Origin of the sequence: Pantoea sp. Ep11b, from assembly GCF_040783975.1 — a bacterium.
In the GTDB taxonomy this organism is placed as follows: Bacteria; Pseudomonadota; Gammaproteobacteria; order Enterobacterales; family Enterobacteriaceae; genus Pantoea.
Window position 1 is genome coordinate 3,032,182 of sequence record NZ_CP160631.1, and the last position, 230,211, is coordinate 3,262,392.

General features: G+C 57.1%; 206 protein-coding genes, 7 tRNA genes and 3 pseudogenes (2 of these 216 cut by a window edge). 72 read left to right on the forward strand and 144 right to left on the reverse strand.

The genetic code is table 11. The features are described 5' to 3' along the window. Positions 1-910, reverse strand: partial view of a two-component system sensor histidine kinase RcsC gene (gene rcsC, locus AB1748_RS14195; RefSeq protein ID WP_367395656.1) — the 5' end (the start) only. It extends 1,943 nt beyond the left edge of the window; 910 of the gene's 2,853 nt are visible here — the first part of the coding sequence; the start codon lies at positions 908-910; the stop codon falls past the left edge of the window. A 443-nt stretch (positions 911-1,353) separates the two neighbouring features. Beyond that, positions 1,354-4,026 carry a DNA topoisomerase (ATP-hydrolyzing) subunit A gene (gene gyrA / locus AB1748_RS14200; protein ID WP_111140096.1) on the reverse strand — a complete coding sequence of 891 codons (2,673 nt, stop codon included), beginning with the start codon at positions 4,024-4,026 and terminating at the stop codon, positions 1,354-1,356. A 177-nt stretch (positions 4,027-4,203) separates the two neighbouring features. On the opposite strand from gyrA, the gene ubiG reads away from it, so the two are divergent. The 4 genes from ubiG (at position 4,204) to yfaE (ending at position 9,176) form a co-directional block, all read left to right on the forward strand. Further along, complete coding sequence (gene ubiG / locus AB1748_RS14205) at positions 4,204-4,929, forward strand: bifunctional 2-polyprenyl-6-hydroxyphenol methylase/3-demethylubiquinol 3-O-methyltransferase UbiG (RefSeq protein WP_111140097.1); 726 nt, start codon at positions 4,204-4,206, stop codon at positions 4,927-4,929. Between the two features lie 492 nt (positions 4,930-5,421). Beyond that, the gene (gene nrdA / locus AB1748_RS14210) at positions 5,422-7,707 is read left to right on the forward strand and encodes a class 1a ribonucleoside-diphosphate reductase subunit alpha (protein ID WP_111140098.1); all 2,286 of its coding nucleotides are present in this window, start codon (positions 5,422-5,424) and stop codon (positions 7,705-7,707) included. A 75-nt stretch (positions 7,708-7,782) separates the two neighbouring features. Next, positions 7,783-8,913 (forward strand): class Ia ribonucleoside-diphosphate reductase subunit beta, encoded by a 1,131-nt coding sequence (nrdB, locus tag AB1748_RS14215; RefSeq protein ID WP_111140099.1) that lies wholly within the window; start codon positions 7,783-7,785, stop codon positions 8,911-8,913. A gap of 2 nt (positions 8,914-8,915) precedes the next feature. Further along, positions 8,916-9,176: a class I ribonucleotide reductase maintenance protein YfaE gene (gene yfaE, locus AB1748_RS14220; protein WP_111140100.1), complete on the forward strand. Its 261-nt coding sequence runs from the start codon at positions 8,916-8,918 to the stop codon at positions 9,174-9,176. Between the two features lie 99 nt (positions 9,177-9,275). Here the strand turns inward: yfaE and AB1748_RS14225 are convergent, their stop codons facing one another. Both AB1748_RS14225 and elaB read right to left on the reverse strand, forming a co-directional pair. Further along, positions 9,276-10,472: a nicotinamide mononucleotide deamidase-related protein YfaY gene (locus AB1748_RS14225; protein ID WP_293771980.1), complete on the reverse strand. Its 1,197-nt coding sequence runs from the start codon at positions 10,470-10,472 to the stop codon at positions 9,276-9,278. A 201-nt stretch (positions 10,473-10,673) separates the two neighbouring features. After that, a complete protein-coding gene (elaB, locus tag AB1748_RS14230) occupies positions 10,674-10,985 on the reverse strand; it encodes a stress response protein ElaB (RefSeq protein ID WP_111140114.1) in 312 nt (103 codons plus the stop codon). A 335-nt stretch (positions 10,986-11,320) separates the two neighbouring features. On the opposite strand from elaB, the gene AB1748_RS14235 reads away from it, so the two are divergent. After that, complete coding sequence (locus AB1748_RS14235) at positions 11,321-12,979, forward strand: glucan biosynthesis protein D (RefSeq protein WP_111140102.1); 1,659 nt, start codon at positions 11,321-11,323, stop codon at positions 12,977-12,979. A 40-nt stretch (positions 12,980-13,019) separates the two neighbouring features. On the opposite strand, the gene AB1748_RS14240 is transcribed toward AB1748_RS14235, so the two are convergent. From AB1748_RS14240 to lrhA, 15 genes are all read right to left on the reverse strand, one after another. Then, on the reverse strand, positions 13,020-13,478 hold the full coding sequence (locus tag AB1748_RS14240) for a GNAT family N-acetyltransferase (RefSeq protein WP_367395657.1): 459 nt from the start codon (positions 13,476-13,478) through the stop codon (positions 13,020-13,022). A 128-nt stretch (positions 13,479-13,606) separates the two neighbouring features. Next, entirely contained in the window at positions 13,607-15,064 is a 1,458-nt protein-coding gene (gene nuoN / locus AB1748_RS14245) for an NADH-quinone oxidoreductase subunit NuoN (RefSeq protein WP_111140104.1), read from the reverse strand. 6 nt (positions 15,065-15,070) lie between these two features. Next, positions 15,071-16,591, reverse strand: coding sequence for an NADH-quinone oxidoreductase subunit M (nuoM, locus tag AB1748_RS14250; RefSeq protein ID WP_128084683.1), 1,521 nt, complete (start codon positions 16,589-16,591; stop codon positions 15,071-15,073). A 205-nt stretch (positions 16,592-16,796) separates the two neighbouring features. Then, on the reverse strand, positions 16,797-18,632 hold the full coding sequence (gene nuoL, locus AB1748_RS14255; protein ID WP_111140106.1) for an NADH-quinone oxidoreductase subunit L: 1,836 nt from the start codon (positions 18,630-18,632) through the stop codon (positions 16,797-16,799). Beyond that, a complete protein-coding gene (nuoK, locus tag AB1748_RS14260; RefSeq protein WP_003854236.1) occupies positions 18,629-18,931 on the reverse strand; it encodes an NADH-quinone oxidoreductase subunit NuoK in 303 nt (100 codons plus the stop codon). Before nuoK ends, nuoL begins: the two co-directional genes overlap by 4 nt. Further along, positions 18,928-19,479 carry an NADH-quinone oxidoreductase subunit J gene (gene nuoJ, locus AB1748_RS14265; RefSeq protein ID WP_111140107.1) on the reverse strand — a complete coding sequence of 184 codons (552 nt, stop codon included), beginning with the start codon at positions 19,477-19,479 and terminating at the stop codon, positions 18,928-18,930. Before nuoJ ends, nuoK begins: the two co-directional genes overlap by 4 nt. A 10-nt stretch (positions 19,480-19,489) precedes the next feature. Beyond that, entirely contained in the window at positions 19,490-20,032 is a 543-nt protein-coding gene (gene nuoI / locus AB1748_RS14270) for an NADH-quinone oxidoreductase subunit NuoI (protein WP_111140108.1), read from the reverse strand. Positions 20,033-20,043: 11 nt separating this feature from the next. Next, the gene (gene nuoH / locus AB1748_RS14275; protein ID WP_009089020.1) at positions 20,044-21,021 is read right to left on the reverse strand and encodes an NADH-quinone oxidoreductase subunit NuoH; all 978 of its coding nucleotides are present in this window, start codon (positions 21,019-21,021) and stop codon (positions 20,044-20,046) included. Then, a complete protein-coding gene (gene nuoG / locus AB1748_RS14280) occupies positions 21,018-23,741 on the reverse strand; it encodes an NADH-quinone oxidoreductase subunit NuoG (protein ID WP_367395658.1) in 2,724 nt (907 codons plus the stop codon). The genes nuoH and nuoG overlap by 4 nt, the downstream gene beginning before the upstream one ends. Before the next feature lie 112 nt (positions 23,742-23,853). Then, entirely contained in the window at positions 23,854-25,194 is a 1,341-nt protein-coding gene (nuoF, locus tag AB1748_RS14285; protein WP_208721853.1) for an NADH-quinone oxidoreductase subunit NuoF, read from the reverse strand. 2 nt (positions 25,195-25,196) lie between these two features. Continuing rightward, the gene (gene nuoE / locus AB1748_RS14290) at positions 25,197-25,712 is read right to left on the reverse strand and encodes an NADH-quinone oxidoreductase subunit NuoE (protein WP_111140112.1); all 516 of its coding nucleotides are present in this window, start codon (positions 25,710-25,712) and stop codon (positions 25,197-25,199) included. A 2-nt stretch (positions 25,713-25,714) separates the two neighbouring features. Next, a complete protein-coding gene (nuoC, locus tag AB1748_RS14295) occupies positions 25,715-27,514 on the reverse strand; it encodes an NADH-quinone oxidoreductase subunit C/D (RefSeq protein WP_293771992.1) in 1,800 nt (599 codons plus the stop codon). 113 nt (positions 27,515-27,627) lie between these two features. Beyond that, a complete protein-coding gene (locus AB1748_RS14300; RefSeq protein ID WP_009089012.1) occupies positions 27,628-28,305 on the reverse strand; it encodes an NADH-quinone oxidoreductase subunit B family protein in 678 nt (225 codons plus the stop codon). A gap of 15 nt (positions 28,306-28,320) precedes the next feature. Then, positions 28,321-28,764, reverse strand: a complete 444-nt coding sequence (locus tag AB1748_RS14305) for an NADH-quinone oxidoreductase subunit A (protein ID WP_003854246.1) — start codon at positions 28,762-28,764, stop codon at positions 28,321-28,323. A 638-nt stretch (positions 28,765-29,402) separates the two neighbouring features. Next, a complete protein-coding gene (lrhA, locus tag AB1748_RS14310; RefSeq protein ID WP_003854247.1) occupies positions 29,403-30,326 on the reverse strand; it encodes a transcriptional regulator LrhA in 924 nt (307 codons plus the stop codon). 961 nt (positions 30,327-31,287) lie between these two features. On the opposite strand from lrhA, the gene AB1748_RS14315 reads away from it, so the two are divergent. Together AB1748_RS14315 and yfbR are read left to right on the forward strand one after the other, a co-directional pair. Continuing rightward, entirely contained in the window at positions 31,288-32,505 is a 1,218-nt protein-coding gene (locus AB1748_RS14315; protein ID WP_293771996.1) for a pyridoxal phosphate-dependent aminotransferase, read from the forward strand. A gap of 69 nt (positions 32,506-32,574) precedes the next feature. Then, positions 32,575-33,174 (forward strand): 5'-deoxynucleotidase, encoded by a 600-nt coding sequence (gene yfbR / locus AB1748_RS14320; RefSeq protein WP_111140469.1) that lies wholly within the window; start codon positions 32,575-32,577, stop codon positions 33,172-33,174. Between the two features lie 27 nt (positions 33,175-33,201). On the opposite strand, the gene AB1748_RS14325 is transcribed toward yfbR, so the two are convergent. The 3 genes from AB1748_RS14325 to yfbV form a co-directional block, all read right to left on the reverse strand. After that, complete coding sequence (locus AB1748_RS14325; protein WP_293771999.1) at positions 33,202-33,861, reverse strand: sugar phosphatase; 660 nt, start codon at positions 33,859-33,861, stop codon at positions 33,202-33,204. 13 nt (positions 33,862-33,874) lie between these two features. After that, a complete protein-coding gene (locus AB1748_RS14330) occupies positions 33,875-34,369 on the reverse strand; it encodes a YfbU family protein (protein WP_367396347.1) in 495 nt (164 codons plus the stop codon). A gap of 145 nt (positions 34,370-34,514) precedes the next feature. Then, the gene (yfbV, locus tag AB1748_RS14335; protein ID WP_111140467.1) at positions 34,515-34,967 is read right to left on the reverse strand and encodes a terminus macrodomain insulation protein YfbV; all 453 of its coding nucleotides are present in this window, start codon (positions 34,965-34,967) and stop codon (positions 34,515-34,517) included. A 337-nt stretch (positions 34,968-35,304) separates the two neighbouring features. On the opposite strand from yfbV, the gene ackA reads away from it, so the two are divergent. Then, positions 35,305-36,507 carry an acetate kinase gene (gene ackA / locus AB1748_RS14340; RefSeq protein ID WP_111140466.1) on the forward strand — a complete coding sequence of 401 codons (1,203 nt, stop codon included), beginning with the start codon at positions 35,305-35,307 and terminating at the stop codon, positions 36,505-36,507. A 70-nt stretch (positions 36,508-36,577) separates the two neighbouring features. After that, a complete protein-coding gene (gene pta, locus AB1748_RS14345; protein ID WP_199560016.1) occupies positions 36,578-38,722 on the forward strand; it encodes a phosphate acetyltransferase in 2,145 nt (714 codons plus the stop codon). A gap of 95 nt (positions 38,723-38,817) precedes the next feature. On the opposite strand, the gene yfcD is transcribed toward pta, so the two are convergent. Both yfcD and yfcF read right to left on the reverse strand, forming a co-directional pair. Beyond that, on the reverse strand, positions 38,818-39,342 hold the full coding sequence (gene yfcD / locus AB1748_RS14350; RefSeq protein ID WP_293772003.1) for an NUDIX hydrolase YfcD: 525 nt from the start codon (positions 39,340-39,342) through the stop codon (positions 38,818-38,820). Positions 39,343-39,450: 108 nt separating this feature from the next. After that, positions 39,451-40,092 carry a glutathione transferase gene (yfcF, locus tag AB1748_RS14355; RefSeq protein ID WP_367395659.1) on the reverse strand — a complete coding sequence of 214 codons (642 nt, stop codon included), beginning with the start codon at positions 40,090-40,092 and terminating at the stop codon, positions 39,451-39,453. Positions 40,093-40,274: 182 nt separating this feature from the next. Between yfcF and AB1748_RS14360 the strand changes: the two genes are divergently transcribed. Beyond that, positions 40,275-41,174: a TIGR01777 family oxidoreductase gene (locus AB1748_RS14360; protein ID WP_367395660.1), complete on the forward strand. Its 900-nt coding sequence runs from the start codon at positions 40,275-40,277 to the stop codon at positions 41,172-41,174. Positions 41,175-41,209: 35 nt separating this feature from the next. Here AB1748_RS14360 and hisP read toward each other — a convergent pair whose 3' ends face one another. From hisP to pdxB, 14 genes are all read right to left on the reverse strand, one after another. Continuing rightward, on the reverse strand, positions 41,210-41,983 hold the full coding sequence (hisP, locus tag AB1748_RS14365) for a histidine ABC transporter ATP-binding protein HisP (protein ID WP_111140461.1): 774 nt from the start codon (positions 41,981-41,983) through the stop codon (positions 41,210-41,212). Positions 41,984-41,991: 8 nt separating this feature from the next. Next, positions 41,992-42,708, reverse strand: coding sequence for an ABC transporter permease (locus tag AB1748_RS14370; RefSeq protein WP_293772006.1), 717 nt, complete (start codon positions 42,706-42,708; stop codon positions 41,992-41,994). Continuing rightward, a complete protein-coding gene (locus AB1748_RS14375) occupies positions 42,701-43,390 on the reverse strand; it encodes a histidine ABC transporter permease HisQ (RefSeq protein WP_111140459.1) in 690 nt (229 codons plus the stop codon). The genes AB1748_RS14370 and AB1748_RS14375 overlap by 8 nt, the downstream gene beginning before the upstream one ends. A 158-nt stretch (positions 43,391-43,548) precedes the next feature. Continuing rightward, entirely contained in the window at positions 43,549-44,331 is a 783-nt protein-coding gene (argT, locus tag AB1748_RS14380) for a lysine/arginine/ornithine ABC transporter substrate-binding protein ArgT (protein ID WP_111140458.1), read from the reverse strand. Between the two features lie 259 nt (positions 44,332-44,590). Beyond that, a complete protein-coding gene (locus AB1748_RS14385) occupies positions 44,591-45,160 on the reverse strand; it encodes a UbiX family flavin prenyltransferase (RefSeq protein ID WP_293772011.1) in 570 nt (189 codons plus the stop codon). Between the two features lie 112 nt (positions 45,161-45,272). Continuing rightward, complete coding sequence (gene purF, locus AB1748_RS14390) at positions 45,273-46,790, reverse strand: amidophosphoribosyltransferase (protein ID WP_111140456.1); 1,518 nt, start codon at positions 46,788-46,790, stop codon at positions 45,273-45,275. A 37-nt stretch (positions 46,791-46,827) separates the two neighbouring features. Continuing rightward, on the reverse strand, positions 46,828-47,313 hold the full coding sequence (gene cvpA, locus AB1748_RS14395) for a colicin V production protein (RefSeq protein WP_111140455.1): 486 nt from the start codon (positions 47,311-47,313) through the stop codon (positions 46,828-46,830). 263 nt (positions 47,314-47,576) lie between these two features. Further along, positions 47,577-48,365: a cell division protein DedD gene (gene dedD, locus AB1748_RS14400; RefSeq protein WP_111140454.1), complete on the reverse strand. Its 789-nt coding sequence runs from the start codon at positions 48,363-48,365 to the stop codon at positions 47,577-47,579. After that, a complete protein-coding gene (folC, locus tag AB1748_RS14405; RefSeq protein WP_293772019.1) occupies positions 48,355-49,623 on the reverse strand; it encodes a bifunctional tetrahydrofolate synthase/dihydrofolate synthase in 1,269 nt (422 codons plus the stop codon). Before folC ends, dedD begins: the two co-directional genes overlap by 11 nt. 94 nt (positions 49,624-49,717) lie before the next feature. Continuing rightward, positions 49,718-50,632, reverse strand: a complete 915-nt coding sequence (gene accD / locus AB1748_RS14410) for an acetyl-CoA carboxylase, carboxyltransferase subunit beta (RefSeq protein ID WP_111140452.1) — start codon at positions 50,630-50,632, stop codon at positions 49,718-49,720. Between the two features lie 144 nt (positions 50,633-50,776). Beyond that, positions 50,777-51,439 (reverse strand): DedA family protein, encoded by a 663-nt coding sequence (locus AB1748_RS14415; RefSeq protein ID WP_111140451.1) that lies wholly within the window; start codon positions 51,437-51,439, stop codon positions 50,777-50,779. Between the two features lie 29 nt (positions 51,440-51,468). After that, the gene (gene truA, locus AB1748_RS14420; RefSeq protein WP_111140450.1) at positions 51,469-52,272 is read right to left on the reverse strand and encodes a tRNA pseudouridine(38-40) synthase TruA; all 804 of its coding nucleotides are present in this window, start codon (positions 52,270-52,272) and stop codon (positions 51,469-51,471) included. A gap of 2 nt (positions 52,273-52,274) precedes the next feature. Further along, the gene (locus AB1748_RS14425) at positions 52,275-53,282 is read right to left on the reverse strand and encodes an aspartate-semialdehyde dehydrogenase (protein ID WP_111140449.1); all 1,008 of its coding nucleotides are present in this window, start codon (positions 53,280-53,282) and stop codon (positions 52,275-52,277) included. Positions 53,283-53,453: 171 nt separating this feature from the next. Further along, a complete protein-coding gene (gene pdxB, locus AB1748_RS14430) occupies positions 53,454-54,587 on the reverse strand; it encodes a 4-phosphoerythronate dehydrogenase PdxB (protein ID WP_293772028.1) in 1,134 nt (377 codons plus the stop codon). A gap of 267 nt (positions 54,588-54,854) precedes the next feature. Here pdxB and AB1748_RS14435 point away from each other — a divergent pair, with 267 nt between their 5' ends. Further along, complete coding sequence (locus AB1748_RS14435; RefSeq protein WP_367395661.1) at positions 54,855-55,754, forward strand: DMT family transporter; 900 nt, start codon at positions 54,855-54,857, stop codon at positions 55,752-55,754. Here AB1748_RS14435 and AB1748_RS14440 read toward each other — a convergent pair. Together AB1748_RS14440 and tctD are read right to left on the reverse strand one after the other, a co-directional pair. Next, complete coding sequence (locus AB1748_RS14440) at positions 55,735-57,123, reverse strand: sensor histidine kinase (RefSeq protein ID WP_111140446.1); 1,389 nt, start codon at positions 57,121-57,123, stop codon at positions 55,735-55,737. The two genes, AB1748_RS14435 and AB1748_RS14440, sit on opposite strands and share 20 nt — an antisense overlap. Continuing rightward, the gene (gene tctD / locus AB1748_RS14445; RefSeq protein WP_293772032.1) at positions 57,114-57,785 is read right to left on the reverse strand and encodes a transcriptional regulator TctD; all 672 of its coding nucleotides are present in this window, start codon (positions 57,783-57,785) and stop codon (positions 57,114-57,116) included. Before tctD ends, AB1748_RS14440 begins: the two co-directional genes overlap by 10 nt. Positions 57,786-57,905: 120 nt before the next feature. On the opposite strand from tctD, the gene AB1748_RS14450 reads away from it, so the two are divergent. The 4 genes from AB1748_RS14450 to flk all read left to right on the forward strand — a co-directional run bounded on the left by AB1748_RS14450 (position 57,906) and on the right by flk (position 62,011). After that, positions 57,906-58,886, forward strand: coding sequence for a tripartite tricarboxylate transporter substrate binding protein (locus AB1748_RS14450; RefSeq protein ID WP_293772035.1), 981 nt, complete (start codon positions 57,906-57,908; stop codon positions 58,884-58,886). A gap of 19 nt (positions 58,887-58,905) precedes the next feature. Beyond that, positions 58,906-59,337: a tripartite tricarboxylate transporter TctB family protein gene (locus AB1748_RS14455; protein WP_111140443.1), complete on the forward strand. Its 432-nt coding sequence runs from the start codon at positions 58,906-58,908 to the stop codon at positions 59,335-59,337. Between the two features lie 10 nt (positions 59,338-59,347). After that, on the forward strand, positions 59,348-60,853 hold the full coding sequence (locus AB1748_RS14460) for a tripartite tricarboxylate transporter permease (RefSeq protein ID WP_111140442.1): 1,506 nt from the start codon (positions 59,348-59,350) through the stop codon (positions 60,851-60,853). Positions 60,854-60,964: 111 nt separating this feature from the next. Further along, complete coding sequence (flk, locus tag AB1748_RS14465; RefSeq protein ID WP_111140441.1) at positions 60,965-62,011, forward strand: flagella biosynthesis regulator Flk; 1,047 nt, start codon at positions 60,965-60,967, stop codon at positions 62,009-62,011. 1 nt (position 62,012) lies between these two features. Here flk and AB1748_RS14470 read toward each other — a convergent pair whose 3' ends face one another. Next, positions 62,013-62,456, reverse strand: a complete 444-nt coding sequence (locus tag AB1748_RS14470; RefSeq protein ID WP_111140440.1) for a rhodanese-like domain-containing protein — start codon at positions 62,454-62,456, stop codon at positions 62,013-62,015. Between the two features lie 87 nt (positions 62,457-62,543). Between AB1748_RS14470 and AB1748_RS14475 the strand changes: the two genes are divergently transcribed. Next, positions 62,544-63,977 carry a PLP-dependent aminotransferase family protein gene (locus AB1748_RS14475; RefSeq protein ID WP_111140439.1) on the forward strand — a complete coding sequence of 478 codons (1,434 nt, stop codon included), beginning with the start codon at positions 62,544-62,546 and terminating at the stop codon, positions 63,975-63,977. Between the two features lie 146 nt (positions 63,978-64,123). On the opposite strand, the gene fabB is transcribed toward AB1748_RS14475, so the two are convergent. Further along, a complete protein-coding gene (gene fabB / locus AB1748_RS14480; RefSeq protein ID WP_111140438.1) occupies positions 64,124-65,344 on the reverse strand; it encodes a beta-ketoacyl-ACP synthase I in 1,221 nt (406 codons plus the stop codon). A gap of 154 nt (positions 65,345-65,498) precedes the next feature. Here fabB and mnmC point away from each other — a divergent pair, with 154 nt between their 5' ends. Next, positions 65,499-67,505 carry a bifunctional tRNA (5-methylaminomethyl-2-thiouridine)(34)-methyltransferase MnmD/FAD-dependent 5-carboxymethylaminomethyl-2-thiouridine(34) oxidoreductase MnmC gene (gene mnmC, locus AB1748_RS14485; protein WP_367395662.1) on the forward strand — a complete coding sequence of 669 codons (2,007 nt, stop codon included), beginning with the start codon at positions 65,499-65,501 and terminating at the stop codon, positions 67,503-67,505. 34 nt (positions 67,506-67,539) lie between these two features. Here the strand turns inward: mnmC and AB1748_RS14490 are convergent, their stop codons facing one another. The 6 genes from AB1748_RS14490 to prmB are packed head-to-tail and all read right to left on the reverse strand — an operon-like array spanning position 67,540 to position 72,126. Continuing rightward, entirely contained in the window at positions 67,540-67,824 is a 285-nt protein-coding gene (locus AB1748_RS14490) for a YfcL family protein (RefSeq protein ID WP_111141407.1), read from the reverse strand. Between the two features lie 32 nt (positions 67,825-67,856). Further along, positions 67,857-68,402 (reverse strand): elongation factor P hydroxylase, encoded by a 546-nt coding sequence (locus AB1748_RS14495; RefSeq protein WP_367395663.1) that lies wholly within the window; start codon positions 68,400-68,402, stop codon positions 67,857-67,859. A 19-nt stretch (positions 68,403-68,421) separates the two neighbouring features. Beyond that, positions 68,422-69,225 carry a sulfite exporter TauE/SafE family protein gene (locus AB1748_RS14500; RefSeq protein WP_111141409.1) on the reverse strand — a complete coding sequence of 268 codons (804 nt, stop codon included), beginning with the start codon at positions 69,223-69,225 and terminating at the stop codon, positions 68,422-68,424. 8 nt (positions 69,226-69,233) lie between these two features. Further along, positions 69,234-70,058 carry a penicillin-insensitive murein endopeptidase gene (gene mepA, locus AB1748_RS14505; protein ID WP_111141410.1) on the reverse strand — a complete coding sequence of 275 codons (825 nt, stop codon included), beginning with the start codon at positions 70,056-70,058 and terminating at the stop codon, positions 69,234-69,236. Between the two features lie 4 nt (positions 70,059-70,062). Then, positions 70,063-71,148, reverse strand: a complete 1,086-nt coding sequence (aroC, locus tag AB1748_RS14510) for a chorismate synthase (protein ID WP_111141411.1) — start codon at positions 71,146-71,148, stop codon at positions 70,063-70,065. Positions 71,149-71,193: 45 nt separating this feature from the next. Next, complete coding sequence (prmB, locus tag AB1748_RS14515) at positions 71,194-72,126, reverse strand: 50S ribosomal protein L3 N(5)-glutamine methyltransferase (RefSeq protein WP_111141412.1); 933 nt, start codon at positions 72,124-72,126, stop codon at positions 71,194-71,196. Between the two features lie 159 nt (positions 72,127-72,285). Between prmB and smrB the strand changes: the two genes are divergently transcribed. Beyond that, on the forward strand, positions 72,286-72,834 hold the full coding sequence (gene smrB, locus AB1748_RS14520) for an endonuclease SmrB (protein WP_111141413.1): 549 nt from the start codon (positions 72,286-72,288) through the stop codon (positions 72,832-72,834). Positions 72,835-72,865: 31 nt separating this feature from the next. Here smrB and sixA read toward each other — a convergent pair whose 3' ends face one another. The 4 genes from sixA to AB1748_RS14540 all read right to left on the reverse strand — a co-directional run bounded on the left by sixA (position 72,866) and on the right by AB1748_RS14540 (position 77,434). Continuing rightward, a complete protein-coding gene (sixA, locus tag AB1748_RS14525; protein WP_111141414.1) occupies positions 72,866-73,348 on the reverse strand; it encodes a phosphohistidine phosphatase SixA in 483 nt (160 codons plus the stop codon). A 224-nt stretch (positions 73,349-73,572) separates the two neighbouring features. Continuing rightward, a complete protein-coding gene (fadJ, locus tag AB1748_RS14530) occupies positions 73,573-75,669 on the reverse strand; it encodes a fatty acid oxidation complex subunit alpha FadJ (protein WP_111141415.1) in 2,097 nt (698 codons plus the stop codon). Beyond that, on the reverse strand, positions 75,669-76,979 hold the full coding sequence (fadI, locus tag AB1748_RS14535; protein WP_111141416.1) for an acetyl-CoA C-acyltransferase FadI: 1,311 nt from the start codon (positions 76,977-76,979) through the stop codon (positions 75,669-75,671). Before fadI ends, fadJ begins: the two co-directional genes overlap by 1 nt. Positions 76,980-77,137: 158 nt before the next feature. Beyond that, positions 77,138-77,434: a YfcZ/YiiS family protein gene (locus AB1748_RS14540; RefSeq protein ID WP_111141417.1), complete on the reverse strand. Its 297-nt coding sequence runs from the start codon at positions 77,432-77,434 to the stop codon at positions 77,138-77,140. 357 nt (positions 77,435-77,791) lie between these two features. Here AB1748_RS14540 and fadL point away from each other — a divergent pair, with 357 nt between their 5' ends. Then, positions 77,792-79,075 (forward strand): long-chain fatty acid transporter FadL, encoded by a 1,284-nt coding sequence (gene fadL / locus AB1748_RS14545; protein ID WP_111141418.1) that lies wholly within the window; start codon positions 77,792-77,794, stop codon positions 79,073-79,075. Positions 79,076-79,167: 92 nt separating this feature from the next. Here fadL and mlaA read toward each other — a convergent pair whose 3' ends face one another. From mlaA to ccmA, 10 genes are all read right to left on the reverse strand, one after another. Next, entirely contained in the window at positions 79,168-79,932 is a 765-nt protein-coding gene (gene mlaA, locus AB1748_RS14550) for a phospholipid-binding lipoprotein MlaA (RefSeq protein WP_111141419.1), read from the reverse strand. Between the two features lie 150 nt (positions 79,933-80,082). After that, entirely contained in the window at positions 80,083-81,294 is a 1,212-nt protein-coding gene (gene ccmI, locus AB1748_RS14555; protein WP_293772068.1) for a c-type cytochrome biogenesis protein CcmI, read from the reverse strand. Then, entirely contained in the window at positions 81,291-81,746 is a 456-nt protein-coding gene (locus tag AB1748_RS14560) for a cytochrome c-type biogenesis protein CcmH (protein WP_367395664.1), read from the reverse strand. Before AB1748_RS14560 ends, ccmI begins: the two co-directional genes overlap by 4 nt. Next, positions 81,743-82,300, reverse strand: coding sequence for a DsbE family thiol:disulfide interchange protein (locus AB1748_RS14565; protein ID WP_111141421.1), 558 nt, complete (start codon positions 82,298-82,300; stop codon positions 81,743-81,745). Before AB1748_RS14565 ends, AB1748_RS14560 begins: the two co-directional genes overlap by 4 nt. Continuing rightward, positions 82,297-84,255: a heme lyase CcmF/NrfE family subunit gene (locus tag AB1748_RS14570; protein WP_367395665.1), complete on the reverse strand. Its 1,959-nt coding sequence runs from the start codon at positions 84,253-84,255 to the stop codon at positions 82,297-82,299. The genes AB1748_RS14565 and AB1748_RS14570 overlap by 4 nt, the downstream gene beginning before the upstream one ends. Beyond that, a complete protein-coding gene (ccmE, locus tag AB1748_RS14575; protein WP_111141974.1) occupies positions 84,252-84,737 on the reverse strand; it encodes a cytochrome c maturation protein CcmE in 486 nt (161 codons plus the stop codon). The genes AB1748_RS14570 and ccmE overlap by 4 nt, the downstream gene beginning before the upstream one ends. Beyond that, the gene (ccmD, locus tag AB1748_RS14580; protein ID WP_293772077.1) at positions 84,734-84,967 is read right to left on the reverse strand and encodes a heme exporter protein CcmD; all 234 of its coding nucleotides are present in this window, start codon (positions 84,965-84,967) and stop codon (positions 84,734-84,736) included. Before ccmD ends, ccmE begins: the two co-directional genes overlap by 4 nt. Then, positions 84,964-85,704, reverse strand: coding sequence for a heme ABC transporter permease (locus tag AB1748_RS14585; protein ID WP_367395666.1), 741 nt, complete (start codon positions 85,702-85,704; stop codon positions 84,964-84,966). The genes ccmD and AB1748_RS14585 overlap by 4 nt, the downstream gene beginning before the upstream one ends. Before the next feature lie 67 nt (positions 85,705-85,771). Next, complete coding sequence (gene ccmB / locus AB1748_RS14590) at positions 85,772-86,431, reverse strand: heme exporter protein CcmB (protein WP_367395667.1); 660 nt, start codon at positions 86,429-86,431, stop codon at positions 85,772-85,774. Continuing rightward, complete coding sequence (gene ccmA / locus AB1748_RS14595) at positions 86,431-87,048, reverse strand: cytochrome c biogenesis heme-transporting ATPase CcmA (RefSeq protein WP_111141970.1); 618 nt, start codon at positions 87,046-87,048, stop codon at positions 86,431-86,433. Before ccmA ends, ccmB begins: the two co-directional genes overlap by 1 nt. Here ccmA and AB1748_RS14600 point away from each other — a divergent pair. From AB1748_RS14600 to AB1748_RS14610, 3 genes are all read left to right on the forward strand, one after another. Then, positions 87,035-87,244: a hypothetical protein gene (locus tag AB1748_RS14600; RefSeq protein WP_199560047.1), complete on the forward strand. Its 210-nt coding sequence runs from the start codon at positions 87,035-87,037 to the stop codon at positions 87,242-87,244. The two genes, ccmA and AB1748_RS14600, sit on opposite strands and share 14 nt — an antisense overlap. Positions 87,245-87,291: 47 nt before the next feature. Further along, complete coding sequence (locus tag AB1748_RS14605) at positions 87,292-88,227, forward strand: formate/nitrite transporter family protein (RefSeq protein WP_293772083.1); 936 nt, start codon at positions 87,292-87,294, stop codon at positions 88,225-88,227. Positions 88,228-88,543: 316 nt separating this feature from the next. Further along, positions 88,544-88,618, forward strand: a tRNA-Arg gene (locus AB1748_RS14610). Between the two features lie 244 nt (positions 88,619-88,862). On the opposite strand, the gene AB1748_RS14615 is transcribed toward AB1748_RS14610, so the two are convergent. The 28 genes and pseudogenes from AB1748_RS14615 to AB1748_RS14750 all read right to left on the reverse strand — a co-directional run bounded on the left by AB1748_RS14615 (position 88,863) and on the right by AB1748_RS14750 (position 125,543). Next, on the reverse strand, positions 88,863-90,230 hold the full coding sequence (locus AB1748_RS14615; RefSeq protein WP_367395668.1) for a VasL domain-containing protein: 1,368 nt from the start codon (positions 90,228-90,230) through the stop codon (positions 88,863-88,865). 75 nt (positions 90,231-90,305) lie between these two features. Continuing rightward, complete coding sequence (locus AB1748_RS14620) at positions 90,306-90,650, reverse strand: hypothetical protein (protein ID WP_367395669.1); 345 nt, start codon at positions 90,648-90,650, stop codon at positions 90,306-90,308. 139 nt (positions 90,651-90,789) lie between these two features. Further along, positions 90,790-91,245, reverse strand: coding sequence for a type VI secretion system baseplate subunit TssE (gene tssE, locus AB1748_RS14625; RefSeq protein WP_111141966.1), 456 nt, complete (start codon positions 91,243-91,245; stop codon positions 90,790-90,792). Continuing rightward, the gene (gene tssJ / locus AB1748_RS14630) at positions 91,245-91,790 is read right to left on the reverse strand and encodes a type VI secretion system lipoprotein TssJ (protein WP_111141965.1); all 546 of its coding nucleotides are present in this window, start codon (positions 91,788-91,790) and stop codon (positions 91,245-91,247) included. The genes tssE and tssJ overlap by 1 nt, the downstream gene beginning before the upstream one ends. Next, positions 91,768-92,853, reverse strand: coding sequence for a type VI secretion system baseplate subunit TssG (gene tssG, locus AB1748_RS14635; protein ID WP_111141964.1), 1,086 nt, complete (start codon positions 92,851-92,853; stop codon positions 91,768-91,770). The genes tssJ and tssG overlap by 23 nt, the downstream gene beginning before the upstream one ends. Continuing rightward, entirely contained in the window at positions 92,817-94,571 is a 1,755-nt protein-coding gene (gene tssF, locus AB1748_RS14640; RefSeq protein WP_111141963.1) for a type VI secretion system baseplate subunit TssF, read from the reverse strand. The genes tssG and tssF overlap by 37 nt, the downstream gene beginning before the upstream one ends. A 648-nt stretch (positions 94,572-95,219) precedes the next feature. After that, on the reverse strand, positions 95,220-95,471 hold the full coding sequence (locus AB1748_RS14645; protein WP_146240885.1) for a hypothetical protein: 252 nt from the start codon (positions 95,469-95,471) through the stop codon (positions 95,220-95,222). Positions 95,472-96,054: 583 nt separating this feature from the next. Further along, a pseudogene (locus tag AB1748_RS14650) lies at positions 96,055-96,248 on the reverse strand (PAAR domain-containing protein); the annotation flags it as partial. 30 nt (positions 96,249-96,278) lie between these two features. Beyond that, complete coding sequence (gene tssA, locus AB1748_RS14655) at positions 96,279-97,880, reverse strand: type VI secretion system protein TssA (protein WP_367395670.1); 1,602 nt, start codon at positions 97,878-97,880, stop codon at positions 96,279-96,281. After that, positions 97,880-101,347, reverse strand: a complete 3,468-nt coding sequence (locus AB1748_RS14660) for an ImcF-related family protein (protein WP_367395671.1) — start codon at positions 101,345-101,347, stop codon at positions 97,880-97,882. The genes tssA and AB1748_RS14660 overlap by 1 nt, the downstream gene beginning before the upstream one ends. After that, complete coding sequence (locus tag AB1748_RS14665; RefSeq protein ID WP_111142039.1) at positions 101,344-102,552, reverse strand: hypothetical protein; 1,209 nt, start codon at positions 102,550-102,552, stop codon at positions 101,344-101,346. Before AB1748_RS14665 ends, AB1748_RS14660 begins: the two co-directional genes overlap by 4 nt. Before the next feature lie 783 nt (positions 102,553-103,335). Beyond that, the gene (locus AB1748_RS14670; RefSeq protein WP_111142038.1) at positions 103,336-103,857 is read right to left on the reverse strand and encodes a hypothetical protein; all 522 of its coding nucleotides are present in this window, start codon (positions 103,855-103,857) and stop codon (positions 103,336-103,338) included. Beyond that, a complete protein-coding gene (locus tag AB1748_RS14675; protein ID WP_367395672.1) occupies positions 103,854-105,776 on the reverse strand; it encodes a TIGR02594 family protein in 1,923 nt (640 codons plus the stop codon). Before AB1748_RS14675 ends, AB1748_RS14670 begins: the two co-directional genes overlap by 4 nt. A gap of 13 nt (positions 105,777-105,789) precedes the next feature. Beyond that, positions 105,790-106,203, reverse strand: coding sequence for a DUF4431 domain-containing protein (locus AB1748_RS14680; RefSeq protein WP_111142036.1), 414 nt, complete (start codon positions 106,201-106,203; stop codon positions 105,790-105,792). Between the two features lie 2 nt (positions 106,204-106,205). After that, complete coding sequence (locus AB1748_RS14685; protein WP_367395673.1) at positions 106,206-108,905, reverse strand: type VI secretion system Vgr family protein; 2,700 nt, start codon at positions 108,903-108,905, stop codon at positions 106,206-106,208. A gap of 179 nt (positions 108,906-109,084) precedes the next feature. Then, positions 109,085-110,203: a T6SS immunity protein Tli4 family protein gene (locus tag AB1748_RS14690; protein ID WP_367395674.1), complete on the reverse strand. Its 1,119-nt coding sequence runs from the start codon at positions 110,201-110,203 to the stop codon at positions 109,085-109,087. Positions 110,204-110,287: 84 nt separating this feature from the next. Next, positions 110,288-110,836, reverse strand: a pseudogene (gene vgrG / locus AB1748_RS14695) (type VI secretion system tip protein VgrG); the annotation flags it as partial. A 61-nt stretch (positions 110,837-110,897) separates the two neighbouring features. After that, positions 110,898-111,284, reverse strand: coding sequence for a hypothetical protein (locus tag AB1748_RS14700; RefSeq protein ID WP_146240913.1), 387 nt, complete (start codon positions 111,282-111,284; stop codon positions 110,898-110,900). Further along, positions 111,285-112,499: a hypothetical protein gene (locus AB1748_RS14705; RefSeq protein WP_367395675.1), complete on the reverse strand. Its 1,215-nt coding sequence runs from the start codon at positions 112,497-112,499 to the stop codon at positions 111,285-111,287. It lies immediately after the preceding gene. Further along, the gene (locus AB1748_RS14710; protein WP_367395676.1) at positions 112,492-115,011 is read right to left on the reverse strand and encodes a type VI secretion system Vgr family protein; all 2,520 of its coding nucleotides are present in this window, start codon (positions 115,009-115,011) and stop codon (positions 112,492-112,494) included. Before AB1748_RS14710 ends, AB1748_RS14705 begins: the two co-directional genes overlap by 8 nt. Then, a complete protein-coding gene (gene tssH, locus AB1748_RS14715) occupies positions 115,008-117,662 on the reverse strand; it encodes a type VI secretion system ATPase TssH (RefSeq protein ID WP_367395677.1) in 2,655 nt (884 codons plus the stop codon). Before tssH ends, AB1748_RS14710 begins: the two co-directional genes overlap by 4 nt. A 159-nt stretch (positions 117,663-117,821) precedes the next feature. Further along, the gene (gene hcp, locus AB1748_RS14720) at positions 117,822-118,313 is read right to left on the reverse strand and encodes a type VI secretion system effector Hcp (protein WP_023325816.1); all 492 of its coding nucleotides are present in this window, start codon (positions 118,311-118,313) and stop codon (positions 117,822-117,824) included. Between the two features lie 4 nt (positions 118,314-118,317). After that, positions 118,318-120,023: pseudogene (locus tag AB1748_RS14725) on the reverse strand (OmpA family protein). Continuing rightward, positions 120,020-120,709 (reverse strand): type VI secretion system protein TssL, short form, encoded by a 690-nt coding sequence (gene tssL, locus AB1748_RS14730; RefSeq protein WP_367395678.1) that lies wholly within the window; start codon positions 120,707-120,709, stop codon positions 120,020-120,022. Before tssL ends, AB1748_RS14725 begins: the two are co-directional and overlap by 4 nt. Continuing rightward, positions 120,706-122,046, reverse strand: a complete 1,341-nt coding sequence (gene tssK, locus AB1748_RS14735; protein ID WP_111142031.1) for a type VI secretion system baseplate subunit TssK — start codon at positions 122,044-122,046, stop codon at positions 120,706-120,708. The genes tssL and tssK overlap by 4 nt, the downstream gene beginning before the upstream one ends. A gap of 17 nt (positions 122,047-122,063) precedes the next feature. Then, positions 122,064-123,611 carry a type VI secretion system contractile sheath large subunit gene (gene tssC, locus AB1748_RS14740; protein ID WP_367395679.1) on the reverse strand — a complete coding sequence of 516 codons (1,548 nt, stop codon included), beginning with the start codon at positions 123,609-123,611 and terminating at the stop codon, positions 122,064-122,066. 33 nt (positions 123,612-123,644) lie between these two features. Further along, a complete protein-coding gene (tssB, locus tag AB1748_RS14745; RefSeq protein WP_111142029.1) occupies positions 123,645-124,142 on the reverse strand; it encodes a type VI secretion system contractile sheath small subunit in 498 nt (165 codons plus the stop codon). Positions 124,143-124,673: 531 nt separating this feature from the next. Further along, on the reverse strand, positions 124,674-125,543 hold the full coding sequence (locus AB1748_RS14750) for a helix-turn-helix domain-containing protein (protein WP_367395680.1): 870 nt from the start codon (positions 125,541-125,543) through the stop codon (positions 124,674-124,676). A 177-nt stretch (positions 125,544-125,720) separates the two neighbouring features. Here AB1748_RS14750 and AB1748_RS14755 point away from each other — a divergent pair, with 177 nt between their 5' ends. Further along, entirely contained in the window at positions 125,721-126,620 is a 900-nt protein-coding gene (locus AB1748_RS14755; RefSeq protein ID WP_111142271.1) for a DMT family transporter, read from the forward strand. A gap of 36 nt (positions 126,621-126,656) precedes the next feature. Here the strand turns inward: AB1748_RS14755 and AB1748_RS14760 are convergent, their stop codons facing one another. Next, complete coding sequence (locus AB1748_RS14760; protein ID WP_111142270.1) at positions 126,657-126,890, reverse strand: hypothetical protein; 234 nt, start codon at positions 126,888-126,890, stop codon at positions 126,657-126,659. A gap of 294 nt (positions 126,891-127,184) precedes the next feature. Here AB1748_RS14760 and AB1748_RS14765 point away from each other — a divergent pair, with 294 nt between their 5' ends. Further along, positions 127,185-128,411, forward strand: coding sequence for an MFS transporter (locus tag AB1748_RS14765; RefSeq protein WP_111141181.1), 1,227 nt, complete (start codon positions 127,185-127,187; stop codon positions 128,409-128,411). Between the two features lie 34 nt (positions 128,412-128,445). Here AB1748_RS14765 and AB1748_RS14770 read toward each other — a convergent pair whose 3' ends face one another. From AB1748_RS14770 to AB1748_RS14790, 5 genes are all read right to left on the reverse strand, one after another. Beyond that, positions 128,446-129,321, reverse strand: a complete 876-nt coding sequence (locus tag AB1748_RS14770) for an SMP-30/gluconolactonase/LRE family protein (RefSeq protein WP_111141180.1) — start codon at positions 129,319-129,321, stop codon at positions 128,446-128,448. Positions 129,322-129,834: 513 nt separating this feature from the next. After that, positions 129,835-130,116 (reverse strand): lipoprotein, encoded by a 282-nt coding sequence (locus AB1748_RS14775; protein WP_111141179.1) that lies wholly within the window; start codon positions 130,114-130,116, stop codon positions 129,835-129,837. 267 nt (positions 130,117-130,383) lie between these two features. After that, a complete protein-coding gene (locus AB1748_RS14780; protein ID WP_367395681.1) occupies positions 130,384-131,190 on the reverse strand; it encodes a hypothetical protein in 807 nt (268 codons plus the stop codon). Between the two features lie 9 nt (positions 131,191-131,199). Then, positions 131,200-131,652 carry a universal stress protein gene (locus AB1748_RS14785; protein WP_111141177.1) on the reverse strand — a complete coding sequence of 151 codons (453 nt, stop codon included), beginning with the start codon at positions 131,650-131,652 and terminating at the stop codon, positions 131,200-131,202. Positions 131,653-131,659: 7 nt separating this feature from the next. Then, on the reverse strand, positions 131,660-132,445 hold the full coding sequence (locus AB1748_RS14790; protein ID WP_111141176.1) for an IclR family transcriptional regulator: 786 nt from the start codon (positions 132,443-132,445) through the stop codon (positions 131,660-131,662). A gap of 149 nt (positions 132,446-132,594) precedes the next feature. Between AB1748_RS14790 and AB1748_RS14795 the strand changes: the two genes are divergently transcribed. The 3 genes from AB1748_RS14795 (at position 132,595) to ypdK (ending at position 135,501) form a co-directional block, all read left to right on the forward strand. Then, the gene (locus tag AB1748_RS14795; RefSeq protein WP_111141175.1) at positions 132,595-134,193 is read left to right on the forward strand and encodes an MFS transporter; all 1,599 of its coding nucleotides are present in this window, start codon (positions 132,595-132,597) and stop codon (positions 134,191-134,193) included. Positions 134,194-134,195: 2 nt separating this feature from the next. Then, the gene (locus AB1748_RS14800) at positions 134,196-135,224 is read left to right on the forward strand and encodes an HlyD family secretion protein (protein WP_111141174.1); all 1,029 of its coding nucleotides are present in this window, start codon (positions 134,196-134,198) and stop codon (positions 135,222-135,224) included. Positions 135,225-135,426: 202 nt separating this feature from the next. Then, on the forward strand, positions 135,427-135,501 hold the full coding sequence (gene ypdK, locus AB1748_RS14805) for a membrane protein YpdK (RefSeq protein WP_099257831.1): 75 nt from the start codon (positions 135,427-135,429) through the stop codon (positions 135,499-135,501). 51 nt (positions 135,502-135,552) lie between these two features. On the opposite strand, the gene alaC is transcribed toward ypdK, so the two are convergent. Together alaC and AB1748_RS14815 are read right to left on the reverse strand one after the other, a co-directional pair. After that, positions 135,553-136,785, reverse strand: a complete 1,233-nt coding sequence (alaC, locus tag AB1748_RS14810; protein ID WP_111141173.1) for an alanine transaminase — start codon at positions 136,783-136,785, stop codon at positions 135,553-135,555. A gap of 117 nt (positions 136,786-136,902) precedes the next feature. Next, positions 136,903-137,427: a GNAT family N-acetyltransferase gene (locus AB1748_RS14815; protein ID WP_111141172.1), complete on the reverse strand. Its 525-nt coding sequence runs from the start codon at positions 137,425-137,427 to the stop codon at positions 136,903-136,905. A 276-nt stretch (positions 137,428-137,703) separates the two neighbouring features. On the opposite strand from AB1748_RS14815, the gene AB1748_RS14820 reads away from it, so the two are divergent. Next, a complete protein-coding gene (locus AB1748_RS14820) occupies positions 137,704-139,374 on the forward strand; it encodes a sensor histidine kinase (RefSeq protein ID WP_111141171.1) in 1,671 nt (556 codons plus the stop codon). After that, entirely contained in the window at positions 139,371-140,099 is a 729-nt protein-coding gene (locus tag AB1748_RS14825; protein WP_111141170.1) for a LytTR family DNA-binding domain-containing protein, read from the forward strand. Before AB1748_RS14820 ends, AB1748_RS14825 begins: the two co-directional genes overlap by 4 nt. Before the next feature lie 99 nt (positions 140,100-140,198). Here the strand turns inward: AB1748_RS14825 and glk are convergent, their stop codons facing one another. Both glk and ipdC read right to left on the reverse strand, forming a co-directional pair. Further along, entirely contained in the window at positions 140,199-141,164 is a 966-nt protein-coding gene (gene glk / locus AB1748_RS14830; protein ID WP_111141169.1) for a glucokinase, read from the reverse strand. 160 nt (positions 141,165-141,324) lie between these two features. Continuing rightward, positions 141,325-142,977 carry an indolepyruvate decarboxylase gene (ipdC, locus tag AB1748_RS14835; protein ID WP_293772827.1) on the reverse strand — a complete coding sequence of 551 codons (1,653 nt, stop codon included), beginning with the start codon at positions 142,975-142,977 and terminating at the stop codon, positions 141,325-141,327. Between the two features lie 220 nt (positions 142,978-143,197). Here ipdC and mgrA point away from each other — a divergent pair, with 220 nt between their 5' ends. After that, complete coding sequence (gene mgrA, locus AB1748_RS14840; protein WP_367395682.1) at positions 143,198-144,187, forward strand: L-glyceraldehyde 3-phosphate reductase; 990 nt, start codon at positions 143,198-143,200, stop codon at positions 144,185-144,187. Between the two features lie 168 nt (positions 144,188-144,355). Further along, complete coding sequence (locus tag AB1748_RS14845) at positions 144,356-144,769, forward strand: DUF2502 domain-containing protein (RefSeq protein WP_111141166.1); 414 nt, start codon at positions 144,356-144,358, stop codon at positions 144,767-144,769. A gap of 44 nt (positions 144,770-144,813) precedes the next feature. On the opposite strand, the gene AB1748_RS14850 is transcribed toward AB1748_RS14845, so the two are convergent. Continuing rightward, positions 144,814-146,055 (reverse strand): Nramp family divalent metal transporter, encoded by a 1,242-nt coding sequence (locus tag AB1748_RS14850; protein WP_293772832.1) that lies wholly within the window; start codon positions 146,053-146,055, stop codon positions 144,814-144,816. 368 nt (positions 146,056-146,423) lie between these two features. Between AB1748_RS14850 and AB1748_RS14855 the strand changes: the two genes are divergently transcribed. Next, positions 146,424-147,614, forward strand: coding sequence for a NupC/NupG family nucleoside CNT transporter (locus tag AB1748_RS14855; protein ID WP_111141164.1), 1,191 nt, complete (start codon positions 146,424-146,426; stop codon positions 147,612-147,614). Positions 147,615-147,890: 276 nt separating this feature from the next. On the opposite strand, the gene AB1748_RS14860 is transcribed toward AB1748_RS14855, so the two are convergent. Together AB1748_RS14860 and AB1748_RS14865 are read right to left on the reverse strand one after the other, a co-directional pair. Further along, positions 147,891-147,966 (reverse strand) — tRNA-Ala (locus AB1748_RS14860). Positions 147,967-148,010: 44 nt separating this feature from the next. Then, positions 148,011-148,086, reverse strand: a tRNA-Ala gene (locus AB1748_RS14865). A gap of 358 nt (positions 148,087-148,444) precedes the next feature. Here AB1748_RS14865 and AB1748_RS14870 point away from each other — a divergent pair. Together AB1748_RS14870 and AB1748_RS14875 are read left to right on the forward strand one after the other, a co-directional pair. Next, positions 148,445-149,233: a formate/nitrite transporter family protein gene (locus tag AB1748_RS14870; RefSeq protein ID WP_111141163.1), complete on the forward strand. Its 789-nt coding sequence runs from the start codon at positions 148,445-148,447 to the stop codon at positions 149,231-149,233. A 111-nt stretch (positions 149,234-149,344) separates the two neighbouring features. Continuing rightward, positions 149,345-149,701, forward strand: a complete 357-nt coding sequence (locus tag AB1748_RS14875; RefSeq protein ID WP_111141162.1) for a YfeC-like transcriptional regulator — start codon at positions 149,345-149,347, stop codon at positions 149,699-149,701. Positions 149,702-149,736: 35 nt separating this feature from the next. On the opposite strand, the gene gltX is transcribed toward AB1748_RS14875, so the two are convergent. Further along, on the reverse strand, positions 149,737-151,152 hold the full coding sequence (gene gltX, locus AB1748_RS14880; protein ID WP_293772835.1) for a glutamate--tRNA ligase: 1,416 nt from the start codon (positions 151,150-151,152) through the stop codon (positions 149,737-149,739). Positions 151,153-151,423: 271 nt separating this feature from the next. Here gltX and AB1748_RS14885 point away from each other — a divergent pair. The 5 genes from AB1748_RS14885 to AB1748_RS14905 all read left to right on the forward strand — a co-directional run bounded on the left by AB1748_RS14885 (position 151,424) and on the right by AB1748_RS14905 (position 152,461). Further along, positions 151,424-151,499: transfer RNA gene (locus AB1748_RS14885), tRNA-Val, on the forward strand. 40 nt (positions 151,500-151,539) lie between these two features. Next, positions 151,540-151,615: transfer RNA gene (locus AB1748_RS14890), tRNA-Val, on the forward strand. A gap of 36 nt (positions 151,616-151,651) precedes the next feature. Then, positions 151,652-151,727: transfer RNA gene (locus AB1748_RS14895), tRNA-Val, on the forward strand. A 4-nt stretch (positions 151,728-151,731) separates the two neighbouring features. After that, positions 151,732-151,807: transfer RNA gene (locus AB1748_RS14900), tRNA-Lys, on the forward strand. 312 nt (positions 151,808-152,119) lie between these two features. After that, positions 152,120-152,461, forward strand: coding sequence for a FlxA-like family protein (locus AB1748_RS14905; protein WP_111142087.1), 342 nt, complete (start codon positions 152,120-152,122; stop codon positions 152,459-152,461). A 2-nt stretch (positions 152,462-152,463) separates the two neighbouring features. Here AB1748_RS14905 and AB1748_RS14910 read toward each other — a convergent pair whose 3' ends face one another. Further along, the gene (locus tag AB1748_RS14910) at positions 152,464-153,384 is read right to left on the reverse strand and encodes a LysR family transcriptional regulator (protein ID WP_293772837.1); all 921 of its coding nucleotides are present in this window, start codon (positions 153,382-153,384) and stop codon (positions 152,464-152,466) included. Positions 153,385-153,478: 94 nt separating this feature from the next. On the opposite strand from AB1748_RS14910, the gene AB1748_RS14915 reads away from it, so the two are divergent. Beyond that, positions 153,479-154,489: a bile acid:sodium symporter family protein gene (locus AB1748_RS14915; RefSeq protein WP_111142089.1), complete on the forward strand. Its 1,011-nt coding sequence runs from the start codon at positions 153,479-153,481 to the stop codon at positions 154,487-154,489. Between the two features lie 24 nt (positions 154,490-154,513). Here AB1748_RS14915 and AB1748_RS14920 read toward each other — a convergent pair whose 3' ends face one another. The 3 genes from AB1748_RS14920 to zipA all read right to left on the reverse strand — a co-directional run bounded on the left by AB1748_RS14920 (position 154,514) and on the right by zipA (position 157,832). After that, positions 154,514-154,732 carry a DUF3820 family protein gene (locus tag AB1748_RS14920; protein WP_128085986.1) on the reverse strand — a complete coding sequence of 73 codons (219 nt, stop codon included), beginning with the start codon at positions 154,730-154,732 and terminating at the stop codon, positions 154,514-154,516. Position 154,733: 1 nt separating this feature from the next. Continuing rightward, the gene (ligA, locus tag AB1748_RS14925; protein WP_111142091.1) at positions 154,734-156,752 is read right to left on the reverse strand and encodes an NAD-dependent DNA ligase LigA; all 2,019 of its coding nucleotides are present in this window, start codon (positions 156,750-156,752) and stop codon (positions 154,734-154,736) included. A gap of 75 nt (positions 156,753-156,827) precedes the next feature. Continuing rightward, positions 156,828-157,832 carry a cell division protein ZipA gene (zipA, locus tag AB1748_RS14930; RefSeq protein ID WP_111142092.1) on the reverse strand — a complete coding sequence of 335 codons (1,005 nt, stop codon included), beginning with the start codon at positions 157,830-157,832 and terminating at the stop codon, positions 156,828-156,830. A 218-nt stretch (positions 157,833-158,050) separates the two neighbouring features. Between zipA and cysZ the strand changes: the two genes are divergently transcribed. The 6 genes from cysZ to crr all read left to right on the forward strand — a co-directional run bounded on the left by cysZ (position 158,051) and on the right by crr (position 163,007). Then, entirely contained in the window at positions 158,051-158,818 is a 768-nt protein-coding gene (cysZ, locus tag AB1748_RS14935) for a sulfate transporter CysZ (RefSeq protein WP_293772843.1), read from the forward strand. 141 nt (positions 158,819-158,959) lie between these two features. Next, positions 158,960-159,931 carry a cysteine synthase A gene (gene cysK / locus AB1748_RS14940; protein WP_111142244.1) on the forward strand — a complete coding sequence of 324 codons (972 nt, stop codon included), beginning with the start codon at positions 158,960-158,962 and terminating at the stop codon, positions 159,929-159,931. Between the two features lie 19 nt (positions 159,932-159,950). Further along, positions 159,951-160,145 carry a hypothetical protein gene (locus AB1748_RS14945; RefSeq protein WP_111142243.1) on the forward strand — a complete coding sequence of 65 codons (195 nt, stop codon included), beginning with the start codon at positions 159,951-159,953 and terminating at the stop codon, positions 160,143-160,145. A 172-nt stretch (positions 160,146-160,317) separates the two neighbouring features. After that, positions 160,318-160,575, forward strand: coding sequence for a phosphocarrier protein Hpr (ptsH, locus tag AB1748_RS14950; RefSeq protein WP_003848868.1), 258 nt, complete (start codon positions 160,318-160,320; stop codon positions 160,573-160,575). Positions 160,576-160,736: 161 nt separating this feature from the next. Further along, a complete protein-coding gene (ptsI, locus tag AB1748_RS14955) occupies positions 160,737-162,464 on the forward strand; it encodes a phosphoenolpyruvate-protein phosphotransferase PtsI (RefSeq protein ID WP_293772846.1) in 1,728 nt (575 codons plus the stop codon). 42 nt (positions 162,465-162,506) lie between these two features. Beyond that, a complete protein-coding gene (gene crr, locus AB1748_RS14960) occupies positions 162,507-163,007 on the forward strand; it encodes a PTS glucose transporter subunit IIA (RefSeq protein ID WP_008926530.1) in 501 nt (166 codons plus the stop codon). Positions 163,008-163,066: 59 nt separating this feature from the next. Here crr and AB1748_RS14965 read toward each other — a convergent pair whose 3' ends face one another. From AB1748_RS14965 to AB1748_RS15010, 10 genes are all read right to left on the reverse strand, one after another. Then, positions 163,067-164,407, reverse strand: coding sequence for an ATP-binding protein (locus AB1748_RS14965; RefSeq protein ID WP_367395683.1), 1,341 nt, complete (start codon positions 164,405-164,407; stop codon positions 163,067-163,069). Then, entirely contained in the window at positions 164,404-165,084 is a 681-nt protein-coding gene (locus AB1748_RS14970; RefSeq protein ID WP_111139360.1) for a response regulator transcription factor, read from the reverse strand. The genes AB1748_RS14965 and AB1748_RS14970 overlap by 4 nt, the downstream gene beginning before the upstream one ends. 169 nt (positions 165,085-165,253) lie before the next feature. After that, positions 165,254-166,138 carry a cysteine synthase CysM gene (gene cysM, locus AB1748_RS14975; RefSeq protein WP_111139359.1) on the reverse strand — a complete coding sequence of 295 codons (885 nt, stop codon included), beginning with the start codon at positions 166,136-166,138 and terminating at the stop codon, positions 165,254-165,256. A gap of 81 nt (positions 166,139-166,219) precedes the next feature. Next, positions 166,220-167,308 carry a sulfate/thiosulfate ABC transporter ATP-binding protein CysA gene (gene cysA, locus AB1748_RS14980; RefSeq protein ID WP_111139358.1) on the reverse strand — a complete coding sequence of 363 codons (1,089 nt, stop codon included), beginning with the start codon at positions 167,306-167,308 and terminating at the stop codon, positions 166,220-166,222. Next, positions 167,298-168,173, reverse strand: coding sequence for a sulfate/thiosulfate ABC transporter permease CysW (cysW, locus tag AB1748_RS14985; protein WP_111139357.1), 876 nt, complete (start codon positions 168,171-168,173; stop codon positions 167,298-167,300). The genes cysA and cysW overlap by 11 nt, the downstream gene beginning before the upstream one ends. Next, on the reverse strand, positions 168,173-169,006 hold the full coding sequence (gene cysT, locus AB1748_RS14990; RefSeq protein ID WP_111139356.1) for a sulfate/thiosulfate ABC transporter permease CysT: 834 nt from the start codon (positions 169,004-169,006) through the stop codon (positions 168,173-168,175). The genes cysW and cysT overlap by 1 nt, the downstream gene beginning before the upstream one ends. Further along, positions 169,006-170,022 (reverse strand): sulfate ABC transporter substrate-binding protein, encoded by a 1,017-nt coding sequence (locus AB1748_RS14995; RefSeq protein ID WP_367395684.1) that lies wholly within the window; start codon positions 170,020-170,022, stop codon positions 169,006-169,008. The genes cysT and AB1748_RS14995 overlap by 1 nt, the downstream gene beginning before the upstream one ends. Positions 170,023-170,268: 246 nt before the next feature. Then, positions 170,269-170,886 (reverse strand): RpoE-regulated lipoprotein, encoded by a 618-nt coding sequence (locus AB1748_RS15000; RefSeq protein ID WP_111139354.1) that lies wholly within the window; start codon positions 170,884-170,886, stop codon positions 170,269-170,271. 65 nt (positions 170,887-170,951) lie between these two features. Further along, positions 170,952-171,419 (reverse strand): DUF2919 domain-containing protein, encoded by a 468-nt coding sequence (locus tag AB1748_RS15005; protein WP_111139353.1) that lies wholly within the window; start codon positions 171,417-171,419, stop codon positions 170,952-170,954. Further along, on the reverse strand, positions 171,409-171,834 hold the full coding sequence (locus AB1748_RS15010) for a GNAT family acetyltransferase (RefSeq protein WP_111139352.1): 426 nt from the start codon (positions 171,832-171,834) through the stop codon (positions 171,409-171,411). The genes AB1748_RS15005 and AB1748_RS15010 overlap by 11 nt, the downstream gene beginning before the upstream one ends. 208 nt (positions 171,835-172,042) lie before the next feature. On the opposite strand from AB1748_RS15010, the gene amiA reads away from it, so the two are divergent. The 5 genes from amiA (at position 172,043) to ampH (ending at position 178,680) form a co-directional block, all read left to right on the forward strand. After that, on the forward strand, positions 172,043-172,891 hold the full coding sequence (gene amiA, locus AB1748_RS15015) for an N-acetylmuramoyl-L-alanine amidase AmiA (protein WP_111139351.1): 849 nt from the start codon (positions 172,043-172,045) through the stop codon (positions 172,889-172,891). A 100-nt stretch (positions 172,892-172,991) separates the two neighbouring features. Then, a complete protein-coding gene (hemF, locus tag AB1748_RS15020; RefSeq protein WP_111139350.1) occupies positions 172,992-173,906 on the forward strand; it encodes an oxygen-dependent coproporphyrinogen oxidase in 915 nt (304 codons plus the stop codon). A 346-nt stretch (positions 173,907-174,252) separates the two neighbouring features. Next, the gene (gene tal / locus AB1748_RS15025) at positions 174,253-175,203 is read left to right on the forward strand and encodes a transaldolase (protein ID WP_111139349.1); all 951 of its coding nucleotides are present in this window, start codon (positions 174,253-174,255) and stop codon (positions 175,201-175,203) included. Between the two features lie 57 nt (positions 175,204-175,260). Next, positions 175,261-177,261: a transketolase gene (gene tkt, locus AB1748_RS15030; RefSeq protein WP_111139348.1), complete on the forward strand. Its 2,001-nt coding sequence runs from the start codon at positions 175,261-175,263 to the stop codon at positions 177,259-177,261. Positions 177,262-177,516: 255 nt separating this feature from the next. Continuing rightward, positions 177,517-178,680, forward strand: a complete 1,164-nt coding sequence (gene ampH, locus AB1748_RS15035) for a D-alanyl-D-alanine-carboxypeptidase/endopeptidase AmpH (RefSeq protein WP_199559987.1) — start codon at positions 177,517-177,519, stop codon at positions 178,678-178,680. Here the strand turns inward: ampH and AB1748_RS15040 are convergent. The 5 genes from AB1748_RS15040 to AB1748_RS15060 form a co-directional block, all read right to left on the reverse strand. Then, positions 178,677-179,681 carry a DUF1176 domain-containing protein gene (locus tag AB1748_RS15040; RefSeq protein ID WP_367395685.1) on the reverse strand — a complete coding sequence of 335 codons (1,005 nt, stop codon included), beginning with the start codon at positions 179,679-179,681 and terminating at the stop codon, positions 178,677-178,679. The two genes, ampH and AB1748_RS15040, sit on opposite strands and share 4 nt — an antisense overlap. After that, complete coding sequence (locus AB1748_RS15045) at positions 179,644-179,820, reverse strand: hypothetical protein (RefSeq protein ID WP_233498973.1); 177 nt, start codon at positions 179,818-179,820, stop codon at positions 179,644-179,646. The genes AB1748_RS15040 and AB1748_RS15045 overlap by 38 nt, the downstream gene beginning before the upstream one ends. A 99-nt stretch (positions 179,821-179,919) precedes the next feature. Beyond that, complete coding sequence (nudK, locus tag AB1748_RS15050) at positions 179,920-180,498, reverse strand: GDP-mannose pyrophosphatase NudK (protein WP_111139345.1); 579 nt, start codon at positions 180,496-180,498, stop codon at positions 179,920-179,922. A gap of 143 nt (positions 180,499-180,641) precedes the next feature. Beyond that, positions 180,642-182,138, reverse strand: coding sequence for an L-asparagine permease (ansP, locus tag AB1748_RS15055; protein ID WP_111139344.1), 1,497 nt, complete (start codon positions 182,136-182,138; stop codon positions 180,642-180,644). 278 nt (positions 182,139-182,416) lie between these two features. Further along, positions 182,417-182,689 carry a YdgH/BhsA/McbA-like domain containing protein gene (locus AB1748_RS15060; protein WP_111139343.1) on the reverse strand — a complete coding sequence of 91 codons (273 nt, stop codon included), beginning with the start codon at positions 182,687-182,689 and terminating at the stop codon, positions 182,417-182,419. Between the two features lie 262 nt (positions 182,690-182,951). Between AB1748_RS15060 and narQ the strand changes: the two genes are divergently transcribed. The 6 genes from narQ to AB1748_RS15090 all read left to right on the forward strand — a co-directional run bounded on the left by narQ (position 182,952) and on the right by AB1748_RS15090 (position 190,954). Next, the gene (gene narQ, locus AB1748_RS15065; protein WP_367395686.1) at positions 182,952-184,640 is read left to right on the forward strand and encodes a nitrate/nitrite two-component system sensor histidine kinase NarQ; all 1,689 of its coding nucleotides are present in this window, start codon (positions 182,952-182,954) and stop codon (positions 184,638-184,640) included. Positions 184,641-184,756: 116 nt separating this feature from the next. After that, the gene (locus AB1748_RS15070; protein ID WP_111139341.1) at positions 184,757-185,386 is read left to right on the forward strand and encodes a response regulator; all 630 of its coding nucleotides are present in this window, start codon (positions 184,757-184,759) and stop codon (positions 185,384-185,386) included. Between the two features lie 167 nt (positions 185,387-185,553). Continuing rightward, on the forward strand, positions 185,554-188,670 hold the full coding sequence (acrD, locus tag AB1748_RS15075; RefSeq protein WP_111139340.1) for a multidrug efflux RND transporter permease AcrD: 3,117 nt from the start codon (positions 185,554-185,556) through the stop codon (positions 188,668-188,670). 575 nt (positions 188,671-189,245) lie between these two features. Continuing rightward, positions 189,246-189,614, forward strand: a complete 369-nt coding sequence (locus tag AB1748_RS15080) for an ArsC family reductase (protein WP_111139363.1) — start codon at positions 189,246-189,248, stop codon at positions 189,612-189,614. Between the two features lies 1 nt (position 189,615). After that, positions 189,616-190,743: a succinyl-diaminopimelate desuccinylase gene (gene dapE, locus AB1748_RS15085; protein WP_111139339.1), complete on the forward strand. Its 1,128-nt coding sequence runs from the start codon at positions 189,616-189,618 to the stop codon at positions 190,741-190,743. Between the two features lie 22 nt (positions 190,744-190,765). Beyond that, complete coding sequence (locus AB1748_RS15090) at positions 190,766-190,954, forward strand: YpfN family protein (RefSeq protein WP_111139338.1); 189 nt, start codon at positions 190,766-190,768, stop codon at positions 190,952-190,954. Positions 190,955-190,987: 33 nt separating this feature from the next. On the opposite strand, the gene ypfH is transcribed toward AB1748_RS15090, so the two are convergent. From ypfH to dapA, 6 genes are all read right to left on the reverse strand, one after another. Continuing rightward, complete coding sequence (gene ypfH / locus AB1748_RS15095) at positions 190,988-191,668, reverse strand: esterase (protein ID WP_111139337.1); 681 nt, start codon at positions 191,666-191,668, stop codon at positions 190,988-190,990. Between the two features lie 73 nt (positions 191,669-191,741). Continuing rightward, positions 191,742-193,730, reverse strand: coding sequence for a tRNA(Met) cytidine acetyltransferase TmcA (locus tag AB1748_RS15100; RefSeq protein WP_367395687.1), 1,989 nt, complete (start codon positions 193,728-193,730; stop codon positions 191,742-191,744). After that, positions 193,730-194,596 (reverse strand): neutral zinc metallopeptidase, encoded by an 867-nt coding sequence (locus AB1748_RS15105; RefSeq protein WP_111139335.1) that lies wholly within the window; start codon positions 194,594-194,596, stop codon positions 193,730-193,732. The genes AB1748_RS15100 and AB1748_RS15105 overlap by 1 nt, the downstream gene beginning before the upstream one ends. Before the next feature lie 126 nt (positions 194,597-194,722). Continuing rightward, positions 194,723-195,436: a phosphoribosylaminoimidazolesuccinocarboxamide synthase gene (gene purC / locus AB1748_RS15110; protein ID WP_111139334.1), complete on the reverse strand. Its 714-nt coding sequence runs from the start codon at positions 195,434-195,436 to the stop codon at positions 194,723-194,725. 144 nt (positions 195,437-195,580) lie between these two features. Next, entirely contained in the window at positions 195,581-196,612 is a 1,032-nt protein-coding gene (gene bamC / locus AB1748_RS15115; RefSeq protein WP_111139333.1) for an outer membrane protein assembly factor BamC, read from the reverse strand. A gap of 14 nt (positions 196,613-196,626) precedes the next feature. Continuing rightward, positions 196,627-197,505, reverse strand: a complete 879-nt coding sequence (gene dapA / locus AB1748_RS15120) for a 4-hydroxy-tetrahydrodipicolinate synthase (protein ID WP_111139332.1) — start codon at positions 197,503-197,505, stop codon at positions 196,627-196,629. Positions 197,506-197,648: 143 nt separating this feature from the next. On the opposite strand from dapA, the gene AB1748_RS15125 reads away from it, so the two are divergent. Continuing rightward, positions 197,649-198,230 carry a glycine cleavage system transcriptional repressor gene (locus tag AB1748_RS15125; protein ID WP_111139331.1) on the forward strand — a complete coding sequence of 194 codons (582 nt, stop codon included), beginning with the start codon at positions 197,649-197,651 and terminating at the stop codon, positions 198,228-198,230. Positions 198,231-198,383: 153 nt separating this feature from the next. Continuing rightward, positions 198,384-198,851, forward strand: a complete 468-nt coding sequence (gene bcp / locus AB1748_RS15130; protein ID WP_111139330.1) for a thioredoxin-dependent thiol peroxidase — start codon at positions 198,384-198,386, stop codon at positions 198,849-198,851. A gap of 79 nt (positions 198,852-198,930) precedes the next feature. Here the strand turns inward: bcp and AB1748_RS15135 are convergent, their stop codons facing one another. The 3 genes from AB1748_RS15135 to AB1748_RS15145 form a co-directional block, all read right to left on the reverse strand. Beyond that, complete coding sequence (locus AB1748_RS15135) at positions 198,931-200,496, reverse strand: sensor domain-containing diguanylate cyclase (protein WP_367395688.1); 1,566 nt, start codon at positions 200,494-200,496, stop codon at positions 198,931-198,933. Between the two features lie 340 nt (positions 200,497-200,836). Continuing rightward, the gene (locus AB1748_RS15140; protein WP_111139328.1) at positions 200,837-201,445 is read right to left on the reverse strand and encodes a DsrE family protein; all 609 of its coding nucleotides are present in this window, start codon (positions 201,443-201,445) and stop codon (positions 200,837-200,839) included. A gap of 31 nt (positions 201,446-201,476) precedes the next feature. Then, positions 201,477-202,082, reverse strand: coding sequence for a DsrE family protein (locus AB1748_RS15145; RefSeq protein ID WP_111139327.1), 606 nt, complete (start codon positions 202,080-202,082; stop codon positions 201,477-201,479). 759 nt (positions 202,083-202,841) lie between these two features. Between AB1748_RS15145 and AB1748_RS15150 the strand changes: the two genes are divergently transcribed. Both AB1748_RS15150 and arsC read left to right on the forward strand, forming a co-directional pair. Beyond that, a complete protein-coding gene (locus AB1748_RS15150; protein ID WP_111139326.1) occupies positions 202,842-204,305 on the forward strand; it encodes a M48 family metallopeptidase in 1,464 nt (487 codons plus the stop codon). A gap of 28 nt (positions 204,306-204,333) precedes the next feature. Then, positions 204,334-204,675, forward strand: coding sequence for an arsenate reductase (glutaredoxin) (gene arsC, locus AB1748_RS15155; RefSeq protein ID WP_111139325.1), 342 nt, complete (start codon positions 204,334-204,336; stop codon positions 204,673-204,675). On the opposite strand, the gene hda is transcribed toward arsC, so the two are convergent. The 3 genes from hda to upp all read right to left on the reverse strand — a co-directional run bounded on the left by hda (position 204,672) and on the right by upp (position 207,505). Then, entirely contained in the window at positions 204,672-205,373 is a 702-nt protein-coding gene (gene hda, locus AB1748_RS15160) for a DnaA inactivator Hda (protein ID WP_233498975.1), read from the reverse strand. The genes arsC and hda overlap by 4 nt on opposite strands. Positions 205,374-205,480: 107 nt before the next feature. Then, positions 205,481-206,764 carry a uracil permease gene (uraA, locus tag AB1748_RS15165; RefSeq protein WP_367396348.1) on the reverse strand — a complete coding sequence of 428 codons (1,284 nt, stop codon included), beginning with the start codon at positions 206,762-206,764 and terminating at the stop codon, positions 205,481-205,483. A 114-nt stretch (positions 206,765-206,878) separates the two neighbouring features. Beyond that, entirely contained in the window at positions 206,879-207,505 is a 627-nt protein-coding gene (gene upp, locus AB1748_RS15170; protein WP_111139322.1) for a uracil phosphoribosyltransferase, read from the reverse strand. Positions 207,506-207,734: 229 nt separating this feature from the next. Between upp and purM the strand changes: the two genes are divergently transcribed. Together purM and purN are read left to right on the forward strand one after the other, a co-directional pair. Next, entirely contained in the window at positions 207,735-208,775 is a 1,041-nt protein-coding gene (purM, locus tag AB1748_RS15175) for a phosphoribosylformylglycinamidine cyclo-ligase (protein ID WP_111139321.1), read from the forward strand. Further along, positions 208,772-209,410 (forward strand): phosphoribosylglycinamide formyltransferase, encoded by a 639-nt coding sequence (gene purN, locus AB1748_RS15180; RefSeq protein ID WP_111139320.1) that lies wholly within the window; start codon positions 208,772-208,774, stop codon positions 209,408-209,410. The genes purM and purN overlap by 4 nt, the downstream gene beginning before the upstream one ends. Positions 209,411-209,655: 245 nt before the next feature. Here purN and pstB read toward each other — a convergent pair whose 3' ends face one another. From pstB to AB1748_RS15195, 3 genes are read right to left on the reverse strand one after another with little or no spacing between them, the layout of a single operon-like run. Continuing rightward, entirely contained in the window at positions 209,656-210,429 is a 774-nt protein-coding gene (pstB, locus tag AB1748_RS15185; protein ID WP_293772880.1) for a phosphate ABC transporter ATP-binding protein PstB, read from the reverse strand. Positions 210,430-210,435: 6 nt separating this feature from the next. Next, on the reverse strand, positions 210,436-212,070 hold the full coding sequence (gene pstA / locus AB1748_RS15190) for a phosphate ABC transporter permease PstA (protein WP_367395689.1): 1,635 nt from the start codon (positions 212,068-212,070) through the stop codon (positions 210,436-210,438). Next, positions 212,067-214,160: an ABC transporter permease subunit gene (locus AB1748_RS15195; protein WP_367395690.1), complete on the reverse strand. Its 2,094-nt coding sequence runs from the start codon at positions 214,158-214,160 to the stop codon at positions 212,067-212,069. Before AB1748_RS15195 ends, pstA begins: the two co-directional genes overlap by 4 nt. 150 nt (positions 214,161-214,310) lie before the next feature. On the opposite strand from AB1748_RS15195, the gene ppk1 reads away from it, so the two are divergent. The 5 genes from ppk1 to mgtE all read left to right on the forward strand — a co-directional run bounded on the left by ppk1 (position 214,311) and on the right by mgtE (position 220,402). Further along, positions 214,311-216,371: a polyphosphate kinase 1 gene (gene ppk1, locus AB1748_RS15200; protein WP_293772886.1), complete on the forward strand. Its 2,061-nt coding sequence runs from the start codon at positions 214,311-214,313 to the stop codon at positions 216,369-216,371. Positions 216,372-216,376: 5 nt separating this feature from the next. Next, positions 216,377-217,903, forward strand: coding sequence for an exopolyphosphatase (ppx, locus tag AB1748_RS15205; protein WP_111142248.1), 1,527 nt, complete (start codon positions 216,377-216,379; stop codon positions 217,901-217,903). A 41-nt stretch (positions 217,904-217,944) separates the two neighbouring features. Continuing rightward, positions 217,945-218,559 (forward strand): tellurite resistance methyltransferase TehB, encoded by a 615-nt coding sequence (gene tehB, locus AB1748_RS15210; RefSeq protein WP_111142249.1) that lies wholly within the window; start codon positions 217,945-217,947, stop codon positions 218,557-218,559. Positions 218,560-218,659: 100 nt separating this feature from the next. Continuing rightward, complete coding sequence (locus AB1748_RS15215; RefSeq protein WP_111142250.1) at positions 218,660-218,845, forward strand: YfgG family protein; 186 nt, start codon at positions 218,660-218,662, stop codon at positions 218,843-218,845. A 123-nt stretch (positions 218,846-218,968) separates the two neighbouring features. Further along, a complete protein-coding gene (gene mgtE, locus AB1748_RS15220; protein WP_111139165.1) occupies positions 218,969-220,402 on the forward strand; it encodes a magnesium transporter in 1,434 nt (477 codons plus the stop codon). Here the strand turns inward: mgtE and AB1748_RS15225 are convergent, their stop codons facing one another. Both AB1748_RS15225 and AB1748_RS15230 read right to left on the reverse strand, forming a co-directional pair. Continuing rightward, entirely contained in the window at positions 220,403-220,900 is a 498-nt protein-coding gene (locus AB1748_RS15225; protein ID WP_293772890.1) for an AlpA family transcriptional regulator, read from the reverse strand. Between the two features lie 20 nt (positions 220,901-220,920). After that, positions 220,921-221,166: a hypothetical protein gene (locus tag AB1748_RS15230; protein WP_367395691.1), complete on the reverse strand. Its 246-nt coding sequence runs from the start codon at positions 221,164-221,166 to the stop codon at positions 220,921-220,923. A 194-nt stretch (positions 221,167-221,360) separates the two neighbouring features. Here AB1748_RS15230 and AB1748_RS15235 point away from each other — a divergent pair, with 194 nt between their 5' ends. Beyond that, entirely contained in the window at positions 221,361-221,540 is a 180-nt protein-coding gene (locus tag AB1748_RS15235) for a DUF2158 domain-containing protein (RefSeq protein ID WP_293772896.1), read from the forward strand. Between the two features lie 30 nt (positions 221,541-221,570). Here AB1748_RS15235 and AB1748_RS15240 read toward each other — a convergent pair whose 3' ends face one another. The 3 genes from AB1748_RS15240 to guaB form a co-directional block, all read right to left on the reverse strand. Then, a complete protein-coding gene (locus AB1748_RS15240; protein WP_293772899.1) occupies positions 221,571-222,344 on the reverse strand; it encodes a DUF3750 domain-containing protein in 774 nt (257 codons plus the stop codon). 299 nt (positions 222,345-222,643) lie between these two features. Beyond that, the gene (gene guaA, locus AB1748_RS15245) at positions 222,644-224,224 is read right to left on the reverse strand and encodes a glutamine-hydrolyzing GMP synthase (RefSeq protein WP_111139160.1); all 1,581 of its coding nucleotides are present in this window, start codon (positions 224,222-224,224) and stop codon (positions 222,644-222,646) included. 68 nt (positions 224,225-224,292) lie between these two features. Beyond that, positions 224,293-225,759: an IMP dehydrogenase gene (guaB, locus tag AB1748_RS15250; RefSeq protein ID WP_111139159.1), complete on the reverse strand. Its 1,467-nt coding sequence runs from the start codon at positions 225,757-225,759 to the stop codon at positions 224,293-224,295. A gap of 168 nt (positions 225,760-225,927) precedes the next feature. Between guaB and xseA the strand changes: the two genes are divergently transcribed. The 3 genes from xseA (at position 225,928) to AB1748_RS15265 (ending at position 228,752) form a co-directional block, all read left to right on the forward strand. Beyond that, positions 225,928-227,301, forward strand: a complete 1,374-nt coding sequence (gene xseA / locus AB1748_RS15255) for an exodeoxyribonuclease VII large subunit (protein ID WP_288476959.1) — start codon at positions 225,928-225,930, stop codon at positions 227,299-227,301. 108 nt (positions 227,302-227,409) lie between these two features. Continuing rightward, positions 227,410-228,423 carry a M4 family metallopeptidase gene (locus AB1748_RS15260; protein ID WP_111139158.1) on the forward strand — a complete coding sequence of 338 codons (1,014 nt, stop codon included), beginning with the start codon at positions 227,410-227,412 and terminating at the stop codon, positions 228,421-228,423. Continuing rightward, the gene (locus AB1748_RS15265) at positions 228,420-228,752 is read left to right on the forward strand and encodes a protealysin inhibitor emfourin (RefSeq protein WP_111139157.1); all 333 of its coding nucleotides are present in this window, start codon (positions 228,420-228,422) and stop codon (positions 228,750-228,752) included. The genes AB1748_RS15260 and AB1748_RS15265 overlap by 4 nt, the downstream gene beginning before the upstream one ends. A gap of 40 nt (positions 228,753-228,792) precedes the next feature. Here the strand turns inward: AB1748_RS15265 and AB1748_RS15270 are convergent, their stop codons facing one another. Then, positions 228,793-230,211 carry the 3' portion of a glucose/quinate/shikimate family membrane-bound PQQ-dependent dehydrogenase gene (locus tag AB1748_RS15270; RefSeq protein ID WP_367395692.1) on the reverse strand. The gene runs 1,023 nt beyond the window's last position, so the window shows 1,419 of its 2,442 coding nt (coding positions 1,024-2,442); the start codon falls outside the window, past its right edge; its stop codon occupies positions 228,793-228,795.

Here is a 230,211-nt window from a genome sequence, read left to right on the forward strand (position 1 = left end):
TCGACCAGACCACGTTGAGATCTGAAGGCGGCAGCGGCTTTTTCAGCACCAGCTGACGATAACCGTTCAGGTAGCCGAACCAGGTTTTATCGTCGGGCAGACTATCGAGCGAGAAGCCCAGCCCGCCGCGCCGCGAGTTCAGCAGCGGACGGTAATTTTCATCGGTAATGGAGGCGATAATCGGCAGGCTGCCAGGCTGGATAAACTCATCCAGCCGGATGTTCTGCTCAACACCCAGCAGCGCCTGCAGTTTATTCGCGACGTAAACCGGCACCACCATATAGAAAGTGCCGACGCCGGGCTGCGCGCTGCTGTTGATCCAGTACATCGGATTACGGCGCTCTTCCTCGCTGTTGTTGCGGTAGCGCAGCACATTTTCACGCAGCGATTTCAGGCTGCGCTCCCGGTCAGCATTGCTGCTGCCGATGGTGAAGTCGGCCAGACACTGGCTCTCGCCACCGATAAAGAACACCCGATTCAGTTCATATGACGAGGCGAAATTGCTTTTCCAGTAATTGATGTAGTAACTCAGGGAATCGAGCGAGTTGCGCCAGGTGTTGCTCATCGCGGTGCAGTCGCCATCAGAAAACAGCGGTGTAAACTGCGGCTGGGTGGTTTTGCCCGGCATCATGCCCGTCAGGACATCCAGCCCGCTGCTGGCGTTGGTCAGGCGATTCTCGGTGATATATTTCAGCTCACGCATCATGTCCGCCGAATGGCGCACATACCACTGTATCGTGCCGTAGTTGCTGGCAAACTCCTGACGAACCTGCGTCTCTTTATTGTGCAGCACGCTGATGATGTAAAACGCCGTCAGAACGGCGCCCAGCGTCCAGATTAGCAGCGCCAGCGCGCGGAAAAGATAACGCGAGATGCGAAGCGTGGTGCGGAAAGAGACAGGATATTTCAAAGGTAACTCGCAGTTGGCAAGGTTAGTCGCATCGTCGATTTTTAATGCTCATACACTAGCTTTATCGGGCGTAAAAAGCCAGCCAGCCGCAGGCTTAGCGCGGGATTTGAGACGCTTTTAGGACAGCGTAACAACATCGTTAACGCCTGCCCCGGAGGGTCGCTTCTGCTCCATAAACCAACACCTGTTCACAATAATCTTAAGCAACTCCACCTTTAAACGGGCAAGAGCCGCCATGCCCCAGGAGCAAAGCGTCCACGCCAGTGAGGGCGTGGCCGATCCGCAGGGATGCGGGCCTCCCTGGCAATCGGGCATAGCGGGTCTTTCGGCAGCGCCCGGCTCAAAGCGATTTACCCCTCCTCTACCGACAGCCAAAAAAAACGGCAGGCCGGGTTTCCCCTGACCTGCCGTTTCTGCAACGACCTTAGCTTATTCCAGACAAATTACTCTTCGTCTTCCGCCGCGTCGTCTTCACCGTCAGCATCCTCTTCCGGTGCAATCTCTTCATCATCGATCTCTGCTTCCGGCGCAATATCATCTTCGCCTTCCGCTACGCTGCCGTCGATGGAATCCAGCTCTTCTTCTTCAACCGGCTCAGCAACACGCTGCAGACCCACGACATTCTCATCCTCTGCGGTACGAATCAGAATCACACCCTGGGTATTACGACCCACGACGCTCACTTCTGACACGCGGGTACGTACCAGCGTACCGGCATCGGTGATCATCATAATCTGATCGCTATCGACAACCTGAACCGCGCCAATCACCGGACCGTTACGCTCGGTCACTTTGATGGAAATCACACCCTGCGTCGCACGCGACTTGGTCGGATATTCGCTGTTGGCCGTACGCTTACCGTAACCATTCTGCGTCACGGTCATGATGGCACCCTCTTCACGCGGCACAATCAGCGACACGACGCGATCGCCTTCCGCCAGCTTGATGCCGCGTACGCCCGAGGCGGTACGGCCCATCGCACGGACAGCGGTTTCTGCAAAGCGCACCACTTTACCGGCTGCGGAGAACAGCATCGCTTCATCATTACCGTTGGTCAGCGACACGCCGATCAGCTCATCGTCGTCACGCAGATTCACGGCAATAATGCCCGCACTGCGTGGACGGCTGAACTCTTTCAGCGCAGTCTTCTTCACGGTTCCCAGCGCGGTCGCCATGAAGATATTGAAGCCTTCGGTATACTCGCGTACCGGCAGAATCGCCGTAATACGCTCGTTGGCTTCCAGCGGCAGCAGGTTGACGATTGGACGTCCGCGCGCGCCACGGCTGGCTTCCGGCAGCTGATACACCTTCATCCAGTAGAGACGGCCCCGGCTTGAGAAGCAGAGGATCGTATCGTGGGTATTGGCCACCAGCAGACGATCAATGAAGTCCTCTTCTTTGATACGTGCGGCCGACTTGCCTTTACCACCACGACGCTGCGCTTCATAGTCGCTCAGCGGCTGATACTTCACGTAGCCCTGATGCGACAGCGTCACCACAACGTCTTCCTGATTGATCAGGTCTTCGATATTGATATCGGCAGAGTTCGCGGTGATCTCGGTACGACGATCGTCGCCAAACTGGTCGCGCATCAGCTCCAGCTCTTCGCGGATCACTTCCATCAGACGCTCGGCGCTCGACAGAATGTGCAGCAGCTCGGCAATCTGCTCCAGCAGCGCCTTGTACTCGTCCAGCAGCTTCTCATGCTCAAGGCCGGTCAGTTTCTGCAGACGCAGATCCAGAATCGCCTGAGCCTGCTGCTCGGTCAGATAGTAGCGACCGTCGCGGATACCAAACTGCGCATCAAGCCACTCCGGACGCGCAGCGTCATCGCCTGCACGCTCCAGCATCGCGGACACATTACCGAGATCCCACGCCTGTGCGATCAGACCCGCTTTCGCTTCTGCCGGCGTTGGCGCACGACGAATCAGCTCGATGATCGGATCGATATTCGCCAGCGCAATCGCCAGACCTTCCAGGATATGGGCACGGTCACGGGCTTTGCGCAGTTCATAAATGGTACGACGCGTCACCACTTCACGACGATGACGAACGAAGGCGTCCAGAATCTCCTTCAGCGCCATAATCTTTGGCTGACCCTGATGCAGGGCAACCATGTTGATGCCAAACGACGTCTGCAACTGCGTCAGCGAGTAGAGATTATTCAGCACCACTTCGCCGACCGCATCACGCTTAATCTCAATCACGATGCGCATGCCGTCTTTGTCAGACTCATCACGCAGTGCGCTGATGCCTTCGACACGCTTCTCTTTCACCAGCTCCGCAATCTTTTCGATCAGGCGGGCTTTGTTCACCTGATAGGGCAGCTCATGAATGATGATGGTTTCGCGGCCGGTTTTCGCATCGGCCTCGACTTCGCCACGCGCACGAATATAGATTTTACCGCGTCCGGTGCGGTACGCCTCTTCGATGCCACGGCGTCCATTGATGATGGCGGCGGTCGGGAAATCAGGCCCCGGAATGTGCTCCATCAGCGCTTCAACGCTGATATTCTCATCTTCAATGTAAGCCAGGCAGCCGTTAATCACTTCGCGCAGGTTGTGCGGCGGGATATTGGTTGCCATACCTACGGCGATACCGGAAGAGCCGTTCACCAGCAGGTTCGGGATTTTGGTCGGCAGAACCTCAGGGATCTGCTCAGTGCCGTCGTAGTTCGGCACGAAATCGACGGTCTCTTTTTCCAGGTCAGCTAACAGGTCGTGGGCGATTTTCGACATGCGAATTTCGGTATAACGCATCGCCGCGGCGGAGTCGCCGTCGATGGAACCGAAGTTGCCTTGTCCGTCCACCAGCATGTAACGCAGGGAGAAAGGCTGGGCCATACGTACGATAGTGTCGTAAACGGCGGAATCACCATGCGGGTGATATTTACCGATAACGTCACCGACAACGCGGGCAGATTTTTTATAGGGTTTGTTCCAGTCGTTACCCAGTACGCTCATCGCATAAAGTACACGACGATGAACCGGCTTCAGGCCATCACGCACATCGGGTAAAGCTCGGCCAACGATGACCGACATGGCGTAACCGAGGTAAGAATTTTTTAATTCTTCTTCGATGTTGACCGGTGTAATTTCTCTCGCAAGGTCGCTCATGGAGCCGCTATCCCTCTACTTAATCCCGGATTTTAAAGGTGCGAAAGTATATCACACTGCAATCCTCTGGTGAACGTTAACCACCGATATCGCCCGCTTTTCCTTCCGCCTGAAAGGTGTGCCATCTGCGGTTAAGCGTTTATACTGTGGGCACATTTTGTCAGGAGTTACGATTCAATGAATGCACAACCGCAGAATCATCAGCAGAACGTCGATGCGCAGGAAATTGCCAAGTTTGAGGCCGTTGCCTCGCGCTGGTGGGATCTGGAGGGTGAATTTAAACCGTTGCACCGTATTAACCCCCTGCGCCTGGGCTATATCGCCGAGCACAGCAACGGCCTGTTTGGTAAAACCGTGCTCGACGTCGGCTGCGGCGGCGGCATTTTAGCCGAAAGCATGGCGCGTGAAGGCGCGATCGTCACCGGCCTGGACATGGGCGCGGAACCGCTGGCCGTGGCGCGCCTGCATGCGCAGGAGAGCGGCGTCACGCTGGACTACGTGCAGCAGACCGTGGAAGCGCACGCGGAAGAGCATGCCGGGAAATATGATGTGGTGACCTGCATGGAGATGCTGGAGCACGTCCCGGACCCGCGCTCGGTGGTTCACGCCTGTGCAAAGCTGGTCAAACCGGGCGGCGACGTCTTTTTCTCTACGCTGAACCGCAATCCAAAAGCCTGGCTGCTGGCGGTGTTTGGCGCAGAATATGTGCTGCGCATGGTGCCGCGCGGAACGCATGACGTGAAAAAGTTTATCCGCCCTTCTGAGCTGCTGGGCTGGGTCGATGAAACCGCTTTGCGCGAACGCCACATCATTGGCCTGCACTACAACCCGGTGACCAACCGTTTCAAACTGGCACCTGGGACCGACGTCAATTACATGGTCCACACCCACCGCGCCGTGTAAGCGAGCCGCCCGCCCGAATCCGGGCGGGCCTCATCATCTCCCCGCCCGCTTTTCATCCCGCGCTATTCTGAGCCTTACCAACAGGTTACGGCGCTCAGGCCACGTTTGCGACCGCCGGATTTCAGGCTGCCGATGACCCTGCTAGCGGCTTTTGACTATTTTTCCTCCCCGCTGGCGAAGAATCGGGAGGATTGAATAAGAAATACGCGCCCGATCAAAGTTAGAAAAAAAAGTGTGATCTGGTTGACACGATGGCAGCCCTTACAAGGCGTGGCCTGAGAATTTTCGGCAGAATTACAACCCCTCCCGCCATCATTTTTTGCTCTTGTTAACCCGCCGCAAAATACTAAAATATGCCTCCATGTAGTTGTAGCTTTTCCCATCACCCCCTAGATGTAGTGTTTATCCACATATTATTCACAATGAATAGGCTGTGTATAAACCGGGATTTCTTTTAATTTTTGGATACTCACGCAAAGGTAAAAACGCGACATGAACCAGAGTCTGCTCGTTACTAAACGCGATGGCCGCCAGGAGCGCATTGACCTCGACAAAATTCACCGTGTGCTGGACTGGGCTGCCGAAGGGCTGAACAACGTCTCTGTCTCACAGGTGGAACTGCGCTCTCACATTCAGTTCTATGATGGCATCAGAACCTCTGACATTCATGAGACCATCATCAAGGCCGCAGCAGACCTTATCTCTCGCGATGCCCCTGACTATCAGTACCTGGCCGCCCGCCTGGCTATCTTTCACCTGCGCAAAAAAGCGTACGGTCAGTTTGAGCCGCCGAAGCTCTACGACCAGGTGGTTAAAATGGTTGATCTGGGCAAATACGATCGCCACCTGCTGGAAGATTACAGCAAGGAAGAGTTTGCACAGATGGACGAGTTCCTCGACCACTGGCGCGACATGAACTTCTCCTATGCCGCCGTGAAGCAGCTGGAAGGCAAATATCTGGTACAGAACCGCGTCTCCGGTGAAATCTACGAGAGCGCGCAGTTCCTCTACATTCTGGTCGCGGCCTGCCTCTTCTCCGGCTATCCGCGCGACACACGTATGGATTACATCAAGCGTTTCTATGATGCGATCTCGACGTTTAAAATCTCGCTGCCGACCCCGATCATGTCCGGCGTGCGTACCCCAACGCGTCAGTTCAGCTCCTGCGTGCTGATCGAGTGCGGCGACAGCCTCGACTCCATTAACGCCACCTCCAGCGCCATCGTGAAATATGTTTCTCAGCGTGCCGGTATCGGCATCAACGCGGGCCGTATCCGTGCGCTGGGCAGCCCGATTCGCGGCGGTGAAGCGTTCCACACCGGCTGTATCCCGTTCTACAAACATTTCCAGACCGCAGTGAAGTCCTGTTCTCAGGGCGGCGTGCGTGGCGGTGCCGCTACGCTGTTCTACCCGATGTGGCATCTGGAAATCGAAAGCCTGCTGGTGCTGAAAAACAACCGTGGTGTTGAAGGCAACCGCGTGCGTCACATGGACTACGGCGTCCAGCTCAACAAGATGATGTATCAGCGCCTGCTGAAAGGCGAAGATATCACGCTGTTCAGCCCGTCTGACGTGCCTGGCCTGTATGACGCCTTCTTCGCTGATCAGGATGAATTTGAGCGCCTTTACACCAAATATGAGCAGGATGAGAGCATCCGCAAACAGCGCGTGAAAGCGGTCGATCTCTTCTCGCTGATGATGCAGGAACGCGCCTCAACCGGCCGTATCTACATCCAGAACGTTGACCACTGCAACACGCACAGCCCGTTTGATCCGAGCATCGCGCCGGTTCGCCAGTCTAACCTCTGCCTGGAAATCGCCCTGCCGACCAAACCGCTGGAAGACGTTAACGATGAAAATGGTGAGATCGCCCTCTGTACGCTTTCCGCCTTCAACCTCGGTGCGATCGAAAGCCTCGATGACCTGGAAGAGCTGGCGACCCTGGCCGTCCGCGCCCTCGATGCCCTGCTCGATTATCAGGACTACCCGATTCCGGCTGCACAGCGTGGTGCAATGGGTCGTCGTACTCTGGGTATCGGCGTCATCAACTACGCCTACTACCTGGCGAAACATGGTGTGCGCTACTCCGACGGCAGTGCAAATGGCCTGACGCACAAAACCTTTGAAGCCATTCAGTACTACCTGCTGAAAGCCTCAAACGAACTGGCGAAAGAGCAAGGTGCCTGCCCGTGGTTCAATGAAACCACCTATGCGCAGGGCATTCTGCCGATCGACACCTACAAGAAAGACCTGGATGCGATCAGCAATGAACCGCTGCATCTCGACTGGGAAGCGCTGCGTGAAGCGATCAAAACGCACGGCCTGCGCAACTCCACGCTGTCGGCACTGATGCCATCTGAGACCTCATCGCAGATCTCCAATGCCACCAACGGCATTGAGCCGCCACGCGGCCACATCAGCATCAAGGCTTCCAAAGATGGCATCCTGCGCCAGGTGGTGCCGGAGTATGACCGTCTGAAAGATCAGTATGAGCTGCTGTGGGAAATGCCAAACAACGACGGCTACCTGCAGCTGGTGGGTCTGATGCAGAAATTCATCGACCAGGCGATCTCCTCCAACACCAACTACGATCCGTCACGCTTTGCCAACGGCAAGGTGCCGATGAAGCAGCTGCTGAAAGATCTGCTGACCGCGTATAAGTTCGGCGTGAAAACGCTCTACTATCAGAACACCCGTGACGGTGCAGAAGATGCGCAGGATGACCTGGCACCTTCTATCCAGGATGATGGCTGCGAGAGCGGCGCCTGTAAGATCTAATGGTCAGGCGGGAGATCCCTCCCGCCTCATTCATTTCACGAGGCCTGGCTTCGTCTACTTTTTTGGACAACATTTATGGCTTACTCCACTTTCTCACAGAACAAAAATGATCAGCTGAAAGAGCCGATGTTTTTCGGTCAGTCGGTAAACGTGGCGCGCTTCGATCAGCAAAAATATGACATCTTTGAAAAGCTGATTGAAAAGCAGCTCTCCTTCTTCTGGCGCCCGGAAGAAGTGGACGTTTCGCGCGACCGCATCGACTACCAGGCACTGCCTGAGCATGAAAAACATATTTTCATCAGCAACCTGAAGTACCAGACGCTGCTGGATTCGATTCAGGGCCGCAGCCCGAACGTGGCACTGCTGCCGCTGATCTCAATTCCTGAACTGGAAACCTGGGTTGAAACCTGGGCGTTCTCCGAGACGATCCACTCCCGTTCTTACACCCACATCATCCGTAACATCGTCAACGATCCGGCGCTGGTGTTCGACGATATCGTCACCAACGAGCAGATCCTGGCGCGTGCGCAGGATATCTCGCGCTATTACGACGATCTGATTGAGATGACCAACTACTGGCATCAGCTGGGCGAAGGCACACATCAGGTTAACGGCAAACAGGTCGTCGTCAGCCTGCGCGCCCTGAAGAAGCAGCTCTATATCTGCCTGATGAGCGTCAATGCGCTGGAAGCGATCCGTTTCTATGTCAGCTTCGCCTGTTCGTTCGCTTTCGCTGAGCGTGAGCTGATGGAAGGCAATGCCAAAATCATCAAACTGATCGCCCGCGATGAAGCCCTGCACCTGACCGGCACGCAGCACATGCTGAACCTGCTGCGCAGCGGCGAAGACGATCCCGAGATGAAAGAGATTGCCGCAGAGTGCCGCGAAGAGTGCTTCGAGCTGTTTAAGAAAGCCGCACTGCAGGAGAAAGAGTGGGCGGACTATCTGTTCAGTGGCGGTTCGATGATCGGCCTGAACAAAGATATCCTCTGCCAGTACATCGAGTACATCACCAACATCCGTATGCAGGCAGTGGGCCTGGATCTGCCGTTCCAGACCCGCTCAAACCCGATTCCGTGGATCAACTCCTGGCTGGTCTCTGACAACGTGCAGGTCGCGCCACAGGAAGTGGAAGTGAGCTCCTATCTGGTGGGTCAGATCGATTCTGAAGTGGGCGCTAACGACTTCGACGACTTCCAGCTCTGATTATGAGCCGCGACGTTGTTATTCTGCGCAGTTCCGGCACCCGGCTGGAATGCACGGACGAGCACACCAGCCTGCTGACGCTGCTGGAGGCGAATAACTTCTGTGTGGAGTTTCAGTGCCGCGAAGGCTACTGCGGCTCCTGCCGGATGCGGCTGCTGAAAGGCGAAGTACACTACCCGCAGCAGCCACTGGCTTTTGTGCAGCAGGATGAGATCCTGCCCTGCTGCTGCAAAGCCAAAGGCGAGATTGAGCTTGAGTTATAAGGCTGGCCAGGAGATCTCGCGCTGCGTGAAGTCGCGTCAGCGCAGGCAAAGGTCAGAATCAGAACGGGCGCCTCAGGCGCCCGTTTTAATGTGCAGATGTTACTGCCGGACCGTTTCCACTACCTCAATCCAGCCGTGACCCGTGCTAACCTCACTGCCGTGAAGCCAGCGGCGCAGCATGTTCATCGCCATCATTGCCACCACCTTCTGCCGCGTCTCCAGATTATGGCGACCGGTGCTGAACTTCACACGCTGACCCACGCTGCCGTCCGGCGTGTGCAGCGCGATTGAAATCGCCTCCTGATCCAGACTGCCCACCGAAAGCGCGAGGGTCGCCTGCTGCTGCGCTGCAAGCTGGCGGGTGCGGGCGACCTGCTGCTCCAGCGTCTCCGTCTGCGGCGGCAGAATATCTCCACCGCGCAGCGGTACGCTGGCCGACGCCAGCTGCCAGCAGAGCAGCCCGGCGGTGTATTGCTCGCTGACCGCGAGCAGCTCACCCCGTTGCACCAGCTCGCGGGCCAGCAGCGCCGGTAACCCTTCCGTACCTTCGAAAATCGTGCACTCTGCCAGTTGCAGACGAACCTGCTGCCACACCTGCTCCATTGCCACCCGCTGGCTCGCCGGGCCGGTGAGCTTGATCTCGATGATCGGCATAGAGGAGCGATAACCCATCACCACCCCTTCCGGCAGCGACAGCGGCTCCAGCTCCGCGGCGATGTCGCTTTCACCGCGACCAAAGGTGGTGAGCCGCAGGCAGATCGGTGGCTCAGGCGGCGAGAATTTCGCTTTCAGTCGCGGGATGATCTGCTGCTCCACCATCACTTTAAATTCCGACGGCACGCCGGGCGTAAAGAAGATCCAGCAGCGATTAAGTTGCAAAGCAAAACCGCAGGCGGTGCCAACCGGATTATCGATCAATTCCGCGCCAGCCGGGATCTCAGCCTGCTTGCGATTGCTGGCAGCCATGACGCGCCCCCGGCTGGCGAACCAGGCTTCCATCTGTGCCAGCCATTCGTGCTGCATCTCCAGCGCCACGCCACAGGCTCTGGCGGCGGCCAGCGCACTGAGATCGTCGCTGGTCGGTCCCAGCCCGCCATTCACAATCAGCACGTCGGCCTCGCGGCTGCGTGACTGCAGCGTGGCAATCAGCGATTCCAGTGAATCGCCTACCGTGGTGCGGCTGGTCATGGGCAGCCCCTGCTGAAACAGCACATCCGCCAGCCAGGCGGCGTTGGTATCGACGATTTGGCCGTGCAGCACCTCATCCCCGGTTGACAGCATCTCTACTCTAATCACGTCGGGTTCTCCTTTTCACGTTTGCTTAACTGTAGGAAGTCCGCCAGAGAAACACAATTGGTCGCGTCAGCGAATATGGCTGTGACGTCCGGAGCAGCACGTAGCGTATAAAACCGGGGAATGGCGCAGGAGTGGAAAACAAAAACGGCGGGATCGCCCCGCCGTTTATTTATTCACGTTCATGGTGTCAGCCGGTCGCGATTAGCGACTCGCCAGCAGCAGACCCAGAACCAGGCCAGCCGTTGCGCCGATACCGACACCCTGCCACGGTTTCTCGTGCACATAGTCGTCAGCCCGGTATGCGGCCTGTTTCGCGCGATAGTAGTAGCTGTCGGACGCCTGGCTGACGCGGGATTTCACGTCGTTCAGCGCCTGTTCGGCTTTGCTTTTAAGCTCAATGTACTTCTGATCGGCCGGATCGCCTGATGATTTAAGCACTTCTTCCAGCGTTTCAGTCAGTAACGCAATATCGTCATCGAGGCCCGTTTCGAATTGATTTGTCTGATTTACCATCGTTTCCTCCGTGTGAATTGCAAAGCAGTTCATTAACTATAGTCACAATCTGGCGAACTGCTGATTTCCTGCGCCAGGAATCCCCTGATTTTTCATCTGCTAAAAGCGGACGATCCCGGCGGCCTGCCGCTTCGCTGCGCAAAGAAGTGTAAGACCCGGCCGCCGCCCCTGAATTTCGCTTCGCTTCTTTGATTAATCTGATAAATTTTAACGTGACTGAATTTTCCAGTAACCCTGCTGTCGTACCCCTCTGTTGCCTGTGATTATCGGGCCATGAAAGTGCATTCTGCACGACAGTCACGACACCCTCGAACAGCTAAGGAATGATTTCTGGCATGAATCGAAGAATGTTTATGAAAGCGTCAATGGCCTTCTCGGCCGTCAGCGGCATGACCGGCCTCTCCACGCTGTTTGCGCAATCCGCATGGGCAGAAGATGGCATTGCTGACGGGAATGCCGTGCGCTTCGATTTCGACGTACTGAAGAAAAACGCGGCGGCACTGGCGAAAAAGCCCTGGGGCGGCGCGCCTGGCGCACTGCCGGAGACCCTGGCCACGCTGACGCCGCAGGCGTACAACGAAATTCAGTATGATGCGAATCACTCGCTGTGGAACAATCTGCCGGACCGTCAGCTGGATGTGCAGTTCTTCCATGTAGGCATGGGTTTTAAGCGGCGCATCCGTATGTTCTCTGTGGATGGCGAGAGCCGTGAGGCGCGCGAAATTCACTTCCGCCCGGAGCTGTTCAACTACAACAATGCCGGTGTCGACACAAAGCAGCTGGAGGGCAAGACTGATCTCGGCTTCGCCGGTTTCCGCGCCTTTAAAAAACCAGAACTGGCTCGTCGCGATATCGTCTCTTTCCTCGGTGCCAGCTACTTCCGCGCGGTTGACGAAACCTTCCAGTATGGCCTCTCCGCACGCGGCGTCGCCATCAACACCTTCAGCAATGGACAGGAAGAGTTCCCGGATTTCACCGCCTTCTGGTTTGAAACGCCAAAAGCGGAGGACACCACCTTTACCTGTTACGCCCTGCTGGATGGTGCCAGCCTCACCGGCGCCTACAAGTTTATTATCCACTGCGAAGAGAAGCGCGTGGTGATGGAGGTGGAGAACCACCTGTTCGCCCGTAAAGAGATCCGTCAGATTGGTATCTCGCCGATGACCAGTATGTTCAGCTGCGGCACCAACGAGCGCCGCATGTGCAACACCTATCATCCGCAGATCCACGACTCCGATCGCCTGGCGATGTGGACCGGGAAAGGTGAATGGATTGCCCGTCCGCTCAACAATCCGCAGCGTCTGCAGTTCAACGCCTACGAAGATGAGAATCCGCGTGGCTTTGGCCTGCTGCAGCTCAATCACGACTTCAAAGATTATCAGGATGTGATTGGCTGGTATGACAAACGGCCAAGCCTGTGGGTGGAGCCGGTCGGCAAATGGGGCAAAGGCGCGATCAACCTGATGGAGATCCCGACCACCGGTGAAACCCTGGATAATATCGTCTGCTTCTGGCAGCCATCTGAGCCGGTCAAAGCGGGCAGCGAGCTGAGCTTCGCCTATAAACTCTACTGGAGCGGTCTGCCGCCGGTGCGCAGCGGTCTGGCGCGCGTTGACGCCACCCGTACCGGTATCGGTGGCTTCCCGGAAGGCTGGGCGCCTGGCGAACACTTCCCGGAAACCTGGTGCCGCCGCTTCGCTATCGACTTTATTGGTGGTGACCTGCAGGCCGCGGCCCCCAAAGGCATTGAGCCGGTGATCACCGTCTCATCCGGCAGCGTGAAGCAGGTTGAGATCCTCTATGTCGATCCGCTGAAAGGCTATCGCATCCTGTTTGACTGGTATCCGAACAGCGACTCCACGCAGCCGGTGGAGATGCGCCTGTTCCTGCGCAGCAAAGAGGAGACGCTGAGCGAAACCTGGCTCTATCAGTACCACCCGCCTGCGCCGGATCAGCGGAAATATGTCGACGACCGTCAGATGACGGTGGGTTGATGAAAAAAGGCGAGACTCCGGTCTCGCCTTTTCTTATGTCTTATGGCGCGCGCTTTCGCATATCAACGTGCGGAATACCATCCTCCGGATAGGTCTCCCCCACCGCGATAAAGCCGTGCTGCTGGTAGAAGTTTTCCAGATGAGCCTGCGCGGAGAGAAACAGGTCTCGCCCCGGCCAGTGCTGCTGACAGCGGGCGATGGCCTGCTCCATCAGACGGTTGCCCAGCCGTGCACCCCGCACCCGATCCGAAACGATGACGCGTCCGATCTTCACCGGACTGCTCTCATCCTCCGGGGAGAGGAGTCGCGCATAGGCCACCAGTTGTCCCCCGGCCATGCCCAGCAGATGGCGGTTGTCTGCCCGCAGATCGTTACCATCCACGTCCAGATAGGCGCACTGCTGCTCCACCACGAACACGGCGCTGCGCAACGCCAGCAGCGCATAGAGTTCATGCGGCGTGAGTTCACTGTGATGTCTGTCCTGCCACTCAATGTCCATGGTCTCTCCCTGCTGAATGAAAGGGATACATTACCTGAGCGCGCCATCCCCCGCACCTGCCGGTGCCCCGAACTGCAGATAAAAAAAATCAGGCCCGAAGGCCTGATTAATTCGTCGCAGAGTGCGGTTTACATCAGTGGCTGGGCCAGCTGCACCAGTCTGATGAGCGGCTGCGGGTACACCCCTAACAGCAGCACCAGAATGGCGGAGATCAGCACCACCACACCACCGGCCGTAAACGCCCAGTTCGCCGGAGTGTCACGGGTATGCAGTTCCGGCGGGCTGAGGTAGAGACTCACGGTCACGCGCAGATAGTAGTAGAGACCAATCGCACTGCCCGCCACCACGGCACCGGTCAGCCACCAGAGGTGGGCACTGACGCCTGATGCGATGACGTAGAACTTACCGATAAAGCCCAGCGTCATTGGGATCCCGGCCAGCGACAGCATCATCACGGTCATGACCGCAGAGAGGATTGGACGATGCCAGAACAGACCACGATAGGAGTAGAGCGAGTCGGCATCCGGGCCACGATACGGGCTGGACATCAGGCTCACCACGCCAAAGGCGCCCAGGCTGCTGAAGAGGTAACCTGCCAGATAGACGCCGGAGGTTTCCAGCGATAGCTGATGATCTTTTACCGCGATCAGCGCCACCAGCAGATAGCCGAGGTGCGCAATCGAGGAGTACCCCAGCAGACGCTTGATGTTGCTCTGCGAAATCGCCATCAGGTTACCGAACAGAATCGATACGAAGGCGATCACTGCCAGCACGGTGCGAACGGCTTCGCTGTCGGTCACCGGCGCATACATGAACAGGCGCATGATGACACCGAAGATCGCAATCTTACTGGCGGTGGCCAGGAAGGTGGAGACCGGCGCAGGCGCACCCTGATAGACATCCGGCGTCCAGAGATGGAACGGCACCAGCGAGAGCTTAAAGCCCAGACCGATGATCATCATGCCCAGCCCTACCAGCAGCAGCGGTTCATGGATCATGCTGTCAGTCAGACTTTTGCCCAGCGCCACAAAGCTCAGGTTGCCGGAGTCCGCGTAGATCAGCGCGATGCCAAACAGCAGGAATGAGGAGGCCGCCGCCGACAGAATGGTATATTTCAGCGCCGCTTCCAGCGAACGTTTCTGGCGGAATGCGTAGCCAATCAGACCAAACAGCGGCAGTGACAGCAGCTCAATCCCGATGAACAGCGAGGCCAGATGGTTAGCGCTGGCCAGCACGATGCCGCCCAGGGCCGCAATCAGGACCAGCAGATAGAACTCATCTTTGTTATCGGGATAACCTGCCAGCCACGGATAGGCAAAGGTACAGGTCGCCAGACTGGCCAGCATCACCAGCGCGGTATAGAACATCGCATAGCCGTCGATACGCAGCAGCGGCGTCACATCCATCGCGCCGACCTGCCCGACAAAGTAGAGCGAGAGCAGCGCCAGGTTCAGGCCAGCCACCGTTAGCGTGGCGTTAACGAAGTGGTTGCGTCGCCAGGCAATGGAGAGCATCACAACCACCACCGTCAATCCGACGATTAACAGCGGCAGCAACGCAATCAATTGTTGAGGAGTTATTGTCATGGCGAATTACGGCCTTGTAGTTGAAATTGAAGCGGTAAACCACTGCTGAATATTGCTCATGGCAGCGTGCGAAGTATCCAGAATCGGCTGTGGATAGACGCCCAGCAGCACCAGCAGCACCACCAGAACACCGATGGTCATAAACTCACGCGGGGACATGCCTGGCAGCGGGTCTTTCGATTTCGCTTCGCCGTAGTAAGCGCGCTGCATCATCACCAGCGAGTAAACGGAGGCGAACACCAGACCAAAGGTCGCGATGACGATAATCGTCGGCACCACCTGGAAACTGCCTGTCAGGATCATAAACTCGCCGACGAAGTTACCGGTACCCGGCATACCGAGGTTGGCGACCGCGAAGAACAGCGACAGACCCGGGATCCACTTGATGCGCGACCAGAGTCCACCCATCTGACGCATATCGCGGGTATGCAGACGCTCATAAAGCTGACCACACAGGATGAAGAGTGCGGCGGCGGAGAGGCCGTGCGCAATCATCTGAATCACCGCACCCTGCAGCGCCAGCTGGCTGCCGGTATAGATGGCAATCAGCACAAAGCCCATGTGCGAAATCGAGGTGTAGGCGATCAGGCGTTTGATATCGGTCTGCGAGAAAGCCATCCAGGCGCCGTAGAAGATACCGATGATGCCCAACCAGTTGGCAATCGGCGCAAACTCGGCGGAGGCGTTCGGGAACAGCGGCAGGCTGAAGCGCAGCAAACCGTACGCTGCGGTTTTCAGCAGAATACCGGCCAGGTCGACGGAGCCCGCGGTCGGTGCCTGACTGTGCGCGTCCGGCAGCCAGCCGTGCAAAGGCACCACCGGCATCTTCACGGCGAAGGCGATAAAGAAGCCCAGCATCAGCAGGTATTCCACGCCACTCGACATCGGAGTCTGCAGCAGCTGCTCATAGCTGAATGTCCAGACGCCGGTCGCGTTGTAGTGAACAAACACCAGTCCCAGAATCGCAATCAGCATCACCAGACCCGACGCCTGGGTATAGATGAAGAATTTGGTCGCCGCGGAGATACGGGTTTTACCGTCTGACGCTTTATGACCCCAGAGCGCGATGAGGAAGTACATCGGCACCAGCATCATTTCCCAGAAGAAGAAGAACAGGAACAGGTCGATGGAGAGGAACACACCGATCACGCCGCCCAGGATCCACATCAGGTTCAGGTGGAAAAAGCCCTGATACTTTGAGATCTCATTCCAGGAGCAGAGCACCGCCATCAGACCCAGCAGGCCGGTCAGCACCACCATCAGCAGCGACAGCCCATCAATGGCTAAATGGAAGCTGATGCCGAAGCGTGGGATCCAGGGAACGGAGAAACTTGACTGCCACTGCGGAATGCCCGCTGCCTGCGTCAGTGAATAGCCTCCCTGCAACCAGAGTTGCAGCGAAAGCGCCAACGTCAGCCCCATGGTAATCAGCGCGATCCAGCGTGGCACCTTCGCGCCGAGGCGCTCAGTGAGCCAGCAGATCAGACCGCCGACGAAGGGTATGATAATTAGCCAAGGTAATAACACGGCACACTTCCCTTATATTTCCTTTTCTGAGCTACCCTACTCGCCATTTTCACCCCCGGCAGTGCTGGCAACCCTCACATACCTTAGTATGCTCCGGTCGCTGTGCGCTGGCGGTGATGAAACGGGCTGCGTCGATAACGCTCATTACTCAGGTTATTTTGACATTCTTCATTGGGGTGAGCGAACTCACCCCGCTCATCAATCTTTAAATCACCAGCAGCAGAGCCAGCACCAGCACGGCACCGACGCTCATTGACGCCACGTACCAGCGCAGATAGCCGTTTTCACTGACCACCAGGCCTTTGTTAGCCACGCGCGACAGCAGCGCAGGCAGGTTCATCACGCCATTCAGTGGGTCGCGCTTCAGCAGCCACGCAATGCCCAGATAAGGTTTGACGAACACTTTGTCGTAGAGCCAGTCGAAGCCCCAGGCCGCAAACCACCAGGTGCCGAAGAAACGGCCCGGTGCGCTGTTTGCGATACGGGTAACCAGCTCACGTTTGCCCAGCCACAGCGCAGCCGCGATCAGAATGCCGACGATTGCGACAACGCCAGAGGTGATTTCCAGTCCCACTTTGCCCGCTTCACCAGATTCATTGGCTGGCAGAACGCCCGCCAGCGGTGGCGTGATCAGCGCACCAATGAAGGTGGAGAGCAGCAGCAGCACGATCAGCGGCAGGTGATGAGTAATACCCTTGCCGGCGTGCGCGTGGATTTTCTCTTCACCGTGGAACACGATAAAGATCATGCGGAAGGTGTAGATGGAGGTGAGGAACGCCCCGACCAGACCCGCCACCATCAGATTGATGTGACCGTTAGCCAGTGCGCCAAACAGAATCTCATCTTTACTGTAGAAGCCCGCCGTCACCAGCGGCAGTGCCGCCAGCGCCGCGCCACCGACCAGGAAGCAGGTGTAGACCAGCGGAATGCTCTTGCGCAGGCCACCCATTTTGAAAATGTTCTGCTCGTGATGGCAGGCCAGAATGACGGAGCCCGACGAGAGGAACAGCAGCGCTTTGAAGAAAGCGTGCGTCATCAGATGGAAAATCGCCGCATCCCATGCCTGAACACCCAGCGCCAGGAACATGTAGCCAATCTGACTCATGGTGGAGTACGCAAGAACGCGTTTGATGTCGGTCTGCACCAGCGCCGCAAAACCTGCCAGCACCAGCGTAATCGCGCCGACAATGCCCACCAGATGCAGCACTTCCGGCGTCAGCAGGAACAGACCGTGGCTGCGGGCGATCAGATAAACCCCCGCCGTCACCATGGTCGCGGCGTGGATCAGAGCCGAAACCGGGGTCGGACCGGCCATCGCATCCGCCAGCCAGGTCTGTAACGGCAGCTGCGCCGATTTACCGACCGCGCCACCCAGCAGCATCAGCGTTGCCCACTGCAGCATATGGTTGTCAGCAGCGAAATGTGCCGGTGCCAGTTCCATCATCTCACGGAAGTTCAGCGTGCCCAGCTCGTTGTAGAGTATGAACAGGCCGAAAGCCAGGAAGACGTCGCCGACGCGGGTGATGATGAACGCTTTCATCGCCGCTTTGCCATTTTCCGGGTTGCTGTAGTAGAAGCCGATCAGCAGATAGGAGCAGAGCCCTACCCCTTCCCAGCCCAGATACATCAGCATCAGGTTATCGGCCAGCACCAGAACCACCATGCTGGCGATAAACAGGTTGGTATAGGCGAAGAAGCGGGAATAGCCCTCCTCTCCACGCATGTACCAGGAGGCGAACATATGAATGAAGAAGCCGACGCCGGTCACGACCGACAGCATGGTCAGCGACAGGCCATCCAGCGTCAGGTTAACTTTCATGTCAAAGTTGCCGACATGCATCCAGGTCCAGAGTGACTGGGTGTAAGCCTGCTGACCGTTAGCGAAGAAGTCGAAACCGATCATCGCCGTAGTCAGGGCCGCCAGACCCACCGATCCCATACCTACCGTGGCCGACAGGTTCTCAGACCAGCGACCGCGCGAAAACGCTAACAGCAGAAAGCCGATTAGCGGAAACAAGACAGTTAAATAGAGAAGATTCATCCGCGCATCTCGCTCACAGTATCAATGTTCAGCGTCTGACGACGACGATAGAGCTGAAGCAGCAGTGCCAGACCGATACTGGCTTCCGCTGCCGCCAGGCTGATCGCCAGGATATACATCACCTGTCCATCGGCCTGACCCCAGTAGCTTCCGGCAACCACCAGAGCTAAAGCGGCGGCGTTGATCATGATTTCAAGGCCGATCAGCATAAACAGCAGATTGCGGCGTATCACCAGTGATGTCAGTCCGAGGACAAACAGCACGGCGGCAAGAATCAATCCATGTTGTAACGGGATCATGCGCTCTCCTTTTTCACCTGGGCGGCGTCAGCAGGACGGTTGCTCAGAACTTCACCCTGACGCTCTTCACGACCAATGTGGAACGCCACGACCAGCCCCGCCAGCAGCAGCATGGAAGCCAGCTCAACGGCCAGGACATAAGGACCAAACAGGCTGATGCCGACCGCTTTCGCGTCGATGACGGTGCCATCGATGCCCTGATCATTTGCCGTCAGAATGGCATAGACCATCACCACCAGCAGCAGCATCGAAGCCAGACCCGGTCCAATCCACAGTGACGGGCTGAGCCATTCACGCTCCTGCTTCTCAGTCTGTTTGCCCAGGTTCAGCATCATGACCACGAAGACGAACAGCACCATAATGGCCCCGGCGTAAACGATGATCTCCAGCGCACCGGCAAAGTAGGCACCCATTGAGAAGAAGACACCGGCGATCGATAACAGCGACACGATCAGGTACAGCAACGCATGTACCGGATTAGTATGGGTAATGACGCGCAACGTCGTCAGCACCGCTACCAGTCCGCAAAGATAAAACGCAAATTCCATGCCTTGCTCCTTAAGGTAATAAGCCTTTGACGTCGACAGGCTTCGCTTCGTTTTCCGCGTCGCCCTTATCTTTGCCGTCAATCGCCATACCCGCCATGCGGTAGAAGTTGTACTCCGGATATTTACCCGGTCCCGAAATCAGCAGATCGTCCTTTTCGTACACCAGATCCTGACGCTTGAACTCACCCAGTTCGAAATCGGGGGTCAGCTGAATCGCCGTGGTCGGACAGGCCTCTTCACACATGCCGCAGAAGATGCAGCGTGAGAAGTTGATGCGGAAAAACTCCGGATACCAGCGGCCATCTTTGGTTTCTGCTTTTTGCAGCGAAATACAGCCGACCGGACAGGCCACCGCACAGAGGTTACAGGCGACGCAACGCTCGGCGCCATCCGGGTCGCGGGTTAACACGATACGACCACGGTAACGTGGCGGCAGATAAACCGGCTCTTCCGGGTACATCTGAGTTTCACGTTTGGCGAAGGCGTGCAGGCCGATCAGCCAGATACTGCGAACTGTCGTGCCAAAGCCTACGACAATATCTTTCAAAGTCATTTGTTAACCCCTTACGACGCTGTGTAGAGAATCACTGCGGCCGTAGCCAGCAGGTTCAGCAGCGTCAACGGCAGACACACTTTCCAGCCGAATGACAGCACCTGATCGTAACGTGGACGCGGAAGCGCAGCACGGATCAGGATGAACATCATCATAAAGAACGCCGTTTTCAGGGCGAACCAGATGAACGGCGGCAGGAATGGGCCGTGCCAGCCACCAAAGAACAGCGTCACGATCAAGGCTGATACGGTGGTAATAGCCACATATTCGCCGACAAAGAACAGGCCGAACTTCATACCGGCATATTCGATGTGATAACCATCTGCCAGCTCCTGTTCCGCTTCCGGCTGGTCAAACGGGTGACGGTGACACACCGCCACGCCCGCAATACAGAAGGTCACGAAACCAAAGAACTGCGGGATGATGTTCCACAGATGCGTCTGGCTGTTAACGATGTCGTTCATATTGAACGAGCCCGCCTGTGCGACGACGCCCATCAGCGACAGCCCCAGGAACACTTCATAGCTCAGGGTCTGCGCCGAGGCGCGCATAGCACCCAGCAGCGAGTATTTGTTGTTACTCGACCAGCCAGCAAACAGCACGGCATACACGGCCAGGCCCGCCATCATCAGGAAGAAGAGCAGACCGATGTTCAGGTCTGTCACCATCCAGGTCGGCGACACCGGCACGATAGCAAAGGCCAGCAGCAGTGAAACGAAGGCGATAACCGGCGCCAGGGTAAAGATAAAGCGATCGGTAAACGGCGGGACCCAGTCCTCTTTAAAGAACATCTTGATCATGTCCGCGACCAGCTGCAGCGAGCCGCCCCAGCCTACGCGGTTAGGTCCGTAACGGTTCTGGAACAGGCCGAGCAGACGACGCTCGGCGAAGCTCATGAACGCGCCGCAGGCCACGACCACCAGCAGAATGACGATGGCTTTAACAATGGCCAGCAGAATGTCGATAACGTCCGGTGTTAACCAGCTCATTGCGCCGCCTCCTGCAGAGTCTCAATTTTACCGTTCGCCAGGAATGGCGGAACGCCCGGCATGCCCAGCGGCAGGCCAATCTGTCCCGCCTGCAGTGACGCCGAGAGACGAACCGGCAGACGCACGGTTTCACCGGCACAGCTGAACTCTGCCGCTGCGCCCTGGTTCAGGCCCAGTTTCGCTGCATCTTCCGGGTTAATCACCAGCGCAGGCTCGGCCATACGCTGCTGGAAGACCGGTGAACGCTGTGACATCTCTTCGCTGCCGAACAGGCGATGAAGCGGTGCTACGCGCCACTGCGCATCACGACTGAAGGCAGCCGGAACGGTGGTGAACCACGGCAGCTGAGCGCTGCTGGCGTCAAACAGGCGCACGCCCGGATCGCCGTGACGCAGTTTGCCGCCCACTTCGGCCTGGAACTTGTTCCACGCCTGCGGTGAGTTCCAGCCTGGCGCCCAGGCAAACGGAATCTGCGAACGCGGCGCCGAAGGCTGGTTGTTCCCTTCCATAGAGAAGGCGAACATCGTGTCCTGATCCTGCGGCTGGCGCGGTTCATGCACGCTGATATTGGCGCGTGCCGCTGTGCGTCCGCTGTTACGAATAGGCGAGCGCGACAGTTTCTGACCGCGAATACGGAAGCTGGCATCCGGTGCCGCTTCTTTAATGCCAGCCAGCTGCGGCAGACGGGCCACCACGGCATCGATCACATGATCGAGCTGCGTCCAGTCCACATGACGGCTTTCCAGGGTGCTGTGCAGCGAATGCAGCCAGCGCCAGCTCTCCAGCATCACCACGCTGTTGTCGTAGTACGCCGGATCGTAAACCTGGAAGAAACGCTGAGCGCGACCTTCATGGTTGATCGAGGTGCCATCGCTCTCCGCGAAGCTGGCGGTCGACAGCACCAGACCGGCTTTTTCCAGCGTTGCAGTGCGCTGATGGTCAACCACGATAACGTTGGTGGTCTGGGCCAGGGCGGCGTCCACCTGCGCTTTTGGCGCATGGCGATAGAGATCGTTTTCCAGCACGACCAGCGCATCCGCTTCACCGCTGCTCAGCTGCTCCAGCGCATGCTCCAGCGGATTACCGCCGATCATGCCCAGGCCCATGCTGTTAGCGTGATCGGCCAGCAGGGTAATGCCGACATCCGCGCCGCGCGCTTTCAGGGCTCTGGCCACGTTCGCTGCGGCTTCAATTACCGCCGTGCTGCCCGCGTGGGTGCCGGAGATAATTAACGGTTTTTTCGCTCCGGCCAGCGCCTGAACGACCACATCCATTTTTCCGCTGAGCGCGCTGTCGAAATCGGCAACCGCAGGCGCGGATTCATCCAGCGCGCTGGCGATCGCGAAGCCGAGACGCGCCTGATCTTCAACCGGCGCGCGATAGCTCCACGCGGCGATATCATCCAGACGGGTTTCATCGACGTGCGTGACAAACAGCGGATGCTTCGCGTTCTGACCGATGTTCAGGATCGCAGCGATCTGCCAGTCAGCCACTTTCTGCGCCGCCGCCATGTCGCGGGCTTTGCCTTTCACCGCCTGACGCACCGACAGGGCGACGCGGGCGCCGACCTGCGTCAGATCTTCACCCAGCACCAGCACCGCATCGTAACTTTCAATTTCGCGCAGCGATGGCGTATAGATCCCACCTTCTCGCAGCACTTTCAGCATCAGTTCCAGACGTGCCTGCTCATCGGCGGGCATCCCGGTCGAGAAGTTTTCTGCACCGACCAGCTCACGCAGCGCGAAGTTGCTTTCGATGCTGGCGCGCGGCGAGCCGATACCAATCACTTTTTTCGCCTGACGCAGCAGATCGGCACCGGCGTTGACCGCCTGTTCGGCGTTCAGCGTGACCCAGTCGTTGCCACGCAGCAGCATCGGCTGACGCGGACGATCTTTACGGTTCACGTAGCCATAGCCGAAGCGGCCACGGTCGCAGAGGAAGTAGTGGTTGACGCTGCCGTTGTAGCGGTTTTCGATACGGCGCAGTTCGCCATAGCGCTCACCCGGGCTGGTGTTACAGCCGACGCTGCACTGCTGACAGATGCTCGGCGCAAACTGCATGTCCCATTTACGGTTATAGCGTTCGGAGTGGGTCTTGTCGGTGAAGACGCCGGTCGGGCAGATCTCCACCAGGTTGCCGGAGAATTCGCTCTCCAGCGTGCCATCTTCCGGGCGGCCGAAGTAGACGTTGTCGTGCGCACCGTAGACACCCAGATCCTTGCCGTCGGCATAATCTTTGTAGTAACGCACGCAGCGGTAGCAGGCGATACAGCGGTTCATCTCATGGGAGATAAACGGACCGAGATCCTGATTACGGTGGGTACGTTTGGTGAAGCGATAGCGGCGGAAACTGTGGCCGGTCATCACTGTCATATCCTGCAGGTGACAGTTACCGCCCTCTTCGCACACCGGGCAGTCGTGTGGGTGGTTGGTCATCAGCCACTCCACCACGCTTTCGCGGAACTCTTTCGCTTCGCCATCATCGATGGAGATGAATGTGCCGTCAGAGGCCGGCGTCATGCAGGACATGACGAGACGACCACGGGTATCTTCGGCATTCTGGAATTGCTTTACCGCACACTGGCGGCAGGCCCCAACGCTTCCCAGCGCCGGATGCCAGCAAAAGTAAGGAATATCAAGGCCCAGAGAAAGACATGCCTGTAGCAGGTTGTCCGCTCCGTTCACATCATACTCTTTACCGTCTACATGAATTGTAGCCATAGTGACATGCTTCCGTAAGGCTCGTCAGAGACGAGCGTTAATCATATTCTTGCCCCGACACACGACATTGTCGGGGCGGCGGCACCAGGCCTGTTCCGTGTTCTGCGGCGGATTACCAGCGTGCTTTCAGCAGGTTAGGCTGAATACCGCCAATTGCGCGGGTATTACCAAACACCTGCGGTGCCATGCCGGCTTCAAACTCTTCACGGAAATATTTGATGGCACTCTGCAGTGGCTCAACCGCACCCGGCGCATGCGCACAGAAGGTTTTACCCGGGCCAAGCTGACGGCAGAGTTGCAGCAGCGTTTCGATATCACCAGGCTGACCCTGCTTCTGCTCCAGCGCACGCAGAATTTTTACGCTCCACGGCAGACCATCACGGCAAGGCGTACACCAGCCGCACGATTCGCGCGCAAAGAACTCTTCCAGATTGCGCACCAGCGAGACCATGTTGATTTCGTGATCCACCGCCATCGCCAGCGCGGTACCCAGACGGCTTCCGGCTTTACCGATGCTGGCGAACTCCATTGGCAGATCCAGATGCTGATCGGTCAGGAAGTCCGTACCGGCGCCACCGGGCTGCCAGGCTTTAAACTTCAGTCCGTCGCGCATGCCACCGGCATAATCTTCAAGAATTTCACGCGCGGTGATACCAAATGGCAGCTCCCAGACGCCGGGATTTTTCACCCGTCCGGAGAAGCCCATCATCTTGGTGCCGGCATCTTCGCTTTTCGAGATGCCTTTGTACCACTCCACGCCGTTAGCCAGAATTGCCGGGACATTGGAGAGGGTTTCGACGTTGTTGACGCAGGTCGGTTTACCCCACGCGCCCGCACTCGCCGGGAATGGCGGTTTGGAACGCGGGTTAGCACGACGGCCTTCCAGCGAGTTAATCAGCGCCGTCTCTTCACCGCAGATATAACGGCCCGCACCGGTGTGGACGATCAGCTCAAAGTCGAAACCGGTTCCGAGAATATTTTTCCCCAGATAGCCCGCTTCGGTCGCTTCGGCAATCGCACGACGCAGATGCACCGCAGCTTCGATATATTCGCCGCGCAGGAAGATGTAGCCGCGATACGCTTTCAGGGCAAAGGCGCTGATCAGCATGCCTTCCACCAGCTGGTGCGGCATCTGTTCCATCAGCAGACGGTCTTTATAGGTGCCCGGCTCCATCTCATCGGCGTTACACAGCAGGTAACGGATGTTCATCGACTCATCTTTCGGCATCAGGCTCCACTTCAGTCCGGTAGAGAAGCCTGCACCGCCGCGCCCTTTCAGGCCGGAATCTTTAACGGCTGCGACAATTTCATCCTGTGACATGGTCTTCAGCGCTTTATCCGCACCGGCGTAGCCGTTTTTGCTGCGGTATTCGTCAAACCAGACTGGTTGTTTGTCATCACGCATCCGCCAGGTCAGCGGATGGGTTTCAGCAGTACGAATGATCGTTTTCATTGTCATTGATACTGCTCCAGCAAAGTCGGGATGCCTTCCGGCGTCAGATGAACATGCGTATCTTCATCCACCATCATCGTTGGCCCCTTGTCACAGTTGCCCAGACAGCAGGTTGGCAGCAGCGTAAAGCGGCCATCGGCCGTCGTCTGGCCTGGTTTAATGTTCAGCTGCTGCTCCAGCGCAGCCTGAATGCCCTGATAACCCGTGATATGACAGACCACGCTGTCACAGTAACGAATCACATGACGGCCAACCGGCTGACGGAAGATCTGACTGTAAAATGTCGCCACGCCTTCAACGTCACTGGCCGGAATGCCCAGCACCTCAGCAATCGCGTTGATAGCGCCATCCGGCACCCAGCCGCGCTGCTTCTGCACGATCTTCAGCGCTTCGATTGAGGCTGCACGCGCATCTTCATAGTGGTGTTTTTCGTGCTCGATGGCGTGATGTTCTTCCGCGCTCAGCACGAAGACCTCGTTAGGGTCGATCGTTTTAATGGCAATGTGTTGATCGTGCATAATTAGCGGTCCACGTCTGACATAACAAAATCGATACTACCCAGATAGACGATCAGGTCGGATACCAGGCTGCCGCGGATTACCGAAGGAATCTGCTGCAGATGCGGGAAGCTTGGCGTACGCACGCGGGTGCGGTAGCTCATGGTGCTGCCGTCGCTGGTCAGGTAGTAGCTGTTGATCCCTTTGGTCGCCTCAATCATCTGGAAGGATTCATTGGCGGGCATGACCGGTCCCCACGAAACCTGCAGGAAGTGCGTGATCAGGGTTTCGATGTGCTGCAGCGTGCGCTCTTTCGGTGGCGGCGTGGTCAGCGGGTGGTCCGCCTTGAACGGCCCTTCTGGCATATTGTTGAGGCACTGCTCAAGAATACGCAGCGACTGCCACATCTCTTCCATCTTCAGCTGAACACGGCTGTAGGCATCGCTGACGCCCGATCCGACCGGGATTTCAAAATCGAAGTTTTCGTAGCCTGAATAGGGACGCCATTTACGCACGTCGAAGTCCAGACCGGTGGCGCGCAGACCGGCACCGGTGGTCCCCCACGCCAGCGCCTCTTCCATATTGTAAGCGGCGACGCCTTTAGAACGGCCAATCAGCACCGAGTTACGCAGTGCGGCCTTGTCATACTCTTTCAGGCGCTTCGGCATCCAGTCCAGGAAGTCACGCAGCAGACGTTCCCAGCCGCGCGGCAGGTCGTGCGCCACGCCACCGATACGGAACCAGGCCGGGTGCATACGGAAACCGGTAATGGCTTCGACCACGTCGTAGATTTTCTGACGATCGGTAAAGGCAAAGAACACCGGCGTCATGGCACCGACGTCCTGAATAAAGGTGGAGATGTAGAGCAGATGACTGTTGATGCGGAACAGCTCGGAGAGCATCACGCGGATCACATTAACGCGATCGGGCACCACGATACCGGCCAGCTTTTCCACCGCCAGAACGTAAGGCATCTCGTTGACGCAGCCACCGAGGTATTCAATACGGTCGGTGTAAGGAATGTAGCTGTGCCAGGACTGGCGCTCGCCCATCTTCTCGGCACCACGATGGTGATAACCGATGTCGGGAACGCAGTCGACGATCTCTTCACCATCCAGCTGCAGAATGATGCGGAACGCACCGTGCGCCGACGGGTGGTTAGGCCCGAGGTTCAGGAACATGAAGTCTTCGTTGGTGGTACTGCGCTTCATGCCCCAGTCTTCGGGCTTGAAGGTCAGCGCCTCCATCTCTAAATCTTCTTTCTGTTTGGTGAGCGTAAAGGGATCAAATTCGGTCGCGCGCGCCGGGTAATCTTTGCGCAGCGGATGCCCTTCCCAGGTCGGCGGCATCATGATGCGCGTCAGGTGCGGGTGACCGTCAAAAGTAATCCCGAACATCTCCCAGGTTTCACGCTCATACCAGTTGGCATTCGGGAACAGGCGGGTAATGGTGGGCAGGTGCATGTCATTTTCAGACAGCGCCACCTTGAGCATGATGTCGCGATTGCGTTCAATCGACAGCAGGTGATAGAAAACGGAAAAATCCGCTGCAGGCAGGCCTGCGCGGTGGGTACGTAAACGCTCATCGACGCCATGCAGGTCATACAGCATGACGTAAGGCTTGGGTAATTTACGCAGGAATTCGGTGATTTCCAGTATCTGTTCACGCTTTACCCACACCACCGGAATACCGGTACGGGTTGGCTGAACGGTAAAGGCATCCGGCCCAAAACGGTTACGCAACTCGCCGATCACCGGGTCATCGAGGTGATCACGGGTTTGCCATGATGGCTGAGCGAGATCTTGCGTGGTCAAATCTGTCATACGTTACTCACCATTCCGGCCTGGTCTCAGGCACTCAAATGAAGGCGTCAGGATGGGGCCATGCATTAAATTGTGATGTTCTGCTGCAGGCGCGATTGTCCATCCATACGGTGTTAAACTTCGTCCGGGCTGCGCAGGTTTGTGACTGCGATGCGCTCGCCGCGTTTTCTTTCACGCTCCGACTGCATATTGGCGCGATAAACGCCCTGATCGCCCACTACCCATGAGAGCGGACGGCGCTCTTTGCCGATCGACTCCTGCAGCAGCAGCAGCGCCTGCATGTACGCTTCCGGACGTGGCGGGCAGCCTGGAATATAAACATCAACCGGAAGGAATTTATCGACGCCCTGCACAACCGAATAGATGTCATACATGCCGCCGGAGTTCGCACAGGCGCCCATGGAGATGACCCATTTCGGTTCCAGCATCTGATCGTAGAGGCGCTGAATCACTGGTGCCATTTTGGTGAAAGGGGTGCCGGCGATGACCATAAAGTCAGCCTGACGTGGCGAGGCACGCATAACTTCTGCACCGAAACGGGCGACGTCGTGAACCGCGGTGAACGAGGTCGTCATTTCCACGTAACAACAGGACAGGCCGAAGTTATAAGGCCAGAGTGAGTTTTTACGTCCCCAGTTCACCATGTCATGCAGGGCATTTTCGAGTTTGCCCATGTAAACGCTGCGGTGAACGTGCTGCTCCAGCGGATCACTGACGATTTCCTGCTTTTGCAGAGGGTAACGGTCGTTCTCACCACCGTTCGGGTCTATGCGGGTGAGCGTATAGTCCATCTTATTGCCTCTCTTTTACTGCTTATGAGGATTGGTGTGACTGACCGTAGTCGTTTTCACCACTACGCGACGGCGAGCTGGCGCCCAGTCCAGTGCGCCGATGCGTACCAGATAGACCAGACCCGCCAGGAGCACCAAAATGAAAATTGCGGCTTCCACAAAGCCGACCCATCCGCTTTCACGGATCGAGGTCGCCCATGCGTATAAAAAGAGGGCTTCGACGTCGAAGATGACGAAAAACATCGCAACCAGATAAAATTTTGCCGACAGGCGGATATGGGTATCACCAACGGATTCGATGCCCGATTCGAATGGCGTATCTTTGTAGCGTGCGCGTGCTCTGCCGCCAAGCAGCCATCCTCCGGTCAGCATGAAAGCACACAGGCCAAAGGCAATAACGATAAAGACGATAAACGCCCAGTGCTGAGCGATGATTTCGGTGGTAGTTGACATACTCATTGCTTACTCATCAAAAGTGGCGCTGGCATCCTGCACGCGTTTCCCGCAGCAAACTGACCACATCGATTCAAGGGAAGGGTAAAAACCTTTTAAATGTTGCTGTTATTATTTAATAAACAGCAATTTTATGGGGTTTTTTACTCCTTTCTATAACCTTTTGTCAACTTTGACAAAAGTATCCAAACATTATTTCACACCTGCATCATATTATTAACAAATGATGCCCCGCTTTCCAGCTAAATCGCTTCAGTCTGTAGGGTTAATTTTAGTGTAGCGGGTATTCACATGCATGGATCGTGCATTTAACAAACATATTTTGACAGGTATCACTCTGTTTTCCTTCCCCTTACCAGGGGTATTTTCTTGATCCAGAACACACTTTTGCCCTTTTTGCGTGAAAATTCTCCACTTCAAATGGCGATACGAAACAGCGCGTTCATTTTTTCGGCTGATAAATTTCAGTTCAGGCTTGAGTGGAATTTACAGACAGGATAAAGGCAGGAGGGTTAACTGAAAAAAGGTAAAAAGAGGGAATCAGGCATAAAAAAGCCTCTCGTTCTCTTCAGGGAATGAGAGGCTTATTTATAAGCGTTTATTAAGACAGCCCGGCGGACATCGAGGAGAACACGTTAACGATATTACTCTTCGTCATCCAGCAGCAGCGCACCGTCCGGATTGTTGCTCAGGTTATAAGGATCGTTGGTGGACTGCATGGCATTAAAGATAGCCAGCGCCAGCTCATTGTCGCTGTCAGGATTGCGGCACAGCAGATACTGCGTATCCGGCAGTACCGGCAGACCTTCGGCCGCCCCCATCACACGCAGTTCCGGGCTCATCATCTCTACCGGACGTGCGGTGACGCCCAGGCCTGCTTTCACCGCGGCACGAACAGCAGCCAGGGTCGAAGCCACATAGGAGATACGCCACGGAATGCCCGCCTCATTGAGGTGGTCGATCGCCATGTCACGGTAAGGGCTTGGCTCATCCAGCAGCACCAGCGGAATGGCTTCGCCGCGCTGGAAGATATAGTCTGCGGCGCAGTACCACAATGTGGGTGAAGTACGCAGTACCTGATAGGTAAAGTTGCCCGGGCTGGAGGTGGTCACAACCAGGTCCACTTCCCCCTGATTCAGCATCTCCATCATAAATGGATTACGTTTGACCCGCACATCGATTGCCAGCTTCGGATAAACCGAGGTCACCCGGTTCAGCAGGAACGGCAGAATCGTGTCTGAGGTATCATCAGAGGCACCGATGGTCAGGACACCCTGAATATTGCTGTACATCAGAGAGGTACAGGCTTCATCGTTGAAACGAAGGATTTTTCTGGCATAGCCTAAAAGCTGGATCCCGTGCTCTGTCAGCAACTTATTACGTCCATGTCTGGCAAACAGCTCTTTACCTACCAATTGTTCCAGACGCTGCATCTGCTGACTGACTGCTGACTGGGTTCTGCAGACCGCTGCAGCGGCAGCTGCAAAGGTATTCAAATCCGCAACGGCAACGAAAGTTCTCAGCAGATCGAGGTCGAGATTCAGTATCGGACGATTTGCATTAGTCATGTTTTTTCTTCACTTATAAGATTTTTACGAACTACTACCCTGGTGTTATTACAGGCTTATCAAAGTGATAAGCAGTAATGGTGCTCAATGACAGTCCTGTGTGAAGACTGGCACAAAGAAATTTTCATGTGGAGCCTGCACTGATGACGCTCCTGACGGGGTCACAATGCGCCTCAAGACAGAGACAACTTCTGAACCAATGGCACTGGGTGCGGAAATGCAGGAAGCTGCGTAATTGTCTCAATTCCCTCCGGACGTGTCGGACGGGACAAAAATAACGCTTTGCTCGCTGGCAGAACGATGCGGCAAAGTGCATTAAATAATAAATTATACTTAATCATTTTTGACTTCAAAATGGAAATGATTTTGTGAAAAGCGCTGTAAATTTTGTGCCAAAGGCATTTACGGACCCTTATGCCACATTACTGATCACTTTTTAAGCCTTCAGCATTCTGAAATTTAGTGAGGAAGTGTTAAGTGCGGCTCACAATCGTGCGACCTGAGTCTCATATGCGCCTCTTCTTCAGGCACTTTTTCCGCGCTTGCGTGGCCTTAAAATGGCGACCCTTAAGCGCTGTTAAGGCGTCATCCTGGCGGATAGCCCAAAAACGCCTGAAAATTGATCGTTTGTAAAATATATTTTAACTATTTCACTAAGTGGGTATTTCCTGTTCCGGGAAAAACGTTGCGGCGTACCCTCTTTATTGCCCGACCATCTGCAAAGCGATATGTGGGCTGGGCTCGGCTTTCACCAGATTAAAATATCGAAACAGTAATCAATAGTGGTTTTATTAACCGCCCTTCTCCCCACTCTATCATTTTTACGCTGTGCGCCGGGCGAAAAGTTGTTGAACCCGCCAAAACGGGGCACCGCCCTTCTTTTGTGTCCGTGAGGAGAGTACATTGTGCTGGTTCGATTTCTGTGGCAGCCGAAAGGATGCTGCCCATTAAGGCGGTAACAATGACTTTTCAAATTGATAAATCCGGAAAACTCGATAACGTCTGCTATGACATCCGTGGTCCGGTATTGAAAGAGGCGAAGCGCCTCGAAGAAGAAGGCAACAAAGTTCTTAAACTGAACATCGGCAACCCCGCGCCGTTTGGTTTCGAAGCGCCCGATGAGATTCTGGTTGATGTGATTCGTAATCTGCCCAGCGCGCAGGGCTATTGCGACTCCAAGGGTCTCTATTCCGCCCGTAAAGCGATCATGCAGCATTACCAGGCACGCGAGATGCGCGATGTCACGGTAGAGGACATCTACATTGGTAACGGCGTTTCAGAGCTGATCGTACAGGCGATGCAGGCGCTGCTGAACAGCGGCGATGAGATGCTGGTGCCCGCCCCGGACTATCCCTTATGGACCGCCGCCGTTTCGCTCTCCAGCGGTAAAGCAGTGCATTATCTGTGTGACGAGTCAGCAGGCTGGTTCCCGGATCTGGATGATATCCGCAGCAAGATCACTCCCCGCACGCGCGGGATCGTCATTATCAACCCCAACAACCCGACCGGCGCGGTGTACAGCAAAGAGCTGTTGTTGGAAGTGGTGGAGATTGCGCGTCAGCACAACCTGATCATCTTCGCCGATGAGATTTACGACAAGATCCTCTATGACGAGGCCCAGCATCACTCTATTGCGGCACTGGCACCCGATCTGCTGACGGTTACGTTCAATGGCCTTTCCAAAACGTATCGCGTTGCCGGTTTCCGTCAGGGCTGGATGGTGCTGAATGGGCCGAAAAAGCATGCAAAAGGTTACATTGAAGGGCTTGAGATGCTCGCCTCTATGCGTCTCTGCGCCAATGTGCCGGCACAGCATGCTATTCAGACGGCACTGGGCGGCTATCAGAGCATCAGCGAATTTATCATGCCGGGCGGTCGTCTTTATGAGCAGCGCCAGCGCGCGTGGGAACTGATTAACGACATCCCGGGCGTCAGCTGTGTGAAGCCACAGGGTGCGCTCTATATGTTCCCGAAAATTGACGCAAAAAAATTCAATATCTTCGACGACCAGAAGATGGTGCTGGATTTCCTGTTGCAGGAGAAAGTGCTGCTGGTTCAGGGCAGCGCGTTTAACTGGCCGTGGCCCGATCATCTGCGCATCGTGACGCTGCCGCGTGTGGACGATCTGGAGATGGCGATCAATAAGTTTGGCCGTTTCCTGCAAGGCTATCGTCAGTAATCACGCGCGCGTATACTGATGCTATTTGGGGAGAGCCGATCTCTCCCCTGCCGGCCAACAGGAACGCGCATGACTCAAAGCCATTTCTTTGCTCACCTCTCCCGTCTTAAGCTGATCAATCGCTGGCCCCTGATGCGCAATGTGCGTACCGAAAATGTGTCCGAGCACAGCCTGCAGGTCGCCATGGTGGCGCACGCCCTGGCCGTGATCAAAAACCTTAAGTTCAGCGGAACGCTCAATGCCGATCGCATTGCGATGCTGGCGCTCTATCACGACGCCAGTGAGGTACTCACCGGGGATTTACCAACGCCGGTGAAGTATTACAACGCGCAGATCGCCCACGAATATAAGAAGATCGAGAAGATTGCCCAGCAGAAGCTGATCGCGATGCTGCCCGAAGAGTTTCAGGCGATCTATGCGCCGCTGATCGACGAGCATCAGCACAGCGAAGAGGAGCAGGCCGTCGTAAAGCAGGCGGATGCGCTCTGTGCTTATGTAAAATGCCTTGAGGAGCTCTCTGCCGGGAACAACGAGTTCTTACTGGCCAAAGCGCGGCTGGAGAAGACGCTGGCGCAGCGGCGTTCACCGGAGATGGATTACTTCGTTGAGGTATTTATTCCGAGTTTCAGCCTGTCACTGGATGAGATCTCGCAGGAGACACCGCTGTAACCCGACGGCCAGGCCGCCGGGCTCTGCTTACTCTTTCTGACCGAAGCTGAAGCTGCCGTCAGACTTACGGGTTATCGCCAGCTGGGCCAGTGAGTCGAGCTGAAGCGCGACCTCATCCAGGCGTGGCGTGTGCGCGGAGGGCTTGATCGCGACCACCGCACAGCCCGCGCTCAGGCCGGATACGATGCCTGCGGGAGCATCTTCGGCCACCACACAGGATGATGCCGCTAAGCCGAGCTTCTCCGCGCCCAGCAGATAGGGATCGGGCTCGGGTTTTCCTTTTGCAACCTGCTCCGCCGTAATGAACACGTCAGGCGTCGGTAAGCCCGCAGCCCGATGACGCGCCTGCGCCACCGGCATTGAGCCGGACGTGACGATCGCCCAGGGGATCTGCAGCGCATTCAGCTGGTTTAGCAGCGATGCTGCGCCTGGCAGCGCCTGCACGCCCTCTGTGTCCGCCGCCTCCGCCTGTTCCAGCGCGATAAACTCTGCCTGAATCGCGGCTTCCGGCTGGCCTGCCATAAAATGACGCAGAGAGGTAATCGCCTGTTTGCCGTGAATGAAATCCAGAATCTCATCCGCCGCGATGCCATGACGGGCACCCCACTGGCTCCAGGCTCGTTCAACGGCTGGCAGGGAATCCACCAGCGTGCCGTCTAAATCAAAAAGAAAACCTCTGTAGGTCACGCGCTCCTCCTCATCAGGCATTAATCACTTGCGCAATTTCATTTGCACTCAAATGGTACTGGCGCGGACAAGTCTGCCATAAAGCCAGCATGCGTTGATACTTTTCCCACATCGGGGTCTGCGCATTAAAGCCGTGCGTACCGGAATCGAAGTGAGTGTAACGCCCTTGTGTATTGACCATGAAGCGTACATAGCCCAGCAGGCGGGCTTCTGTGACGGCATCGAAGCCCAGGAAAGCGAGCCGCCTTTCATCCAGCTGCGGGCGCTCTTTGAGATTCGACCAGGAGACGTGAAGCGCGTGATGCATTTCCATGATGTCGATAACCGTCCGGCAGACCGTTTCGCTGAGTTCGCCACACTCCTTGTCCAGCTCCCGCATCTGCAGCGCGTAACCGCGTTCGATAATGGTCTGGTAGCGGCGAAAGCGCTCGGCATTCTCCGGTTCAAGCATGGCCATGATTTTATACTGGTTGGTGAGTATCAAACGCTGTGCATGGGTCATTTCCATCATTCGCTCCCGGTCAGAGACCGCGCAGTTAACCGACAATAGCGTGATGATTGCATAGCGTCAGCGACACGGACATCGCCGTATCGCCTTTCATTGATTTGGCCGCAGGTCAGCGGTAAATATTTTACCGCCACCCCGGGAAAGATCAGAGATCGTCGAGGAAAGTGCGGTCGAGCTGTTTAAACGCCCGCTTCAGCAGATCGGCCAGCGCCTGATAGGTTGGCTTGCCCTCTACCGGAGCGATCGCCTGCCCCGCTTCTTCCAGCCGGGTACGCACTTCGTGAAACCAGTTCAGCAGCGTCGGCGGCAGTGGCGTGACAGAGCGTTTACCCAGCCACCACAACCCCTGCATCGGCAGGCTGCAGGCAAACAGCGCCGTCGCCACGGCCGGACCTAACTGCCCGCCCATCGCAATCTGCCAGGTCAGCGTAAAGATCGCCAGAGGCGGCATAAAACGAATGGCGAAACGGGTCGCCGTTGAAACGCGATTTTCCGGGAACACGGGAGCCAGGCGCTTATCAGCAGGCCAGGTCTTCATATAGTGCTGGCCGCGCTGAAATATCCGAAACCAACTGGTACTGCCAGATTCATTCGCCATGGCTCACCTCAACTAATACTGCAAAGATTAAAAAATAGTTACAACTACACAACTTTACGTGACATCCTTCAATTATTTTTGTCTTTAAAGGGGACTCCGGCTATCCTGACGCCGCTCCGATACCCTTCGGATGCGGAATGCGCCTTTGGGAAGAGGCCTGAGCCCTATTTTCGACAAGGCAATTTTCAAATTTTCACGTAAGATTAACGAAATTTTTTGCGGAAAAGCAGAATTCTGTCTACCGCATGATGTTTGTCATTAATCTACCAGCTTTCATGGGCTACGCTGTTAGTCTGATTGCGTTTTATTTAGCCACTCTCAAAAAATAGGTACTTCCATGTCGAGTAAGTTAGTTCTGGTCCTGAACTGTGGCAGCTCTTCCCTCAAGTTTGCCATCCTTAACCCTGCAAGCGGTGAAGAATTCCTGTCGGGCCTGGCAGAATGTTTCCACCTTCCTGAAGCCCGCATCAAATGGAAGCTGGAAGGCGAAAAACAGGAAGCGCCTCTGGGTGCTGGCGCAGCGCATAGCGAAGCGCTGAACTTTATCGTTAAAACCATTCTGGCACAAAAACCTGAGCTGTCGGCACAAATTGCTGCAATCGGTCATCGCATCGTTCACGGTGGCGAGAAGCTGACGCAGTCTGTCGTCATTACGGAAGAGGTAGTTCAGGGCATTAAAGATGCCGCCTCTTTTGCACCGCTGCATAATCCGGCTCACCTGATCGGGATTGATGAAGCGATGAAAAACTTCCCTCACCTGTCAGATAAGAATGTGGCGGTATTCGACACGGCTTTCCATCAGACAATGCCGGAAGAGTCCTATCTCTACGCCCTGCCGTACAAACTGTATAAAGAGCATGGCGTCCGTCGCTATGGCGCGCATGGCACCAGCCACTTCTACGTGACCCACGAAGCCGCCAGAATGCTGAACAAGCCGCTTGAGTCACTGAACATCATTACCTGTCACCTCGGCAACGGCGGTTCCGTTTCCGCGATTCGCAACGGCGAGTGCGTAGACACCTCCATGGGTCTGACCCCGCTGGAAGGTCTGGTCATGGGCACCCGCAGCGGTGACATCGACCCGGCCATCGTCTTCTTCCTGCACGACACCCTGGGCATGAGCGTCGACGCCATCAATAAACTGCTGACCAAAGAGTCCGGCCTGCTGGGCCTGACCGAAGTGACCAGCGACTGCCGTTACGTGGAAGATAACTACGCCACTAAAGAAGATGCGAAGCGTGCGATGGATGTCTTCTGTCATCGTCTGGCGAAATATATCGGCAGCTACACTGCGCTGATGGATGGCCGCCTTGACGCCGTGGTCTTTACCGGCGGCATTGGTGAGAACGCCGCGATGGTGCGTGAACTTTCACTGAAAAAGCTCGCGCTGCTCGGCTTTGATGTTGACCACGATCGCAACCTGGCAGCCCGTTTCGGCAAGTCAGGCTACATCAATAAGGAAGGCACCCGCCCGGCGCTGGTGATCCCGACCAACGAAGAGCTGGTCATCGCCCAGGACGCCGCGCGTCTGACCGCCTGAGTCCTTTTCGCCGTCAGCCCAGGCTGACGGCGTTGTTTCTGACACCCAGCCATGACTGAGAGGTTTAAACGTGTCACGTACAATAATGCTCATTCCGACCGGCACCAGCGTCGGCCTGACCAGCGTCAGTCTCGGTGTGATCCGCGCGATGGAGCGCAAAGGCGTCCGCCTCAGCGTATTCAAGCCGATTGCCCAGCCACGCAGCGGCGGCGACAACCCGGATCAGACCACCACCATCATCCGTAAAAACTCCTCCATTCCTGCCGCCGAACCGCTGCAGATGTCACGCGTGGAATCGCTGCTGGGTTCGAACCAGCAGGATGCGCTGATGGAAGAGATCATCTCCCGTTACCATGCCAGCAGCCAGAATGCTGAGGTGGTGCTGGTTGAGGGTCTGGTGCCGACCCGTAAACATCAGTTCGCCAACGCGCTGAACTATGAAATCGCCAAAACCCTGAACGCGGAAATCGTCTTCGTGATGGCGCTGGGCAATGACTCTCCGGCACAGCTCAAAGAGCGCATCGAGCTGACACAGAGCAGCTTCGGCGGCCAGAAGAACAAAAATATCACCGGCGTGATCATCAACAAACTCAACGCGCCGGTTGACGATCAGGGGCGTACCCGCCCTGACCTGTCAGAGATTTTCGATGACTCGTCCAAAGCCAGCATCGCCAACATCGATCCTAAACAGCTCTTTTCGGACAGCCCGCTGCCAGTGCTGGGCTGCGTACCGTGGAGCTTTGATCTGATCGCAACCCGTGCGATCGATATGTGCCGCCATCTGGATGCCCGCATCATTAACGAAGGTGAGATTCAGACCCGCCGGGTAAAATCGGTTACCTTCTGCGCGCGCAGTATCCCGCACATGCTGGAACATTTCCGTCCGGGCTCACTGCTGGTCACCTCAGCCGACCGCCCCGATGTGCTGGTCGCCGCCTGTCTGGCCGCCATGAACGGCATTGAGATCGGTGCCATCCTGCTGACCGGTAACTACGAGATTGACGACCGCATCGCCCGTCTTTGTGAACGCGCCTTCCAGACCGGCCTGCCGGTGTTTATGGTGAAAACTAATACCTGGCAGACCTCACTGAGCCTGCAGAGCTTCAACCTGGAAGTGCCGGCTGACGATACGCAGCGCATCGAGAAGGTGCAGGAGTATGTCGCCGGCTACATCAACGCGGAGTGGATTGAGTCCCTGACCGCCACCTCAGAGCGCAGCCGTCGCCTTTCACCGCCAGCCTTCCGCTATCAGCTGACCGAGCTGGCGCGTAAAGCGGGCAAACGCGTGGTGCTGCCAGAGGGCGATGAGCCGCGTACGGTGAAAGCCGCCGCCATCTGTGCCGAACGCGGTATCGCGACCTGCGTTCTGCTGGGCAACCCGGATGAGATCCAGCGCGTCGCTGCGGCTCAGGGTGTTGAACTGGGTAAAGGCGTAGAGATTGTTGATCCTGAACAGGTGCGTGAAAACTACGTGCCGCGCCTGGTCGAACTGCGTAAGAATAAAGGCATGACCGAAGTGGTCGCTCAGGAGCAACTGGAAGATAACGTGGTGCTGGGCACCATGATGCTGGAGAGCGGCGAAGTCGATGGTCTGGTGTCCGGTGCAGTACACACCACCGCCAACACCATTCGTCCGCCACTGCAGCTGATCAAAACCGCCCCGAACAGCTCACTGGTCTCCTCCGTGTTCTTTATGCTGCTGCCGGAGCAGGTGCTGGTCTACGGTGACTGCGCGATTAACCCCGATCCAACGGCTGAGCAGCTGGCAGAGATTGCTATTCAGTCAGCCGATTCTGCCAAAGCCTTTGGCATCGATCCGCGCGTGGCGATGATCTCCTACTCTACCGGCACATCAGGTGCAGGCAGCGATGTGGAGAAAGTCCGTGAAGCGACCCGTATCGCTCAGGAGAAACGTCCGGATCTGGTGATTGATGGTCCGCTGCAGTATGACGCCGCGATCATGGAAGATGTGGCGAAATCGAAAGCGCCAGACTCGCAGGTTGCCGGTCGCGCAACGGTGTTCATCTTCCCGGATCTCAACACCGGTAACACCACCTATAAAGCGGTACAGCGTTCAGCTGACCTGATCTCTATCGGGCCGATGCTGCAGGGTATGCGTAAGCCGGTCAACGACCTGTCGCGCGGCGCACTGGTAGATGACATCGTCTATACCATCGCTCTGACCGCCATTCAGTCCCAGCAGGCGGAAGGCTAACCTCTGGTGCTCACGAAAAAGGCATGCCGCAGGGCATGCCTTTTTTTTGCCGGTTAGCCGGCAATACGCCCGGTCACGCGACCGGGAGCGTTCACTCAGGCGCGGTTATCGCCGTTGCGGCTCATCCAGAGTGACAGCGCTTTCAGCGAATCGTCAGTGAACTCGTCACAGCGCGCAGTGATCTCATCGGGCGTCATCCAGATAATCTCATCGACTTCCGACTCCTGCATGGCGAAAGGCCCATGCGAGACGCAGCTGAAGAGACCGCCCCAGACGCGGCAGTGCTGATCTTCGAAGTAGAATTTGCCATGCTCAGCAAACGGCACCGCGGCAATCCCCAGCTCCTCTTCTGCTTCACGGCGCGCAGATTCAAGCATATCTTCACCGCTCTGCACTACGCCGCCTGCGGTCGCATCCAGCTTGCCCGGCATAAAATCTTTTATCTCAGTGCGGCGCTGCACCAGAATCCTGCCCATGCCGTCATGAACCACGATATAGGTGGCACGATGACGCAGACACTGAGCACGCATCTGCGCGCGTGTCGCCTGAGCAACGACTTCATTCTCTTCGTTAACGATATCGACCCACTCGATGCCGTCACCCGCGGTTTGATCCACCATCAGTAACCCTTTCCAGTTTGGCGTACACCTGGGTACGCAGTTTGCCACGTCGTTATTTTTATGTGGCGTAAGGTAATCACTTCCGCCAGCCTGAGCAAGCCCTGGCGCTTACCGATTTTTACCACTTTCTGCTAACCACAGCTGTACCGAGGCTCGCTGCCACTGAAACTCAGCATAATGCCGAAGACGAGCGGGCAAGGGGTCGCCATGCAGGACCAGCCGGTTAAGCATCACCGCCAGATCGGTATCGGCAATGGACCACTCGCCAAACAGGTTCTGCTGCCCGTCCGGCAGCAGGCGCTCGACCGCGATAATCAGTTTATCCACCGCCTGCTGCGCAGAGGCCGTCAGCGGCGCAAAGCGTTCTCCGGCAAACAGCACCTCGGTCGGTCGCTCCTGACGGATCCAGAGAAAATCGCTGCGCAGCCAGGCCTGGATTTCCCGGGCGCGGGCGCGCTTCTCCCGGTCACGGGGATACAGGCGTTCAAATTCGGGTGCCGGGAACCGCTCTTCGAGATATTCGGTAATTGCCGAAGATTCGCTTAACAGAAAAGTATCGATTTGCAGGGTCGGAACCCGGCAGGTCAGCGACAGCGCGCGGTACGCCTCGGCATATTGCTGATTCTGAGACAAATCGACGCGTTTAAGCTGAAAGGGGATCCCTTTTTCGGAGAGAGCAACATAGGCCGACATGGCGTAAGGACTGAAAAATGATGAATCGGACCACAGGGTGATGGGCGGATAATTCATCGGTTACCTCAATTGGCTGTCAGGGTTGCATCATGTTTACCGATTTTTTTTTGGGAAGGCAACGGCGGGCTCATCCGATCTCTGCTGCCGGAAGAAGAAAGCGCGACGCGACGCACGATAGAGTGGCACGACTCTTCTATGCTGAAAGGTGCAAATAACAAAAACATCAAGGGAGCCGCAACATGCACATTCTCATTACCGGTGGCACGGGACTGATTGGCCGTCACCTGATTCCGCGCCTGCAGCAGCTGGGGCATCAGATCAGCGTGGTGACGCGGGATGTGGTCAGCGCGCGTGAGAAACTGGGCGATCAGGTCGCGCTCTGGTCCGGTCTGGCACAGCAGCCGGACCTGAATAATATCGATGCGGTAATTAATCTGGCGGGCGAACCGATCGCCGATAAACGCTGGACGGAGCCTCACAAGCAGCAACTGTGCGAGAGTCGCTGGCAGATCACCGAGCAGATCGCCTCCCTGATCAACGCCAGCAGTACGCCGCCCGCCGTACTGATCTCAGGATCGGCGACCGGCTATTACGGCAATACCGGCGATCTGGTGCTGACGGAAGAGGATCAGGGTCACGATGAGTTTACCCATCAGCTTTGCGCCCGCTGGGAGCAGCTTGCGCTGGCGGCGGAGAGCGAACGAACCCGCGTCTGCCTGCTGCGCACCGGCGTCGTGCTGGCCCCCGAAGGTGGCGCGCTCAGCAGGATGAAACTGCCCTTTAAGCTCGGGATCGGCGGCCCGCTCGGCAGCGGCAAGCAGTATATGCCGTGGATCCATCTGGATGATATGGTCAACGCCATCCTCTGGCTGCTGGATCATGACGATCTGCGCGGCCCGTTCAACATGGTCGCGCCCTACGCGGTGCGCAATGAGCAGTTCGCCGCCACGCTGGGCCGGGTGATGCATCGTCCGGCCTTTATGCGTACGCCGGCCAGCGCCATTAAGCTGATGATGGGAGAGTCGTCGGTTCTGGTGCTGGGCGGACAGCATGTGCTGCCAAAGCGGCTGGAAGCCTCTGGTTTTGGCTTCCGCTGGTACGATCTGCAGGAGGCGCTGCAGGATGTGGTGAAGGCTTAAGCTTCTGCCCGCGCCGATCCGACGCGGGCAGTGGCTTACTTCAGCGACCCTTTCAGGAACTGCTGTAAACGCGGGCTTTGCGGATTGCCGAACAGCTCGGCAGGCGGCCCCTGCTCTTCGATTTTGCCCTGATGCAGGAAAATCACATGGCTGGAGACGTGACGGGCGAACTCCATCTCGTGGGTAACAACCACCATGGTTTTGCCCTCTTCCGCCAGCTTCTGCATGATACGCAGCACCTCACCGACGAGCTCCGGGTCCAGCGCAGAGGTCGGTTCGTCGAACAGGAGCACCTCCGGCTCCATCGCCAGCGCGCGCGCAATCGACACGCGCTGCTGCTGGCCCCCTGAGAGGTGCACCGGATACTTCGCCTGGGCGCGCGCATCGATGCCCACTTTATCCAGATAGCGTATGGCGCGTTCACGCGCGTCCGCTTTACTCAGCCCCAGCACCTGAATCGGTGCTTCCATCACATTCTCCAGCACCGTCATGTGGCTCCAGAGATTAAAGTGCTGGAACACCATGGTCAGGCTGGTGCGTAACGCCCGCAGCTGCTCCTTGTCCGCCACTTTGAGCTGGCCATCTTTGTCGCGTACCAGCGTGATCTGCTGATTATTGACCACGATGGCGCCTTCACTCGGTTTTTCGAGGAAGTTGATGCAGCGTAAAAAGGTACTTTTCCCTGAACCGGACGAGCCAATGATACTGATCACATCGCCCGCCTGAGCCGTCAACGAGACCCCTTTCAGCACTTCATGTTCACCGTAACGCTTATGCAATTCGGTGACGCTTAATTTGTTGTCAGCCATAGTTCTACTCAATGCGATGAAGAGGGTTTCACGTGAGCCAGCCAGCGGCGTTCCGCCAGGCGGAACAGGCTGATCAACACGTAAGAGATAATCAGATAGAGCACAGCCGCCAGACCAAAAGCAGTAAACGGCTGATAGGTTGCGGAGTTAATATCCCGCGCGATTTTCAGCAGATCCGGCACCGTGGCGGTAAAGGCCAGCGCCGTAGAGTGCAGCATCAGGATCACTTCGTTGCTGTAAACCGGCAGCGCCGTCCGCAGCGCCGAGGGCAGGATGATGCAGCGATAGAGTTTAAAGGTGGAGAAGCCGTAGGCCCGCGCCGCTTCGATCTCGCCGTGCGGCACCGAGCGAATCGCTCCCGCGAAGATTTCCGTGGTATAGGCGCAGGTATTGAGCGTAAACGCGAGCAGCGTACAGTTCAGTCCGCTGCGGAAAAAGGCGTTCAGCAGTTCCGAGCCCTTCACAACTTCCAGCGTATACATGCCGGAGTAGAACACCAGCAGCTGGACATAGAGCGGCGTACCGCGAAACACATAGGTGAAAAGCCAGACCGGAAAACTGATAAAGCGGTTAGGCGAAACCCGCGCGATCGCCAGCAGAATCGCCAGACATCCGCCCAGCGTCACCGACAGGATCAGCAGCCACAGGGTGATGGCGACGCCGGTAAAACGGTAGCCGTCGGTCCAGAGCAGCGATTTCCAGTATTCCTGAATAATATCAATCATAACTCGCCCTCTTCACGCCGACGGTATAGCGCCGGTTCAGCCACCACAGCACCCCGTTGGAGAGGGTGGTAAACACCAGATAGATCACACCGGCGACAATGGCGAAGTAGAACGGCTGCCAGGTGCTTTTGCCTGCCAGCTGGGTCGCCTTCACCACATCCTCCAGCCCCAGCAGCGAAACCAGTGCGGTGGCTTTCAGAATGACCTGCCAGTTATTGCCGATCCCCGGCAGCGCATAGCGCATCATGGCGGGGAACAGAATACGACGAAACACCTGCGCGCTGGTAAAGCCAAACGCGGTGGCCGCTTCGATCTGCCCTTTTGGCACCGCCATAAAGGCGCCACGGAAGGTTTCAGTAAAATAGGCACCATAGATAAAGCCGAGCGTGATGATACCGGCCACCATCGGGTCAATATCAAACTGCGCCATGCCCAGCGCATCGGTAACCTGGTTGAGGACAATCTGCAGACCATAGAAGATCAGCAGCATCAGTACGAGGTCAGGTACGCCGCGAATCAGCGTGGTGTAGCCTTCAAAGACGAACGCCAGTGGCCGGTTGCGCGACAGTTTTGCGCCAGCGCCTATCAGGCCCAGCAGCACTGCCAGCAGCACAGAGGTCAGCGCCAGCTCCAGCGTCACCAGGGTGCCCCGAAGAATTACATCAGAATAGCCATACAGCATCGAGAGGGTCCTGTCGTGGGGTGAAAACGAAACGCTGCCCGCCAGCGTCCGACGGGCAGTTTAGCTCTATCTCGTGGTTGCAGACACCCTCTGCCCTGAGCGAAGCGGCTCAGGCGGGCAGAACGGCGTACTGCAGAGCGGATAAAGCGACAGGATGGTTAGTCGCCGTACACATTAAAGTCGAAGTATTTCTTCGCAATCTTGTCGTAGGTGCCATCTTTACGCATTTCAGTAAACGCTTTGTCGATGGCCGCTTTCAGCTCGCTGTCATCTTTACGCAGACCCATGCCGGTGCCGACGCCAAAAATCTTGTCATCTTTCACGGCAGGACCGGCGAACGCGTAGTTCTTACCGACCGGCTGCTTCAGGAAACCTTCACTGGCCTGCACTTCATCCTGGAAGGCCGCATCGATACGTCCGGCATTCAGATCCTGATAAACCAGATCCTGGTTGGCGTAAGGCGTGATGGTCACCCCTTTTGGCCGCCAGTTCTCATTGGCATAGGTTTCCTGCGTGGTGCCCTGCAGCAGACCGATATTTTTCCCTTTCAGCGACTCGATGGTCGGTTCGATTTTAGAGCCTTTCGGTGCCACTAAACGCGCATTTGCCGCGTAGAGTTTTTCTGAGAAGGCGATCTCTTCCTGACGTTTGGCGGTGATCGAGAGTGAGGAGATGATGGCGTCGATTTTCTTCGCTTTCAGCGACGGGATTAGCGCATCAAAGTCACTTTCCACGTAGGTACACTGGGTATGAATGCGTTTACAGATTTCGTTAGCGAGGTCGATGTCGAAGCCCACTAACTTGCCTTGCGCGTTTTTCGACTCAAACGGTGGGTAAGTTGGGTCTGTGCCGATACGGATGGAACCCGGTACCGCCGCAAAAACGCTGGCAGCACTGGATAAGCCCAGCATCAGGGAAAGAGCCAGAACACGCTTTTTCATAGATTACCCTCAAGTAAAGTGCTTTTTGTTATGTGGTTCATGATGTGCTTGCGCAAATTAATCTGCATGTTTCATGCCAGTTCTGCAAGTAATCCACGCAGTTAGCGTGATGTCAGACAGGTGAAAACGCTGTGTTTGTGAGGGGAATATAGCAGCGAAGTAAAAGAGAAAAAGCGACGTTGTTAACTTTTGGTGCATCAAATGCACGAAGAGTGATCCGTGGCGCGCTTATGCACTAAATAAGTGCGCCAGCGGAACTTTATGCACCCTGCCAGCGCGTGAAAAGATCTTCCGGCAGTTCAATATCAAACTGGTCGATGACCCGGTTTACGGTCTGATCGATCAGCTGGTCGATGGTTTCAGGACGGTGATAAAACGCCGGCACGGGCGGCATGATAATCGCCCCCAGCTCTGCCGCGGTCGTCATCATCCGCAGGTGTCCCACGTGCAGCGGAGTTTCCCGCACGCACAGCACCAGCTTGCGCTGCTCTTTCAGTACCACATCAGCGGCGCGGGTCAGCAGCGAATCGCTGTAGCTATGTACGATGCCCGACAGCGTTTTCATCGAGCAGGGTAAGATCGCCATGCCCAGGGTTTTAAACGAGCCGGACGAGATGTTTGCTGCAATATCGCGCACGTCATGCACCACATCGGCCAGCGCCTGCACATCGCGCAGCGAATAGTCGCTCTCCAGCCCCAGGGTCTGACGCGCCGCGTTGCTCATGACCAGATGCGTTTCCACCCCTTCCACCTGCTGCAGCACCTGCAGCATGCGCACGCCGTAGATCACCCCGCTTGCGCCAGAGATGCCAATGATGAGTCGTTTCATAGTCCAACCTTATGTCTGCCAGTGCGCCATCATACGCGGCCAGCGGGATTCTGAAAACAAACAGGGCGGGATTGCTCCCGCCCTGCTCTATGCGACCCGGCTTAACACCGCATCAGCCTTCGTTGTGCAGCTCAAGGTTCTCGACCTCGTTCTGACGCTGCAGCGCTTTGGCATCATCGTTACGCAGCGATTCGAGATACTCCAGATACTGCTGATCGACATCTTTGGTGACGTAGACGCCGTTGAACACGGAGCACTCAAACTGGGCAATCTCCGGGTTCTCTTCACGCACCGCCTCGATCAGATCGTCCAGATCCTGGAAGATCAGCGCATCGGCTTTGATCAACTGACGAATCTCTTCCACTTCACGACCGTGTGCGATCAGTTCGGTGGCGCTCGGCATATCGATACCGTAGACGTTCGGGAAACGGATCTCCGGGGCCGCAGAGGCCAGATAGACCCGTTTCGCGCCCGCTTCACGCGCCATCTCGATAATCTGCTCGGAGGTGGTGCCGCGCACGATCGAGTCATCCACCAGCAGCACGTTTTTATCACGGAATTCGGCACGGTTCGCGTTAAGCTTGCGGCGCACCGCGCTGCGGCGTAACTGCTGACCTGGCATGATAAAGGTACGGCCCACGTAGCGGTTCTTCACAAAGCCCTGACGATAGGGTTTGTCGAGAATACGGGCAATTTCCAGCGCGATATCGGTTGAGGTCTCCGGAATCGGGATCACCACATCGATATCAAGATCTTCCCATTCGCGGGCAATCTTCTCGCCCAGCTTGGTCCCCATGCGAACGCGGGCGCTGTAGACCGAGATTTTGTCCAGGAAGGAGTCTGGACGGGCAAAATAGACATATTCGAACAGGCACGGATTGCTCTTCGGGTTTTCCGCACACTGGCGGGTCGAGAGCTGGCCCTGCTCGGTGACATAGACCGCTTCGCCGGGTGCCACGTCACGAATGAACTCAAAGCCCAGCGTATCCAGCGCCACGCTCTCGGAGGCGACCATGTATTCGGTGCGGCCATCCGCGATGACGCGCTTACCCAGCACCAGCGGACGGATGCCGTTCGGATCGCGGAAGGCGACCATACCGTGACCGATAATCATTGCGACGACGGCGTAGGCGCCACGCACCTGCTGATGCAGGGCGGCGACCGCCGCAAAAATGTTGTCGGCTTCCAGCGGGTCGTTCTGGAAACGGTCTAACTCCTGCGCAAAGATATTCAGCAGGATTTCAGAATCTGATGTGGTGTTAACGTGACGACGGCCCTTTTCGAACAGGTGCTTACGCAGCACATGGGCGTTAGTCAGGTTACCGTTGTGCGCCAGGGTAATACCATACGGCGAGTTTACGTAGAAAGGTTGCGCTTCAGAGGCACTGGAGCTTCCCGCTGTGGGATACCGCGCGTGACCAATCCCCATGTTGCCCTGCAGACGCTGCATGTGGCGTGCTTCGAAAACGTCGCTGACCAGGCCGTTTGCCTTTCGCAGGCGAAAACATTTCAGCGCATCGATAGTACAAATGCCTGCGGCATCCTGCCCGCGGTGCTGGAGCACCGTTAACGCGTCATAGATCGACTGGTTGACCGGCATGAAACCGGTGATACCGACAATACCGCACATGTTGTCATTTCCTCATTAAGCCGCACTCCCGGTCACATCACCGGGGTAAAAAACTCGACGTGCTTTTCAGGTAATCAAAAAACCACCTGATGATATAACTGAACTCGGGAATGAGTTGGGACTGCTGCCAGTCCGGACTTCTGGAAAAGCCAGTGAATGTATCAAGGAAGAACAGCAAAGCGGCTACGATCAGCACACCCCGCAACGCCCCGAAACAGACGCCCAACACCCGGTCGGTTCCCGACAGGCCGGTTTTTTCCACCAGCGAGCCGATAACGTAGTTCACGATAGCCCCCACAATCAGGGTAGCCACAAACAGCACACCGATGGCGATACCGTTACGAACCAGTTCGTCGTCAAAGCCTGTAAACCAGACTGCAAGGTAGGCGTAGTAATGACTGGCGACAAAAAACGCGCATCCCCAGGTAACGAGAGATAAGGCTTCCCGGACAAACCCGCGAACGAGGCTGACCAGAGCCGAAAAACCAACTACCGCAATAATGACGTAATCAATCCAGATCATGAACTTTTCCAGCGCCAGTGCAATTGCACCCCTGCATCCAGTTCGGGGCGCATTCTAACAGAAAAAGAAAACGTTTGCGTAGCGGTTTTCTTTTTCTGCATCCATAAAAAGGGCGATGAAAAAAAAGACCATCGCCCGGGTGATTTTCAGCCAGACAATCCGTTGAAAATCTTCATATTTTCAGACCAGAGACCGGCTTAACCGGTGAGTCTGGCGGCGCAAAGACGCTGCCTGTTACTGCTATCGGCAGCGTCAATGATCCCTTAGCGTGCGCTGTACGGCTTCACGACGCCGCCCAGCCCGGAGATACTTTTCAGCTCGCCCACCGCGCTCTGCATTTTGGCTTTGGAGGCATCCGGTCCCACATAAATGCGGGTGATCTGGCCCTGTACCGGCGTGGAAGGCACGGTAAAGGCGCGGTAGCCCGACAGCCGCAGCTGCGCGACGATCTCATTCACCTTGCTGGCGTTCTTCAGCGCACCCAGCTGTACAACGTAAGCCTGCCCTGCCGGGGCCGTGCTCTCTGCGGCTTTCGGCGGTTCTTCCTGCTTCGGCTGCTCCTGCTTCGGCTGCTCCACCACTTTTGGCTGTTCGACCGGCTTCGGTTTAGGCTGCTCTGCCGTTTTTGGCTTCTGCTGCTCGACCGTTTTCGGCTTCGTCTGCTCGGTCACTTTGGGCTTGCGCGTCTCTTCCGCTTTCGGCTTCGTCACCGTCTGTGCAGGCACAGACTGATGCACAGGCGGTGGCGACACCACAACCGGCTCGCTCTCTTCTTCAGGTTGCGTCCGCCCCTGCTCCGCCGTAGCGTTACTCCTGTTGCTGCTGCTGACCGCACTGCCCGCGCCTTCCGGCGGCTGAGCCGGTAACGACTGCGTGACCGGCGGCACCATCTCGCTATCCTGCTGATCGTCGGGTTTGGGCACCAGCGGAATGGCGGCGAACTCCTCTTTGTAATGCTTTTTCTGACCATCCAGCAGGCCGGGCAGCACAATCACGCCCACGGCCACCAGAATAATGGTACCGACTAAACGGTTCTGAAACTTACTCGCCACGTCCTTTCTCCGTTTTAATCGATTCCATGACCTGTGCTACGGTGTGGAATGAACCACAGACCAGCACAATATCCTGCGGCGCGGCACGCTGACGTGCCTGCTGCCAGGCAAGCTCAACCGAGCCAAACGCCTCGCCCTGCGGCAGCGCATCCAGCAGCTGCTCAGCCGTAGCGCCGCGCGGTCCTTCCAGCGGCGCGCAGTACCAGGCATCGACGACCGGTGCCAGCGCCGCCAGCGTACCGGCGATATCTTTATCATGCAGCATGCCCACAACGGCATGCACTTTGCCCTTTTTCGGCAGCGCCGCCAGCCGCGACGCCAGATAGGTCGCTGCGTGCGGATTGTGAGCAACATCCAGAATCACGCGCGGTGACTCGCTGAGGGTCTGAAAGCGCCCCGGTAGCATCGCCAGCGGCAGGCTGGCGCGGATCTGCGCCTCGCTGACCGTCAGCCCGGAAACCCGCAGCGCCGCCAGCGCGGTCGCCGCATTCGGCAGCGGGACCTGCGGCAGTGGCAGATCGTTCAGTTCACCGATCGCGTCGCGCAGCGACCAGCTCCCGGCCTGCGCATGCCATGACCAGTCAATGTTGCGCTGGAGCAGCTGGGCGCCCTTTTCCTGCGCAACGCGGGCAATGCTCTGCGGCATATCGGCTTCGCCGACGACGGCCGGCTTGCCGGCTCGAAAGACACCGGCCTTTTCGCGCCCGATGCTTTCGCGATCCGGGCCAAGCCAGTCAGTGTGGTCCAGCGCGATGCTGGTGATGACGGCGACATCGGCATCCACAATATTAGTGGCATCCAGCCGTCCGCCCAGACCGACTTCGAGGATCACCACATCGAGCTGCGCCTGGCGGAACAGGTTCAGCGCCGAGAGCGTGCCAAATTCAAAGTAGGTCAGCGAGATTTCGCCACGTCCGGCCTCGATCTCCGCGAAGCTGGCGCAGTGCTGCGCCTCACTCAGCTCCTCACCCTGCACCCGGACGCGTTCGGTGTAGCGCACCAGATGTGGCGAACTGTAGACGCCCACGCGATAGCCTGCGGCAATCAGCAGCGCTTCCAGTGTGCGGCAGGTGGTGCCCTTGCCGTTGGTTCCGGCGACGGTAAAGACGAAAGGGGCGGGTTTCAGCAGGTCGAGACGTTGTGCCACCTGGCGAATACGGTCCAGACCCAGTTCGATAGCCTGAGTATGCAGGTGCTCAAGATAATAAAGCCACGCGGCCAAAGGCGACGTGGCTTGAGGAAGGTGAAGATTGTCCATATGTCCCGTTTTGCTTATTGATACCCGTCAGACTGATGCTGCGGTATACGGTGCATTGGTAAGAGGCACGACGGGCGTGCCTCTCTATCTCCTGTCAGGCCTCGTTGCTTTCCGATTCAGTCGTCGCAGGAACGGACTGTTCACCGTCATGCAGCGGTGCCGGCAGGTTCATCATTTTTGCCAGCAGGCTCGCCAGTTTGTAGCGCATTTCCGGGCGGCGAATGATCATATCGATCGCGCCCTTCTCAATCAGGAACTCACTGCGCTGGAAGCCCGGCGGCAGTTTTTCACGCACGGTCTGCTCGATAACGCGTGGACCGGCAAAGCCGATCAGCGCTTTCGGTTCCGCGACGTTGAGGTCGCCCAGCATGGCAAAACTGGCGGAGACGCCGCCCATGGTCGGGTCGGTCAGCACAGAAATGTAAGGCAGACCGCGCTCCTGCATTTTTGCCAGCGCCGCACTGGTTTTCGCCATCTGCATCAGCGACATCAGTGCTTCCTGCATACGTGCGCCACCACTGGCGGAGAAGCAGATCAGCGGGCAGTTATCTTCCAGCGCCTGCTCAACGGCACGGACAAAACGGGCGCCGACGACAGAGCCCATTGAGCCGCCCATAAAGGCAAATTCAAAGGCGGCTGTCACAACCGGCATGCCGTGCAGCTGACCTTTCATCACGATCAGCGCATCTTTCTCGTCAGTCGCTTTCTGCGCTGCAACCAGACGATCTTTATACTTTTTCGAGTCACGGAACTTCAGCAGATCTTTGGGTTCAAGTTCACTGCCAAGCTCAACCATAGTGCCCTGATCGAGGAAACTGCCGAGGCGCTCACGGGCATGCATACGCATGTGGTGGTCACACTTCGGGCAGACCTCAAGATTGCGCTCCAGTTCAGCGCGGTACAGCACCTGTCCACAGCTGTCACACTTCGTCCACACCCCTTCCGGGATGCTAGCTTTGCGCGCAGGCGTCGTGGTGCTTTTATTAAGAATGCGTTCAATCCAGCTCATTGATGACCTTTCTGTTTAAAACTGACCTGGTCCAGTCGTCTTGATACTGCTGAAAACCGCTTCAGCAGACGGTAAATGTCGCTCATTAAACCACAACCTGTTCAGACTGTGGATAAAAATCTGGTCTTACCCCTGAGCGAAACGTTATGGCAGCTTCTGCTGCTTAGCCTGACGGCGATGACGCCAGACTTCGATCACACCCGGCAGAACAGAGACCAGGATAATGCCCACAATCAGCAGCTTCAGGTTTTCCTGTACCACCGGCAGATCGCCAAACAGGTAGCCGGCATAGGAGAACAGCAGCACCCATAACAGCGCACCCGTCACGTTAAACAGCGCGAAGTGGCGATAAGACATATGGCCCATTCCGGCCACAAACGGCGCAAAAGTCCGGACAATCGGTACAAAACGCGCCAGGATAATGGTTTTTCCGCCGTGACGGGCGTAAAACGCATGGGTTTTATCCAGATAGCTGCGACGGAAAATCTTCGAGTTCGGGTTGCTGAACAACCGCTCACCGAAGAGACGGCCAATGGTGTAGTTCACCGCATCGCCCAGCACGGCCGCCACCACCAGCAATGTCACCATCAGGTGCACATTGAGATCGTTGCCCGGCAGCGCCGCCAGCGCGCCCGCGACAAACAGCAGCGAGTCACCTGGCAGGAACGGCGTGACCACCAGTCCGGTTTCGCAGAACAGAATCAGGAACAAAATAGCGTAAATCCAGACACCGTACTGCGCAACCAGTTCGGCAAGATGCACATCAATGTGCAAAATAAAATCAACCAGAAAATGGAGAAACTCCATAGCGCGCCCTTTAAAGTCCTGAAAGTGAATTAATCCGCGAGGAACAAGGGTCCCATCGGCGGCTGTGGTAACGCAAAGTGCGATGGATAATCCACCGCCACCAGGTATAACCCCTCTGCCCGGGCTGTGGCTGCAGCTAATGTCCGATCCTTCGCCGCCAGCAGCGTTGCCATCCATGACTCCGGCTGATTGCCGCAGCCTATCTCCATCAGGCTGCCCACGATATTGCGCACCATGTGATGCACAAAGGCGTTGGCTTTGATATCCACAATCACGTAAGCGCCCAGGCGCGTGACGTTGAGGTGAATCACGTTGCGCCACGGCGTGCGTGACTGACACTGCACCGCGCGGAACGAGGTGAAATCATTCTCGCCCAGCAGGCACTGCCCGGCTCGATGCATCTTCTCCGCATCCAGCGGATGATAAAAATGCGTCACGCCCTTCGCCAGCACAGCCGGACGCAGGCGCTGATTGTAGATCAGGTAGCGATAGCGTCGCGCCGTGGCGCTGAAACGGGCATGGAAATCGTCCGGCACCGCCTTTACCCAGCGGACTGCAATATCCGGCGGCAGATTGGCGTTGACGCCCAGCGTCCAGGCCCCATCCGGTCGCTGCGAGGTGGTGTCGAAATGCACCACCTGCCCGGTTCCATGCACGCCCGCATCGGTCCGGCCCGCGCAGAAAATGCTGACCGGATGGTCAGCCACTTTCGACAGGGCGCGCTCCACCTTCTCCTGCACGCTGCGGACTTCGTTCTGACGCTGCCAGCCATAGTAGTGGCTGCCGTCATACTCGATGCCGAGCGCCAGTTTGTGCGTCTGACCTTCTGACATGGTTACAGGTACTCCTGAACCAGTTTCTCGGCGGTTTTCACCGCCATCAGCGCGCCACCAAAGCGAATGTTATCCGCTACAGACCAGAACTGCAGCAGCTCCGGGATACCGTAGTCATTGCGCACGCTGCCAATGCTCAGCTCGCCATTGCCCGACGCATCCGTCACCGGTGTCGGCACCTCATCCTCTTCGCTCAGACGGATATCTGCCGCCAGCGCCAGTTCGGCACGCGCTTCTTCCGCCGAGAGCGGACGCAGGTTTTCGATGTGGACAATCTGCGCATTGCCGTAAAACACCGGCGCCTGCACGCTGCTGACCGCAATCGGTAAGCCTTCGTCCTGTAGCACCTTACGCACCTGATCGATCAGACGGCGCTCGCTCTCCACGCTGCCTTCGGCATCGGCCTGCTGTGGCATCAGGTTAAAGGCCAGCTGGCGACCGAAATGGTGCTCATCGGCCGGAATACCATTCAGCAGACGGGCACTTTCACCCGCCAGCGCATCCACGGCGACTTTGCCGTAGCTGGAGACGGAGAGCAGATTCGTCACCTGCAGACGCCCCAGGCCCGCCGCATCCACCAGCGGTTTAATGGCGGTCAGCAGCTGGCTCACCAGGTTATCGGCCACGCTGATAATGTTGCGATTGCGATAATCCGCCAGCACATGCGGGTTTACATCCGGCACCACCAGCGGCACGTCGGGTTCCAGCGCAAACAGCTCACTGCTGTCGATCACCAGACAGCCCGCGTTGGCCGCGTCGTCGGCGTAGCGCGCGGAGGCGTCACGTCCCGCGACGAAAAAGGCCAGCTGCGCCTGTGACCAGTCGAACGACTCTGCATTTTCAACCCGCAGCGAGCGGCCCTCGAAGCGTTTCGTTTCGCCCGCGCTGTTCTCGCTGGCCAGTAAATATAATTCACCAACCGGGAACTGGCGTTCCGCCAGCAGTTCCAGTACAGCGTTCCCTACTGCGCCTGTCGCGCCAAGTAGCGCAATATTCCAGCCGTCAGACATGTTGGTTTACTCCAGACAATGACATAAAAACAGAAGGCGGTGATATTCACCGCCCGGGGATTCAGATTTATCCCCCCCTTTAACCCGCCGTCCGATGGGGCGTCAGCACTGCGCACCGCGACCGTTCCGTCTTATTCCATACGGAAACAGCTGGCAGGCCCGCAGCCGGTATTATGTTGGGGAGAAGAGTGCATTAAAGCCCAGCTGATTCAGCATCGCCGCCGTGGCGGCATCATCACAGTTTACCTGCAGCGATGACCACTCGCGGCGCTCCTGATACTGCTTACGCAGGCGATCGAACTCACCGGGTTTTGCCGCCACTTTACGCAAGGGGGCATCATCGCGGCGCACATCATACACCAGATGCGCCAGGCGTTTCAGCGTTGGCTGATCCAGCGGGCCATTCAGGGTGATCTCGCTGAACTCCGGCACCGGCAGTAAAGTGCTGAGCGGCACCTGCTGCGGCTGACCGATAAAGTCGCACCAGGCTTCGAACACCTGGGTCGTGCCGCGCGCCTTGCCTTCCAGCGTGTAGCCCGCGATATGGGGCGTGGCGATATCGACCTTGTCCAGCAGCGCCAGCGAGAGATCCGGCTCCGGCTCCCAGACATCAAGCACCACGCTCAGATCGTGCCGCATGTTCAGCACCTCCAGCAGGGCGGCGTTGTCCACCACCGCGCCGCGACAGGCGTTAATCAGAATAGTATTGGGTTTCAGCCCCATCAGCAGCGCCGCATCGGCCAGATGCCAGCTCCTGTAGGGGCCCTCTTTAAACAGCGGCGTGTGGAACGTCAGGATATCGGCCTGCGCTGCCACGGCGTCCAGCGACAGAAACTCGCCTTCATCACCGCGATCGGCGCGCGGAGGATCGCACAGCAGGGTGCGGATGCCCCAGGCTTCCAGCCGCTTCTGCAGCCGCCCGCCAACATTGCCAACCCCCACAATCCCGACGGTACGATCGCGCAGCTGGAACCCATCACGTTCCGCCAGCAGCAGCAGCGCGGAGAAGACATACTCCACAACCGCGATGGCGTTGCAGCCGGGCGCTGCGGAGAACGCGACGCCTGCCCGCTGCAGTCCCGCCTCGTCGATATGATCGGTGCCTGCCGTGGCGGTGCCGACAAACTTCACCGGCGTGCCCGCCAGCAGCGCCTCATTAACCTGGGTGACGGAGCGCACCATCAGCCCCTGAGCGTCGGCCAGTTCTGCCACCGGCAGCGGACGCCCCGGCACCGCAACCACCTCGCCGGTCCGGCTGAACAGCTCACGGGCATAGGGCATATTTTCATCGACCAGAATTTTCACCACGGCTTTCCTGTCAGTTACATATGAGGGGGATTATTCTGGCACAAAGCGGCGCGTTAGCCTAACCGCGCGCGGTAGCGATCTGACGGTGTGCCTGCCTGCTCATGACGCAGAACGTAGCCTGACTGCGGCGTATCCATCGGCGGCTGCCTGGTGACTTGCAGGATCATTCTGTCCCCCTGACACATTATTTTGTCCGATATTCACTATCGGAATAAATCCGCAGAAGCGTACACTGCGCCTCTTTAAGGTTTCCGGAGCGTCAGCATGTTTTTTCTTTATCCGCTTGTTGCGGTCGTGATCTGGTCGATTAACTCGATTGTCAGCAAGCTTTCGGCCAGCGCGATCGATCCCTCGGCGATCTCATTCTATCGCTGGCTGCTGGCGCTGCTGGTGCTGACGCCGTTTGTGCTGCCTGGCGTCTGGCGCACGCGTCAGACGATTAAGCCGCATCTGTGGCGGCTGGCACTGCTCGGTCTGCTGGGAATGGCACTTTATCAGAGCCTGGCCTATTACGCCGCGCACAGCGTCAGCGCGCTCTTTATGGGGATTATTGGTGCGCTGATCCCGCTGTTTACGGTGCTGCTGAGCGTGGTGATCCTGCGGATTGCCCCGACGCTCGGGATCCTGCTCGGCAGTGTGATCTCCTTTACCGGCCTGGTGTGGCTGGTGAGCGAGGGCAACGTCACCCGGTTGCTGAGCCAGGGGCTGGGCAAGGGAGAACTGATGATGCTGGCCGCCTCGACTGCCTATGCGCTCTATGGCGTGCTGACCCGCCGCTGGGCGCTGCCGCTGCCGATCTGGCACAGCCTCTACGTACAGATTTTCTTTGGTGTGCTGCTGTTACTGCCAGGCTTCCTGCTGGCACCGACGATCGCACTGAACCTGCACAACCTGCCGCTGGTGCTGTTTGCCGGCCTGTTCGCCTCGATCATCGCGCCCTTTTTGTGGATCCACGGCGTGCAGCGCCTGGGGGCCAGCACCACCAGTATCTTTATGAATCTGATCCCGCTGTTTACCGCCCTGATCGCCGTGCTGTTTCTGCATGAACATCTGCACAGCTACCACTGGATTGGTGGCGGTCTGACCCTCGCTGGTGTGATCCTGGCGCAGCGGCTGCGTACTCCCCTCACCCGGCGAAAAGCGACTAACCTGCATCCGTTGTAAACCGTACCGTCACCCGCAGTCCGCCGAGTTGCGGACTGCGATCCAGCTGCAGGGTCGCGCCATGCCAGGCGCAGATATCCTGCACCAGCGCCAGGCCGATACCGGCGCCCGGCTGCATCCCGGCATTGTCCAGCCGCTGAAAAGGCTGTAACGCTTTCAGCTGCTCCGCCCCCTCGATGCCCGGCCCGCTGTCCTCAATTTCCAGCCCGCCCGCCCTTACCCGGGCGGTGACAATGCCGTGACAGGGGGTATATTTGATCGCGTTGTCCAGCAGATTGGCGCAGAGTTCGCCAATCAGCACGCCATCGCCCGCGATCAGGCTGCTCTCTTCTCCTTCATAGCCCAGATCGATCTGCCGGGTGCGGGCCGCCGTATAGCGGCTGAAGCAGGCGTCGCGCACGATGGCCGCCAGATCCACCCGCGTCATCGGTTTATCCTCGCCGTGACGCGCTTTGATGCGGGCTAACTGCAACAGCCGATCGGTCAGGACAATAGTCTCATCCAGCGTATGGCGCATACCGAGCAGACTCTCCTGCCAGGCTTCGGGACGTTCACTGCTGAGCGCAACGCTGACCTGCGTTTTCAGGATGGTGAGCGGCGTCCGCAGCTGGTGCGCCGCGTCAGCACTGAAACGATCCTGGCGCGCCAGCAGCCCCCGCAACCGGGCAAGATAGCGGTTAAAGGCGATGATCAGCGGTTGCAGTTCCGACCAGGGCAGCGAGGGAAGTGGCGTCAATTCACCGCCGTCGCGCTGTAACACGGTGCGGGACAGCCGCCGCAGCGGGCGCAACACCCGGCGCAGCATCAGGCCCGCCAGCAGCAGTGTCATCAGTACCAGTCCGCTCTGGCTGATCAGCGCGGTTCGCATCAGCCCGCGGGCAAACTCCTGCCGGGAGTGAATGGTTTCGGCCACCAGCACCAGCGCCATGCCATCCACACCTGACTCGCTCACCGGCTGCCAGAGTGCTGCAACCCGGATGCGTTGCTGGTGATAGCGGCCGTCATAGAAGTGCACCAGCGCCGGATAGGCAGTGGACATTTTGCTGGTGATGGGGATCGGCGGCAGGTCGTTGTAACCGGATAACGTTTTGCCCTCCGGGGAGATCACCTGGTAGAAGAGCTGATCGTTCATGTTGCGCTCAAAACTGTCGAGCACGACCCAGGGGACATCCACCTCCAGATGCTGCCGCCGCACCACCAGCCGCTCCGCCACCGTCCGGGCGGACGCCAGCAGCGAGCGATCGTAAGCCTGATTCGCGGCCGCCAGCCCGCTCTGATAGTGGGTGTAAACCGACAGCGCCCAGAGCAACAGCAGCGGCAGGCCAAACCAGGCCAGCAGCTCACCCCGCAGCGAATGCGTCAGCCGCATGGCAGCGTTTCCAGGCTGTAGCCCAGCCCGCGCAGCGTCACGATCGCCACATCGCTGCCTGCCAGTTTTTTTCTGACGCGGTGCACGTAAAGCTCGATACTCTCCGGGCTGGCTTCATCCGCCAGGCTGAAGGTCTGCTCATAGAGAAACTGCCGGGAGACCGGCCGGCCATGACGCTGCATCAGCGTCGTCAGGACGCTCGATTCGCGCGGCGTCAGCGCCAGCGGCCTGTCGGCCAGCAGGAAATAGCCTTCGCTGTCCAGCCTCAGCTGGCCCAGCGACTGATTCTGCGGGGTCTGACTCTGACTGCGCCGCAGCAGCGCCCGTAGCCGCGCTTCCAGCTCATCCAGCTCAAAGGGTTTGGTCAGGTAGTCATCCGCGCCCAGGTTCAGGCCGCGCACCCGATCGTCCAGCGCACTGTGCGCGGTCAGCAACAGCACCGGCACGCTCTGACCCCGCCGCCGCAGACGGGTCAGCACCTCCAGGCCATCGATCCGAGGCAGAGAGACATCCAGCACCACCAGCGCATAGGCTTCACACTGCAACGCGTGATCGGCCGCCACGCCATCCGCTACCCAGTCAACCGCAAACCCTTTTTGCGTCAGCGCCTTCTGCAGCCAGCGCGCCAGGTCAGCCGTATCTTCCACCAGTAAGAGACGCATATCACATCCTGTTATTAAATCCGCTCCCTGAAAGGTAAATGAAAGGTAGCTGTCTTAACAATTCGATAACGCTGATGTTTCAGCAGCAATCACACTCTGGATGAATGAATGGAGCCTGCAATGAAAAAATTAATGCCTGCCGCCCTCGCCACCACCCTGCTGACGCTGATGGCGACCCATGCCGTCGCCGCAGAGGGGCCGGGCCGCACCGAATGTATCGCGCCCGCGAAACCCGGCGGCGGTTTTGATCTGACCTGCAAACTGTTGCAGGTCTCACTGCAGGAAACCGGCCAGATTAAGACGCCGATGCGCGTCACCTACATGCCCGGCGGCGTCGGTGCGGTCGCCTATAACGCCATTATCGCCCAGCGTCCGGCCGAAGCGGGCACCGTTGTCGCCTTCTCCGGCGGCTCGCTGCTTAACCTCTCTCAGGGCAAATTTGGCCGCTATACCGTTGACGACGTGAAGTGGCTGGCGGCCGTCGGCACCGATTACGGCATGGTGGCGGTGCGTGATGACGCGCCGTGGAAAACCCTGGGTGAGCTGATGGCGGCTATGAAAGAAGATCCCACCAAAGTGGTGGTGGGTGCCGGAGCGTCCATCGGCAGCCAGGACTGGATGAAGACCGCGCTGCTGGCACGCGAAGCCGGTATCGATCCCCGCAAGATGCGCTATGTCGCCTTTGAGGGCGGCGGTGAGCCGGTGACGGCGCTGCTCGGCAACCACATTCAGGTGGTCTCCGGTGACATGAGTGAAATGGTGCCGCACCTGCAGGGCGGCAAAATGCGGGTGCTGGCCGTGATGTCCGATCAGCGTCTGCCGGGCCAGCTGGCGGAGGTGCCGACCGCCAAAGAGCAGGGTTTTAACATCGTCTGGCCGGTGATCCGCGGCTACTACTTGGGTCCCAAAGTCAGCGATGCCGATTATCAGTGGTGGGAAGAGGCGTTCAAAAAGATGACAGAGACGCCGGAGTTCAAAAAGCAGCGCGACCTGCGCGGCCTGTTCGAGTTTAACCTGACCGGTCAGGCGCTCGACAGCTACGTGAAGAAGCAGGTGGCAGATTACCGTGAGCAGGCAAAATCCTTTGGCCTGGCCAAATAACAAATAACGGGAGCAGATGATGAGCGATCGTATTTTTGCTGCCCTGTGGCTGGCACTGTGCCTCGGCGGCATGGTGGTGGCCTGGCAGATTCAGAGTGAATACAGTTACGAACCGGTGGGGCCGCGTCCGTTCCCGATGGCGATCCTGGGCCTGATGGCTATCTGCGCCGTGCTGATGCTTTTTCGTAAACCGGACACTATTCAGTGGCCTGCCAGCGGCACCCTGAAACGGCTGGCGGCGCTGGCGGTGATGATGATGCTCTATGGCTGGCTGTTCGAGACGCTGGGCTTTGCCATCTGCACGACGCTGCTGACCTTTGGCATTGGCCTGCTGTTTGGCGCGCGCTGGTGGGCCGCCGCGCTGGCCGGGCTGGTGATGGGCACCTCACTGTTTTACGCATTTGACCGTCTGCTGGAAGTCACGCTTCCGGTCGGCAGCTGGCTGAGTTAAGGAGAGCATCATGGATACCTGGTCCTTTTTAATGCAGGGCTTTGCCGTCGCCATGACGCCAGAGAATCTGCTGATTGCCCTGATCGGCTGCTTTATCGGCACCATCGTCGGCCTGCTGCCTGGTCTCGGCCCGATTAACGGGGTGGCGATTCTGATGCCGCTGGCGTTTGCGCTGCACCTGCCGGCCGAATCGGCGCTGATCCTGCTGGCAACGGTTTACATCGGCTGTGAATATGGAGGGCGAATCTCCTCGATTCTGCTCAACGTGCCGGGCGATGCCGGAGCCATCATGACCGCGCTGGATGGTTACCCGATGGCGCAACAGGGCAAAGCGGGCGTTGCCCTCTCCATCTCGGCGGTCAGCTCCTTTATCGGCTCCACCATCGCTATCCTGGGGATCATTCTGTTTGCTCCGCTGCTGGCCAGCTGGTCGCTGGCGTTCGGCCCGGCAGAATATTTTGCCCTGATGGTGTTCGCCATCGCCTGCCTGGGCAGCATGATGAGCCACAATCCGCTGAAGTCGTTCCTTGCCGCCTTAATCGGCCTGGGCATGGCGACGGTCGGGGTGGATGCGAATACCGGCGTCTACCGCTTTACCTTCGAAAGCGTCCACCTCTCCGACGGCATTCAGTTTGTGGTCGTCGTAATTGGCCTGTTCTCGGTGAGTGAAATTCTGCTGATGCTGGAATCCACCAGCAGTGGTCAGAAGGCGGTGCGGGCCAGCGGCCGCATGATGTTCAACATGAAAGAGGCGGCGATGGCAACCGGTGCAACGCTGCGCTCCTCCTTCCTGGGCTTTTTTGTCGGCGTTCTGCCGGGTGCCGGTGCGACCATCGCCAGCGCCATCGCCTATATGACGGAGAAAAAAATCAGCGGCAGTGACCAGTTCGGTAAAGGTGATATTCGCGGCGTGGCCGCCCCGGAAGCGGCAAACAACGCCTCCGCCTGTGGCTCCTTTATCCCGATGCTGACGCTGGGGATCCCTGGCTCCGGCACGACGGCGGTGATGGTCGGCGCCCTGACGCTCTATAACATCACGCCGGGGCCGGCGATGTTTGTCGAGCAGCCGGATATCGTCTGGGGTCTGATCGCGGCACTGCTGATTGGCAACGTTATGCTGCTGGTGATGAACATTCCGATGATCAACGTCTTCGCCCGCATGCTGAGCATCCCGCTCTGGTTCCTGGTGCCAGCCATCGCCGCGATTTCCGCCGTGGGCGTTTATGCCGTGCACAGCACCACCTTCGATCTGCTGCTGATGGTCGGCCTGGGGATATTCGGTTATATCCTGCGCAAAATGGACTTCCCGATGTCGCCTCTGATCCTGGGCTTTGTGCTGGGTGAAATGCTGGAGCAGAACCTGCGCCGCGCCCTGTCGATCAGTAACGGCAATCTGGTGATCCTGTGGGAAAGCCTGATTTGCAAAGTGCTGCTGGTGCTGGCGATTGCAGTCCTGCTTGTCCCGCCACTCTGGAAACGCTGGCGTCGTCATCGCCTGAAGCTGGCGGAAGAGTAAATCTCGCATCAAACAGATGTCCCCCGTGGGATTTCACGGGGGCTTTTGCTATCATGGCCTATTCTTATTCCGGCGCACCCCACGCTGTTCTGTTTTTCCAAGGAATCCGCCATGCAACCTCTCAGCGGCCCCGGTGTGCCGGTCGGCGATCGTTCATCTGTCAATCCGCAAACCGGCGCGTCACGTCACGGTTCGGTGGCTGGTGAGCAGCCGCTCTCCCCTGCTCAGCGCACCACCTTAGAACGTCTGATCGTGCGTATCTCTTCGCTCAGCAATCTCAAAGCGCCTGAACTCTGGGCGGGTGTGCGGCATGAGGTCGGCGTGAAGAGCGAAGCTGAGTTGCAGTCGCGCCACTTTCCCCTAGCGGAACAGTACCTTAACAGCCGTCTGACCCAGGCCCAGAACGGGCATGCCACGCGTCAGCTGATGACCCAGCTCACCGAACTGCTGCCAAAAGGCAACAACCGTCAGGCGGTCAGCGATTTTATCCGTCAGCAGTTTGGTCAGACCGTGCTGAGCGCACTGAGTCAGGATCAGCTGCGCCAGGTGCTGACCATGCTGCAGAACGGGCAGATGACGATCCCGCAGCCGCAGCAGATCCGCGTCAGCGATCGCACCCTGCTGCCTGCTGAACACCATACGCTGAACCAGCAGGTCATTCGTCTGGCGGCTGCTACCGGTGAATCAACCGGCAAGCTGTGGTCGGCGGCACTGAAGCTGGTGAATCTGACCAGCGGCGACCCGATCCCGTCGCGCCACTTTCCGCTGCTGACCCAGTATCTGCAGGTGCGCCAGACGCTGAGCCAGCAGAGCGCACCGACGCTGCAACTGCTGGAAGCGTCCCTGAAACAGCCGCTGGATAAGCAGGAGCAGAGTCAGCTGGAGGAGTACAGCCAGCAGCGTTTCCAGGCGACGCCGCAGACTGTGCTCACCGTGACCCAGACGCAGGATCTGCTTAACTTCCTGTTCAGCCGTCGCGCTGAGCGGGCAGAAAAGCTGCATGAGCAGCCGCTGGCGCCCGGCGAGATCAGGCCGCAGCCGATCTGGTCGCCGTTTGTCGCCTCCCTGCCCGCGGGCCTGCAACCTCTGGCTCAGCGTCCCCTGCTGGGCCTGTTTGTCGCGCTGTTAGTCATCTTCCTGCTCTGGCTGGTGTTCTGAATCAGCAGCCGCAGGATGCCGCAGGCCCGGAAACGGGCCATTCGCCCGCCGCCTCCCCCCACGTCAGCGGATGACCCTCCCGTTTCCAGAAATCCAGCCCGCCAGTCAGCTCCTTGACCTGAAATCCCAGCGAAGCCAGCTTCAGGGCCGCTTTGGTCGAGCCGTTGCAGCCGATGCCGTCACAATAGGTGACATAGACTTTGCTGCGGTCGAGCCGGGCCGTGGTCTCCGCGTTCATGCTGCGATGCGGGAAGTTAATCGCGCCGCTGATGTGCCCGGCGCGATAGGCGTCCGGGGCGCGCGCATCGATCACCACGATCCCGGTGCACTGCTGCCCTAAGTCTTCCGCCAGATCCCAGGCATCGGTGTAGTAAGTGAGTTTTGCCTGTAAATACGCCAGGCTTTCCTGCGGCGTTGCGGCCGCTGTGCGTAAAACTGATGACATCGCGCTTCTCCTGTTGTGGTGAACGACCAGTTTAGGGCAAATTGGACTGCTTTCTGATACCCATTCCCCATCAGGTATAAGACCCATATGAGCTCTCCGCTGTTACAGCTTTTTCAGCATCAGACGAGCGGCGGCGTGCGGGAACGTCTCTGCGCCACACTGCGGCTGGCAATCCACCGTCACCATCTGCACGCCGGGCAGCAGTTGCCTTCCAGCCGACAGCTGGCGCAGGACCTGCGACTCTCCCGCGTCACGGTGGAGGCGGCTTACGGGCAGCTGGAGAGTGAAGGCTATCTGCGACGCGAGACAGGCCGTGGCACCTTTGTTGCCATTACCGTTCCCGTCAGCCCGCCGTCGTCGCCGGTCCGCCCTCAGCCTGCCCGGTTCTCGGCGCGAGGCCGGCAGGTGCTGGCGACCGGCGGCTGTCAGGATCCCCCTTTTCCCCATGCGTTTGCCGCCGGTTCGCCGGAGTTGCGCGCGTTTCCTCACGATCTCTGGCGGCGGTTAACCAGCAGCGTGCAGCGCAGCCTGGGCAGTGCTGCCATGGGGTATGGCGACCCGTGCGGCTATCTGCCGCTGCGCAGCGCCCTCGCCGATTATCTGTCGCTTGCCAGGGGCGTCGTGTGCCAGCCGGAGCAGGTCATCATTCTAACCAGTTCGCAGCAGGCACTACAGCTGCTGGCTATGATGCTGGTCGATCCGGGTGATGAGGTGTGGATGGAGGAGCCCGGTTATCCCGGCGCCCGCAATGCGTTTCTGGCCGCAGGCGCGCAGGTGCGCGGCATTGAGGTGGACGCTGAAGGTGCCCTGCCCGCCAGCGGCAGCGCAAAGCTGATGTACCTGACCCCCTCGCATCACTATCCCACGGGCGTCACGCTGAGCCTGCCACGACGTCTGGCGTGGCTGGCGTGGGCGCAGCGCCACCAGAGCTGGCTGATCGAGGACGATTATGACAGCGAATTTCATTACGACGAACGTCCCATTCCGGCGCTACAGGGCCTGGATCGCTGTCAGCGGGTGATCACGCTGGGCACCTTTTCTAAGTCGCTGTTTCCTTCATTGCGGCTGGCCTGGATGGTGGTTCCGCCCGCGCTGATTACCCCTCTCGGCCAGGCGCGCAGCGTGCTGGACGGCCACAGTGCCCTGCTGTCACAGGCGATCACCGCCGCTTTTCTGCAACAGGGACACTTCGCCAGCCATCTGCGGCTGATGCGGCAGCTCTATCACAGTCGTCGGGATCTTCTGCTGGCGCAGATTACGCAGCGGCTGTCACCCTGGCTCACCCCGATGGCCAGCGGCGGCGGCCTGCAGGTCACGGTGAAACTGCAGCAGCAGGCACCAAAGGAGGAGGTGCGACTCACGGCGCTGGCGGCACAACGGGGTCTGCTGCTGCCGCGTCTGAGCCCGCTCTATGCCGGGCCCATGCCCCAGCAGGGCTGGATCCTGGGCTTTGCGGCGCTGACGCCGGACGAGATCGTGGCAGGATGCGAAAAATTGTCAGAGCTGCTGCAGGCGGGTTAAGGCGGAGCGTGAAACAGGTGCGGGGAGGGAGCGTTCAGACGGATGCGCCCTACGCCAGGTGAAACGTCAATGTGACAGCGAAGCGCGCGGCGGCGGGCAAATAAAAAGGGCCGGCAGGCCGGCCCTTCTCTGTCCTGACGTAACGATTACGCCTGATATTTACGCATGGTCAGCGTAGCGTTGGTGCCACCGAAGCCGAAGCTGTTGGACATCACCGTGGTCAGCTCTTTTTCCATCGGCTGGGTGACGATATTCATGCCTTCCGCCGCCGCATCGAGTGAACTGATGTTGATGCTTGGCGCGATAAAGCCATGTTCCAGCATCAGCAGTGAGTAGATCGCCTCCTGCACGCCCGCCGCACCCAGTGAGTGACCGGTCATAGCTTTGGTTGCAGAGATGTATGGCGTGTTGTCGCCGAACACTTCACGGATGGCACCCAGCTCTTTCACGTCACCCACCGGCGTGGAGGTGCCGTGACTGTTCAGATAGTCGATTGGGGTATCCACACCGTTCATCGCCATCTTCATACAGCGCACTGCGCCTTCGCCTGACGGCGCAACCATGTCTGCACCGTCGGAGGTTGCACCGTAACCGACGATTTCGGCATAGATGTGCGCACCACGGGCCAGCGCATGCTCCAGCTCTTCAACCACAACCATGCCACCGCCACCGGCGATAACAAAGCCGTCGCGCTCGTTATCATAGGTGCGTGACGCTTTTTCTGGCGTGTCGTTGTAGCGGGTAGAGAGTGCGCCCATCGCATCGAACTCACAGGCCATTTCCCAGCACAGCTCTTCGCCGCCACCGGCAAAAACGATATCCTGTTTGCCCAGCTGAATCTGCTCAACCGCGTTACCGATGCAGTGCGCAGAGGTGGCACAGGCGGAGCTGATCGAGTAGTTTACGCCATGAATTTTAAAGGGCGTGGCGAGGCAGGCAGAGACACCGGAAGCCATCGCCTTAGTCACGACATAGGGACCCACGGCTTTCAGACCACGCGGGCTGCGCATGGCGTCGGCACCAAAGACCTGAAAACGTGGCGAACCGCCGCCTGAACCTGCAATCAGACCCACGCGCGGGTTGCTCTGATACATTTCAGCGCTGAGACCGGAATCTTTAATCGCTTCTTCCATGGAGAGATAAGCATAGATGGACGCATCACTCATAAAACGCACAACTTTGCGATCGATGAGGCCGGTGGTATCTAATTTAACGTTACCCCAGACGTGACTACGCATGCCGGAATCTTTCATCTCTTCAGAAAAGGTGATGCCAGAGCGTCCTTCACGCAGAGATGACAGCACTTCCTGCTGGTTATTACCAATACTGGAAACGATCCCTAAGCCAGTAATCACAGCACGTTTCATTCAATCTTCCTCATCCACTTCTTCTTAATTGGCATGCACTCTAGCGTACACTTGTACGCCGAACAAGTCCGATCAGCTATTTCCTTTTGTAAATTTGCGTCATGTCACGCGGGTCGTTAGAATCGCGCCACTGCCTGAAAAATGAGCCTTTGCCGTGAAATTAACCCCGGTTGAACATGCACAGCTAAACTGGAATGAACAGGGTACACCTGTTTCCCGAGCGTTTGATGACGTCTATTTCTCCAATGACAACGGTCTGGAGGAGACGCGCTATGTCTTCCTCGGCGGGAACGGTTTTCCCCAACGTTTTGCTGCGCATCCACGCGACCTGCTGATCGTGGCGGAAAGCGGATTCGGCACCGGCCTCAATTTTCTGACACTGTGGCAGGCGTTTGACACCTTCCAGCGTGAACAGCCGGATGCCACCCTCCGACGGCTGCATTTTATCAGCTTTGAAAAATTCCCCCTGACCCGCGCCGATCTGGCGGCGGCCCATCAGCACTGGCCTGAACTGGCACACTGGGCCGGGGCGCTGCAGGCGCAGTGGCCTGCCGCCCTGCCCGGCTGTCAGCGGCTGCTGTTTGATGGCGGCCGCGTCACGCTGGATCTCTGGCTGGGGGATATAAACGCGCTGAGGGATCAGCTGGATGAAAGTCTGCATCGCCAGGTGGATGCCTGGTTCCTGGATGGGTTTGCCCCCTCGAAGAACCCCGATATGTGGACGCCAGAGCTGTTCGGCATGATGGCAAGGCTGACGCGGCCGCAGGCGACCTTTGCTACCTTCACCGCCGCCGGTTTTGTGCGGCGCGGGCTGCAGCAGGCGGGCTTTGAGGTTATCCGTCGCAAAGGATTTGGCCCCAAGCGGGAGATGCTGTGCGGCACACTGCAGGATGCGCCTTTACTGCGCTGCCCGCAGCCGTGGTATCACCGTCGCGCCGCTGAACAGCGCGAGGTGGCCCTGATTGGCGGTGGCGTTGCCAGTGCCACCCTGGCGCTGGCGCTGCTGCGTCGTGGCTGGCGGGTGACGCTCTATTGTGCCGATGAAGCGCCTGCACTGGGTGCCTCCGGCAACCGTCAGGGGGCGCTCTATCCGCTTCTTAACCAGCACGATCCAGCCCTGGCGACCTTCTTTCCGGCGGCCTTTGGCTTCGCCCGGCGGTGCTATGACCAGCTGAACGTCAGCTATGAACACGCCTGGAGCGGCGTGCTACAGCTGGGCTGGGATGAGAAGAGCCGTAAAAAGATCGATCAGATGCTGTCGATGGGGCTGCCTGAGACGATCGCCCATCGTGTCAATGTCGCTGAGGCAGAAAGGCTGGCGAATGTTAAACATGGTCATGAGGGTATTTTCTATCCGCAGGGCGGCTGGCTCTCACCGGCTGAACTGACCACAGCGATGCTGGCCTGGGGCGAAACCCAGGGTCTGCGCATTCACTGGCTGCACCGTGTCGAGGCGCTTTCACGCGAAGATGAACAGTGGACGCTGACCTTCCGCGATCGTCCGGCGGTTCGCCACACCAGCGTCGTGCTGACGAACGGTCACACGATTGCTGACTTTATCCAAAGCGCCCCGCTGCCGACCTATGCGGTGGCCGGTCAGGTCAGCCACGTTCCTTCTACGCCGGGCCTCGATGCGCTGCAGACGGTGCTCTGCTACGACGGCTATCTGACGCCTGTCAGCCCGCAGTTTGGAACGCACTGCATTGGTGCCAGCTACCGTCGGGGCGAGACGGCCACCGATTATCGCGAAGCGGATCAGCAGGAGAACCGCAGTCGCCTGGTGCGTTGTCTGCCGGACGGCGAGTGGGCCAGAACCGTCGATGTCAGTGACGGCGAAGCGAGAATGGGCGTGCGCTGCGCATCGCGCGATCACCTGCCGATGGTGGGCAGCGTACCCGATTATGCGGCGACGCTGGCGCAGTATGCCGACCTGCAGGCTACACTGGCCAGCGGCGGTGAGGTCGCTGAGGCACCCGATCTGCCGGGCTTGTTTATCGCTGGCGCGCTGGGTTCACGCGGCCTGTGCAGTGCACCGCTGGTGGCCGAAGTGCTGGCAGCCCAGCTGGCGGGCGAACCGCAGCCGCTGGATGCTGCGACATTGGCGGCGCTCAATCCGAATCGTTACTGGGTCAGAAAATTACTGAAGGGAAAAGCAGTCTGACAGACGCATCGGGCGGCACGCCGCCCGACACGATTTACGCGGAAATCTGACGAGCCTGAACGAACAGGTTATCCCACATGCCGACGACCAGGGCCTGGTCGCGCGGCGAGAGTTCACCGGCGGCAATGGCATTTTGCAGGCTGCGTGACACCTGGATCTGCAGCGCCTCCGGGGTGTGTTCATCCAGCTGCTCGACTTCCGCGACCGCCAGAGTCAGGTGCCCGCGCAGATAACCGCTGGCGAACAGCTCATCGTCGCTGGCATGATCAACCATGTCGTCAATCAGGGCCAGAATACGCGCTTCAAATTCTGCGATCATCTCAATTCCTCTTTTAATCATGCCTTGCTGCATCACAGATCGTCCGGCCAGGGAAACTGTGACGCGGTTAATGGCGGTCTGCCATAAAATTCCGCCAGGGCGGTAATAAAACGCGCGGGACGAGCGGGAATGCCCGACGCCAGATAACTCATCACCTGAGCATGTACCTTACGCTGAAACGCAATGCGATCCGGCTCACAATCTCCATCGAGATTGTCACAACTCACGTTGAAGGGAAAGCCTGCCGCGGTACAAAACATCCACTCCAGCGCCTGCGGCTTCACTTCGACCGCTTCAAACTGGCTCTGCGTCTGTGCATCGCGGCCATCCGGGCAATACCAGTAGCCAAAATCGACCAGCCTGCGACGGGCTTCCCCGGCGATGCACCAGTGAGAGATTTCATGCAGGGCGCTGGCGTAAAAGCCGTGGGCGAAGACCACCCGGTTCCACGGCGACGTTTCGTCAGCGGGAAGATAGATGGGTTCATCGTCGCCTTTAATTAGACGGGTCTGAAATTCATCGCTGAAGCAGCGATCGAACAGCGTAATCAGCTGTTCGTAATGATGGGTCGGGTTCATGACGGTATCACGCGAAAAGTTACGATTGCAGCGTGGCAAGCCAGGCCATAACGGCGCTGCCGTGGCTGTCCCACAATAATTTCATGCTCATGACGGCGGAGACAATCACCACCATCGGGCGGATCAGTTTCTGTCCGCGGCTCAGCACCAGCCGGGCGCCCATGCGTGCGCCACAGAACGCACCGAGCATCATAATCAGACCGGTTCCCCAGACAACTTTGCCGCCAAACATAAAGAACAGCAGGCTGCCCACGTTGGAGGTGAAGTTAAGCACCTTGGCATGGGCAGTCGCTTTGGCGAGGTTGTAGCCGCAGAGCGTGACAAACGCCAGCGCATAGAAGGAGCCTGCTCCGGGTCCGAAAAATCCGTCGTAAAATCCAATCGCCCCGCCGCCGACCAGCGCATAGGCAAGGCCGTGCAGGCGGCGCGTCTGATCCACTTCCCCCAGGCGGGGCATCAGCAGGAACCACAGGCCGATAGCGATTAAAAACAGCGGCAGCATCTGGCGCAGGAAATCAGCCTGCAGGCGCTGGATCAGGATCGCCCCCAGCACCGAGCCCAGCAGCGTCATGGCGATGTTCAGCCACTGCTCATTGAGTTTGACGGCACCGCGCCGGACAAAATAGAGGCTGGCGGAGAACGATCCGCCAACCGACTGCAGTTTATTGGTCGCCAGCGCCTGAGCCGGAGAGAGACCCGCAGCCAGCAGCGAAGGCACGGTCAGTAACCCGCCGCCACCCGCGATGGAATCGATAAAACCGGCGAGCATAGCGATTAAAAACAGCAGCCCGACCAGCAGCGGGCTGACCACAAACCAATCCATGGAATCCCTTACAGTAGATGTTTATCCAGCAGGGCCTGACAGGCAGGCGGAAGCGGTGGCGGCTCGCGTTTCACGGGCGCACCGGAACCCGGCTGCTTCGGCAGGAACCAGCTCTGCAACTCGGCACCACAGCCGTCACCCACAGGCGGTTCTGGCTGCTCTTCACAGCCCGGACTGCCCGCCGGGCAGCGCAGCCGCACATGCATATGGGCGCGATGCGCGAACCACGGACGCACTTTTCGCAGCCATGCCCGGTCGCTTCCGGCATCGGCACACAGCTGCTTTTTGATCGCCGGATTGACGAAAATGCGTGTGACTTCATCATCTTTCGCAGCCAGTTTGATCAGGCTATCGATTTCCGGCTGCCAGTGGCGGGCAATCACATTGCGATCGCCCGGCCCCACCAGATCCAGCGGCTGCGGCTTCAGCAGCTGCTGCGCGCTCCAGCGGGTTTTCGGCAGCTGCAGCCAGATATCGACGTCGAGCCCGGTCTGGTGGCTGGCGTGACCGCTGCTGAAGCGGCCACCTGCTGCCATCCCCATATCGCCGATCAGCACATTGCCCAGCTGCAGGTTGTGCACCTGGTTACTGAGTCGCTGAATAAACTGAATCAGATCGGGATGACCGAAATAGCGACGCTGATCCTGACGCATCACCTGATAGTGAGGCGAATTGAGCGGCAACGCCTCGGCGCCGACAATGCAGCCGTTGGCGAAGCCACCGATGGACTGCGGTGCGCCGCTGATAGGCTGCTGAATTCGCTGCCACGGCGTGGCTGCCAGGCTGGAGGCGCTGACCAGCAGCGCGCTCAGGATAAGCAGGAGTCTCTTCATCCCATCACCAGCGCGGCACGGTGCTGTTGACGTCACCGTTCTGCGCCCGCTGGCGCAGCAGATGATCCATCAGGACGATCGCCATCATCGCCTCGGCGATCGGCACAGCGCGGATCCCGACGCAGGGATCGTGGCGGCCTTTGGTGATCATCTCCACCTCTTCGCCGTCACGGGTAATGGTTTTGCCCGGTACGGTGATGCTGGAGGTCGGTTTCATCGCCAGGTTGGCGCTGATGGTCTGGCCGCTGCTGATGCCGCCCAGAATGCCGCCCGCATGGTTACTCTGGAAACCCTCGCGGCGGATTTCGTCGCGATGCTGGCTGCCGCGCTGGTTCACGACGGCAAAACCGTCACCGATTTCGACCCCTTTCACCGCATTGATGCTCATCAGCGCATGCGCCAGATCGGCATCCAGACGATCAAACACCGGCTCGCCCAAGCCCGGCGGCACGTTGTCCGCCATCACCGTGACTTTTGCGCCAATGGAGTCGCCCTCTTTTTTCAGGCCACGCATCAACTCATCCAGCGCCTCCAGCTTGTCGGCATCCGGGCAGAAGAACGGGTTCTGTTCAACAATGCTCCAGTCCTTCAGCTCGCAGGCGACGTCACCGATCTGCGCCAGATAGCCGCGCACCACCACGCCATGCTTCATCTGCAGATACTTTTTGGCAATCGCCCCCGCCGCCACGCGCATCGCGGTTTCGCGCGCTGACGAGCGGCCACCGCCACGATAGTCGCGCTGACCATATTTCTGTTCGTAGGTGTAATCAGCATGGCCCGGACGGAAGAGATCTTTAATGGCACCGTAATCCTGCGACCGCTGATCGGTGTTCTCAATCAGCAGGCCGATGGAGGTGCCGGTGGTGACCCCTTCAAAAACACCCGACAAAATTTTCACCTGATCCGGCTCGCGGCGCTGTGTGGTGTAGCGCGAGGTGCCAGGACGACGACGATCGAGATCGTGCTGGATATCGGCTTCCGTCAGCGGAATGCCCGGCGGCACGCCGTCAACGATACAGCCCAGCGCCAGACCGTGGGATTCGCCAAAGGTGGTTACTCGAAAAAATTGCCCGATGCTGTTTCCGGCCATGCTGTTTCCTTGTCAGAGTTCGGCGGGCGAGGCGTCGCCCCACTTTTAGTCTTTGTAAAAAGAGAAATGGTGTTGTGCGTCGACGATCTGCTGGCGCGTCAGGGTAAAGACACCATCCCCGCCGTTGTCGAATTCCAGCCAGGTGAACGGCACATCAGGATACTGCTCGATCATGTGCACCATGCTGTTGCCCACTTCGCAGACCAGAACGCCCTGCTCGCTGAGGTAGTCAGGCGCGCAGGCCAGAATGCGGCGCACCAGCTTCAGGCCGTCGCTGCCGGCCGCCAGACCAAGCTCCGGCTCGTGGCGATATTCGTTCGGCAGATCGTCCATATCTTCCGCATCCACATAAGGCGGATTGGTGACGATCAGATCATATTTCAGCGGCGGCAGTTCACGGAACAGGTCGGCGCGGATTGGCGTAACCTGATGGATAAGGCCATGCTCTTCGATGTTCTGCTCGGCCACCGCCAGCGCACCGGTAGAGATATCAACCGCATCGACTTCCGCTTCCGGGAAGGCGTAGGCGCAGGCGATCGCGATACAGCCGCTGCCGGTACACATATCAAGAATATGACGCGGTGGTGTGCTGACCAGACCGGCAAAGCGGTTCTCTATCAGTTCGCCGATGGGTGAACGCGGCACCAGCACGCGCTCATCCACAAAAAATTCGTGGCCGCAGAACCAGGCTTTGTTGGTCAGATAGGCGACCGGGATGCGCTCGTTGACGCGACGGATCACGCGTTCAACGATTAAGAGACGTTCGCTGGCGGTCAGACGCGCATTGCGCATATCTTCAGGAATATCCAGCGGCAGCCAGAGTGACGGCAGGACCAGTTGAACGGCTTCGTCCCAGGGGTTATCTGTGCCATGCCCGTACCAGATTCCGGCAGCGGAAAAGCGGCTGACCGCCCAGCGCAGCATGTCCTGAATAGTGTGCAGTTCGTTCACTGCCTCATCGACGAAAATTTTGTCCACGTAGCCCTCCGCAGGCCTTTTGCTAAATCGGCCAGTAGTGTGCCATGAAGCCGGAGAGAATTCAGCGCAGCGAGGTGAAAAAGCTGACAATTAATCATACTTAACGGTAAGGTATCGGCTCTGCTGTGTGACAGCCTTTTCTGATATGACTGACCTGCCATGAGTAAAAAAACGCCCTTAAGCCCGGATGATCAGGCGCTGTTTCGCCAGTTAATGACTGGCACGCGTCAGTTAAAACAGGACACTTTTGTCCATAAAGCGCCAGTAAAAACGCGCCAGGTGCCGATAAAACGTCTGCTTTCAGAGCAGGCGGACAACAGCCACTACTTCTCGGATGAGTTTCAGCCGCTGCTGTCGACCGAAGGCGCAACCCGCTATGTGCGCGCCGACGTCAGCCACTTTGAGCTGAAAAAACTGCGGCGCGGCGACTACACGCCGGAAATTTTCCTCGACCTGCACGGCCTGACACAGCAGCAGGCCAAGCAGGAGCTGGGCGCTCTGATCGCCGCCTGCCGCCGTGAACATCTGTTCTGCGCCAGCGTTATGACCGGTCATGGAAAACATATTCTGAAGCAGCAGACGCCGCTCTGGCTGGCCCAGCATCCGTGGGTGATGGCTTTTCATCAGGCACCGAAACTGTTCGGCGGCGACGCCGCGCTGCTGGTGCTGATTGAAATTGAGGAGTGGCAACCGCCCGTGTTGCCTTAAGAAGAGGGCCGGTGTTAGCGGCCCGGCGGGATCAGATAGCTTTGGCCAGCTTTTTCGGACTGACCTGCCAGAGCAGTTTGCCGGCATGCTCTGCAGGGTCAAACTCTACGCAGGCGATCGCAGACGTGGCAAACATCGGCGGTGCTTCCTGCGGGCAGAGCTCAGAGACTAAATAGCCAACCAGCGGCAGGTGTGAGATCACCAGAGCCGATTTCACGCCTTCGTTCGCCAGCATCTGCAGATAGCAGCCGACGCGTTCGGGATCGCCACCCGGCGTTAACTCCGGCAGCACATCCTGATTTTCAGGCAGGGAGAAGGCTTCACGCACGGTAGCGAGCGTCTGCTGCGCGCGTAAATAGGGACTCACCAGGACACGCTCAATTTCCGGCGTCTGGCTGTTCAGCCAGTGAGCCATCTGACGGGATTCATCGCAGCCACATAAGGTTAAAGGCCTGACAGAATCACTGGCTGCTTCCAGAGCCGCATCGCCGTGACGCATGATAAAAACTTGCATAAAGCACCGCTGTTGTTTGTCGATATCGCCCGGCGCGTCGCGCCAGACTCTTCACTCTGCGAGTGAACGCTGTGTTTTACCCTAATGACTTCAGTATAGTCAACCGGTTGTTTATTAAATAAGCACTTCTCAGAATCATGCTGCGCCGCACACTCTGGCGGCGCATTTCTAACCCGCTGAATTGGGTTGGTTATTCCACTTTCAGCAGAAATGTAAAATTTCGTCTATTTTCTGGCCGCCTGAATCAGCGCGTCACAGGGGGTAAACCGGTCGCCATAACGCTGCGTAAGCCGGGTTAATCGGTTAACAACTTCTGCCGCCCCCAGCCGGTCGATGTAGTGGAACGGACCGCCCAGGAAAGGCGGAAAACCGATGCCAAACACCGCGCCAATATCCCCATCGCGGGCACAGCGAATCACCTGTTCATCAAGACAGCGAGCCGCCTCATTGAGCATCATCATCAGGCAGCGTTCCGCAATCTCCGCTTCGCTCTGACGGGCCTGCGGCGTCACCTTCAGCAGCGCATAGAGCGAAGCATCAGGTTTTTTACGCTGCCAGCGAGGCTGGTCATAGCGATAGAAGCCTTTGCGGTTTTTACGGCCTTTGCGCCCATCCTTCAGCACCGCATCAAACGCGGCGGGCGCGGCAAAGCGTTCACCGTAAGCCTGCTCCAGAATCGGGCTGATTTTACTGCCAACGTCGATACCGACCTCATCCAGCAACTGCAGCGGCCCTACCGGGAACCCGGCCTTCACCAGCGCGCGATCGATATGGTCGATCGGCTCCCCTTCCAGCAGACAACGCATCGCCTCATTGATGTAGGGCGTCAGGATACGGTTAACATAAAAGCCAGGCTTGTCCGCCACCACAACAGGCGTTTTGCCCTGGCTGCGCGCCAGTGCCACCGTGGTCACCAGCGTCGCGGTGGAGGTATTGAGATGGGGGATCACCTCCACCAGCGGCATCTTCTCTACCGGACTGAAGTAGTGCAGCCCGATCACATTCTCCGGGCGCTGCGCACCTGCGGCGATCTCCGCAATCGGCAGCGAGGAGGTGTTGGAGGCAAACAGCGTATGGGGCTGGCAGTGTGCTTCCACTTCGCGAACCATCTGCTGCTTCAGCGCCAGATCCTCAAAGACGGCTTCGATCACCACATCGCGCCGGGCAAAGCCCTGATAATCGATGCCGCCGGTAATGCGGGCCATCTGCTGCTGACGCTGTGCCGGGGTAATCTGACGTCGCCTGACCTTTTTGCTCAGCAGCTCCCAGCTGCTTTTCAGCGCGTGGTTAACCCCTTCCAGGCTGATATCTTTGATGCGCACCGGCAAGCCGGCGTGGATGGCGGTGACGCTGGCGATACCGCCGCCCATCAGACCGCCGCCAAGCACCGCAACATGTCTGACGCTGGCGGGTTCCGCCTCTCCGCCCCGCTCCTTTTTCATGGCGGTCGTGGCGAAGAAAATCCCGCGCAGTGCGACTGATTCGGGCGTCATCGCCAGTTCACCGAAGGCGCGCGCTTCCGCCTCGTGACCGGCCCGGCTGCCCTGCGCCAGCCCGGTGCGCACTACATCGATGATGCGCTGTGCCGCCGGATAGTTACCCTGGGTTTTCGCGGCCGTCTGGCGGGCCGCCAGCGTGAACAGCGCCTGACGACCGGCTGGACCCTGCAGCAGACGGTCACGCAGCGGCAGCGCTCGTCCGCTGACCTTGCCTTTCTTTACCCTGGCGATGGCGGTTTCCAGCAGAATCGACCGGGGCACGGCGTCGTCAACGATCCCCAGCCTGCGCGCCTGCTTCGCCCGCACGCTTTTGCCGGTCAGGATCAGCGGCAGCGCCTGCCGGACGCCGATCAACCGCGGCAATCGCTGGGTACCGCCTGACCCCGGCAGCAGGCCGAGCTGTACTTCCGGCAGCCCGAGCCGGGTTTTATCATCCAGCGAGCAGATGCGCGCATCGCACGCCAGCGCCAGTTCCAGGCCGCCACCGAGACAGGCGCCGTGAATCGCCGCGACCACCGGAAACGGCAGCGCATCCAGGGCGGCCATCACCTCCTGGCCCTGCTTTGCCAGCGCTTCGGCTTCCTGCGCACTCTGGCAGCGGTCGATCATGCTGATGTCTGCGCCAGCGATAAAGTTGTCCGTTTTACCGGAGATTAGCACCAGCCCCGCCAGCTGCGGATCGCGCCGCGCCTCCGCAATAATGGCCGTGATCTCTGCGGCAAATTCCGCTTTCAGGGTGTTCATCTTCTCGCCGGGAACATCAATAGTAATGATGCCGACGTGATCGCCGCGCATCGTCAGATGAAACGCTTTCTGCTCCATTATTCGGCCTCCAGAACCATTGCCGCACCCAGACCACCCGCCGCGCAGGCCGTGACCAGTCCCAGCCCGCCGCCGCGCCGCCGGAGTTCGTTCAGCGTCTGCGTGATCATGCGCGCGCCCGTCGCGGCAAACGGATGACCATAGGCAATCGATCCGCCCAGCACGTTGAAGCGCTCTTCATTTACTTCGCCCAGCGCATGCGGACGATTCAGCACCTCCCGGGCAAAGCGCTCATCGCGGAACAGCTGCAGGTTACTCAGCGTCTGGGCTGCAAAAGCTTCATGCATATCAATCAGCGTCAGATCATCCAGCGTGACCCCGGCCCGATCCAGCGCCAGCGGCGAGGCATACGCAGGCCCCAGCAACATATCCTGTTGGACATCAATTGCCGTAAAGGCGTAGCTGCGCAGATAGCCCAGCGGGCTGAGGCCCAGCTCCCGGGCACGGCCTTCGCGCATCAGAATCACCGCGGCCGCACCATCGGTCAGCGGCGTGCTATTGGCGGCGGTGACGCTGCCGTGCTGACGGTCAAACGCCGGACGCAGCCGGGCGTAATCTTCAGCTTTCGCGTCCATGCGCACATTGTTGTCCTGATCGATGGCGCTTTTCCACGGCGGCACAAAGGCTGCCATCACCTCCTGCTGCAGAACGCCGGATTGCCAGGCTCGGGCGGCACGCTGATGAGAACGCAGCGCCAGCGCATCCTGGGCTTGCCGCGTAATGCCGTGACTTTTCGCCATCTGCTCTGCCGTGTCGCCCATCCGCAGCCCGGTGGAGTACTCCGCCACGGCGGGCGGCACCGGCAGCAGATCGCGCGGGCGCAGACGGCGCAGGATCTGCAGTTTTTGTCCGACGCTGCGGGCTTTGTTGAGATCCACCAGCGCACGCGCCAGGGTTTTGCTGACGCCAATCGGCAGCACGGACGAGGAGTCCGCGCCACCGGCGATGCCCGCCGAGATGGTGCCCGCCATCAGGCTCTCCGCCACGCTGGCAACCGCCTGAAAACTGGTGGCGCAGGCGCGACTGACGCTGTAAGCATCGGTCTGCACGCCGAGCCCGCTGCTCAGGACAATCTCGCGCGCAATGTTTGGCGCTTCCGGCATCTGCACCACCTGACCAAAGACCAGCTGTTCGATAACCTCCGGCGGCAGCTCACTGCGCGCCATTAATTCGCTGACCACCATTCGCCCCAGCTCAATGGCGGGGATGCCATGAAAGCCGGTCGCCTGGCGCAGAAAAGGGGTGCGTAACCCGTGGGTTATTGCGATGCGTTCACCATCGCGCGTCAGCAGCGGCTGCGCTTTGCTCATTGTTCTCACCTGTGGCTGGGACTGTGGCATCATTGCCTGAAGAGGTCTGACCTGATCAGTGTTAACCACAAGCGGGTGAGCCGCCAATACCGGAAAGGAAAAAGTGCGAAGAGAAACACGAAAATGAAAAACGCCGCAGTGACGCGGCGTCGGGGGATTTAGCGCAAACCGAGCTGGAAAATCAGGGTTTCTGCCTGGCAGCTGAACGTGAAATCGATGTCGAGCTGCACGCCCTGATTCACGTCGCTGAAGCGGGCTGCAATGACACAGGGTTCCGACTCTACCTCGCGGGCGCGCCGGGTCAGCTGCGCTAATTTAGCGTCCGCTTCCGCGCGGCTGGCAAACCACTCAGACCAGCTGGCGGTGCAATCGGTGTTATCCATCACCGTACCCACATCGACACAACAGCAGGCGGCGGTTTCATTCGCACTGCATTTTTTAATGGCATCAGTCATTTCATTCTCCTGACCCGCAATCGGGTGGTTGAGCGATTTTATGGCCGAAATTTTACCTGCTTGCCTGAGGATGTGCCACGCGCCTGGCGCTAAGTGACGAATATCACAATAAAAATTGATCCAGAACAAACTGGAATCGGTATGCTGTGCAGAATCAGGTCAGTTTTGTTATGCAGATCGACTTTTAAACGATCAAACCTGAAATATTTTAAAAACAATATTGCAACTTGCACACAGGTCGGACCTATACTCTCCGCACTGGTCTGATATGTGCGCTTTACGTCAGTCCCTACAATCCGCCGTCCTTTGTTACGCGACGTTATAGCGTTAAATAATAATTCACATGAGGTTGTGGTCATGAACCATAAAAACCTGTTTGCAAAGTCAGCCGTGGCGGCTGCAGTGGCGCTTGTCTCTTCACACGTTTACGCAGCTGGGTTTCAGTTAAATGAGTTCTCTTCGATTGGTTTAGGTCGCGCATATTCAGGCGAAGGGGCAATGGGTGATACGGCAGCCTCCGCCAGCCGTAACCCGGCAACCATGGCGTTAATGGATCGCCCAGAGTTTTCTATCGGTGCGGTGTATATTGCGCCGGACGTCAATATCAGTGGTCGCAGTCCCAGCGGACGCAGCCTGGATGCGAATAATATTGCCCCGAATCAGTGGGTGCCGAATATTCATTACGTTCAGCCTATTAACGATCAGTGGTGGATCGGGGCGTCAGCCACCTCTAACTACGGCTTAGCAACAGAGTTTAATAATGGTTACACCGCAGGCGGCTATGGCGGCAAGACCGACCTGGTCACCGGCAACTTCAATCTGAGCACCGCCTACCGGTTAAATGAACATTTCAGCGTGGGCGTCGGTTTTGATGCGGTCTATGCAAAAGCTAAAATTGAACGTTATGCGGGTGAATCCGGCGCGAGACTGGGCGTACCGGCAGACACGCAGGTGGCCCATCTGAAAGGCGACGAGTGGGGCTACGGCTGGAACGCTGGTGTCCTGTATGAAGTGGATGAGAATAACCGCTTCGGCTTTACCTACCGTTCAGAAGTCAAAGTCGATTTCGATGGCGATTATAAGAGCAGCCTCTCATCGCGCCTGAATGCGGTGAACAATCCGACCGTGACCGGCATCCCTTATGGCACCAGCGGCACCACCGTTCCGGGCGCGTTAACGCTGAACCTGCCGGAGATGTGGGAAGTGTCGGGCTGGCATAAAGTGGCGCCGCAGTGGGCGGTGCACTACAGCATGGCGTACACCAGCTGGAGTCAGTTCCAGGAGCTGAAAGCGACCGGATCGAATGGCCAGACGCTGTTCTATAAAGATGAGAGCTTCCACGATGCCTACCGCATCGCGCTGGGCACCACCTACTCCTACGACAAAAACTGGACTTTCCGCACCGGTATCGCGTTTGACGACAGTCCGGTGCCCGCCGACAAGCGTTCCATCTCCATTCCCGACCAGGATCGTCTGTGGCTGAGCGCCGGGACCTCCTATGCCTTTAACGATGATGCCTCGGTGGATGTAGGCATCTCTTACATGCATGGACAGAAAGTGACGGTGAAAGAAGGCCCCTATACCTTTACCTCTGAAGGTAAGGCGTGGCTCTACGGCGCAAACTTTAACTATAAGTTCTGACAGACGGCATGAAAAAAAGGGCGACCCGGATGAGTCGCCCTTTTTTTATGGCTGCGGATCGCATACCGGATCCGCAGCCTGCTCGCCTGCAACTACGGCGCGTCGATATCCTTCAGGTCATCCTGAATCGCCGCCGCGTTAGGATTATCTTCCGGCTTCAGCTTACCGCCGCGCGCCAGGAAGTCGTGACGCTGGAAGTAGGCGTTGCGGATAAAGGCATAAGGGTCGCGCTGCTGTTTCAGGATGCCATCGGAATCCAGCAGCTGCGCACGGGACTCAATCCCTTCAAGCGTCCACTTACCGATCGACATCGGCCAGGTGAGCCAGCCGAGGATCGGATAGAGCGTATCCACGTAGTCGCCGCCATCCTGACGGACCGTGAAGCTGCCGTACGCAGGCAGTTCGACGTAGGGGCCATAGCCGACGCCATAGTGGCCGAGCGTGGTCCCGAAACGGTGCGGCTCTTCACGCGCCAGCGCCGGGTTCGCTTTACCGGCAACGTCGATGAAACCGCCCAGGCCCAGCACGCTGTTCAGGAAGAAACGGGTAAAGTGAATGCCCGCATCGCGTCCATCCCCTACCAGAATGGCGTTGACCATGCTGGCTGGCTCCTCAAGGTTGCCCAGGAAGTTGCTCAGGCCGGTACGCGCCGGGACCGGCACATAGTCACGCCAGGCCACCGCTACCGGACGCAGCAGATAGGGGTCAAGCACGTTGTAGTTAAAGTTAAACATCGTGCGGTTAAAGCCTTCGAACGGATCGCTGCGTTCAGCAGGATCGCTATTCGCCGGCTTTGAACTGGCACAACCCACCAGAAGGACGCTGGCAACAGCCAGGCTGGTCAGGCGAAAATTCATTCCAATCTCCCTGTGCGGATGAAAAAGGTCTACCCATCGTTCAGGTTACGGCCGGGTATCGAAGCGGCTTACCCGATGAGCATAGCTGACTTTGTGCCAGAGGCAGCAGGCAATGGCACCTGTGGTTATTAATGTTGTCGCAGAGCCTCATCAGGGGGTCTGCTGGCTAATCTCTACCGCTATCGGCTGCTGCCCGTCCCAGGGCGTTACCGCGCTCTGGCCCTGCCAGTCGCCCGGCTGAGGAGTGGCGCTGCCGTCGCGGGAGATCCGCACCCGGACCGCCACCTGATGCAGCGCCGAAAGCAGACGATCCGGCATCATGGCGTTGCTGTCATCCAGCGTCAGCGCCAGCGGGAAGTGGCTGAGCGGCAGGCGTTTAACCGCCACCGGCACCGGTGAAACCCCGTCAGAAACCGAAATATACAACACTCCGTCCTGCGGTAACATTTTTTCTGCCTGCGGCGTCAGCGTCACCTTAAGCGCCAGCTGACGCCCCTGCTGTCCGGCCGCACTCCGGGCCTTTTCGATACTGCGGGCGATCATCGCATGGCGCGCATCGCCCGCTGGCAGCAGCCCCTGCAGCGTCTGCCAGGCGTCGATAGCCTGATCGTACTGCTGCTGCCCGTAGGCGTTAAACGCCAGCAGGCTCAGGGTGCGCAGGTTCTGCGGATCCGCTTTGCGCAGCGATTGCAGCAGCAGGGTCGCCTGACGGTTATCCTGCGGATCGGAAGATCGCGTCAGTACCTCAGCATAATCCTGCTTCAGCGCCAGATCGTTGGGAGCGAGCTGCAATGCGCGCTCAAAGGCCTGGCTGGCGATCTCCGCATTGTTGAGCACCATGCCGAGCCGTCCCAGCATCGTCCAGTCGGCCAGATTATCCGGTTCCTGCTGCAGTGCGGTACGCAATCCGAGCTGCAGACGCGCCAGCTCCTCCATGCTCAGCGGTTTCGCGCCAGGGTCCATCAGGCGAGCCCGCAGTTCAGGATACGCCTGCCGGACCTGCATCCAGCCGGAGAATTGTGCCAGGCCGCCGGTTTTCAGATAAGTGCCCAGCGAGACCACAACCAGCACGACAACGCCCGGCAGCAGAATCCAGCGGTGGCTGCGGTGTGAGGCCTGGGCTTCTGCTGGCGGAATATCTGCCAGCAGCGTCTGCTGCAGTTCCCGCTCCATCAGCGGTCGCTCAGCAACGACGCCCTGCGCCTCATCCTGTGCCAGCTCTTCAACCCGCTGATGGTAGAAACGCTGGTTAAGACGGTCGCGATCGCCCGGGCTGGCCTCACGCTGCCGCCAGCCTGCGGCCAGAAACAGCGTACAGGCCGCCAGCAGTAATAGAAAAAGGGTGATCCAGAATGCACTCATGACGGCTTCCTGTCAGATTTCAGTAGCGCATCAAGACGCTGTTGTTCATCTTCACTCAGCTCACTGCGGGTTTTGCGCTGACGGCTGCGCACGATAATCACCGCGCCGCCCAGCAGCACAAACAGCGCAGGCCCTACCCACAGAATCAGCGTTGCAGGGGTGACCGGAGGCGAATAGCTGACGAAATTGCCGTAACGCGCCACCATATAGTCGATGATCTGCTGGCGGCTCTGGCCCTGCTTCATCAGCTGATAGACCTTCAGGCGCATATCGGCAGCAATCATCGCATTGGAATCGGCGATGCTGTTGTTCTGGCACTTCGGGCAGCGCAGCGAGGCGGTCAGATCGCGGTACTGCTCCTCCTGCACGACCGAGTCAAACTGCAACGTGTCGAAGGCGGCCCAGAGTGAGAAGCTGAACAGCAGGCCGCAGATCACTATCAGCGCTCTCATGATCCCGCCTCCGCGCTGTATTTCACCCACAGCGGTTTCACTTCCTGCTCCCAGACGCGCGGATTGAGATCGCCCGCGTGGCGATAACGGATAATGCCTTTGCCGTCGATCAGGAAGGTCTCCGGCGCGCCATAGACGCCAAGATCCAGCCCCAGCATGCCGTTGCCATCATAGAGACTCAGCGCATAGGGATTCCCCAGCGTGTTCAGCCAGTTCACCGCTTTCTGACGATCGTCTTTGTAATTCAGTCCCACCACCCGAATCCCCTGCTCCGCCAGGCTGTTCAGGTAGTGATGTTCGGCGCGGCAGGTCGGGCACCAGGTTGCCCAGACGTTCAGCAGGATCGGTTTACCCTCCGTCAGCACGCGCTGATCGTAGGTCTGGCCCGGCTGATCCAGTGCTTCCAGCCGGAACAGCGGCACTGGCTTGCCAATCAGGGCAGATTCGAGACGGGTCGGATCGTCGCCCTCTGCGTTGCGTGTCAGCTGCCACAGCAGCGCCGCCGCCAGCAGCAGAAACAGCATCAGGGGAATAAACAGAATTTTTTTGTTCACGTCCGCTCCTCACGTTCGGCTTTTTTGCGCGAACGGTAACGGGGATCAAACAGGCAGAACAGGCCGCCCAGCGCCATCAGCACGCCACCGGCCCAGATCCAGCGCACAAAGGGTTTGTAGTAGATGCGCACGGCCCAGCCGCCGTCATCCAGCTCTTCACCCAGCGCCGCATAGAGATCGCGGCTGAAGCCGCCATCAATCGCTGCTTCGGTCATCATGGTGCGGGCAGCCGTATAAAAGCGCTTTTCTGCCTGCAGTGTCGCTTCCGGTTTGCCGTCGCGGGTGACTTCGATGATCCCCATGCCGCCGCTGTAGTTAGGCCCCTGCAGATTCTGCACGCCGCGGAAAACAAAGTGATAGTGATGGATATCAATGCTGTCGCCCGCCTTCATGCGGACATCGCGCTCCACGCTGTATTGCGTGCTGAACGCGATGCCGATAACCGTGACGCCCACGCCCAGATGCCCCAGCACCATTCCCCAGTGGCTGCGCGACAGGTGCCGTAAACCGGCAAAGAAGCGATGGCGATGCGTGGCGCGCTCGTGCAGTTCGAGCAGCGTCAGGATGATAATCCAGAGGGACATCAGCAGACCCACCACGCTCATCGCCGCGATGCGATCCTGCAGCCACCACGGAATGATGATGGAACAGGCCAGAGTGACGACCAGCGCCAGCGCCAGGCGCTTAGCCAGTTTCTGCGGCTCATCACGCCGCCAGCGCACCAGCGGGCCGATCCCCATCAGCAGCGCAAAGGGTGCCATCAGCCAGCTGAACAGGGTGTTGAAGAACGGCTCGCCAACCGAAATGCTGCCCAGGCCCAGCTGTTTGTGCACCAGCGGCAGCAGCGTGCCGAGCAGCACTACCAGCATCGCGGCAATCAGCAGCACGTTGTTCCCCAGCAGAAACGATTCGCGCGACCAGGTCTCATTCTGCACCCGGCCACGCACCTGACCGCCTTTAATGGCGTAGAGCAGCAGCGAACTGCCGATCACAATCACCAGAAACGCGAGGATAAACATCCCGCGCGCCGGATCGGAGGCAAAAGAGTGCACCGACACCAGCACACCGGAGCGCACCAGGAAGGTGCCCAGCAGGCTGAGTGAAAACGCGGTGATAGCCAGCAGCACGGTCCAGGCCTTGAAGGTGCCGCGCTTTTCGGTAACCGCCAGCGAATGTATCAGGGCCGTTCCCGCCAGCCACGGCATAAAGGAGGCGTTCTCTACCGGGTCCCAGAACCACCAGCCTCCCCAGCCCAGCTCGTAATAGGCCCAGGCAGAGCCGAGCACAATCCCGATGGTCAGAAAGACCCAGGCTGCCGTTGTCCAGGGACGCGACCAGCGCGCCCAGGCGGTGTCCAGCCGTCCGGCCATCAGCGAGGCGATGGCAAAAGCGAACGCCACGGAAAAGCCGACGTAGCCCATGTAAAGCAGCGGCGGATGGAAGATCAGGCCGATATCCTGCAGCATCGGATTCAGGTCATGCCCGTCGATCGGGAAGTCCGGCAGCGTGCGGGCAAAGGGATTGGAGGTCAGCAGGATAAACAGCAGGAAGCCGAGGTTGATCATCCCCATCACCGCCAGCACCCGCGCCAGCGCATCCTGCGGCATCCCGCGACTGAAGATCGCCACCGCCAGTGTCCAGGTGCTGAGCAGCAGCACCCACAGCAGCAGCGACCCCTCATGTGCGCCCCAGGTGGCGGCGATACGGTAGTAGACCGGCAGCAGGCTGTTCGAGTTGGTGACAACGTAGGCAACGGTAAAATCGTTGCTGACAAAGGCCCAGACCAGCAGGGCAAACGCCGCCGCGATGCAGACAAACAGGCCACCGGCCAGCGGTCGCGCCATCGCCATCAGGCGGGCGTCCTGACGCACGGCCCCCCACAGCGGATAGCTGCTCAGCAGCAGCGCGAGGCCCAGCGCCAGACAGAGCAGAAAGGTTCCAATTTCTGGCATCATGATGATTTACTTCCTGCCAGGTAAGGCGACTGCGGGTCACCCGGATGACTCTTCATCGCGTTTTCGATCTCCGGCGGCGTATATTTTTCATCATGTTTCGCCAGCACCTCTTTGGCGACAACCCGGTTACCCGCCGTGAGAACGCCCTGCGCCACCACGCCCTGCCCTTCCCGGAACAGATCCGGCAGGATGCCCTCGAAAGTGACACTGACCACGCCGCGGGCATCGTAGAGTTTGAAGGAGACGGCCAGCGTTTTCGGATCGCGCCGGACGCTGCCCGGCATCACCATGCCGCCCACGCGCAGTCGCTGGCCCGCTTCGGGCTTCTCGTGTGACTCGCCTTTGCCGTAGAGGATTTCACCCGGCGTATAGAAGAGATCGATGTTTGAGCGCAGCGCATACATCACCAGCGCGGTCGCCAGGCTAAGGCCGAGCAGAATCGCCACCGCCGCATAGAGGCGGTTGCGTCGACGGGTATTCACAATCTCTCTCCTGCCGCTTCAGCTGCGGCTTTTTTAGTTTTTGCTGCCCGGATACGACGTTCACGCGCCTCACGCTGGCGGATCTCAGCCAGCAGGCGGCGGCGCAGCAGCAGCGTGTGCAGCGTCAGACCGATCAGCGGAAGCAGCGTGAAGGCCACCGCCAGCCAGACGTAGAAGGCGTAGCCCCCCATCGCAAAGAAGGCGTGCAAGGAGGAAAAGGCTGGCGTCATCCCTGCTCTCCCCGTGTTGCAACCGTCAGGGCCCAGGGGCGGTGACGTTCCGTTAACAGAATCAGGTTGCGCAGCCGCATCAGGGTCAGCGTCACAAACAGCAGCAGATAACCGATGATGGCCCAGCGCAGCGGCGTGCGCATCACCGGCGCAATCGCCTGCTGGAGAATGCCCGACGATCCCTGATGCAGGGTATTCCACCACTGCACCGAGAAGTGAATGATGGGCAGATTCACCACGCCGACCAGAATCAGAACGCCCGCGGCCCGGCCTGCGGTGCGGCGATCGTCAAACGCGTGATAGAGCGCAATCACGCCCATATAGAGAAACAGCAGCACCAGCTCCGAAGTCAGGCGTGCATCCCAGATCCACCAGGTGCCCCACATCGGCTTGCCCCAGGCGGCCCCGGTGACCAGCGCAATAAAGGTAAAGATCGCGCCCACTGGTGCCATCGCGGCAGAGACCAGATCGGCCATTTTCAGCTGCCACACCAGGCCGATGAAAGCGGCGATGGCCATAGAGGCGTAGATGCCCATCGACCACATCGCGGCGGGCACATGAATGTACATGATGCGAAAACTGTCGCCCTGCTGATAGTCAGCGGGTGCAAATCCAAATCCCCAGACCCAGCCCAGCAGCAACGCCGCCAGCCCTGAAATGGCGAACCAGGGCACCAGTCGCCCTGACAACTGATAGAGCCGTTCGGGCCTGCCCAGCTGATGTAACGCTTTCCACATATCAAGTGCTCACATTAACGATAAAAAAGGGTTGCCGCGTCTTTTACGCGCGTTACTCCCACACCGGTTATTGCAAAGTAATGCGTAACGCCGCCGCCGTGGCAAACGGCGAGAGCGTGGCGCTGCCCAGCAGCATCGCGCCGAGAATCGCCAGATAACCGCCGACCGGCAATCCCTGACTGGCCGCCTCCATCGCCGCGCTGGCGAAGATCAGAACCGGAATCGCCAGCGGCAGTAACAGCAGGCTGAGCAGCACACCGCCGCGCCGTAAACCTACGGTCAGTCCCACGCCAATCGCCCCGAGGAAACTGAGGGTCGGTGTGCCCAGCAGCAGCGTTAACGCCATCGCCCACCAGCCGTTTATATCCAGCGACAGCAGCAGTGCGGCCAGCGGTGACAGGACAATCAGCGGCACGCCGGTCACCAGCCAGTGCGCCATCACTTTACCGATGACGATGACCGGCAGCGGCGTTGGCAGCAGCGCCAGTTGCTCCAGCGAACCATCGCTGAAGTCGTCACGAAACAGCCGCTCCAGCGCCAGCAGCGACGCCAGCAGGGCGGCAACCCAGGCCACCCCCGGGGCGATGCGCGCCAGCTGCTGCGGATCGGGTCCAATGCCCAGCGGGAATAACGTAATCACGATCAGGAAAAACCAGAGCGGATTAATTACATCCGCCCCGCCACGAAAGGCGATGCGCAGTTCACGCTGGATCAGGCGAAACAGCATCAGTCAGCCTCCTCATCGCCGAGACGGATTTTGCGCACCCGTGCCGCCTCCGCAGGCAGATCCTGATGGGTGGTCAGGATCACAGCGCCCCCGTTATCGGCATGGCGGGCAAATTGTGCCATTAATTTTTCAACACCCGCTTTGTCGATGGCGGTGAGTGGCTCGTCGAGGATCCAGATGCGCGCCGGGCTGAGCCAGAGTCGCGCCAGCGCCACGCGGCGCTGCTGCCCCGCGGATAAACGGCTGACCGGCACCTCTTCCTCCCCCGTAAGATCCACCGCCTCCAGCGCCGCAAAGATCTGTGCGTCACTGCGGTCGGGATGATAAAAGCGCAGATTTTCCAGTGGCGTGAGCACGCCTTTGATGCCCGGATGATGACCCAGGTAGAGCATCGCCTGATGCCAGGTTTCACGCTGCCGCTGAATCGGCTGCTGCTGCCAGCGTATTTCACCCTCCTCCGGACGGCTCAGGCCCGCCAGCAGGCGCAGCAGCGACGTCTTGCCCGCCCCGTTGGGCCCTTCAATCTGCACAATGTCACCTGCGGAAACGCGAAATGAGAGCCGACGGAACAGCGAACGTTCGTCATAAGCACAAGTGAGCGTAATGATTTCCAACATCGAGGGGGGAGTCACACCAGCTAAAAAGTGGCCGGGATATTACCACAATGTTGCTGCGGGCCGAAGTGTGAGCTACCGCTCAGTTTTGCTCTCAGCGGCTTATTCGTGCGGTATTGCCTGGCATCTGAATAAAAATGCAGTTCTGAAAAAGGTTGTTACGCTTATTCGCATCAGCCGTAACATTATCGGCAAATAAAAAAGGGCTACGCTTATTACGCAGCAGCACTATCACCAGGAGAAAATATGAAGCCTTCATCAGGTAATGAACAGGGTCCTAATGACGTAGACAGTGAAGAGAAGGAACAGGGCACTGATATTGAAGTCGATGAGGAGGCGCTGCCCTCCCGTGCAGCGGCAATCCATGAAGAGATCCGCCAGGATGGGGAAAAAGAGCTGGAGCGCGACGGCATGGCGCTGCTCTGGTCTGCGATTGCGGCGGGCCTCTCTATGAGTGCGTCACTGATGGCGAAAGGTATATTCCAGGTCCACCTTGATGGCGTTCCGGGTGCGTTCCTGCTGGAGAACCTCGGCTATACCTTTGGTTTTGTCATCGTCATCATGGCCCGGCAGCAGCTCTTTACCGAAAACACCGTGACCGCCGTGTTGCCGGTGATGCATAAGCCCACCTGGGGTAATGGCGGGCTGCTGTTACGGCTGTGGGGGATTGTGCTGCTGGGTAACCTGATTGGCACAGCGCTGGGTGCGCTGGCCTTTAATGAGATGCCGATATTCGACGAGGCGACCCGTCAGGCATTTACGGAGATCAGTAAGAAGGTGATGGAGAACACGCCTGGCGAGATGTTTGCCAATGCGGTGATCTCCGGCTGGATTATCGCCACTATGGTCTGGATGTTCCCCTCTGCGGGCGGGGCCAAGCTGCTGGTGATTGTGATGATGACCTGGCTGGTTGCGCTGGGCGATCTGGCGCATATCGTCGTAGGATCGGTAGAAGTGCTCTATCTGGTGTTCAGTGGCAGCATAAGCTGGCATGAGTTCCTCTGGCCGTTTGCCCTGCCGACCCTGCTCGGCAACATTACCGGCGGCACGCTGATTTTTGCCCTGATCAGTCATGCGCAGATCCGCAATGACATGAGTGAAGCTGCCGTGGCTAAAGCGAAGGCGGAGAAGCGTAAGCAGGAGAAGCGCCGTCAGCGCGAAGAGCAGGAAAACGCAGAGTAACGCTCTGGCAGACAGCGCCACTTTAGCGGACCGGTCTGCTTTCTGCGTTGAGATAGTGCAGCAGTTGAGCGTTTGCGCCGCCAGCGGGAACTTAACGGGTGCAGCAACGCCTGCACCCGCCCTGGCCGCACGCGCCACTGTTCTGCCGGTTACCACCGCCTCTGCAACTGAGCATCATCCCGCGCCAGAATGTAACGGTTTCCGCCACGTGGTGCCCTGTTATGCTCAGGCAAATTACCCGATTGCTGGCGGAATGAGCAAACGCACACCGATGTAGTGAATCTCCCGGCCTGTTTGCGCTATACTGCGCGCCGCGGTCCTCTTAGTTAAATGGATATAACGAGCCCCTCCTAAGGGCTAGTTGCAGGTTCGATTCCTGCAGGGGACACCACTCTGATCGCCATCCACCTTCATCGCCCCACCCTTCTCTCTTGCTCAACCCTGAAACTTATCAATACCCGACACGAACTGATGATGCTGACTGTTTACCGGCAGAGCAAAACGATGTCCGGGCTGGTACCCGTTCGCTTCTGAAGGAAAGCGCAGCGCGCTCCGCAAATGCGCGACATTGTCCGTCTGAGCGGTGGAAGCGTGGCGGTTATCATCCGCCAGCGTCGGGGGCTGAAAAACCTTTCTTATCTGGATGCTCGCTGCCTGATTTCGGCGTAGCGGGCAATCAGCTGTTTCAGATGCATCTCCAGCTGCGCGCTGGCTGCATCAGGCAGGGGTTCATCCGCTGGCATTTGCGACAGGATCCGCAATTGCTCTTCAGCCGGTGGCGACTGATTAAACGCCTGAATGGTGGAAAAAACTGCCGACTTCAGTTCGCTGACCGTCATATATTTTCCCTTCTGCTCGTCGAGGCCGTTAAGTCTGTCGCTGAGCTTCTGAAGCGATGACATCCCCTGATGCCAGCCATTAAGCTGCTCTTTTGGCAGGGCAGCCGCGCTGAGTTGCTGCTGCCACCGTTGCATCAGAGGTTTTGCCTGTTCCGGCCAGAGTTTCTGCGCCTGTTCTGCCAGCTGCTGGCTGTAGCGAATATTCCAGTCAGGCGGCAGCCGGTCCAGCCGGGTAAGCTGCTGCGCTGTTTCTGCCAGCAGAGCCTGCGGCAGCGGATTGCGGTGCTGTAATGCATCGAGTTGTTCCGGCGTGAGCGCGGCGGGTAACACCGCCAGCGAGGCTGCAAACTGCGTCTGCAGGGAGTCAGTCTGGTGAAGATAGTGCCCGACCCCTATGACAAAACTGCCTGTTATCAGCATAGTGCCCATCCCGGCCGCGAAAGACTTCCACGCCCTCTTCGGGCCAGCCGTGGTCGCCTGCCTCTGCTCTTCAGGCTGTAAGAGCGGCATGCTCGTCTGGGTATCAGCGGGACAGTGCTGTGCTTTAACCGGGATGTCGCAGTGTGCCCTGTCGGATATTCTGACCTCCTTCACTGTGATCGCCGGCAAAGTGATATTTTGCCGGCAAACGGAATCGCCTTCGGTCTGTTCCAGCCGGGCAGCACTGTTATGCATCAGAATACGTAGCCCATCAAGCTGACTCAGATGCCTGAGTTCGAGGCGCTGCAGCGTCTCGCCCAGCGCGGTAAGCTGCTGTTCGGCCAGATATAGCTGACTGAGATCGCTGTAACGGAGCGGGATCGCACGCATCCGTTGCTGCAGGCGCTGACTCAGACTGCTGAGGATCGTCAGGCGGGCATGAACGGGCTGCGGCCACAGCGCCCCCCAGTGATGGCTGATCAGCGTTGCCAGTATTGTCAGACCATCATTCAGCCCGGGCAGTCCGGCCAGCTCTGTTCGTGCCAGCGTGTACCAGGCAGCCGTCTGCAGCTCCACACCGTTCAGCTCAAAGAGGGAAAGACAGCATTTTTCGGCATGATGCCAGTCCACATCCGGACGCGCCGGATGCGTCAGCTTATTCAGTTCATCACGCAGGGCGACATAATCCGGTAGCGTGCGCGGGTCACCGCCGGTTTTTAATTGACGAGGGAGGGTGTCATGCATGACCAGTTGTCCAGTTGTTCTGTCAGAAGAGAGGGAAAAGAAGGTTGCAGGCGGATTCACCTGACGCTCTGGCTGTCAGGGCAGCAGCACCATAATCAGGTTGAAAAATCGGCTTTCATCCAGCGGCTTCCCGGTACAGGGGAGTGCGTCAGGCGGAGTAAAGGTCCAGTCATTTAACGTGCCTGAGCGCATGAATAAACGTCCCAGCAGGCTCCCCTTCCCTCGGTGATGAACGGTTATCTCCACACACCCGGTCACATGCTGGCCGTAGAGAAAGATCGGCGTAAAAGTGACGACCTGGTCGTTATAACTCAGAACGATGCCAGTTATCCCGAAAGTGCCGCCCTCCACCAGCAAATCCGAAACCTGTGCCGTAAATGTCTCTGCCTTCAGCCCGGTATCTGTCAGCCATATCTCCATCTGCTCCTGAAGCTGGGTCATACGCAGACGAAACGCGGCAATATCGCTTTGAGTCTTGCTGGTAAAGGAGACAGGGCTGGGCTTACTGGCCTGCAGTTTTTCGAGGAACTGTGATTTTACTGACATGGTGTTTTTGGCCTTACAGACGGGTTGTCGTGTCGAGATAGTGCTGTTGCTTCAGATGTCGCAGTAACAAGCGCCCCTCCGGCATAAACTCCGTGCCGTAGCGGACAAGGCCAATGCCCTTAAGCTCAGCATCAATGGCATAACGCAACTCGCCGGGGACGTTCTGCTCCAGCAGGACAACCGTAATTTTTTTCAGACGCGGCTCATATTTGAGCAGAACAGCCGACAGGGTGCCCATCAGCTCATGGGCCGTTCCCGGCATACCCTGCAGGATGCGGGTCATATCCGGCAGGCCGTAGTCCGGCAGGTGTGCCAGCGTACCGGCACGGCTGTTCAGGATGCGCTGCATGTTATCAAGCACCGACAGGATGACCTGATTTTGTTCACTGACCTGGTGGAGATTGAGGCCGCCGGTGAAGTTGCCGGTCAGCATTTCATACAGTGAAGGTGTGTTGTGTCCCTGGGGCATCAGTCGTCCTTGAGCGGTTGCAGTGTCAGATCATTATTACCGGCTTCCAGAATGCGCGGTTTATCCGGGTCAAGGGCTTCGCGCTCTATCACCAGCCTCCAGGTGTCGTTGACCATATCAGGATGACGGAACAGCCCCACAACCGCCACAAACTGTGCATCGGCTTCCATCGGCATATTCAGGTTCGCATCACCGCCCGGCTTCACCACCACATCACGGCTCGCCAGCAGGTCAGCTTTAAGAGTGCTCTCTCCGTCTTGCAGCAACTGCTGGTAGACCGTTTTGTCGAAGGTTTTGCGGTCTTTCAGTTGCCAGACACGAATAATCACCGGCTCTGACAGCGAGTTACTCTCGCGGGAATCGGTGTTCAGCGCTTCACGGGCAGTGAAATCCAGGTGCAGTACCTTAATCTTTTTGTAGAACACGGCGTTAAATGCCGATTTGGTGCCATCGGTAATGCTCTGCGTCACCCCGCAGCCTGCCAGGCTGAATGCAAACAGTGGTAACAGCCAGCGCGCGGTCTTAGTTAAACTTGTATGTAACACGTCGGTTTCCTTGTTGTGATGTCGCAGGCTCCAGCCCGGTGTAGTAACCCAGTTCAGTTGTAAAGGTCTGTGGAATATCGTCCGGAAGGGTTTCGTCTTCCGCCCCCAACACGCCATTCATCCCAAGCCAGAATGGGCCTTCACCAAGCGGCGGAGCGACCAGCAGGCGGGTACGGGTGGTGAGGGTGATTTTTGCCCTGAAGCGCCAGCCCAGATACACCCGAAGCATCACCATAAAGTCCTGATACAGCAGGCCATCCGGTTTCCAGTCCTGTGACTCCTGTTCGTTATCGGTGGACAGGGCAATCAGCAACTGGCTGCTGGCATCCATGGCTTCGTCACCAAGCGGCGTATTGCCGTCCAGGAGAAAATCGTCATCGTCATAAAAGCCCAGAGGCCGACTGACCTCTACCGGTCGCAGAGAATAAGGGCTGACTCTGACGGTGGTATCCGGGGCCAGCAAAGTCACCAGCGCCTGCATGCCCTCCTGGGTTTTGCCCGGTTGCTGCAGCACACTCAGCAATGCAAGAAATCGGGATACCGGCGTGGCAATCAGGTTTGCCGTACCGGGAATGCCCAGCCCCACCAGCCCCAGCAGCGACTGTGAAATGCTGTCGGTCCCCCCCGGCTCAAACGTGGCCGGGTAGGAATATTTTCGCCAGATGCGGTAAAACTGCGTCAGGATGCGGTGGCTGAAGATATCCAGAAAGCCCTGTAGCGCCTCATGTCCTTCCCGGCGCTGGGTGATGTCGTCGAGATAGGCGGTTGGCAGCGGCGAATCAACGCCGTACATTCCCATAAAAGTGGTGCGGATGAGCGGTGGTTTATTGTCACCCTCTTCGTCATACTCCACGGCTTTGAGTTCACTCGCCGGAAAGCCCATCCCCGGATGTGGCGCAAACCGCACCGGATCATCTGAGGGATGGCTGGTTGCGCCCATCAGCGGTCGGTTCGGATTCAGTTTTTCCAGTAGCTGGCAAAAACGGTAAAAATTTATCCGGTTAAGCTCAGCCTCCAGCCGTGGAGTCAGCCGGGAATACGGCGGTTGTGCTTCTCTTCCCATTCCAGGCGTTCTCCGGTCGGTTGCAGGATGATAATCAGGCGGTTAAACAGATAGATATCGGTATACAGCGCAAAAAAACGGCTCAGCATCTCGCCGAACAGGCAGATGTCGCCGCGCCCGGCAAAGCCATGGCTGTCCAGCGTCACTTCAATCTGCACCCCGCGCACCAGATACCCCTGCTCAAAGCGTTCCGTTTCACTGTGTTTCACATCCGTGATGGCTTCAAGACGACGACGGTTCATCTCGCTGTCAGTCCACTCGTACAGCGCCAGGGTTCCACGTAACACCTCCGCGTTGTCCATCATCGACAGGAAGCTGCTGCCAAGATGACTCAGCACACGCCAGTGAAAACGATCCTGTGCCGGGGGATAACAGGGTAACGTCGGCGCGCACAGGTTACGGACGGCAATACTGGTCGAGGTGGTTTTCATTACCGTATCAAGTACGGTGCTCTGCAATGCACGGCGAGGTAGCTGTCCGTTAGTGCCCGTAAGCGTCAGCGACAGGCTTTCATCCTCGGGCACCGTATGGTGATCAAACGCTTCTCCGCCGAGGATAAGCCAGGTGTCATGCAGCCCGGACGGACCGCGACGCACGCGGGTGTGGTAGTAATATTCCGGGGCCTCATGGCGCATCATCCCCCCCTTGTGGCGAAAGCTGGAGAACGGTACGTAGGTATGATGGTTCGATGACATCACCGAATCCACGGCGTATATCTCGGTATGACCGTCCTGTACGCGCATCGGGCGCAGCATATATTCGGTCTGCAATGAATTGAGCGTCAGCGGGTCGGATTCCAGCAGGAACAGGTTTATCACCGGCACACAGTTCAGACGCAGATGCTTTTCGGTAAAGCTGAAATCGTGCTCCCAGCGTTCCGCCAGTACTACGTCGATTTCAAACCAGGGGAGTTCAGCCGGAAAGACCACGGTCTCCAGCCCACGCAGCCCTGTGAACATGAATTTCTCACGAAAGGAGAAGTACTCCAGCAGCAGCTGATAGCCGCTAAAGCTGCTGCTTCCCTTTGGCCACAGGTCATCGTCATCGCCAAAACCCAGCGCGGTGAAATACCCATTAAGCGGTCTTCTGTCCGCGTCGCCTGGCATCCGCAGCCAGAGGCGCGCCGTGTTCATGGTGAAGGCTTCATGCATGGCGCAGGCCAGCGGTGCGTCTGCATTGAAGTAGAGCGGTAACTGACTGAGATCAACACGACTCCAGTCGGCAAGCAGGCTGCAGTTAAAGCGCAGGCTGATAACCGAACGCCCGTCAGGGTCAGTCGACAAGCGGGCGTGCTCCAGCAACAACGGCTGAAGGGTGATCTCTTTGGTGGTGGTGTACCGACAGCGCGTGCCCTTCTCACCGATCGGTCGCGAGTTCACCTCGAAACCTTTGACGATGCACATCGCCTCTTTCATCTCACGCCAGTCGGGAGTGAACTCCACCACCGACATTGAGGGAATAGTGCGCAGGTAATGCGGCCATAGAAGGCTGACAAGCCCTTCTGTCAGTTCTGGCAGATCGTCATCAAGCTTTTCGCGAAGACGCCCCATCAGGAAAGCAAAGCCTTCAAACAGACGCTCCACGTAAGGATCGCGCGCGCCCGCTTTATCGAGATTGAGCATTGCCGCCTGCTCGGGGTGAGCACGGGCAAACTCTTCACCGGCTTCCAGCAGGTAACGCATTTCAGCGTCATAATAACGCAGGGTTAAATCATCCATAATAGTTTCTGTTTAGTTATTTATTGCGTGTTAAACACTGAAGCAGACTCCGGGAGTCTGGCATGGGTAATTACAGAGCAGTGACAACCATCAATGCTGAGTACAAAAAGACGGGGCTAAGAGATATCTTTCCATACCAGGTCTCCAGCCCGAAGGGATACCCTGGCATTCCGTGTAACCTGTGTGCATTAAAGAGGTTAACTATCTTTCTGAAAAGATGAATATTTCCAGCACAGTGACTCCTGAGAGGATAAACGTACTTTTCGTTAAAATCCCACCGGCTTTAACGCTTATCTTCTCTCCTGTTAAATAACAGGGCAAATCATCATCATTAGCGATGAGAAAAGATACGGAAAAAAATAATATAAAAATCGAAACCAACAACACCGGGGTAAGAAATCCATTCGCGAAACTTAAAAACACCGCGTTTAGAAATTACAACTAAAATTGCCAGGTCGAATGCCAATCCAGAAAATTCAATTACAAACCTTTCAATAAGATACATAGTCATTTATCCATTGAAATAATTTTCTGCAGTGCTTCATGCAGGTATTTCCTGGTTTCTGCAACAACCAACTCTATCCCGGTTCGTAGCTTCTCATGCAGAGAGATACCGCCAGGATCTTTCCTCAATTTCGAGAGCTTTATCTAAAACGCCTGCTGTATATTCTTAATCAATTCAAAAAATTTACGAGTGATTTTAAAATGTTTGTCAGGTACGTTTAATGCGATACTCCCCTCCAGACCAGCAGGTACGACAGCCACAAGCAGGCCAATAACAAAAGAAGTCATTGTCAATAAGGCACCGCCCCCCCAACTGACAGCGGGCGCTATACCGATTTTTACGGCACTTGTTGCCAGCAAACCTATAAATTCAGCCAGTCTGATATCATCATCCATTATGAAATCAATGGTATGATACGCAAGAGAGAAATAAACCGTTCTAACAATGCCTGCAACAACAGCACTTTTAACACCAAACCTCCCGCCCCCAGGCTGACGCACCCGGGATTTTCAGGGGCTTAGACAGGCGCATTTAATATTCTTCCCCCCTGCATATCCAGTAAGTTTTATGAACTGCGTTCCATTTATCTACGCACACCGTAGAATGAATATTATAAATTCTCAAACCAGCAACAGGCATGATTACTGGAATGGTTTCTTTAAAATCCAGCCTATAATTTACCGCAATCTACTGCGTCCGACCTTGTATCAGCCCCTCCGGATATTTTTATTAGCCCCCTAATAACAGTATTTCATATAGTTCGCCGCGAGTAAGTAGCATTACTTCCTGGCTATCAGCCGGCAGCATGACCCTTAGTTTATTATCCGGGGAGTTACGTGCGTTACGTAATACCGGATCATCTGGCCCTAAACCCGATGTTTTATGCTCATCGGTCAGTTAACCTGGTAGCTCAGGAGATGACTGTGCAGGAGCCGCAGTAAAACCTGATGCCGATTCTCCAGCGGAAGCTCCTCTGCTCTTCTCTTGCGTATCATCCATCATCGACGGAATAAACTTCGCCTTACAGGAACAGGTGCTGTCGCTGTCGGGGCTCCGGCCATTCGTCAGCCATGAATGGTTTCGTTGTCGATGCCACCGGCTATCCTGAACAGCCCGACTTGCCCGCAGGTCATCCTGTCGCTCTGCACCAGGTAAAAGCCTTCTGCTGCCATATTTGTCACTTTAGCTGAATTCAGTGCGGCTTATCCGCAAAGCACTGCACTACTGGCCGGATCGAGCGCAATCAGACCGGACAGAAGCTGCTCCATCTCGGGCTGAAGGCGTGATTTATCGGCTTCACTGCGTGTGGCTTTCATGCGCAGCAATCTGAGACGACGCGATTTCACTTCAAACAGCAGTGCCGGTGTCCACTGCGTGAGAGTAATTGACTGTGCGGTACTGTCGAGCTCACCCAGCAGATGCAGGGCCAGTTCATTCCTGCCCTTCTGCTCAGCCACTCGGGCCATTAACAGACGCAGCAACCATTTGTCTTTCGCGGAATCCGCTCCAGGGCGGGTCTGCAGCCAGTGAAGAGTGGCATCCAGACCGTCGCTGTCCGCTTTCTCCAGCGCTTCAGGCTCAAGTGCCAGAATATCGTTGTCTCCCACACTGGCGGCGCTGAGCGGCTCATCGCGCCAGCCGGACATATCGTTCAGCACGCTCTGATTTATCCAGTTCAGCGTTACTTCATCCGCAAACGGTGTCCCATCGTTAAATGCCAGGGTTTCAAGCCCCGTAAGGCGGCTCAGCAACCCTTTCAGGTCTGCGGTGATGATGTCAGCCAGGACATGCTGCCCTGACTTCATCAGCGCCTGATGGATATACCACTGCAAATCCAGCCAGAGATGATTGGCACCACGCGAAAAAGCGCTGTCTGTCTGCTCCAGTATTTCCAGCCAGCTCTGCTGCAGGTAAAGGCGCTTAAGCATGGCCCGCTGATCAGCCCGCGGCGGTTCTATTCGGGTTTTCCCCTGGGCATCCGGAGCCGGGATAGTGCTCAGCGTGTCATGACGCAGGCTTTTCATCAGCCGGTGTGCGGCAAGCCAGCCATCGGCCTGCTCACGCAGATATTCCGTCAGGGTGCGGGCCTGAGCCAGTAAATCCTGGCCGGAGGTGATGCGGCTCAGGACCGACGCGTCAGACTCGGTCGTATATGTGGAGGTCTGTGTCTGAGCTTTATTAGCGGCGTTCTGCGGCACCACGGAATCCACACCACCGGCCTTCATCAGGCGGGACTCCAGCGCACTGTACAGGACATTCAGTTCCGGCCGCGAAGCCTCCGGCTCAGTCTCCAGGCTGTCGTGAATCAGCAGCAACGCCCCGGCGGTACGCTGTGCATCGTCGCGTACGACCTCCGGGTACAGTGACAAACTGTCCAGCACACGGGTACCGCCAAGCCATTCCAGTGCGGCCTTGCGACTACGGTCCCGCTGCGGGTGAAGCTGCATGCCGTAGCGCTGCAGTAGTCCCGCCAGCAGTTCGAGCCCGCTGGCAAAGCCAGCTTCGCCATCCTGATGCAGGCGGGCCCAGCAGTAATATGTCGCAACCCGGAGATCTTTGGCCCCGGTGGTCAGTAACTTTTCGGCAAGCGTGCATATCAGCCCGGTATCAATGCCGGAGAGCTTATTGACCTCTTCGCGGATACGCTGAAAATCGTCGTCATAGCGGGGGTCTTCTCCGCTCGGAATGGCGTCACTTATCGGTGCAAGCCAGAGCTGCCAGTTTTTCGTGCGTGTCTGCGCCTGTTGCCGCAGCTGCGAGTCGTCAGCGTGACAGGCCGCGACCAGGCTCTGCAGTGTGCTCATTATTCGATTCCATCCATGTCACTGTTTCCGGTGTTGACCATCCGCGCCTGCGCGGTTGCCGCGCTGTCGACACTGAAAATTTGATCCGGCAGCGTGAAACCGCGCAGATCCAGCAGCGCCAGCGGGCCTTTTCCGAGTTGGGAGCGCAGCACCCACTGCAGGGTGCGACCATCCGGGGCGGTAAAGCTCATCATCCACTGGCTGCGATCAAGCTGTTGACGCTTGCTCAGTTCCAGCCAGCGAATAAAGCCCCAGGTCCCGCTGTAATCTCCGTAAAGACGCGCGCCAGCGTTGACCGCGGTCCAGGTCAGCATCGTCCCCGGCTTGTAAGTCTCTCCCGGCCAGCGAAAGCTTTGCCAGTCAGCCATTTGGTTGAAGTAGTGCAGCTTTTGCCCGTCTATGGTGAGCTGCGTCTCCACCACCTGCGGCACAGGACGCGCCTGCAGCTCAAAGCTGATGCCCTGACTGCCATCGGTGAACAGAATGTCTGACAACTGGCTTAGCTGATTAATCGCCCGCAGGAAAGCCGGATTAAAACTCAGCCCCTGACTGTTGACCTTATCCGGTACCCACTGGCTGCCCTCTTTGTGCAGTACCCCGCTGAGCTCTGTCGTCAGAAATCGTTCAATACGTCCGCTGTCCTTGCGCACAAATTCAGCCAGCATTGGCAGGGAGGCATCACTTTTGCTGGCCGCAAACGGGAAACGTCCATCAAAGGCGGTGTGCCAGTTCGCCACCACGGACCGGCTCCATTTGTCATTCAGACTTGCCGCCGACGGCTGAAGCACAGTCTCCCAGGCCTGGGTCAGCGGCTGAACAAACATCGTGCTGCCAAAACCGCTCCACTCTTCCCCGAGGCTTGCAGAAATCAGACTGCCATACTGCTGGGTGTCGGTGAGGTCCACGCTTTTGCCCTGAAACACGGTCTGCGCCAGAGTCTGCATCATTGCCTGTGGGTCAGAAGCGCTGGCCACCTGTTGCAGTCGCAAACGCACGCGGGTGATACGGGTCAGATACGTCTGCAGGCTCAGGGAGTTGTCCGCCGACATGACGTTGCTGCCCGTGTTTTTACCCAGAAGCTGAAGCAACGGACCGAAAGTTTCATCCAGTGGTCCCTGGGGACCTGTCGCTGACTGGTCAATTGCGGGTTTGTCTTTTCCAGCCACCAGCTCTTTGGCCGATTTGATGATGGAGTCCGAAAGACCTTCGCTTTGCTGGCCTGTCTGTCCCTGCCAGGCGAGGGTATTCATCAGGGCAATCAGTGGCGACTGGCGCACATCGCTCATCAGCGTCAATTGGTCGGTAACGTCCGCAATATTGTTCGCCGGGTTAAGACGCAGGCTGTTAAGGAAGCTCAGCCAGCTGCCGGCAAAGTCGGTGAAGTAACGTTGCGTCAAACGTGCTTTCAAGGCTTCCGGTGACAGGTCTGAGGAGACCGCCTTCCGGCTATCACTCAGTACCCAGTCAATTTCATCGCGCCGCGACGTTGCCGCCCTCTCAATGGCCTGCTGAACGGCCCCTTCCCAGGCCTGGCGGGTAAACATGCCCGGCACCACTTCGTCGGTAGTAAACAGACGACGCGCATCGGTACCGCTGGTCATATCCTCCAGGGACACATCGGCGAAGTTACGACGCACTGATTTGAGCATATTTTGATAGAGCGTACTTTCGGCGTTGCGTCGGCCAATCTGCTGCAACAGCACCTGTCGACTCTGGCTGACCAGCTGCGCATCCGGTGTGATTTTCCACTGTGGCTGCTCAGGCAGTTCGTTGATGTAGAAGGCCCATAAATCCGGCGACAGACTTTGCCACAGGCCGGTGGAAACACCCATTCGCGTCGGCTGCACAGTTTTCAGGGTCTGTGCATAAAACGCGCCGTCGGCTTTATCCGGACGGGCCATCATCAGCCAGGCTTTAAGCTGGTCATAACCCGGCTTTGCCATCAGTGCACGCTGATCACTGTTGGGGGCTGAGTTTGCTAAAGCGTTGAGTTTTTGCGTCAGGGCCGCATTCGCCGGGTCGCGTATCAGGCGGTTGTTTGCCACACCGTACCAAGGCAGCATCGAGTCGAGCAACTGCTGGTTATGGTCCAGACCGAAGCGCTGATACCATGGCGCACCTTCCTGAATACGGTGCTGCAGGCGACCGGCGTCATTACGAAGAGTATGCAAAGCCGTCAGCTGGTAATCCGAAACGGAAGGATGTTCAACCAGAGCACGCGCCTGCCCGGCAACAGAGACAATCTGCAGGCGGTTGACCGTGAACGACAGCAGTGTACCAGCCCCCCAGACACCGATGATGGTCATCAGTGTCCAGGCCAGAGTCTGTTCCCAGACCATACCGACACGGCGGCCACGTATACGGGTGCAGTCATCTACAATTCCCTGCCAGGTTACGGGCAAGGTCAGAGCATGGCGTTGTGATTCGGAGATATAGTTCTCAGGGTCGGCTGTTCCTTCAGACGTCTGAGCAGGGTAACTGTCCGGCAGGCTGAATATCAGACCTCGAAGCGGAACACGCTGCTGGGAGTCAAACAGCCAGGGCACTAATTGTTGAGTCCAGCGAACGATACCGCCATCTTTGAGATGCTGCCCCAGACGCAGCAGGAAGTCGTGGCCGTTGTTCTCAGCGACCTGACTCATCCCCTGCGCCCGCAATGCAGGCAGCATCAGCTCTAGCTGGCGGGTAATGTCGTCAGGCTTAGCACGCAGCGGGAAACTGGCACCTACCGCCTGTTCAGTGCGTTTCTCCTGCGGCCATTTGCTGTCACACAGTTGCCACAGCCAGACTGGCGCGGAATAACCAAGCAGTTCGCTAATTTTTTCCAGCCCGCGTAAATCGTTGTCGCTGATTTGTGGCGTCAGATTAAGCGACTGCGGCATGACACGAACAATACCGTCCAGTGGACGCCCGCGGCGTAGTTTACGCAGCGCGGTGTATTTTTCTTTATCAGGTTCAGCAGTCAGACTGCCGCCGTAAATCAGAGCGGTACGATTGCCTTCAAACCACTGGTTTTTCTGCAGGCCAGGCACCAGCTGTTCGATTGCCATATCATCGCCGGTGACCAGCAGCAGACGGACTTTGCGACGCCAGAGGAGGCCAGTTCGGGAGCGAAGATGATCCCGAATCTTGTTACACATGGCCACCGCGGGGTGAACAGACGCTTTATCATTTTCCCGTTTTTTTCTCTCATCATCACCGTTGGTGTTGTCGATAAGCGCATTAAACTCCTGCTTACCGGCGCTACGTACGGCCGCCAGGAGCACTACGGATACGATAAGGGCGCTACCTGAAATACATCCGCTGGCGATCAGCCAGTAAATTTGCTGCTGACTTCCCTCCTCAATCCCTGCCATGCCCGGATGCTTCCAGACCATGAACGTTATAACGGCTAACAGCAAAAAGAAAATCAATGCGACAGCAAGATAGCGGCCTTCCGTAGTCTTCGGTGCTAAGGGTAGCTTCACGGATCCATCTCCTGTCGGGAAGCAATCGGGGTAATGAGCGTGCTCCACAGCACATTCGGTGTGGTATTACCGCAGATAATCATCTGGGGTAACTGCGTTTGTCGGGCAATTTCGGTGGCGGCAGCGATAGCCAGCCAGGGAGCCGCGGCGCCGGCATGACCCATGGATGTATCGAGTGAAATAACGGCTTCACCCTCTACAGACTGAGCAGGGTGTGCATTCTGGCACGCGATAACTTCTGCGCGCTGCTGAGCCGTCAGCCCGGCAAGCCATAAATTTTTCACGATATTTTCTTTTAGCGGGACGTTCCAGGCAGCCATGTTCATCCCCTCCCTGAGTTCACCGACTGGCGCAGCATCTGGCCGGTGTAGCAGCGCGAGAGGCTCAAGTGCCTCCTGAGTCAGGCGGTTGCCAAGAAGCAGGACGACACCGGCCTCAGCTGTATTGTCAGATTCGGCAGGCTTAAACTGGAGGCCCACAATCAATAGCATCGCTTTATCTTCAATACGTTGATTCAACCAGCGTTCAATTACACTGAGTCCACTCCCTTCACCATATTCAACATGAAGAGTAATTTTGTTCTTTTGCCAGGCCTCATCCCAGTACTGGCGAATACTCTCCAGAGGCAGCGATGTTGTTACATCAAAAAATACTACCAGCGGCACGTTGTCAGGGATTTTTGCAAAAGGAATGTCAGCAATTAACTGCGAAAAAATATTTGTTATCACAAATTTTAGCGAGTCCTGCGGGCTGGAATAAATTTGGCTCATTCTGGAGCTTTCATTACCATCCCGGTCGACCTGTGAAACAATAATGCTATCGTTGTTTTGCATAGCAATGGCCGTATTCTTCTGAGAAACTGATGAATGGCCGGTAATAAATGTTGTATTCAGCACCTGTAGTGCACGCCGCGCCTTGCGAGTCTCCTGAAGAATCCATTGCTCTCGTTCTTTATTAAAAGCATTTGCTTTGCTATCCTGCAATGCCCACAGAAGCAGATAATAAGCAAACGGAACGCTCCATAAAACAACTGGCACACCTAAAGCAATTATCCAAAAATGCAGACTTTCAACATACCGCCCAAATATACGCATTAATATAACACTGACCAAAAGCATGACAATCAGAACAATAACCCAACGAGAAAACTTCAGGGGTTTAGGTCTGGGGTAGCACTCTGGCATATGCTTAAGTGTATATGACATTCATTCTCTCATATTACAAAATAGATATATTGATTTATAATTAAAATAAGGGTAGCTCAAAACTTATTATAACTATCACGCTGCAGAAGGCCGCAACCAATAAAAAATCATCATTTTAAGGAATGTTATTTTGTTAATGTCAAATTTATTAAAATTAAGCTACTCACCTGAATAATTCACATGTTATTTTCATAGGATACATACACCTGCAATTTCTCGACAATAACTTCATATGTTCAGCACCTGCCCCCATGTTCTCTATACATTCTATCTCTTAAATCATCGAGTAAAATAATTATCAATCGAAAACAGGCTTTTGCACAACTCTAAATGTAATGACTGAATATCACCTGGAGTCACTTTCTCAAACATTACTTCAACTTTAAATGGCCCCAACTTTAAAATTGCACTGCTCTTTTTTATAATTATTATTGCATCAAGCTAATGCGCTATCTTGTCATCATAAAATGATGAAAGTTTGCACCTCAAAGTCTCTGGGATTGAACTTTTACCATTCATTGCATTATCACTCAATTGAGAAGTAATATCTGCAGTAAAAGTTTTAACATAAGAGATGTAGATCTCTGATCCAGAACAGTTCTGCCAACACGATTTTTTGTATATTTTATTTCCACTCAAATAGTTTTGGTATAGTTCCCTGCCCTCCTCTCCTCATTGCCGCCCACAAATAAAAAAAATTCTTTCCCCATGAATAGTAATTTAAAAAATAGCGTACGCATGACTAATGAAAAGCATCTAAAAAAACCTACTACCTTGATGTTATTAAGGGCTGGAAGGGAGTATCTTTGATCTTATCGACTGGCAAATGGACTCTCCTAAAAGCTTGTAGCTAATAATCCCATAAACATTCAACTCATTCGTAAAGATATGCTCAGGGGCTTTTGAGTCGAAGGTATAAATAAACAATCTATTATTTTTTACTGCATAAAAAAGAACTCCATCGAATCCAGAAACTTGATCGTCAGAATAAGATGATAATATTTTAGCAATCTGATTTCTGGTTGATACATCTGTTATAGATTTCATTAGTATATTGTCGTTAATACCTTCTGGAAGCGTATTCAAATATGCATTATCAATATAAGGCGTATAATCATTTTTATCGCAAGAAGGAGTGTGGGGATTATCCACACCATAATAATTTCTGAAAAACCCATCAAGTACATATTTATAATCTCTTGCAGAAGGCAATGCCTTGACAAGTAAGGATATTCCTCCAGCGTCTCCTGCCATCACTCTCAATGACAACAAAAGTAACAAAACTATAGTTATAAAGTTTTTCATCGACCGCCCCCTTCATCTTTCACAGATTTACTTTTGCTATCAAACTTGAATAAATTGTTATTCACATAGTCAACATCAACTATAGGTAACTCCGCTGAAATTTTTGAATAACATTCTTTGTAAGCGACTGGTATATAGTATTTATAAAATATTTGATACACAGGAGTATTCGTTTTTTTTCTAACAGTCATTCTGAATCTGGATGTTGGTTTTGTGGTACTATACATCGATAACTTGATAGTACCTCCACCATATGTTTTACCTCCTTGATTACCACCTAATCCAGCAATATCACCGTTACTCGTTTTTCCATACACAAATGTTACATGCCCGCTGCCTGTAAATTCATTACCAGATTCGACATAAGTACGAAATACCATCAATGCACCATATACAGGATTTTTTATCTCGATAAACTTAGTTTTATCATAAACAGGGAATTGAGAAGACTTTGTATAACTCTTAGAGTAGTCATATCCTGATTCTTTCAAGCAATAATTAGCAAACGAAGCACACCATGCCGTACTACCTAAAGACGCTTCAGAACCTGTAAGCTTATGATAATTGTCAGTTATTTTTTTCTCTCCTGTTCCGTGCCATTTTGTAGCCTCTCGGATTGCAATCGCCATCCATGGCGCCTCTCTCTGCTCATGGGGAAGCAAGGCCAACGGTTTATTCGATTTTTTAGATCCCACTGATTCCAGCTTTTTTTTATTCAAATTGACCGTTCGGGCATTGGATGAAGTTCTGCTAACTGGGGCCTGAGGTTTGGGTGCCTGTTTGTCAGAGGCTGAGACAGAGTTCTTCCCTTTTGAATCGTTTGCATTACTTGAAATCAATATCGACTGACCGGGATAGATTTTGTTTAGATCTGCAATATTATTATGACTCGCAAGTTTATCGACAGTTGTGCCGCTCTGCGCTGCAATTTTCGCCAGAGTATCACCCGGCGCGACTATATATGTTGAAGGACCGCTAGTATTGACACCATAAATTGTCAATTTCTGACCGGGGAAAATCCTACTCACATCTTTTATATTATTGTTTTTTGCAATTTCATCAGTACTTGTCTTATAACGCTTGGCAATTTTTGATAGAGAGTCTCCTGACATGACTATATACTCTATCGGTTTCTGAGCACTCTTCTCACGTGGCACTTTGGGAGTTTCGGGAAGTGTTTTTGCAGAGAATTGAGAAAAGTTTCGCGTGAGCAGTATATTCTTTGTTTCATCTCCAGCAACTGCTGAATAAACAATATCTTTTTTCCCAACAGAATTAGTATATTTGACGACGATAGCCATTCCGGGTTTCATGTGAATAATCGTTTTGAGCTTGCCGAAAGCGTCTGTTTTCCACTCATAGCTGGTACTTCCCAGGGTCACCTCAAATGGCACATCAGCAACCGGGCGGGATCCGTCTGAAACCGTCAAGTTTGTCACATACACCCATTTTTCAGTACCGGCCTTCAGGCCACCTTCTTTTTTACTGATTGCATCTACGACTTTTCCGAATTCATTATCATCCAGTTCAGATATTTTTTTATCTTTTGCAACGCCACTTTCTGAACTTATAAAGTTGGAATAAGCTACGGGATCGTTGCCTGCAGTTTCAGGCGCATACTGCGACATCATCTCAGAGATGGTGTTATTTCGATATTTTCGCTTCAATAATGCACATTTTTCACGTTCCCCAGCTTCAATGCTGGAAAAAATCGCAAATGTATTTTTTTTTGGATTATATACGGTTCCGGCCCCTATCCGGCCTTTTTGCTTACTTGCATCAGGCAATGCCATAATATTGCCGGGATTGTTAAATCTCCAGTTCAATGTTCCTGCAGTTTTTAGCAAACGAGTCCCATCACCAGCTTCGTACTCAACCGTCTTGGTTTCAGAATGATATGTCGCTTTTACAAATCTCATAAATCATCCTTTTTTATTTTTTCGTTGATTCAAAACTTGTGTCGTTTAGTAAAACTGAAGTCATATGATAGCCTGTGACAGCAAGCATAACTTTTCCATTTACAGTGACATGGTGATTGAGTAAATTGCGTTTATTTTTATAATTATCACCGCTCACAATGAGCTGGACCTTGCTGCCCCAACCTTTTTGCTCAGTATTAGCATCAACCACGCACTTTAGCGGACTATTTAAATGCAGGATCCAGTAGAGTAGTTTTTCGTCATGCTCCCTATCTTCCCCCCAGTTCGGGGGGCCGTAAAATAACTCTTCTTTGATTACTCCTGTGAGTACAATCTTATCCCCCTCTTTCAGACATGCCGAATATACAACGCAGTTATATAATATGATGGCTACGCTCAATGTAAGTTTCATAAGCATGTTTAACATTATCAGCTAATCTCTGTTAGATTTAATAAAGTTGCAATCATTGATTCAGTCAATGCTGATGTTCTATGCTCTTCAGAATCCATTTCACTTAAATAAAGATCGACATCAGGAGCTTCATCATCAAAATATTCCATACTGTCGTCTTCAGTAGATGAAACAGAAAGCTCCTCTTTACTCCAGGTTTCTCGCCCAATGATTAAATTCAATGTATCGCTTTCAGAAAGTACTATTTTCGGGAAGCGACCTGAACTGTCTACCGTGCCGGTCGACAGGATTTTCCCATTACTGTCAGTAATGCTATATGGCTGATTTATCATCCAATCCATACTTTGGCTGACGCTATCGGCACCAGGGAAAGCAAAACGTAAGCTTTGTTCGCCAGGTTCCATTACAGGGAAGACAGGCAGCGTGACCTTTTCTGATGCACCCGTTTTACGCCCATAGTGTCCTGCTTTCGTACGATATTCACCTGCTGTAGCGGATTCGATCCCACTTGCATCAATCCTGATATAGCTCCCACCGCCGTTTAGCGTCAGCTTCTTCTTCGCAATAATTTTGATTTCATCCTCAGTACTGACGATGCTGATTTCTTTTCGCGCCAGCAATTCCATCAGGCTGTTCTGCGCCTGTACCTGTACCGGCCCCTGGTTCGCGATGAGCCTGATCCCCAGCTTGCGGACAAACACGCTCAGGGCTTTGCCTACCCCGATGAACAGATTTTTCACCACGCTGACGTCGGCATTTTTACCGGCCGTAGCTATCAGGTTTTGCCCGGCAGATACCTGCAGGTGCTGTCCGCTGGTCAGCGCCATACCGTCCGGCGCGCTCATCAGCAGCACCGATTTTTTCAGGTCCGTCAGTTGCTGTTCCAGCAGGTTAATCTGCGCCTGGAGATCGGCCGGGTTCGCGCTCGCCTTCTGCGCATCATCCGAAAAGGACATCATCTGCTCCCGGGCATCGCCGAGGTTGCTGACCGCCGCCTGCATCTCCAGCACCTGACCCTGCGCCCCGGCCTGCCCGTCAGCGCTGATAAATATCCCTTTCTGCGCCCGGATGGCGCCCCAGCTGTCCGTCCTGAGCTCAAACCCCTCGCCGCGCTTCTGCTTCTCAGCATCCACTAAATGCCCGAGGTTCAGCTGGCTCTTGCCGCCGTACTCCGTGCTGACCTTGATATGCTCTTTCCCGCGCTCGTCATCGAGGCGGATTTTGTTGTTCGCCGGGGTGCGCAGCACGTTGCGCTTGTAGTTGCGGATGGTGACGTGGTCGCCGTGGGCCGAGTCGTGCAGCACACCGGCAATGTACGGCCGGTCCGGATCTCCGTCCTCAAAGCCAATCGCCACCTCGGTGCCCGCCAGCAGCGGCAGGTGCAGGCCGCAGGTGTCCCCCGCGTACGGGCGGGACTGGCGCACCCACAGGCTCTCGAACCCGGCTTCCCGGGTCTCCCGGTCAAACAGCATGCTGACGCGGTAACGACCGTCCTTATCGATATGCCCGTAGGTGTCGTTCTCGGTGGTGCTGGTGACGCGTGCCGGCAGGGTGCCGGCCATCACCGGGCGTGAGCCGGGCTCAGGACGGAAACCAAAATCGGTGCTGTCCGGAATGCCGTCAAAATCAACCGCAAAGTCCTTATCACGGCGGGCATACGTATGCATCGCCGTGATGACCACGCCCTGCGCAAACACGTCGGCCACTTCATACCCGCCGGTGACTTTCAGCCGCATACCCGGCGAGAGGGTCGGGCAGCTGGTGATACCCTGCGCCCGGGTCTGGCCATTCAGGCAGCGTTCGTGACGGATGCGGGCATAAAACGCCCCGGACTCCGGGGCCGGATTGCGGTCATGCGCGCTGCCCGGCGTCAGGTAGTTATCCGCCCAGTGATAGGCATCACCGTACGTGGTGACATCCCCGCGGGTCACATCCACCCGGGCGTCCATGTCCTGCGTGGCCTGACGGTAGTTGTAGTCCCGGGTGCTGACCTGCTTCTGCACCACGCTGTGACGGCATTCCATTCCCCAGACCGAATCCACGCCTTTTGAATGCTGGCCCGATGGCGGTACCGACGGCAGCGTCAGACCTTTTTCATACCCCTGCTGGCTGTCGTAAAACTCCACCACGTCAATGTTGAGGCGCGTGTCGGTGGTGAAGCGGAACCAGATGCCCACCTCACCCAGCAGGCGGGTGATAAAGTGCAGGTCATCCTCGCCGTACTGCATCACCTGCTCCCGGCGCGGGTACTCTTTTGACAGCGAGAACAGAAAATCCTGGCCGCGCATGCCGTGGCGCTCGCGCAGGATTTTTTCCACGATTTGCGGAACCGGCATGTCCTGATAAATGGCGTTCTGGTGCGAGCGGCCGAGCAGCGCGAGGCGCGGCCGGAGCGTCAGTGCATAATGGGTTTCATCCTTCGAGGTGCTGAGGCGTTCAAAGCCGGTCACCACCCCCTGCAGGGTGCGCACGGCCTGCTGCACTCTGATGCCGTAGCCCCGGTCAGCCGGGGCCTGCAGCGTCAGCGAGCCGGGCTTCATCAGCATCATCTCCTTGCTGATGGCGTGGTCACCGCTGGTGAACTCAATGCGGTAACTGAACGGCGTGCTCAGGACCTCATCGCCTTCGAAAGCCAGCACGTCGAGCGCGGACTCACAGCCCTTCACCGCCAGCAGGTGGTGGTTATGGCTGAATCTTAACGGAGGATTATTACTCATGCATCCACTCCCTGTGTCACAACAAATTCCAGCCCGCGGCTTTTTTGTCACTTCAGCCAGACATCAGTAATTTCAGTTTCAATTTATGGGATCCTGCAGATTAGCAGCGGGTGGTTGTCTCAAAAAATTAAAACCAGCATCAGAGGTATGTTCAGACCTCTGTCTTATTTAAGATACACTTACTGCCTGGTGTTTCCCGGAGTTGATCCAGTTCGATACCTGAACGTTCTGGTGATTCTGTCCCAGATGTCAACCAGCTGTGAATCCGTATATTTTTTTGTTTCCAGACCAGAATTATTCAACTCAACGGAAAATACCGGGTGCTTTGAGTCGGAAATATCCTCATTGCCATAAAAAGCGAATCTGTAGGCAGTAACCGTTTTCTCTTGTGGATGATAGATATCCTGTTTACTTTTAATCAGCCACTCTTCGGCATTGATTTCCGGTAATTTTACCGTCCCTTTCTTCAGAGTGTGTGCGCCAAGTCTGATGATGGCAGCATTGATTTCATCAGATCTTTTCAAGAGCGATTCAGATTTCCGAAGCGTATTATCACTGTTAACAATAAGGCCAAAGTCATCACTGTTATATATAATATTGATAACATCGTTCGACATCACTCCCGTATCATTGATAAATCCTTCCGGAATACAGATACCAGGCAGCGTTGGCACTTCTTCATCCCTTCTCCCCTGTAGTCTGGATAACAGACTCTGCATCTCCGCCAGCTTCTGAGTTTTATTGTTCAGTGCATTTTCAGAAGTCCCACTATTCAAATAATCTTCTTTGTCTTTTTTATATTTAGGATCAGATAAGTCCCGTATCTGGGTTGTCACTATAAATGCCACTCCATTATTGTATAAGTGGCCTTCAAGTACTCGTCCGAATCCAGGAACAGTCTCGTTTATATTGTGATCAAAGATGACCGTATTATTATTTATCCGGTATACCTGTTTCAGATAAGGAAGGTCTTTAGGATCAACTGCTGGACTGTTGTTTAACTCCTGTTCACGTAACCGGATACGTTGTGCAAACGCCGGAGGATACAGCCGCTTGCTGACAATTCTCATTTCATTAATTTTCACCTGCCCCATCGCAACGTTATTAAATGAAGCGGGCACATCAAACCGATAGCGGCCAATGCACTGAGGTCGGGTCTGTTCAAACAGTTTATCCGTCATTTGTTTTTCCTTTGCCGTTAAAGGGGCTGCCGGCCATGAACGGGTGAGCAACCAGAAAACTGCAGAGAGAATAAGGACGACAACAGCTAATCCCATCCATAAATGCCTTACCTTCATGAGGGGACCTCTCCGGCCATTTTTATTATTGAGCGTAACGTGAACTTCATTGCAGCGGAAAGACCGTTTTCCGTGCCGGTATCAGATGCCCACCTCACCCAGCAGGCGGGTGATAAAGTGCAGGTCATCCTCGCCGTACTGCATCACCTGCTCCCGGCGCGGGTACTCTTTTGACAGCGAGAACAGAAAATCCTGGCCGCGCATGCCGTGGCGCTCGCGCAGGATTTTTTCCACGATTTGCGGAACCGGCATGTCCTGATAAATGGCGTTCTGGTGCGAGCGGCCGAGCAGCGCGAGGCGCGGCCGGAGCGTCAGTGCATAATGGGTTTCATCCTTCGAGGTGCTGAGGCGTTCAAAGCCGGTCACCACCCCCTGCAGGGTGCGCACGGCCTGCTGCACTCTGAGGCCGTAGCCCCGGTCAGCCGGGGCCTGCAGCGTCAGCGAGCCGGGCTTCATCAGCATCATCTCCTTGCTGATGGCGTGGTCACCGCTGGTGAACTCAATGCGGTAACTGAACGGCGCGCTCAGGGCCTCATCGCCTTCAAACGCCAGCACGTCGAGCGCGGACTCACAGCCCTTCACCGCCAGCAGGTGGTGGTTATGGCTGAATCTTAACGGAGGATTGGTGCTCATAGTATTCCTTCACATCGGCAGAGAAATTATGCTCTGGAAAAAATATGCATTAAGTCAGTTACTACTTGATCTTTATCGTATATTGCTTATAAAAATCTTTACCGGAATACATTGTGCCAAGAGTAAATCCAGAAATAGTTACGCGATAATCACCTGGTTTTTTCGGGATCCCAGATATGATGATGCGATGGTAATCTTTGTTTACTCCATCCTCTCCTCCAAAACTATATTTTATGTCTTCCGGACCCCATACTAACCCTGAGTCGTTCGGGATTATACTCACCGATATACTGGACTCACTAACAGCCCCACCTTTTATTTCAATGACATCTCGGTACTTATGATTAACTGTTGCAACTTTAAGTTCTTTCTTTTCAGGAAGGATTGTTGAATAAGTAACAGAGCACCCAGATACAATAACAATCAAAATACAGATAAAATATTTCATTCAGCTCAGTGGCTTAAATACCACTCCTCCAAAAATGTGCTTGCGGACATATTCAAAGTCTTTTTTTAACTTGATTTGTTTTTTTACCGCCCCCCATGAGAATAATTTTAAGTTAACGATTTCATCAGGCGGCGATTTTTTTGTTATGGCTTTGCCATCAGCATTTTTTAAAGCTCCGGCCCAAACAACCCAGTGATTTTTAGAGGAGGTATCGTCAGAGCCAAAATCAAATAGCATCCCAGCGGAAATCAGACAAATAACTTTAAATCCGTTGTCAGCATATTCACTGAGCCGCGCAACATCCTCAATACTGCACCGGCTTAAGCCAACATTGCTATAAACTTTTACATAGCCACTCTTTTCAAACCACTCGGTAATTTTTCCCCACATTGTAATCCCGGCAACTTCATCGTCTATATCATCATAACTCATAATTGAATTTTCAGAGTCTCTCAAACTGGCAAGTGTTATCCAGTCCAAACCTGAAATTCTCTCACTACCACCAGAATAAAAACTGCCCTTTGGATGTTTACATCCATCGCCAGGAGTTATATCTAAAGTTCCTATCTTCGTTTTTCCATGCATCCATAGATCAATTGCAGCTTGTTTATATACATCCGGCCTGTCCATTTGCAAGCAATAAAAGAAGGAGGCTGGCCCACATAAACTTGTCCTTCCCTGATCAGGAAAACTACTGTAATTCATTCTTAATGAGATTTGAGTTTCAAATTTACTTCTGTCAAATGGATCATCAGGACTACCTACGGGATACTCTTTTGCAATAAACACTCTTTCCTGACAGGTAATCTGCACAGTATGTATATTATCATCACCCTTATTATTAACTGGTTTTGTCTGTGCTTTACTCTCAAAATAACAGACATTCTCTCGTTTACTTTTAGAAAATGCTTTCCCTGATGCCAACTCACCAAGGGTGTACATTTTTTTAGCTGGGGATAAAAGCACCGGAATCAGCTTACCACTGTGTTTACGGTATAAGTTAATTTCTAAAATGTAGATCACTGAAAAATCATCATCGGTCTCATTCGTATCATGAGGCTGAGTATAATAACTCGGGTCTATTGGTTGTTGCGTCACTGACAGCAGAACATATTTTTTATTATTGACATCGGTTTTATATACATCGAGATCGTAAAACAGATTTGATACCGGAACATTCGATTCAACTTTTGTATAGATCTTATACTTAGGCATTAATAACTCCTGGCATCATATGCAAGTAAACATCCTGAGCCTGTGCAGAAGTAAACAGTTTTGTATACCCCTGACCATCACTTATACCTTCCAGTACTGAGCCATCAGCCAAAAATGCCCTGTAAGGGGTATTCAGCATCGGTACCCCATTATCATTTGCACACAGGAAGCGAATATTATGACTTCCATCATCTATAGCATTAGCTAAAGGTGAAATATCAGGCTTGTGCTTCGCTCGTGTCTGTCTGGCATAATGCCCAGCCCATGTTCTGAAATCACCCAACGTGGCTGATTCAATAGCATTAACATCCAGAGTGATGTAACTCCCCCCGCCGTTTACCGTCAGCTTCTTCTTCGCAATAATTTTGATTTCATCCTCAGTACTGACGATGCTGATTTCTTTTCGCGCCAGCAATTCCATCAGGCTGTTCTGCGCCTGTACCTGTACCGGCCCCTGGTTCGCGATGAGCCTGATCCCCAGCTTGCGGACAAACACGCTCAGGGCTTTGCCTACCCCGATGAACAGATTTTTCACCACGCTGACGTCGGCATTTTTACCGGCCGTAGCTATCAGGTTTTGCCCGGCAGATACCTGCAGGTGCTGTCCGCTGGTCAGCGCCATACCGTCCGGCGCGCTCATCAGCAGCACCGATTTTTTCAGGTCCGTCAGCTGCTGTTCCAGCAGGTTAATCTGCGCCTGGAGATCGGCCGGGTTCGCGCTCGCCTTCTGCGCATCATCCGAAAGGGACATCATCTGCTCCCGGGCATCGCCGAGGTTGCTGACCGCCGCCTGCATCTCCAGCACCTGACCCTGCGCCCCGGCCTGCCCGTCAGCGCTGATAAATATCCCCTTCTGCGCCCGTATCGCCCCCCAGCTGTCCGTCCTGAGCTCAAACCCCTCGCCGCGCTTCTGCTTCTCAGCATCCACTAAATGCCCGAGATTCAGCTGGCTCTTGCCGCCGTACTCCGTGCTGACCTTGATATGCTCTTTCCCGCGCTCGTCATCGAGGCGGATTTTGTTGTTCGCCGGGGTGCGCAGCACGTTGCGCTTGTAGTTGCGGATGGTGACGTGGTCGCCGTGGGCCGAGTCGTGCAGCACGCCGGCAATGTACGGCCGGTCCGGATCACCGTCCTCAAAGCCAATCGCCACCTCGGTGCCCGCCAGCAGCGGCAGGTGCAGGCCGCAGGTGTCCCCCGCGTACGGGCGGGACTGGCGCACCCACAGGCTCTCGAACCCGGCTTCCCGGGTCTCCCGGTCAAACAGCATGCTGACGCGGTAACGACCGTCCTTATCGATATGCCCGTAGGTGTCGTTCTCGGTGGTGCTGGTGACGCGTGCCGGCAGGGTGCCGGCCATCACCGGGCGTGAGCCGGGCTCAGGACGGAAACCAAAATCGGTGCTGTCCGGAATGCCGTCAAAATCAACCGCAAAGTCCTTATCACGGCGGGCATACGTATGCATCGCCGTGATGACCACGCCCTGCGCAAACACGTCCGCCACTTCGTATCCGCCGGTGACTTTCAGCCGCATACCCGGCGAGAGGGTCGGGCAGCTGGTGATACCCTGCGCCCGGGTCTGGCCATTCAGGCAGCGTTCGTGACGGATGCGGGCATAAAACGCCCCGGACTCCGGGGCCGGATTGCGGTCATGCGCGCTGCCCGGCGTCAGGTAGTTATCCGCCCAGTGATAGGCATCACCGTACGTGGTGACATCCCCGCGGGTCACATCCACCCGGGCGTCCATGTCCTGCGTGGCCTGACGGTAGTTGTAGTCCCGGGTGCTGACCTGCTTCTGCACCACGCTGTGACGGCATTCCATTCCCCAGACCGAATCCACGCCTTTTGAATGCTGGCCCGATGGCGGTACCGACGGCAGCGTCAGACCTTTTTCATACCCCTGCTGGCTGTCGTAAAACTCCACCACGTCAATGTTGAGGCGCGTGTCGGTGGTGAAGCGGAACCAGATGCCCACCTCACCCAGCAGGCGGGTGATAAAGTGCAGGTCATCCTCGCCGTACTGCATCACCTGCTCCCGGCGCGGGTACTCTTTTGAAAGCGAGAACAGAAAATCCTGGCCGCGCATGCCGTGGCGCTCGCGCAGGATTTTTTCGACAATCTGCGGGACCGGCATGTCCTGATAAATGGCGTTCTGGTGCGAGCGGCCGAGCAGCGCGAGGCGCGGCCGGAGCGTCAGTGCATAATGGGTTTCATCCTTCGAGGTGCTGAGGCGTTCAAAGCCGGTCACCACCCCCTGCAGGGTGCGCACGGCCTGCTGCACTCTGAGGCCGTAGCCCCGGTCAGCCGGGGCCTGCAGCGTCAGCGAGCCGGGCTTCATCAGCATCATCTCCTTGCTGATGGCGTGGTCACCGCTGGTGAACTCAATGCGGTAACTGAACGGCGCGCTCAGGGCCTCATCGCCTTCAAACGCCAGCACGTCGAGCGCGGACTCACAGCCCTTCACCGCCAGCAGGTGGTGGTTATGGCTGAATCTTAATGGAGGATTATTACTCATGCGTCCACTCCCTGTGTCACATCAAATTCCAGCCCGATTCCCCCTTTTTCACTCCAGCTAAAGCGTAATGACTGTGGTTTTTGTCTGGCTGCCATGTGGGTTAGCAGTTGCTGACTCAGCACCGGCAGGATCTGCTGATTCAGCAGGCTGTCGATGTTACGCGCGCCGGTGTCCGGCAGCAGGCAGGCTGAAGTCAACGCATCATAAAGGCTCGCATCAATATGCGTGCTCAGGTCGTAATGTCGATGCAGGCGCTTGCTGACCTGTGAGAGTTTCATTTCCACGATGGTACGCATGGCTGCTTCGGCGAGTGGGCGATAAATCACAGTCTGGAAGCGGGCCAGCAGCGCCGGCTGGAAATGGTCCCGCAGTATCGGGCGCAGCAGCTCATGGAGTTCGCCTTCGCTGGCTTCCGGCTGTTCGTCGAGCAACTGCATCAGGTAATCGCTGCCGAGGTTCGAGGTCATCAGGATGACAGTATTGCGGAAATCGATTTCGCGCCCTTCGCCGTCGCGCATAAAGCCGCGGTCAAAGACCTGGTAGAACAGGTTCATGACATCGCGGTGGGCTTTTTCGACTTCATCAAGCAGCACCACGCAGTATGGTCGCTTGCGCACGGCTTCGGTCAGGATCCCCCCCTGACCATAACCGACGTAGCCCGGAGGTGAACCCTTCAGCTGGGAAACCGTATGCGGCTCCTGGTATTCTGAAAGGTTAATTGTAATGAGTGACTTCTCACCGCCGTACATGACATCGGCCAGCGCAAGCGCAGTTTCGGTTTTACCCACGCCACTTGGCCCCACCAGCAAAAATACGCCCTGCGGGCCATTCTCGGACGTAAGACCCGTTTTCGCCGCACGCAGGCGCTGGGCGATGGCTTTGAGCGCTACATCCTGTCCGACCACACGTTTACCCATTTCATTTTCCAGGGTCAGCAGCTCGGTCTGTTCATCTTTCATCAGCGATGACAACGGTACGCCTGTCCAGTCCGCAATCACGTTGGCAACCGTGCGTACATCCACATCTACGGAAAGCAGCGGGTTGCTGTGCTGCATGTCGTTCAGCTCCTGCTGCAGCATGTGCGCCTCACTCTGACGGGCGGTATCCTGACGGCTTTCCAGCAGTTGTTCGGTAAGTTTCAGTTCCTGCCCGTACTGAGTTTCAAGCTTATCGAGAGCAACAATAAGATCATTCTCTTCCTGTTCAATGACGGTCAGGCGTTCACTCTGGCTCTGATTGCCGACAGCAATATCCTCCAGCAGTGCCTGCTTCTCTATTTCAAGAGAAGTAATCTGCGAGCGAATGCAGGTCAGCTGTTCCGGCACCGTGTCGAGGTTCATGCGGACACGCGCTGCGGCGGTGTCGAGCAGGTCAACCGCCTTGTCCGGCAACTGGCGGCCCGTCAGATAGCGGCGGGAAAGCGTAACTGCCGCGCGAACCGCATCGTCGGTGATATGTACATTATGGTGTTCGGCATAGCGGGATTTCAGACCACGGAGCATCAGGCAGGCGGTGTTATTATCAGGCTCATCGACTTTTACCATCTGGAAACGACGCTCCAGGGCCGCGTCGCGCTCGAAATATTGTTTGTACTCAGACCAGGTAGTGGCCGCAATGGTACGCAGTTCGCCACGCGCCAGCGCCGGTTTCAGCAGGTTAGCTGCATCGGCGCCACCCGCATGGTTGCCCGCACCGATGATGGTATGCGCTTCATCAATAAATAGCAGGACCGGGGACGGTGATTGCTGCACGGCTTCAATGACGTTTTTCAGACGCTGTTCGAACTCGCCTTTCACGCCTGCACCGGCCTGTAGCAGTCCCAGGTCAAGGGTACGAAGAGTGACGGTTTTCAGGGATTCAGGCACATTACCTTCGGCAATACGCAACGCCAGCCCCTCAACCAGTGCGGTTTTCCCCACGCCCGGCTCACCGACGAGAATCGGGTTGTTTTTACGGCGACGAGAGAGGATGTCGACCATCTGGCGGATTTCTGTGTCACGGCCGAACACCGGGTCGATTTTTCCTTCCTTCGCTTTGGCGGTGACATCAAGGGTGAATTTATCCAGCGCGTTCTGCCGTGCAGGGCTCAGTTCCCCCCCTGTCATTTCCACGCCAGCCGGACGCCCGACAAACTCCACCTCACCACCATGACTCTGTGCCAGCTTAGCTTCGCGTTGCATTTCAGGACGCTCATCCGATTGCGCATCCAGCAAAGGTCGCAGGCGCTCCAGCTGGCTTTGAGCAAGTGTTAACAACGGCCAAAGGCCGTCACAACGTGCCAGTTTTGGTTTTTCCACCAGGGCCATCAGCAGATGGATGCTGCGGATTTGCTCTTCACCATTGAGTGAAGCAAGTAGCCAGGCTTGCTGCATCAAAGTCTGAATGTCATCTGAGAGCTGGGGCCGATGGCGCACAGAGCGAGGTTGTCTGTCCAGCCAGTCAAGCAAATCCTGCCAGATGCTATCCATATCCCATTCATAGCGACGCGCCAGCACCGTCAGGTCCCCTTCTCCCTGCTCCAGCAGCTTCAGCAGCCAGTGCTCCGGCAGAATTTCGGCATGGGCACGTGTCTGACAAAGTGAAGCTGCGCCTTCCATCGCTTGGGCACAGTAAGGATTCAGACGACGTAACAGGATGGCTGGATTTTCCATAAGATTCTCACTTTGTCGGTTCCTGGACACGCTACCGCCCCTCGCTGTTCACCCAAGCGCATAAGGTCAGGCAGGCAGATTGTTTTTTCTTTGCTGAGTGCCCGCATCTCAGGCACTCAGCAAAAAACTGCGGACAGGAAAAACCTGCCCGCATCAGGATTACGCGGTGGCGCGTTCGTTCCAGGAATCGGAATGAATGATGTTGCCGTCTTTGTAGGTCCAGGTGATTTTTTCGTAACGCAGTTCAACGCGTTCAAGGTGGTTGTGTTTCTCTTTAGAAGGATCCTTGATGTCATACATTTCAGGATTCACTTTCACTACCTTTACGTTTTCCAGTTTGGTATTGAAGTACTCCACTTCCTGACCTGCATCGTTGATTTTGTACCACTTGAATTCAGCGGATTTCAGTGTCTGACCGGTGGTCACCGCCTTGTACAGGTACGGGCTGGAGGAATCGATTTCCTTAGTGAACAGGAACGGCGTGTGGATGCGGGTGCCGGTCAGCTTGCCGGTGTTGTTGTCGGTCGGGATGTACAGGTTATGTTCCTGAGCTACCACTTCGATGCTGCCTTCACGATCCTGAACGTCAACAGACCCTTTGATATCCGCGCCGCCGTCGTCCTTCAGCCAGAGATAAACAGGTATTGCCATGAAATTACTCTCCATTGTGTAGTGAAGCGCCATCATCCTGCGATGGCGCTGGGTGTATGCCGGGTATCTGACAGGCGTTCGCCTGTGGTACCAGGCTGATTTCGACACGTCTGTTGAGCGCGCGCCCATCCGGGGTGTCATTGGTTGCGATCGGACGGCTTTCGCCATAACCCTGCACCGCAAAACAGCTTTCCGGTACATCACCGGTATCACGCATCCAGTCGCGCACCGCTTCGGCACGCTTAAGTGAAAGCGTCTGGTTCAGCTTCGGATTGCCGGTATTATCGGTATGCCCCGACACGACAATCAGCCAGCCCGGCTTCGCTTTAATGCCAACCAGTGAATTCACCAGCATTTTGGTAGAGCCCGCTTTCAGCTCGAACTTGCCGGAATCGAACAGCGACATGCTGTCGAGCCTGACTATTTTCGGAACCGGTTTTGGGGATGGCTGCGGTTCAGGCGGCGGCGGCACATACGAGCGGATCGCTTCCAGAAGGGGCATTCGTAGACGTTCACCCAGATAAAGCCCCAGACCCAACCGGGCCGGTACACCGTTACGTGCATAGTCATCCAGCATCGCCGCATCCTGACGAAGGACAGCAACGGCGTTAGCCTTCGGGCCATAGTCATCGATGGAGAGGCTGTCGTAACGGGCTATATCGAAGCTCACGCGATGCAGCAGCTGGCGATTGTTCCAGCCACTGCTGAGCAGCGCGGCGATGGCCGCCAGGGTGAAAAGACCAAGAACACTGCGCCAGGTGCGAGCCCGGGGAGTGAGTCCACTTCCCTCAGGTAGTAGCGGCAGGATGAAATCCGGTAAGGATGAGATTACCGTACTGTCCGTTCCCACTGGTTGCCAGCCAGTCACCTGAGGTATGGCAGTATGACGCGATAACCACGCCGTCCAGGCTGATGACGCAAGGCTTCCGGCAAGAATCGGCCCCATCCCCCACAGCAGTGCTGCAGGTGCAACGGCCGGAACATCAGGATTATCATCAATGAATACCGCCAGAACATGCTGATGCAGCCAGCTCATCAGGCTGTTCATCAGCACCTGCTGCTGCATCACAGGCGCACCGCCAGGGGTGACCCATGCAGCAATTGAGGCCGGTGCGGAAGACTCACGCCAGACCCTTACGCATTCTCCCGGCAACGCTGCCTGCCAGAGCATGTCATTTGTCATCGCGCTACCAACCTGCCCATTCAGCACCAGCGGCACAGAATGGCCCGTCTCTTTACGTAACTGGCTGATTTGCCAGCGCAGGGACAGCAGACGGCTAGTAAGTGCTTCGCTGTCGGCGTGTTTCTGCGGGCATACACTGATCATTACCGACAACTGGCGACCCCAGTCAGGCCGCAACCACAGCACCTGGCGGGCTGCCTGCCCCAGATCATGACCATTCTCCACGCGGATCCAGCAACCCTGTGTGACAGTAAGCACCGGTGACGGCTGCGGCCAGGCCAGCGGCAGATCGCCACAGACCAGCACCACGGGCTGACAGTAAGTGGCTTCCGGGAGGTCATCCGGACACAGGGTAACGTCATGCTCCGCACGACGACTGGCGACAGTCCAGAATGCGAGGATCCCCCCAGAACGATAAGCAGAAGAAGCACCGAAACCAGTCGGGCAACCGGCAGGAAATCCAGGCAGACCACTGCACTCAGCAGGGCGGCCCACAGCGCAAGCCCGCGCTGTTGTACAGGGCTCATTTTACGACTCCCGGCAACAGGGTCAGCAGCATCTGATCGAGCCAGCGATCCAGTCCCCACCAGAGCGCGATAATAACTACTAGGCTCAGGCTTATACGCACAGGCCATGACGCCAGCCAGCCTCCCGCCCCGCGTCCGGTGCGGCTTTCGGCCAGAACAGGGTGAGTCTGCGGGTAGGTGAACGGCGTAACACGTTCATTGAGGGCGCTGACCAGCCTCTGTCGTTCTGGATCGTTTAGCGCACGGAAGCTTCCCAGAAATCCGAGCATCATTACCCGCTGGAAGCAGGTCAGTACGGCATTGTCTGGTGCAGGTTCACGCAGCACATCGCGCATCCTGTCACACAAAGTGTCACCGGCGTCCATTGTGCCGAGGAAGTATCCCTGTAAAGGAATGTCATACCACTGTACGCAGGCATCATCATCTACACCGCGCCCTTTGACCGCCTCGTCAAGCAATGCACATTGTGCAGTGAGGATATGCTTACAGCTGGCTTCATCGAGTTCACTCGCTTTCAGCTCACGCTGAACGCATTCCACATCAGCGATACAGCGCTCCCACAAGAGTCGACCTTCGCCTTCCTGAAACTGCGGGCCATGGCGAAGGCTGATGACCTGAAGCCAGGTATCCTGCAGCAGTGCGTCAATATCAACAGACACGGCCGTGCCGTGTTTACGTTCACTCATGTTCTCAATACCGCAAAGAGTTCAAGTTCAGGCTCGCCGAGCATCCCCGGGACGTAAAACATACATGTCCCACTCTGGAGCATCTCAGTCGCCAGAGGATGGGAGAGATCAAGGCTGAAGTACTGATTTTCCAGCCGAAGCGGAATGGCAGCTGGCACATGGCGCAGTGGTGCCAGGGGCACCCCCACCCGCGATGAATTAACGATGCTCCTGACATGGTCAGGGCTGCCGACCTTACACTGACGCGGAAACTGTTCCTGCAGCTGTGCCACCGGCATCGGGGAACGCACGGAGAGGTAGTAATCCGCCCCTTCGCGCAGACGCGGATCATGCAGACGAGCCTGCCAGAAGTGCAGCCGTGAGTCATAGTCGAGTGCCAGTGCAACCACGCGGGACGGCAGGCTGGCTTCAAGCAGATCGCCAAGCAAATCAAACAGCGGTGGAAACACGGCATTGAGTTGCTCATGATGCCAGGCCGGAATGGCGCTCACCTGATGCTCCAGGGAGAAAGTCAGCAGGCTTCCCGCCAGGCGGGAAAGTTCCGGATACAGACGTTCCGGTGGGCTTTGCAGATTACGCTGGAACTGACCCAGCACGGGCTCAGCGCTGTTCAGCGCGTTGAGCAGCCAGAACAGTGATACATCGGCCACGGCAAAGTCTGCCATACGCTCATTACTTTCACGCCGCATTGCCATCAGACGGCACAGTCGGGCCCGCAGTTGGGTCAACAGCTGTTCCAGCTGAGTTACCAGCCAACGGCTGCCATGAAGAGTCAACAGCGGAGGGAGAAACGTCTCATCCAGCAACCACACCCCCTGTGAATCCTGATGCAGGCGGGCGACCGGACAAGCCAGATAATCGCTGTTGTTCTGATGGGCAAAACGCAGCGTCAGTTCCGGCTGCATCACGGCAATCTGACGGGTGTCTTCCCCGAAGGTATTACGTACATCCCGCCAGCGCTGACGATATCGCACCGGACGCTCGGCCACCTCGTCGGGTTTCAGGCAGTTGCCGCCGTTCGCCCGCAGTAGCGGGAGCGCCAGCACCACCGTCACCTCATGCGATTCGCCTTCAAGCGACAGTACGGGTGGCAGCGAATCAGCATTGTCTGTATCAATCAGCGTACCGTCCTGAAAACGGACATGCAGATGACGGGCCTGCAGACGTCCACGCCTGAGAGCTTCCGGCTCGAAGGTAGCATTTATAACCCCCCACGGGCAGGAGAGGCCCAGCCGGGCAATACACTCAGCAGACCAGGCCGCATAAGCGACCTGTTGCTGAAAATGCTGGGGAGCGACCATAATGCCCCTACCCCATAACGGTTGTTCCGTTTTCATCGGCTTCCTGCCTGTTATTACGATTTCGCCTTCGGCATCTGGGAAACCAGTGACAGGTTGACGTCCATCCCTTCCACCTGGAAGTGCGGAATAGCGAACAGCTTCACGCGAAAGAAACCCGGATTATCCTCAATGTCTTCCACCACCACCCGGGCATCGCGCAGCGGATGAGAAGCCTGCAGCTCATCGCCCGGATCGGTCATTTCGGTCACCAGACTGCGAACCCAGGTATTGAGTTCTAACTCCAGCAGACGCCGATCCTTGGTAGTGCCAATATTTTCGCGCTGAATGAGCTTCAGGTAGTGCGCGATACGTGACAGCAGGAAAATGTAGGGAAGACGCGCGTTGATGCGGCTGTTCGCGGTCGCGTCAGCCGTGTCATACAGCGCAGGTTTCTGGGCGGAGTTGGCAGAGAAAAAGCACGCGTAATCGCGGTTTTTATAGTACGACAGCGGAATGAACCCCAGGCTGGCGAACTCAAATTCACGGGTTTCCGGGATCATCACTTCAGACGGGATCTTCACCTGATTGCCGGTGCCCAGATCGTAGAGATGAATCGGCAGATCCTGAACGGCACCGCCCGCCTGCGGGCCACGGATCTGCACACACCAGCCGTTGTTGATGAAGCTGCGCACCATATTGGCCGCAAAGGCAAAGGAGGCGTTGGTCCACAGATATTTGTTGTGATCCGGGCCTTTCACCTCTTCGACGTAGTTAAAGCTGCGCACCGGAACGGTGTCCGGACCATACGGCAGACGACCCAGAACGCGCGGCATCACCAGCCCGATATAGCGGGCATCATCGGTTTCGCGGAAGGATTTCCACTTGATGTATTCGGCACGATCAAAATAGTTGCCGATATCTTTGATGGCCGCTACCTCCTCCATGGAATCTTTCAGGAAGAATGCCGGGCCTGCAGAGCCGATAAATGGCATATGCGCTGCAGCGGACACTTTCGAAATATTGCGTAGCAGGGTCACATCCTGTGCCGACGCATCAAATTCGTATGCCGAGATCAGAGCAGCAATCGGTTCACCGCCCGGCGTGTCATACTCATCGATATAAGTCTGCTTATAGAGCCCGCTCTGAATGATTTCCGGGCTGTCCTCGAAGTCCTGACGCAGCGCCTCTTTGGACATATCAAGCAGTTCGATTTTTACGTTCTGACGGAAATCTGTTTTGTCGACCAGTGACTTTACGCCGCGCCACAAACTTTCTACCGCCTGAAAAGTTTCATGATGCATTACGGCATCGAGCTGACGACTGATCTGGTAATCCAGTTCGGCGATATGCTGGTCAATCAGGTTTTTATCGAGTTTTTCGACCTTAGAGCCTGATTTAGTCAGGCATTCGAGAAAGACCTGCATACCGGCCGTGATTCGTTCATCTGCGGTGGCATCCGACATGGCCTGTGCGTCCTGCCAGATATCCAGCGCACTCAGCTCTGAAACCGGGTTCAGGTTAATTTTTTCAAACAGAGAGGCATAAACCCCACCCGCAGCAGGACGCTCAGTCACCGCATAGTCGCCACCCGTGGCGTTCTCATTTTGTACAGACATCAACATCTTCCTTATTAATCCATTAATTCATCGCGAAAGTTATGGCTGCTGAGGGGCCAGCGCGGAGAGTTCGGCCCGGAGTTCTGCGCTTAAGGCCGGATCGAGCAGGATTTTTTCCAGCTCCTTGCGAAAGGCCTGGTTATCCAGCAGGTTGGCCTTGAGATCACGCAGCAGATTGCGCATGGAGAGCATCGCCTTAAGCTGAGGTATCTGCCGGGAGATCTGTTCCGGAGAAAAATCCCTGATGCTGCGGAATGTCAGACTGATGTTTTCTTCACTGCCGTCACCCGCGAGTGTATTTTTAACGGTAAGGTTCACTTTTGGGGAATATTCGGAAAGAACAGAATCAAAATTATTTTTATCTAAATTAACCTTTTTCCTCTCCGATAATTGTGAAGCATCCTGTCCATTACTGAAATCACCTGCAACCAGTAATTTAAGAGGAAGTTCTGTTTTCTTACCTGCGCCTCCCGTATGAAGATCAAGCTTTAAATTAATACGTGCTTTTGGCACTTCGTTCTGGAAACTTTCAGCCATTTCATCGTCCTTTTCTTATCGCCATAGATATTTTCAGCCCTGGGCTCTCTGCACGCGATAATAGAATAATGATCGACGAAAGATCAAACATACAGATCATTAAACTTCAATAAGAATTTTCTCAAGCGTTTTATGCCACGAAAGAAAGGAGAAAAGTTCTGCTATATTAGCTAATTGAACTGTTCTATATCTATCAGGCAAACATTTATGTCGGGATTGATAAATTAAACAACAGATGGGTGATAAAAAATAATTAAATTGATCCAGATTAATGATTTAAATCCAGAGTCAACCATGACTGATTTTTTTAACACTTATATTACGGAATATACAATCAGGTAATCTGTTTTACCCTTACCGGGTTGATGCTGTCAGATGAGAGGAGGATTAACAGCAATCAGAAGCAGGTAAGAAGAGTCAGAAACGAGGCCTGACGGCAGAGCCTTTTATTGACGCTCCCGGCATTCATGCTTTCCGCTCAGGCCTGAGGCTGTACGCAGAAAGAAAAAACCGTTACGCAGGACAGAATGCTTAGCTGAGTGCCCGGCGACAGGCAGAGGGTGTGGTTCCATACACCTGGCGAAAACGGTGACTGAAGTGGGCTGACGAGTGAAAACCACACTGTAAGGCGATGGCGGTCAGGGTCAGGTCGGGCCGTTCAAGCAGCATCCGGGCACGATCCATACGGCGTCGCATCACAAACTGGTGCGGTGCTTCGCCGGTAGTGTGACGGAACATACGGGCAAAGTGAAACTCACTCAGCGCCGCTTCGTGCGCCAGCACGGAGAGCGTTAAAGGCTGGTCGAGATGGGCATCGATAAAGTCGAGCACCCGGCGTAATACCACCGGCGCCAGCCCTCCCCGCACCGGAGGCAGCTGCCAGTTCACTTCACTGTAGTGCTGTAGCAGATGGGTCAGCAGCAGCGTGGAGGCGCTGCTCAGCATTAACTGACTGGCGGGCTGCTGCCAGTCACTGCTTAACAGAAAGTGCCGATAGAGCTGGGTGATGCGATCGTCCGTAGAAAAGATTTTCTCATCCAGCGTTAACTGCGCCGGACTGCGATCCCAGACCCGTTCGGCCATCTGTCGCAGATAGGCCTCGCTGCAGTAGAGATGCACAAAGGCGAGATCGGCGCGCAGATCCCAGGTAGATTCTGTACCGGCGGGCATCAGGCAGAAACGATCCGGCGCGCCACCGTTGCGCCAGCCATGCGGTGTTTTGTGCCAGGTGTCGTAACCGCCCGCCACATAGAGGCTCAGCGTATGGTGATCGCTGTGGTTGGTTACGCGGTCACCGCTGTTAAACCAGGCTGCCAGCTGAATACCGCTCTGAAGCTGCACCTGATCACGCAGTTGGGCTTTGTGGCGCTGCAGCATGTCAAAGGTCTGGTATCGGCTCATCGGCGTGTCAGTTCAGATTAAACAGGGTGCCAGTTTACGGGTTGCGCTCGCCAGAAAACAGACCACACCGGAACAGAGGGTAAAAATGCGCAAGATTTTGCAAAACCGGCGCAACCCGTTGCAAGCGCAGAGGCGGCTTCAGGGGCAAAATCAGTGTTTTATGGAGGAGACCTGGCGATGAACCTGTTTTTGTATCTCTCTGTCGTGCTGATCTGGGGAACGACCTGGATTGCGATCTACGCGCAACAGTCTGCGGGCATCGGCGCGGTTACCGTCGCGGTGTTCTGGCGTTTTTTGCTGGCTTCGCTGGTGATGCTAGTGCTGCTTAAGCTGATAAGACGCCTTCACACGCTGACGCTGCAGGACCATCTTTTCTGTCTGTTGCAGGGCTGCTGCGTCTTTGGTTTTAATTTTGTCTGTTTTTATTACGCTTCAGGCTATATCAGCAGTGGCCTGGAATCGGTCATTTTTTCGATGGCCGTGATGTATAACGCCATCAACGGCTGGCTGTTCTTCCGTCAGCGCCCTTCCGTACGCCTGATCCCGGCCATCGTACTGGGGATGACCGGCATCGTTGCGCTGTTCTGGCACGATTTGCGCAGTACGGAAGCCTCGGCCGGACTGATGTGGGGCATCGGTCTGAGTGCGCTGGGCACGCTGGGCTTCTCCTTCGGCAATATGATCAGCCAGCGGCATCAGCGGTTACAACGCGATGTGCTGACCACCAACAGTTACGGCATGTTGTACGGTGCGCTGATCATGGCACTGGTTTCGCTGTTGCAGGGCGTTTCACTGCAACCGACCTGGAATACGCAGTGGCTGGGGGCGTTAACTTATCTGGCTATCGTAGGATCGGTGGTCGGTTTCGGGGCCTACTTCACACTGGTGGGACGGATTGGCGCCAGTCGGGCAGCCTATACGACGGTTCTGTTTCCGCTGGTGGCGCTGGCACTCTCTACCCGTTACGAAGGATATGAATGGCATGCCAGCGCCATCCCTGGCCTTGTCATGATTCTGCTGGGCAATATCGTGATGTTTGCCCGCTGGCCGGCAAGCCGTCGCCGGGTCACCGTCTGACAAGAGAGTGTGCGGTGGCCCGCATCCGGAGAGGCACTATGCCCACTGCTGCTGAAGAAGTTGTTGTGGTTGATTGATCGCCTTACGGGCGATCCAGTAGAGCAGAACACGCTCATCATCGCTGTCGCGATCGGCCATCGATAGCAGTTTCAATGCCAGCGTCGATTTGGTCACAGGCTGTTGTTCTGTACTCAGTTCAATCACGGCCTGACCGATGATGCAGCAAACTTCATCCTCACTGGTGGTGGATTCATATGTCCGGTCTTTCATATTTCCTCCTGTTAAGTGAACTATTAGCCTGGCAAATAATCCGCAAACCTGCACACCTAACCGACGCGCTGAAACATTATCTTACGGGTGGTTACGCTTCCTGATTAAGCTGCCTTTTTGGTTACTTTTCACGCAGCACCGCCGTGCCGCGATTTACGACGCAATGCCATTCATACCCGATGAAAGGCATTTCATTCCCCGATCCGTTCCGTTCATACCTTTGCCGCCTGCCCGCGCACGCGACTGCTTTATGCTGACCGCAGTTTCCAGATTCCCGGATGGGAGAGATAAATGATGAACCAGACTCAGCAGGTTTCTTACCAGCGTTCACGCTGGCTGACATTATTCGGCACCGTCATCACTCAGTTCGCACTGGGGTCAGTTTATACATGGAGTTTGTTCAACGGCCAGCTGTCGCAGAAGCTGGATGCACCCATCAGTCAGGTTGCTTTTTCGTTTGGCCTGCTGAGTCTGGGTCTGGCTATTGCCTCGTCGCTGGCCGGTAAATTGCAGGAGCGGTTTGGGGTACGCCGCGTGACGATTGGCGCCGGGATCCTGATGGCAATGGGATTCTGGCTTACGTCGCAGGCGGATAACCTGATGATGCTCTATTTCAGCGCCGGTCTGCTGGTCGGTCTGGCCGATGGCGCGGGCTATCTGATGACGCTCTCTAACTGTGTGAAGTGGTTCCCGGAACGCAAAGGGATGATCTCCGCCTGCGCCATTGGCGCGTATGGTCTGGGCAGCCTGGGCTTCAAATTTATCTGCGGGGCCCTGCTGGCGACGATCGGTCTGGAGCAGACTTTTATGATCTGGGGCGTGATAGCGATGTCGATGATCATCCTGGGTGCGCTGCTGATGCGTGACGCGCCCGTTCAGGAAAAAAGTTCCCGTCATCAGGGACAACAGCCTGCGCGGGATTACACACTGGCCCAGTCCGTCCGTATGCCGCAGTACTGGATGCTGGCGCTGATGTTTCTGACCGCCTGCATGAGCGGGCTCTACGTTATCGGTGTCGCCAAAGATATCGGCGAAGGTCTGGTGCATCTTTCGACTCAGAGTGCCGCCAGCGCCGTCACCGTGATAGCGATCGCTAACCTGAGCGGCCGTCTGGTGCTTGGAGTGCTGTCTGACAGAATGCTGCGTATCCGGGTTATCTCGCTGGCGCAGATCGTCTCACTGATCGGCATGAGCGTGCTGCTCTTTACCCGGATGAACGAGGTGACTTTTTTCCTCTCGCTCGCCTGTGTCGCCTTCAGCTTTGGCGGAACCATCACGGTGTTCCCGTCGCTGGTCAGTGACTTTTTCGGTCTCAACAATCTGACCAAAAACTACGGTCTGCTCTATCTGGGATTTGGTATCGGCAGCGTGCTGGGTTCCCTGGTCGCCTCGCTGTCTGGCGGTTTCACCGTCACCTTCAGCCTGATCATGACGCTGCTGGTTATCTCCCTGTTCCTGTCACTCACCATCCGCTTACCACAGAGTTCCGTCACGACGGCGCCGGTTCTGCAACGTCATTAAACAGCGCGGGCCGCCTTACGTGGCCCGCTTCTCTCTAGCCGCGAAACAGCGGCTCTGCCATACCTGCGACAGCGACCTCCGCCGCAAAAATATCGCCGGAGTGTGGATAGCGCGCCAGCTCCTCTACCGTGCGATCTTCCCGCGAACTGGTGATAAACAGCGTTTTCAGATCGGCACCGCCAAAAGCCACCATCGTCGGCCACTTCACCGGCAGCAGGATCTCATCGACGATCTCTCCACGTTGAGGATCGATACGCACCACGCGCCCGCCATCGAACTGTGCTGACCAGTAGAAACCTTCGCTATCCACCGCTGCGCCATCCGGTAAGCCGCCTTTGGCGTCGAAACGGCGGAACAGCGTGCGCTCACCCGGTTCGCCCTGTTCATCTAACGGATAGCGGTAGAGCGCCGCATTCGGCGTGTCGCTGTGATACATCCAGCGCCGGTCAGGCGAAAAGGCCAGTCCGTTGGAGATTTTAATGTCGCGCGCTTTCACCTCCAGCCTGAGGTCGGGTGTTACGCGGCACAGCAGCCCCCCATTTTTATCCTGTGGTTCCCACAGGCTGCCGCACCAGAAATTGCCCCACGGATCGACGCGGCCATCGTTAAAGCGGCTCTGCGCGGCCTCACCAGGGTTGTCTGCAATCTTTTTCTCCGGTTTACCCTGCGCATCCAGCAGCCAGACACCACTACGCAGAGCGGCGATCAGCCCTCCCTGCTCACGCAGACCGATGCAGCCCACATGCTCCGCCTGCGGAAAGGTTTGCAGCTCGCCACTGACCGGGTCAAACCGGTGAATGGCGGGTGCCAGAATATCGACACACCACAGCACCTGTTCCCTGACCGACCAGAGCGGACATTCGCCCAGCTCTGCCTGCAAAGCCAGTCTATGTTTCACGTCGTGCGCCATGTTTCTCTCCTGTTGAACTGACATGCTAATAATGTAGTTGTAAAAACTTTCAGAGGAAGATTATTTTCGCTTGATTTTGAGACTATTCTCTCTGATAGTATTTATTATTCAGCCCATTCTGATTCTCTTATTTCGAACCGCTGCAAAAATCCGCATTCTGAAATATTTCGTCATATCTGATAAAATAACTCTACAAAGCCTGCATCTTTACTCCACTTTTTCAGCGTAGTGTCGTCCTCATGGGAAAAGAGGAGAAGAATTCCTATGAAGAGATTGATAAAAGTCGCTTCGGTCATTGCGCTGATGACGTTATTAAGCGGATGTATCATCACTCCCAGACATGATAACGGCTGGCACCGCGGAGGTGGCGGCGGGTATCACGGAGGCTACTATGGAGGCTATCACGGTGGGTATCATGGCGGTCACCATCGCCACTGACGGGCAAAGATGTCACACAGCATAAAATAAAAGAAACACACTTTAAGGGCGGGATAATTATCCCGCCCGATTTATTTAACTTTTCAACGCATAATTACACTGGAACCACGCTTTCTGTAGTCCCGGAATATGACTTTCCTGCGCTGGCAGCGCCTCGACTTTATCGAATCCTTTATTACTGCAGTAATTCGCCAGATCGATATCCATCGCATCACGATTGACCTTGAGCGGATCAAAACGATACTGCACAGTATTTGAGGTCGGATCTTCATCAACACGTTCAAATGCCCCGGGTTTGCTGGCAGTACAGCCTGTCAGCAATATCAGCGCTACCGCGCCGGTAATGAGTTTTTTCATCAGATTGTCCTCACGTTGCCGCGCAGTTTAAGACGCAGCCTGTCACGCATCCATAGGATAAATGCGCGAAAAAACGAAAAATTACGAAGCTTTTACCGATTAATTCAATATGATTAAATGGCTTTTACTATCGTGTCAGGCATGACAGTATGCACTCAGACGATACGAAAAGTGCACCACACCAGGAAATGCCAATAATAAGAGTCTGCCTCTCTCTCTTCCCTGCCCGCGCTTAGCGGGCTTTTTTTCGCCCGCTATCGCTGCCGGTTACTGGCCAGTCAGGGCAATCATTCTACGTAACAGGTTTGCGGCGCGCTTGTCAGGTAATGCCAGAATCGCACTGTAGAGGTCAATTGACATGGCACACAGCGATGAGCGATCCACGGCGGTGTCGGCAGGCATATTCAGCTGCTGCAGCCTGTCGCCCCACTTCTGATAAAGCTGGCCTGTGATCTGTTGCAGATCGGCCTGCGCCTGCGTTTTATCCAGTGGCTGCTCCGGCGGCGGGCTGTTCAGCAGCAGCTGCTCCATCGCTTCCGCCTCTCTGCGGTTCAGCGCCGGTGACAGCGTGGTCTGCAGATTAATGCCCCCGCTCACCTGCGGATAGAGATAGCGGAAGCAAAGGCCCGGATCGATCTGGTTCAGCGCCTGCATCTCTTCGACCGAGACGCTGATGTAATCAACAACGGCGGCATCTGTACCGCGCATCAGCCGCTGATTGATCACCTCAATCAGCCAGCCCCGCAGCTCGCCCGTGGCCTTATCCGCCGGTTCTCCGGCGCGGATACGTCGCGTGAGCTCCTGAGTCAGCAGCAGCCAGAGCGTTGGTTCCTGCGTCTGCAGCACCCGGAAGCCGGGCATCGCTGACAGCTGGCTGACCGCCTGCTCACGCTGAGCGGCCTGTCTCTGTTGCGGCGCAACCCAGCTGAACCAGAGCAGATTCGCCACGATCAGCGGCAGCAGGAAGATGAGCAGCCCCTGCCAGAGACGCAGCCGGGTAGTTTTGATCAACACAATGACGATCAGTGCCAGCAGCGCAAACGCCGCCAGCGTCATAACAGGCAGTAAGTTCATGCTGCGGAGTTAATCCTTACGCACGTCAATCAGCACGGGACAGTGAGCGCGTTCGATGACCGACGCGCTAACTGAGCCTTTTAACAGCCGGTTGAACGAGGAGAGATGGCGTCGGCCCATGATAATCATACTGGCCTTGAGCTGTTGCGACTGCGCGACGATGGTATCGGCCGCTTCGCCAGCCAGAATCATGCCACGCGCATCGATACCCGCGCGCAGCAGCGGTGCAAGGGCATGGCGTACCGCCATCTCAGCCGTATTCTGCTCATCCTGTGCCGCCACAAAATCAGTGGGATCTTCACCCGCATCGATCTCCATCGGCTGATTGCAGGCGGAGTAGGCAGGATCGACACAGCAGAGCACTACGACCCCGGCGCGATGCGCCAGCGCTTCTTCAATCGTTAACGCGACCACTTTTTCGGCGATCGGAGAGTGGTCGATGGCCATCAGCAGAGTTTTCATCAGGGGCTTATCCTTCAATCGCGGCGACTTTGCCGATTTCACGCACCAGCGCCTCTTTGCACTTCAGCATCTCGTCACGAAAACGCGCTTCATGACGCAGAAAACGGGCAGAGGGCACCAGCAAAGAGACAGAAAAACGTCCAAACAGCGTATCCAGCGCAAACGCCATAGTCGAGATACCTTCCAGCGTTTCACCGCGATCCACGGCGATACCGGTTTCGCGCACCTCCCTGATCAATTCCAGCAACTGCGGCAGCGTTTTTACCGTCATATCGGTTAACTCCTGCCAGGCGTCGCCAACGATCGTCTGCACATCTTTTTCGCACTCCAGCGCCAGTAATGCCCGGCCACCGGAGGTGCTGTAGAGCGGCAGATTGAGGCCCATATGCGGCACCACCCGCAGTTCACGCGACGCCACCACATGATGGATTATCGCCAGCTGGCTGCCGCTGGCGCGTGCCAGTGAGACGGTTTCGTTGGTGTCAGAGGAGAGTTTTTCCAGCAGCGGGCTGACCAGATCAACCACATCGGTATGAACGCTGGAGATGAGTTTTAACAGCGCCGGTCCCAGGCGCAGGCCGCCCGCACCGGTGCTGCGCACCAGTTCTGCGCTGTCGAGCGCAGCGACAATACGCTGAACCGTTGAGCGGGGCAGCGCGACCGCCTGGGCGATCTCACCCAGACTCATGCCGCCCGGCTGTTCGCCGAGGGCATTAAGAATTTTTGCCGCACGGGCAATGACCTGAATACCGCCCGATTTTTCATCCTCACGGCTGGAGGGTTGATGTGCCATAGCGTCGTCCTGTTTGAGCTGCCTTACTGTAGCGCGAATGGCGCACGTTTTACACCCTGTACCACATTGCAATACAGCATACCGGGATGTAATATTACGCGCTGTATCACATTGCAGTACACTGCATCATAATAACGAGATCGCCTGCCATGACTACCCAGCCTGCGCCTGCGCCGGCCCCCCATCCTTTTACACTGCGACTGGCACTCGGTCTGATTGGCGTGCTTATCGCCGCACTGACCTCCGGGCTGAACGATCGCGTCAGTGATATTGCCCTGGCCGATATCCGTGCCGCTATTGGCCTCGGTTACGATCAGGGTAGCTGGATTATTTCCGGTTATCAGGCGGCCGAAGTCGCCGCCATGATGATCGCGCCCTGGTTTGCCGTCACCCTGTCGCTGCGGCGTTTTACGCTCGGCGTCTCGGCGGGCTTTATGCTGACCGGTTTGCTGCTGCCGCTGGTGCCGGATCCCACGCTGTTTATCAGCCTGCGCGTTCTGCAGGGGCTGTTTGGCGGTGCCTTACCGCCGATGCTGATGACCGTCGCCCTGCGCTTTCTGCCGCCGCCGTTTAAGCTGTTTGGTCTGGCGGGCTATGCCCTTACTGCCACGTTCGGCCCCAACATGGCAGCTTCGCTGGCGTCGTTATGGACCGATCATGTCAGCTGGATGATGGTGTTCTGGCAGGTGGTGCCCGGCATGCTGATTGCGATGCTGCTGATCGGCTGGGGCGTACCTCAGGATCCGCTGCGGCCGGAACGTTTTCAGCAGATCGATCTGTTTGGCATGGTCACCGGCTGCAGCAGTGTGGCGCTGCTGGTTCTGGTGCTGACGCAGGGCGAACGCCTTGACTGGCTCAATTCGCCACTGATTGCTGGCATGCTGCTGACCGCACTGCCGCTGCTGCTGGTCTTCCTGATCAATGAGTGGTATCACCCACTGCCGCTGTTCAGACTGCAGATGCTCCGCCGCCCCAATCTGGCGCACGGCCTGCTGGGGCTGGCCTGCGTACTGATCCTCGGGCTTTCCGGTTCCGCGCTGCCGTCAGTCTATTTTGCGCAGGTCAGCGGTTTCCGTCCGCTTGAGTTTGCTCCGCTGGCGCTGACGGTCGGTCTGCCACAGTTGCTGATTGCACCGCTGATTGCCGCCCTGCTCACTATCCGCTGGATTGACTGCCGCTGGGTACTGACGGCGGGCGTCGGTCTGCTGGTGACCGCCTGCCTGCTCGGCTCGCAGATCACCAGTGAGTGGGCGCGGCAGAATTTCTGGCTGCCACAGATTTTGCAGGCTTTCGGACAGCCGATGATTATTCTGCCGATACTGATGAGCGCCACCAGCGTGGTCGCGCCACCCGAAGGTCCCTTTGCCTCGGCGATGTTTAATACCGTGCGCGGTTTTTCCAGCATCGCCGCCTCCACGCTGGTTGAGGTCTTTCTTTCACACCGTGAGCAGTTTCACTCCAGTGTCCTGCTCAGTCAGGCGGCCGATCGCAGCTGGCTGATGACCGCGCCGGTGGCCGGTCAGGCCAGCCGAAGCCTGCCGCTGCTGCCGGATGGCAGCATCAGCAACGGCGAAAATCTCAGCGGCTTTGCCACCCTGGTGAGACACCAGGCGACGGTGCTCGGCCTGAGCGACAGCTGGCTGATGCTGATCGGCTTCGCCGCCTGCCTGTTAATGCTGACCGCCATCCTGCCTAAACGGGTCTGGCCGCCGCAGACGTTGATTCAAAACCCCCTCCGGAATAAATAAATATGCGTGCTTTCGAAATGAGAAGAACCCTGCTGCTGAGCCTGATGCTGCTGGTGTTACTGGCCGTGGCCTTTGTGGTCTGGTCACTGATGAGCGGCAACGATCATCGAACCAATGACGCTTACGTCAACGCCGACTACACCCTGGTCGCACCCAGGGTATCGGGTTATGTCAGCCGCGTTGAGGTGCAGGATAACCAGCCGGTCAGGGCGGGCCAGCTGCTGGCCACGCTCGACGATCGCGATTACCGGGTGGCGCTGGAGAGTGCCGAAGCCGATCTGCAGGTGAGTCAGGCAAAGCTGCTGAGCAGCCAGGCGCAGCTGGAACAGCAGCAGTCAGTCATCGATCAGCAGAAAGCCAGCGTGGCGGCGAGCCAGGCGTCCGCGCAGTATGCCGGGCAGAGCGCCGATCGCTACAACCGTCTCTATAAGAGCGGCACGGTAGCTGCCGACGACCAGCAGAAAGCCAGCTCAAACCAGCGTTCCGCGCTGGCGGCCGTACAGCAGAGTCAGGCGGCGCTGGCGTCGGCCATGAAACAGGTGGGGGTGCTCCAGGCTGCGGTACGTTCAGCGGAGGCGGATGTCGCGGCGGCGAAAGCCAGCGTCGATCAGGCCAGGCTGAATCTCTCCTATACCCGGATTACCGCGCCGGTGGATGGGATGGTCGGTCAGCGCGCGGTGCGCACCGGCGCCTATGTTTCAGCCGGCACCCGCCTGCTGGCGGTGGTGCCCCTGCAGCAGACCTATATTACGGCTAACTATCTTGAGACGCAGCTACGCGATGTGCGTCCGGGTCAGCCGGTCAGCGTGCGGATCGATGCCCTGCCGGGTCTGACCTTTACCGGCCATGTCGACAGCATCGCCCCGGCGACGGGTGCAACTTTTTCTGCCATCGCACCCGATAACGCCACGGGCAACTACACTAAAGTCGTTCAGCGTCTGCCGGTGAAAATTGTGCTGGATAGTGACCAACAGCATCTGGCCCAGTTACGTGTCGGCATGTCGGCGATCCCCGAAATTGACGTGAAATAGAATTGTGAGCAATATCTCAGAACGGACCTATTTCATTTGGTCCGGATTCCGCGTAAATTAGCGCTCGATCCTGTTCTGAGTTATTCAGATCAACCCGGAAGAGAGTAAGCCATACAGAATAATGGTGACCTCGATTCCCTGTCTGTTCGCGTTGCACTGGTCTGGGATCGCCATCATCGTAACCGCTCAGAGGAGTTGCTTTGTGAAATATGCCTTGATGGGAATATCATTTTTCGCGTTACTTTGGTTCGGAACCTTCGTTCTGCTGCTGAAGTAATGGCGCGACAGTGCCGCTACGGGGCGACCTCTGAGTCGCCCCTGCTAGCCGTTACTCCGCCTCTTCTGTTTTCAGACTGCCTGGCAGGACACCGTCGGCACGAAACATCGCCTTAATCCCCCGTACCGCCTGACGAATGCGATCGCTGTTTTCGATTAGCGCAAAACGTACGTGTGTATCGCCATAGTCGCCAAAGCCGATGCCGGGTGAGACACAGACTTTCGCATCCTGCAGCAGCTTTTTGGCAAATTCCAGCGATCCCAGCTGCGCATAGTGGTCGGGAATTTTTGCCCAGACGTACATGGATGCTTTCGGATTCTCCACCATCCAGCCCGCCTCATGCAGGCCCTTCACCAGCACATCGCGCCGCCGTTTATACTGCTCTGCAATATCGCGCACGCACTGCTGATCCCCCTCCAGCGCCGCAATTGCTGCCACCTGCAGCGGTGTGAAGGTGCCGTAGTCGTGATAACTTTTGATCCGCGCCAGCGCGGCGACCAGCTCTTTGTTGCCGACCATGAAACCGATGCGCCAGCCTGCCATGTTGTAGCTTTTTGACAGCGTGAAGAACTCGACGGCAACGTCGCGTGCGCCTGGCACCTGCATGATCGACGGCGCTTTCCAGCCATCGTAGACGATGTCAGCGTAGGCCAGATCGTGAACAACCAGCACGTTGTACTGTTTCGCCAGCGCGATAACCCGTTCGAAAAAGTCCAGCTCCACGCACTGCGCCGTTGGGTTAGAGGGGAAGCCCAGGATCATCATTTTTGGCTTGGGGTAGCTCTCGCGAATGGCGCGTTCCAGCTCGTTGAAGAAGTCGACGCCCGCCACCAGCGGCACCGAGCGCACCTGCGCCCCGGCGATCACCGCACCGTAGATATGAATCGGATAGCTGGGGTTCGGCACCAGCACGGTATCCCCGTGATCCAGCGTCGCCAGCATCAGGTGCGCCAGTCCCTCTTTGGAGCCGATGGTGACAATCGCCTCAGATTCGGGATCAATCTCCACCTGATAACGTTCAGCGTACCAGCGCGATATCGCCCGACGCAGACGCGGAATGCCGCGTGAAGTGGAGTAGCCGTGGGTATCGTCACGCTGTGCCACCTGACATAACTTTTCGACGATGTGCGGCGGTGTGGCCCCATCCGGGTTGCCCATCGAAAAATCGATAATATCTTCGCCGCGCCGGCGCGCAGCCATCTTCAGTTCAGCGGTGATGTTGAAAACGTAAGGGGGTAAACGTTCAATACGCGAGAAACGACGGGGTGTGCTGTTATCAGCCATGATGACCTCTGGATTACGTAAGCGCCCGGACCGTCCGAGCGACGCGGGTCACGGTGGTGACCCGTTACGAACATAACGTGCTGAGGATCATTTTGTCGAGCGTGGGGGAAAATATTTTTATTGTTGCGGATTCAGTCGTCCCAGCAGCCAATCGTTCACCCAGCAGCCGTTCAGCAGATAATTATCCCGTAGTACTCCCTCAAGCTGAAAGCCGTTCTTCTCCAGAATACGCCGTGAGGCCCCGTTTCCTTCGATGACCATTGCGGTGAGTTTGTGGAAATCGGCGTCGAACAGAAACTGGCAGAGCGCGGCCAGCGCCTCACTGCCATATCCCTGGCCGCAGTAGCGATGCAGCAGCATGTAGCCGATCTCCGCCTGGCGGTGCGGCTCCCATTCCGGGCTGCAGCCAAACAGGCCAATCGGCTCGCCGTTGTCGCGACGCCGCGCCACCAGACAGAGCATATGAAAACTGCCCGGCTGCCAGGGGGCCAGACGCTCAGTGAAACGCTGACGGATATCCGCTTCGTCCGGAATGTCGCTGACCCAGGTCATGGTGTCGCGATCTTCGTGTACGGCGCGGAACAGTTGCCAGTCTTCCGGCTGCAGTTTACTCAGGGTGAGTCTGGGGGTAACAAGTTGCATGTGCGGCTCCCGATGGACGCGATTTCCAGCAGTCGCTGAAATGCGTTATCGCGCAACATAGCAAAACGCGATCGCAGCGACCAGTCCCGGAGGGGGAAAAACAGTTCCCCTTATGCTGACTCAACTTTTCCCCTTTTTAACCGGATGGTGCCAGAATTGATCTGGAACAGCCTCTGACGGCATGCGTTGTCAGGACGCTAGCGGTTCCCGATCACATTTTTTATCATAGAGAGACTTTCCATTGCCGACGAGGCGCCCGTGTCCTCCCACTTTACGATGTTACTGGCAGTGTTTGATCGCGCCGCCCTGATGCTGATCTGCCTGTTTTTTCTGACGCGTACCCGTTCGTTTCGCCAGCTGCTGCAGAAGGATGAACATACCCGCGCGGAGAAAATCGCGGTTACCGTTATCTTTTCTCTGTTTGCGCTGTTCAGTACCTGGTCGGGTGTGAATGTCGATGGCTCGCTGCTGAATGTGCGGGTGATCGCCGTGATGGCTGGCGGCATCCTGTTTGGTCCCTGGGTCGGCATCGCAACCGGCATGATTGCCGGCGTGCACCGTTTCCTGATCGACATTCACGGCGTGACCTCCGTGCCCTGCCTGATTACCAGCGTCATTGCCGGGATCGTTGCGGGCGGCATCAACCGCCGGGTGTTAAAAGAGCATCGCTGGCGCGCCGGAATCCTCGGCGGCATGCTGTGCGAAGCCCTGACGATGGTGCTGATCGTGCTGTGGGCGCGCCCCACCTCACTCGGGCTGGCGATCGTATCGGAGATCGCCCTGCCGATGATCCTCGGCGCCTCCAGCATCGGGATTATCGTGCTGCTGGTGCAGAGCGTGGAGGGTGAAAAAGAGGCGATCGCTGCCCGTCAGGCCAAGCTGGCCCTGGAGATCGCCAACAAAACCCTGCCGCTGTTCCGGCAGGTCAACAGCGACTCGCTGCGCAACGTCTGTGACATTATCCGGCGGGAGATTAAGGCTGATGCCGTCGCAATGACCGATAAAAAGCAGATTCTGGCCTATGTCGGCTACGGTGAACACAACTATCAGCACGGGGATGATGGCATCAGCCCCACCACGGCACAGTCGATCGCCAGCGGTAAGATTATTATCAAAAACAACGATGAAGCGCACCGCACCAAAGATATCCATTCGATGATCGTGATCCCGCTCTGGGAGAAAGGCAAGGTGACCGGCACGCTGAAAATCTACTATCGCCGCGCTCACCGGATCACCGGTTCGCTGAAGGAGATGGCGATCGGCTTGTCGCAAATCATCTCCACTCAGCTTGAGGTCTCCCGCGCGGAGCAGCTGCGCGAGATGGCCAATAAAGCGGAACTGCGCGCGCTGCAAAGCAAAATAAATCCCCATTTTTTGTTCAACGCGCTGAATGCGATCTCCTCCTCTATCCGCCTCAATCCTGATACTGCCCGCCAGCTGGTCATTAACCTGTCGCGCTATCTGCGTTACAACCTGGAGCTGAATGACGACGAGCTGATCGACATCCGCAAGGAGCTCTGGCAGGTCAAAGATTACATCGCTATTGAGCAGGCACGGTTTGGCGACAAGCTGACGATGATCTATGACGTTGATGACGATCTGCACTTTCTTCTGCCGAGCCTGCTGATCCAGCCGCTGGTGGAGAACGCCATCGTGCACGGCATCCAGCCCTGTAAGGGTAAAGGCGTGGTGACGCTGAGCGTGAGGGATCTGGGCGATCGGGTGCGGATCGCGGTGCGGGATACCGGCCAGGGCATCAGCGATGATGTGATGGCGCGGGTGGCGCGCAACGAGATGCCCGGCAATAAAATCGGCCTGCTCAACGTTCATCACCGGGTTAAACTGCTGTCGGGCCAGGGATTACAGATCGAGCGTCATCAGCCAGGCACAGAGATAGCCTTTACGCTCAGCAAGAACGGCCAGCGCCTGGCGGAGAATCTGTTATGAAAGCCATTATTGTGGAAGATGAATTTCTGGCCCAGCAGGAGCTGAGCTGGATGATCCAGCATCACAGCAACATTGAGATTGCGGCCTGTTTCGACGACGGCCTCGACGTGCTGAAGTATCTGCAGCAGCATCGGGTTGATGTGATTTTCCTCGACATCAACATCCCCTCACTGGATGGGATGCTGCTGGCGAAGAATATCCATCAGTTTGCGCATAAGCCGCTGATTGTCTTTATCACCGCGTGGAAAGAGCATGCCGTGGAGGCGTTTGAGCTGGAGGCGTTTGATTACATACTCAAACCCTATCAGGAGTCGCGGATCGTCACCATGCTGAACAAACTGGAGGCCACGGCTCAGGCGCAGCAGGCGGTCAATCCGCTTCACGCCGCCTCCGCGCCGCAGACGGTGAACCTGATTAAGGATGAGCGGATTATCGTTACTGACGTGAATGATATCTACTACGTGGAAGCGCATGAAAAGCTGACGTTTGTCTATACCCGGCGCGAATCTTACGTGATGTCGATGAACATCACCGAGTTCTGCTCACGCCTGCCGGAACAGCAGTTTTTCCGCTGCCACCGCTCCTTCTGCGTCAGCCTCAGCAAGATTCGCGAAATCGAACCCTGGTTTAATAATACCTATCTGCTGAAGCTGCGCGATCTGGAGTTTCAGGTGCCCGTCAGCCGCAGTAAGGTGAAGCAGTTCCGACAGCTGATGCGTCTGTAGACCTGGTCAGGCAGGAGAGAGAATAATAAGGGTGGCGGAATTTCCGATCCGGCGTCGCCAGACAGGGCGGACCGGAAATTCAGGCGGGATAAAGCAGAATCAGAGAATGCGACCCAGCGTCTGACGCAGATGCGCGCCCGCGCCCAGCAGGCCTGGCTGATCGTGCGTGATCATATAGACCGGGATGCTGGCCACATAGTCACGGAAGCGTCCTTTATCTTCGAAAGCAGCACGGAAGCCGGAAGCCTTAAAGAACTCCAGGAAGCGAGGCACAATGCCGCCCGCGATATAGACGCCGCCAAAGGTGCCGAGATTCAGCGCCAGATTACCGCCGAAACGCCCCATGATGACACAGAACATTGACAGGGCACGACGGCAGTCGATGCAGCTGTCATCCAGCGCACGCTGGCTCACATCTTTCGGCTTCAGGTTTTCCGGCACGCGATTATCGACCTTCACAATCGCCCGGTAGAGGTTAACCAGACCCGCGCCTGACAGCACACGTTCGGCTGAAACATGGCCCAGCTCTTCGCGCAGCACTTCCAGAATCTGATCTTCTTCCTCACTGTTGGCCGCGAGATCGACATGACCGCCCTCGCCCGGCAGACTCACCCAGCGCTTGTCGACGTGCACCAGATGGCTGACGCCCAGTCCGGTTCCGGCACCATAAATCGCAATAGGTTTATCCTTAACCGGCTCGGTGCCGCCAAACTGAATCACGTTATCGGCAGTCAGCATCGGGATCGCCATAGATACCGCGGTGAAGTCGTTAATGATTTCCAGGTGTTCAAAACCGATGTTCTCTTTGAGCTTGCGCGTGGAAAACGCCCAGTCGTGGTTGGTCATTTCAACCCAGTCATCGGTAATCGGGCAGGCAATGGCAATACAGCCATCTTTAACATCCTGCTGTTGTTCATCAAGGTAGTGGCGGATGACGGCTTCGAGGCTGTCGTATTCTGATGTTGAGAATGTTTTGGCCTGGGTGATGCTGCCGCTGTCCACCTCACAAAGGGCGAGGCGTGCGTTAGTACCGCCGACATCGCCGACCAAGGCATAAGTTGTCATTCTTCTGTTGCTCCGCTTGGGGTCTTAAGAGTTGGAGGACACTATAAATTTCTGCCCATAAAACAACAACGCTCACCGGTGCGATTGGTGAGCGTCTTACTCAGGTGCGCTACAGCCTAACCGCGATAGGCCACCCTGCACAGCGGCAACTATCTGAATCTTAGCCGCCGTTGCGTTGATTCAGGCAGGCGGTGACTTTTCGAAGCAGTGGCGGCAGATCCTCTTTCTGCATGATCACTTCAATCAGCGACAGCGTCTGAGGTTCAGCCAGCCGCGCCATTACCTGATCCAGCTGCACCGTTTCACTGATGCGCCAGCTCTGCGCCTGCTCCTGCAGGCTGAAGGCGTGCGGCAGGGCTGTCCAGTTCCACTGCGCGATATCATTGTAGCGCTGCGTGGCGCCATGAATCGCGCGTTCGACAGTATACCCTTCATTGTTCAGTAAAAAGAGTATCAGCGGCTGCCGATCGCGCAGCATTGAACCCAGCTCCTGAATGGTCAGCTGCGCCGAACCGTCGCCGATAATCAGGATCACCCGGCGATCGGGATGGGCGGTCTGTGCGCCAAACGCTGCCGGAAGAGTATAGCCGATTGAGCCCCACAATGGCTGGACCAGCAGCTGCGCCTGCGAAGGCAGCCTCAGCGCCGCCGCGCCAAAGGCGGCGGTACCCTGATCGGCCACGATCAGATCGCCCGGCTGCAGGAAGCGCTGCATCGCCTGCCAGAAGGCGTGCTGACTGATCGCGGCCGCCGGTTCAGCTGACGACGTTTCAGGCAGCGCGGCGGCGAGCTGCCACTGCGCGCCATAGCGCCTGAACAGCGGCTGCAGTTCAGCGAGCGCGTCCGCCATCGACAGCGGCGCAAAATCTTCACCCGCCACCGTGGCGCTGAACGGCTGCAGATCGATCAGTCGTGCCGCGTCAAACTGCTGCGTGAAGCCTGCGGTCAGAGTATCGGTAAAGCGCACCCCAACGCAGATGGCCACATCCACCTGCTCTATCTGCTCACGAACCTGACCCGCGCTCGCCGCACCGGCATAGGTGCCGACGAAACCGGGCTGCTGCTCATCCACTACTCCTTTACCCATCAGCAGCGAGGCACAGGGAATGGCACGCTCTCTGCGCAGCGCGGCCAGCGCAGACTGCTGCTGCCAGCGCAGCGCCAGAAAGTCAGCCAGCAGGGAAACCCGCTCTGCGGGTGCCAGCAGGCGTTGCGCCGCCTCGCGGAACGCATGACGAACCGCCGCCGATGCGGGCTGCACGATCTGCAGCGGCTGCGTCGGCGGAGCGACTTCATGGGCCGCGACGTCAACAGCGATTGAAAGATAGCCGGGGCGGCGGGCCTGCAGCGCACTGGCAATCACCCGATCAATTTCGGCCGTCGCGTTATCGGCGGTAAGCAGTGCCGTAGCCGCACTCACCTCTCCGGCCATGCGAATGAAGTGCTGAAAATCGCCATCCCCCAGCGAATGATGCACACAGTCACCCTGACGCTGCGCCTGGGTCGCCGGTGCGCCGACAATATGGATCACCGGCAGATACTCCGCATAACTGCCTGCGATGCCGTTAATCGCACTGAGCTCACCGACGCCGAAGGTGGTCAGCAGCGCGCCTGCGCCCTTGCAGCGGGCATAGCCGTCTGCCGCGTAAGCGGCATTCAGCTCGTTGGCACAGCCCACCCAGCTGATGAGCGGATGCGCGATAACCCGATCGAGAAATTGCAGGTTGTAGTCGCCCGGCACGCCAAACAGATGCCTGATACCAATCTCCTGCAGACGGGTCAGCAGGTAATCTCCAACAGTGAACGTGGACATTGTGCATTCCTTTCAGGGAAGAGTTGGGTTAAGTATCTGACAGACGATTAAATTAGCGAGGTGTAGAACGCTTTTCGCCAGCCACAATGCCTGGAAAGCCGGCGTTACGCTGGCGGAATATTCTGTAAAAGCGCGATCTGCAGCGCGCTGTCACTGAGTGTAACCGTATACACTGATAGCGTTCTGGCACAAATTCCCGTTTTTTAACCTGGAGCGTTGAATGTCCTCTTTTCCTCATCCCGATCGCTATCAACAGATGGAATATCGTCGCAGCGGTCGCAGTGGTATTAAACTGCCCGCTATTTCGCTGGGGCTCTGGCATAACTTTGGTGACGCGACCCGGGTCGATAACAGCCGTGCCCTGCTGCGTCACGCGTTTGACCAGGGCATCACGCACTTTGACTTAGCCAACAACTACGGCCCGCCACCCGGTTCTGCGGAAGAAAATTTTGGCCGGATCCTGCGCGAAGATTTTCGTGCCCATCGTGATGAGCTGATTATCTCAACCAAAGCGGGCTATACCATGTGGGAGGGGCCGTATGGGGACTGGGGTTCGCGCAAATATCTCGTCGCCAGCCTGGACCAGAGCCTGAAGCGCATGGGGCTGTCGTATGTCGATATTTTTTATCATCATCGTCCCGACCCGGACACACCGCTGGAAGAGACGATGCGGGCGCTGGACCACGTTGTGCGCCAGGGAAAAGCATTGTATGTGGCCCTCTCTAACTATCCGGCAGATCGGGCTGCGCAGGCGATCGCGATCCTGTGCGATCTCGGCACGCCTTGCCTGATTCACCAGCCGCGCTATTCGATGTTTGAACGCACGCCCGAGCAGGGATTGCTTCAGACGCTGGGAGATGCAGGCGTCGGCTGTATCGCCTTCTCGCCGCTGGCCGGTGGCGTACTCACCGATCGCTATCTGCAGGGCATCCCGGATGATTCACGCGCGGCGAGCGGCAGCAAATTCCTGAGTGAGAGTCAGCTGACCGAAGAGAAGATGGAGAAGGTCCGTAAGCTGAACCTGATAGCGCAGCAGCGCGGACAGAAGCTGGCGCAGATGGCACTGGCGTGGGTCCTGCGCGATGAACGTGTTACCTCGGTGCTGATTGGTGCCAGTAAAACAGCGCAGATCGATGACGCGGTGGCGATGCTGGCACGCCGTCAGTTTAGTGACAGCGAATTAGCGGCGATTGACGCGGCCCTGCTGTAACAGTTTTACCGCCCGGTGCAGGCCGGGCGATTTCTGCGCCAGAATAGTCTCAAACCCCCGCTTCTCCCCAATTTCCTCACAATTTTCCGACACAATAATGTGGTAACAACAGCACTACGCAGGCTGACTGCGCCGCAACAGCATCAGACTGTTGATGAGGAGAATAAAATGAAAAAAGCGCTTATTTTTGCTGCCCTGCTGGCTACCTTGTCGCCGCTGGCACACCACACAGCCCAGGCCTCCAGCGCCTCTATTACTCTGGCTCCTGGCGTCACCCTGAATCTTGGCGATCGCGATCGCCGGGGATATTACTGGGATGGGGGACGCTGGCGTGAACCACGCTGGTGGAATGACCGCTATACCTACAACGAACGGCGCTGGTGGCGTCATGAGGAGTGGCGTCGTCGCCAGCAGTGGGAGCGTGAGCGCCGCTGGCATGAGCGCGACCGTGAACGCCGCTGGGAACATCAGCATCGCCGCGATCGCGACTGGGATCGTCATGACTATCGCGGCCCTGGCCCGCACGGCTTTGGGCCTCATGGCCCCGGTGGTCCCGGCCCGCACGGTCACGATCGCCACTAAAAAAACGCCCGGCAAACCCGGGCGTTTTTTCTTTTGCGAAGCCCTTACAGCCCCAGCGCCTCTCCCACCAGCAGATAGAGATTCAGCGCGATCACCAGCACGACGATCAGCCGTCCGGTGTTCTGCATCAGACGGGAGTTAACCATATCCTCCCCCATCAACTCGCGATTGCCGGTAAAGGCGAGCAGCGGAATCAACGCCAGCGCAATACCGAAGCTCAGGAGCACCTGACTCATGACCAGCACCCGGGTCGGGTCCCAGCCAGCCCATATCACAATAAAAGAGGGCAGCATGGTTATAGTACGCCGCACCCAGAGCGGAATATGAAAGCGGATAAAGCCCTGCATCACTACCTGTCCCGCCAGGGTGCCCACTACCGTTGAAGATAAGCCTGCGGCTACCAGGCTGAGACCGAATACCGTCGCCGCCGCCTGACCCAGCAGCGGTTGCAGCGTCAGGTAGGCCTGGTCGAGTTCAGCGATTTTACTGTGGCCACTGAAGTGAAAGGCCGCCGCAGCAGTCGCCATCATCGCCAGATTGACGAATCCGGCAATGGTCATCGCAATAGCCACATCCAGTTTGGTCGAAGAGTAACGCTGCGCTTTGCTGTCCTCGCTCTTGCCCTGGGTGAGTGCAGAGTGCAGATAGATCACATGCGGCATAATGGTGGCGCCGAGCACGCCCGCCGCCAGCAGAACGGCATCCGACGTTGGCAATGCGGGCACGGCCATACCCGCGACCAGCTCCCGGACATTGGGCTGAGAGAAGAAGAGTTCGACAATATAGGCTGCCGCTACAAACAGCAGCAGCCCGCCAATCACCAGCTCCAGCGGTTTCTGTCCACGGCTCTGCAGCATCAGTATCAGAAAGGTGGCGATCCCCGTCAGCACCGCGCCCTGCATCAATGAAATGCCGAGCAGCAGTTTGAACCCCAGGGCCGCCCCGATAAATTCCGCCAGGTCTGTCGCCATCGCAATGATCTCCGCCTGCACCCAGTAGAACCAGACGGCAGGACGGGGAAAGCGGTCACGGATATGTTCGGCGAGATTTTTGCCGGTGGCGATACCCAGCTTGGCGGACATCAGCTGAATAAGCATGGCCATAACGTTGGCCCACACCACCACCCACAGCAGCTTATAGCCATAGGCTGCGCCCGCCTGAATGTTAGTGGCAAAGTTACCCGGATCGATATAGCCGATAGCGGCAATAAAGGCGGGCCCCAGCAGTGCGAGTTTGACTTTTCTGACTCCGCGAGCGGCACGCTCGGCGGTACGACTCTCAAACATATCCGGTACCCTGTCGACGATTAGCCTGCCCCGGCAGCTTAGGGGTTAGCCTATGCAAGTGAAATTTGTTTATTGTTATCGGTGTAATAGATGCTGCTATAAAGTATAGCCATTGCTATATCTTACAGTAAAGGACGTGATTGCTAAAAATGTGAGCAATGATGTCACTCTACGCCCGGAGTAAAATATAGACAATCATTATGTGGATATTTGAGGTGAATGATTTGTAAACAGGACGTGATCTCTGGAACTTTTCTGGAAAATATAGCGATAGCGAATACTTATATTGTGGTTCAGATCTCGTTTTTAAGTAACGCGTTACATAGAATACGCAGCAAAATACAATCCTCCTCAAATTTGGAGCAATCATGTCCCATATTTTGCAGTTTCTTCTCGCACTGGTGGTGGTCGGGATACTCTCCCTGCTGGTCAGTCACGATCGTAAATCTATTCGCGTTCGCTACATTATACAGCTTCTGGTGATTGAGATTGTGCTCGCCTGGTTCTTCCTGACCTCCGAAGCGGGACTGGGCTTTGTCAAAGGCTTCGCCGGCTTCTTTGACCACCTGCTGAAGTATGCTGCACAGGGAACCAACTTTGTCTTCGGTAACATGAGCGACAAAGGTCTGGCCTTCTTCTTCCTGAACGTACTCTGCCCTATCGTCTTTATCTCTGCCCTGATCGGTATTCTGCAGCATTTCCGTATCCTGCCGTGGGTTATCCGCGCTATCGGTACGGTGCTGTCGAAAGTGAATGGCATGGGAAAACTGGAATCTTTCAACGCCGTGAGTTCGCTGATACTGGGACAGTCAGAAAACTTCATCGCCTATAAAGATATCCTGGGCAAGATGTCACAGCGCCGCATGTACACCATGGCCGCAACCGCGATGTCGACCGTTTCGATGTCTATCGTCGGTGCCTACATGACCATGCTGCAGCCGAAGTATGTGGTCGCCGCGCTGGTACTCAACATGTTCAGTACCTTTATCGTGCTGTCGCTGATCAACCCTTACCGCGTCGAGAACGAAGAAGATCTGCAACTGCAGGATCTGCACAAAGGTCAGAGCTTCTTTGAGATGCTGGGTGAATATATCCTGGCCGGTTTCCGCGTTGCGATTATCGTAGCTGCGATGCTGATCGGTTTTATCGCGCTGATCTCCGGTCTGAATGCGCTGTTTGACCTGATCTTCGGCATCAGCTTCCAGGGCGTGCTCGGCTTTGTCTTCTATCCGTTTGCCTGGATGATGGGCGTGCCGTCTGGCGAAGCGTTGCAGGTCGGCAGTATTATGGCGACCAAGCTGGTCTCGAATGAGTTTGTGGCCATGATGGATCTGCAGAAAATCGCCGGTCAGTTGTCGCCGACCTCAGAAGGGATTCTGTCCGTGTTCCTGGTGTCGTTCGCTAACTTCTCGTCTATCGGGATTGTGGCCGGTGCGATCAAAGGCCTGAACGAAGAACAGGGCAACGTGGTCTCCCGCTTTGGTCTGAAACTGCTCTACGGCTCAACCCTGGTCAGCGTGCTCTCTGCCGCTATCGCCGGTCTGGTTCTGGCCTTCTAAGCACGCTTCCAGCGATAAAAGGGCGAGCCGGTCTCGCCCTTCTCTTCCGTTCTCTTCTCTGCCCGCCTGAATCCCCTTCTGTCCTCTCTCGCTTGCACGCCATGACCACGTCTTAGCGCCCTGCCACAGACAGCACAAAGCCCTGCCAGACGCGACAGTAAAGCGATTTAAGACGACAACTGGATTGCAGCAGAATACGCAACAGCGATTCAGATCCGTGCGAAACGACGACGTGATGATTGATAAGCAGAAAGTTGACAGCAACGTGTCAGAAAATGGTGGAGATAAGCGGGATCGAACCGCTGACCTCTTGCATGCCATGCAAGCGCTCTCCCAGCTGAGCTATACCCCCACATCTGGAATCGTTTTTCAGTGCCAAACTTTTGGGAAGAAGTTTGGTGGAGCTAAGCGGGATCGAACCGCTGACCTCCTGCATGCCATGCAGGCGCTCTCCCAGCTGAGCTATAGCCCCGAACCGAAAAACTATCGCGTTAAGCGACGGACGGCATAATATGAAACCGCCCTCTGGGTGTCAACGGCAAAATGACATTCTGTGTCTGATCGCTGAAAAAGGCGGCAACCTGCCAGATTTCAGTAGCATGCCGCAGGGGAAAATCGTGCCAGCTCAACAGATAGCGCCTCTGAACTGTTATTAAGACTCTCCTCAGGTTAATTCCCGGTTAAATATGTTATAGGAATTTTCTTGTCTTCGGCTTTTTCACATGCAAAACTTAGCCCGCTAATTGAATGGCAGCCGGGACCCTTTCCCGCGCACCCCGCGTCCACCAGGCGTTAACGTCCCCTTAATCATAAAAAATTACTGAGATACTATGTCGCTGCATACACCCAAAGAAATCGCCCAACTGGCGATCCAGTCAGGCGTGGCTAAAAGCCGTTCGCCTGTCAGCACCCTCCTGATCCTTGGCTTTATGGCGGGCGCATTTATTGCGACCGGCTTCCTGCTGGATCTGCATGTGATTAACTCCCTGCCTGCCGAATGGGGCTCCTTTGGCGGCCTGTTAGGCGCGGCCGTGTTCCCGGTCGGGATCATCATGACCGTGCTGGCTGGCGGTGAACTGCTGACCGGCAATATGATGACCTTACCAGTCGCCTGGTTCGCCCGCCGCATCCGTTTTACGAGCGTGGCGCGCAACTGGTTCTGGGTTACCCTGGCTAACTTTATCGGCAGCGTGGCCGTGGCGTGGTTCTTTGGACACATGCTGGGCATGACTGAAGGTGACTACCTGAAGAAAACCGTGGCAATCGCTTCTGCCAAAGTCCATGCCGATTTCCTGCACGCCTTTATTTCCGGTATCGGCTGTAACTGGCTGGTTTGTCTGGCGGTGTGGCTGGCGTTTGCCAGTAAAGATATGGTCGGCAAGATCTTCGGTATGTGGTTCCCGGTTATGGCGTTTGTCGCGATCGGCTTCCAGCACGTTGTTGCCAACATGTTTATCATCCCTGCCGCCATTTTTGCCGGTCAGATGAGCTGGGCAGAATACCTGCCAAACTTTGTTGCCGTCTTCCTGGGTAATGCTGTGGGTGGTGCCGTCTTCGTCGGTCTGGCCTACTTCCTGGCCTTCCGTCCTGCCGCTGAACCTGTCAGCAATCCGCAGTAATTCTGTTTTGCCTTTTGTCCGGTGACAAAAGGCAATTTCAGCTTCAGTTACTTTCTCCCGTTACGTTTTGCTGTAATATGTACCGCTAATGTATTGAACAGGGACAGCATCGTGAAAAAGGAATGGCTTACTCCCGAAGAGCTGGCTGCAGAAACGGGTTACAGTCGGCAAACGGTAAATAAATGGATCAAGCGGGAAAACTGGACAACCACGCCAAAGCCCGGCGTACAGGGCGGTAAGGCACGTCTTATCCATATTGACGAACGTGTAAAAAGTTTTATTCAGTCAACCCGCAATCTCAATGAACCCGCAGCAACCTATGGCGCGGTCACCAATTCGTTACCTGCGTTATTGATAAGTTCTGTCCAGCAAATGAGTCAGGATGAGCAGGATCAGTTCACCGCATTAATCTTACGTGAAGGGATTAAAGGCGTGTTGCAGCGACTGGGTATTGGTGAGGAAGCATAAAGAAACCGGAAGCGTGATGCTTCCGGCTGTATAGATTAAGCCTGCGCTTCACGCTCACTGATAAAGGCCAGCGCCTGCTCGATACGGGCCACGCTACGGCTGCGACCAATCGCCTCGACGGTGACATCCAGAGCGGGTGACTGACCGGCACCGGTCACGGCGACACGCAGCGGCATGCCGACTTTGCCCATCCCGACTTCCAGTTCATCTGCGGTACTCTGAATAGCCTGGTGCACGTTTTCTGCTGTCCACTCCGTGATGGCAGCCAGCTTGTCACGCACCACTTCCAGCGGCTGACGCGCCACCGGACGAAGATGTTTCTTCGCCGCATCGGCGTCAAACTCAGCAAAGTCTTCATAGAAGTAGCGACAGGATGCCGCCATCTCTTTCAGCGTTTTGCAGCGATCGCCCAGCAGACTCACCAGCTTCGCCAGCTCGGGGCCGGTGCGGGTATCGATATTCTGCTGCTCGATATGCCATTGCAGATGGGTTGCCACATATTCCGGCGGCAGCGCATTAATGTAATGGTGGTTCAGCCACTGCAGTTTTTCGGTGTTGAACGCACTGGCGGACTTGCTGACGGCATCCAGGGTGAACAGCTCTGCCATTTCGGCTACGCTGAAAATTTCCTGATCGCCATGTGACCAGCCAAGACGCACCAGGTAGTTGAGCAGGGCTTCTGGCAGATAGCCATCATCACGATACTGCATCACCCCGACCGCACCATGACGTTTGGAGAGTTTTTTGCCGTCATCGCCCAGAATCATTGAAACGTGAGCATAAACCGGAACCTGTGCACCAATCGCTTTCAGGATGTTGATCTGACGTGGCGTGTTGTTGATATGGTCTTCACCGCGAATAACATGGGTGATCCCCATATCCCAGTCATCCACCACCACACAGAAGTTGTAGGTTGGCGAACCATCGGTGCGGCGGATAATCAGGTCATCCAGCTCCTGGTTGCTGAACTCGATCGGGCCACGGATCTGGTCGTCGAAGATCACCGACCCCTCCTGCGGATTGCGGAAGCGCACGACGCACGGCTCATCGTCGGCGTGGTGTTCATGGCTGTCACGGCAGCGGCCGTCATAACGCGGCTTTTCATTATTCGCCATCTGCTCTTCACGCAGCGCGTCGAGACGCTCTCTGGAGCAGTAACATTTATAGGCTGTACCGGCTTCCAGCATTTCATCAATGACCGCGTTGTAGCGATCGAAACGTTTAGTCTGGTAGTAAGGGCCTTCATTCCAGTCGAGACTCAGCCAGTTCATGCCATCCATGATGGCTTCGATCGCTTCCGGCGTGGAGCGTTCCAGGTCGGTGTCTTCGATGCGCAGTACGAACTCGCCCTGGTTGTGACGGGCAAAGAGCCAGGAGTAAAGAGCGGTACGAGCGCCACCGACATGCAGATAGCCCGTCGGGCTGGGCGCGAAGCGTGTTTTGATTTTCATTAAATAGTGCCTTAGATGCGCAGGTTCTCTGTCTGGATGACAAAAAACAGGTTAGACGCGAAAAACAGTGGGCACATTCTAGCATCTGATGGTGAATCCTCAATGCGTGCCCGCCAGTTGGCCGCCGTGAAAAGGCGCTTTTCTGCCAGAAAAACCAGCACATTGGCTAAAAGCGCGACAGGATGTTTAAAAATAAACCGAACGCACATTTATGTTTTAAAAAGCGTTGACTCAAAATCAACTATCCCTATAATGCGACTCCACACAGCGGGGGTGATTAGCTCAGTTGGTAGAGCATCTCCCTTACAAGGAGGGGGTCGGCGGTTCGAGCCCGTCATCACCCACCACTCTTAACAGGGTGCCCGCAGTGAACAGGTATGAAGATATGGGTGATTAGCTCAGTTGGTAGAGCATCTCCCTTACAAGGAGGGGGTCGGCGGTTCGAGCCCGTCATCACCCACCATATCTTATCTGTTAAAGCAGTACTGAAGTACGAAGTGGGTGATTAGCTCAGTTGGTAGAGCATCTCCCTTACAAGGAGGGGGTCGGCGGTTCGAGCCCGTCATCACCCACCACTTCGGGTCGTTAGCTCAGTTGGTAGAGCAGTTGACTTTTAATCAATTGGTCGCAGGTTCGAATCCTGCACGACCCACCAATTCAGAAAAAAGCGCCTTTAAGGCGCTTTTTTCGTTTCTGACGCACAGTGATAATCGTGCAGGATGAGAACCTGCAGCAGGTTCGACTGAATCGCCTGCGATTCAGGCTGAGGCGACAGCCTCACCCATCGGGCTGATGGCTATCCTGCACGACCCACCCATTCAGAAGAAAGCGCCTTTAAGGCGCTTTTTTCGTTTCTGCTGAACCGCCATTTACGGGCTTTCCTCTTTACGTCCTTTTACTACCCTATTCATTCAAGTCGTTTCGCTGCGTGCCGATAACGTAGGTGACGACTTACAGGGAGAAAATGATGTCTTCAATTTCCGGAATTTTAAGCAGTGCCGTCAGTGGCGGTGACAGCAGCGGTGGCAGTATTGCCTCGCAGATCTCTGCGCTGAATAAACAGATTCAGAACGTTTTAACCCAGGTTAAAGAACTGGCCGACAACCACGAGCTGACTGACGAACAGAAAGCCGAAATGCAGCAGATGTACCAGTCACAAATCACCATGATTCAGGCTCAGATTGCACAGCTGGAACAGAAGCAGGCCGAGCAGGATCAGCCGAAAAGTGACCCGATGACCGTCAGTGAGAACAAGGCGGATGGCATTAACCGGCCAACCGACAGCAATAAAGTAAACGTTTATATCTGACCCTAAAACGCCGGTCTGGCCGCGCGTTGTTGCGCCAGCAGCGCCGCCTGCTGGCGCACCTCCTGCCAGATCGCTTCGGCTGCGGGCGTCAGCGAGCGGTTTTTCCGTTTTATCAGGGTCAGGCTGCGATTAATTTCCGGGTAGATCCGCCGCACCGTTAATGCGCGATCGGCGGGCAACGGCAACGCCAGCGCGGGCAGAATACTGATGCCAATCCCCACTTCCACCATCGGGAAGAGCGTTGCGGGATGGCCGATCTCCTGTACCACTTCGGCCCTGACATTCTGCTGCTGCATTGCCGCGTCAATCAGTATCCGGCTGCCGGAGGCGTAATCCTGCAACACCATCATCCGCCCCTCCAGCATCGGCCATTCCGCCCTTTCCACCTGCGCCAGCGGATCGTCTTCACGGCATAACAGCAGGAAAGGCTCATCCAGAATCGCGATGCTGTCGAAGTCGGTGTCGCTGAGTGGCCCGATCACAATGCCAAAATCCACTTCCGCATTCCGCACACTCTGCAGCACCCAATGCTGAGCACGATCGTGCAGGATCACTTTGATATCGGGAAAATGGTGCTGGCTGGCGGCCAGACACTGGGGCATCAGATGGGCGGAGATAGTCTGACTGGCTGCGACTCTGACCGTGCCGCTGCGCTGCTCGCCAAAACTGCGGATGTCCAGCAGCGTGGTGTGGATCTCCTCCAGCAGCCGCTCCATGCGTGACGCCAGCTGTTTACCCGCTTCGGTCAGCATCACTTCGCGGGTGGTGCGATCCAGCAAACGGACGCCGGTTTCCGCCTCCAGCTCTTTGATGCTGTGGCTGACCGCCGACTGGCTCAGACCTATCGCCTGTCCGGCCTGACTGAAACCCCCGTAGTGTGCGACGGCGATAAAGGTGCGAAGCTGCCGAAGGGTATAATTCATCGATTACGCTCATAGATTAATTTAATAAATCAATTTTATTTCTAAACACGTTTCACGCACAATCGCCCTATTGAAAATTTACCGGAATTTAACAATGGGATTTTTAAAGCTTGATCCGATGATGGTGAAACTCATCATCACGGTGTTACTGGCCTCCTTTTTGCCCGCAAAAGGGATCTATGTCGATATCTTCAGCTACCTTGCGACGGCCGCGATAGCCCTGCTGTTCTTTATGCACGGTGCCAAACTGTCGCGAGAAAAGATCATCGCCGGCAGCAGCCACTGGCAGCTGCATCTCTGGATTATGTTCAGCACCTTTGTGCTCTTCCCGGCGCTGGGCCTGCTGCTGGTCTGGTGGCATCCGGTCGATGTCGGCCCGGAAATTTATACCGGCTTTATCTATCTCTGTATCCTGCCTGCCACAGTGCAGTCCGCCATTGCATTTACCTCCATGGCCGGGGGCAACGTTGCGGCTGCTGTCTGCAGCGCCTCGGCATCCAGTCTGCTGGGCGTCTTTATTTCGCCGTTACTGGTCAATCTGGTGATGGATATTCACAGCAGCGCGCCGAGCGACGGTCTGGAGCAGATTGGCAAAATCATGCTGCAACTGATGGTCCCGTTCGTGCTGGGCCACCTCTCACGTCGCTGGATTGGCGGCTGGATTGAGAAACACCGCAGCCTGATTGGTAAAACCGACCAGACCTCGATCCTGCTGGTGGTTTACTCTGCCTTCAGCGAAGCGGTGGTGAACGGCATCTGGCATCGCGTGGGTCTGACGACGCTGATGTGGATCGTGGCGGGTTCTGTTCTGCTGCTGGCCGCCGTGCTGATTATCAATCTGCTGGCGTCGCGCCTGTTCCGCTTTAAACGCGCCGATGAGATCGTGGTGCTGTTTTGTGGCTCGAAGAAGAGTCTGGCGAATGGCGTGCCGATGGCGAACATCCTGTTCCCGGCCAGTACGGTGGGGATTATCGTGCTGCCACTGATGATCTTCCATCAGGTGCAGCTGATGGTCTGTTCGTTTATTGCCGGACGCTACAAGAAGAGCAACGAGAAGCAGCAGGCGCTGCAGGTGAAAGGTTCCGTAATGGAGTCACAGAAGTAACCGGGCCCGCCTGCGCGGGCACGATTAGCTGCGGGTCTGGAGCGGTCTGACTAACCCCTCCAGACCCTCTGTTTTGATGACCAGCGTAAGCTGCATCAGATCGCCCAGCTGACCGGATGGAAAATCGCCACTGCGGGCGAACCAGAGCAGATAAGGCTCCGGCAGGTCGATCAGCATCCGCCCCTTGTATTTGCCAAACGGCATCGGCGTGTTGGCTATCGCCACCAGCTGGTGCTCATCCATCTCAGGCTCCCAGCAGACGGATCATTTCGGCTTCATCAATCACCTCAATGCCCAGCTCCTGCGCTTTCGCCAGCTTTGACCCGGCCGCCTCACCGGCGATCAGCAGATCGGTTTTCTTCGAAACGCTGCCACTGACTTTAGCCCCCCGCGCGATAAGCTGTGCTTTGGCATCATCGCGATTCATCTGTGACAGGGAACCGGTCAGCACAATGGTTTTACCGGCGAACGGACTGTCGATCTCGTCAGCCTTCACCACCACCACCTGCGGCCAGTGCACGCCGATCTCTTCTGTCAGCTGGCGGATAACTTCGCGGTTGCTCTCCTCTTCCATGAAGTTGCGCACATGAGTAGCGACGACTTTGCCGACATCCTGCACCGCAATCAGCGCATCAAGATCAGCATCCATAACCTTCTGCAGCTCGCCAAAATGGTTAGCCAGATTCGCCGCGGTCGCTTCGCCGACTTCGCGTATCCCCAGCGCATAAAGGAAGCGCGCCAAAGTGGTTGATTTCGCTTTTTCCAGCGCGTCGACCACGTTCTGTGCCGATTTCGGCCCCATGCGATCCAGCCCGGTCAGCTTGCCCGCCGTCAGCCGGAACAGATCGGCTGGCGTACTGACATACTCTTTCTCGACCAGCTGGTCGATAATCTTGTCGCCCATACCGTCCACATCCAGCGCCCGGCGCGACACAAAGTGCTTGAGCGCCTCTTTACGCTGAGCGCCGCAGATCAGGCCGCCGGTGCAGCGCGTGACCGATTCGCCCTCGACCCGCTCTACTTCGGAGCCGCAGACCGGACAATGCGCCGGGAACACCACCTCACGCGTCTCTGCGGGGCGCTCGGCGGTAACGACGTTGACCACCTGCGGGATCACATCCCCTGCGCGGCGAATCACGACCCGATCGCCGATGCGTAAGCCCAGGCGTTCTATCTCATCCGCATTGTGCAGGGTGGCATTGCTGACGATCACGCCCGCCACCTGCACCGGTTCAAGACGCGCAACCGGCGTAATCGCCCCTGTGCGCCCGACCTGGAATTCAACATCCCGCACCCAGGTCAGCTGCTCTTGCGCCGGGAACTTAAAGGCAATCGCCCAGCGCGGGGCGCGCGCCACAAAGCCCAGCTGCTCCTGCAGCGCCTGCGAATCGACCTTGATGACCACGCCGTCAATGTCGAAGCCCAGCGTCGGCCGCTGCTGCTCAATATCGCGGTAGAACGCCAGAGCCTCTTCCGCGTTATGCACCAGCTTAATGCGATCGCTGACCGGCAGGCCCCAGGCTTTAAATTGCTGCAGACGCCCCATGTGGCTGTGCGGCATTTCGCCGCCTTCGAGCAGACCAAACCCGTAGCAGAAGAAGGTCAGCGGGCGTCTGGCGGTGATGCGCGGATCCAGCTGACGCAGCGATCCTGCTGCCGCGTTGCGCGGATTCGCAAAGACTTTGCCGTCGGTTCGGCGCGCTTCCTCGTTCAGCTTTTCGAAGCCACGCTGCGTCATGAAGACTTCACCACGTACTTCCAGCCGGGCCGGGATGTTGTCCCCTTTCAGCCGCAGTGGAATGGCGCGGATGGTGCGGACGTTGGCGGTGATGTTCTCACCGGTGGTGCCGTCGCCGCGCGTGGCGGCCCGGACCAGCAGGCCATTTTCATACATCAGGCTGACCGCCGCGCCATCGAGCTTGAGTTCACAGCAGTAGGTCAGATCATCGCTGCTTTTCAGCCGGTCCTGCACGCGCTTGTTGAAGGCCATAAAGGTGGCTTCATCAAAGGCGTTGTCCAGCGACAGCATCGGTACCTCATGACGTACCTGCTCAAATACCGTCAGCGGTGCCGCCCCGACGCGCTGGGTGGGCGAGTCAGGGGTAACCAGCTCGGGGTGATCCTCTTCCAGCTGACGCAGTTCGCGCATCAGGCGATCATACTCAGCATCCGGGACTTCCGGCGCATCCATGACGTGATAGAGGTATTCATGATGGCGCAACGTGGTGCGCAGTTCGGTGATGTGATCCTGGACGGATTTCATAAAGCCCCATCAGATAAAAAACCCCCGACAGGCGGGGGTTTGTTTTAACAATTCAGACAGTGATTAGCGCAATGCTCAGGCGCCAGTCACATCGCGGATTCGCGCTTTGTAGGTTTCCAGCTTCTGCGGCGTCATCATGCGACGCTCATCATCCAGCACAACGCCACCGACATCATCAGCGATACGCTGCGCCGACTGCAGCATCAGCTTGAAGTTCTGATTCGCATCGCCGTAAGAAGGCACCATCATAAATATAGAGATGCCTGGCGTGCTGAAATCGGTCATCAGGTCCGGGTTGAACGAGCCAGGCTTAACCATGTTCGCCAGGCTGAACAGCACGGGACCGCTGCCTGCCGGACTAAGATGACGGTGGAAAATGTTCATTTCGCCAAACTGGAAGCCCGCCTGCAGAATCCCCTGCAGCAACGCTTCACCGTTCAGCTCACCACCCGAATGCGCGGCAACATGCAGCACCAGCACCGCTTCTTTCGGTTTTTCCGCTGCGGCTTTTGGCGCAGGCGCCGGGGCCGGTTCAGGCTGCACGGGTTGAGGCTGAGGCTGAGGCTCAGGTTCTGCCTGGTACTGCGGTGCAGGTTGTACCGGTTCCAGCGGATCGAGATCCAGCAGCGGATCGGCCTGGACAGGCGGCGCGACAAAAGTCGGCGCAGGCTGCTGACGAACCGGTTCAGGACGCGGCTGCGGAGCAGGCTGCGGTGCTGAGCTGAAAAGCGGATCGCTTTCAGGTTCGGGCTGCGGTGCGGGACGTGGCGCAGGCTGACGCACAGGCTCAGCAGGCGCTTGTTGACGCGGCGCTTCTGGCTGAGGGTCGCGGATCGCATCGAAACGCGGTTCCTGGTGTACGCTGCGCTCAGAACGAACACGAACCTCGCCGACGCCGTCATCTTCGTCGTCTGTCAGGTCCTGCTCATCATGGTCATCACGTTGTTTCAGACGTTTGTGCGGGCGATCGCGAAACACTGACGAACGCTCTTTACGGCTGGTCCACAGTCCGTGAAGAAGGAGCGCTATAATGGCGATCGCGCCAACAACGATTAATATCAGACGCAAATCCTGCATCATTGTATTCTCTGTTGTTCCAATACCTTGCCACCGCGGCAAACTTTATCCTCTAACTGTATTTGCCCTGCTACACAAGTGCAAGTCTGTGCACTATTTTCTGACAAATAAGATAGGCAACCCACGCTTTTTCGCTGTTTTTTTACCCAAACGGTACCTGGACTGGAGAAAAAGCCAGGTTATAGTGAGCGCGCCTTCACACCTTCAGGAGAAATGGCTTTATGGCCCGTGAGAATTCCGTCTCAGATTTTAATGGCATGCACTATTTTAACCAGGGCTGGAAACTGGTGCGCCTGCCTGGCCTTCGCCGCTTTGTCGTGATGCCGCTGCTGATCAACATCATCATGCTGGGCGGCGCTTTCGTCTGGCTCTTCTATCGGCTGGGCGACTGGATCCCGCGCCTGATGGCCCATATTCCCGACTGGCTGCAGTGGCTGAGTTATCTGTTGTGGCCGCTGTCGGTTATCGCGATTGTGCTGGTGTTCAGCTACTTCTTCTCGACGCTGGCCAACCTGATTGCCGCCCCGTTCTGCGGTTTGCTGGCAGAACAGCTTGAAGGGCGTCTGACCGGTAAACCACTGCCCGACAGCGGCTGGGCGGCGATGGTGAAAGATGTGCCGCGCATCATGAAGCGGGAACTGCAGAAACTGGGCTACTACCTGCCCCGTGCGCTGGGCCTGCTGCTGCTCTACTTTATTCCGGGGTTTGGTCAGACCATTGCGCCAGTGCTCTGGTTTCTGTTCAGCGCCTGGATGCTCTCTATCCAGTATTGTGACTATCCGTTCGATAACCACAAAGTGCCGTTCCGGCAGATGCGTAATGCCCTGCGTCAGCACAAAACGGCCAACATGCAGTTTGGCGCGCTGACCAGCCTGTTCACCATGATTCCGGTGCTGAACCTGGTCATCATGCCGGTGGCCGTCTGCGGTGCGACGGCTATGTGGGTGGATCGCTATCGGTCGCAGCTGGCTCGCAGCGACGTGCGCTGAAACCATCAGCGCGCCTTATGCTCTTTTCACAGAGGCTTATTGCCGGGTGACATATAGATATACGATTTCTTTCCTTCCGCCCCCAGGCAGAACAGGTATGCTCATAGGGTTCCCAATATTTCATACAGTTAAGGACAGGCTATGAGTAAGATCTATGAAGACAACTCTTTGACAATTGGTCATACGCCATTGGTTCGACTGAACCGCATCGGTAACGGCCGCATCCTTGCGAAAGTTGAATCCCGTAACCCGAGCTTCAGCGTAAAATGCCGTATCGGTGCCAATATGATTTGGGACGCAGAAAAACGCGGTATTCTGAAACCGGGTGTTGAACTGGTGGAGCCGACCAGCGGCAACACCGGTATCGCGCTGGCCTATGTGGCAGCCGCACGCGGTTATAAACTGACGCTGACCATGCCGGAAACCATGTCGGTGGAGCGTCGTAAGCTGCTGAAAGCGCTGGGCGCGAAGCTGGTTCTGACCGAAGGCGCAAAGGGTATGAAAGGCGCTATCGGCAAAGCGGAAGAGATTGTCGCCAGCGATCCAGACAGATATGTTCTGCTGCAGCAGTTCAGCAACCCGGCCAACCCGGAAATTCATGAAAAGACTACCGGCCCGGAAATCTGGGAAGACACCGATGGCGAAGTAGACGTGTTTATTGCCGGTGTCGGCACCGGTGGTACGCTGACCGGCGTGAGCCGCTACATCAAAAACACCAAAGGCAAAAAAGATCTGATTACCGTTGCGGTTGAACCGACCGATTCGCCGGTGATTGCTCAGGCGATGGCCGGTGAGGAGATCAAACCAGGCCCGCACAAGATTCAGGGCATCGGTGCAGGCTTTATTCCAGGTAACCTGGAGCTGAACCTGGTGGATCGCGTCGTGGCGATTACCAACGAAGAGGCGATCAGCACGGCGCGTCGTCTGATGGAAGAGGAAGGTATTCTGGCCGGTATCTCTTCCGGTGCTGCGGTTGCTGCTGCGCTGAAGCTGCAGGAAGATGAGACCTTCGCCAACAAAAATATCGTTGTCATCCTCCCCTCTTCCGGTGAACGTTACCTGAGTACTGCGCTGTTTGCCGATCTTTTCACCGAAAAAGAGCTGCAGCCCTAGTCGCGGCGAAAGTCTTAAAATGGATAAAAAAGCACCCGCACGGGTGCTTTTTTGTGGCGCAGATCTCACTTTCATCACCCGGCAGATTGATTTCAGTGATGCCGCTCTGGTATTTAGACTGCCAATTATTTCGATGCCTGAAATTAATCCGCGTTTGAAGTGGATCAAGCTGAATCGATTTACGGATTCAGTGAAACGGCGAATCACGGCATAATTAACCGGTGACGTGTAGAATCGGTTTTGAGACGCAACGGATTGTCGTATTGACGCATGCGCGTCTCTGGTCAGCAGGATGCTATACCCGCGCACCGACACAGGCTAAAGTAGAGGCTCCAGGCTAGACTTTAGATCCATAAAACTCATTCTGATAACGTTGGGGAAATAGAATGTTCCAGCAAGAAGTTACTATTACTGCACCAAACGGCCTGCATACTCGCCCAGCTGCGCAATTCGTTAAAGAAGCCAAAGCTTTCCAGTCAGAAATTACCGTGACCTCTAACGGTAAATCAGCGAGTGCGAAAAGCCTGTTCAAACTGCAGACGCTGGGTCTGACTCAGGGCACCGTCGTGACACTCTCTGCAGAAGGTGAAGATGAGCAGAAGGCCGTTGAACATCTGGTCAAACTGATGGCTGAACTGGAGTAATCTCCGCTCAGCTCTCCAGCAAATCGACTCCTCTGCGCCATTGAGTGCAAACATCTTGATCGCGGACAACCTGTCCGCGTTATTGCTTTCGTAGAGTACGTGTCCCGCGACAATGGCACCGCAAAGAGTCCCATCAGCCATCGTGATTAAAAGGTAGCGTTATGATTTCAGGCATTTTAGCATCACCAGGTATCGCTTTCGGCAAAGCACTGCTGCTGAAAGAAGACGAGATCGTCATCAATCGCAAGAAAATTTCTGATGACCAGGTTGAGCAGGAAGTTCAGCGCTTCCTTGATGGCCGTAGCAAAGCGGCAACACAACTGGAAGCGATTCGCGTCAAAGCGGGTGAAACCCTGGGTGAAGAGAAAGCAGCGATCTTCGAAGGCCACATCATGTTGCTGGAAGATGAAGAGCTGGAGCAGGAAATCATTGACCTGATCAAGAAAGATCACGCGTCTGCCGATGCCGCTGCCTACTCAGTCATCGATGGCCAGGCGAAAGCACTGGAAGAGTTAGATGATGAATACCTGAAAGAGCGTGCGGCTGACGTGCGCGACATCGGTAAGCGTCTGCTGCAAAACATTCTCGGTCTGCACATCGTTGACCTGAGCGCGATTCAGGAAGAATCCATTCTGGTGGCCAAAGACTTAACGCCGTCAGAAACCGCACAGCTGAACCTGAAAAAGGTGCTGGGCTTTATTACCGATCTGGGTGGCCGTACCTCGCACACCTCTATCATGGCGCGTTCGCTGGAGATCCCGGCCATTGTCGGCACCGGTAACGTCACCGCCACGATCAAAAACGGCGATTTCCTGATTCTGGATGGTGTCAACAACACGATTCACGTCAACCCTTCAGAAGCGATTCAGGAAGAGCTGAAAGCCGTACAGAACCAGTATCTGTCGGAAAAACATGAATTAGCCAAGCTGAAAGATCTGCCCGCGGTCACGCTGGATGGTCATCAGGTTGAAGTCTGTGCCAACATCGGTACCGTGCGCGATATCGCCGGGGCTGAGCGTAACGGCGCAGAAGGCGTAGGCCTCTACCGCACCGAATTCCTGTTCATGGACCGCGACTCGCTGCCAGGCGAAGAAGAGCAGTTCCAGGCATACAAAGCCGTCGCGGAAGCGATGGGTTCACAGGCCGTTATCGTGCGTACCATGGATATCGGCGGTGACAAAGATCTGCCTTACATGAACCTGCCAAAAGAAGAGAACCCGTTCCTCGGCTGGCGCGCAATCCGTATCGCCATGGACCGCAAAGAGATTCTGCATGCTCAGCTGCGTGCTATCCTGCGCGCTTCCTCGTTCGGTAAACTGCGCATCATGTTCCCGATGATCATCTCGGTTGAAGAAGTCCGCAGCCTGAAAGCCGAACTCGAACTGCTGAAAGCGCAGCTGCGCGAAGAGGGCAAAGCCTTTGATGAAAGCATCGAAGTCGGCATCATGGTGGAAACCCCGGCGTCAGCTGTGATCGCCCACCACCTGGCGAAAGAAGTTGATTTCTTCAGTATCGGCACAAACGATCTGACGCAGTATACTCTGGCGGTCGATCGTGGTAATGATTTGATCTCGCACCTGTACAACCCAATGACGCCGTCTGTGCTTAACTTAATTAAGCAAGTCATTGATGCATCTCACGCTGAAGGTAAATGGACCGGCATGTGTGGTGAGCTGGCAGGTGATGAACGTGCTACACTACTGTTACTGGGAATGGGGCTGGACGAGTTCAGCATGAGTGCCATTTCTATCCCTGGCATCAAGAAAATCATTCGTAATACTAATTTTGAAGATGCGAAGGCATTAGCAGAGCAGGCACTGGCTCAACCGACTGCGGAAGATTTAATGAACCTGGTCAACAGATTCATTAAGGAAAAAACGCTCTGCTAATCTGCATGATGCTGGCCCCAAATTACTGCTTAGGAGAAGATCATGGGTTTGTTTTCTAAACTTTTTGGCGAAAAAACGGATAGCGCTGGGACTATTGATATCGTAGCGCCTCTGTCAGGCGAAATCGTGAATATTGAAGACGTACCAGATGTGGTGTTTGCAGAAAAAATCGTGGGCGACGGTATTGCCATCAAGCCAAGCGGCAACAAAATGGTTGCCCCTGTTGATGGGACTATCGGCAAGATTTTTGAAACCAATCACGCTTTTTCGATCGAATCTGACAACGGCATTGAGCTGTTCGTCCACTTCGGTATCGATACCGTTGAACTGAAAGGCGAAGGCTTCAAGCGTATCGCTGAAGAAGGCCAGAAGGTCAAAAAAGGCGATGTGGTCATCGAGTTCGATCTGCCGCTGCTGGAAGAGAAAGCAAAATCAACCCTGACCCCGGTCGTCATCTCCAACATGGATGAGATCAAGGAACTGATTAAGCTGTCTGGCCAGGTTACCGTGGGGGAAACCCCGGTAATTCGCATCAGAAAGTAAGCGTTTATCTGTAACATAACGGCACCTGCGGGTGCCGTTATTGTTTCTGCTGTACGCGCTTAAGGCTGCCAGCGTGGCAGACGCAGCGTCAGCTCCAGCCCCCCTTCGGGACGATTCCGCGCCTCGACTTCCCCATGATGTGCCAGCACCACCTTACGCACGATAGCCAGCCCCAGACCATACCCCTTCCCCATCAGCGGAGAGTTAACCCGGACAAAGGGGTCAAAGATGCTGGAGAGTTTCTCCTCATCCACGCCCGGGCCCTGATCGCGCACCTGAATCGCCAGCCACTGCTGATCCGTGCGCAGATGCACGTCGATACGCTGCCCCGGCAGGGAGAAGCGGAGCGCGTTGCGCAGCACATTCTCGGTGGCGCGCCGTATCAGCTCCGCGTTACCGCGAACGGTGTAATCCGCCCGATCGTCCACCTGCAGCACCACCTGCACGCCAGGGATCTGCGCTTCATAGCGCACGTCGGCGATTACGGCCTCAAGCAGGCCGGTAAGATCGAAATATTGCTCATCCGGGATGCTTTCATGCCCGGCTCGTGACAGCGTCAGCAGCTCACCGATCATCTTATCCAGCCGGCGCGCCTCTTCATCAATGCGATCGAGTGAACTGCTGACATTTTCGGGCGTCTGGCGTGCCAGCCCGGTTGCCAGCTGCAGCCGCGCCAGCGGTGAACGCAGCTCATGAGAGATGTCGTGCAGCAGCTCTTCACGGGCGCGCACCAGGGTATCCAGCCGTTCGACCATTGCATCAAAAGCTTGCGCAACGGTAGAGAGTTCGTCGCGGCGTTTACGCATGGCCGGAAATAACCGGACGCGCAGATCCCCCTCTGCGACCCGGGAAAAGCCTTCCCGCAGCTGACGCAGGGGGCACGTCAGGTTCCAGGCCAGCAGCAGACTGAAGAGCAGTCCCACTGAGCCGGCAAAGATAAACATCGGTTCCGGGATGTTCAGGAACCGGCGTGGCATCCTGTTCATGATGCTGTCTTTGCGCATGCCATCCAGGTCATAGCGCAGCTGATAGGCGTTGCCATCCGCGCCCTGCACCTGGCGCACCACCTCTTCAGGAAAACGTCCACGGATATCCTGATTGACGCGATTCTCAGCGGGCAACGGTTGTGCCTGCCGGGTGACGTGGAAGAACTGCCGGTCACTCTCATTCCAGTCCGACAGCATCACATTCAGCGCCTCAGGACCGTTGCGCTTCAGCACCGACGCGGCAGAGGTCATCTGCAGATCGACAATGCGCCGAATCGCCACGATTTCAGGCGGCTCATGCCGTTTACCCGAAAGCGTAAAACCGAGCCAGATAAGCTGGCTCATGATGACGAACACGATCCAGAAGCCGATGAAGATCTTCCAGAACATGCGTCCCCGGTAACTCTGCTTCATCGGATGCGGTAGCCGATGCTGCGAACGGTTTCGATATTAATGCTGTCTGCCGTCAGCGCACTGAGCTTCTGGCGGATATTGCTGATATGCACATCAACACTGCGATCATAAGCTTCGCGCGGGCGCCCCAGCCCCTTTTCTGAAAGCTCATCTTTAGAGACCACTCTGTCCGGTGCACGCAGCAGCAGATCAAGCAGGTTAAATTCCGAGGCGGTCAGGTCAAACGGCGTACCCTGCCACTCACTGATGCGGGTTGCGGGATTGAGCGTAAGCTCGCCCCAGCGCAGCGGCTCTTTCGACTCGGGTTGCAGCGGCTGCTCTTCGAAACGGCGTAATACTGCACGCAGACGCGCTACCAGTTCGCGTGGATAACAGGGCTTAGGCATATAGTCATCCGCCCCCATCTCCAGACCGATGACCCGATCAATGTTGTCGCCCTTCGCGGTCAGCATAATCACCGGTATCCGGCTTTTCTGACGCACCTGACGCAACACATCGATGCCGCTCATATCGGGCAGCATGATATCCAGAATCAGGGCGGTGAACGCCCCCGAAAGCGCCCCCTCTATTCCGGCGCTGCCGGTCAGAACCAGCTGGGCATCGAACCCTTCGGCAATCAGGTACTGGCTTAACATCGTGCCTAACTCAACATCATCATCAACGAGCAAAATTTTCATTGTTATCTCTCAGCAGAACTGGCGCTATTTTGTCCTGTAGCCGGCGTTCACGCAGCCTGTTTTACGCGATCCTTACAGATTCATTATCCCCGCAGCAGGCGATTCTGGCCAAAAAAAAGACCTGTGGGCGATGCACGCGCGCACAGATCTGATGCCGTCTCAGTGAAGATTACTGATGATAAAGCCCGGTAGAGAGATAACGATCGCCGCGATCGCAGGCGATCGCCACCACCACGCTGCCCGGATTGGCCTGCGCAATACGCAGCGCCCCCGCGACCGCACCGCCTGAACTGACGCCGCAGAAAATCCCCTCGCGTCGTGCCAGCTCCCGCATCGTCTCTTCCGCTTCTTTCTGCGTCATATCCATCACATCATCCACCAGATCGGGCCGGTAGATCCCCGGCAGATAGGCCAGCGGCCAGCGCCGGATGCCGGGAATGCTGCTGCCTTCACTGGGCTGCAGACCGATCACCTGCACACCGCTGTTCTGCTCTTTGAGATAGCGTCCGACGCCGGTGATGGTGCCGGTGGTCCCCATGCTGGAGACAAAATGGGTCATGCGCTGGTTCGACTGCTGCCACAACTCCGGGCCGGTAGTCTGATAGTGGCCCAGCGGGTTGTCGGGATTGTTAAACTGATCCAGCACCCGGCCTTCACCGCGTGCGGCCATCGCCTGCGCCAGATCGCGGGCGCCTTCCATGCCCTGCTCCCGTGGCACCAGAATCAGCTCTGCGCCGTAGGCCCGCATCGCATCCTGCCGTTCCTGACTCATGTTGTCCGGCATCAGCAGACGCAGACGGTAGCCTTTCATGGCCGCGATCATCGCCAGCGCGATGCCGGTGTTGCCACTGGTGGCTTCGATCAGCTGGTCGCCGGGTGAAATCTCCCCGCGCAGTTCCGCCTGATGGATCATCGACCAGGCCGCGCGATCTTTCACCGAACCGGCCGGATTATTGCCCTCCAGCTTGAGCCAGACCTCACTGCCGTTGGCGGGCGTCAGGCGCTGCAATTTGATCAGCGGCGTATTGCCGATGGTGTTCTCAAGAGTCGTCACGGTGTGGTTCCTGGCCTGTTACAAACGAGAGGCGAAAAAAAGGCGGGAGTGAGACTCCCGCCCGCTGTTGAGGTGAAAATATCAGGCGCTCTGCGCAAAGGCAACTGCGCGCAGCGGCTTATCGCCCTTGTAGAGGCGCGCCTGCTGTAATCCCACAAACAGACGCTCACCGCGAATCGGGGCCGTCTGCTCGCCTTCAAACACCAGCGAGAACGGCTCGCTCTGCCAGCCCGCAGGCTGAACCACCAGCTGCCAGAAGTGGCCGCGCGGGCTGACTTCCAGCACCTGAACCGGCAGTGGCGTTTCCAGGCTGCTGCGGCGCGACACGTCGATCTCCCACGGACGCAGGAACAGCTCCACCGCGCCCTGATGGGCAGAGGTGTAGCCCAGCGGCCAGTGGTGCGCGCCGACGTGGAACTGCGATCCCTGGATCTCGCCATCAAAGCGATTCACTTCGCCCAGGAACTCCAGCACAAAACGGGTCGCCGGTTCACGCCACACATCGTCTGGCGTACCGACCTGCTCAATGTTGCCCTGACTCATCACCACCACGCGATCGGCGACTTCCATCGCCTCTTCCTGGTCGTGGGTCACGAACACGCTGGTAAATTTCAGTTCTTCGTGCAGCTCGCGCAGCCAGCGGCGCAGCTCTTTTCGCACCTGTGCATCCAGCGCACCGAAAGGTTCATCCAGCAGCAGGATCTGCGGCTCCACCGCTAACGCACGCGCCAGCGCCACTCGCTGTTTCTGACCGCCCGAAAGCTGCGCCGGAAAACGGTTCGCCAGATGGCCCAGTTGCACCATCTCCAGCAGACGGGTGACACGCTGCCGGATCTCCGCCGTGGAAGGGCGCTCACGGCGTGGCAGAACGGTCAGACCAAATGCGATGTTGTCGAAGACGGTCATATGACGGAACAGCGCATAGTGCTGGAACACAAAGCCGACCTGGCGATCGCGCGCATGCAGGCGGCTGACATCGTTACCATGGAAGCGGATCTGGCCGCTGTTCTGATGCTCCAGCCCGGCAATAATGCGCAGCAGCGTGGTTTTACCCGAGCCTGATGGACCAAGCAGCGCCACCATTTCACCCGAGGCAATATCCAGAGAGATATCGTTCAGCACCGAGGTGCGACCAAAGGATTTGTTGATCTTGTTAATCTCAATGCTCATGATTTCCCTCCTGTTGCAGACGTTTGTGCTGCTGCTCTAAGCGCCACTGCAGAATGCTTTTCAGAAACAGCGTCACAATTGCCATCAGGGTCAGCAGCGCGGCCGCGGTAAAGGCGCCCACCGTGTTGTAGTCCTGATGCAATAATTCAACCTGAAGCGGTAACGTATAGGTCTCACCGCGAATCGATCCCGAGACCACCGAGACCGCACCAAACTCACCAATCGCACGGGCATTAGTCAGCACGATGCCGTACAGCAGCGCCCAGCGAATGTTCGGCAGCGTCACACGACGGAACATCTGCCAGCCGGAAGCGCCCAACAGCACCGCCGCTTCATCTTCATGACTGCCCTGGCTCAGCATCACCGGCACCAGCTCGCGAACGACGAACGGACAGGTCACAAACACCGTCGCCAGTACCATGCCCGGCCAGGCAAACATAATCTGAATATTGTGGGCATCCAGCCAGCCGCCCGCCGGGCCGTTGACGCCCCAGAACAGCAGATACATCAGACCAGCCACCACCGGCGACACGGCAAAAGGAATATCGAACAGGGTCAGCAGCAGCTGGCGTCCCGGGAAGGTAAAGCGCGTCACCAGCCAGGCCAGCAGCGTGCCGAACACCAGGTTAACCGGTACGGTGATCAGCGCCACCATTACCGTCAGCCAGATCGCGTGCAGCATGTCCGGGTCGGAGAGATTGCTCAGGGCCGCAATCAGCCCGTGATTCAGCGCTTCCCAGAAGATGGAGATCATCGGCACCACCAGCAGCAGAATCGAGACCAGCGCCCCGATGCCAATCAGCAGCCATTTGCTCCAGTTCACCGGCTGACGCGCCGCGTGATTGAGTTGCGAAACCTCAGCCATTAGTGACCTCCCAGACGACGGCCAAAGCGGCTCTGTAATGTGTTAATAGCGAACAACAGAATCAGCGAGGCCAGCAGGATAACCGACGCGATGGCGCTGGCCGCCGGATAGTCAAACTCCTGCAGACGGACAAAAATCATCAGCGAGGTCACTTCCGTTTTCCAGGCAATGTTGCCCGCAATAAAGATGACCGCACCGAACTCCCCCAGGCTGCGGGTAAACGAGAGCGCCGTGCCCGCCAGCAGCGCCGGCGCCACTTCCGGCAGCACGACGCGGCGGAAACTCTGCCACGGCGTCGCGCCCAGGGTTTCGGCCGCCTCTTCATACTCCGGGCCTAACTCTTCCAGCACCGGCTGTACGGTACGCACCACAAACGGGATGCTGGTAAAGGCCATTGCAATGGCGATACCGATCCAGGTGTAGGAGATTTTGATGTCGAAATGGGCGAACCACTGTCCGTACCAGCCGCTGACGGAGAAGAGGCCGGCCAGCGTCAGACCCGCGACTGCGGTCGGCAGCGCAAACGGCAGATCCATCAGGCCATCCAGCAGCGCGCGGCCCGGGAAGCGATAACGGGTCAGGATCCACGCCATCAGCATGCCGAACACCGCATTAAACAGAGAGGCGACGCCAGCCGAGAGCAGCGTGACTTTATAGGCCGCTACCAGCTGCGGATTGGTCACCACATCCCAGTACTGCTGCAGCGTCATCTGCGACAGCTGCATGATGACGGCGCTGATCGGCAGCAGCAGAATCAGACAGGTAAAGAGCAGGCTGGTGCCAAGGCTGAGGCCAAAACCAGGCAGAACACGTTTATGGCTGGCTGCAAACATTATCCGCGCCCCGCCGCTAAGAGTTGATCAAGCTCGCCACCGCTGGCGAAATGGGTCTTCATCACGTTATCCCAGCCGCCAAACGCCTCTTCTACCCGGAACAGCGTCGTCTGCGGAAAGCGATCTTTCTGCGCCGACATCAGCTGAGGGTTGTTCACGCGGTAGTAATACCGGGTAATGATATTCTGCGCTTCAGGCGTGTAGAGGTAGTTCAGATAGGCACTGACGGCGTCTTTGGTGTTATTAAGGGCAACGTTCTTGTCCACCCAGGCAACCGGAAACTCCGCCAGAATATCGGTTTTTGGCACGATGACTTCATATTCATCTTTGCCGTACTGGTTGCGGATGTTGTTCACTTCCGACTCAAAGCTAATCAGCACGTCACCCAGTCCGCGCTCGGCAAAGGTTGTGGTCGCGCCGCGGCCGCCGGTGTCGAACACTTCCACGTTCTTAAGGAACTGCGTCATAAAGGCCCGGGTCTTAGCCTTGTCGCCACCGTCCGCCTTATCTGCTGCGCCCCAGGCGGCCAGATAGGTATAGCGGCCATTGCCGGAGGTTTTCGGATTGGGGAAAATCAGCTTCACATCGCTGCGGGTTAAATCGGACCAGTCGTGAATCTGTTTAGGATTTCCTTTGCGCACCAGAAACGCCATGGTGGAGTAGAAAGGCGAGCTGTTGTTCGGCAGACGGCTTTTCCAGTCTGCGGCGATCAGGTTGCCTTTATCGTGCAGCACCTGCACGTCCGTGACCTGATTATAGGTCACTACATCCGCACGCAGTCCCTGCAGAATCGCCAGCGCCTGCTTCGATGAACCGGCATGTGACATCTTAATGGTCAGCGGATCGGCCGGATGCGCGGCATCCCACTGTTTAACGAAGGGGGCATTCAGGGCAACAAACAGCTCCCGCGACACATCGTAAGAGCTGTTAAGGAGTTCAGTGGCGTTGACTGCGCCAGCCAGGCTCAGCGACAACGCGATACCGCTCACGATTTTATTCATCGCTTGTAATGTCATTTGGCACCCTGAAAAAGTTTGATGCGGATCTCGCCCGCTGATGCATCAGTTTATTTATAACTCCGTGAAAACGAGTAACGGTTTTATATATCGTTTGATGATTTCAAAGTCGAAAAAAGCATAAGACGGCGGCAGAGTTTATGCTGAATTCAGCAAAAGCCGATGGGGATGATAAGCGGTGTGCGGAGCGGGATGGGGCGTGCGTCAGCGGCCGCCTCGCGGGCGGCACGCTGACAGGGCGGGCACTTAACGCTGCCAGATAATCTTGCTGATTTTCCAGCTTTTCAGCGTATCGTCAGAAGGCATCAGTCCCTCTGGGCCATGCCAGTCGCCGTGATAAAGATAGGTCAGATGCTGACTGCCCGGCGCACGACAGGCCACGTCACGCGCATCGGCGCCGCTGGCCAGGGTGCAGTTGTTGAAGGCTTTCGTGAACCTGTCGCTGAAGGCGTCACCCACTTTGCTGCCGTCGTGGCTGACAATCGCACTGTCCATCACCTCAATGCGCTCGACCTGCGACTGCCCTTCTATCACCAGCCTGACCCTGCCATCACGGAGCGCCTGCCAGAAAGAGACCACCTGGCCATTCTGGCTGCGCATCCCCTGACGCAGCGTATAGTCACCGTTCAGCCCGGCGTTAATCGCCTCCTCTTTCATGGCGGTCGAGGCCGTGAGGCCGCCCACACCCTGTTCAGTCGCGGTTAACGTGCCACCAAACCAGTTCCACGGCAGCGCCGAGGACCAGTGATAACTGAGCGGATTCCACCAGCTTACCTGTTGGCTGCTGTCTGTGCCGGAACCCGAACTGGCACAGCCGCTCAACACCACAGCGGCGAGCAGTAACGTGGAACGAACAGCTTTCATGAAAACTCCTGTTAATATGAGGCCGGAAAGGCGGAACTGATTGGAGTCGCAAAGCGCCAAAAAGTTTAATTAAGATGATGTTCGGGCAGAAAGCAGTCGCGGCAGCGCTGGCTGAAATGCAGCCAGAGCAGCGCCAGCAGGTCGAACAGCGTCAGCATCAGGGGCAGCGGTGAACTCAGCAGGTCGCCCTGAATAAACTGCATGGTCTGCCAGATCAGGTTCACCAGCAGCGACAGCGAGAGCACGCTGCGCCAGTGCTGCCAGAATCGCGGCAGGCGCAGACGATAGCCGGTCAGCAGCAGCCCGACCAGCGCCGGCAGGCCCAGCGCCAGGCCAATCCAGAACGCCTGACGATCCGGATAAAAGAGCGCCAGCAGATCGTTGCCCTGCTGACGCGAGGCACCGGCCATCACCAGCAGCAGCCATGTCCGCGCCTGAAGCAACAGGATCAGCCAGAAAAGAAACGGCAGCCGCAGCTGCCCTCTCGCATCATATTCGTCCGGCAGATAGCGCGGCGACGGTTTAGTACTCACGATCTTCGATCAGGCGTTTGCCAAACAGCAGCGCGTCCACCGGTTCGTAATCGAGCTTCTCGTAGAACGCCACAACCTGATCGTTCTCTTCGCGGATCATCAGGTGCAGTTTCGGACAGCCACGCGCAATCAGCTTCTTCTCCAGACGGTTCATCAGGGCATTGGCAAAGCCGCGTCCCTGATAGTCAGGATGCACGGCCAGATAATAGGCCGCACCGCGATGACCATCGTACCCCCCCATCAGCGTGCCCACGACCACCCCGCCCACTTCCGCAACCAGAAAGAGATCGGGGTCGTGCTGCATTTTGCGTTCGATATCCAGCTCCGGATCGTTCCATGGCCGTAACAAATCGCAACGTTCCCACAAGGTGATCACTTCTTCAAAATCTTCCTGGCGGAAGGCGCGGATTTCCATCTTCTTTACCTGTAAATAAGCACAATTTGCTGATTATCACGCATTCTCTGCTGCACGCAACCCTGGTCTGAGTGGCGGCAAATAAAAAAGCGCAAATTTTCTGTTTGCGGCCTGCAATACAAAGTAATGCCCTGAAATGGTTCTGTGATCGCAGGCAGCGGAGCCTTAGGCTATAACACCGGCAGGATTTTTGTTACCGGACCCGCACATGCATCTGCTTAAACGTTTGATTCACCGTCGTCAGTTACTGCTTTCCGGGCTGGCGCTGGCCATTTTATCGCCGCGCGCGGTTCAGGCCAGAGAGCAGTCGGCTCTTACAGAGAACCCGCGTCATCCGCGCCCGGCACCACCGGCTAAAAACGGTAAGCGCATCGTGATGATCGATCCCGGTCACGGCGGCATCGATTCGGGTGCCGTTGGCGAAGAGGGATCGGAAGAGAAGCACATCGTGCTGGAGATTGCCGGTAATGTGAAACGCCAGCTTCAGAGCCATCCACGCATCGAAGTGCGACTGACCCGCGACAGCGACCACTTTATTCCGCTCTATCAGCGGGTGGAGATCGCCCATCAGCACGGCGCGCATCTGTTTATGTCCATCCACGCCGACGGTTTTACCAGCCCTGAGGCCAGTGGCGCCTCTGTGTTTGCGCTCTCCAATCGCGGAGCCAGCAGCTCGATGGCGCGCTACCTCTCTCAGCGCGAGAATGATGCGGACAAAGTGGGCGGCGTGAAAGCGCAGCAGCAGGATCACTATCTGCAGCAGATTCTGTTCGACCTGGTGCAGACCGACACCATCAGGAACAGCCTGACGCTGGGCAAGCATGTGCTGGATCAGATCCGTCCGGTGCATCATCTCCACAGCCAGCATACGGAGCAGGCGGCCTTCGCGGTGCTGAAGTCACCGTCGATTCCGTCGGTGCTGGTCGAAACCTCCTTTATTACCAATCCGCGCGAAGAGCAACTGCTCGGCACCACCGCATTTCGCCAGAAAATCGCCTCTGCGATTGCCAGCGGCATCGTTAACTACTTTGATGAGTTTGACCGGCGCAATGCCTGATGCGACGGGCCGGTTTGCGCCCTGCCGCGCGCCACACTCATGCAAGCGGCGCGGTTTGGCGTATAATCGCGTCAGACTTTGACAAACGATAAGCGAAAAGATGGCTGATATTTCCCGCGTAAAAGCGTTCCTGCTCGCCCTGCAGGATGAGATCTGTAACCAGCTGGCGGCTGAAGATGGCGGTGCGCAGTTTGCCGAGGATAGCTGGCAGCGTCCCGGCGGCGGCGGCGGTCAGAGCCGCGTTCTGCGCAACGGTGCCGTATTTGAGCAGGCAGGCGTAAACTTTTCCCATGTGCACGGCGATCAGATGCCCGCCTCGGCGACGGCACACCGTCCCGAACTGGCGGGTCGCAGCTTTGAAGCGATGGGCGTGTCGCTGGTGATCCACCCGAACAACCCTTACGTGCCCACCAGCCACGCCAACGTGCGCTTTTTTATCGCCGAGAAACCAGGAGCCGATCCGGTGTGGTGGTTTGGCGGCGGCTTTGATCTGACGCCCTTCTACGGCTTCGAAGAAGATGCGCTGCACTGGCATCAGACGGCCGCCGATCTCTGCCAGCCGTTTGGCGAGGATGTCTATCCGCGCTATAAAAAGTGGTGCGACGACTACTTCTATCTGAAACACCGGGATGAGCAGCGCGGCATCGGCGGTCTGTTCTTCGACGATCTCAATACGCCCGACTTTGAGCAGAGCTTCAGCTTTATGCAGGCGGTGGGCCGTGGTTTCATCGACGCCTACCGGCCGATTGTGGCGCGCCGCAAAGATCACCCGTTTGGCGAGCGCGAGCGCCAGTTCCAGCTCTATCGCCGTGGCCGCTATGTCGAGTTCAATCTGGTCTGGGACCGCGGCACGCTGTTTGGTCTGCAGACCGGTGGCCGTACGGAGTCGATCCTGATGTCGATGCCGCCGCTGGTGCGCTGGGAATATGATTATCAGCCCGAGCCGGGCTCGCCGGAAGCCGCCCTCTATCGCGATTTCCTGCCGGTGAAAAACTGGCTCAACCTGCCCCGCTGATTGCGCCTGCCGCCGCAGCGCGGGCCTGACCCCGCGCTGCGCTTACCGCTCTCCCCTTCTGCATCTCCCGAATCACAGGGCACGGATTGCTACAGTGTTGCCTGCGTCATTTGTCCTGACTGCTATGCTTAAGGATGGAATATGGCGCACCCCACGGTTTACACCGCATGACGGCTTCTTCGCACCGCCTCGCAGCGCAACAATCAGAGAAACCGCATTTTCATCAGAAACGCGCTGTTGCAATGTTATGGGTTCACGTTACCGGTAGCAGAATTCGCCACAGACCGGCTGCGAGGCCTGAGGTGCTCCCTGTTCGCTGTCACTTTTCTTTTCAAGGAGTTTAGAGATGAACCAGCTAGAAGCCCTAAAACAGTTCACCACCGTGGTGGCTGACAGTGGTGATATCGAATCGATTCGTCATTATCACCCGGAAGATGCCACCACCAACCCGTCACTCATTCTGAAAGCGTCCGGTCTCGAAGGGTATAAGCACCTGATGGATGATGCGATTGAGTACGCGAAAAAGCAGGGTGGCAGCAAAGAGACGCAGATCATCAACGCCAGCGACAAAGTGGCGATTAATCTCGGTATGGAGATCCTCAAAAGCATACCGGGCCGTGTTTCGACCGAAGTGGATGCGCGCCTCTCCTTCGATCGTGGCATGTGTGTGACCAAAGCAGAAAAACTGATCAGGATGTATGAAGAGCACGGCATCGACCGCTCCCGCGTGCTGATCAAGCTGGCCTCCACCTGGGAAGGCATCCGCGCGGCGGAAGAGCTGGAGAAGAACGGCATCCAGTGTAACCTGACGCTGCTTTTCTCCTTTGCTCAGGCGCGTGCCTGTGCCGAAGCGGGCGTCTATCTGATCTCGCCGTTCGTAGGCCGTATCTACGACTGGTATAACTCGCGTAAACCGATGGAACCCTACGTGGCGGATGAAGATCCGGGCGTTAAATCCGTGCGTCGTATCTACGATTACTACAAAAAGCATCGTTACAGCACCATCATCATGGGTGCCAGCTTCCGTAAAGTGGAGCAGATCATTGCGCTGGCCGGCTGCGACCGCCTGACCCTCTCACCTAACCTGCTGGAAGAGCTGCAGAACAGCGATGCGCCGCTGGAGCGCAAGCTGGAGCCCTCTACCGAAGGCTTCCATCAGCCGTCGCCGCTCTCCGAAGCGGAGTTCCGCTGGGAACATAACCAGGACCCGATGGCCGTGGAAAAACTCTCTGACGGTATTCGTCAGTTCGCCGTTGACCAGCAGAAGCTGGAAGATGTGCTTGCCGCACGCCTGTAGTCTTCATTTTAGTCGGGCGGGACTTTCCCGCCCTGATGCTTAATAAGGGAGAACTTTATGTCCTCACGCAGAGAACTGGCAAACGCGATCCGTGCACTCAGTATGGATGCGGTACAGAAGGCAAACTCCGGCCACCCCGGCGCCCCGATGGGCATGGCCGATATCGCCGAGGTGTTATGGCGCGACTTCCTTCAGCACAACCCGACCAATCCCGCCTGGCTTGACCGCGACCGCTTTATTCTCTCCAACGGCCACGGTTCGATGCTGCTCTACAGCCTGCTGCACCTGAGCGGTTACGACCTGCCGATTGAAGAGCTGAAGAATTTCCGTCAGCTGCACTCTAAAACGCCGGGTCACCCGGAGATCGGCTACACCCCCGGCGTGGAAACCACCACCGGTCCGCTGGGCCAGGGACTGGCGAACGCAGTGGGCTTAGCGATTGCTGAACGCACCCTGGCCGCGCAGTTTAACCGTCCTGACCACGAGATCGTCGACCACCACACCTATGTGTTTATGGGCGATGGCTGTCTGATGGAGGGGATTTCGCACGAGGTCTGCTCACTGGCAGGCACCCTGGGTCTGGGCAAATTAATCGGCTTCTACGACCACAACGGCATTTCGATCGATGGTGAAACCGAAGGCTGGTTCACCGACGACACTCATAAACGCTTCGAGTCCTATAACTGGCACGTCATCGGCGATATTGACGGCCATGATGCCGACGCTATCCGGGCGGCAATCGAGGAAGCGCAGAGCGTGACCGATAAGCCGTCGCTGATTATCTGCCGCACCATTATCGGTTTCGGTTCACCGAACAAGGCCGGTAAAGAGGAGTCGCACGGTGCCGCGCTGGGTGAGGCCGAAGTCGCCCTGACGCGTAAGCAGCTTGGCTGGAACTATCCGGCGTTTGAGATCCCGGCTGAAATCTATCAGCAGTGGGATGCCAGAGCCGCCGGAGCCGAGCGCGAAAAAGCCTGGAATGAGAAATTTGCGGCCTATAAAGCGGCCCATCCTGAACTGGCGAAAGAGTATGAACGCCGCATGAACGGCGAGATGCCTTCCACCTGGGAGACTGAAGCGACCCGCTTCATTCAGGAACTGCAGGCGAATCCGCAGAAAATCGCCAGCCGTAAAGCCTCGCAGAACTCGCTGGAAGCCTACGGCAAATTACTGCCTGAATTTCTGGGCGGTTCCGCTGACCTCGCGCCGAGTAACCTTACCATCTGGTCAGGCTCTAAATCGATTAAAGAGGACCCGGCCGGTAACTATATTCACTACGGCGTCCGTGAATTCGGGATGACGGCGATTGGTAACGGCATCGCGCATCATGGCGGTTTCGTTCCGTACACCGCGACCTTCCTGATGTTCGTGGAATATGCGCGTAACGCTGCGCGTATGGCGGCGCTGATGAAGGCCCGTCAGATTCTGGTCTACACCCATGACTCCATCGGTCTGGGCGAAGATGGCCCGACGCACCAGCCGGTTGAGCAGATCGCCAGCCTGCGCCTCACGCCGAACATGAGCGTCTGGCGTCCGTGCGATCAGGTGGAAACGGCGGTGGCGTGGAAAGCGGCGATCGAACGCCATCACGGTCCGACGGCGCTGATCCTCTCCCGTCAGAATCTGCTGCAACCGGAACGTACCCCGGCGCAGATCGACAACATCAAACGCGGCGGCTATGTATTGAAGGATTGCGACGGTACGCCGGACGTGATTCTGATCGCCACCGGTTCAGAGGTGGAGATTACCCTGGGCGCGGCGGAGAAGCTCACCTCGGGCGGTCACAAGGTCCGTGTCGTCTCACTGCCGTCGACTGATCTGTTTGATGCACAGGATGCCGCGTACCGCGAATCCGTTCTGCCTTCTGGCGTGAAAGCGCGTGTGGCGGTCGAAGCGGGCATTGCCGACTACTGGTTTAAGTATGTGGGCCTGGAAGGCGCGATCGTCGGTATGACCACCTTCGGTGAATCCGCGCCAGCGAGCGATCTCTTCGCGGAGTTTGGCTTCACGGTAGAGAACATCGTCAGCCACGCTGAAGCACTTCTGAAACCTGCATAATGCACTGGCCCTTTCCGTTGCGGCGGGAAGGGCCATTTCATCTTATTGTCCGCCACCGAAAAAAATCTCCCCGCCCCCCTTCACGCCCTGCGTAAACTGATTACTATAGAACACCTGTTTAATGCTGCCTCTGCACGGCTGTGCGTCTGTTCCTGCGGTTGTTTCCCCGGGCTGACACCCTGCTGACCGGGTCTGTTCCCGCCGGGTTAAGGCAGATTTCCACTGATTCTTATAGCGAAGCCACCTCCGTTGAACATGCGCACTCCCTATTTACTGGCCCTGATAGTTTCACTGCTTCCCCTGAAAAGCATGGCGCAGGTCGCGCCCGATCCGCTGCTGGCTTCACAGATTGTCGATCGCTATGCCGAGCATATCTTCTACGGCAGTGGCGCGACCGGCATGGCGCTGGTGGCGATTGATGGCAATCAGCGGGTCTTTGCCAGCTTCGGTGAAACCCGCCCCGGCAACAACATCCGTCCGCAGAAAGATTCGCTGATTCGCATCGCCTCGCTGAGTAAGCTGATGACCAGCGAGGTGATGGTGAAGCTGGCGGAGCGCGGACAGATTCGGCTCGACGATCCCCTGAGTAAATATGCGCCGCCCGGCACCCGCGTGCCCGCCTGGAACGGCCAGCCGATTCGCCTGATTAACCTTTCGACCCACACCAGCGGACTGCCGCGTGAGCAGCCTGGCGGTAAAGCGCAGCGTCCGGTCTTTGTCTGGCCGACACGCAGCGAACGCTGGAACTGGCTGTCGCACGCGAACCTCAAAGCAGCCCCGGGCAGCAGCGCTGCTTACTCTAACCTGGGCTACGATCTGCTGGGCGATGCGCTGGCACGCGCCAGCGGCACCCCCTATCCGGCGCTGTTTCAGCAGTTAATCACCCGCCCGCTCGGCATGAAAGATACCACCTTTACGCCATCGCCAGAGCAGTGCGGCCGCCTGATGGTGGCGGAAAAAGGGGCAAGCCCCTGCAACAACACCCTGGCGGCGATTGGCAGCGGCGGCGTCTACTCTACCCCGGATGACATGGGCCGCTGGATGCAGCAGTTCCTGAACTCTTCGGTTAACCACCGCACGCCGCAGATCGACCGGTTGCAGACGCTGATCTATCGTCGCGACCAGCTGAACAAAGTGGAAGGCATGGATGTGCCGGGCAAGGCGGATGCGCTGGGTATGGGCTGGGTCTATATGGGGCCGAAAAGCGGTCGCCCTGGCATCATCCAGAAAACCGGCGGCGGCGGCGGATTCATTACCTATATGGCGATGGTGCCGCAGCATAACGTGGGCGTCTTTGTGGTGGTGACCCGCTCACCGCTGACCCGCTTTACGCCGATGAGCGACGGCGTGAATAACCTGCTGGCCGAACTGGTTGGCAACCAGTCCGGCTCCCCGATGATGGTGCAGGCGATCCGCTAACGCTGCTGTACACCGCCATCAGGCTGGCTGACCCACAGGGTTGGCCAGTCGTCACTGCTGTGCCAGGCGTCACAGGTGGACTCTTCCGCATACTCCGCTAACACAAAGCGGGTGCCATCGAACTGCCAGCGTGTGGCGCTGCCGCAATCCCCCAGCCCCCGACCCTTGACAAAGGTGTAAAGCTGACCGCTGGCCGCATCATAATCGGCGTTGATCAGCTCAAGCTGCCGATCACTGGCACCCGGTGGCGTGAACGGCAGCGTCAGCGTGATACCGCGCGCCACAAAAGGCGGGCTGCGCGTCACTTCAAATGCCAGATCGATCACGTTGTAGGCCCCCATCTCACAGCTCACCAGCAGCAGCGCGCGCTGGTCGGTCAGCGGTGCCACGCTGACCTCACGGCGCAGCGGGTCCAGCGAGCAGGCGTCGGTATTCACCCGCCAGGTGCCATAATCGATCAAGCCGCTGGTCTCTTCGCGCGTCAGTGCCGCAGGCGGCATCACGGCCGGCGGCAGAGGCGGCAGCGCAGGCGGCGGTGGAACGTCCCAGCTGGCGCGATTGCCACGCCTGACCCAGGCACTCATGCTGTTAATCCGCCCCTGTGTATCATCCATCAGTAGCAGGGCCGCTTTCATGCCCCGCAGGGAGATGAGTGCATTCGGGTCGTAGGTGAGCTGCAGGGCTTTCGCCTCCATTACCAGATCGAGAAATTCGTCGATGGCGATGGCGTTGCTGGTCGCGAGATGATGAGGTTCGACCGTCCAGTGCTTGAGGTCGGGTTTCAGACGGCGCTGATCGAGCAGCAGGTTATCTTTAAGCGGACCGCCAGGCAACGCCCCGCTGTAGGCGCTGCCGTAGTCGATTCGCAGCAACGGGCGATCGCTGACGCCCGCATGACGCGAAATCGTCATCACCAGCCCTTTGTCGCCCGGAATATTGCGTGCCACGCAAAAGGCCTCGTTGTTACAGGTGATTTGCCAGTCGTTGAATGACTTTTGCAACGGTTCCGCCTGACCAGAGGCAGCCCACAAAGATGGCAACAGCCACAGCGATTTCATCCAGTACGACATTAAGAAAATCGATCTCCGAATAGCCAGAGAGAAGAGGATAGCGCATCAATGCGCCAGGCAGAGTTCGCATTCTGTGAACCGGTGCAAAAAGCGCAGCTAACTGCTTAAAAAGCGTGCATAAAAGCATTAAGTTCTGCTGCTACTCTGCTCAGCACGATTAAAGGCCCGGTCAGGGCGTCAGCCAGCCCGCGATCAGCGCATGCTGTAACAGCATCACCGTTTTGCCGTCGCAGATCCGGCCATCGGCGACCATCGCCAGCGCCTCGGGGAAGCGCAGTTCCAGCACATCAATCGCCTCATCGTCGACGCCGCCGCCTGCGTTTTCGCGCAACGATTCGTGATATTCGGCGGCAAAGAAGTGGATCAGTTCCGTCACGCCGCCCGGCGACATGTAACAGGCATAGAGCTTCTCCACCTCGCCTACCGCATAGCCCGTCTCTTCAATCGCCTCTTTGCGGATGCAATCTTCCGGGGAGTCGTCGTCCAGCAAACCGGCACAGGCTTCGATCAGCATGCCGCCTTCGTTTCCGTTGACGTAGGTGGCGATGCGGAACTGGCGCGTCAGCACCACGCTATTCTTTTCACGGTTATAAAGCAGAATGGTCGCCCCGTTTCCGCGATCGTAAACCTCGCGTTTATGGCGGATCGGCTCACCCCGGCCATCGGTGATCTCATAGGTGTAGTTACGCAGTACAAACCAGTTTTCAGACAGGAGTTTGTCTTTGATAATGTTGATCTTAAAGGACACGATGACTCCGCTACCGCATACAGGGAGCCTGTCATCATAGGGGCTGGCTGGCGGAAAAACTATCCTATTTTCACCCGCCGCGTGGCGGGCGGCGCGCATAAAAAAGGCCAGCCCGGAGGCTGGCCTGATCGCGGCAGGGCCGGTTAGCGTGAGGTGTCGTCAGCCAGCTGTGCAGGCTTCGCATCCTCTTCATGGTGATCGTGTTCTGTCGCGGCAATCGCGTTCACACGCTTACGCACTCCGAACCATCCCAGCACCAGTACCACGGCAATCAGCGGAATGGAGGCGATGGTATAGGTGCCGTTCGGGTAGTCAAACGCCATCAGTACCAGCACGCTGAACAGGAACAGCAGCGTCAGCCATGAGGTAAACGGCGCACCCGGCAGCTTGAAGCTGACATCATCCGCCTTGCCCTCTTTGATCGCTTTGCGCAGACGGAGCTGGCAAATCACGATAAAGGCCCAGGAGGAGATGATGCCCAGCGAGGCGATGTTCAGCACGATCTCAAACACCTGAGAAGGCACGTAGTAGTTCAGCACCACACCGATCACGTAGACGCAGATGGTGACCAGGATACCGGCGTAAGGCACCTGCTGACCGTTCATCTTTGACATAAATTTCGGCGCAGAACCGCCCATCGACATGGAGCGCAGGATACGTCCGGTGGAGTAGAGGCCCGAGTTAAGGCTGGAGAGCGCCGCGCTCAGCACCACAATGTTCATGATACTGCCGATGTAGGGCACGCCGAGCTTCGAGAAGAAGGTCACGAACGGACTCTGACCCGCCTGGTAGGCGTTCCACGGCAGCAGCAGCACCAGCAGAACCACAGAACCCACGTAGAACAGGCCGATACGCCAGATCACGCTGTTAATCGCTTTCGGCAGCATGGTTTTGGGATCTTTACACTCTCCCGCAGCCGTGCCCACCAGCTCGATAGAGGCAAAGGCGAATACCACACCCTGGATCAGCACCAGCGCAGGCAGCAAGCCGTGCGGGAACAGACCGCCATTATCGGTGATCAGATGGAAGCCGGTGCTGTTGCCATCCAGCGGTTTGCCAGTGCCCAGGAAGATGACACCCACCACCAGGAAGACCACAATCGCCAGCACTTTGACCAGCGCGAACCAGAACTCCATCTCGGCGAACCATTTCACACCGATCATGTTCATGGTGCCGACAATCGCCAGCGCACCCAGCGCAAAGACCCACTGCGGCACATCGCCAAACGCGCCCCAGTAGTGCATGTAGAGCGCCACAGCGGTGATGTCGACGATGCCGGTCATCGCCCAGTTGACGAAATACATCCAGCCGGCCACATAGGAGGCCTTTTCACCGAGGAACTCACGGGCATAAGAGACGAAGCTGCCACTGCTCGGACGGTGTAACACCAGTTCGCCCAGCGCACGCAGAATAAAGAAGGAGAAGATGCCACAGACCAGATAGATAATGGCTAACGCAGGGCCGGCAGCCTGTAAACGGCCCCCTGCGCCCAGGAACAAACCGGTACCGATGGCACCGCCGATCGCAATCATCTGTACGTGACGGTTACCCATCGCCTTCTGGTAACCGGCGTCATGAGAGTTGAGCCAGCGTCGTTTCGCAGCGCGCATCTCGCCTGGGGTTTTCTTTATAGATTTCATAGCATTCCTGTTTGTCCGAACCATCAGTCGTTGCTACCCCAGTGCAGGCGTAATGCTCTGTGAAATGGGGTATTTCCTCTATGCGTTGGCCAGTGAGTGAGTGCCAGGCAACGCGGGAATTTACGGCGATGAATCCTACCCGTTCTGCAAGAACGAAGCAAAATATACCGGGCGAATGCACAGGCTGATTTGTAAGAATCCATCCTGATGCACAAAAACAAAAAAACCGGCCAATTCAGGCCGGTAAACGCTACAGGGATGGAAACAGGAGGGTAAGGTTAGCGGTAAATCTCTGCGGTTCCGCTCCAGAGGCTGGAGTCGCCGGGGTTATCGACACCGATCACGCGGTAGTGACTGGCGCCCATCTCCTCCGCTTTTTGCGACAGCTGGCGGCTGGCGTCATCCAGTGAGCCACGTACACCGGATACCGATACGCTGCCGAGGCTCTGCATGTTCTGCGCCTGAGAAGGGTCGACCGGCGCGGCGGCAAAGGTACCAAATGAGGTGGCAGCCAGAAGTGCGCCCGCCAGTGCAACAGTCAGTTTTTTCATTGGGTGCTCCTTAATCTGCATTCAGGGATTGAGGTGGTGAATAATGACTGGAGAAATTATTGGCGCTGCAATGAAAAGCAACATCGGGCCGATGTAAACCTGTTCGTTTTTTAGCCGCCAAACCGCAGCTATTCCTGGGAACTGTCAGTTGCGGTCATTTTGTGTGCGATGTGTAATGCCCTGTGCGATAAACAGGGAATGGATCATTGGCGTGAGGTGACGGCCCTCTTATAATTCCCACACTTCAGACAGGGCTATTCATGTGATTGTTAAACGTTCCGTAACTCAGAGCATCGCTCAGGCGCTCAGCGCCATCGTTCTGCTGTCGCTGCTGACCACCGGCCTGGCACTCGTCACGCTGCTCAGCAGCCAGCGTGATGCAGAGGCGATCAATCTGGCGGGCTCGTTGCGTATGCAGAGCTATCGCATGGCCTGGGATGCCAGCCGTCAGCCGCAGAATCTGCCTGTTCATCTGGCACGCTATCAGCAAACGCTGGATGCCCCGGTGTTGCAGAAACTGGATCGGCCCTGGGTACCTCGTGAAGTAAGCGTTCGCTATCAACGTCTGCGCGCCGCCTGGCCCGCGCTGCAGCAGCAGCTACAGCAGGAAAACATTGCGGCTTATCAGCAGCAGATCCCAATCTATGTCGGCGAAATCGACCGCTTTGTGCTGAGCCTGCAACGCTATACCGAACTGAAGATGCACCTGGTGGCCGCCAGCAGTCTGGTGGGGGTCATTGCGATTGTGGCGCTGGCGCTGATGACGATTCGCTTTACCCGTCAGCAGGTGGTGCGCCCTCTGAATGCGCTGGTCACGGCCAGCCGTTACGTCGAGAGCGGCAATTTCGCTTTTCCGCCGCTAGAGGTGGAGCAGCAGAATGAACTGCGGGTACTCTCGCACGCCTTCAGCGGCATGGCGGCACGTCTGCACTCGCACTACCAGCTGCTGGAAAGCACGGTACGCGCGAAAACGGAAGATCTGACCCAGGCCAATCGCACCCTGTCGCTGCTCTATGAAAGCTCCCAGATGCTGACCGCCAGTCCACTGCATCCGGCGCTGTTTGAAGCGGTATTAACCACGGTGCTGCAGCGCGAGAAGCTGAGGGCCATCCGGCTCGACAGCAAACAGTTTTCGTTCTCCGCCGGTAGTGAACAGGCCGCCGGTGAGTGGCACGCCCTGCCGTTGCAGCAGGCCGATCAGCCGATTGGCGAACTGCGCTGGCAGATCGCCGCTCTCTCTCCGCCGGAGGCGCTGATGCGCAGCCTGGCGGGGATGCTGGGACGGACACTCTGGATCTGGCAGACGCAGCAGCAGTACCAGCAGATGCTGCTGATTGAAGAACGCACCACGATCGCCCGCGAGTTACATGACTCGCTGGCGCAGTCCCTCTCCTTTTTACGCATCCAGCTGACCCTGCTGCGCCGCACCGTGAATAAAGAGGACCACGCCGCACATACCATTATCGCGGATTTCGATCAGGCGCTGGCCGACGCCTATCGCCAGCTGCGTGAGCTGCTGACCACTTTCCGTCTCACCATCGAACAGGCAGATCTGGTTGCGGCGATGGAAGCAATGATCGCCTCGCTGCAGGAGAAGAGCAGCGCAGCGATCGAATTTAACTATCAGCGCGGCCTGCAGACGCTGGAGGCGCAGCAGCAGGTACATCTCCTGCAGATTGCCCGGGAGGCGTTACTGAATGCCATCCGGCACGCCAGCGCCAGAGTCATCCGGGTGGATTATCAGCACAGCGATAAAGGTGAGCACTTACTGACAATTACGGATGATGGCACGGGGATCGGCAGCACGAAGGAACCGCCCGGCCACTACGGACTGACGATTATGGCGGAACGCGCCCAGCGCCTCGGCGGCGAGCTGACCATTCTCGCCCGGGAGCGCGGCACCCAGGTTGCGCTGCGCTTTCCACCGCAGCCCGCACGCGCGCTGGAGTAGCGCGCCGGGCCCGATTAAAACGATCCTTTAGCCTGACAGCAGACGTTACGGGACAGCACAGACAGTGCCCCCCCCCCCTGCGCCGTCATCGTCTGAAACCGAAAACAGGAGAAACTATGCAACAGCCCGCTTTAACCCTGATGATTGTGGATGACCATCCGCTGATGCGCCGCGGTGTGCGTCAGCTGCTGGCGCTGGAGCCCCGTTTGTCGGTGATTGCCGAAGCCAGCAACGGCACCGAGGCGCTGGCAGAGGCACGCCGTCAGGAACCTGACATCATTCTGCTGGATCTGAATATGAAGGGCCTGTCCGGGCTGGATACGCTGAAGGCGCTGCGTCAGGATGGCATTCATTCACGCATTCTGGTGCTGACGGTCTCCGACGCCCGCAGCGATATTTTTGCCATGGTGGACGCCGGTGCCGACGGCTATCTGCTTAAGGACAGCGAGCCGGATATCCTGCTGGAACATATCCTGCAGGCATCGCGTGGTGAGAAGGTGTTCAGCGACGGCGTTGCCAGCTATCTGTCCAGTCGTCAGCACAGCGCCGATCCGCTGCGTCAGCTCACCGAACGTGAGCGGGATGTCCTGCAGGAGGTGGCGCGCGGCCTGTCGAATAAGGAGATTGCCGCCATTCTGCATATCTCGGAAGAGACCGTGAAAGTGCATATCCGCAATCTGCTGCGCAAGCTGGATGTCCGCTCACGGGTGGCGGCCACGGTGATGTGGCTGGAAAGCCGCAAATAGCCAACGAATTTACACTTTCTCCTCAATTTCTCCACGATTTCCCCCGCCGCCGCACGTAGAGTAAATGGCGGAGGAGAATCGTGGCAAAGACCATCCGATTGTCTGCCAGTGCGCCCGTGGCTGGTGGGGCTGACCGAGTATAATAAATACTGAGGAGTGTCGATTTAATGTCGAATTTCTTTATCGACCGCCCCATCTTTGCCTGGGTGCTGGCGATTCTGCTCTGTCTGTGCGGAGCCCTGTCGATCATGTCACTGCCTGTGGAACAGTATCCCGACCTGGCGCCGCCCAACGTGCGGATCACCGCTAACTATCCGGGCGCGTCCGCTCAGACACTGGAAAATACCGTCACCCAGGTGATCGAGCAGAACATGACCGGCATCGACAACCTGATGTACATGTCCTCCAACAGCAGTAACACCGGCCAGGCGCAAATCACCCTCACCTTCCGCGCCGGCACCAATCCCGATGAAGCCCGTCAGCAGGTGCAGAATCAGCTGCAGTCGGCGCTGCGTAAATTGCCGCAGGCGGTGCAGTCGCAGGGCGTTACGGTCAACAAAACCGGTGACAGCAATATTCTGATGGTGGCCTTTGTCTCCACCGACGGCAGCATGGATAAGCAGGATATTTCAGACTATGTGGCCAGTAATATTCAGGATCCGCTGAGCCGCATCGACGGCGTGGGTCAGGTTGACGCCTACGGCTCACAGTATGCGATGCGCATCTGGCTCGATCCCAACAAACTGATCGCCTATGCGCTGACCACCAATGATGTGGTCAGCGCCATTCAGTCCCAGAACAGTCAGGTGGCCGTGGGTCAGGTGGGTGGCCTGCCGTCGGTGGAGAAACAGGCGCTGAACGCCACGGTGAACGCCCAGTCGATGCTGCAGACGCCCGAGCAGTTCCGGGCGATTACTTTAAAAAACAATCCCGACGGTTCCGTGGTCACGCTGGGGGATGTCGCCAGCGTGGCGCTGGGTGCCGAGAAGTATGATTATCTGAGTCGCTACAACGGTCAGCCTGCCTCTGGCCTGGGGGTGAAGCTTGCCTCCGGCGCCAACGAGATGAACACCGACAAGCTGGTGCGGGCGCGCATTGAGGAGTTATCGCACTACTTCCCGCACGGGCTGGAAGCAAAAATTGCCTATGAAACCTCCCCGTTCGTTAAGGCGTCAATTACGGACGTGGTAAAGACGCTGCTGGAGGCGATCGTGCTGGTCTTTGGCGTGATGTATCTGTTTATGCAGAACTTCCGCGCCACCCTGATCCCGACGATTGCGGTGCCGGTGGTGCTGTTCGGCACTTTCAGCGTGCTCTACGCCTGCGGGTTCAGCATCAATACTCTGACCATGTTTGCCATGGTGCTGGCGATCGGGCTGCTGGTGGATGACGCCATCGTGGTCGTGGAAAACGTGGAACGACTGATGCAGGAAGAGGGACTTTCGCCCCGCGCCGCCACACGAAAATCGATGGGGCAGATTCAGGGTGCGCTGGTCGGCATCGCGCTGGTGCTCTCTGCGGTGTTTGTGCCGATGGCTTTTTTCGGCGGCACCGTCGGGGCCATCTATCGTCAGTTCTCGATTACCATCGTCTCGGCGATGGTGCTGTCCGTGCTGGTGGCGATGATCCTGACCCCGGCGCTGTGCGCTACGCTGCTGAAACCGGTCGCCGGGGGCGATCCGCACGCGCGGCGCGGCTTCTTCGGCTGGTTTAACCGTCACTTCAATCGCAACGCAGACCGCTATGAGCGCGGTGTGGCGGCGCTGCTGCGACGGGGCGGTCGCTGGCTGCTGCTCTATCTCGCCCTTATCGGCCTGATGGCCTTCCTGTTTCTGCGTCTGCCCACCTCATTTCTGCCGCTGGAGGATCGCGGGGTCTTCCTGACACAGGTTCAGCTTCCGGCTGGCGCCACGCTTGAGCAGACGGCCAGCGTGGTAGCGAAGGTCGAAAACTACTACCTGACGGAGGAGAAGGCGAACGTGCTGTCGGTCTTCGCCACCATCGGCGCTGGTCCGGGTGGCAATGGGCAGAACGTGGCGCGCCTGTTTGTGCGGCTGAAAGACTGGGAAGCGCGACCCGGCGCTGATCGCACCTCTTTCGCGATTATTGAACGCGCGACCCGGGCGTTTCAGAAGATCACCGAGGCGCGGGTGATTGCCAGCAGTCCGCCCGCCATCACCGGCATGGGCAGCAGCTCCGGCTTCGATATGCAACTGCAGGATCATGCGGGCATCGGCCATACTCAGCTGATGGCGATGCGCGACCGGCTACTGGAGATGGCGGGTAACGATAAGGCGCTGTCACGGGTGCGTCACAATGGTCTCGATGACAGTCCGCAGCTGCAGATTGATGTGGATGCGCGTAAAGCGCAGGCACTGGGCGTCTCGCTGGATACCATCAACGACACCCTGACCACCGCCTGGGGCTCCAGTTACGTCAATGACTTCCTGGATCGCGGCCGGGTGAAAAAGGTCTATGTGCAGGCCGCCGCCGAATTCCGCATGCTGCCGGATGACATCAACAAATGGTACGTGCGCAACAGCAGCGGCGGCATGGTGCCCTTCTCCGCCTTTGCCACCAGCCGCTGGGAGACCGGCTCACCGCGACTCGAACGCTACAACGGCTACTCCTCGCTGGAGATTGTCGGTGAAGCGGCCAGCGGCGTCAGCAGCGGCACGGCGATGGATGAGATGGAGAAGCTGGTGAACGCGCTGCCGCTGGGCGTGGGGTTCCAGTGGACCGGTGCCTCCTATCAGGAGCGGCTCTCCGGCTCCCAGGCTCCGGCGCTCTATGCCATTTCACTATTGGTAGTGTTCCTCTGCCTGGCCGCACTGTATGAGAGCTGGTCGATCCCCTTCTCGGTGATGCTGGTGGTGCCGCTGGGGGTGGTCGGCGCGCTGATTGCCACCTGGCTGCGCGGCCTGGAAAACGATGTCTACTTCCAGGTGGGTCTGCTGACGGTGGTAGGCCTCTCCGCGAAAAACGCCATCCTGATTGTGGAATTTGCCAACGAGATTAACAGTAAAGGCCGTGAACTGGTGGAATCAACACTGGAGGCGTCACGTCAGCGCCTGCGGCCGATTCTGATGACCTCGCTGGCCTTTATCTTCGGGGTGCTGCCGATGGCTATCAGCAGCGGAGCAGGCTCTGGCAGCCAGCATGCTGTGGGAACCGGCGTGATGGGTGGGATGATCTCTGCCACTCTGCTGGCGATCTTCTTTGTGCCGCTGTTCTTTGTGCTGGTCCGCCGTCGCTTCCCGCTGAAAGAGAAGCCGCAAGACTAGCGCCCAATAAAAAAGCGGCCACTGAAATCAGTGACCGCCTTGTTTCTGTGTGTGGTAAGAATTCCAGCAAGCGGGATGGTCCTGCTATTCCCGAGGTGGGTTACTTGTTACGTAACATCGCTTCGATAAATTCTTTCCAGGTTCCCATTTCGGTGTCAATCATGATGCCCTCTCTTATTGTGATGGCAATGTTACGCCTTTTTTTTATTCAGGTGAATACGGTTACACCTGTTAACTTTATCGGCAGCAGCACGAAAAACATGAATATTGCTGATTTTGTAAGCTGACGCACATTTCAGCAACTGACTGAGGCGGTTGAAATTAATTTTTTTTAAGCCCAGCGGTAGACGATTTTATCAACATAGCGAAATTCTTAATGTGCCAATGATGACAAACGTAATGATTGCAGATGAAATTGATAGCGATTACCCACTGAGAAACGGCGCATGGCCGCCGGTTCATTCGGGGCCGTTTCCCGCGTCCGCGCAGATGCCGCAACGGATCACACTATGCTAAACTCGCGCTCTGGCTGCTTTTTTCAGCTTAACGCTCAACATGACAATAAGGATCAGGCGATGTGCACGCAGTGGGTGATGTTCGGGATTAAAAATTGCGACACCATAAAAAAAGCCCGGCGTTTTTTAACGGCGGCGGGTATCGACTATCACTTTCACGACTACCGTGCCGATGGCCTGAGCGAAGCCCTGCTGCAGGCGTTTATCGATGCGCTGGGCTATGAGGCGCTGCTCAACACCCGTGGCACCACCTGGCGCAAACTGCCCGACGCTGAGCGTGAAGCCGTCACCGACGCCAGCAGCGCCCGCGCACTGATGCTGGCCCATCCCGCCATGATTAAGCGTCCACTGCTGCGCACTCCGGATGGCACCCTGCTCGCCGGTTTTAACGAAGCCACCTATCAGAATGCTATCCAGGAGAAGTCATAATATGTTTTGCCCGGTCATTGAGCTGACGCAGCAGCTTATTCGTCGCCCCTCTCTCAGCCCCGATGATGCCGGCTGTCAGGCTCTGCTGATCGCCCGTCTTGAAGCCATTGGCTTTAAGATCGAAACCATGAACATCGACGACACCCTGAACTTCTGGGCCACCCGGGGCGAAGGGGAAACGCTGGCATTTGCCGGCCATACCGATGTGGTGCCGCCTGGCGATGCCAGTCGCTGGATCAATCCGCCGTTTGAGCCCACCATCCGCGACGGCATGCTGTTTGGTCGCGGTGCGGCTGACATGAAAGGGTCGCTGGCGGCGATGGTGGTCGCGGCCGAACGCTTTGTGGCGGCGCGTCCGCATCACAGAGGACGGCTCGCCTTTATGATCACCTCGGACGAAGAGGCCAGCGGGGCCAATGGCACAGTAAAAGTGGTAGAGCGGCTGATGGCGCGCCGGGAACGGCTCGACTACTGTCTGGTCGGCGAGCCCTCCAGCACCGAAGTCGTCGGTGATGTCGTGAAGAATGGCCGTCGCGGTTCAATCACCGCCAACCTGACCATTCACGGTGTGCAGGGCCACGTCGCCTACCCGCATCTGGCAGATAACCCGGTGCATCGGGCGATGCCTGCGCTGAATGAGCTGGTGGCAACCGAGTGGGATCAGGGGAATGAGTTTTTCCCGACGACCAGCATGCAGATTGCCAATGTGCAGGCGGGCACCGGCAGCAACAACGTGATCCCCGGTGAGCTGTTTGTGCAGTTTAACTTCCGCTTCAGCACCGAACTGACCGATGAGTTGATCCGTCAGCGGGTGGCAGAGCTGCTGGATCGTCACCAGCTGCGTTACACCATCGAGTGGAAACTCTCCGGTCAGCCCTTCCTGACCGCACGCGGTAAGCTGGTTGATGCCGTTGTAAAAGCTGTAGCGCACTATAATGAAATTAAGCCACAGCTGCTGACCACGGGCGGCACCTCCGATGGCCGCTTTATTGCCCGGATGGGTGCGCAGGTGGTGGAGCTGGGGCCGGTGAATGCCACCATTCATAAAATCAATGAGTGTGTGAAAGCCTCCGACCTGCAGATGCTGAGCCGGATGTACCAGCGCATCATGGAACAACTGATCGCCTGACGGCGGTTTAAAGGAGCAGCAAATGGAATTTATTAAAGATTACTGGTGGATCCTGGTGATCCTGCTGATGGTTGGCGTGCTGATGAACGTTTATAAAGATCTGAAACGCATCGATCACAAAAAGTTTATGGAGAACAAACCGGATCTGCCGCCGCATCGTGATTTCAACGATAAGTGGGATGACGAAGACGACTGGCCGAAGAAGAAGTAAATGAAAAAAGCCCCTGTGATGCAGGGGCTTTTTTTACATCATCGCGATCACATCATCGTCGCCGGGTTTTGCGCCGCTCAGCGCCTCATCGAAGTAGCGTTTCGGCACCGTATAACGCAGATGATTGAGCGCCAGTTCCATGCTGCGGTGGTCGATAGCGTGGCCCAGATCGTCAACGATATCCAGCGTCACGTCGCCGCCGCGGGCAATCAGACGCTGCTCCGCCTGCTGCGCATGATGCAGCGGGATCTGCTCATCGTAATCACCGTGGATCAGATGGATCGTGGTGCGGGTCGTGGCCTTTTCCGGCAGCGTAATGAACCGCCCGTTAAAGATCACCGCACGACTCGCCAGATCGGCATGCGCCTTAACCCCTTCCAGCACCATACTGCCGCCCTGCGAAAAGCCGATTAAGGCGGTCGCCTCCGACCGCACGCCACTCTTCTTCTGCCAGTGACGCACCGACTCCACGAATTGCGGCATCGCCGCATCCACCCGCTGCTGGATAGTCTGATCGTGCAGGTCCGTTTCACCGAACCACTGACGCACTGCGCCCGGCGAGCCGACGGAGACCACCAGCGCCTCCGGGAAGGTCCTGGCAAACCAGCTGCCGATTTCACCCATTGAATCGGGGTTATCGCCGACGCCGTGGTAGAGCAGAAATAGCTGAGCGGCGGTGGCTGGCTGTTGAACGATTACATATTTCAGTGTCATGTTGACCTCCTGAAGCCACTCTACGCCGCCTGACGCAAAATGACAGGGGGATTATTTGAACCCGCTGGTCGAATTATTTCAACGGCAGGCAGAGCTGCTCCGCTGTCACACCCAGGGAATGGAGTCCGGCTGCAGCTCGCTGACGCAGCACCGCAATCAGCGCTTTACGTCCGCTGACGCCCGCCTGCTGAGCGAGTTCGCTAAGCGCGTCAGGGGTTGTCACCGCCGCCAGCAGCAGCGGATCGGGCACGGCAGCAGCCTCCACCAGACGCTGCAGCACCGGCAGGCTTGCTTCCAGTGGCCGCTGCGCCCAGGCAAAACCGGCGGCCAGCTGAATATCCTGATCGTTCAGGCCGTCATCCGCGACGGTTTCCAGCGTCAGTTCCAGCTCAAGAAAGTGTTGCATCCGTGGCCAGTCGCGCGCCAGCTGCGCGACGGCGCGGCGCTGCAATGCGTTGCCCGCCGCCGAACAGGGCCGCATCGCCATCGCGGCGTAGCAGCCGCTGCTGGCTTCACGCTGGGTACCTATCCGCACCAGCGTAAAACCACAGGCGCGCCAGAAGGCCCAGAGTGAATGAGTGTAGCCGAAGCTGACGGAAAGATAGTCGTGCCCGGCGGCCGCGCTGGCCGCGGCAGCCACCAGCTGCTGCCCGATGCCCTGACGACGGCTCTCCGCCGCCACGGCTATGCGGCTGATCCGCAGCGACCGCAGGGTCGCCGCCTCCGGCAGTCCCGCATGTGCCGCCAGCGACTGCGCTACCAGATTGCCCCGGGGTCGCCGGGTGCCCGCCCAGACCGCCTGCGCCAGGTCCGGCTCCAGCCCGCCCTCCTCCACCAGCCAGAGCGCGCCCTGCAGGGCGGACAGCGAGCCAGCGCGCCACAACTGCATACCGGGCGCATCCAGCAGGCGGCGCAGATCGAGCGGCGAGGTGCGATAGTGTGCGCTGGTGAGCAGACGGTAAGCGGCCTCCAGCGCGCTGAAATCGCCCGGTGCTACCCGCTGCGGCGTGACCGGCGCAGCGGATGCCGGTTCGACCGCCGCCGCATCCTCAAACAGCAGCGCCTGATTCAGCCACTGCTCCAGCGGGTCGGCACGCGACCAGCGCAGAGGCTCATCCAGCGTAAAATAGTGCACGTCCGCCAGTCCGGCGCAGAATTTCAGGATAAAGCCGCGCCCGCTGCCTTCGTAGCCCTGAACGGTGGTCGTCAGCAGAACGCGGGGATAGCGGCCGACCAGCGCCTGCAGCAACGGCGCCGGGATGGCCGCAGCCTCATCCACAATCAGCCACTCCGCCGCGGGCGGCGTCTCCAGCGCCAGCAGCGCATCCGGTGCCATAAAGTGAAACTGCTCAGCGGCAAAGGCAGCCAGCACCGTCGTGGAGGCTCTGGCGGGGGCCGTGACCAGACAGGCACCCGCCTGGCGCGCCAGCATTCCCGCCAGCGCCGATTTACCGCGGCCCCGCGCCGCGGTCAGTACCGCCACACCCGAGGGCATAGCCATTAGCTGATCGAGTATCGCCCGCTGCTGCTGCGGTGCCTGGCAGTGCCATCGCGGCCACGCGGGCCGGGACGGAAACCGGCAGGGCTGATGCTGACGCGCCAGCAGGAGCTGGTCGTCCGCCGTGATGAGCTGTTGCAGATGATGAACAAAATGCGGCGTGGCGATGGGGCTGGCAACGTCCCCCCAGCGCAGGCTGTCACCATCGGGCTGCTGCGGCCACTGATCCCAGGGCGGCACCAGCAGCAGGAGCCAGCTTCCGGCGGTGAGCGTACCGGCCAGCGCCGCGAACGCCTCGGCGTGAAAGCCGTAACGGGCGTCGAACAGGGCATGACGAAATTCACGGCCAAGCAGCGTGCGAACCGCAGCAGGCGGTACGTGCAGAGCCGGTGCGTCAGCCGGATCCGCAAATAGCGGTGCCGGACTGACGATCGGCCAGTCACCCGCGAGCGTGTGACGCCACTCTGCCGCCTGCGATAAACACCAGGCCGGGTCGCCGCTGATCACCGCCAGACGACGCACACCGGCCTGTTCCATCTCCTGCGTCAGACGCTGCAAAGGCATCAGTTGCTGGCGAAGGTGTCGCACTGTCCCGGATTGCCACCGTCAAAACCGCGCTTAAACCAGGTGTAACGCTGCTCGGAGGTGCCGTGGGTAAAGCTGTCCGGCACGACGCGGCCCTGACCTTTCTGCTGCAGCCGGTCATCACCAATCGCCTCGGCGGCATTCAGTGCTTCCTGCAGGTCGCCCGCCTCAAGGATATTTTGCTGCTGCATATAGTGTCCCCAGACGCCGGCAAAGCAGTCTGCCTGCAGCTCCATCTTCACAGAGAGCTGATTGACCTGTTTCTGACTGGCGCCCTGCTGCATCTCACGCACTTTCGGTTCAATACCCAGCAGCTTCTGAACGTGATGGCCCACTTCATGCGCGATGACATAGCCCTGCGCAAAGTCGCCGCCCGCGCCGAGTTTAGTTTTCATCTCGTCATAGAAAGAGAGGTCGATATAGACGGTCTGATCGGCAGGACAGTAGAACGGCCCCATTACCGACTGTCCGGTGCCGCAGCCGGTACGGGTTGCGCCGCGATACATCACCAGTTTCGGGGCGACATACTGTTTATTCATCTGCCGGAACAGTTTGTCCCAGGTATCTTCGGTGGTCGCCAGAATGACTTTGGTGAATTTCGCGGCCTCTTCATCATTGGCGCTGACGCTGCGCGTCTGCTGCTGACTGGTCGGTGCCACCTCGCCCCCCGTCAGCAGCGCGGTCAGGTCGTAGCCGTAATAACCGGCAATGGCCACCACAATCAGAATGACAATGCCACCTTTGCCGCGCGGCAGACGAATCTGACGGCCTCCGCCGCCAAAACCGGACGATTGACCACGACGGTCCTCTACATTGTCGCTTTCGCGACGCCCTTGCCAGCGCATGCTGTATTCCCTCAGACATTTTCAGATGGCATGATTTTAGTTGTGTGACGACGCAATCACCAGCTTTACGCCAAAATGAAAAAGGAGAGCCGGGGCTCTCCTTTTGCGGCGGTGCGCTGGGCAGACTCAGTCGAGTGTGACACCCAGACGCTGCGCGACCGCTTCATAGGCTTCCACCACGCCGCCGAGGCTCTGACGGAAGCGATCTTTATCCATTTTGTCGAGCGTCTCTTTGTCCCACAGGCGGGCACCGTCTGGCGAAAACTCATCGCCCAGCGTCACTTCGCCGTTAAACAGGCCAAACTCCAGCTTGAAGTCGACCAGGATCAGGCCCGCATCGTCGAACAGTTTGCTCAGCACGTCGTTAGCTTTAAAGGTCAGCTCCTGCATACGCGCCAGGTTCTGTCTGCTGACCCAGCCGAAGGTTTCGCAGTAGGATTCGTTGACCATCGGGTCATGCTTTGCATCATCCTTCAGGAAAAGATCAAACAGCGGCGGATTGAGCACCATTCCCTCTTCCACGCCCAGACGTTTTACCAGCGAGCCTGCGGCGCGGTTGCGAACCACGCACTCTACGGGCACCATCTCCAGCTTCTTCACCAGCGCTTCGGTATCCGACAGCAGCGCTTCCATCTGGGTCGGGATCCCCGCTTCCTGCAATTTGGTCATGATGAAGTGGTTAAACTTGTTGTTAACCATTCCCTTGCGATCAAACTGCTCGATTCGGGCGCCATCACCTGCTGACGTATCATTGCGGAATTCGAGTATCAGCAGATCCGGGTTATCGGTGCTGTATACGGTTTTCGCTTTACCGCGATACAACTCAGCTCGCTTTTGCATCTTGTTCACTCCAGACTTGAAATAACGGGTGGTGAGCGGCCAGTGCCGCTGCGGCGATTGCCTTGACGCAATCGTTTACTTCGCCGCGCGCTATTATGCCAAAAACAAAAAAAAAGGCCGGAGAATCTCCGGCCTGAGGCAACTTTATTTGTTCAGCGCCGCCTGGAACACGGCCACCAGCGCATCGTTCTGCGACTGGGTCAGCACATGCCCTTTCGGGTCGATGAATTGCAGACTGGTGCGGTTGTCGAGATCGCCGACCTGCACCTTGTAATCGCCGTTCGGCAATTCAGGATCTTTCGCGCCAATCTCATCCCATTCGCTGCTGCTCAGTGACTTATAGGTCACCTTCATGCTGCCGGTTGAGCGGGTGGTATCCGTGACTTCCATGCCGACACGCTTCATCGCATCCGGCAGACGCTGCCAGGCCGTGTTGTACGGTGACCGCAGGATCAGCATCGGCAGGCCGGTGTCGTCCGCGCCGCTCTGCACGTCAATCGATCCGGTCACGCGGCCGGAGGCGGCGTTTTCACTGGCCGTTTCGATCTTATCCAGACCGGTACTGAGATCGTTCAGCATCTGTGCGGTGTAACGCTGGATCTGCACCGGCGAAGTGACGGTTTTACCCGCCTGCTGCAGTTCCAGCAGACGCACGGTCACCTGCTGCTGATAGCTCTGGGACTGCACGCTGATCTGGTAACGACCACGATACTGCTGGTCTTCATCGGCGCGGTTCCACTGCACCCAGTCGGTCGTCAGCTGCTGGCCTGCATCATTACGTGAAGCGATAGGGAAGTTGTAAGACTGTACAACGTTAACGAGCTGAGGCCAGACTGAACCCCGGCTGTTTTCAATCATCAGTGCGCCGCTGTTGTTGCTGAACTGTGCGCGGGTGCCGTTCATCAGCGCCAGCGGCTGGGCTGGCGGACGAATGTCGAGCTGTTTGCCGACCGGTGCCTGGCTGGCGGTGCGCGGCACGTCATAGTCACCGCGCTGAACCGGCAGGATCATGCCGGCAGGCGCTTTGAGTTCGCTCAACTGGCTGGCTTCAAGATAAGATTCGTCGCCGCTGACCTGACGTTTATAACGCTGATCGCTGGAACAGGCCGACAACAGCATCAGAGTAGAAAGGCCCACTACTGTGGCGACTGTTGACCGCTTTACTGAGTAATTCATTCAAACTCCCTAAATTATCGCAAACCCGCTTTCACCAGCGCCTGCTCCACTTTCGGCTGGCCGGCTGCAGTCAGTGGCGTCATTGGCAGACGCAGCGTGTCGTTAGCGATTAATCCTAGCTGTTTCGCAGCCCATTTCACCGGGATAGGATTGGGTTCACAGAAAAGCGTCTGGTGCAGGTGCATCAGACGCTGATTCAGGCGGCGAGCCTCGACGAAATTGCCCTGCTGTGCGAGTTGACACAGTTCAGCCATTTCGCGCGCAGCCACGTTTGCCGTCACCGAAATGACGCCTTTGCCGCCCAGTTGCATAAAGTCCAGTGCAGTCGCGTCATCGCCACTGACCAGAATGAAATCGTCATCAACCAGCTCTTGGATCTGACTAACCCGCGATAAGTTCCCGGTCGCCTCTTTGATTCCGATAATATTTTTGATTTCGGCCAGGCGGGCGACGGTTTCCGGCAGCATGTCACACCCGGTGCGTGAAGGCACGTTGTAGAGCATCTGCGGCAGGCTGGTGCTGTTCGCGATGGCTTTAAAGTGCTGGAACAACCCTTCCTGCGTCGGGCGGTTGTAATAAGGCGTGACGGTCAGGCAGCCCACCACACCGGAATGTTCAAAACGCTTCGTCAGAGAGATGCCTTCAGCGGTGGCGTTGGCGCCGGTTCCGGCAATCACCGGAATACGGCCATCGGCCAGTTCCAGGGTCAGCATCACCACATCACCATGTTCTTCATGGCTCAGGGTAGCGGATTCGCCTGTGGTGCCCACGGAAACGATCGCCGCGGTGCCGCTGGCGACATGATAATCAATCAGTTTTTTCAGACTCGACCGGCAGACATTACCGCTGTCATCCATTGGCGTAACGAGTGCAACAATACTTCCCGTAAACATTGGCGATCCCCTCGACAAACAAGTGCTTCATGGTACGTTTTACACTTAGGGAAAAGCAAGCCAGCCTCGCTATTCCCGCGCTTGTCAGCAGTTTTTTTTATGTTTACCTTATGGTTATTAGCGAAAGCAGAGGAAAAGCCATTTTGTCGCCATCTCAGCCCCATCATCTGGTGATCACCGCCCTCGGTGTTGACCGTCCGGGTATCGTCAATACCATTACCCGACACGTCAGCAGCTGCGGTTGCAATATCGAAGATAGCCGTCTTGCCATGCTTGGGGATGAGTTCACCTTTATTATGCTGCTGTCGGGCAGCTGGAACGCCATTACGCTGATTGAGTCGACGTTGCCGCTGAAAGGCGCAGAGCTGGAACTGCTGATCGTGATGAAGCGCACCAATGCCCGGCTGCGTCCGCCAATGCCCGACACCGCGTTTATTCAGGTTGAGGTCGCCGATTCGCCGCATACCATTGAACGCTTTACCGATCTGATCGATAAACATCAGATGAATGTGGCGGAACTGGTGTCGCGCATTATACCCGCGCAGCGCGAATTGCCGCCAACGCTCTATATTCAAATGACAGCCCATTGTCCGACACGGACCAGCGGCACAACGTTTGAGCAGGCGTTTAACGCGCTCTGTCAGGAGCTGAATGCGCAGGGGTCGCTACGCCTCTATAGCGCATCAGATGCCGACAGCAGCGAATCTGTGAGCGCAGTACGCTAAGCTTGGTCTGTAAGCCGGAGGTATTTCTCCACATGACTGGCGGCTGAGTATGCGGCTATGTGGTGAAATACCCCTGAAGGTGATTTTGCCTCTGGCCGTTTCTGGCCGGATAGTGTATTACCCACAGCCTGAATAAAAAAATGGAGAGATGTGATGAATCCACTGAAAGCCGGAGATACCGCACCCGCATTTAGCCTGCCCGATCAGGATGGTGAACACGTAAATCTGACCGACTTCCAGGGACAGCGCGTTCTGGTCTACTTCTACCCGAAGGCGATGACACCGGGCTGCACCGTGCAGGCGTGCGGTCTGCGTGACAATATGGATGAGTTGAAGAAAGCGGGCGTGGAAGTGCTGGGTATCAGCACTGACAAACCAGAAAAACTGTCACGCTTTGCTGAAAAAGAGCTGCTGAACTTTACCCTGCTCTCAGATGAGAATCATGAAGTCTGCCAGGCGTTTGGCGTCTGGGGTGAAAAAACGTTCATGGGGAAAACCTATGACGGTATTCATCGCATCAGCTTCCTGGTCGATGCTGAAGGCAAGGTTGAAAAAGTCTTTGATAACTTTAAAACCTCGAATCATCATGACATGGTGCTGGAGTACGTTAAGTCAGCCTGATGTTCAGGGGCGCGGCCGTTGAGCCGCGCCCTGCCTGCCCCGCGTTATCCCTGCGCTGCCCCTTTTTCTCGCCCGGACTTCAGGACGCCGCAACAATCACGCAGTTGCGCCCGGCATTTTTCGCCTGATAAAGCGCCGCATCCGCCTGTTTTAAGCTGCCTTCCAGCCCCCCCTCCGCTGACCCGTTCCAGGCCGCCACGCCGATAGAGAGGGTGATCCTGCCGACATCGGTGAGCCACGCTTCTGCGATGCCAAGCCGCACGCGCTCTGCGATGATCTGCGCCTCATCCAGTGACGTTCCAGGCAGCAGCATCAGAAACTCCTCTCCGCCGTTGCGACACACCACATCAGACTGACGGGCGCTGGCCCGCAGCGTGCTCGCCACCTGCTGAATGACCCGATCGCCTACGTCGTGTCCCCAGCTGTCGTTAACGTTTTTGAAGTGGTCGATATCCAGTGCCAGCACCGCAAATGGCTGACGCAGCGTGCGGTAGTACTCCAGCACCGCGTTAAGCCCCCGGCGATTCAGCAACTGGGTCAGCGGATCGGTCTGCGCTTCCGAGTTAAGACGGCCGATTTTATCCTGCACCAGACCGATGCCGGTGAGCAGCGCCCGCTTGACCTGCGCCGCCTCGAAATACCATGCGGTGATGCCGCCAATCTCCTTCGAGACCCCCTGCACATCCATCCGGCTGGCTTTGCGGGCCAGCTGGAAAAGCGGACGGGCAATCAGTCGCGCCAGCACCACGGCGACCAGCAGGGTCAGCAGCGCAAAGGGGACCGAGTTTTTCAGCACTTTCATCAACAGGCCCGAGAGCGGATTCAGCGTCGTATTGATTGGCTTCAGCGCCACCACCGTCCAGCCTGTCGTCGGCACCACTGCAAATCCGGCCAGCTGCATGGATTCCCCGGAGCCGTCGAGTATCAGCGACCCATTGGTCTGCTCGTCACGGGGGCTGACAATGGCGGGCAGAATTTTGCCTATCAGCTGACGATTCTGGTGATAGAGCACCTCATTATTGCTGTCGAGCACATAAACCGTGGTGCCATCCCGGTAGAACTGCTCACCCAGCAGCGCATTCAGAATGCTTTTTTTCTTCAGATAGATCGTGCCGCCGACATAGCCGAGATAGTCGCCATCGGCGCTCCAGATTGGCCAGGAGACAAACACCAGCAGATTATTGGCGGCAGAAAGCGTTGGCTTACTGATGATCGGCTGCCGCAGGGTCAGCGCTTCCCGCGAGGCGTCGCTGGTAAGACGTATTCCCTGCAGCGTCAGTGATTCCGGCGAAATCGCTTTAACCATCCCCTGCGCATCTACCACCGCCACCGAGTTGAAACTGGTGGTCTGTTCACGAAGGCGGTTAACCTCGCTTTTCAGCAGCGCATCATTGTAAAAGTCACGGCTCAGCTGATTGGCGCTGTAATGGAGCTGGGACTGCGCCAGCTGGAAGAAAATTTCGCTGGTGGAAGCCAGCTTGGCGGCATAGGCCCGGTTAGCTTCGAGCGTGGTATCAATCAGCACCTGCCGCTGTACCCGCCAGGTGGCGTAAAGCGTGTTTGCCAGCGTGATGACAATGCTGACAATCACCAGCAGGGCGATCAGATTGCGCAAATCGGCCTTGGGCCGAAAGAGCTTTAGCATGGCGTCGCCGCCCTGAAGAAGAGTGTCATGTCCTGAATGCCTGATTATTTTAATGTGCCAGAAGCCCTGATATCCGGGCGTAAGTCTACACGGTGTCACTCTTTTTGAGCAGCATTAAGACAAATTTTAGCGTACAGAATCCAGATTAGCCCGGCCCTGATTCACGTCTATGCAAGATTGTCAGTACGCCAGGAGAAGGGAGAATGAGTGATGACATCTGACCTTGTCGCTGTCATTGACAACGAACGACAGCCCTCTGCGCGGGCCGGGAACAGATAAGGGAAGCAGGATTGACGAGGGAGCAGCAGGTGACAGCGGCAGTGACGCCGCTGTCAGACGTTTACAGCATCAGGAAGGCGTAGCCGCTGTTTTCCAGTGTCGCCACAGTGGTGCCGCTGGAGATGGTGTGTGTAACCATCGGGTCGATCCAGTTGCGCTCAAGCTGATGAAACGCCACTGACTGGTCGCAGATGGTGACCTGCACGCCCGCTTTTTTCAGTTCGCTAATCAGCTTCAGGTTCGGGTTATCCACGCCGTAGGCTTTGCTGAACTGCGCATTATTCAGGGCTGAAGAAACCGCATCGCCATTAATCGAGACCACAAATTTCAGCTGGTCGAGTGGTACACCCGCCGCATAATAGAGGTTAGTAACGCGTGCCACGCGCTCCAGCCCCAGATTCGGCTTGCGGATATCCCCTTCATTATGGTTGATCTGGAAAACAATTTTATTACTCAGACCAGCGGTGGTGCCGGGTTTAAACGCGGGCGTATCGACATAATGTATTTTTCCGTAGCCTTCAATGGCTGGCGTACTCCAGAAATCAGCAGGCTCAGCTTTATTATCTGCTACTTTGCCGCTGACTTTGTCAAATAACGCCGGCAACTGTAAAACGTTGCCCCCGATAAATCCGGCCACGGCCGCCATGACCACTAACGCTGCTGGACGCATTCACTTTTCTCCCGGTTATTAAAAATATTCATTACATTGCCAGCCACGCGTAGCCCTGATTCTGCAGGGTTGATACGGTGGTCGGACTGGAAAGCGCATGGATGACCGATTTATCAATCCAGTTATTCGGATAGTGATGGAATGCCACAGACTGATCGCAGACTGAGACTTTCACACCCGCCTGATTCAGCTCATTAATCAGCTTGAGGTTGGGATTGTCGATGCCATAAAACTGTCTGAAATGGGCGTTATCCAGCATGGCCGGGGTCGCATCACCGGTGACCGAAACCACAAACTTCAGCTGATCCGCCGGGACACCCGAGGCGATATAGAGATTTACCACGCGCGCCACGCGCTCCAGTCCCAGATTAGGGGCGGTCATGGCGCCGTCGCTGCGGGTGATCTGAAAAACGATTTTATTACTGAGGCCCGCGACCGGTTTAAACGCGGCATCAGGCTCGTAATGAATTTTGCCGTATCCTTCAATGGCGGGTGTGCTCCAGAATCCTTCGGCTTCCTGAGGCTCGGTTGCAAAATGGCGTGAAACTTTGTCATAAATATCGCCACTCTGAGTGACAGCCGCGCCAACGACGCCGCCAATAATGGCGATTAACGCGTAAGAAACCACTGAACGCATATTACTTCTCTCCGGCAAATCAAATAAGGTCTGGCAGATTCAGGACTGAATCTGGTCGGCTATCTATATCACAGCACGGGTATAACTCACGCCTGTGTAAATTCAGGTCAGCACCACAGTGATAACCCGCCAAAATGATTCACCGGCAGAATTAATCGAAAAGTTTCATACAGCGTGAAAAAGGGTATTCTTAGAAATGGCCCTGATGATTCAACCCTTCACCTCACAGTTTCTCGTCATTAAGAAATAAAAAGCAGCCAGGCTTAGCTGGAATAAAAAAAGAGAAAGGGGAATAACGATTTAATTTGTCGATGGCAGAATAAAAGATTTCTGAATTTCTGGCGTGACTTTTTCAGAGTAGACCTGGAAAAAACCGTGCCACATTCAATTTTTTTGAGTGAATTTACATAACTTTAAAAAAAGGGCCGGCACCCTTTTTATCCTCACCCAGCATTTTCTGCTCTATTCTGGCGATGCCTGACCGGATCCATTGAATAACCCGCCATTTTCCTCTTCGCTCACGCGGCAATCCCTTCAGGGCTGGTATCGTTTAACTGCCGTTTAGGTTACCGTGATATTCAATTTTTTTCGCCAAAATCCACGATCTTGCACAAATTACGCCGGGCAGCAGGCAGAAAACGCCATTTCTTTCTTTTAGTGCTCTGGTTAAGATAGGGCCGGACTGCTGCGATCGGCGAAATGGGGAACGTTCCCGCTGCGCATCTGTCCATTCTCAGGGCCCCTCTACAGGATTAAGGCATGTTGAACCGGTTAAAGAAAACGCTGATCGCCGCGCTCCTTCCGACACTCATCTTCACAACACTCTCACCGGCTTATGCCGATATCAGTGATTCGCTTCCCGATATCGGCACCACAGCCGGTTCGACGCTGTCGATTAATCAGGAGCTGCAGATGGGCGACTTCTATGTGCGCCAGCTGCGCGCCAGTGCCCCGCTGATTAACGATCCGCTGCTGAATCAGTACATCAATCAGCTGGGCCAGCGCCTGGTTTCGCACGCCGACGCCGTGAAAACGCCTTTCCACTTCTTCCTGATCCAGAACGATGAGCTTAATGCCTTTGCCTTCTTTGGGGGCAATGTAGTGCTGCACTCGGCCCTGTTCCGTTTTACCGAGAATGAAAGCCAGCTGGCGTCCGTGATGGCGCATGAGATCTCACACGTTACCCAGCGCCACCTGGCACGCGCGATGGAAGACCAGAAGCGCAATGCGCCGCTGACCTGGGTCGGCGCGCTGGGCTCAATTCTGCTGGCGATGGCCAGTCCGCAGGCGGGCATGGCCGCCCTGACCGGCACCCTGGCAGGCACACAGCAGGGCATCATCAGCTTTACCCAGGGTAATGAGCAGGAGGCCGACCGTATCGGGATTCAGGTTCTGCAGCGTGCCGGGTTCGATCCTCAGGCGATGCCGAACTTCCTGCAGAAGCTGGCCGATCAGAGCCGCTTCTCCTCAAAGCCGCCTGAGATCCTGCTGACGCACCCGCTGCCCGACAGCCGTCTGGCGGATGCCCGCAACCGGGCGAATCAGATGCGGCCCGTAGTGGTGCAGTCGACGGAAGATTTCTATCTGGCGAAGGTGCGTGCGCTGGGGATGTACCCGACCGGACGCAATCAGCTGACCGACGAACTGCTGAGTCAGTATGCGGGCGGCAATGCCCGTGAGCAGATGGCGTCACAATATGGCAAAGCCATACAGTTTCTGCAGGCGAAAAGCTTTGCCGATGCGAAGCGCATCATGACGCCGTTACTGGCGAAGCAGCCCAACAATATCTGGTTCCTGGATATCATGTCGGACATCGACATCGGCCTGAATCAGCCGCAGCAGGCCATTGCGCTGCTGAGCGCCGCCAGCGGAGCCAAAAACAGCCCGGTGGTCCAGCTTAACCTCGCCAATGCCTATGTCGAAGCGAAGCAGTATGCCAGCGCCAGCCGGATCCTGAATCGCTACACCTGGACCAACAAAGATGACCCCAACGGCTGGGACCTGCTGGCGCAGGCGTCTGCCCAGCAGGGACTGAATGATGAAGAGCTCTCCGCGCGGGCGGAGAGTCTGGCGCTGAATGGTCAGCTCGACCAGGCGATTACCACCCTCAGCAGCGCCAGCGCCCAGGTGCCGCTCGGCAGCCTGAAGCAGGCGCGCTACGACGCCCGTATCGACCAGCTGCGTCAGTTACAGCAGCGCTTTAAACAGTATCAGAAAGGGTAAAATTCACCGCCACAGAAGGAGAATCAGGATGGTGACGATCTATCATAACCCGCGCTGCAGCAAGAGCCGCGAAACGCTGGCGCTGCTTACCGCTCGCGGCATAGAGCCGGAGGTGGTGCTCTATCTGCAGACACCACCCGATCGCGAAACGCTGCAAATCCTGTTGCAGAAGCTGGGGATGCAGAGCGCACGGGCATTGATGCGGACTAAAGAGACGATCTATCGCGAGCTGGCACTCAGCGACAAAAGCGAAAGTGTGCTGCTGGATGCGCTGGTGAATAATCCGGTGCTGATTGAGAGGCCGATTGTAATTAATGGCGACAGGGCACGCATCGGCCGTCCGCCGGAAGCGGTGCTCGACATTCTTTAAAGGCCGAGCGTCTCTTTTACGAATGGAATGGTGAGTTTGCGCTGGGCGCTGATAGAAGCGCGATCGAGCCGATCCAGTGTATCGAACAGGGTGCGCATTTCACGATCCAGCCGCTTCAGCAGGAAACGGCCCACATCTTCCGGCAGTTCAAATCCGCGCAATCCGGCGCGCAGCTGAAGTGCCTGGAGTTTATCTTCATCAGAGAGCGGCTGCAGGCGATAGATCTGACCCCAGTCCAGCCGTGACGCGAGATCGGGCAGTTGCAGATTAAGCTGACGCGGTGGACGATCGCCGGTAATAAACAGGCGCGTGTTACCGGTTTCGAGGATACGGTTGTAGAGATCGAAGATCGCCATTTCCCACTCCGGCTCGCCGGCAATACATTCGATGTTATCGATGCAGACCAGCGACAGCTGCTCCATCCCTTCCAGCACTTCCGGCACAAACCAGGTACGTTTATCGAGCGGCACATAGCCGACCGCCTCATTGCGCGCTGACATCTCCGCGCAGGCGGCATGCAGCAGATGGCTTCGTCCGCCCCCTTCGCGTGACCAGAAGTAGAGATAGCTGCCATGTTGCTGATTAAGAGCGCCTTTCAGTGCGGCAATCAGCGACGGGTTTTCCCCCGGCCAGAAGCTGGAGAAGGTTTCGTCGTCTGGTAAATAAAGTGGCAATGACAATTGTGCCGGCGTGTTCAGAAGCACCTCAGCAAGAGAACAAGCAAAAAATCGGGGGAAGTCTAACACAGTTTTCAGAAAGAGATGAATGGGGCGTCCCTGCCCCGATCCCGTGACTCAGGCCGGGATCACGGTTCGCGCGGTTCGTCGGCTTCCAGCACCACTTCTTCCGGGCGCAGCAGCGAGATCACACGGAAGATCAGCGCCAGGCCAACACCCACGATCGTCGCCAGCGCCATGCCTTTCAGCTCCGCCGCGCCGATATGCACCTTCGCGCCGCTGACGCCGATGATCAGGATCACGGAGGTGAGGATCAGGTTCTGCGCCTTGTTGTAATCGACTTTAGATTCGATCAGTACGCGGATACCGGATGCGCCGATCACGCCATACAGCAGCAGCGAGACGCCACCCATGACCGGCACCGGGATCGCCTGGATCATCGCCGCCAGCTTGCCGACGCAGGAGAGCAGGATCGCCAGAATTGCCGCGCCGCCGATGACCCAGGTACTGTAGACACGGGTAATCGCCATCACGCCAATATTCTCGCCGTAGGTGGTGTTCGGCGTGGAACCGAAGAAGCCGGAGATGACCGTCGATAAGCCGTTGGCAAACATCGAACGATGCAGACCCGGGTCGCGGATCAGATCCTTTTTCACGATATTGGCGGTAACGACCAGATGACCGATATGCTCGGCGATGACCACCAGCGCCGCAGGCAGAATCGTCAGCATCGCCACCCACTCAAAACGCGGCGTGTAGAAGGTTGGCAGGGCAAACCACGGCGCGCGCTCGACGCCGCTCCAGTCCACGATACCCATCGCTGCGGAGAGCAGATATCCCACGACCACCCCAACCAGAATCGGGATGATCGCCAGGAAACCGCGGAACAGCACCGAACCGAATACCGTCACCGCCAGCGTCACCAGCGAGATCAGTACCGTTTTACTGTCGGGCGCACTGCCTTCAGCGGGCAGCAGGCCCGCCATATTGGCGGCCACGCCAGCCAGTTCCAGACCAATGACGGCGACAATCGCCCCCATCGCTGCGGGCGGAAACATCACGTCGAGCCAGCCGGTCCCGGCGCGTCTGACGATCAGTGCCACAATGCAGAACAGCACGCCACACAGAATAAATCCGCCCAGCGCCACCTCATAGCCCAGCGGCAGCAGCAGCAACACCGGCGAGATAAACGCAAAACTGGATCCCAGGTAGGCGGGGATTTTGCCTTTACAGATAAAGAGATAAATCAGTGTGCCCACCCCGTTGAACAGCAGCACGGTGGCCGGGTTGATATGGAACAGAATCGGCACCAGCACGGTGGCGCCAAACATGGCGAACAGGTGTTGCAGGCTGAGCGGAATGGTTTGCAGTAACGGCGGTCGTTCACTGACGCCAATGGCGCGACGAGTCATCATTTATCCCCTTAGGTTATCTCTCCCGCCGGTCCGCGCCGCAGCAGCAGGCGCGCCCGTTCCGGGCACTTTTTTTTGCCAAAAAAAAGCCGACTCTCTGGTCGGCTATGCGATTTATTTGGTTCCGAAAATTTTGTCCCCGGCATCGCCGAGTCCGGGAATGATGTAACCCTTTTCGTTCAGCCCCTGATCCACTGATGCGGTGTACAGCTCAACATCCGGATGCGCTTTCTCCAGTGCCGCGATCCCTTCCGGCGCCGCCACCAGCACCAGCACCTTGATGCTGGAGCAGCCCGCTTTCTTCAGCAGGTCGATGGTAGCGATCATAGAGCCACCGGTAGCCAGCATCGGATCGACGACCAGCGCCAGGCGCTCTTCGATGTTAGACACCAGCTTCTGGAAGTAAGGCACCGGCTCCAGCGTCTCTTCATCGCGGTAGACGCCCACCACGCTGATACGGGCGCTGGGAACGTGCTCCAGCACCCCTTCCATCATGCCAAGACCGGCACGCAGAATCGGCACCACCGTGATTTTTTTGCCTTTGATCTGGTCGATCTCTACCGGGCCGTTCCAGCCCTCAATGGTGACGCGCTCTGTTTCCAGATCGGCAGTCGCTTCGTAGGTCAGCAGGCTGCCCACTTCCGACGCCAGCTCGCGAAAACGCTTTGTACTGATATCATGCTCACGCATCAGGCCCAGTTTATGTTTGACCAGCGGGTGTCTGACTTCCACGATCTTCATTGGTGTTCTCCCGGAATGAGTTGAGCTAAAAAAAATCGCGGGATTATACCGCCTTTTGGACGGCGCGCCACCTCTCCTTGCGCAATACCGCGGCTTTTACAGGGATAAACAGAGGATTGATGAAATTCGTCCGATGCGCAATCCCGGACTCGCAAACGTTTGCCTGCACTGATAGAATTGCCGCGCTTTATTTTAAACCACCAACCGCAACTCGCGTGGGGACCTCGCAGTGACCGACAAAACCTCTCTCAGTTACAAAGACGCCGGTGTTGATATTGATGCTGGTAACGCTCTGGTTGACCGTATTAAAGGCGTAGTGAAAAAGACGCGTCGCCCGGAAGTGATGGGTGGACTGGGCGGTTTTGGTGCGCTTTGCGCGCTGCCGCAGAAATACCGTGAACCCGTGCTGGTTTCCGGCACCGATGGCGTGGGCACCAAGCTGCGTCTGGCGATGGATCTCAAACGTCACGATGCCATCGGCGTTGACCTGGTCGCGATGTGCGTCAACGATCTGGTGGTTCAGGGCGCCGAGCCGCTCTTCTTCCTCGACTATTACGCCACCGGGAAACTGGATGTGGAAACGGCCTCTGCGGTGATTACCGGTATCGCTGAAGGGTGTCTGCAGTCAGGTTGTGCGCTGGTAGGCGGTGAAACCGCCGAGATGCCAGGCATGTATCACGGCGAAGATTATGACGTGGCCGGGTTCTGCGTCGGCGTGGTGGAAAAGTCAGAAATCATTGATGGCAGCAAGGTGCAGGATGGCGACGTACTGATCGCCCTCGGCTCCAGCGGCCCGCACTCTAATGGTTATTCGCTGGTGCGCAAAATTCTGGAAGTCAGCAACACCGATCCGCTGTCTGAACAGCTGGAAGGCAAACCACTGGCCGACCATCTGCTGGAACCGACCCGCATCTATGTGAAGAACATCCTGAGCCTGATTGAGCAGGTCGATGTGCACGCGATTGCGCATCTGACCGGCGGCGGCTTCTGGGAAAATATTCCGCGCGTGCTGCCTGACAACACCCAGGCGGTCATCGACGAGAAGAGCTGGCAGTGGCCGGCCGTCTTCAGCTGGCTGCAGCAGGCGGGCAACGTCAGCCGTTTCGAGATGTATCGCACCTTTAACTGCGGTGTGGGCATGGTCATTGCCCTGAGTCCGGCCGACGCCGATAAGGCGATTGCGCTGATGCAGGCGGCGGGCGAGAAAGCCTGGAAGCTGGGCGTGATCAAAGCGTCTGATGCTGAAGAGCGTGTGGTTATTAACGGATGAAAAAGCTGGTTGTACTGATTTCCGGCAACGGAAGTAACCTTCAGTCCATCCTTGACGCCTGTGCAAGCGGGCGGATTCACGGCAGCGTGGCTGCCGTGTTCAGCAACCGTGCCGCCGCGTATGGCCTGACGCGGGCGCAGGAGGCGGGCGTACCCGCGCATGCGCTTGCCGCCAGCGACTTCGCCGACCGTGAAGCCTTTGATCGCCAGCTTATCGCGGCGATCGAGGCGTACTCGCCCGATCTGGTTGTGCTGGCGGGCTATATGCGGATCCTCAGCCCCGCGTTCGTCGCCCATTTTCACAATCGCCTGCTGAATATCCACCCTTCTCTGCTGCCGAAATATCCGGGCCTGCATACGCACCGTCAGGCGCTGGAGAATGGCGACAGCGAACATGGCACCTCCGTGCATTTTGTCACCGAAGAGCTGGATGGTGGCCCGGTGATCCTGCAGGCGAAAGTCCCGGTTTTCCCTGGCGATAGCGAAGCGGAGATTACCGAACGGGTTCAGCATCAGGAGCATGCGATCTATCCGCTGGTGATCGGCTGGTTTGTCGAGGGCAGGCTGACGATGCGTGACGGTAAAGCCTGGCTGGATGGCAAACCGCTGCCGCCGCAGGGCTATGCTAACGACTGAGGCGGCGGGGAAAGCCGGTGCTTTCTGGCAGAGTAACGGCGCAGCGAGCCTGAGCAAAGCGGTAAAAAAACGCCCTCGCTCAGCGCAGGCGATGACGTCCCCTCCCTGAAGGCTAACATTTTGCGATGTCTGAAAACGCTCCCGGCGTTTTTATCCCTGGCCCGTCAGTTGCTACTGCGGGCACAGGCTTTTATCGCTTCGATGACATGAGCCGCCCTGAAAGCCGTCTGCCCCCTGCCCCCGACTTAGCCGTAGCGCCCCGTAATATAATCTTCGGTCCGACGCTGTTTCGGCGCGGTAAAGATGCGATCGGTCTCGTCAAACTCCACTAACGTGCCCTGATGCATAAATGCGGTGTAATCGGAGACGCGCGACGCCTGCTGCATGTTATGCGTCACCAGCACCAGCGTGAAATGCTGCCTGAGCGTGGTCATCAGCTCTTCAATGACCAGCGTAGAGATGGGATCCAGCGCGGAAGTCGGCTCATCCAGCAGCAGCACTTCCGGCTCAATCGCGATGGCGCGGGCGATCACCAGACGCTGCTGCTGGCCGGTAGAGAGCGTCAGCGCATTCTGCGACAGCTGGTCTTTCACCTCACTCCAGAGCGCCGCCGCCCGCAGCGCCCGTTCGCAGGCTTCGTTCAGCACCCGCCGATCGCGCACGCCCTGCAGACGCAGTCCGTAGACCACATTTTCATAGATCGATTTAGGAAAGGGGTTGGGCCGCTGAAACACCATGCCGACCCGACGGCGCAGCGCCGAGAGATCCTGTTCGGGGCGCAGGATCGACTGCGATCCCAGCAGCACGTCACCCTCGACCCGGCAGTGATCGATCACGTCGTTCATGCGGTTAAAGCAGCGCAGCAGCGTCGATTTACCACAGCCTGAAGGACCAATCAGCGCGGTGATCCTGTTTTTTGGCACCTGCAGCGAAATATCCTGCAGCGCCTGGCGCTCGCCATACCACAGCGACAGATGGTTAACGGTCAGCGCGATATCCGTGTCGGACGTCATAGTCATAGCCTGTTATTGAGTCATAAGACGAAAGCGTTCACGCAGACGGTGACGCAGACCCATCGCCAGCAGATTCAGTGAGAGAATAATCAGCACCAGCAGCAGTGCGGTCGCGAAGACCAGCGGACGGTCTGCTTCAATATTCGGACTCTGAAACGCCAGATCGTAAATCTGGAAGCCCAGATGCATAAACTTGCGGTCCAGATGCAGATAAGGGAACACTGCGTCCACCGGCAGCTCCGGCACCATCTTGACCACGCCCACCAGCATCAGCGGCGCGGTTTCCCCGGCAGCACGCGCGACGGCCAGAATCAGACCGGTCAGCATGGCGGGCACCGCCATCGGCAGGACCACGTTCCACAGCGTTTCCGCCTGAGTGGCCCCCAGCGCCAGCGATCCCTGACGCAGGCTGTTGGGAATGCGGGATAGCCCCTCTTCGGTCGCCACAATCACTACGGGCAGCGTCAGCAGGGCCAGCGTCAGCGACGCCCAGAGCAGGCCGGGCGTGCCAAACGTGGGATTAGGCAGCGCGCTGCTGAAAAACAGCCGATCAATCGTGCCGCCAGCCAGCCAGACAAAGAATCCCAGGCCAAAGACGCCATAGATGATTGAGGGCACGCCAGCCAGATTGACTACCGCAATACGTACCAGCCTCGTCAGCGCATGACGCCCCGCATATTCATGCAGCCAGATAGCGGCGACAACGCCCAGTGGCATCACCACCACCGACATCAGCAGCACCATCAGCACGGTGCCGAAGATGGCCGGAAACGCCCCGGATTCGCTTTCCCCTTCGGCGGGTGAATCACTGACAAACCGCCATAACTGATGCAGAAAATGCACTATCTTGCCGCTCAGCGTCATGGCGTTCGGCTGCCAGCTGTCGACGATTTCGGTCAGCGGGATCGCATGTTCAGTGCCCTGGACATCACGCAGGATGAGCTGATCACGCTGACTCTGCAGTTGCAGAGCCGCGAGCGTCTCGCTCAGCTGATTAAAGCGGCGCTGCAGGGCGGCCTGATTGGCCTGATATTCCGATTCGGCCTGCAGATCGAAGCGCCCGGCAGCGCGGTTTCTGGCTGCCTGCTCGTCAAGATCTTCACGCTGGTTATTCAGGCGCGCCATATCGACCCGACGGATCTGATTCGCCTGCCGCACCAGCATCTGTACCTGCCCCAGCCGCTGATGCAGCAGCGCATCGGGATGCTGTGCGGTTAACTCTTCATTGTCCTCCCGCAGGCCGACAAACCAGCCATAGGCCAGGCCGTGGCTGCGCCGCTGCAGCACCATGACCTCCGCTGGCTGGCTGACCTTCGCCGCACTCCGGCTGTAGATGACCCGGAAGTCTGGCGCATCCCAGTCGCGGTTACCGGTTTTCACCAGGTAGCGGTGAACCTGCCCGCCGCTATTGCCCTGTTCATCGGCCGGAGCCGGAAAGTGACGCTGATGATCCAGGGTTTCGCCCAGCAGGCGCGTCTCGCCGCCCGCTGGCTGGCTGAACGTATACAGATCCACCCGCTGCGGCCAGAAGGCACGCACCCCCTGCCAGGCCAGCAGCCCGATCAGCAGCGTAAAGGCCAGCAGGCAGACCGCTACGGCCCCGGCGGTTAACCAGCGCCAGCGGTCGTTCTGTCGCATCGCCTTCATGCCTGCTCCTCCTGCTGACTGTAACGCTGGCGCAGCCGCTGACGGATCAGTTCGGCCACGGTGTTGATCACCAGCGTAAAGATCAGCAGCATCAGGGCGCTGAGAAACAGCACGCGATAATGGGCACTGCCCGCCACCGCTTCGGGCATCTCGATAGCGATATTCGCCGACAGCGCGCGCAGGCCGCTGAACAGTCCGCCTTCGCTCTGCGGCGTATTACCGGTGGCCATCAGCAGAATCATGGTTTCGCCCACGGCCCGCCCCAGCCCGATCATCAGCGCGGCAAAGATACCGGCCGAGGCACCGGGCAGGACGACGCGGGTCAGGGTCTGCCACGGCGTGGCCCCCAGCGCCAGCGACCCCTGTCCCAGGGCGGCCGGGACGCTGAACAGGGCATCTTCGGAAAGCGTAAAAATCAGGGGCACCAGCGCAAAGCCCATCGCCAGCGCCGCGACCAGCAGATTGCGCTGCTCATAGTGGGGCAGCCAGTCGCCCGCATCCGGGATAAACAGCGTGGGCAGCCACAGCGTCAGCAGCGTGACCAGCAGCAACAGCGGCAGCAGAATCAGCACCTCACGGCCCGGCCGCCGCCAGCGCGACGGTAAGCGGGCGCTGAGTATGCCGCACAGCAGTAGCGTGCCCGCCAGCGTCAGCGGCAGCAGCAGGACGCCCACCAGCGCCTGTCCGATATGCGGCGCCAGCCAGATCCCGGCAATCAGCCCCACCACTACGCTCGGCAGCGCGCCCATCATCTCGATAGCTGGCTTTACCCAGCGCCGTAATCCGGGCGACATGAACCAGGCGGTGTACATCGCCGCGGCCAGCGCCAGCGGTGTGGCAAACAGCAGCGCTAAGCTGGCCGCTTTTAACGTTCCTGTCACCATCGGCATCAGACTGAATTTTGCCTGATAGCTGTCGCCCGCCGCAGTGGACTGCCAGACCCAGTCCGGTCCGGGATAATTTTCATACCAGATTTTTTGCCAGAAACTGCGCCAGGTGACGTCCGGCCAGGGATTATCCAGCCGCAGGCGCTGCCAGCTTCCCGCCCGCTCAATCAGCAGGCTGTCGCCCTGAGGTGAAAACTGCGCCTGCACAATGCCAGGCGCCAGCTGACGCTCCAGAATCGGGCCAGGCTGCTTACTGGCAAAGAGGCGTAACAGCCCCTGCGGGCTGATCGTCGCAAATACCCGCCGTTGTGATTCTGTCACCAGCAGCGTGCCGTCGTCGCTGCGGCTGTCGGCAAACGTCCGGATACGCTGCAGGCGCGGCCCCTGCTCGCTGGCGACAGCGAACCACTGTGTGACGCCGGTGCGATCCTGAATCAGCAGACTTCTGCCGCCCACCAGCAGATGCAAACTTTGCGGGCGCTGCGGCAGCGTGTGGGTTTCGCGCAGATGCGCCCGATCGTCATCCAGTTGCCAGACGCGCAGCAGGCTGCCCTCCGTGGTGTAGAGCAGATCGCCTGAGGGAGAGAGAACCAGCAGATCCAGCTGATCCTGAGGCAGTGAGAACACTGAGGCCTGGCGATCGGTGCCCAGCGTCAGCACCCGCAGTCCGGCACCCGTGATCGCCGCGATACGCCACTGACCGGCCTGGCGCGTTGCCAGCGCCATCTTTGTCACCGCACCCTCGGGCAGATGAAAGGGTTTGTCGCCCAGCGGAAAATGCCACTGCCCGTCAGTGGTGGGCTGTAACAGCGTCAGCGCGCCCTGCATGTTCAGCAGCAGCGTCTGTTCATCACTGCTCCGCACCACCTCATCGGGCGGCGGCGTCAGCGCCAGCGCCGGTTCAGCAGGCTGACCATCCAGCGGAATAAAACGCGCAGCGCCCTGGCTGCTGATACGCCAGCCTATCCGGCCCAGATTGCCTGTTGCGACAGCAGGCGCACGATCCCAGAGCTGCTGGCTGGGCATCACTTGCACGCCCGGCGCACTGAAGAGCGGAAGCACCACGCCAATCAGCCAGCAAAACAGCAGCAGCATTAACAGCAGGATCGCCACGCCACAGCAGGTGATCAGCCGCCGCGTCAGCCGATCAACGGCACGACGCTTACGATCGCTGAATTGGACAGGAATGTGGTTTACGCTCATGCGGTTCCGGTAGCAGGCTAAAATAAGCCGCTATGTTGCCCGTAGCCGATTGATAAGACAACTGCTGGCGTTGGACAACGCTGCCATACTCTCGCCATAATGTTTGTGGATACTGGATCTTCAGTCCTGCAACCGCTAAATGGAGTGAGAATGGGTCAGGTAAAGCTTTACATTGAAAAAGAATTAAGCTGGTTATCTTTTAATGAACGGGTTTTGCAGGAAGCCGCAGACAAAAGCAATCCACTGATTGAGCGGATGCGCTTTCTGGGCATCTACTCCAACAATCTCGACGAATTTTATAAAGTGCGGTTTGCCGATCTGAAACGCCGCATTCTGATTGGTGAAGAGCAGGGTTCCGCCAGTACGCCACGCCATCTGTTCAAGAAAATCCAGCAGCGGGTAATGAAGTCCGATCAGGAGTTTGATGCGCTCTATAACGAGCTGCTGCTGGAGATGGCGCGCAATCAGATCTTCCTGATCAACGAACGTCAGCTCTCCCTTAACCAGCAGGCGTGGCTGCGCCACTATTTCAAGCATGAACTGCGTCAGCATATCTCGCCGATTCTGATCACGCATGAAACCGATCTGACCGAATTTCTTAAAGATGATTACACCTACCTGGCGGTAGAGATTATTCGCGGTGACGACATCCGCTATGCGCTGCTGGAGATCCCGTCCGATAAGGTGCCGCGCTTTATTAACCTGCCGGCAGAGCCGCCGCGTCGCCGCAAGCCGATGATCCTGCTGGATAACATTCTGCGTTACTGCCTGGATGACATTTTCAAAGGTTTCTATGACTACGACGCGCTCAACGCCTATTCAATGAAAATGACGCGTGACGCGGAGTACGATCTGGTGACGGAGATGGAGTCCAGCCTGCTGGAGCTGATGTCCTCCAGCCTCAAACAACGTCTGACTGCAGAGCCGGTGCGCTTCGTCTATCAGCGCGATATGCCGGAGGCGATGGTCGAATTACTCTGCCACAAACTCTCTATCTCGAATTTTGACTCCATACTGCCGGGCGGCCGCTACCACAACTTCAAAGATTTTATCGGCTTCCCGAACGTCGGCAAAAACAACCTGATCAATCGACCGCTGCCGCAGATCCGTCACATCGGCTTCGATGGCTTCCGCAACGGCTTTGATGCGATTCGCAACCGCGACGTGCTGCTCTACTATCCCTATCACACCTTTGAACATGTGCTGGAACTGCTGCGTCAGGCGTCGTTTGACCCCAGCGTGCTGGCGATCAAGATCAACATCTACCGCGTTGCGAAACATTCGCGCATTATGGATGCGATGATCCATGCCGCCTATAACGGCAAAAAGGTTACGGTGGTGGTGGAGCTGCAGGCGCGCTTCGATGAAGAGGCCAATATCTACTGGGCCAAGCGCCTGACCGAAGCGGGCGTTCACGTTATCTTCTCCGCGCCGGGTCTGAAGATCCACGCCAAGCTGTTCCTGATCTCGCGCCGCGAAGGCGAAGAGATTGTGCGCTACGCGCATATCGGCACCGGTAACTTTAACGAGAAAACCGCGCGACTCTACACGGACTACTCCCTGCTGACGGCCGACGCGCGCATCACGAATGAGGTGCGCCGGGTCTTCAACTTCATTGAGAATCCCTACCGGCCCGTCACCTTCGATCACCTGATGGTGTCACCGCAGAACTCGCGCCGGATGCTCTATGAACTGATCGACACCGAAATCGCCAACGCCCAGCAGAATAAGCCTTCCGGCATTACTCTGAAAATCAACAATCTGGTGGACAAAGGGCTGGTTGATCGGCTTTATACAGCCTCCAGCGTGGGAGTGAAGGTGAATCTTCTGGTGCGCGGGATGTGCTCGCTGATCCCGGATCTGCCCGGGATCAGCGAAAATATTCGCGTCATCAGTATCGTTGACCGTTATCTGGAACACGATCGCGTCTATATTTTTGAGAATGGCGGCGATAAAAAGGTGTTCCTCTCCTCCGCTGACTGGATGACGCGTAACATCGATTACCGCATCGAAGTGGCCGTGGCGATCCTCGATCCCCGCATCCGGCAGCGCATACTCGACATTATTGCGATTCAGTTGAGTGATACGGTGAAAGCCCGCATCGTTGATAAAGAGCTGAGTAATCACTACGTCCAGCGCGGCAACCGTCGTAAAGTGCGCTCACAGCTGGCGATATATGATTACATCAAGAACCTGGAACAACCTGAATAAATCCTATGCCAATTTCTCATAAAAGTACGCCAAAACCCCAGGAGTTTGCGGCGATTGACCTGGGCTCGAACAGTTTCCACATGGTGATCGCGCGGGTTGTCGATGGTGCGATGCAGGTACTGGGGCGCCTTAAGCAGCGCGTTCACCTGGCTGATGGTCTGGATGCACAGCACAACCTCAGTGAGGAAGCGATGGAGCGCGGGCTGGCCTGTCTGGCCCTGTTCGCCGAGCGCCTGCAGGGGTTCAGCCCCAGCAACGTGACGATCGTCGGCACCCATACGCTGCGTGAAGCGGTGAACGCCGAAACCTTCCTGCAGCGCGCTGCCGAGGTGATCCCCTACCCTATCGAGGTGATTTCGGGCCATGAAGAGGCACGTCTGATCTTCATGGGCGTGGAGCACACGCAGCCGGAGAAAGGCCGTAAGCTGGTGATCGATATCGGCGGCGGCTCCACCGAGCTGGTCATTGGCGAGGATTTTGAACCCCAGCTGGTCGAGAGCCGCCGTATGGGTTGCGTCAGCTTCGCCCAGCTCTATTTCCCGAAAGGCGAAATCAGCCGTGAAAACTTCCGTCGAGCCCGTTTAGCGGCGGCGCAGAAACTGGAAACACTGGCGTGGCAATATCGTCTGCACGGCTGGCAGTATGCGCTGGGCGCCTCCGGAACCATCAAAGCCGCCTGCGAAGTGCTGCAGGCGATGGATGAGAAAGAGAAGCTGATTACGCCGGAGCGCCTCGACAAACTCTATGACGAGGTGATGAAACACAAATCCTTTGCGGCCCTGAGCCTGCCGGGCCTCTCCGAAGAGCGCAAAGGGGTGTTTGTGCCGGGGCTGGCAATTCTGTGTGGTGTGTTTGATGCGCTGGCGATTCGTGAGCTGCGCCTCTCCGACGGCGCGCTGCGTGAAGGCGTGCTGTATGAGATGGAAGGCCGTTTCCGTCATCAGGATATTCGCAGCCGGACCGCGCAGAGCCTGGCGAACCACTACGCCATTGACAGCGATCAGGCGCGTCGTGTGCTGGAAACCACCGAGCAGCTCTATCTGCAATGGCGCGAGCAGAACCCGAAACTGGCGAACCCGCAGCTGGCTGCCCTGCTGAAATGGGCGGCGATGCTGCATGAAGTGGGTCTGACCATCAATCACAGCGGCCTGCAACGCCACTCGGCCTATATCCTGCAAAATACTAATCTGCCAGGCTTCAATCAGGATCAGCAGATGCTGCTGGCGGCGCTGGTGAGATTCCACCGTAAAGCGGTGAAGCTTGATGAGCTGCCGCGCGTCACGCTGTTTAAGAAAAAGCAGTTTGTGCCGCTGATTTTCCTGCTGCGCCTGGGTACGCTGCTGAATAATCAGCGCCAGGCCACCACCCGTCCCGACTCCTTAACCCTGAAGTGTGATGATGGCCACTGGACGCTGGTTTTCCCGGCGGGCTACTTCAGTCAGAACAACCTGGTCCAGCTCGATCTTGAACGCGAGCAGGTTTACTGGAATGACGTCACGGGATGGAAACTGATCCTCGAAGAAGAAGCCTGATTACCCGGGCGCCTGGCGCCCTTTTAACTGAACTGAAGACGATGACACAACCAACCGCACCGATTTCAGGCGATAACTATTTCGCCGAAACCTATGGCCTGACGCCGCCCCACTCCGAAGTGGTGGCGGCGCTGCCTCAGCTGACCGTCGGCAAGGCACTTGATCTGGGCTGTGGCGTGGGCCGCAATACGCTGTTTCTGAACCAGCACGGTTTTGACGTTACGGCGTGGGATCATAACCCGCAGAGCCTGGCGCGCCTGCAGTCGATTATTGAGCAGGAGGCGCTCAGTGGCATTCATACTGAGCAGCGTGACCTGAATAATACCCGCTTCAATGGCGGCTTCGACTTTGTGCTGTCGACCGTGGTGATGATGTTTCTGCAGCCGCAGACCATCCCTCAGCTGATTGCCGATATGCAGGCCTGCACCGTCAGAAATGGGTATAACCTGATTGTTGCGGCGATGAACACGCCGGATATGCCCTGCCCGTCCGATTTCGCCTTTGCGTTTAAGTCGGGCGAACTCAGTCACTACTACCGCAACTGGCACATCGTAAAGTACAACGAGCATCCCGGCCAGCTGCATCGCACTGACGAAAATGGCAACCGCATTACCTGCCGTTTCGCTACGCTGCTGGCGCAGAAGGCGAGCTACTGATCTTTATTTGCTGTTTTTTTCTACAGCGATTGATTTCATCAGGCGACTGTGACTAAATATTGCAGTCGCCCTGCATGGGTCATCACAGGAACCACCCCGCGTGAACAGCGCTATTTCTCCCCGAAGACGTCAGAAAACCGGCACCATGACCCGTATTGTGTTGCTGATCAGTTTTATCATTCTTTTTAGCCGCCTGATTTTTATCCTGCCTGCTGCCTTTGAGCACCATCAGCAACAGAAAACGATCCCCGAGCCGGTTGTCATCACAACAGGTGATACGCGCTAACGAATCGTGATTTTTTCGCCTGAAATCTGAACATAATCCGGACAACCGGACGCATTTCTGCACCCCTTTTTCAGGCGAAACGCTACACTTCGTGCTGGTGCTTTCAGACTAAAGGGATAAATTGTGTCTGCCTCTCACTCTCAACGTTTAAGTGAAATACGTCATCGCATTCTGACGCTGCTGCTCAACGAGCACGATCTGGTTGATGCGCTGCTGGAGAAATCCGGCGATTTCAGCCCTGAGCAGCAACGTGAAAATGCGGCCCGGCGCGATGCGCTGGAACAGGACATTCTGCAACTGCACGCCGCTGACCTCGCAGATATTCTCGAAGCCTTGCCCGAGGAGGAACGTCAGGCGCTGTGGCGACTGGTGCCGAATGAACGGCGCGGCCATGTGCTGGTAGAAGCCTCTGAAACGGTCTGGGCCAGCCTCACCGAAGAGATGAGCGACCGCGATATCCTGCGTGCCATCCAGCCGCTGGACATCGACGATCAGGTCTGGCTGGCGCGTTATCTGCCTCGCGACCTGACCGGACGCCTGCTGGCGACCGTCGAGCCTGCGCTGCGTGCCCGTATGCTGAGCATGGTGCAGCTTGACCGTGACCGCGTGGGCCGGGTGATGGATTTCAATATTCTGACGGTGCGCGAAGATGTCACGCTGGCGACCGTGCAGCGTTTTCTGCGCAAGCGCAAAAGCATGCCTGGCGGTACCGATAAACTCTTTATTACCAATAAACAGAATCAGCTGCTGGGCGAGCTGATGCTGACCGATATCCTGCTCAACAAGCCTGCCACGCAGGTCAGCGACGTGATGAATCCGCGGCCGACCACCTTTCAGCTCAATGACAAAGCCGAAGATGCGGCCAGCGCCTTTGAACGTTATAACCTGATCTCTGCCGCCGTCACTGATGCAAAGGGCAAACTGATTGGCCGTGTCACCATCGAAGACATCATCGACCTGGTGAATGCCGAAAACGAAAGCAACATCCGTAAAATGGGCGGTATCAGTCAGGAAGAGGATGTCTTCGCGCCGGTCCGCAAATCGGTGCGTAAACGCTGGGCCTGGCTGGCTATCAACCTCTGTACCGCCTTTGTCGCCTCCCGGGTCATCGGCCTGTTTGAAGGCACCATTTCCCAGATCGTGGCTCTGGCAACGCTGATGCCGATCGTCGCCGGTATCGGCGGTAATACCGGCAACCAGACCATCACCATGATTGTGCGGGCGCTGGCCTTACATCAGGTTGAACCGGGTAACTTCTCGTTTCTGATCGTCCGTGAACTCGGCGTCGCGCTGATTAACGGCCTGTTCTGGGGCGGCATCATGGGCGCCATTACCTGGCTGATGTATGACAATATGGCGCTCGGCGGCGTGATGATGCTGGCGATGGCGCTGAATCTCCTGCTGGCCGCACTGATGGGCGTCCTGGTGCCGCTGGTCATGACCAAAATGAAGCGCGATCCGGCGGTGGGTTCCAGCGTCCTGATCACCGCGCTGACTGATACCGGCGGCTTCTTTATCTTCCTGGGTCTGGCAACACTTTTCCTGCTGCCGCACTGATCAGGCCTGTACGCCATAGCGTTGCAGCGACCCGCTGAGATTGCGCTGCCGGGTGACCCGGGCCAGCTCGCGGGTTGCGGCAGGCAGCGCATAGTCACCGCGCTGGCTCAACCACTCCAGCACATCTGACAGGTGCCAGATGGCGGTTTTGCCGTCATGCACTGGCAGCGGAAAGGGCGGACGATGGCTGAGCATCAGCTTGCGCATATTTTGCCGGGTCATGCCGACCATCTCTGCTACATCGGTTAAGCCGACGAAATCGGGTGCGGCCTCCACCAGCGTCGCGCCCGGGATGGCACGCTGCACATCCTCTTCCGCCTGAATCAGCGCCGCCGCTGCGGAGTCCGCTTCCCGGGTAAACTCCAGGGCGATCCGGCCTGGCATCCCCAGGCCGATCAGCGCATCATCACAGCCTGCCGCGGCCAGCGTTTCCAGCATCGCGTCTGCCGGCTCATGCCCGTCCGGCAGGCTGAACCGCAGTGTAAAACAATATTCCATATGCCTCTCCTTGTGCTGCATCAGGACTTCAGATAGTGACAGTTATCGACCACCCGCCGCAGTGCGCAGGCATGCTGATGTGCATTTCCGGGTGTGCTCCAGATACAGGTCAGACAAAATTCCCCGCATCGGCACGTCAGCAGATTTTTCGGGCAGTACATCTTTCTCCAGGCGTGATGGCCACTGGTAACCACCAGCCAGCCATGAGATTCGGCGTAACGCAAAGCCGTCTCGATCTCTTTGTTGGGATGCCGTTTCCTTGCCATATTTTTTCCCTAGCATGACGCTGAACTGAATAGTTGTCAACTGACAACTCAGTGAAAATATCTTCGTGCGGCTCAGCATGCGCAGACTTTTTCTCACAGTAAAACAGCCAGGGTATAAACTGGAAAACGGTACGCAAAAAATCATCAGTGCCACTTTTTACATGGCGTCATCAACAGCAAACAGCGGAGGCAGGATGTTTAAAGCAGAGGATTTTGTTCAGTCGAAAACCGGCGGCCCTAAAATGCAGGTGCTTCGGGTAGAAGGCGACACCCTGTGGTGTGCACGGGTGGATGATGCGACAAAGAAGGAGATTGAAGTCAAAGCAGACAGCGTCAACCTCTATCACGAAGAGGGTGACTTTGGCGTCTGCTGAAGTGAAATGGCCCCTGTCGGGGCCTGACCATCAGGGCTTATCCTGCTGAAGATTGTCATTGCCCAGCCCGCCAATGAACGGCAGCCGCAGCCGGAACGGCATGAAATCAAGCCCCATATTCAGCCCCAGCAGATTCACTTCAAACCCCTCTTCCGCGCCCAGCGTCACGCCCGCCACACCCAGAATCGACACCTGCACGCCGCGCCCGGAGGGTGGCAGCCCGACCGGACGCCACAGTGGCCGGTAATCTTTACCCAGCGCGTTGGCGGGCAGATCAAGCTTCAGAGCTGGCACTTCCCGGCCGATATGCGCCAGGAAGGTGTTGCTGTTCGGCCCTGGCCAGGCGTGGTAAGTGTTCGGCCACGGATAAGATTGAATCGCGGCCTCAATCTGCGGGATCATCGCCTGCGCTTCCGGCCCACGGTGATCCACCAGCAGCCTGGGTTTTGCGCCATACCAGTAGCCATCCGGCAGGTTAGTGTTGCGGCGAACTTTATCGCCGCTGCCCCAGCTGATCACTTCATAGCGCGTGTAGCGCGTTTCACCGGCACGTTTGAAGATGATCCAGGGATGCACCGCTACCCGCCCTTTCCAGCCATAGGTCGGCGCGGCGTAGACCTGAACGATAGCCAGGCTGTATAGCGCGCGCGGGTCGGGCGCAATGCCGGCCGAATCGCGGCGGGCCGTTGCCCAGCCGCCCGACTCTGCGGTTTCGCCGTGACGCGTCGCCTGCGCGATGCTGGCACCCAGCGACAGCAGCAGTACGGCAACAAAAAACAGGCTGAACACTTTCAGTGAGAGCATGACAACATTCCTGATGGCGTAAGGATCACGAAGCGCCCGATCAGCAGGCATTTCAGTAAGCGGCTTGAGGATACGGATTATCAAAGCGGCGGATAAAAGCGGGACACAACAAGTGGCAGGTGCAGGCTTTTACTGCAGGGAGAATAGCGTATTTCCTGGCAAAGTGAACAGAAAACCGTCAGTGGCCGGTGTGGATGTGCTGAAAGGTTAAAACGGGCGTGGCGGGAGATTAAGCCGGTAAAAAAGCCCGCGGGTCTGCGGGCTTCAAAAGGGTCAGGCGTTAATCCGCCGGTGAGGGATTATTCCCACTCAATCGTTGCCGGTGGCTTACCGCTGATGTCATACACCACGCGGGAGATACCGTCGACTTCGTTGATGATGCGGTTAGAGACACGGCCCAGGAACTCATACGGCAGGTGCGCCCAGTGAGCAGTCATAAAGTCGATGGTTTCCACCGCACGCAGCGAGACAACCCAGTCATATTTGCGACCATCGCCCATCACACCAACCGAACGGACCGGCAGGAAGACGGTGAATGCCTGGCTGACTTTGTTGTAGAGATCCGCTTTGTGCAGCTCTTCGATGAAGATGGCATCGGCACGACGCAGCAGGTCGCAATACTCTTTCTTCACTTCGCCCAGCACACGCACGCCCAGACCCGGACCCGGGAAGGGATGACGGAACAGCATGTCATACGGCAGGCCCAGCTCCAGACCAATCTTGCGCACTTCATCTTTGAACAGCTCTTTCAGCGGCTCAACCAGGCCCATCTTCATCTCTTTCGGCAGGCCACCGACGTTGTGGTGCGATTTAATGACGTGCGCTTTACCGGTGGCCGACGCCGCCGACTCAATCACGTCAGGGTAGATGGTGCCCTGCGCCAGCCACTTCACGTCCTGCAGCTTCAGCGCCTCTTCGTCGAACACTTCCACAAAGACGCGACCGATGGTTTTACGCTTCGCTTCCGGATCGTCGATGCCAGCCAGCGCGTCCAGGAAGCGCATTTCGGCCGGGACATGGATGATGTTCAGACCAAAGTGGTCGCCGAACATATCCATCACCTGCTGTGCTTCATTCAGGCGCAGCAGGCCGTTGTCCACAAATACGCAGGTCAGACGGTCGCCGATCGCACGATGCAGCAGCATCGCGGTTACGGAGGAGTCCACACCGCCGGACAGACCGAGGATCACTTTGTCGTTGCCCACCTGCTCACGCAGGCGCTCAACCGCATCTTCGATGATTTTGGCGGGCGTCCACAGGGCTTCACATTCACAGATGTCGATGATGAAGCGCTCCAGCATCCGCAGACCCTGGCGGGTATGGGTGACTTCCGGGTGGAACTGCACGCCGTAGAAGCGCTTCTCTTCGTTGGCCATGATGGCAAACGGACAGGTTTCTGTGCTGGCAACGGTCACGAAGTCTGCCGGGATAGCCGTGACTTTGTCACCGTGGCTCATCCAGACATCCAGCAGCGGTTTACCGGCGGCGCTTATCGCATCTTCGATATCACGAACCAGGGCGCTTGGCGTGGTCACTTCCACCTGCGCATAACCAAACTCACGCTCGGTTGAGCCCGCCACTTTACCGCCCAGCTGCATCGCCATGGTCTGCATACCGTAACAGACGCCCAGCACCGGCACGCCCGCGTTGAAAACATATTCAGGCGCGCGCGGGCTGTTCAGCTCGGTGGTGCTTTCCGGACCACCGGAAAGGATGATGCCGCTTGGGTTGAACTGGCGGATCTGCTCTTCGGTGACATCCCATGCCCAGAGTTCACAATAGACGCCGAGTTCGCGCACGCGGCGTGCGACCAGCTGAGTATATTGTGAGCCGAAATCGAGAATCAGAATGCGGTGCTTATGGATATTTTCCGTCGTCATTGAGGGTTTTCCAGAACGGTGACTTGAACAATAAAAGCGCCCGGCTAAAGCCGGGCGGGAAATCGGGATTATGAACCCATGCGGTAGTTCGGTGACTCTTTGGTGATGGTCACATCATGCACATGGCTCTCATTGATGCCCGCGCCGCTGATGCGGACAAACTCCGCTTTGGTACGCAGGTCGTTAATGGTCGGGCAACCGGTCAGGCCCATGCACGAACGCAGTCCGCCCATCTGCTGATGAACGATCTCTTTCAGACGGCCTTTATAGGCTACGCGGCCTTCGATACCTTCCGGCACCAGTTTGTCGGCAGCGTTATCGGTCTGGAAGTAGCGGTCAGATGAGCCTTTGGACATCGCGCCCAGTGAACCCATACCGCGATACGATTTGAATGCACGGCCCTGATAAAGTTCGATCTCACCCGGAGACTCTTCGGTTCCTGCCAGCATCGAACCGACCATCACACAGGATGCGCCAGCAGCGATCGCTTTCGCGATGTCACCAGAGAAGCGGATACCGCCATCGGCAATCACCGGAATCCCGGTGCCTTCCAGCGCGGCGACGGCATCAGAAACGGCCGTGATTTGCGGTACACCCACGCCGGTCACGATACGGGTCGTACAGATAGAGCCTGGGCCGATACCTACTTTCACCGCGCTCACGCCCGCTTCAACCAGCGCCAGTGCGCCCGCACCGGTCGCCACGTTACCGCCAACGATCTCCAGATCGGGATATTTTGCACGGGTTTCACGGATACGTGACAGCACGCCTTCGGAGTGGCCGTGAGAAGAGTCAATCAGCAGCACGTCAACGCCCGCCGCGACCAGCGCATCGATACGCTCTTCGTTACCGGCACCCGCACCGACAGCCGCACCGACGCGCAGACGACCCTGCGCATCTTTACAGGCATTAGGTTTACGTTCGGCTTTCTGGAAATCTTTAACGGTGATCATGCCCAGCAGGTGGAAGCTGTCATCCACCACCAGCGCTTTCTCGACACGTTTTTCATGCATTTTGTGCAGAACAACGTCGCGCGCCTCGCCTTCTTTCACCGTGACCAGGCGATCTTTCGGGGTCATGACGGCAGAAACAGGCTGAGAAAGATCGGTCACAAAGCGCACGTCACGACCGGTGATGATCCCCACCAGTTCGTTGTCGCCGTTCACCACCGGATAGCCCGCAAAGCCATTACGCTCGGTCAGCGCTTTGACGTCAGACAGCGGCGTGGTCGGCAGAACGGTCTGCGGTTCGGTAACGACGCCGCTCTCGTGCTTCTTCACCTTGCGCACTTCATCTGCCTGGCGTTCGATTGACATGTTTTTATGGATGAAGCCCAGACCGCCTTCCTGTGCCAGCGCAATCGCCAGGCCCGCTTCGGTTACGGTGTCCATGGCGGCGGAGAGCATCGGAATATTTAAACGGATATTTTTGGTCAGCTGCGTGCTGAGGTCGGCCGTGTTTGGCAGGACGGTGGAGTGAGCAGGAACGAGCAGAACGTCGTCAAAAGTGAGTGCTTCTTTAGCGATTCTTAACATGGCAATACTCCACCTCGGGTGATTGAGATTAGATAAAATATTGCCGCGGCATTATACAGGCCGTAATCGATTGCCTCCACTATTTTTTAAGAAAAACTCTTGATCCGCTCTGGCAGGACTGTAGTATCGATGAATTAACCTCCTGATTTGGAATTTGATCTTCGTCACATGTCGCTGCCACCGATCGCCAATATTTTTACCGTCAGCCGCCTTAATACGACAGTGCGTCAGCTGCTGGAGAAAGAGATGGGCCTGGTCTGGATCAGCGCCGAGATCTCCAATTTCACCCAGCCGGCATCCGGTCACTGGTACTTCACGCTGAAAGATGATGGCGCGCAGGTTCGCTGTGCCATGTTCCGCAACAGCAACCGCCGCGTGACTTTCCGGCCTCAGCATGGTCAGCAGGTGCTGGTCCGCGCCAATATCACACTCTATGAGCCGCGCGGCGACTACCAGCTGATTGCCGAAAGTATGCATCCGGCGGGCGAAGGTCTGCTGCAGCAGCAGTTTGAACTGCTGAAGGCAAAGCTGGCAACCGAGGGTCTGTTCGAGCCACAGCACAAGCAACCGCTGCCGGACCCGGCGCGTCAGGTCGGGGTGATCACCTCCTCTACCGGCGCGGCGCTGCATGATGTGTTGCGCGTGCTGCATCGTCGCGATCCCTCCCTGCCCGTTGTAATCTATCCCACCGTGGTTCAGGGCGTTGATGCCCCGGCGGCTATCGTCCGGGCGATCGAAATCGCGAACCTGCGCAATGAATGCGACGTGTTAATTGTCGGTCGCGGCGGCGGATCGCTGGAAGATTTGTGGAGCTTTAACGACGAACGCGTCGCGCGCGCCATCTTTGCCAGCCGCATTCCCATCGTCAGCGCGGTCGGCCATGAAACGGACGTGACCATTGCCGACTTTGTGGCGGATCTGCGTGCGCCCACCCCCTCCGCCGCGGCCGAGCTGGTCAGCCGGAATCAGGTTGAGCTGCTGCGTCAGTTACAGTCGCAGCAGCAGCGGCTGGAGATGGCGATGGATTACTATCTGGCCCGCCAGCAGCGGCTCTACAGTCGTCTGGAGCATCGCCTGCAACAGCAGCATCCTCAGCTGCGCCTGGCCCGCCAGCAGACGGCCCTGTTCCGTCTGCAGCAGCGTCTGGGTGAGGCGATGGAAAATCGTCTGCGCCACGCCACGCGCCAGCAGGATCGTCTGCTCCATCGCCTCAGCGCGCAGCAGCCGCAGCAGCGTCTGTTTGAGGCGCAGAAACAGCTGCAGAGCTGGCACTATCGCCTGCAGCAGAGCATGGAAAAACAGCTGAACAGCCGCAAACAGATCTTTGGTCAGCGGGTCGCTCAGCTGGAAGGCGTCAGTCCGCTGGCCACGCTGGCGCGAGGGTTCAGCGTGACCACCGACACCGCCGGTCAGGTGGTGAAAAACACCGGACAGCTTCAGAGCGGCGACCTGCTGCGCACCCGTCTTGATGATGGCTGGGTGGAAAGCCAGGTCACGCAGTTAGTGCCCGAGAAAAAACGCCGCCGCAAAAACCTCGCCTGATTCCGCCGCCCTGCCCGCTTCTCTGATTAACGCTGGCCTCACGGATGAGGCCCATCCAGCCTGAGGGTCTATACTTTCTGGACCATTCCTGATGCCAAGGAGTCTCACATGGCTTACTGCGTTATTCCTCCCTATATCCTTCGTAAGATCATCGCTCACGGTTCCGGCCATCAGCAGGAGCAGGCGCGCCGCACCCTGACCCACGTTCAGCACCTGATGGCCGAACACTGGCAGAAGCCGGCAGTGGCAAAAACGGCCGCAGGCGGTCATGTGGATCGTGAAATTTATGATGCCCAGCGCCAGCAGACCCTGCCGGGTAAGCTGATCCGCCAGGAGGGCCAGCCGGGCAATGACGACGTGGCGGCGGATGAAGCCTGGGACTATCTGGGCGTGACCTACGATTTCTTCTGGCAGGCGTATCAGCGTAACTCGCTGGATGGTCAGGGCCTTAAGCTGCCGGGTACCATCCACTACGGTGATAAGTATCAGAACGCCTTCTGGAACGGTCAGCAGATGGTCTTTGGCGATGGTGACGGCGAGATCTTCAATCGCTTCACGATTGCGATCGACGTGGTGGCACATGAGCTGGCCCACGGCGTCACGGAAAATGAAGCCGGGCTGATCTATTTCGAGCAGGCGGGCGCGCTGAACGAATCGCTGTCCGATGTCTTTGGCTCGCTGGTGAAGCAGTTCAGTAAAAAACAGCGTGCCGATGAGGCGGACTGGATTATCGGCGAAGGTCTGCTGGCAAAAGGGATTAACGGGCGTGGCCTGCGATCCATGTCTGATCCGGGCACCGCCTATGATGACCCGATGCTGGGCAAAGACCCACAGCCTGCGCATATGGATCACTATGTGAAAACGCGCGAGGATAATGGCGGCGTGCATATCAACTCCGGCATTCCTAACCGCGCGTTCTATCTGGCGGCCACGGCGCTGGGCGGCTATGCATGGGAACAGGCGGGTTACGCCTGGTATGACACCCTGTGTGACGATGAACTCCCGCAGGATGCGGACTTCAAAACCTTTGCCCGCTTCACGGTTCAGCACGGCGAAAAACGGTTTAATCAGTCGGTCAGCGGGGCGATTGAACAGGCGTGGAAGGAGGTTGGCGTGCTATGAGTGACCTGCCCGAACTTACCGATGATGCTACCGTCGTCGTCGCACGGGAAGGCGGCATGGCTTTTATTCCGGGGCTGCGCGCCGAGCGGCGCTTTATGCTGGGCGAACTGCCTCCGCCTGAGAAGCAGCGGGTCTGTCACGCGCTGGAGCAGGCCATGCCACTGGGTGAACCCGAGGAGAAGGCCGCACAGGTGGGCAGCGGCGACCAGCGCTATTTCCGCATTCAGATTCAGTATGCGACCCGTCGTGAGTCCGGCACCATCGTGCTGCTGATTCCGGAACAGGTGGCGCCGCCTGAACTGCAGGCGCTCTGGCGTGACGGGAAATAAAAAAAGGGCCGACAGTGTCGGCCCTTTTGCTTGCTGGTCGTTATCTGCTGTCTGGCAGCGCGTAAGCAATCACATAGTCACCCCGGTCCGGTGACTGGCGTGCGCCACCCGCTGAGATCACAATGTACTGCTTGCCATCTTTTGGTGAGACGTAGCTCATCGGGCCACCCTGACTGCCGACCGGCAGACGTGCTTTCCACACCTCTTTACCGGTTGAGGCATCAAAGGCGCGCAGATAGTAATCCTGCGTACCGGCGATGAACACCAGGCCACCCTGAGTTGCCAGCGTACCGCCCAGCGTTGGCATACCGATTGGCATTTTCATGCGCATCTTGATGCCAAACGGGCCGGTATCCTGCACCGTGCCGACCGGAACCTGCCAGACGATTTTCTGGGTTTTCATATCGATCGCTGACAGCGTACCGAATGGCGGTTTCTGACAGGGGATGCCCAGCGGTGACATAAAGCGGTTTTTGTTCACCGCATAAGGCGTGCCTTTCAGCGGAACCGCGCCCATACCGGTGTTGATCGCTTCACCGCCGTTGCTGCCGCGCGCCGTGTTGCGGGTATCCGCCGGGATCATCTGCACCCACAGGCCCAGACGCATGTCATTGACGAACAGCAGATGGTTGTTCGGATCCATCGACATGCTGCCCCAGTTCATTCCCCCCAGCGAACCCGGGAAGCTCAGAGACTTGTCGGTATCCGGTACGGTGAACAGGCCGTTGTAGCGCATTGATTTGAAACCAATGCGGCACGCCAGCTGATCAAACGGCGTTGCGCCCCACATGTCAGACTCTTTCAGCGTCTGGTTGCCAATCTGCGGCATGCCGGTGGAGTGTGGCTGAGTTTTGGTGTACTGCTCGTTCGGAATATGACCCTGGGGCATCGGCAGCTCTTCGACTTTGGTCAGCGGCTTGCCGGTCATACGGTCAAGCACGAAGATCATGCCGGTTTTGCCGCCAATCACCACCGCTGGCGTGGTGCTGCCATCCTTCTGCGGGAAGTCGATCAGGCTTGGCTGCATCGGCAGGTCGAAGTCCCACAGATCGTTATGAACGGTCTGATAGACCCATTTCTCTTTGCCGGTGGTGGCATCCAGCGCCAGAACCGACGCACCATATTTGTGATCCAGTTCGGTACGGTTTGCGCCCCAGAGGTCAACCGACGAGCTGCCCATCGGAATAAACACGGTGTTCATTTCCGGGTCGTAAGACATCGGTGCCCAGGAGTTCGGCGTACTGCGGGTGTAATCTTTGCCTGGCATCAGGATCGCATTCGGATCCACGTTGCCCGGGTCAAACGCCCAGCGCATCTGGCCGGTGATGACGTCGAAGCCACGCAGGACCCCACCCGGCATGTCTGTCTGCACGTTGTCGGCAACACGACCGCCGACCACCACGGTGGTGCCCGCCAGGGTTGGCGCGGACGTCAGCTGATACTGCGGATCCGGCGCCTG

Excerpts from the sequence above, each read along its gene's own strand:
- gyrA (WP_111140096.1), bottom strand. The coding sequence starts at position 4,026 with ATGAGCGACCTTGCGAGAGAAATTACACCGGTCAACATCGAAGAAGAA.
- ubiG (WP_111140097.1), top strand. The coding sequence starts at position 4,204 with ATGAATGCACAACCGCAGAATCATCAGCAGAACGTCGATGCGCAGGAA.
- nrdA (WP_111140098.1), top strand. The coding sequence starts at position 5,422 with ATGAACCAGAGTCTGCTCGTTACTAAACGCGATGGCCGCCAGGAGCGC.
- nrdB (WP_111140099.1), top strand. The coding sequence starts at position 7,783 with ATGGCTTACTCCACTTTCTCACAGAACAAAAATGATCAGCTGAAAGAG.
- yfaE (WP_111140100.1), top strand. The coding sequence starts at position 8,916 with ATGAGCCGCGACGTTGTTATTCTGCGCAGTTCCGGCACCCGGCTGGAA.
- elaB (WP_111140114.1), bottom strand. The coding sequence starts at position 10,985 with ATGGTAAATCAGACAAATCAATTCGAAACGGGCCTCGATGACGATATT.
- AB1748_RS14235 (WP_111140102.1), top strand. The coding sequence starts at position 11,321 with ATGAATCGAAGAATGTTTATGAAAGCGTCAATGGCCTTCTCGGCCGTC.
- AB1748_RS14240 (WP_367395657.1), bottom strand. The coding sequence starts at position 13,478 with ATGGACATTGAGTGGCAGGACAGACATCACAGTGAACTCACGCCGCAT.
- nuoN (WP_111140104.1), bottom strand. The coding sequence starts at position 15,064 with ATGACAATAACTCCTCAACAATTGATTGCGTTGCTGCCGCTGTTAATC.
- nuoL (WP_111140106.1), bottom strand. The coding sequence starts at position 18,632 with ATGAATCTTCTCTATTTAACTGTCTTGTTTCCGCTAATCGGCTTTCTG.
- nuoK (WP_003854236.1), bottom strand. The coding sequence starts at position 18,931 with ATGATCCCGTTACAACATGGATTGATTCTTGCCGCCGTGCTGTTTGTC.
- nuoJ (WP_111140107.1), bottom strand. The coding sequence starts at position 19,479 with ATGGAATTTGCGTTTTATCTTTGCGGACTGGTAGCGGTGCTGACGACG.
- nuoI (WP_111140108.1), bottom strand. The coding sequence starts at position 20,032 with ATGACTTTGAAAGATATTGTCGTAGGCTTTGGCACGACAGTTCGCAGT.
- nuoH (WP_009089020.1), bottom strand. The coding sequence starts at position 21,021 with ATGAGCTGGTTAACACCGGACGTTATCGACATTCTGCTGGCCATTGTT.
- nuoG (WP_367395658.1), bottom strand. The coding sequence starts at position 23,741 with ATGGCTACAATTCATGTAGACGGTAAAGAGTATGATGTGAACGGAGCG.
- nuoF (WP_208721853.1), bottom strand. The coding sequence starts at position 25,194 with ATGAAAACGATCATTCGTACTGCTGAAACCCATCCGCTGACCTGGCGG.
- nuoE (WP_111140112.1), bottom strand. The coding sequence starts at position 25,712 with ATGCACGATCAACACATTGCCATTAAAACGATCGACCCTAACGAGGTC.
- nuoC (WP_293771992.1), bottom strand. The coding sequence starts at position 27,514 with ATGACAGATTTGACCACGCAAGATCTCGCTCAGCCATCATGGCAAACC.
- AB1748_RS14300 (WP_009089012.1), bottom strand. The coding sequence starts at position 28,305 with ATGGACTATACGCTCACCCGCATAGACCCGAACGGTGGTGAGAACGAC.
- AB1748_RS14305 (WP_003854246.1), bottom strand. The coding sequence starts at position 28,764 with ATGAGTATGTCAACTACCACCGAAATCATCGCTCAGCACTGGGCGTTT.
- lrhA (WP_003854247.1), bottom strand. The coding sequence starts at position 30,326 with ATGACTAATGCAAATCGTCCGATACTGAATCTCGACCTCGATCTGCTG.
- AB1748_RS14315 (WP_293771996.1), top strand. The coding sequence starts at position 31,288 with ATGACTTTTCAAATTGATAAATCCGGAAAACTCGATAACGTCTGCTAT.
- yfbR (WP_111140469.1), top strand. The coding sequence starts at position 32,575 with ATGACTCAAAGCCATTTCTTTGCTCACCTCTCCCGTCTTAAGCTGATC.
- AB1748_RS14330 (WP_367396347.1), bottom strand. The coding sequence starts at position 34,369 with ATGGAAATGACCCATGCACAGCGTTTGATACTCACCAACCAGTATAAA.
- yfbV (WP_111140467.1), bottom strand. The coding sequence starts at position 34,967 with ATGGCGAATGAATCTGGCAGTACCAGTTGGTTTCGGATATTTCAGCGC.
- ackA (WP_111140466.1), top strand. The coding sequence starts at position 35,305 with ATGTCGAGTAAGTTAGTTCTGGTCCTGAACTGTGGCAGCTCTTCCCTC.
- yfcD (WP_293772003.1), bottom strand. The coding sequence starts at position 39,342 with ATGGTGGATCAAACCGCGGGTGACGGCATCGAGTGGGTCGATATCGTT.
- yfcF (WP_367395659.1), bottom strand. The coding sequence starts at position 40,092 with ATGAATTATCCGCCCATCACCCTGTGGTCCGATTCATCATTTTTCAGT.
- AB1748_RS14360 (WP_367395660.1), top strand. The coding sequence starts at position 40,275 with ATGCACATTCTCATTACCGGTGGCACGGGACTGATTGGCCGTCACCTG.
- hisP (WP_111140461.1), bottom strand. The coding sequence starts at position 41,983 with ATGGCTGACAACAAATTAAGCGTCACCGAATTGCATAAGCGTTACGGT.
- AB1748_RS14370 (WP_293772006.1), bottom strand. The coding sequence starts at position 42,708 with ATGATTGATATTATTCAGGAATACTGGAAATCGCTGCTCTGGACCGAC.
- AB1748_RS14375 (WP_111140459.1), bottom strand. The coding sequence starts at position 43,390 with ATGCTGTATGGCTATTCTGATGTAATTCTTCGGGGCACCCTGGTGACG.
- argT (WP_111140458.1), bottom strand. The coding sequence starts at position 44,331 with ATGAAAAAGCGTGTTCTGGCTCTTTCCCTGATGCTGGGCTTATCCAGT.
- AB1748_RS14385 (WP_293772011.1), bottom strand. The coding sequence starts at position 45,160 with ATGAAACGACTCATCATTGGCATCTCTGGCGCAAGCGGGGTGATCTAC.
- purF (WP_111140456.1), bottom strand. The coding sequence starts at position 46,790 with ATGTGCGGTATTGTCGGTATCACCGGTTTCATGCCGGTCAACCAGTCG.
- cvpA (WP_111140455.1), bottom strand. The coding sequence starts at position 47,313 with ATGATCTGGATTGATTACGTCATTATTGCGGTAGTTGGTTTTTCGGCT.
- folC (WP_293772019.1), bottom strand. The coding sequence starts at position 49,623 with ATGGACAATCTTCACCTTCCTCAAGCCACGTCGCCTTTGGCCGCGTGG.
- accD (WP_111140452.1), bottom strand. The coding sequence starts at position 50,632 with ATGAGCTGGATTGAACGCATTCTTAATAAAAGCACCACGACGCCTGCG.
- AB1748_RS14415 (WP_111140451.1), bottom strand. The coding sequence starts at position 51,439 with ATGGAGTTTCTCCATTTTCTGGTTGATTTTATTTTGCACATTGATGTG.
- truA (WP_111140450.1), bottom strand. The coding sequence starts at position 52,272 with ATGTCAGAAGGTCAGACGCACAAACTGGCGCTCGGCATCGAGTATGAC.
- AB1748_RS14425 (WP_111140449.1), bottom strand. The coding sequence starts at position 53,282 with ATGTCTGACGGCTGGAATATTGCGCTACTTGGCGCGACAGGCGCAGTA.
- AB1748_RS14435 (WP_367395661.1), top strand. The coding sequence starts at position 54,855 with ATGTTTTTTCTTTATCCGCTTGTTGCGGTCGTGATCTGGTCGATTAAC.
- AB1748_RS14440 (WP_111140446.1), bottom strand. The coding sequence starts at position 57,123 with ATGCGGCTGACGCATTCGCTGCGGGGTGAGCTGCTGGCCTGGTTTGGC.
- tctD (WP_293772032.1), bottom strand. The coding sequence starts at position 57,785 with ATGCGTCTCTTACTGGTGGAAGATACGGCTGACCTGGCGCGCTGGCTG.
- AB1748_RS14450 (WP_293772035.1), top strand. The coding sequence starts at position 57,906 with ATGAAAAAATTAATGCCTGCCGCCCTCGCCACCACCCTGCTGACGCTG.
- AB1748_RS14455 (WP_111140443.1), top strand. The coding sequence starts at position 58,906 with ATGAGCGATCGTATTTTTGCTGCCCTGTGGCTGGCACTGTGCCTCGGC.
- AB1748_RS14460 (WP_111140442.1), top strand. The coding sequence starts at position 59,348 with ATGGATACCTGGTCCTTTTTAATGCAGGGCTTTGCCGTCGCCATGACG.
- flk (WP_111140441.1), top strand. The coding sequence starts at position 60,965 with ATGCAACCTCTCAGCGGCCCCGGTGTGCCGGTCGGCGATCGTTCATCT.
- AB1748_RS14470 (WP_111140440.1), bottom strand. The coding sequence starts at position 62,456 with ATGTCATCAGTTTTACGCACAGCGGCCGCAACGCCGCAGGAAAGCCTG.
- AB1748_RS14475 (WP_111140439.1), top strand. The coding sequence starts at position 62,544 with ATGAGCTCTCCGCTGTTACAGCTTTTTCAGCATCAGACGAGCGGCGGC.
- fabB (WP_111140438.1), bottom strand. The coding sequence starts at position 65,344 with ATGAAACGTGCTGTGATTACTGGCTTAGGGATCGTTTCCAGTATTGGT.
- AB1748_RS14490 (WP_111141407.1), bottom strand. The coding sequence starts at position 67,824 with ATGATCGCAGAATTTGAAGCGCGTATTCTGGCCCTGATTGACGACATG.
- AB1748_RS14495 (WP_367395663.1), bottom strand. The coding sequence starts at position 68,402 with ATGAACCCGACCCATCATTACGAACAGCTGATTACGCTGTTCGATCGC.
- AB1748_RS14500 (WP_111141409.1), bottom strand. The coding sequence starts at position 69,225 with ATGGATTGGTTTGTGGTCAGCCCGCTGCTGGTCGGGCTGCTGTTTTTA.
- mepA (WP_111141410.1), bottom strand. The coding sequence starts at position 70,058 with ATGAAGAGACTCCTGCTTATCCTGAGCGCGCTGCTGGTCAGCGCCTCC.
- aroC (WP_111141411.1), bottom strand. The coding sequence starts at position 71,148 with ATGGCCGGAAACAGCATCGGGCAATTTTTTCGAGTAACCACCTTTGGC.
- smrB (WP_111141413.1), top strand. The coding sequence starts at position 72,286 with ATGAGTAAAAAAACGCCCTTAAGCCCGGATGATCAGGCGCTGTTTCGC.
- sixA (WP_111141414.1), bottom strand. The coding sequence starts at position 73,348 with ATGCAAGTTTTTATCATGCGTCACGGCGATGCGGCTCTGGAAGCAGCC.
- fadJ (WP_111141415.1), bottom strand. The coding sequence starts at position 75,669 with ATGGAGCAGAAAGCGTTTCATCTGACGATGCGCGGCGATCACGTCGGC.
- fadI (WP_111141416.1), bottom strand. The coding sequence starts at position 76,979 with ATGAGCAAAGCGCAGCCGCTGCTGACGCGCGATGGTGAACGCATCGCA.
- AB1748_RS14540 (WP_111141417.1), bottom strand. The coding sequence starts at position 77,434 with ATGACTGATGCCATTAAAAAATGCAGTGCGAATGAAACCGCCGCCTGC.
- fadL (WP_111141418.1), top strand. The coding sequence starts at position 77,792 with ATGAACCATAAAAACCTGTTTGCAAAGTCAGCCGTGGCGGCTGCAGTG.
- mlaA (WP_111141419.1), bottom strand. The coding sequence starts at position 79,932 with ATGAATTTTCGCCTGACCAGCCTGGCTGTTGCCAGCGTCCTTCTGGTG.
- ccmI (WP_293772068.1), bottom strand. The coding sequence starts at position 81,294 with ATGAGTGCATTCTGGATCACCCTTTTTCTATTACTGCTGGCGGCCTGT.
- AB1748_RS14560 (WP_367395664.1), bottom strand. The coding sequence starts at position 81,746 with ATGAGAGCGCTGATAGTGATCTGCGGCCTGCTGTTCAGCTTCTCACTC.
- AB1748_RS14570 (WP_367395665.1), bottom strand. The coding sequence starts at position 84,255 with ATGATGCCAGAAATTGGAACCTTTCTGCTCTGTCTGGCGCTGGGCCTC.
- ccmD (WP_293772077.1), bottom strand. The coding sequence starts at position 84,967 with ATGACGCCAGCCTTTTCCTCCTTGCACGCCTTCTTTGCGATGGGGGGC.
- AB1748_RS14585 (WP_367395666.1), bottom strand. The coding sequence starts at position 85,704 with ATGTGGAAAGCGTTACATCAGCTGGGCAGGCCCGAACGGCTCTATCAG.
- ccmB (WP_367395667.1), bottom strand. The coding sequence starts at position 86,431 with ATGCTGTTTCGCCTGATCCAGCGTGAACTGCGCATCGCCTTTCGTGGC.
- AB1748_RS14600 (WP_199560047.1), top strand. The coding sequence starts at position 87,035 with ATGATTTCCAACATCGAGGGGGGAGTCACACCAGCTAAAAAGTGGCCG.
- ccmA (WP_111141970.1), bottom strand. The coding sequence starts at position 87,048 with ATGTTGGAAATCATTACGCTCACTTGTGCTTATGACGAACGTTCGCTG.
- AB1748_RS14605 (WP_293772083.1), top strand. The coding sequence starts at position 87,292 with ATGAAGCCTTCATCAGGTAATGAACAGGGTCCTAATGACGTAGACAGT.
- AB1748_RS14615 (WP_367395668.1), bottom strand. The coding sequence starts at position 90,230 with ATGCATGACACCCTCCCTCGTCAATTAAAAACCGGCGGTGACCCGCGC.
- AB1748_RS14620 (WP_367395669.1), bottom strand. The coding sequence starts at position 90,650 with ATGGAGATATGGCTGACAGATACCGGGCTGAAGGCAGAGACATTTACG.
- tssE (WP_111141966.1), bottom strand. The coding sequence starts at position 91,245 with ATGCCCCAGGGACACAACACACCTTCACTGTATGAAATGCTGACCGGC.
- tssG (WP_111141964.1), bottom strand. The coding sequence starts at position 92,853 with ATGGGAAGAGAAGCACAACCGCCGTATTCCCGGCTGACTCCACGGCTG.
- tssF (WP_111141963.1), bottom strand. The coding sequence starts at position 94,571 with ATGGATGATTTAACCCTGCGTTATTATGACGCTGAAATGCGTTACCTG.
- AB1748_RS14645 (WP_146240885.1), bottom strand. The coding sequence starts at position 95,471 with ATGGATGATGATATCAGACTGGCTGAATTTATAGGTTTGCTGGCAACA.
- tssA (WP_367395670.1), bottom strand. The coding sequence starts at position 97,880 with ATGAGCACACTGCAGAGCCTGGTCGCGGCCTGTCACGCTGACGACTCG.
- AB1748_RS14665 (WP_111142039.1), bottom strand. The coding sequence starts at position 102,552 with ATGTCATATACACTTAAGCATATGCCAGAGTGCTACCCCAGACCTAAA.
- AB1748_RS14670 (WP_111142038.1), bottom strand. The coding sequence starts at position 103,857 with ATGAAAAACTTTATAACTATAGTTTTGTTACTTTTGTTGTCATTGAGA.
- AB1748_RS14675 (WP_367395672.1), bottom strand. The coding sequence starts at position 105,776 with ATGAGATTTGTAAAAGCGACATATCATTCTGAAACCAAGACGGTTGAG.
- AB1748_RS14680 (WP_111142036.1), bottom strand. The coding sequence starts at position 106,203 with ATGTTAAACATGCTTATGAAACTTACATTGAGCGTAGCCATCATATTA.
- AB1748_RS14685 (WP_367395673.1), bottom strand. The coding sequence starts at position 108,905 with ATGAGTAATAATCCTCCGTTAAGATTCAGCCATAACCACCACCTGCTG.
- AB1748_RS14690 (WP_367395674.1), bottom strand. The coding sequence starts at position 110,203 with ATGAAGGTAAGGCATTTATGGATGGGATTAGCTGTTGTCGTCCTTATT.
- AB1748_RS14700 (WP_146240913.1), bottom strand. The coding sequence starts at position 111,284 with ATGAAATATTTTATCTGTATTTTGATTGTTATTGTATCTGGGTGCTCT.
- AB1748_RS14705 (WP_367395675.1), bottom strand. The coding sequence starts at position 112,499 with ATGCCTAAGTATAAGATCTATACAAAAGTTGAATCGAATGTTCCGGTA.
- AB1748_RS14710 (WP_367395676.1), bottom strand. The coding sequence starts at position 115,011 with ATGAGTAATAATCCTCCATTAAGATTCAGCCATAACCACCACCTGCTG.
- tssH (WP_367395677.1), bottom strand. The coding sequence starts at position 117,662 with ATGGAAAATCCAGCCATCCTGTTACGTCGTCTGAATCCTTACTGTGCC.
- hcp (WP_023325816.1), bottom strand. The coding sequence starts at position 118,313 with ATGGCAATACCTGTTTATCTCTGGCTGAAGGACGACGGCGGCGCGGAT.
- tssL (WP_367395678.1), bottom strand. The coding sequence starts at position 120,709 with ATGAGTGAACGTAAACACGGCACGGCCGTGTCTGTTGATATTGACGCA.
- tssK (WP_111142031.1), bottom strand. The coding sequence starts at position 122,046 with ATGAAAACGGAACAACCGTTATGGGGTAGGGGCATTATGGTCGCTCCC.
- tssC (WP_367395679.1), bottom strand. The coding sequence starts at position 123,611 with ATGTTGATGTCTGTACAAAATGAGAACGCCACGGGTGGCGACTATGCG.
- tssB (WP_111142029.1), bottom strand. The coding sequence starts at position 124,142 with ATGGCTGAAAGTTTCCAGAACGAAGTGCCAAAAGCACGTATTAATTTA.
- AB1748_RS14750 (WP_367395680.1), bottom strand. The coding sequence starts at position 125,543 with ATGAGCCGATACCAGACCTTTGACATGCTGCAGCGCCACAAAGCCCAA.
- AB1748_RS14755 (WP_111142271.1), top strand. The coding sequence starts at position 125,721 with ATGAACCTGTTTTTGTATCTCTCTGTCGTGCTGATCTGGGGAACGACC.
- AB1748_RS14760 (WP_111142270.1), bottom strand. The coding sequence starts at position 126,890 with ATGAAAGACCGGACATATGAATCCACCACCAGTGAGGATGAAGTTTGC.
- AB1748_RS14765 (WP_111141181.1), top strand. The coding sequence starts at position 127,185 with ATGAACCAGACTCAGCAGGTTTCTTACCAGCGTTCACGCTGGCTGACA.
- AB1748_RS14770 (WP_111141180.1), bottom strand. The coding sequence starts at position 129,321 with ATGGCGCACGACGTGAAACATAGACTGGCTTTGCAGGCAGAGCTGGGC.
- AB1748_RS14775 (WP_111141179.1), bottom strand. The coding sequence starts at position 130,116 with ATGAAAAAACTCATTACCGGCGCGGTAGCGCTGATATTGCTGACAGGC.
- AB1748_RS14780 (WP_367395681.1), bottom strand. The coding sequence starts at position 131,190 with ATGAACTTACTGCCTGTTATGACGCTGGCGGCGTTTGCGCTGCTGGCA.
- AB1748_RS14785 (WP_111141177.1), bottom strand. The coding sequence starts at position 131,652 with ATGAAAACTCTGCTGATGGCCATCGACCACTCTCCGATCGCCGAAAAA.
- AB1748_RS14790 (WP_111141176.1), bottom strand. The coding sequence starts at position 132,445 with ATGGCACATCAACCCTCCAGCCGTGAGGATGAAAAATCGGGCGGTATT.
- AB1748_RS14795 (WP_111141175.1), top strand. The coding sequence starts at position 132,595 with ATGACTACCCAGCCTGCGCCTGCGCCGGCCCCCCATCCTTTTACACTG.
- AB1748_RS14800 (WP_111141174.1), top strand. The coding sequence starts at position 134,196 with ATGCGTGCTTTCGAAATGAGAAGAACCCTGCTGCTGAGCCTGATGCTG.
- alaC (WP_111141173.1), bottom strand. The coding sequence starts at position 136,785 with ATGGCTGATAACAGCACACCCCGTCGTTTCTCGCGTATTGAACGTTTA.
- AB1748_RS14815 (WP_111141172.1), bottom strand. The coding sequence starts at position 137,427 with ATGCAACTTGTTACCCCCAGACTCACCCTGAGTAAACTGCAGCCGGAA.
- AB1748_RS14820 (WP_111141171.1), top strand. The coding sequence starts at position 137,704 with ATGTTACTGGCAGTGTTTGATCGCGCCGCCCTGATGCTGATCTGCCTG.
- AB1748_RS14825 (WP_111141170.1), top strand. The coding sequence starts at position 139,371 with ATGAAAGCCATTATTGTGGAAGATGAATTTCTGGCCCAGCAGGAGCTG.
- glk (WP_111141169.1), bottom strand. The coding sequence starts at position 141,164 with ATGACAACTTATGCCTTGGTCGGCGATGTCGGCGGTACTAACGCACGC.
- ipdC (WP_293772827.1), bottom strand. The coding sequence starts at position 142,977 with ATGTCCACGTTCACTGTTGGAGATTACCTGCTGACCCGTCTGCAGGAG.
- mgrA (WP_367395682.1), top strand. The coding sequence starts at position 143,198 with ATGTCCTCTTTTCCTCATCCCGATCGCTATCAACAGATGGAATATCGT.
- AB1748_RS14845 (WP_111141166.1), top strand. The coding sequence starts at position 144,356 with ATGAAAAAAGCGCTTATTTTTGCTGCCCTGCTGGCTACCTTGTCGCCG.
- AB1748_RS14850 (WP_293772832.1), bottom strand. The coding sequence starts at position 146,055 with ATGTTTGAGAGTCGTACCGCCGAGCGTGCCGCTCGCGGAGTCAGAAAA.
- AB1748_RS14855 (WP_111141164.1), top strand. The coding sequence starts at position 146,424 with ATGTCCCATATTTTGCAGTTTCTTCTCGCACTGGTGGTGGTCGGGATA.
- AB1748_RS14870 (WP_111141163.1), top strand. The coding sequence starts at position 148,445 with ATGTCGCTGCATACACCCAAAGAAATCGCCCAACTGGCGATCCAGTCA.
- gltX (WP_293772835.1), bottom strand. The coding sequence starts at position 151,152 with ATGAAAATCAAAACACGCTTCGCGCCCAGCCCGACGGGCTATCTGCAT.
- AB1748_RS14905 (WP_111142087.1), top strand. The coding sequence starts at position 152,120 with ATGTCTTCAATTTCCGGAATTTTAAGCAGTGCCGTCAGTGGCGGTGAC.
- AB1748_RS14910 (WP_293772837.1), bottom strand. The coding sequence starts at position 153,384 with ATGAATTATACCCTTCGGCAGCTTCGCACCTTTATCGCCGTCGCACAC.
- AB1748_RS14915 (WP_111142089.1), top strand. The coding sequence starts at position 153,479 with ATGGGATTTTTAAAGCTTGATCCGATGATGGTGAAACTCATCATCACG.
- AB1748_RS14920 (WP_128085986.1), bottom strand. The coding sequence starts at position 154,732 with ATGGATGAGCACCAGCTGGTGGCGATAGCCAACACGCCGATGCCGTTT.
- ligA (WP_111142091.1), bottom strand. The coding sequence starts at position 156,752 with ATGAAATCCGTCCAGGATCACATCACCGAACTGCGCACCACGTTGCGC.
- zipA (WP_111142092.1), bottom strand. The coding sequence starts at position 157,832 with ATGATGCAGGATTTGCGTCTGATATTAATCGTTGTTGGCGCGATCGCC.
- cysZ (WP_293772843.1), top strand. The coding sequence starts at position 158,051 with ATGGCCCGTGAGAATTCCGTCTCAGATTTTAATGGCATGCACTATTTT.
- cysK (WP_111142244.1), top strand. The coding sequence starts at position 158,960 with ATGAGTAAGATCTATGAAGACAACTCTTTGACAATTGGTCATACGCCA.
- AB1748_RS14945 (WP_111142243.1), top strand. The coding sequence starts at position 159,951 with ATGGATAAAAAAGCACCCGCACGGGTGCTTTTTTGTGGCGCAGATCTC.
- ptsH (WP_003848868.1), top strand. The coding sequence starts at position 160,318 with ATGTTCCAGCAAGAAGTTACTATTACTGCACCAAACGGCCTGCATACT.
- ptsI (WP_293772846.1), top strand. The coding sequence starts at position 160,737 with ATGATTTCAGGCATTTTAGCATCACCAGGTATCGCTTTCGGCAAAGCA.
- crr (WP_008926530.1), top strand. The coding sequence starts at position 162,507 with ATGGGTTTGTTTTCTAAACTTTTTGGCGAAAAAACGGATAGCGCTGGG.
- AB1748_RS14965 (WP_367395683.1), bottom strand. The coding sequence starts at position 164,407 with ATGAAGCAGAGTTACCGGGGACGCATGTTCTGGAAGATCTTCATCGGC.
- AB1748_RS14970 (WP_111139360.1), bottom strand. The coding sequence starts at position 165,084 with ATGAAAATTTTGCTCGTTGATGATGATGTTGAGTTAGGCACGATGTTA.
- cysA (WP_111139358.1), bottom strand. The coding sequence starts at position 167,308 with ATGAGCATTGAGATTAACAAGATCAACAAATCCTTTGGTCGCACCTCG.
- cysW (WP_111139357.1), bottom strand. The coding sequence starts at position 168,173 with ATGGCTGAGGTTTCGCAACTCAATCACGCGGCGCGTCAGCCGGTGAAC.
- cysT (WP_111139356.1), bottom strand. The coding sequence starts at position 169,006 with ATGTTTGCAGCCAGCCATAAACGTGTTCTGCCTGGTTTTGGCCTCAGC.
- AB1748_RS14995 (WP_367395684.1), bottom strand. The coding sequence starts at position 170,022 with ATGACATTACAAGCGATGAATAAAATCGTGAGCGGTATCGCGTTGTCG.
- AB1748_RS15000 (WP_111139354.1), bottom strand. The coding sequence starts at position 170,886 with ATGAAAGCTGTTCGTTCCACGTTACTGCTCGCCGCTGTGGTGTTGAGC.
- AB1748_RS15010 (WP_111139352.1), bottom strand. The coding sequence starts at position 171,834 with ATGGAAATCCGCGCCTTCCGCCAGGAAGATTTTGAAGAAGTGATCACC.
- amiA (WP_111139351.1), top strand. The coding sequence starts at position 172,043 with ATGCATCTGCTTAAACGTTTGATTCACCGTCGTCAGTTACTGCTTTCC.
- hemF (WP_111139350.1), top strand. The coding sequence starts at position 172,992 with ATGGCTGATATTTCCCGCGTAAAAGCGTTCCTGCTCGCCCTGCAGGAT.
- tal (WP_111139349.1), top strand. The coding sequence starts at position 174,253 with ATGAACCAGCTAGAAGCCCTAAAACAGTTCACCACCGTGGTGGCTGAC.
- tkt (WP_111139348.1), top strand. The coding sequence starts at position 175,261 with ATGTCCTCACGCAGAGAACTGGCAAACGCGATCCGTGCACTCAGTATG.
- ampH (WP_199559987.1), top strand. The coding sequence starts at position 177,517 with ATGCGCACTCCCTATTTACTGGCCCTGATAGTTTCACTGCTTCCCCTG.
- AB1748_RS15045 (WP_233498973.1), bottom strand. The coding sequence starts at position 179,820 with ATGCGAACTCTGCCTGGCGCATTGATGCGCTATCCTCTTCTCTCTGGC.
- ansP (WP_111139344.1), bottom strand. The coding sequence starts at position 182,138 with ATGAAATCTATAAAGAAAACCCCAGGCGAGATGCGCGCTGCGAAACGA.
- AB1748_RS15060 (WP_111139343.1), bottom strand. The coding sequence starts at position 182,689 with ATGAAAAAACTGACTGTTGCACTGGCGGGCGCACTTCTGGCTGCCACC.
- AB1748_RS15070 (WP_111139341.1), top strand. The coding sequence starts at position 184,757 with ATGCAACAGCCCGCTTTAACCCTGATGATTGTGGATGACCATCCGCTG.
- acrD (WP_111139340.1), top strand. The coding sequence starts at position 185,554 with ATGTCGAATTTCTTTATCGACCGCCCCATCTTTGCCTGGGTGCTGGCG.
- AB1748_RS15080 (WP_111139363.1), top strand. The coding sequence starts at position 189,246 with ATGTGCACGCAGTGGGTGATGTTCGGGATTAAAAATTGCGACACCATA.
- dapE (WP_111139339.1), top strand. The coding sequence starts at position 189,616 with ATGTTTTGCCCGGTCATTGAGCTGACGCAGCAGCTTATTCGTCGCCCC.
- AB1748_RS15090 (WP_111139338.1), top strand. The coding sequence starts at position 190,766 with ATGGAATTTATTAAAGATTACTGGTGGATCCTGGTGATCCTGCTGATG.
- ypfH (WP_111139337.1), bottom strand. The coding sequence starts at position 191,668 with ATGACACTGAAATATGTAATCGTTCAACAGCCAGCCACCGCCGCTCAG.
- AB1748_RS15100 (WP_367395687.1), bottom strand. The coding sequence starts at position 193,730 with ATGCCTTTGCAGCGTCTGACGCAGGAGATGGAACAGGCCGGTGTGCGT.
- AB1748_RS15105 (WP_111139335.1), bottom strand. The coding sequence starts at position 194,596 with ATGCGCTGGCAAGGGCGTCGCGAAAGCGACAATGTAGAGGACCGTCGT.
- purC (WP_111139334.1), bottom strand. The coding sequence starts at position 195,436 with ATGCAAAAGCGAGCTGAGTTGTATCGCGGTAAAGCGAAAACCGTATAC.
- bamC (WP_111139333.1), bottom strand. The coding sequence starts at position 196,612 with ATGAATTACTCAGTAAAGCGGTCAACAGTCGCCACAGTAGTGGGCCTT.
- dapA (WP_111139332.1), bottom strand. The coding sequence starts at position 197,505 with ATGTTTACGGGAAGTATTGTTGCACTCGTTACGCCAATGGATGACAGC.
- bcp (WP_111139330.1), top strand. The coding sequence starts at position 198,384 with ATGAATCCACTGAAAGCCGGAGATACCGCACCCGCATTTAGCCTGCCC.
- AB1748_RS15135 (WP_367395688.1), bottom strand. The coding sequence starts at position 200,496 with ATGCTAAAGCTCTTTCGGCCCAAGGCCGATTTGCGCAATCTGATCGCC.
- AB1748_RS15140 (WP_111139328.1), bottom strand. The coding sequence starts at position 201,445 with ATGCGTCCAGCAGCGTTAGTGGTCATGGCGGCCGTGGCCGGATTTATC.
- AB1748_RS15145 (WP_111139327.1), bottom strand. The coding sequence starts at position 202,082 with ATGCGTTCAGTGGTTTCTTACGCGTTAATCGCCATTATTGGCGGCGTC.
- AB1748_RS15150 (WP_111139326.1), top strand. The coding sequence starts at position 202,842 with ATGTTGAACCGGTTAAAGAAAACGCTGATCGCCGCGCTCCTTCCGACA.
- arsC (WP_111139325.1), top strand. The coding sequence starts at position 204,334 with ATGGTGACGATCTATCATAACCCGCGCTGCAGCAAGAGCCGCGAAACG.
- uraA (WP_367396348.1), bottom strand. The coding sequence starts at position 206,764 with ATGACTCGTCGCGCCATTGGCGTCAGTGAACGACCGCCGTTACTGCAA.
- upp (WP_111139322.1), bottom strand. The coding sequence starts at position 207,505 with ATGAAGATCGTGGAAGTCAGACACCCGCTGGTCAAACATAAACTGGGC.
- purN (WP_111139320.1), top strand. The coding sequence starts at position 208,772 with ATGAAAAAGCTGGTTGTACTGATTTCCGGCAACGGAAGTAACCTTCAG.
- pstB (WP_293772880.1), bottom strand. The coding sequence starts at position 210,429 with ATGACTATGACGTCCGACACGGATATCGCGCTGACCGTTAACCATCTG.
- pstA (WP_367395689.1), bottom strand. The coding sequence starts at position 212,070 with ATGAAGGCGATGCGACAGAACGACCGCTGGCGCTGGTTAACCGCCGGG.
- AB1748_RS15195 (WP_367395690.1), bottom strand. The coding sequence starts at position 214,160 with ATGAGCGTAAACCACATTCCTGTCCAATTCAGCGATCGTAAGCGTCGT.
- ppk1 (WP_293772886.1), top strand. The coding sequence starts at position 214,311 with ATGGGTCAGGTAAAGCTTTACATTGAAAAAGAATTAAGCTGGTTATCT.
- ppx (WP_111142248.1), top strand. The coding sequence starts at position 216,377 with ATGCCAATTTCTCATAAAAGTACGCCAAAACCCCAGGAGTTTGCGGCG.
- tehB (WP_111142249.1), top strand. The coding sequence starts at position 217,945 with ATGACACAACCAACCGCACCGATTTCAGGCGATAACTATTTCGCCGAA.
- AB1748_RS15225 (WP_293772890.1), bottom strand. The coding sequence starts at position 220,900 with ATGGAATATTGTTTTACACTGCGGTTCAGCCTGCCGGACGGGCATGAG.
- AB1748_RS15230 (WP_367395691.1), bottom strand. The coding sequence starts at position 221,166 with ATGGCAAGGAAACGGCATCCCAACAAAGAGATCGAGACGGCTTTGCGT.
- AB1748_RS15235 (WP_293772896.1), top strand. The coding sequence starts at position 221,361 with ATGTTTAAAGCAGAGGATTTTGTTCAGTCGAAAACCGGCGGCCCTAAA.
- AB1748_RS15240 (WP_293772899.1), bottom strand. The coding sequence starts at position 222,344 with ATGCTCTCACTGAAAGTGTTCAGCCTGTTTTTTGTTGCCGTACTGCTG.
- guaA (WP_111139160.1), bottom strand. The coding sequence starts at position 224,224 with ATGACGACGGAAAATATCCATAAGCACCGCATTCTGATTCTCGATTTC.
- guaB (WP_111139159.1), bottom strand. The coding sequence starts at position 225,759 with ATGTTAAGAATCGCTAAAGAAGCACTCACTTTTGACGACGTTCTGCTC.
- xseA (WP_288476959.1), top strand. The coding sequence starts at position 225,928 with ATGTCGCTGCCACCGATCGCCAATATTTTTACCGTCAGCCGCCTTAAT.
- AB1748_RS15260 (WP_111139158.1), top strand. The coding sequence starts at position 227,410 with ATGGCTTACTGCGTTATTCCTCCCTATATCCTTCGTAAGATCATCGCT.
- AB1748_RS15265 (WP_111139157.1), top strand. The coding sequence starts at position 228,420 with ATGAGTGACCTGCCCGAACTTACCGATGATGCTACCGTCGTCGTCGCA.